General features: G+C 73.5%; 188 protein-coding genes, 2 tRNA genes, 1 other RNA gene and 1 pseudogene (2 of these 192 running past the window's edge). 130 read left to right on the top strand and 62 right to left on the bottom strand.

All coding sequences use genetic code 11. The annotated features are described in order from the left end of the window. The 3 genes from O7598_RS25395 to O7598_RS25385 all read left to right on the top strand — a co-directional run. A protein-coding gene (locus O7598_RS25395) for a rhomboid family intramembrane serine protease (protein ID WP_269693776.1) crosses the window boundary here: on the top strand, positions 1–191 show its final stretch. It extends 469 nt beyond the left edge of the window; only the last 191 of its 660 coding nucleotides appear in the window; its start codon lies off the left edge, out of view; the stop codon is at positions 189–191. 107 nt (positions 192–298) lie between these two features. Continuing rightward, on the top strand, positions 299–1,267 hold the full coding sequence (locus tag O7598_RS25390) for an NAD(P)/FAD-dependent oxidoreductase (protein WP_269693775.1): 969 nt from the start codon (positions 299–301) through the stop codon (positions 1,265–1,267). Between the two features lie 58 nt (positions 1,268–1,325). Continuing rightward, positions 1,326–2,945, top strand: coding sequence for a hypothetical protein (locus O7598_RS25385; RefSeq protein WP_269693774.1), 1,620 nt, complete (start codon positions 1,326–1,328; stop codon positions 2,943–2,945). Between the two features lie 6 nt (positions 2,946–2,951). Here O7598_RS25385 and O7598_RS25380 read toward each other — a convergent pair whose 3' ends face one another. Next, positions 2,952–3,638 carry a TetR/AcrR family transcriptional regulator gene (locus O7598_RS25380; RefSeq protein ID WP_269693773.1) on the bottom strand — a complete coding sequence of 229 codons (687 nt, stop codon included), beginning with the start codon at positions 3,636–3,638 and terminating at the stop codon, positions 2,952–2,954. Between the two features lie 139 nt (positions 3,639–3,777). Between O7598_RS25380 and O7598_RS25375 the strand changes: the two genes are divergently transcribed. Next, positions 3,778–4,704: an NAD-dependent epimerase/dehydratase family protein gene (locus O7598_RS25375; protein ID WP_269693772.1), complete on the top strand. Its 927-nt coding sequence runs from the start codon at positions 3,778–3,780 to the stop codon at positions 4,702–4,704. 16 nt (positions 4,705–4,720) lie between these two features. Here O7598_RS25375 and O7598_RS25370 read toward each other — a convergent pair whose 3' ends face one another. Together O7598_RS25370 and glpX are read right to left on the bottom strand one after the other, a co-directional pair. Next, positions 4,721–5,707, bottom strand: a complete 987-nt coding sequence (locus O7598_RS25370; protein ID WP_269694973.1) for a DMT family transporter — start codon at positions 5,705–5,707, stop codon at positions 4,721–4,723. 26 nt (positions 5,708–5,733) lie between these two features. Further along, the gene (glpX, locus tag O7598_RS25365) at positions 5,734–6,765 is read right to left on the bottom strand and encodes a class II fructose-bisphosphatase (protein ID WP_091060745.1); all 1,032 of its coding nucleotides are present in this window, start codon (positions 6,763–6,765) and stop codon (positions 5,734–5,736) included. A 160-nt stretch (positions 6,766–6,925) separates the two neighbouring features. Here glpX and O7598_RS25360 point away from each other — a divergent pair, with 160 nt between their 5' ends. Both O7598_RS25360 and O7598_RS25355 read left to right on the top strand, forming a co-directional pair. Then, on the top strand, positions 6,926–7,615 hold the full coding sequence (locus tag O7598_RS25360) for a DUF4245 domain-containing protein (protein WP_269693771.1): 690 nt from the start codon (positions 6,926–6,928) through the stop codon (positions 7,613–7,615). Positions 7,616–7,705: 90 nt separating this feature from the next. Continuing rightward, on the top strand, positions 7,706–8,542 hold the full coding sequence (locus tag O7598_RS25355) for a hypothetical protein (RefSeq protein WP_269693770.1): 837 nt from the start codon (positions 7,706–7,708) through the stop codon (positions 8,540–8,542). A gap of 50 nt (positions 8,543–8,592) precedes the next feature. On the opposite strand, the gene O7598_RS25350 is transcribed toward O7598_RS25355, so the two are convergent. Then, the gene (locus tag O7598_RS25350; protein ID WP_269693769.1) at positions 8,593–8,805 is read right to left on the bottom strand and encodes an exodeoxyribonuclease VII small subunit; all 213 of its coding nucleotides are present in this window, start codon (positions 8,803–8,805) and stop codon (positions 8,593–8,595) included. Between the two features lie 13 nt (positions 8,806–8,818). Continuing rightward, entirely contained in the window at positions 8,819–10,057 is a 1,239-nt protein-coding gene (xseA, locus tag O7598_RS25345; protein ID WP_269693768.1) for an exodeoxyribonuclease VII large subunit, read from the bottom strand. A 69-nt stretch (positions 10,058–10,126) separates the two neighbouring features. On the opposite strand from xseA, the gene O7598_RS25340 reads away from it, so the two are divergent. Then, positions 10,127–11,113, top strand: a complete 987-nt coding sequence (locus O7598_RS25340) for a 4-hydroxy-3-methylbut-2-enyl diphosphate reductase (RefSeq protein WP_091060731.1) — start codon at positions 10,127–10,129, stop codon at positions 11,111–11,113. 37 nt (positions 11,114–11,150) lie between these two features. Continuing rightward, positions 11,151–11,555: a hypothetical protein gene (locus tag O7598_RS25335; RefSeq protein WP_269693767.1), complete on the top strand. Its 405-nt coding sequence runs from the start codon at positions 11,151–11,153 to the stop codon at positions 11,553–11,555. Between the two features lie 61 nt (positions 11,556–11,616). Here the strand turns inward: O7598_RS25335 and O7598_RS25330 are convergent, their stop codons facing one another. Together O7598_RS25330 and O7598_RS25325 are read right to left on the bottom strand one after the other, a co-directional pair. After that, entirely contained in the window at positions 11,617–14,922 is a 3,306-nt protein-coding gene (locus tag O7598_RS25330) for a S8 family serine peptidase (protein ID WP_269693766.1), read from the bottom strand. Positions 14,923–15,070: 148 nt separating this feature from the next. Next, the gene (locus O7598_RS25325) at positions 15,071–16,249 is read right to left on the bottom strand and encodes a DNA recombination protein RmuC (RefSeq protein WP_269693765.1); all 1,179 of its coding nucleotides are present in this window, start codon (positions 16,247–16,249) and stop codon (positions 15,071–15,073) included. A 54-nt stretch (positions 16,250–16,303) separates the two neighbouring features. On the opposite strand from O7598_RS25325, the gene O7598_RS25320 reads away from it, so the two are divergent. Beyond that, a complete protein-coding gene (locus O7598_RS25320; RefSeq protein WP_269693764.1) occupies positions 16,304–17,122 on the top strand; it encodes a hypothetical protein in 819 nt (272 codons plus the stop codon). 69 nt (positions 17,123–17,191) lie between these two features. Here the strand turns inward: O7598_RS25320 and ppc are convergent, their stop codons facing one another. Both ppc and O7598_RS25310 read right to left on the bottom strand, forming a co-directional pair. Continuing rightward, positions 17,192–19,978 (bottom strand): phosphoenolpyruvate carboxylase, encoded by a 2,787-nt coding sequence (ppc, locus tag O7598_RS25315; protein ID WP_269693763.1) that lies wholly within the window; start codon positions 19,976–19,978, stop codon positions 17,192–17,194. 124 nt (positions 19,979–20,102) lie between these two features. Then, positions 20,103–21,140 (bottom strand): hypothetical protein, encoded by a 1,038-nt coding sequence (locus tag O7598_RS25310; RefSeq protein ID WP_269693762.1) that lies wholly within the window; start codon positions 21,138–21,140, stop codon positions 20,103–20,105. Positions 21,141–21,208: 68 nt separating this feature from the next. Between O7598_RS25310 and O7598_RS25305 the strand changes: the two genes are divergently transcribed. Next, a complete protein-coding gene (locus O7598_RS25305; protein WP_269693761.1) occupies positions 21,209–22,249 on the top strand; it encodes a S66 family peptidase in 1,041 nt (346 codons plus the stop codon). A 592-nt stretch (positions 22,250–22,841) separates the two neighbouring features. Here O7598_RS25305 and O7598_RS25300 read toward each other — a convergent pair. Continuing rightward, a complete protein-coding gene (locus O7598_RS25300; protein ID WP_269693760.1) occupies positions 22,842–23,750 on the bottom strand; it encodes a cyclase family protein in 909 nt (302 codons plus the stop codon). Between the two features lie 152 nt (positions 23,751–23,902). Between O7598_RS25300 and mfd the strand changes: the two genes are divergently transcribed. The 4 genes from mfd to O7598_RS25280 all read left to right on the top strand — a co-directional run bounded on the left by mfd (position 23,903) and on the right by O7598_RS25280 (position 31,375). Further along, complete coding sequence (gene mfd, locus O7598_RS25295) at positions 23,903–27,553, top strand: transcription-repair coupling factor (RefSeq protein ID WP_269693759.1); 3,651 nt, start codon at positions 23,903–23,905, stop codon at positions 27,551–27,553. A gap of 149 nt (positions 27,554–27,702) precedes the next feature. Continuing rightward, a complete protein-coding gene (locus tag O7598_RS25290) occupies positions 27,703–28,458 on the top strand; it encodes a hypothetical protein (protein ID WP_269693758.1) in 756 nt (251 codons plus the stop codon). Beyond that, complete coding sequence (locus O7598_RS25285; RefSeq protein ID WP_269693757.1) at positions 28,455–29,441, top strand: nucleoside triphosphate pyrophosphohydrolase; 987 nt, start codon at positions 28,455–28,457, stop codon at positions 29,439–29,441. Before O7598_RS25290 ends, O7598_RS25285 begins: the two co-directional genes overlap by 4 nt. A gap of 314 nt (positions 29,442–29,755) precedes the next feature. After that, a complete protein-coding gene (locus O7598_RS25280; RefSeq protein ID WP_269693756.1) occupies positions 29,756–31,375 on the top strand; it encodes a DUF885 domain-containing protein in 1,620 nt (539 codons plus the stop codon). 3 nt (positions 31,376–31,378) lie between these two features. Here the strand turns inward: O7598_RS25280 and O7598_RS25275 are convergent, their stop codons facing one another. Further along, a complete protein-coding gene (locus O7598_RS25275; RefSeq protein WP_269693755.1) occupies positions 31,379–32,071 on the bottom strand; it encodes a hypothetical protein in 693 nt (230 codons plus the stop codon). Positions 32,072–32,283: 212 nt separating this feature from the next. On the opposite strand from O7598_RS25275, the gene eno reads away from it, so the two are divergent. The 18 genes from eno to O7598_RS25185 all read left to right on the top strand — a co-directional run bounded on the left by eno (position 32,284) and on the right by O7598_RS25185 (position 48,422). After that, a complete protein-coding gene (eno, locus tag O7598_RS25270; RefSeq protein ID WP_269693754.1) occupies positions 32,284–33,567 on the top strand; it encodes a phosphopyruvate hydratase in 1,284 nt (427 codons plus the stop codon). A 29-nt stretch (positions 33,568–33,596) separates the two neighbouring features. Next, positions 33,597–34,232 carry an FtsB family cell division protein gene (locus O7598_RS25265; RefSeq protein WP_091061481.1) on the top strand — a complete coding sequence of 212 codons (636 nt, stop codon included), beginning with the start codon at positions 33,597–33,599 and terminating at the stop codon, positions 34,230–34,232. A 22-nt stretch (positions 34,233–34,254) separates the two neighbouring features. Further along, positions 34,255–34,812 (top strand): DUF501 domain-containing protein, encoded by a 558-nt coding sequence (locus tag O7598_RS25260; RefSeq protein ID WP_269693753.1) that lies wholly within the window; start codon positions 34,255–34,257, stop codon positions 34,810–34,812. Between the two features lies 1 nt (position 34,813). Next, positions 34,814–35,326, top strand: coding sequence for an amino-acid N-acetyltransferase (locus O7598_RS25255; protein WP_269693752.1), 513 nt, complete (start codon positions 34,814–34,816; stop codon positions 35,324–35,326). 42 nt (positions 35,327–35,368) lie between these two features. Further along, positions 35,369–36,310, top strand: coding sequence for a Ppx/GppA phosphatase family protein (locus tag O7598_RS25250; protein ID WP_269694972.1), 942 nt, complete (start codon positions 35,369–35,371; stop codon positions 36,308–36,310). A 68-nt stretch (positions 36,311–36,378) separates the two neighbouring features. Then, a complete protein-coding gene (locus tag O7598_RS25245; RefSeq protein WP_269693751.1) occupies positions 36,379–36,711 on the top strand; it encodes a PadR family transcriptional regulator in 333 nt (110 codons plus the stop codon). Beyond that, on the top strand, positions 36,708–37,688 hold the full coding sequence (locus O7598_RS25240) for an HAAS signaling domain-containing protein (RefSeq protein WP_269693750.1): 981 nt from the start codon (positions 36,708–36,710) through the stop codon (positions 37,686–37,688). The genes O7598_RS25245 and O7598_RS25240 overlap by 4 nt, the downstream gene beginning before the upstream one ends. Positions 37,689–37,942: 254 nt before the next feature. Then, positions 37,943–38,629 (top strand): dienelactone hydrolase family protein, encoded by a 687-nt coding sequence (locus O7598_RS25235; protein ID WP_269693749.1) that lies wholly within the window; start codon positions 37,943–37,945, stop codon positions 38,627–38,629. 19 nt (positions 38,630–38,648) lie between these two features. Beyond that, positions 38,649–39,362, top strand: a complete 714-nt coding sequence (locus tag O7598_RS25230; protein ID WP_269694970.1) for a uracil-DNA glycosylase — start codon at positions 38,649–38,651, stop codon at positions 39,360–39,362. 20 nt (positions 39,363–39,382) lie between these two features. Next, positions 39,383–40,120 (top strand): DUF4129 domain-containing protein, encoded by a 738-nt coding sequence (locus tag O7598_RS25225; protein ID WP_269693748.1) that lies wholly within the window; start codon positions 39,383–39,385, stop codon positions 40,118–40,120. Continuing rightward, on the top strand, positions 40,117–40,698 hold the full coding sequence (locus O7598_RS25220; RefSeq protein WP_269693747.1) for a hypothetical protein: 582 nt from the start codon (positions 40,117–40,119) through the stop codon (positions 40,696–40,698). The genes O7598_RS25225 and O7598_RS25220 overlap by 4 nt, the downstream gene beginning before the upstream one ends. Continuing rightward, a complete protein-coding gene (locus O7598_RS25215; RefSeq protein WP_091060644.1) occupies positions 40,698–41,696 on the top strand; it encodes an AAA family ATPase in 999 nt (332 codons plus the stop codon). The genes O7598_RS25220 and O7598_RS25215 overlap by 1 nt, the downstream gene beginning before the upstream one ends. Then, complete coding sequence (locus tag O7598_RS25210; protein ID WP_269693746.1) at positions 41,696–43,060, top strand: DUF58 domain-containing protein; 1,365 nt, start codon at positions 41,696–41,698, stop codon at positions 43,058–43,060. Before O7598_RS25215 ends, O7598_RS25210 begins: the two co-directional genes overlap by 1 nt. After that, positions 43,057–43,617 carry a hypothetical protein gene (locus O7598_RS25205; RefSeq protein WP_269693745.1) on the top strand — a complete coding sequence of 187 codons (561 nt, stop codon included), beginning with the start codon at positions 43,057–43,059 and terminating at the stop codon, positions 43,615–43,617. The genes O7598_RS25210 and O7598_RS25205 overlap by 4 nt, the downstream gene beginning before the upstream one ends. 102 nt (positions 43,618–43,719) lie before the next feature. Beyond that, a complete protein-coding gene (locus O7598_RS25200; RefSeq protein WP_091060634.1) occupies positions 43,720–45,054 on the top strand; it encodes an NAD(P)/FAD-dependent oxidoreductase in 1,335 nt (444 codons plus the stop codon). A 1,982-nt stretch (positions 45,055–47,036) separates the two neighbouring features. Next, positions 47,037–47,117: transfer RNA gene (locus tag O7598_RS25195), tRNA-Leu, on the top strand. A gap of 110 nt (positions 47,118–47,227) precedes the next feature. Then, positions 47,228–48,061, top strand: coding sequence for a Bax inhibitor-1/YccA family protein (locus O7598_RS25190; protein ID WP_269693744.1), 834 nt, complete (start codon positions 47,228–47,230; stop codon positions 48,059–48,061). A gap of 40 nt (positions 48,062–48,101) precedes the next feature. Further along, positions 48,102–48,422, top strand: a complete 321-nt coding sequence (locus O7598_RS25185) for a hypothetical protein (protein WP_269693743.1) — start codon at positions 48,102–48,104, stop codon at positions 48,420–48,422. A 245-nt stretch (positions 48,423–48,667) separates the two neighbouring features. On the opposite strand, the gene O7598_RS25180 is transcribed toward O7598_RS25185, so the two are convergent. The 4 genes from O7598_RS25180 to O7598_RS25165 are packed head-to-tail and all read right to left on the bottom strand — an operon-like array spanning position 48,668 to position 53,375. After that, positions 48,668–50,152, bottom strand: coding sequence for a CYTH and CHAD domain-containing protein (locus O7598_RS25180; RefSeq protein WP_269693742.1), 1,485 nt, complete (start codon positions 50,150–50,152; stop codon positions 48,668–48,670). A gap of 40 nt (positions 50,153–50,192) precedes the next feature. Next, a complete protein-coding gene (locus tag O7598_RS25175) occupies positions 50,193–51,455 on the bottom strand; it encodes an acetyl-CoA C-acetyltransferase (protein ID WP_269693741.1) in 1,263 nt (420 codons plus the stop codon). Positions 51,456–51,513: 58 nt separating this feature from the next. Next, complete coding sequence (locus O7598_RS25170) at positions 51,514–52,332, bottom strand: SGNH/GDSL hydrolase family protein (protein WP_269693740.1); 819 nt, start codon at positions 52,330–52,332, stop codon at positions 51,514–51,516. After that, entirely contained in the window at positions 52,329–53,375 is a 1,047-nt protein-coding gene (locus O7598_RS25165; protein ID WP_269693739.1) for an SGNH/GDSL hydrolase family protein, read from the bottom strand. Before O7598_RS25165 ends, O7598_RS25170 begins: the two co-directional genes overlap by 4 nt. Positions 53,376–53,505: 130 nt before the next feature. Between O7598_RS25165 and O7598_RS25160 the strand changes: the two genes are divergently transcribed. Both O7598_RS25160 and O7598_RS25155 read left to right on the top strand, forming a co-directional pair. After that, positions 53,506–53,862: a YkvA family protein gene (locus O7598_RS25160; protein WP_269693738.1), complete on the top strand. Its 357-nt coding sequence runs from the start codon at positions 53,506–53,508 to the stop codon at positions 53,860–53,862. Positions 53,863–53,936: 74 nt separating this feature from the next. Then, entirely contained in the window at positions 53,937–55,307 is a 1,371-nt protein-coding gene (locus tag O7598_RS25155; RefSeq protein ID WP_181571729.1) for a cystathionine beta-synthase, read from the top strand. Between the two features lie 52 nt (positions 55,308–55,359). Here the strand turns inward: O7598_RS25155 and O7598_RS25150 are convergent, their stop codons facing one another. The 8 genes from O7598_RS25150 to O7598_RS25115 form a co-directional block, all read right to left on the bottom strand. Then, positions 55,360–56,310 (bottom strand): S1C family serine protease, encoded by a 951-nt coding sequence (locus tag O7598_RS25150; protein WP_269693737.1) that lies wholly within the window; start codon positions 56,308–56,310, stop codon positions 55,360–55,362. Positions 56,311–56,425: 115 nt separating this feature from the next. Next, positions 56,426–56,935 carry a GNAT family N-acetyltransferase gene (locus tag O7598_RS25145; protein WP_269693736.1) on the bottom strand — a complete coding sequence of 170 codons (510 nt, stop codon included), beginning with the start codon at positions 56,933–56,935 and terminating at the stop codon, positions 56,426–56,428. After that, positions 56,932–57,861 carry a ribonuclease Z gene (locus tag O7598_RS25140; RefSeq protein ID WP_269693735.1) on the bottom strand — a complete coding sequence of 310 codons (930 nt, stop codon included), beginning with the start codon at positions 57,859–57,861 and terminating at the stop codon, positions 56,932–56,934. Before O7598_RS25140 ends, O7598_RS25145 begins: the two co-directional genes overlap by 4 nt. A 282-nt stretch (positions 57,862–58,143) precedes the next feature. Continuing rightward, on the bottom strand, positions 58,144–59,328 hold the full coding sequence (locus O7598_RS25135) for an osmoprotectant NAGGN system M42 family peptidase (RefSeq protein ID WP_269693734.1): 1,185 nt from the start codon (positions 59,326–59,328) through the stop codon (positions 58,144–58,146). Beyond that, the gene (ngg, locus tag O7598_RS25130) at positions 59,325–61,154 is read right to left on the bottom strand and encodes an N-acetylglutaminylglutamine synthetase (protein WP_269693733.1); all 1,830 of its coding nucleotides are present in this window, start codon (positions 61,152–61,154) and stop codon (positions 59,325–59,327) included. The genes O7598_RS25135 and ngg overlap by 4 nt, the downstream gene beginning before the upstream one ends. Before the next feature lie 2 nt (positions 61,155–61,156). Continuing rightward, complete coding sequence (locus O7598_RS25125) at positions 61,157–62,947, bottom strand: N-acetylglutaminylglutamine amidotransferase (RefSeq protein WP_269693732.1); 1,791 nt, start codon at positions 62,945–62,947, stop codon at positions 61,157–61,159. A gap of 192 nt (positions 62,948–63,139) precedes the next feature. Continuing rightward, positions 63,140–63,802, bottom strand: a complete 663-nt coding sequence (msrA, locus tag O7598_RS25120; protein ID WP_269693731.1) for a peptide-methionine (S)-S-oxide reductase MsrA — start codon at positions 63,800–63,802, stop codon at positions 63,140–63,142. 173 nt (positions 63,803–63,975) lie between these two features. Continuing rightward, positions 63,976–64,392 (bottom strand): HIT family protein, encoded by a 417-nt coding sequence (locus tag O7598_RS25115; protein ID WP_269693730.1) that lies wholly within the window; start codon positions 64,390–64,392, stop codon positions 63,976–63,978. A 218-nt stretch (positions 64,393–64,610) separates the two neighbouring features. Here O7598_RS25115 and O7598_RS25110 point away from each other — a divergent pair, with 218 nt between their 5' ends. From O7598_RS25110 to ilvA, 5 genes are all read left to right on the top strand, one after another. Further along, positions 64,611–65,666: a YncE family protein gene (locus O7598_RS25110; protein WP_269693729.1), complete on the top strand. Its 1,056-nt coding sequence runs from the start codon at positions 64,611–64,613 to the stop codon at positions 65,664–65,666. Positions 65,667–65,762: 96 nt separating this feature from the next. Beyond that, positions 65,763–66,905 (top strand): cystathionine gamma-synthase, encoded by a 1,143-nt coding sequence (locus tag O7598_RS25105; RefSeq protein ID WP_269693728.1) that lies wholly within the window; start codon positions 65,763–65,765, stop codon positions 66,903–66,905. A gap of 17 nt (positions 66,906–66,922) precedes the next feature. After that, on the top strand, positions 66,923–68,335 hold the full coding sequence (locus tag O7598_RS25100; RefSeq protein WP_269693727.1) for an amidase: 1,413 nt from the start codon (positions 66,923–66,925) through the stop codon (positions 68,333–68,335). 51 nt (positions 68,336–68,386) lie between these two features. Further along, positions 68,387–69,268 (top strand): DUF4328 domain-containing protein, encoded by an 882-nt coding sequence (locus O7598_RS25095; RefSeq protein WP_269693726.1) that lies wholly within the window; start codon positions 68,387–68,389, stop codon positions 69,266–69,268. Beyond that, positions 69,265–70,485, top strand: coding sequence for a threonine ammonia-lyase (gene ilvA, locus O7598_RS25090; RefSeq protein ID WP_269693725.1), 1,221 nt, complete (start codon positions 69,265–69,267; stop codon positions 70,483–70,485). The genes O7598_RS25095 and ilvA overlap by 4 nt, the downstream gene beginning before the upstream one ends. A gap of 133 nt (positions 70,486–70,618) precedes the next feature. Here ilvA and greA read toward each other — a convergent pair whose 3' ends face one another. Continuing rightward, entirely contained in the window at positions 70,619–71,119 is a 501-nt protein-coding gene (gene greA / locus O7598_RS25085; RefSeq protein ID WP_091060540.1) for a transcription elongation factor GreA, read from the bottom strand. A gap of 147 nt (positions 71,120–71,266) precedes the next feature. Then, positions 71,267–71,701 carry a DUF4307 domain-containing protein gene (locus tag O7598_RS25080; RefSeq protein WP_269693724.1) on the bottom strand — a complete coding sequence of 145 codons (435 nt, stop codon included), beginning with the start codon at positions 71,699–71,701 and terminating at the stop codon, positions 71,267–71,269. Between the two features lie 222 nt (positions 71,702–71,923). Here O7598_RS25080 and mca point away from each other — a divergent pair, with 222 nt between their 5' ends. The 3 genes from mca (at position 71,924) to O7598_RS25065 (ending at position 75,850) form a co-directional block, all read left to right on the top strand. Continuing rightward, on the top strand, positions 71,924–72,805 hold the full coding sequence (mca, locus tag O7598_RS25075) for a mycothiol conjugate amidase Mca (RefSeq protein ID WP_269693723.1): 882 nt from the start codon (positions 71,924–71,926) through the stop codon (positions 72,803–72,805). Between the two features lie 48 nt (positions 72,806–72,853). Further along, positions 72,854–73,138 carry a hypothetical protein gene (locus tag O7598_RS25070; RefSeq protein ID WP_269693722.1) on the top strand — a complete coding sequence of 95 codons (285 nt, stop codon included), beginning with the start codon at positions 72,854–72,856 and terminating at the stop codon, positions 73,136–73,138. Positions 73,139–73,360: 222 nt separating this feature from the next. Beyond that, a complete protein-coding gene (locus O7598_RS25065; RefSeq protein WP_269694969.1) occupies positions 73,361–75,850 on the top strand; it encodes a putative bifunctional diguanylate cyclase/phosphodiesterase in 2,490 nt (829 codons plus the stop codon). 49 nt (positions 75,851–75,899) lie between these two features. On the opposite strand, the gene O7598_RS25060 is transcribed toward O7598_RS25065, so the two are convergent. Then, on the bottom strand, positions 75,900–76,925 hold the full coding sequence (locus tag O7598_RS25060; RefSeq protein WP_269693721.1) for a phosphatidylinositol-specific phospholipase C domain-containing protein: 1,026 nt from the start codon (positions 76,923–76,925) through the stop codon (positions 75,900–75,902). Positions 76,926–77,138: 213 nt separating this feature from the next. Between O7598_RS25060 and O7598_RS25055 the strand changes: the two genes are divergently transcribed. The 4 genes from O7598_RS25055 to purE all read left to right on the top strand — a co-directional run bounded on the left by O7598_RS25055 (position 77,139) and on the right by purE (position 81,889). After that, positions 77,139–78,038: a hypothetical protein gene (locus O7598_RS25055; RefSeq protein WP_269693720.1), complete on the top strand. Its 900-nt coding sequence runs from the start codon at positions 77,139–77,141 to the stop codon at positions 78,036–78,038. Positions 78,039–78,128: 90 nt separating this feature from the next. Continuing rightward, positions 78,129–80,165, top strand: coding sequence for a thioredoxin domain-containing protein (locus O7598_RS25050; RefSeq protein ID WP_269693719.1), 2,037 nt, complete (start codon positions 78,129–78,131; stop codon positions 80,163–80,165). A gap of 75 nt (positions 80,166–80,240) precedes the next feature. Further along, positions 80,241–81,401, top strand: coding sequence for a 5-(carboxyamino)imidazole ribonucleotide synthase (locus O7598_RS25045; protein WP_269693718.1), 1,161 nt, complete (start codon positions 80,241–80,243; stop codon positions 81,399–81,401). Then, positions 81,398–81,889, top strand: a complete 492-nt coding sequence (gene purE, locus O7598_RS25040) for a 5-(carboxyamino)imidazole ribonucleotide mutase (RefSeq protein WP_269693717.1) — start codon at positions 81,398–81,400, stop codon at positions 81,887–81,889. Before O7598_RS25045 ends, purE begins: the two co-directional genes overlap by 4 nt. Before the next feature lie 376 nt (positions 81,890–82,265). Here purE and O7598_RS25035 read toward each other — a convergent pair whose 3' ends face one another. Then, the gene (locus O7598_RS25035) at positions 82,266–87,176 is read right to left on the bottom strand and encodes an SCO7613 C-terminal domain-containing membrane protein (protein ID WP_269693716.1); all 4,911 of its coding nucleotides are present in this window, start codon (positions 87,174–87,176) and stop codon (positions 82,266–82,268) included. A gap of 158 nt (positions 87,177–87,334) precedes the next feature. Beyond that, entirely contained in the window at positions 87,335–88,762 is a 1,428-nt protein-coding gene (locus O7598_RS25030) for a UDP-glucose dehydrogenase family protein (RefSeq protein ID WP_269693715.1), read from the bottom strand. A 242-nt stretch (positions 88,763–89,004) separates the two neighbouring features. Between O7598_RS25030 and O7598_RS25025 the strand changes: the two genes are divergently transcribed. Next, the gene (locus O7598_RS25025; protein ID WP_091060506.1) at positions 89,005–90,168 is read left to right on the top strand and encodes an acyl-CoA dehydrogenase family protein; all 1,164 of its coding nucleotides are present in this window, start codon (positions 89,005–89,007) and stop codon (positions 90,166–90,168) included. Between the two features lie 24 nt (positions 90,169–90,192). On the opposite strand, the gene O7598_RS25020 is transcribed toward O7598_RS25025, so the two are convergent. Continuing rightward, complete coding sequence (locus O7598_RS25020; RefSeq protein ID WP_269693714.1) at positions 90,193–93,645, bottom strand: ATP-binding protein; 3,453 nt, start codon at positions 93,643–93,645, stop codon at positions 90,193–90,195. A 166-nt stretch (positions 93,646–93,811) separates the two neighbouring features. On the opposite strand from O7598_RS25020, the gene O7598_RS25015 reads away from it, so the two are divergent. Together O7598_RS25015 and O7598_RS25010 are read left to right on the top strand one after the other, a co-directional pair. After that, a complete protein-coding gene (locus tag O7598_RS25015) occupies positions 93,812–96,901 on the top strand; it encodes a hypothetical protein (protein ID WP_269693713.1) in 3,090 nt (1,029 codons plus the stop codon). A 3-nt stretch (positions 96,902–96,904) separates the two neighbouring features. Further along, complete coding sequence (locus O7598_RS25010; protein WP_269693712.1) at positions 96,905–100,744, top strand: hypothetical protein; 3,840 nt, start codon at positions 96,905–96,907, stop codon at positions 100,742–100,744. Between the two features lie 51 nt (positions 100,745–100,795). Here the strand turns inward: O7598_RS25010 and O7598_RS25005 are convergent, their stop codons facing one another. Continuing rightward, a complete protein-coding gene (locus tag O7598_RS25005; RefSeq protein ID WP_269693711.1) occupies positions 100,796–101,971 on the bottom strand; it encodes an MFS transporter in 1,176 nt (391 codons plus the stop codon). A gap of 192 nt (positions 101,972–102,163) precedes the next feature. Between O7598_RS25005 and O7598_RS25000 the strand changes: the two genes are divergently transcribed. After that, positions 102,164–103,444, top strand: coding sequence for a S1 family peptidase (locus O7598_RS25000; RefSeq protein ID WP_269693710.1), 1,281 nt, complete (start codon positions 102,164–102,166; stop codon positions 103,442–103,444). 94 nt (positions 103,445–103,538) lie between these two features. Here O7598_RS25000 and O7598_RS24995 read toward each other — a convergent pair whose 3' ends face one another. Next, positions 103,539–104,189 (bottom strand): hypothetical protein, encoded by a 651-nt coding sequence (locus tag O7598_RS24995; RefSeq protein WP_269693709.1) that lies wholly within the window; start codon positions 104,187–104,189, stop codon positions 103,539–103,541. A 23-nt stretch (positions 104,190–104,212) separates the two neighbouring features. On the opposite strand from O7598_RS24995, the gene O7598_RS24990 reads away from it, so the two are divergent. Together O7598_RS24990 and O7598_RS24985 are read left to right on the top strand one after the other, a co-directional pair. Continuing rightward, on the top strand, positions 104,213–104,728 hold the full coding sequence (locus tag O7598_RS24990; RefSeq protein ID WP_269693708.1) for an acyl-CoA thioesterase: 516 nt from the start codon (positions 104,213–104,215) through the stop codon (positions 104,726–104,728). A gap of 201 nt (positions 104,729–104,929) precedes the next feature. Further along, positions 104,930–106,900 carry an acetoacetate--CoA ligase gene (locus O7598_RS24985; RefSeq protein WP_269693707.1) on the top strand — a complete coding sequence of 657 codons (1,971 nt, stop codon included), beginning with the start codon at positions 104,930–104,932 and terminating at the stop codon, positions 106,898–106,900. A gap of 143 nt (positions 106,901–107,043) precedes the next feature. On the opposite strand, the gene O7598_RS24980 is transcribed toward O7598_RS24985, so the two are convergent. Continuing rightward, positions 107,044–107,733 carry a TIGR03089 family protein gene (locus tag O7598_RS24980; RefSeq protein WP_269693706.1) on the bottom strand — a complete coding sequence of 230 codons (690 nt, stop codon included), beginning with the start codon at positions 107,731–107,733 and terminating at the stop codon, positions 107,044–107,046. 150 nt (positions 107,734–107,883) lie between these two features. Here O7598_RS24980 and O7598_RS24975 point away from each other — a divergent pair, with 150 nt between their 5' ends. Next, positions 107,884–109,029: a glycosyltransferase family 4 protein gene (locus O7598_RS24975; RefSeq protein ID WP_091060489.1), complete on the top strand. Its 1,146-nt coding sequence runs from the start codon at positions 107,884–107,886 to the stop codon at positions 109,027–109,029. 64 nt (positions 109,030–109,093) lie between these two features. Beyond that, the gene (locus tag O7598_RS24970; protein ID WP_269693705.1) at positions 109,094–110,185 is read left to right on the top strand and encodes a mannose-1-phosphate guanylyltransferase; all 1,092 of its coding nucleotides are present in this window, start codon (positions 109,094–109,096) and stop codon (positions 110,183–110,185) included. A 30-nt stretch (positions 110,186–110,215) separates the two neighbouring features. On the opposite strand, the gene O7598_RS24965 is transcribed toward O7598_RS24970, so the two are convergent. Then, a complete protein-coding gene (locus O7598_RS24965) occupies positions 110,216–110,794 on the bottom strand; it encodes an NUDIX hydrolase (protein ID WP_269693704.1) in 579 nt (192 codons plus the stop codon). A gap of 39 nt (positions 110,795–110,833) precedes the next feature. On the opposite strand from O7598_RS24965, the gene O7598_RS24960 reads away from it, so the two are divergent. Together O7598_RS24960 and O7598_RS24955 are read left to right on the top strand one after the other, a co-directional pair. Further along, positions 110,834–111,877 (top strand): hypothetical protein, encoded by a 1,044-nt coding sequence (locus O7598_RS24960; protein WP_269693703.1) that lies wholly within the window; start codon positions 110,834–110,836, stop codon positions 111,875–111,877. Positions 111,878–112,119: 242 nt separating this feature from the next. Next, the gene (locus O7598_RS24955; protein ID WP_269693702.1) at positions 112,120–113,118 is read left to right on the top strand and encodes an ArsR/SmtB family transcription factor; all 999 of its coding nucleotides are present in this window, start codon (positions 112,120–112,122) and stop codon (positions 113,116–113,118) included. A gap of 28 nt (positions 113,119–113,146) precedes the next feature. Here the strand turns inward: O7598_RS24955 and O7598_RS24950 are convergent, their stop codons facing one another. Both O7598_RS24950 and cofD read right to left on the bottom strand, forming a co-directional pair. After that, positions 113,147–114,232, bottom strand: coding sequence for a coenzyme F420-0:L-glutamate ligase (locus O7598_RS24950; protein WP_269693701.1), 1,086 nt, complete (start codon positions 114,230–114,232; stop codon positions 113,147–113,149). Continuing rightward, entirely contained in the window at positions 114,229–115,176 is a 948-nt protein-coding gene (cofD, locus tag O7598_RS24945) for a 2-phospho-L-lactate transferase (protein ID WP_269693700.1), read from the bottom strand. The genes O7598_RS24950 and cofD overlap by 4 nt, the downstream gene beginning before the upstream one ends. Positions 115,177–115,275: 99 nt before the next feature. Here cofD and O7598_RS24940 point away from each other — a divergent pair, with 99 nt between their 5' ends. From O7598_RS24940 to O7598_RS24915, 6 genes are all read left to right on the top strand, one after another. Next, on the top strand, positions 115,276–116,364 hold the full coding sequence (locus tag O7598_RS24940; protein ID WP_269693699.1) for a hypothetical protein: 1,089 nt from the start codon (positions 115,276–115,278) through the stop codon (positions 116,362–116,364). A gap of 133 nt (positions 116,365–116,497) precedes the next feature. Then, on the top strand, positions 116,498–119,008 hold the full coding sequence (locus O7598_RS24935; protein ID WP_269693698.1) for a bifunctional FO biosynthesis protein CofGH: 2,511 nt from the start codon (positions 116,498–116,500) through the stop codon (positions 119,006–119,008). 151 nt (positions 119,009–119,159) lie between these two features. Beyond that, on the top strand, positions 119,160–119,450 hold the full coding sequence (locus O7598_RS24930) for a hypothetical protein (RefSeq protein ID WP_269693697.1): 291 nt from the start codon (positions 119,160–119,162) through the stop codon (positions 119,448–119,450). 72 nt (positions 119,451–119,522) lie between these two features. Continuing rightward, positions 119,523–120,920: a DUF4331 domain-containing protein gene (locus O7598_RS24925; RefSeq protein WP_269693696.1), complete on the top strand. Its 1,398-nt coding sequence runs from the start codon at positions 119,523–119,525 to the stop codon at positions 120,918–120,920. Positions 120,921–120,932: 12 nt separating this feature from the next. After that, on the top strand, positions 120,933–121,277 hold the full coding sequence (locus tag O7598_RS24920) for a phospholipase (protein ID WP_269693695.1): 345 nt from the start codon (positions 120,933–120,935) through the stop codon (positions 121,275–121,277). A gap of 456 nt (positions 121,278–121,733) precedes the next feature. Next, on the top strand, positions 121,734–121,994 hold the full coding sequence (locus tag O7598_RS24915) for a WhiB family transcriptional regulator (protein ID WP_013284161.1): 261 nt from the start codon (positions 121,734–121,736) through the stop codon (positions 121,992–121,994). Positions 121,995–122,053: 59 nt separating this feature from the next. Here the strand turns inward: O7598_RS24915 and O7598_RS24910 are convergent, their stop codons facing one another. Next, positions 122,054–122,503 (bottom strand): metallopeptidase family protein, encoded by a 450-nt coding sequence (locus O7598_RS24910; protein WP_018787548.1) that lies wholly within the window; start codon positions 122,501–122,503, stop codon positions 122,054–122,056. Between the two features lie 154 nt (positions 122,504–122,657). Here O7598_RS24910 and O7598_RS24905 point away from each other — a divergent pair, with 154 nt between their 5' ends. Further along, a complete protein-coding gene (locus O7598_RS24905) occupies positions 122,658–123,041 on the top strand; it encodes a DUF3499 domain-containing protein (RefSeq protein WP_269693694.1) in 384 nt (127 codons plus the stop codon). An 88-nt stretch (positions 123,042–123,129) separates the two neighbouring features. On the opposite strand, the gene O7598_RS24900 is transcribed toward O7598_RS24905, so the two are convergent. Both O7598_RS24900 and O7598_RS24895 read right to left on the bottom strand, forming a co-directional pair. Further along, a complete protein-coding gene (locus O7598_RS24900; RefSeq protein WP_269693693.1) occupies positions 123,130–124,506 on the bottom strand; it encodes an NAD(P)/FAD-dependent oxidoreductase in 1,377 nt (458 codons plus the stop codon). 3 nt (positions 124,507–124,509) lie between these two features. Further along, a complete protein-coding gene (locus O7598_RS24895) occupies positions 124,510–125,856 on the bottom strand; it encodes an aspartate aminotransferase family protein (RefSeq protein ID WP_269693692.1) in 1,347 nt (448 codons plus the stop codon). Between the two features lie 153 nt (positions 125,857–126,009). On the opposite strand from O7598_RS24895, the pseudogene O7598_RS24890 reads away from it, so the two are divergent. Beyond that, positions 126,010–126,147, top strand: a pseudogene (locus O7598_RS24890) (DUF397 domain-containing protein); the annotation flags it as partial. Here the strand turns inward: O7598_RS24890 and O7598_RS24885 are convergent. Then, positions 126,126–126,638, bottom strand: coding sequence for an Lrp/AsnC family transcriptional regulator (locus tag O7598_RS24885; RefSeq protein WP_269693691.1), 513 nt, complete (start codon positions 126,636–126,638; stop codon positions 126,126–126,128). The pseudogene O7598_RS24890 and the gene O7598_RS24885 overlap by 22 nt on opposite strands. A gap of 205 nt (positions 126,639–126,843) precedes the next feature. Here O7598_RS24885 and O7598_RS24880 point away from each other — a divergent pair, with 205 nt between their 5' ends. The 8 genes from O7598_RS24880 to O7598_RS24845 all read left to right on the top strand — a co-directional run bounded on the left by O7598_RS24880 (position 126,844) and on the right by O7598_RS24845 (position 135,688). Continuing rightward, positions 126,844–128,028, top strand: coding sequence for a polyamine ABC transporter substrate-binding protein (locus O7598_RS24880; RefSeq protein ID WP_269693690.1), 1,185 nt, complete (start codon positions 126,844–126,846; stop codon positions 128,026–128,028). A gap of 5 nt (positions 128,029–128,033) precedes the next feature. Next, positions 128,034–129,254 carry an ABC transporter ATP-binding protein gene (locus O7598_RS24875; RefSeq protein ID WP_269693689.1) on the top strand — a complete coding sequence of 407 codons (1,221 nt, stop codon included), beginning with the start codon at positions 128,034–128,036 and terminating at the stop codon, positions 129,252–129,254. Further along, the gene (locus O7598_RS24870; RefSeq protein WP_269693688.1) at positions 129,251–130,165 is read left to right on the top strand and encodes an ABC transporter permease; all 915 of its coding nucleotides are present in this window, start codon (positions 129,251–129,253) and stop codon (positions 130,163–130,165) included. The genes O7598_RS24875 and O7598_RS24870 overlap by 4 nt, the downstream gene beginning before the upstream one ends. Beyond that, positions 130,162–130,992, top strand: coding sequence for an ABC transporter permease (locus tag O7598_RS24865; protein WP_269693687.1), 831 nt, complete (start codon positions 130,162–130,164; stop codon positions 130,990–130,992). Before O7598_RS24870 ends, O7598_RS24865 begins: the two co-directional genes overlap by 4 nt. Beyond that, complete coding sequence (locus tag O7598_RS24860) at positions 130,989–132,410, top strand: NAD(P)/FAD-dependent oxidoreductase (protein ID WP_269693686.1); 1,422 nt, start codon at positions 130,989–130,991, stop codon at positions 132,408–132,410. The genes O7598_RS24865 and O7598_RS24860 overlap by 4 nt, the downstream gene beginning before the upstream one ends. Further along, a complete protein-coding gene (locus tag O7598_RS24855; protein WP_269693685.1) occupies positions 132,410–133,612 on the top strand; it encodes a saccharopine dehydrogenase family protein in 1,203 nt (400 codons plus the stop codon). Before O7598_RS24860 ends, O7598_RS24855 begins: the two co-directional genes overlap by 1 nt. Next, complete coding sequence (speB, locus tag O7598_RS24850; protein WP_269693684.1) at positions 133,609–134,622, top strand: agmatinase; 1,014 nt, start codon at positions 133,609–133,611, stop codon at positions 134,620–134,622. The genes O7598_RS24855 and speB overlap by 4 nt, the downstream gene beginning before the upstream one ends. Positions 134,623–134,839: 217 nt before the next feature. Next, the gene (locus O7598_RS24845; RefSeq protein ID WP_269693683.1) at positions 134,840–135,688 is read left to right on the top strand and encodes a hypothetical protein; all 849 of its coding nucleotides are present in this window, start codon (positions 134,840–134,842) and stop codon (positions 135,686–135,688) included. A 116-nt stretch (positions 135,689–135,804) separates the two neighbouring features. Here O7598_RS24845 and O7598_RS24840 read toward each other — a convergent pair whose 3' ends face one another. The 4 genes from O7598_RS24840 to O7598_RS24825 form a co-directional block, all read right to left on the bottom strand. Beyond that, positions 135,805–136,275, bottom strand: coding sequence for a hypothetical protein (locus tag O7598_RS24840; protein WP_269693682.1), 471 nt, complete (start codon positions 136,273–136,275; stop codon positions 135,805–135,807). 99 nt (positions 136,276–136,374) lie between these two features. Next, positions 136,375–136,722: a DUF779 domain-containing protein gene (locus O7598_RS24835; RefSeq protein WP_269693681.1), complete on the bottom strand. Its 348-nt coding sequence runs from the start codon at positions 136,720–136,722 to the stop codon at positions 136,375–136,377. Further along, positions 136,722–138,227, bottom strand: coding sequence for an aldehyde dehydrogenase (gene adh, locus O7598_RS24830; protein WP_269693680.1), 1,506 nt, complete (start codon positions 138,225–138,227; stop codon positions 136,722–136,724). The genes O7598_RS24835 and adh overlap by 1 nt, the downstream gene beginning before the upstream one ends. 38 nt (positions 138,228–138,265) lie before the next feature. After that, positions 138,266–139,549 carry a transcriptional regulator gene (locus tag O7598_RS24825; RefSeq protein ID WP_269693679.1) on the bottom strand — a complete coding sequence of 428 codons (1,284 nt, stop codon included), beginning with the start codon at positions 139,547–139,549 and terminating at the stop codon, positions 138,266–138,268. 154 nt (positions 139,550–139,703) lie between these two features. Between O7598_RS24825 and O7598_RS24820 the strand changes: the two genes are divergently transcribed. Continuing rightward, positions 139,704–140,363 (top strand): hypothetical protein, encoded by a 660-nt coding sequence (locus O7598_RS24820; RefSeq protein ID WP_269693678.1) that lies wholly within the window; start codon positions 139,704–139,706, stop codon positions 140,361–140,363. A gap of 59 nt (positions 140,364–140,422) precedes the next feature. Here the strand turns inward: O7598_RS24820 and gabT are convergent, their stop codons facing one another. Further along, on the bottom strand, positions 140,423–141,712 hold the full coding sequence (gene gabT, locus O7598_RS24815; RefSeq protein ID WP_269693677.1) for a 4-aminobutyrate--2-oxoglutarate transaminase: 1,290 nt from the start codon (positions 141,710–141,712) through the stop codon (positions 140,423–140,425). Between the two features lie 186 nt (positions 141,713–141,898). After that, positions 141,899–143,335, bottom strand: coding sequence for a gamma-aminobutyraldehyde dehydrogenase (locus O7598_RS24810; protein WP_269693676.1), 1,437 nt, complete (start codon positions 143,333–143,335; stop codon positions 141,899–141,901). Between the two features lie 142 nt (positions 143,336–143,477). Between O7598_RS24810 and O7598_RS24805 the strand changes: the two genes are divergently transcribed. Then, positions 143,478–144,917 (top strand): aldehyde dehydrogenase family protein, encoded by a 1,440-nt coding sequence (locus tag O7598_RS24805; RefSeq protein ID WP_269693675.1) that lies wholly within the window; start codon positions 143,478–143,480, stop codon positions 144,915–144,917. Between the two features lies 1 nt (position 144,918). Here the strand turns inward: O7598_RS24805 and O7598_RS24800 are convergent, their stop codons facing one another. Beyond that, positions 144,919–146,154, bottom strand: coding sequence for an SUKH-3 domain-containing protein (locus O7598_RS24800; protein ID WP_442929891.1), 1,236 nt, complete (start codon positions 146,152–146,154; stop codon positions 144,919–144,921). A gap of 78 nt (positions 146,155–146,232) precedes the next feature. Between O7598_RS24800 and O7598_RS24795 the strand changes: the two genes are divergently transcribed. From O7598_RS24795 to efeB, 14 genes are all read left to right on the top strand, one after another. Further along, positions 146,233–146,646, top strand: coding sequence for a YbaB/EbfC family nucleoid-associated protein (locus tag O7598_RS24795; RefSeq protein ID WP_269693673.1), 414 nt, complete (start codon positions 146,233–146,235; stop codon positions 146,644–146,646). Positions 146,647–146,649: 3 nt separating this feature from the next. Continuing rightward, on the top strand, positions 146,650–147,006 hold the full coding sequence (locus O7598_RS24790) for a hypothetical protein (protein WP_269693672.1): 357 nt from the start codon (positions 146,650–146,652) through the stop codon (positions 147,004–147,006). A 24-nt stretch (positions 147,007–147,030) separates the two neighbouring features. Beyond that, on the top strand, positions 147,031–151,290 hold the full coding sequence (locus tag O7598_RS24785) for a toxin glutamine deamidase domain-containing protein (protein ID WP_269694968.1): 4,260 nt from the start codon (positions 147,031–147,033) through the stop codon (positions 151,288–151,290). Positions 151,291–151,307: 17 nt separating this feature from the next. Next, positions 151,308–151,754 (top strand): hypothetical protein, encoded by a 447-nt coding sequence (locus O7598_RS24780; protein WP_269693671.1) that lies wholly within the window; start codon positions 151,308–151,310, stop codon positions 151,752–151,754. After that, positions 151,751–152,434, top strand: coding sequence for a deoxyribonuclease V (nfi, locus tag O7598_RS24775; protein ID WP_269693670.1), 684 nt, complete (start codon positions 151,751–151,753; stop codon positions 152,432–152,434). The genes O7598_RS24780 and nfi overlap by 4 nt, the downstream gene beginning before the upstream one ends. Before the next feature lie 114 nt (positions 152,435–152,548). Continuing rightward, on the top strand, positions 152,549–153,514 hold the full coding sequence (locus O7598_RS24770; protein ID WP_269693669.1) for a hypothetical protein: 966 nt from the start codon (positions 152,549–152,551) through the stop codon (positions 153,512–153,514). A 181-nt stretch (positions 153,515–153,695) separates the two neighbouring features. After that, complete coding sequence (locus tag O7598_RS24765; RefSeq protein ID WP_091060370.1) at positions 153,696–153,902, top strand: Trm112 family protein; 207 nt, start codon at positions 153,696–153,698, stop codon at positions 153,900–153,902. Then, entirely contained in the window at positions 153,899–155,095 is a 1,197-nt protein-coding gene (locus O7598_RS24760; RefSeq protein ID WP_269693668.1) for an SIS domain-containing protein, read from the top strand. The genes O7598_RS24765 and O7598_RS24760 overlap by 4 nt, the downstream gene beginning before the upstream one ends. Before the next feature lie 28 nt (positions 155,096–155,123). Continuing rightward, the gene (locus tag O7598_RS24755; protein WP_269693667.1) at positions 155,124–156,158 is read left to right on the top strand and encodes a cation diffusion facilitator family transporter; all 1,035 of its coding nucleotides are present in this window, start codon (positions 155,124–155,126) and stop codon (positions 156,156–156,158) included. 3 nt (positions 156,159–156,161) lie between these two features. Continuing rightward, positions 156,162–157,322 carry a mannose-6-phosphate isomerase, class I gene (manA, locus tag O7598_RS24750; protein WP_269693666.1) on the top strand — a complete coding sequence of 387 codons (1,161 nt, stop codon included), beginning with the start codon at positions 156,162–156,164 and terminating at the stop codon, positions 157,320–157,322. Between the two features lie 265 nt (positions 157,323–157,587). After that, complete coding sequence (gene ahcY, locus O7598_RS24745) at positions 157,588–159,087, top strand: adenosylhomocysteinase (protein WP_269693665.1); 1,500 nt, start codon at positions 157,588–157,590, stop codon at positions 159,085–159,087. A gap of 259 nt (positions 159,088–159,346) precedes the next feature. Beyond that, positions 159,347–160,372: an iron uptake transporter permease EfeU gene (gene efeU / locus O7598_RS24740; protein WP_332367390.1), complete on the top strand. Its 1,026-nt coding sequence runs from the start codon at positions 159,347–159,349 to the stop codon at positions 160,370–160,372. A gap of 30 nt (positions 160,373–160,402) precedes the next feature. Further along, positions 160,403–161,533 (top strand): iron uptake system protein EfeO, encoded by a 1,131-nt coding sequence (gene efeO / locus O7598_RS24735; RefSeq protein ID WP_269693664.1) that lies wholly within the window; start codon positions 160,403–160,405, stop codon positions 161,531–161,533. After that, the gene (gene efeB / locus O7598_RS24730) at positions 161,530–162,852 is read left to right on the top strand and encodes an iron uptake transporter deferrochelatase/peroxidase subunit (RefSeq protein WP_269693663.1); all 1,323 of its coding nucleotides are present in this window, start codon (positions 161,530–161,532) and stop codon (positions 162,850–162,852) included. The genes efeO and efeB overlap by 4 nt, the downstream gene beginning before the upstream one ends. A gap of 9 nt (positions 162,853–162,861) precedes the next feature. Here the strand turns inward: efeB and O7598_RS24725 are convergent, their stop codons facing one another. Continuing rightward, positions 162,862–163,791, bottom strand: coding sequence for an RDD family protein (locus tag O7598_RS24725; protein WP_269693662.1), 930 nt, complete (start codon positions 163,789–163,791; stop codon positions 162,862–162,864). Between the two features lie 42 nt (positions 163,792–163,833). On the opposite strand from O7598_RS24725, the gene O7598_RS24720 reads away from it, so the two are divergent. Continuing rightward, complete coding sequence (locus O7598_RS24720) at positions 163,834–164,787, top strand: stage II sporulation protein M (RefSeq protein ID WP_269693661.1); 954 nt, start codon at positions 163,834–163,836, stop codon at positions 164,785–164,787. On the opposite strand, the gene O7598_RS24715 is transcribed toward O7598_RS24720, so the two are convergent. The 5 genes from O7598_RS24715 to O7598_RS24695 are packed head-to-tail and all read right to left on the bottom strand — an operon-like array spanning position 164,765 to position 169,800. Beyond that, positions 164,765–166,075, bottom strand: coding sequence for a DUF58 domain-containing protein (locus O7598_RS24715; protein WP_269693660.1), 1,311 nt, complete (start codon positions 166,073–166,075; stop codon positions 164,765–164,767). The two genes, O7598_RS24720 and O7598_RS24715, sit on opposite strands and share 23 nt — an antisense overlap. Beyond that, positions 166,072–167,046, bottom strand: coding sequence for an AAA family ATPase (locus O7598_RS24710; RefSeq protein ID WP_425412812.1), 975 nt, complete (start codon positions 167,044–167,046; stop codon positions 166,072–166,074). The genes O7598_RS24715 and O7598_RS24710 overlap by 4 nt, the downstream gene beginning before the upstream one ends. A gap of 11 nt (positions 167,047–167,057) precedes the next feature. After that, entirely contained in the window at positions 167,058–168,329 is a 1,272-nt protein-coding gene (locus O7598_RS24705; RefSeq protein WP_269693659.1) for a DUF4350 domain-containing protein, read from the bottom strand. Beyond that, a complete protein-coding gene (locus O7598_RS24700; RefSeq protein ID WP_269693658.1) occupies positions 168,326–168,949 on the bottom strand; it encodes a DUF4129 domain-containing protein in 624 nt (207 codons plus the stop codon). The genes O7598_RS24705 and O7598_RS24700 overlap by 4 nt, the downstream gene beginning before the upstream one ends. Further along, the gene (locus O7598_RS24695) at positions 168,946–169,800 is read right to left on the bottom strand and encodes a hypothetical protein (protein WP_269693657.1); all 855 of its coding nucleotides are present in this window, start codon (positions 169,798–169,800) and stop codon (positions 168,946–168,948) included. The genes O7598_RS24700 and O7598_RS24695 overlap by 4 nt, the downstream gene beginning before the upstream one ends. A 211-nt stretch (positions 169,801–170,011) precedes the next feature. Between O7598_RS24695 and mtrA the strand changes: the two genes are divergently transcribed. The 5 genes from mtrA to hpf all read left to right on the top strand — a co-directional run bounded on the left by mtrA (position 170,012) and on the right by hpf (position 175,887). Next, complete coding sequence (gene mtrA / locus O7598_RS24690) at positions 170,012–170,701, top strand: MtrAB system response regulator MtrA (protein WP_091060316.1); 690 nt, start codon at positions 170,012–170,014, stop codon at positions 170,699–170,701. A 70-nt stretch (positions 170,702–170,771) separates the two neighbouring features. Continuing rightward, on the top strand, positions 170,772–172,466 hold the full coding sequence (gene mtrB, locus O7598_RS24685) for an MtrAB system histidine kinase MtrB (RefSeq protein ID WP_269694966.1): 1,695 nt from the start codon (positions 170,772–170,774) through the stop codon (positions 172,464–172,466). After that, positions 172,463–174,280 (top strand): LpqB family beta-propeller domain-containing protein, encoded by a 1,818-nt coding sequence (locus O7598_RS24680; protein ID WP_269693656.1) that lies wholly within the window; start codon positions 172,463–172,465, stop codon positions 174,278–174,280. The genes mtrB and O7598_RS24680 overlap by 4 nt, the downstream gene beginning before the upstream one ends. 49 nt (positions 174,281–174,329) lie before the next feature. Beyond that, a complete protein-coding gene (locus tag O7598_RS24675; RefSeq protein WP_269694964.1) occupies positions 174,330–174,992 on the top strand; it encodes a ComF family protein in 663 nt (220 codons plus the stop codon). Between the two features lie 250 nt (positions 174,993–175,242). Next, positions 175,243–175,887, top strand: coding sequence for a ribosome hibernation-promoting factor, HPF/YfiA family (gene hpf / locus O7598_RS24670; RefSeq protein ID WP_269693655.1), 645 nt, complete (start codon positions 175,243–175,245; stop codon positions 175,885–175,887). A gap of 48 nt (positions 175,888–175,935) precedes the next feature. Here the strand turns inward: hpf and O7598_RS24665 are convergent, their stop codons facing one another. Next, positions 175,936–177,042 (bottom strand): GNAT family N-acetyltransferase, encoded by a 1,107-nt coding sequence (locus tag O7598_RS24665; protein WP_269693654.1) that lies wholly within the window; start codon positions 177,040–177,042, stop codon positions 175,936–175,938. Continuing rightward, complete coding sequence (locus tag O7598_RS24660) at positions 177,039–178,196, bottom strand: GNAT family N-acetyltransferase (RefSeq protein WP_269693653.1); 1,158 nt, start codon at positions 178,194–178,196, stop codon at positions 177,039–177,041. Before O7598_RS24660 ends, O7598_RS24665 begins: the two co-directional genes overlap by 4 nt. Positions 178,197–178,366: 170 nt before the next feature. Between O7598_RS24660 and secA the strand changes: the two genes are divergently transcribed. Beyond that, complete coding sequence (gene secA, locus O7598_RS24655) at positions 178,367–181,273, top strand: preprotein translocase subunit SecA (RefSeq protein WP_269693652.1); 2,907 nt, start codon at positions 178,367–178,369, stop codon at positions 181,271–181,273. A gap of 721 nt (positions 181,274–181,994) precedes the next feature. Here the strand turns inward: secA and O7598_RS24650 are convergent. Together O7598_RS24650 and O7598_RS24645 are read right to left on the bottom strand one after the other, a co-directional pair. Beyond that, complete coding sequence (locus O7598_RS24650; RefSeq protein ID WP_269693651.1) at positions 181,995–182,666, bottom strand: Rv3235 family protein; 672 nt, start codon at positions 182,664–182,666, stop codon at positions 181,995–181,997. A gap of 102 nt (positions 182,667–182,768) precedes the next feature. Continuing rightward, positions 182,769–182,996 carry a helix-turn-helix domain-containing protein gene (locus O7598_RS24645; protein ID WP_091060288.1) on the bottom strand — a complete coding sequence of 76 codons (228 nt, stop codon included), beginning with the start codon at positions 182,994–182,996 and terminating at the stop codon, positions 182,769–182,771. 197 nt (positions 182,997–183,193) lie between these two features. On the opposite strand from O7598_RS24645, the gene O7598_RS24640 reads away from it, so the two are divergent. Next, a complete protein-coding gene (locus O7598_RS24640; protein ID WP_269693650.1) occupies positions 183,194–183,703 on the top strand; it encodes a DUF6912 family protein in 510 nt (169 codons plus the stop codon). A gap of 11 nt (positions 183,704–183,714) precedes the next feature. Here O7598_RS24640 and O7598_RS24635 read toward each other — a convergent pair whose 3' ends face one another. Next, on the bottom strand, positions 183,715–184,716 hold the full coding sequence (locus O7598_RS24635) for a hypothetical protein (RefSeq protein WP_269693649.1): 1,002 nt from the start codon (positions 184,714–184,716) through the stop codon (positions 183,715–183,717). A 531-nt stretch (positions 184,717–185,247) separates the two neighbouring features. On the opposite strand from O7598_RS24635, the gene pruA reads away from it, so the two are divergent. From pruA to O7598_RS24590, 9 genes are all read left to right on the top strand, one after another. Continuing rightward, complete coding sequence (gene pruA / locus O7598_RS24630) at positions 185,248–186,876, top strand: L-glutamate gamma-semialdehyde dehydrogenase (RefSeq protein ID WP_269693648.1); 1,629 nt, start codon at positions 185,248–185,250, stop codon at positions 186,874–186,876. Between the two features lie 134 nt (positions 186,877–187,010). Then, positions 187,011–187,526, top strand: a complete 516-nt coding sequence (locus O7598_RS24625) for a PadR family transcriptional regulator (RefSeq protein WP_091060277.1) — start codon at positions 187,011–187,013, stop codon at positions 187,524–187,526. A gap of 45 nt (positions 187,527–187,571) precedes the next feature. Beyond that, positions 187,572–188,693, top strand: coding sequence for a peptide chain release factor 2 (prfB, locus tag O7598_RS24620; protein WP_091060274.1), 1,122 nt, complete (start codon positions 187,572–187,574; stop codon positions 188,691–188,693). Between the two features lie 118 nt (positions 188,694–188,811). After that, positions 188,812–189,492 (top strand): cell division ATP-binding protein FtsE, encoded by a 681-nt coding sequence (ftsE, locus tag O7598_RS24615; protein WP_013284225.1) that lies wholly within the window; start codon positions 188,812–188,814, stop codon positions 189,490–189,492. A gap of 66 nt (positions 189,493–189,558) precedes the next feature. Further along, a complete protein-coding gene (gene ftsX / locus O7598_RS24610; RefSeq protein WP_269693647.1) occupies positions 189,559–190,434 on the top strand; it encodes a permease-like cell division protein FtsX in 876 nt (291 codons plus the stop codon). A 110-nt stretch (positions 190,435–190,544) separates the two neighbouring features. Then, positions 190,545–191,024, top strand: coding sequence for an SsrA-binding protein SmpB (gene smpB, locus O7598_RS24605; protein ID WP_091061447.1), 480 nt, complete (start codon positions 190,545–190,547; stop codon positions 191,022–191,024). Between the two features lie 106 nt (positions 191,025–191,130). Continuing rightward, positions 191,131–191,506: a transfer-messenger RNA gene (gene ssrA, locus O7598_RS24600) on the top strand. Between the two features lie 183 nt (positions 191,507–191,689). Further along, entirely contained in the window at positions 191,690–192,088 is a 399-nt protein-coding gene (locus tag O7598_RS24595) for a hypothetical protein (protein ID WP_269693646.1), read from the top strand. Between the two features lie 259 nt (positions 192,089–192,347). Beyond that, a complete protein-coding gene (locus O7598_RS24590; RefSeq protein WP_269693645.1) occupies positions 192,348–193,301 on the top strand; it encodes a hypothetical protein in 954 nt (317 codons plus the stop codon). Between the two features lies 1 nt (position 193,302). Here the strand turns inward: O7598_RS24590 and mdlC are convergent, their stop codons facing one another. Together mdlC and O7598_RS24580 are read right to left on the bottom strand one after the other, a co-directional pair. Then, complete coding sequence (gene mdlC, locus O7598_RS24585) at positions 193,303–194,898, bottom strand: benzoylformate decarboxylase (protein ID WP_269693644.1); 1,596 nt, start codon at positions 194,896–194,898, stop codon at positions 193,303–193,305. 50 nt (positions 194,899–194,948) lie between these two features. Continuing rightward, complete coding sequence (locus O7598_RS24580) at positions 194,949–195,749, bottom strand: S-methyl-5'-thioadenosine phosphorylase (RefSeq protein WP_269693643.1); 801 nt, start codon at positions 195,747–195,749, stop codon at positions 194,949–194,951. A 149-nt stretch (positions 195,750–195,898) separates the two neighbouring features. Here O7598_RS24580 and O7598_RS24575 point away from each other — a divergent pair, with 149 nt between their 5' ends. From O7598_RS24575 to O7598_RS24535, 9 genes are all read left to right on the top strand, one after another. Further along, on the top strand, positions 195,899–196,489 hold the full coding sequence (locus O7598_RS24575) for a YqgE/AlgH family protein (RefSeq protein WP_269694963.1): 591 nt from the start codon (positions 195,899–195,901) through the stop codon (positions 196,487–196,489). 90 nt (positions 196,490–196,579) lie between these two features. Next, positions 196,580–196,652: transfer RNA gene (locus tag O7598_RS24570), tRNA-Ala, on the top strand. 4 nt (positions 196,653–196,656) lie between these two features. Continuing rightward, entirely contained in the window at positions 196,657–197,586 is a 930-nt protein-coding gene (locus O7598_RS24565) for a TolB family protein (protein ID WP_269693642.1), read from the top strand. Between the two features lie 136 nt (positions 197,587–197,722). Continuing rightward, on the top strand, positions 197,723–197,860 hold the full coding sequence (locus tag O7598_RS24560) for a hypothetical protein (RefSeq protein ID WP_269693641.1): 138 nt from the start codon (positions 197,723–197,725) through the stop codon (positions 197,858–197,860). Beyond that, positions 197,857–198,420 (top strand): hypothetical protein, encoded by a 564-nt coding sequence (locus tag O7598_RS24555; RefSeq protein ID WP_269693640.1) that lies wholly within the window; start codon positions 197,857–197,859, stop codon positions 198,418–198,420. Before O7598_RS24560 ends, O7598_RS24555 begins: the two co-directional genes overlap by 4 nt. A gap of 254 nt (positions 198,421–198,674) precedes the next feature. Continuing rightward, positions 198,675–199,130 (top strand): DUF3592 domain-containing protein, encoded by a 456-nt coding sequence (locus O7598_RS24550; RefSeq protein WP_269693639.1) that lies wholly within the window; start codon positions 198,675–198,677, stop codon positions 199,128–199,130. Positions 199,131–199,416: 286 nt separating this feature from the next. After that, positions 199,417–202,191, top strand: a complete 2,775-nt coding sequence (locus O7598_RS24545; RefSeq protein ID WP_269694962.1) for an AfsR/SARP family transcriptional regulator — start codon at positions 199,417–199,419, stop codon at positions 202,189–202,191. A 92-nt stretch (positions 202,192–202,283) separates the two neighbouring features. Then, entirely contained in the window at positions 202,284–203,006 is a 723-nt protein-coding gene (locus O7598_RS24540) for a hypothetical protein (protein ID WP_269693638.1), read from the top strand. Positions 203,007–203,043: 37 nt separating this feature from the next. Continuing rightward, on the top strand, positions 203,044–203,937 hold the full coding sequence (locus O7598_RS24535; RefSeq protein WP_269693637.1) for a hypothetical protein: 894 nt from the start codon (positions 203,044–203,046) through the stop codon (positions 203,935–203,937). Between the two features lie 60 nt (positions 203,938–203,997). Here O7598_RS24535 and O7598_RS24530 read toward each other — a convergent pair whose 3' ends face one another. Then, positions 203,998–204,477 carry an anthrone oxygenase family protein gene (locus O7598_RS24530; protein ID WP_269693636.1) on the bottom strand — a complete coding sequence of 160 codons (480 nt, stop codon included), beginning with the start codon at positions 204,475–204,477 and terminating at the stop codon, positions 203,998–204,000. A gap of 71 nt (positions 204,478–204,548) precedes the next feature. Here O7598_RS24530 and O7598_RS24525 point away from each other — a divergent pair, with 71 nt between their 5' ends. Both O7598_RS24525 and O7598_RS24520 read left to right on the top strand, forming a co-directional pair. Beyond that, positions 204,549–205,514: an AraC family transcriptional regulator gene (locus tag O7598_RS24525; RefSeq protein ID WP_269693635.1), complete on the top strand. Its 966-nt coding sequence runs from the start codon at positions 204,549–204,551 to the stop codon at positions 205,512–205,514. A 112-nt stretch (positions 205,515–205,626) separates the two neighbouring features. Continuing rightward, positions 205,627–208,146: a SpoIIE family protein phosphatase gene (locus O7598_RS24520; RefSeq protein ID WP_269693634.1), complete on the top strand. Its 2,520-nt coding sequence runs from the start codon at positions 205,627–205,629 to the stop codon at positions 208,144–208,146. A gap of 54 nt (positions 208,147–208,200) precedes the next feature. On the opposite strand, the gene O7598_RS24515 is transcribed toward O7598_RS24520, so the two are convergent. Beyond that, entirely contained in the window at positions 208,201–210,444 is a 2,244-nt protein-coding gene (locus O7598_RS24515; protein WP_269693633.1) for a DUF4153 domain-containing protein, read from the bottom strand. Positions 210,445–210,607: 163 nt separating this feature from the next. Between O7598_RS24515 and O7598_RS24510 the strand changes: the two genes are divergently transcribed. The 7 genes from O7598_RS24510 to O7598_RS24480 all read left to right on the top strand — a co-directional run bounded on the left by O7598_RS24510 (position 210,608) and on the right by O7598_RS24480 (position 222,624). After that, positions 210,608–211,513 carry a lytic polysaccharide monooxygenase auxiliary activity family 9 protein gene (locus O7598_RS24510; protein ID WP_269693632.1) on the top strand — a complete coding sequence of 302 codons (906 nt, stop codon included), beginning with the start codon at positions 210,608–210,610 and terminating at the stop codon, positions 211,511–211,513. 108 nt (positions 211,514–211,621) lie between these two features. Then, positions 211,622–212,926: a hypothetical protein gene (locus O7598_RS24505; protein WP_269693631.1), complete on the top strand. Its 1,305-nt coding sequence runs from the start codon at positions 211,622–211,624 to the stop codon at positions 212,924–212,926. A gap of 429 nt (positions 212,927–213,355) precedes the next feature. Next, a complete protein-coding gene (locus O7598_RS24500; RefSeq protein WP_269693630.1) occupies positions 213,356–215,806 on the top strand; it encodes a glycosyltransferase in 2,451 nt (816 codons plus the stop codon). Beyond that, positions 215,803–217,443: a glycosyltransferase family 39 protein gene (locus O7598_RS24495; RefSeq protein ID WP_269693629.1), complete on the top strand. Its 1,641-nt coding sequence runs from the start codon at positions 215,803–215,805 to the stop codon at positions 217,441–217,443. The genes O7598_RS24500 and O7598_RS24495 overlap by 4 nt, the downstream gene beginning before the upstream one ends. Further along, on the top strand, positions 217,440–218,801 hold the full coding sequence (locus O7598_RS24490) for an alkaline phosphatase family protein (protein WP_269693628.1): 1,362 nt from the start codon (positions 217,440–217,442) through the stop codon (positions 218,799–218,801). The genes O7598_RS24495 and O7598_RS24490 overlap by 4 nt, the downstream gene beginning before the upstream one ends. After that, positions 218,798–220,969, top strand: coding sequence for a hypothetical protein (locus O7598_RS24485; protein WP_269693627.1), 2,172 nt, complete (start codon positions 218,798–218,800; stop codon positions 220,967–220,969). Before O7598_RS24490 ends, O7598_RS24485 begins: the two co-directional genes overlap by 4 nt. A gap of 65 nt (positions 220,970–221,034) precedes the next feature. Continuing rightward, positions 221,035–222,624: a CBM96 family carbohydrate-binding protein gene (locus O7598_RS24480; RefSeq protein ID WP_269693626.1), complete on the top strand. Its 1,590-nt coding sequence runs from the start codon at positions 221,035–221,037 to the stop codon at positions 222,622–222,624. A 15-nt stretch (positions 222,625–222,639) separates the two neighbouring features. Here O7598_RS24480 and mgrA read toward each other — a convergent pair whose 3' ends face one another. Then, on the bottom strand, positions 222,640–223,638 hold the full coding sequence (mgrA, locus tag O7598_RS24475) for an L-glyceraldehyde 3-phosphate reductase (protein ID WP_269693625.1): 999 nt from the start codon (positions 223,636–223,638) through the stop codon (positions 222,640–222,642). Positions 223,639–223,703: 65 nt separating this feature from the next. Here mgrA and O7598_RS24470 point away from each other — a divergent pair, with 65 nt between their 5' ends. The 7 genes from O7598_RS24470 to O7598_RS24440 form a co-directional block, all read left to right on the top strand. After that, entirely contained in the window at positions 223,704–224,672 is a 969-nt protein-coding gene (locus O7598_RS24470; protein ID WP_269693624.1) for an aldo/keto reductase, read from the top strand. A 5-nt stretch (positions 224,673–224,677) separates the two neighbouring features. Then, the gene (locus tag O7598_RS24465; RefSeq protein ID WP_269693623.1) at positions 224,678–225,175 is read left to right on the top strand and encodes a hemerythrin domain-containing protein; all 498 of its coding nucleotides are present in this window, start codon (positions 224,678–224,680) and stop codon (positions 225,173–225,175) included. 60 nt (positions 225,176–225,235) lie between these two features. Beyond that, positions 225,236–226,486, top strand: coding sequence for a sensor histidine kinase (locus O7598_RS24460; protein ID WP_269693622.1), 1,251 nt, complete (start codon positions 225,236–225,238; stop codon positions 226,484–226,486). Then, the gene (locus tag O7598_RS24455) at positions 226,483–227,133 is read left to right on the top strand and encodes a response regulator (RefSeq protein WP_269693621.1); all 651 of its coding nucleotides are present in this window, start codon (positions 226,483–226,485) and stop codon (positions 227,131–227,133) included. Before O7598_RS24460 ends, O7598_RS24455 begins: the two co-directional genes overlap by 4 nt. Positions 227,134–227,206: 73 nt before the next feature. Then, positions 227,207–228,265, top strand: coding sequence for a hypothetical protein (locus O7598_RS24450; protein WP_269693620.1), 1,059 nt, complete (start codon positions 227,207–227,209; stop codon positions 228,263–228,265). Between the two features lie 79 nt (positions 228,266–228,344). After that, complete coding sequence (locus O7598_RS24445) at positions 228,345–229,787, top strand: magnesium chelatase (protein ID WP_269693619.1); 1,443 nt, start codon at positions 228,345–228,347, stop codon at positions 229,785–229,787. 2 nt (positions 229,788–229,789) lie between these two features. Beyond that, positions 229,790–230,686, top strand: partial view of a VWA domain-containing protein gene (locus O7598_RS24440; protein WP_269693618.1) — the start only. 1,056 nt of this gene lie beyond the right edge of the window; the window shows 897 of its 1,953 coding nt (coding positions 1–897); it begins with the start codon at positions 229,790–229,792; its stop codon lies beyond the right edge, outside the window.

The following is a 230,686-nucleotide window of genomic DNA, read 5'->3' as shown; positions in this document are numbered from 1 at the left end:
CCGTCGTGCTGCTCGTCGGCCTGCTCTACGGCTGGCAGCTGCTGGGCATCCTCCCCACCGACGAGCGGATCTCCTGGCAGGGCCACCTGTTCGGGCTGCTCGGTGGCGTGGTCGCGGCGATCCTGTTCCGCCGTCGGTCCGACACCGGCGCGCACGACCGGCTCGGGTCACCGCCGGTCACCTTCCCCTGACGACGCGTTCGTCCATCGGCGGGACGTGCTTGCCCACCGCCACCCGTCCGCCTACCGTCGGCATCAGCACCCGTTGATCCATCCCGGGCGGAAAGTGACGGTACGCCATGCGCGAGGTCGATGTCGCCGTGATCGGGGCCGGCCCGGCCGGGCTCTTCGCCGCCTACTATGCCGGGTTCCGAGGGCTCTCGGTGGCCGTGATCGACGCGCTGCCCGAGCCGGGCGGGCAGGTCACCGCCATGTACCCGGAGAAGCTGATCCTCGACGTCGCCGGCTTCCCCGCCGTCAAGGGGCGGGAACTGGTCACGAACCTCGTCGCCCAGGCCGCGCCGTTCCACCCCGAATACCTGCTCGGCGTACGTGCGGAGAAGCTGTCCTACCTCGACGGGCGGCCGGTCCTCGGGCTGGCCGGCGGTGAGCAGCTGGCGTGCGGCGCGGTGGTGGTGACCGGCGGGCTGGGCAGCTTCACACCCCGGCCGCTGCCGGTCGCGGAGAGCTTCACCGGCGCCGGCATCGTCTACTTCGTGCCCCAGCCCACCGAGCTGACCGACCGGCACGTGCTCATCGTCGGCGGTGGTGACTCGGCCTTCGACTGGGCGGCGACGCTCGCCCCGCTGGCCCGGTCGGTGACCCTGGCGCACCGGCGGGACCGCTTCCGTGCGCACGCGGCAAGCGTCGAGCGGGTCCGTGAGCTGCCGGTGCGGGTCGTGGTCAACGCCGAGGTGAGCCGGCTGTACGGCGAGGAACGCGTCACCGGCGCCGAGCTGACCGTACGCGGCGGCGGCACGGAGACGCTGCCGGTGGACACCGTCGTGGCCGCACTCGGCTTCACCGCCGACCTGGGCCCGCTGGCCGAGTGGGGGCTAGACCTCGACCGGCGGCACATCCTGGTGGACAGCGCGATGGCGACCAACCTGCCCCGGGTGTTCGCGGCCGGCGACATCACCGAATACCCGGGCAAGGTGCGCCTGATCGCCACCGGCTTCGGCGAGGCGGCGACCGCGGTCAACAACGCGGCGGTCGTCATCGATCCGACCGCCCACCTCTTCCCCGGCCACTCCTCCGACGGCACCTGAGGCCGGATCCTCACCGTGGCGTGGCCGCACCGAGACCGCCGGTGCCCACGATGGACGGATGACCTGCCACCGACCGACCGCGCCCGACGGCGCCCGGGTGGCGCTGGCCTGGCTGGGTCGGCCGGAGACCGTCCTCGCCCTGCTCGTCCTGCTGCTCAACGACCACGTGCTCAAGGCGGCGTGGCCCGGGCCGGTCACCGGCAAGCTGAGCGACGTCGCCGGTCTGGTGCTCGCGCCGCCTCTGGTGGCCGTACTGGTCACGGTGGTCGCGCCCCGGCTGCGGGTCGGGGTCGCCGCCCTGGTCGCGCTCGGCTCGGTCGGCGTCGGGTTCGCCGTGGTCAAGACGAGCGGGTACGCCGCGACGGCCGCCTCGGATCTCTGGAGCGTGGTCAGCGGGCCGTCGTCGGTCCGCGCCGACCGGACCGACCTGCTCGCCCTGCCGGCGCTCGCGGTGGCCGGATGGGCGTGGCATCGGGCCCGGCGCGCCCCGGTGGGGCGGCGCTCCGCCCGGCTGGTCCGCCTGCTCGTGCTGCTGCCGGCGGCGACGTTCGCGGTGGCGGCCACCAGCGCGCTCCACTCGCCCGACGCGGTCGACGCGGCCGTGGTCGACGGCCGGCTCGTGGCCGGTATCGCGGACAGCCGGGGGCCCGAGAGCCGTCCCGTCGCCTCGCAGTGGCGGATCAGCGAGGACGCCGGGCTGACCTGGCGGGACGCCACGGCCGCCGAGGTGGCGCTCCTGACGTCCCGGTCGGCGGACCCGGCGCCGCCAGCCCGGGAGGACTGCTCGACGGCTTCGCCGCGGCACTGCTACCGGTTGACGCCCGGCCGCATCCGGGTGGAGGCCAGCGACGACGCCGGCCGGAACTGGCACCTGTCCTGGCAGGTCACCGAGGAGCAGCGGGCCCTCCTGAACGCCCGCTACCAGGAGGCCGGACCACACGGGGAACGGATCGCCGGTCAGGATCTGGCGGTGCTGGACACCGGCGCCGGGGGGCACGTCGTGCTGGTCGCCAACGGCCGGGACGGCTTCGCGGTGCGGGGCGCGGACGGGCGGTGGCAGCGGATCGGGTTCACCGGCGGGCAGTGGGGGGCGAACCCACCGCCACTGGACGCCATCTCGCCGATGGATCGGCACAACGACCCGTTGCGGGCCGTGACGCTGGCGTTCGCGCTGGCGGCCTTCGTGCTGATCGTGTCGGGGATGCGGGCCGGTCACACCACCGGCTACGGCCTGTCGCTGTCGTTCCCGCTCCTGGTGGTGCTGTTCCTCGTCGCGCTGGCGCTGCTGCCGGTCTGGACCACCGACGACCTCGTCGCGCCGACGGCGGCCATCGGGTGTGCCTTCCTGCTGCTGGGCGGCACGATGTTGGCGCTGATTCCGAACTGGGCGCGGCGGGCGCCCGGCCGGTGGACCGCCGAGGTGTTCCTGGCCGCCACGCTCACCCTGGTGCTGACCGCGCTGCCGCTCGCCGGGTGGCTCCACGGCCGACCGGTGTACGCCGTGATCGCCGTCCTGCTCACCCTGCCGGCCACGCTGCCGGGGCTGGTGCTCGGCTGGCGGGCGGCGCGGCTGATCGAGCCGTGGCAGGCGCCCTGGCCGTACTGGCCACCCCCGTCCCACCCGGTGGACCCGCCCTACCCGCCGTCGGCGGGGCAGTGGCCCGGCCCGGCCCGCTGACCGCCGTCAGGGCAGGCCGAGCAGGTCGGCCATCAGGCCGACCTGGTGGTCGAAGTACTCGTCGCGGTGCGGCAGCGCCCGGTTGATCCGGCCGAACAGTTCGAAGCTGATCAGCCCGAAGAGTTGGGTCCAGCCGGCCATCCCGCGCGCCATCAGGGCGGGCGGCAGCGCCACGCCGGTCTGGTCGACCAGGTCGGCCACGTCGCCGCGCAGCGGCTCGGGCAGGTCCTCGCCGGGTGGGGCGAGCCGGCCGGTGGCGACCCCGTCGCGCAGGATGCCGAGCAACGTCATCGGGGGGCGCTGGGCCGGCGCGACCGTGTCGTCCGGGGCCGCGTAGCCGGGGACCGGGCTGCCGTAGAGCAGCGCGTACTCGGCGGGGTGGGCCAGCGCCCAGGTGCGGGCGGCCCGGCAGGCGGCGTGCCAGCGCCCGCGCAGGTCGTCCTGGTCGGCGGCGGCGTCGGCCGCCTCCACCGCGTCGCCGAGCGCGTCGTACGCCTCCAGGATCAGCGCGGTGAGCAGGTCGTCGCGGCTGGGGAAGTAGCGGTAGATCGCCGAGGAGACCATGCCCAGGTCCCGGGCGACGGCGCGGAGCGACAGGTCGGCGCCGTCGGTGGCCAGGTGACGGCGGGCGACCGACTTGATCTCTTCGATCATGCCGGCGCGGACCCGGGCGCGGAGCGAGGGAGCGACCATGCCCTCACTCTGCCACGGATGAGAGCGGCAATCAAAAGCGAGAGCACTGCTCTTGACTTCGGGCGTCTTCCGAGTCATGCTCTTCTTCGAGAGCGCCGCTCTCCATTTGGATTACTGCTTCAGCGAAGGTGGACCTGCCATGGCCCTGCACGTGATCGTCGGCGCCGGACCCGTCGGCACCGCCACCGCCCGCCTCCTCGCCGAGCGCGGCGAGCGGGTGCGGGTGGTCACCCGACGCGGCACCGGCCCGGAACACCCGGCTGTCGAGCGGATCGCCGCCGACGCCGGCGCCGCCGACCGGCTCACCGCGCTGACCGAGGGCGCGGTCGCGCTCTACAACTGCGCCAACCCCGCCTACCACCGGTGGGCGACGGACTGGCCGCCGCTGGCCGCCGCGCTGCTCACCGCCGCCGAACGCGGCGGCGCGGTGCTCGCCACCGTCGGCAACCTCTACGGCTACGGCCCGGTCGACGCGCCGATGACCGAGGCGACGCCGCTCGCCGCCACCGGCACCAAGGGCCGGGTCCGCAACCGGATGTGGACCGACGCCCTGGCCGCGCACCGCGCCGGTCGGGCCCGGGTCACCGAGGTACGCGGCTCCGACTACATCGGCGTCGGCGGCACGTCGCTGGCCATGATGGTGCTGCCCCGGGTGCTCGCCGGCCAGCGGGTGCTCCTGCCGGTCGCCTGGGACGCCCCGCACACCTGGACGTACGTCCCGGACGTCGCCCGTACCCTGGTCGCCGCCGCGACCGACCCGCGGGCCTGGGGACGGGCCTGGCACGTGCCCAGCACGCCGGCGGTCTCCATGCGGGAGCTGGCCGTGCGGACGGCGACCCGGGCCGGGGCGCCCGCGCCGCGGCTGACCCGGATGCCGTACCCGCTGCTCTGGGCGGCCGGCGTGGTCAACCCGTTCGCCCGGGAACTGCGCGAGACGGCGCACCAGTTCGCCCGGCCGTTCGTGCTGGACTCCACCGCCGCCACCGCCACGCTCGGCATCGACCCGACGCCGCTGGACGAGGTCGTCGACGAGATCGTCACCGGCCTCGCCCCGACCGCGCGTTAGGCGGGGGCGGCCCCGCTCAACGCCTCGTGTTGAGCGGGGCCCCGCCTCTACCGGAAGCGTCAACCGGGGGCCCCGCCTTACCGCCGACCGCGGCGACGAGGACGGCCACCAAGGTCAGCGCGGCACCCAGCAGCGTGCTCACCCCGGGGTGCGACGCCTCGGTCGGCAGCACCACGTCCAGCAGCACCGCGCCGACGATCTGCCCGGCGATCGTGGCGAGGCCCAGCAGCAGCACCCCGGTGAACCGGACCAGCGCGGCGGCCAGCGCGATGAACACGATGCCGATCGGACCGCCGACGTAGAGCCAGGGCTCGCCCGGGAGAACGCCGGCCGGCCGACCCCGCACCGCCACGTCCACCGCGAACGTGGCGAGCAACGCCACCGTGCCGACGGTGAAGTTGACGAGCGTGGCGGTCACCGCGCTGCCGGACGCCGCCCGGACCTGACCGTTCACCGCCTGCTGCCAGGCGATGCCCACGCCGGCGGCGAGCGGCAGCAGGGCCAGGGCCAGCGCACCGGGGTCGCCGAGCCGGTCACCGACGGCCAGCAGCACGGCCAGCACGGTGAGCACCGCGCCGACGAGCCGGTTCGGGGTGACCGGTTGCCGGCCGGTCGGGCCGATGCCCGCGCGGTCGACCAGCAGGCTGCTGCCGGACTGCCCGGCCACCACCGCGACGGTGAAGACGGCCACGCCGAGCGCGCCGATGGTCAACCCCTGCGTCGCCACCAGGAACGCGCCGCACACCCCGCCCAGGCACTGCCACGGGCGCAGCGCGCCGGTGCGCAGGGCGCCGAACAGGGCGGCCAGCCCTCGCCGGCCGCCCGCGGTGGCGGGGACCAGCACCAGCAGGATCAGCAGGCCCAGGCCGAACGAGACCACCGCGGCGGCGATCCCGTCGGCCAGCCGTACGCCCAACTCGCCGTTGATCCGGGACTGGAGTGCCACCAGCACGCCGGAGGCGGTGGCCAGCCCGACGCCGGCGATCCGCCGACCGGTCGACAACGTCGGCGGAGCCGCCGGCCCGGTCGTCACTCCTGCTCGGCCAGCGGGCGCCCGTCGAAGTCGACCGCCGAGTAGAGGGCGAGCTTCTCCAGGCGGTGATACGAGTCGATGACCCGGATCGTGCCGCTCTTGGACCGCATCACGATCGACTGGGTGTACGCCCCACCGGCCCGGTACCGCACGCCGCGCAGCAGGTCACCGGAGGTGACGCCGGTGGCCACGAAGAAGCAGTTGTCGCCGGTCACCAGGTCGTCGGTGAACAGCACCCGGTCCAGGTCGTGCCCGGCGGCCAGCGCCTTCTCCCGCTCCTGGTCGTCCTTCGGCCAGAGCTTCGCCTGCATCACGCCGCCCATGCACTTGAGCGCGCAGGCCGCGGTGATGCCCTCGGGGGTGCCGCCGATGCCCATCAGCACGTCGACGTCCGACTCGCCGCGGGCGGCTGCGATGGCGCCGGCGATGTCACCGTCGGAGATCAGCCGGATGCCGGCTCCGGCCCGCCGGATCTGCTTCACCAGGTCGTCGTGGCGCGACCGGTCCAGCACGCAGACCGTCACGTCCGAGGTGTCGGTGCCCTTGACCTTCGCGATCCGGCGGATGTTCTCGGCCACCCCGGCGTTGATGTCGACCACGTCGGCGTACATCGGGCCGACGGCGAGCTTCTCCATGTAGAAGACGGCGCTCGGGTCGAACATCGCGCCCCGCTCGGCGACCGCGAGCACCGCGAGCGCGTTCGGCATGCCCTTGCTCATCAGGGTGGTGCCGTCGATCGGGTCGACCGCCACGTCCACCTCGGGCCCGGTGCCGTCGCCGACCTCCTCGCCGTTGAAGAGCATCGGGGCGTTGTCCTTCTCGCCCTCGCCGATCACCACCACCCCGCGCATCGGGATCGAGTTGATCAGCTTGCGCATGGCGTCGACGGCGGCGCCGTCACCGCCCTCCTTGTCGCCCCGGCCGACCCAGCGGCCCGCGGCCATGGCCGCGGCCTCGGTGACCCGGACCAGATCGAGGGCGAGATTGCGGTCGAGATCCTGGGGCGTCCGCGTCCTGGTGGTTGTCATGGCGGCCTCCTCCTCGCGACGTTGCGGGGTGGACCGGCGGGAGTTCGGCCGTCGCCGCCGCCGGTTTTGTCGCTGATCCTCACACGATCTCAGGTTCGCCGCCCCGGCGGGGCGGAGGAGGCCAGGATCACCTCACCCGTGCGGCTGCGACAATGGCCGGGTGGAACCCGCACAGCCTGCCGATCGCCAGCCGCTCGACGCCACCCCGCCCGACGGCCAGCCGCCGGTGCGCCCCGACGCCGGCGCGACGCCGCCGGACGGGCCGCCCGCACTGGTCGAGTCGTCCGCGCCGGCCGCCGACGCGGGGGAGCGACCGGCGCCGCCGCCCGGCAAGGAGAAGGCCCGCTCCGAGCGGTCACCGAAGGACATGGTGCTCTCGCTGCTGATCCTGCTGGTGCCGATCGCGCTGCTGATCGCCTTCTACCGGGGCTTCCTCGGGGGTGACTCGCCGGTCACCGTCGACCCGGCGCCCGCGCTGGAGCAGGCCCGATCCGCCAACGCCTTCCCGGTCGCCGCGCCGACCGGGCTGGGCGACGACTGGCGTACGGTCAACGCCCGCTTCCGGACCGAGGCGGACGGCGCGACGCTGCGGATCGGGTACGTGACGCCGGAGGGCCGGGGCGCGCAGTTGGTGGAGAGCAACGTCCCCGCGGAGAAGCTGCTGCCGGCCGAGCTGAGCGACGGGCAGCCGCAGGGCCCGGCCGACCTGCCCGACGGGCTGAGCTGGCAGCGGTACACCGCCCGCGGCAACGAGCAGGCGCTCGTCCTGCTGGAGCCGAACCGCACGGTGCTCGTGGTCGGCGACGCGCGGGAGTCCGAGCTGCGCCGGCTCGCCACCTCGCTGCGCTGACGGCCCACCATCGGGTGACCGGGATTGCGGAACGCCGCTTCAGGGAACAGAAGGGACACGAGCCCGGACGACCCACCTGGAGAGGTTGACGTGAAGATACGACGCTTCAGCGCCACCGCGTTCGCCGCGGCGCTGCTCATTCCCGGCCTGGCGGCCTGCAACGGCGACGGAACCTCCGACGCCTCCGCGACGCCCAGCGCCTCCGGCAGCGTCGCCCCCAGCGCCTCGGCGTCCAACAGCGCGGCCAAGCAGGCGCTGCTCGACTCCACGAACGCGATCCGGGACGGCAACTTCCGGTTCGCCATGACGGGCGCCGGCTCCACCGCCGAGGGGCAGGTGCACGAGCCCAGCCAGAGCGCCGAGATGAAGATGACCATCGGCGACCCGTCGTCGGACCTGATGATGAAGCTGGACCTCATCCACGCCAAGCCGGACAGCTGGGTCAAGCTGGAGCTCGGCGGCACCGCCGCGGCGCAGATCCCCGGCGTGAAGAACATCAACACCGGCAAGTACCAGCACCTCGACCAGAACCGGATCAAGGGCAACCGGTCGCTGGGCTTCGACTTCGAGAAGGTCGACCCGGCCGGCAGCGCCGTGCTCACCCAGGGCGTGACCGAGGTGCGGCAGACCGGCGACGGCGCGTTCGAGGGCACCGTCGACGTGTCGAAGGCCGCCGAGGCGGGCTCGCTCGACCCGGCCGTGATCACCGCGCTCGGGGCGCAGGCCCAGTCGGTGCCGTTCACCGCCAAGGTCGACCCGCAGGGCCGGCTCAGCGAGCTGGTGCTCAAGATCCCGGCCGCCGGGCAGAGTGCCGCCCAGGACGTCAAGATCACCTACTCCGACTACGGCAGCGCCGCCGCGGCGACGAAGCCCCCGGCCGACCAGGTCGTCGAGGCGCCGGCGGAGCTCTACAACCTGTTCAACTGAGCGACCGTTCGTCGACGCACCCCGGAGGCCGTCCGCGCCTCCGGGGTGCGTCACTCCTCGGGGCGCTGCCGGGCGGCGTCGATGCGGGCCCGGGCGCCGTCCAGCCAGCGCTGACAGACGCCGGCCAACTGCTCGCCCCGCTCCCACAGGGCCAGCGACTCCTCCAGCGAGCTGCCGCCCGCCTCCAGCCGCTCCACCACCGACGCCAGCTCGGCGCGGGCCTGCTCGTAACTGAGCTGCTCGTTCTTGGTCGTTTCAGTCATCGGTCCCATTCCCTCAGCCGTCGACGGTGGCGGTCAGCTCGCCCTCGGCGAGGCGTACCCGCAGTGGATCGCCCTTGGCCACCTCGGACGCCGCGCGGACCACGTGGCCGTCGCCGCGCTGCACGATGGCGTAGCCGCGGTCGAGCGTGGCCGCCGGGGAGAGCGCACGCAACCGGGCCAGGGTGTGTCGCAGGTCGTCCTCGGCGGCGGCCAGCCGGTGCTCCAGGCACCGGCCGGCGCGGTCGTGCAGCGCGGTGACCTCGGCGGCCCGCTGGTCGACCATCACCTGCGGCCGGGCCAGGACCGGGCGGGACCGGAGCAGGTCGACCCGGTGCTGCTCGCGGTCGACGAGATGGCGCATGGCCCGTTCCAGGCGGCCCCGGGCCTGACCGATGATGCGGACCTCCTCCGTCAGGTCGGGCACGATCCGCTTCGCCGCGTCGGTGGGCGTGGAGGCGCGCACGTCGGCGACGTAGTCGAGCAGCGGCGCGTCGGTCTCGTGGCCGATCGCGCTGACCACCGGGGTACGGCAGGCGAAGACCGCCCGGCACAGCGCCTCGTCGGAGAAGGGCAGCAGATCCTCCAGGCCGCCACCGCCGCGGGCGACGACGATCACGTCGACCTCCGGGTCGGCATCGAGCACCCTGAGCGCGGCCACGATGTCGGGCACCGCGCCCGGCCCCTGCACCGCCACGTTCACCGTGCGGAACTCGACCGCCGGCCAGCGGCGCCGGGCGTTGGTCAGCACGTCACGCTCGGCCGCCGAGGCCCGGCCGGTGATCAGACCCACCCGGCCGGGCAGGAACGGCAGCCGCCGCTTGCGGGAGCGGTCGAACAGGCCCTCGGCGGCGAGCAGCTTCTTCAGCTTCTCCAGCCGGGCCAGCAGCTCACCGAGGCCGACCTGACGGATCTCGTCGGCCCGCAGGCTGAGCGTGCCCCGCGCGGCGTAGAACTCGGGCTTGGCGTGCAGCACCACCCGGGCGCCCTCGCGCAGCTCCGGGGCGCCCGAGTCGAGCACGTCACGGTTGGTGGTGACGGTCAGGCTGAGGTCGGCCGACGGGTCACGCAGGGTGAGGAAAACCGTGGAGGCGCCGGGGCGACGGCTGATCTGCGCCACCTGCCCGTCGACCCAGACCCAGCCGAGCCGGGCGATCCAGGCGCCGACCTTCTGGCTGACCACCCGGACCGGCCACGGCTCCTCGGACGTGCTCCGGTCCTGCGGCGTGCTCCGCCCCACCTCACCCGCGCTCACCCGGCCCACCCTACGGCCCGGCGCCGACAGCCCGGGGCAGGGCGCTGCCGGCGCACGTACCATGGCAGGGTGACTGACGCTGAGACGACTCCCCGGACCGGCAAGCGCGTGCTCCTGGCCAAGCCCCGCGGCTACTGCGCGGGCGTCGACCGGGCGGTGCAGACCGTCGAGGAGGCGTTGAAGCTCTACGGCGCGCCGATCTACGTCCGCAAGCAGATCGTGCACAACAAGCACGTGGTGCAGACGCTGGAGGCCAAGGGCGCGATCTTCGTGGAGGAGAACGAGGAGGTGCCGGAGGGCGCCACCGTGATCTTCTCCGCCCACGGCGTCGCCCCCGAGGTCTACGCGCAGGCCAAGGAGCGCTCGCTCAAGGCGATCGACGCCACCTGCCCGCTGGTCACCAAGGTGCACCACGAGGCCCGGCGGTTCGCCCAGGAGGACTACGACATCCTGCTGATCGGTCACGAGGGGCACGAGGAGGTCATCGGCACCGCCGGCGAGGCCCCCGCCCACATCCAGCTGGTCGACGGACCGGACAGCGTCGACCAGGTCACCGTCCGTGACCCGGAGAAGGTGGTCTGGCTCTCCCAGACCACGCTGTCGGTCGACGAGACGCTGGAGACGGTGGCCCGGCTCAAGCAGCGGCTGCCGCTGCTCCAGTCGCCGCCCAGCGACGACATCTGCTACGCGACCTCCAACCGCCAGCACGTGGTCAAGGAGATCGCCCCGGAGTGCGACGTGGTGATCGTCGTCGGCTCGCGCAACTCCTCGAACTCGGTCCGGCTGGTCGAGGTGGCGCTGGACGCCGGTGCCCGCGCCGGCCACCTCGTCGACTTCGCCCACGAGATCGACGACGCCTGGCTGGCGGGTGCCCGCACCGTGGGCCTGACCTCCGGCGCGAGCGTGCCGGACGACCTGGTCCAGGAGGTGCTCGCGCACCTGGCCGAGCGGGGCTTCGCCGACGTCGAGGAGATCACCACCGCGGACGAGCGGCTGACCTTCTCGCTTCCGCAGGAGCTCAAGCGCGACATGAAGGCCGCCGCGGCCCGCCGCTGACCGGGAACGGATCAGCCGCCCACCGCGTCCAACCGACATGAAGACTCCTCGGACGGTGTTCGTCGCCCTGCTCGCCGCCGCCGCGCTGACCGCCTGCGCCGGCCCGGGTGACGAGCCCGCCGGCCCCGACCCGACGGGAGCCGCCCCGGTGACCACCCAACCCGAGCCGACGCCCAGCGCGAGCCCGAGCCGCCCGGACCCGACCTGGAAGGGTGGCCCGTCCACGCCGCCGGGGGTCGGCGGCACCACGCTCAGCGGCACCATCCGCGCCGGGGTCGAGCCGAACTGCCTCCTGCTCGACGACCACCTGCTGGTGGGCGGCCCGCGCGACCTGCTCAAGGCCGGCGCCAAGGTGGAGGTCACCGGCCGGCCCGAGCCGGGCATGATGACCACCTGCCAGCAGGGCACCCCGTTCGTGGTGGAGTCCGCCCGCCGCGCCTGACCACAGGCGGAAGCCCGCCTCCCGCGAGGGGAGACGGGCTTCCGTTGTGACGCGGAGCGGTTCAGTTCACCGCGTTGATCTCCACCGAGCCGCGGCCGACGACCGCGCCCTCGACGGTGGTGACGGCCAGGTCACCGAAGAGCTCCCGGCCGGCGGCCGGGGCGCTCAGCGCGGTCACCGAACCGGTCAGGGTCGCGGTGCCGCCGTACGCCAGGAACAGCGGCGTGGCCGGCGCGGAGAGCGAGCCCAGCGCCGGGGACGCGAACGAGTCCCGGTAGTCGTACGCCGTGCCGCCCGCGGCGACCGCGTAGCCCTCGATGACCACCCGGTACGTGGCGGCGACCGGGTTGGTCAGCGTCACGGCCTCCTCGGAGTCACCGTCGGCCGACCGGCCGACCTCGGTGGTGCCGCGGAAGATGTACAGGTCCAGGTCGGCGCCCAGGTCGGAGGTGTTGCCGATCCGGGCCGAGAACGAGGTCGTCCCGGCCGGGATGTCCACCGTGTACTCCTGGGTGGCGCCCTCGGTGATGGTCGGCCGCTCGGCGCGGACGCTGGACAGCGGCCCGCCGACACCGGTCACCCGGACCGGCCCGAACGTGTTGGTCAGGCCCCAGCTCACCGAGGTCGGCGTGCCGGCGGTCACCGACGGCAGCTGGACCACGGCCGGCTCGACCTTCACGCCCTGCACCCGCGTCTGGATCTGGAACGGGTTGTCCAGCGCCGGCGACGTGCGACGCGCCTCCACCTCGATCTCCCAGACACCCGGGATCGGGTTCTGGTAGTCCCGCTCCTGCGGCTTGCAGGCGGCGGCGTCGGAGAAGTTGGTGTAGCAGGCGGTGCTCGCGGTGCTCTCGACCGGGACGCCGTACGGGTTGATGGCGATGAACCGGGTCTGCGAGCCGGTGGCGATGCCGGACAGGTTGACCTGGAGCGCGCCCGCACCCTGCGGAACGGTCACGAAGTACGAGGTGGAGCTGTTCCGGTCGACCGAACCCTCGGCCGAGTAGGAGTACGCCGGAGCGGTCACCGCGTTGGACGCCACCACGACGGCGGCGACCTCGAAGTCGACCACCGAGGTGGTCGGGTCGTCGACGGTCATGATCGCGCCGTGCGCGCCGACGGTCATCGGCTTGGCCTTCACCTTGACCGTGACGGTCTTGTTCAGCGGCAGCCACACCTCCGTGGGGGCGGTGTAGGTGCCGTCGTTGCCACGGAAACCGACCAGGTGCTTGACGCTCTTGTTCGGGCCGCCGGCCCGGGTCAGCTTGACCTCGTAGGTGCGGCTCTCCTTGACCTTCTGCCCACCCCGGTCGGCGGCGCAGCGGTTGTAGATGCCGGTGCCCACGTTCGGGTTCGGCACGAAGGTGCCGGAGTCCCGGTCGTAGCGGGTCAGGTTCGGCGACAGCTCCGTGCAGACCGCGGCCTCGGAGGTGTACGTGCGGGTCTGCACACCCTTGGCCAGCAGCGTCCACGCGCCCGGCACGTTGAACATGCCGTAGCCCTGCGCGTACGTCGGGACGGCCGCGATCGGCTTGGCCGAGGTGTAGACGGCCCGACGCAGCGCGGCCGGGGTGACCCCGGTGCCGGTCGCCTTCGCGGCCGAAAGCAGCAGCGCCGCGGCGCCGGTGGCCTGCGGCGAGGCCATCGAGGTGCCGTTCAGCATCTGGTAGCCCGGGGGCAGCGGGTAGCCCGCCTCGGGCACCGGGTTGCCCGGCTGCCAGGTCGGCGCGGTGGAGATGGCCGAGCCGGGAGCGGAGATGTTCGGCTTGAAACCGCCGTCCTCACGCGGGCCGCGGGAGGAGAAGTTGAACAGCGCGTTCTCCTTGCGGACCACCGAGCCGTAGTTGGCCAGCCACGTGTCCTTGCTGATGTTGGCCGCGACGCTGACCACGTCGGTGGCGACCGACGGGTCGCCGACCGTGTTCAGCCCCGGGCCGGAGTTGCCGGCCGAGATGAAGAGCTGCACGCCGTACGTGTTGATCAGGTCGTTGTAGAGGACGGCCCGCGCGTTCGAGCCGTCGTTCAGCGCCGGCAGGCCGCCGATCGACATGTTCACCACGTCAACCCTGCGGTTGACGACCAGGTCGACCATGCCGGTGGTGAGCGCCGCGGCGGTGCAGCCACCGCCCCAGGAACAGGCCCGGGCGGAGACCAGCTTGGCGCCGGGGGCGGCGCCGTCGAAGGCGCTGTTGCCCAGCATGTCGTTGGCGGCGGTGATGCCGGCGACGTGGGTGCCGTGGGTGCTCTCGATGATGCCGATGTTGACGTAGTCGACCAGGCCGGGGCCGCCGACCGGAGTGGTGTCGACGTTGCGCCGGAACTCGACCACGAACGGGATCTGCTCGCGTACGGCGGTGGCCGGGTTGTCCGTGCCGAAGTGGCCGACCTGGAACTTCTCCTTGTAGGGCCGCATCACCTCGTCGTCGGTGAAGTCGCGGTTCTGGTTGACGTCCACCCGGATGTCGCCGTTGGCCGGGTTGTAGAGGATGCCCCAGGAGTCGGTGGTGTCGCCGTCGCGGTTGACGTCACCGGCCGGGTCGCTGCCCGCGGTGATGGACTCGCGGAAGGTGTTGAACCGGTAGGTGCCGGCCGGCGCGGTCCAGGTGAGGGCCGAGGCGCCGGTGCCGGTGGTGAACGTGGGCCCGCTCACCTCGGTGATCATCGCGCGCCAGGTGGCGTCCTCGAGCGGGTCGGTCGCGGTGACCCAGTCGACGATCTTGCGCTCGCCGGTGGTGGTCCTCTGCAGCGCCGGCTGGTCGAGGTCCACCCCGGAGTCCATGATGCCGATGGTGACTCCGCGGCCGTCCCACGTCGGGTGCGCGGTCTTGAACGCCTCCGCGCCGGTCTCGTTCGTCGGCATGTACGGGTTGACCGCATCGGTGTCCTCGCCGGGGCCGGCCAGCGTCTCGCCCTGCTCGGCAGCCTTGGCGCCGTTCGGGGCGGCCTCCGGCGCCGGGTCGGGGAGCTTGATGGTCTCGTCGAGGTCGACGGCGGCGACGCCCGGCAGCGTGGCGGCCTTGAGCGCCTTCGCCGTCGGCACCTTGGCCAGCACGTAGCCGACCCGGTCGTACCGCTGGCTGACGGTGGCGCCGAGGCCGGCCAGGCCGTCGGCGACCTTCTTGGCCGAGCCCTTCTTCGCCGCGATGATCATCGTGACGGTGGGTGCGTGCTTCGCCTCCGCGGCGTCGAGCAGCTTGGCGTCGTGGGCACCGAGTGCCTTCGCCGCGGTCGGCAGCGAGGGCTGGGGGGTGGCGGGGGCCGCGCTCGCGGTCGCGGCGCCACCTCCGACGGTCATGGCGCCGGCCGCGAGGGCCGAGGCGAAGAGCACGGCGGAGGGACGCCGGCTCCGACTGCGGGGTTGACTCACGTTCTCTTCCTCCAGAGAACAGGGCCCTTCGAGGGGCAGGGCACGTGTGACGCAGATCCTGCGTGTCGCGACGAGTCGTGTCACTACCGGGGATGGGTTTGTGACCACTCCGTGACAGGAATCGGCCGTCATCGTCACGACGGCCGTGTTAAGCGTCGATGTCTGCCGACCGTTCGGCCGATATGGATGGTCCGGTCAGCAGCTCGGGCGCCTGCGGCTGCCGGGTCGCCAGCTCGACCTGCGCCGGGACGGGCAACTCGTCACCGGAGACGCCCAGCTCGGCCAGCTTGCGCGCGCTGACCAGCACCCGGGACTCCAGCGAACCCACCGCCCGGTTGTAGGCCGTCACCGCCCCGCTCAACGAACTGCCCAGCTTGCCCACGTGGTCGCCCAACGTGGACAACCGCGCGTACAGCTCGCGGGCCAGCGAGTGGACGGTGGCTGCGTTGCGCGCCAACGCCTCCTGCCGCCACGAGTAGGCGACCGTGCGCAGCAACGCCACCAGCGTGGCCGGCGTGGCCAGCACCACGTTGCGGGCGAAAGCGTGCTCCAGCAGCGCCGGGTCGCGCTGCAACGCCACGTCGAGGAACGGGTCGGCCGGCACGAACAGCACCACGAAGTCGGGGGTCTGGTCGAACGCGGCCCAGTAGGACTTGGCGGCCAGGCTGTCCACGTGCGCCCGCAGGTGCCGCGCGTGCGCGTCGAGCTGGGTGTCCCGCCCGCGCTCGTCGCGCGCCTCCATCGCGGTCAGATAGGCGTCGAACGGCGCCTTCGCGTCGACCACCACCGAGCGCCCGCCGTGCAGCCGCACCACCAGGTCGGGGCGGACCCCCTGGTGGTCGGTGGCGGCGGTGACCTGCTCGTCGAAGTCGCAGTGCTCCAGCATGCCGGCCGCCTCGACGATCCGCCGGAGCTGGTGCTCGCCCCACCGGCCGCGCACCTGCGGCGCGCGCAACGCGGCCACCAGCTGCTTGGTCTCGGTGCGCAGCTCGCCGGAGACCGTGCTCATCGACCGGACCTGCTCACGCAGCTCGGCGTACGCGTCGACCCGGTCGTGCTCCAGCTCGGCGACGCGCTGTTCGTAACGGCGGAGCGTGTCGTGCAGCGGTGCCACCGCACGGGCCACCGCCTCCTGGGACTGCGCGGTCGCCTCGTAGCTCAGCGCGCGCATGGACTGCTCCAGCCGCCCCTCACCCTCGCGGGTGGCCGCCAGCGTCGCCTCCAGCCGGGCCACGTCGGCCGCGGAGCGCGCCCGGGCCGCCAGCCAGCCGACCGCGCCGCCGGCGGCGAGGCAGAGCACCACCACGGCCAGCGTCGAGAAGCTCATGCCAGAGAGCTTGCCAAACGGGTACGACGTGCGCTCGCTGGGTACGTTCGAGTCATGGAAGTTGCCCTGTGGCTGTTCCTGGTGCTGATGCTCGGAGGTGCGCTGGTGTTCTGGCGGTGGGGAAGCAGGTCCCGGCGGGCGAACGAGCTGGCGGACGCCCGCGCCGAGGCGCAACGCTGGTACGAGCGGCTCGGCGGCCAGCTGATGAACCTGCACGGCGACGAGCCGGCGGTCCGGCAGGCGCTGGCCGACGCCGGCGAGCGCTACAACGCGGCCGGCTCGCAGCTGGAGCAGGCGCGCACCACGCACCAGTTCGCGCTGGCGCGGGAGACCGCCCTGGAGGGGCTGGCGTACATCCGGGCGGCGCGCACGGCGATGGGCATCGACCCGGGCCCGGAGCTGCCGCCGCTCGCGGCCGCCCGGGGCGCCGGCATGCTCACCAAGGAGCGTGAGGTCGCCGTGCAGGGCCAGACGTTCCGGGCCGGTCCGCAGCCGGGGAGCCGGACGCCCTACTACTACCCGGGTGGCCACATGCAGGGCCGGCCGGTGCCCGCCGGCTGGTACTCGACGCCGTGGTGGAAGACCGCGCTGGGCGCGGGCGCCGGGGTGCTCGGCGGCATGCTGATCGCGGACGCGCTCTTCTCGCCCGCGTTCGCCGACCCGGGCTACGGCTACGACTCCGGCTACCAGGACGGGTTCGGCGACGGCCAGGACTACGGCGACCCGGGCGGCAACGACTTCGGCGGCCAGGGCGACTACGCCGGCGGCCAGGGCGACTATTCCGGCGGGGACTTCGGCGGCGGGGGAGACTTCGGCGGCTTCGGCGGCGGCGACTTCGGTGGTGGCGACTTCGGCGGCGGCGGCGACTTCTAGCCGGAGCCAGGCGTTAAAAGGGGCCCCCGCCTATGCAGAATGCGTTAAGCGGGGGCCCCTCCTTACACCTCAGCCGGTGTTGCGCATGCCGGCGGCGATGCCGTTGACGGTGGTCAGCAGCGCCCGCTCCAGCGCCGTGCCGTCGTTCGGGGCGCGCCGGCCGCCCGGAGCGGTCGCCACCGCCCGCCCGGCCGCGCCGGACTCGCGGTACTGCCGCAGCAGCGCCACCTGGAGGTGGTGCAGCGGTTCGAGGTAGGTGTCGCGCACCGCGAGCGTGCGTTGCAGCACGGGCGAGTTCTCCAGCAGCGCCGGCGAGGCGGAGACCGCGAGCACCTCGCGCTTGGTCAGCTCGTACTCCTCCTCGATCTTCGCGAAGATCGGGTGCAGCTTCTTCGGGACCAGGGTCTCCACGTAGCGGCGGGCGATGCTCAGGTCGGTCTTGGTCAGCATCATCTCGACGTTGGACAGGAACGTGCGGAAGAAGTGCCAGTTCCGGTTCATCTCGGCGAGCACGTCGGCCAGGCCCGCCTCCCGCGCGGCGGCCAACCCGGAGCCGACGCCGAACCAGCCCGGCACGATCTGCCGGGTCTGCGTCCAGCCGAACACCCACGGGATGGCCCGCAGGCCGGACAGGCCGGCGCCGGTGTTCGGCCGCTTCGCCGGCCGGGAGCCGATGTTCAGCGCGCCGAGCAGCTCGGTCGGGGTGGACGCCCAGAAGTAGGCCGGCAGGTCCGGGTCCTCGACCAGGGACCGGTAGGACCGGAACGCCGACTCCGACACCACGTCCATCGCCGCGTCCCAGCGCTCCAGCATCTCGGCCGGCTGCCGGGGCGCGGTGTGCAGCAGCGTGGCCTGGAGCACGGCGGCCACGGTCAGCTCCAGGTTCTCCCGGGCCAGCGCCGGCAGCGTGTATTTGTCGGAGATGACCTCGCCCTGCTCGGTCACCTTGATCGCGCCGTCCAGCGTGCCGTAGGGCTGGGCCAGGATCGCCTCGTGGGTGGGGCCGCCGCCGCGGCCGACCGTGCCGCCCCGGCCGTGGAACAACCGCAGGTGCACACCGTGCCGGGCGGCCACGTCGCGCAGCGCGCGCTGGGCCCGGTGGATGGACCACTGGCTGGTGGTGATGCCCGCCTCCTTGTTGGAGTCGGAGTAGCCCAGCATCACCTCCTGCACGTCGCCCCGGGCCGCGACCAGCGCCCGGTAGGCCGGCAGCGACAGCAGCTCGTCGAGCAGCTCCCCGCCGGAGTTCAGCTCGGCCGGGGTCTCCAGCAGCGGCACGATGCCGACCCGGGCCCGCCCGCTCTGCACGTCGACCAGGCCGGCCTCGCGGGCCAGCACGACGGCGGCGAGCACGTCGTCCACGCCCAGCGTCATGGAGATGATGTAGGACTCGATGACCTCGGGGCCGAACCGGTCCTGCGCCTCGCGGATCGCGGAGAACACGTCGAACGTCTTGCGGGCCGACTCGGTGAGCGGGCTGTCCTGGGTGGAGAGCGGCCGGCGGCCGGTCAGCTCGTCGGCGAGCAGCTTGGTGCGCTCCAGCCGGCTCAGCGACGGGTAGTCGGAGACCTCGCCCACCGCCTCGTAGAGCTGCGCCAGCACCTCGTGGTGCTTCTCGGCGTGCTCCCGGATGTCCATGGTGGCCAGGTGCAGCCCGAACGCGGAGAGCGTACGGATGGTGGAGGCCAACCGCCCGACGGCGGTGAGCTGCCCGGAGTTGCGGGCCAGCGAGGCGCGCAGCAGCTCCAGGTCGGCGATCAGCTCGGTGGCGCCCTGGTAGTCGCGGCCCGGCACGTGCGGGGTCCCGGCGCGCAGCCGCTCCCGGGTGTTCGCCAGCTTCGCCTTCACGCACCGGGCCTTGAGCCGGTAGGGCTCCTCGGCGTTGACCCGGCGGAACCGGGGCGCCACCTCGGGCAGCGCGTCCAGGTCCTTGGCCAGGCTGGCGGAGAGGTCGAGCGAGACGGCGCGCAGCCGGCGGGACACGCTGACCTCGCTGATCAGCTGGTCCATCGCCTTTTCGGTGGCCTCGATGCCGTGCTCGTGCTGGATCCGCAGCACCTCGCGGGTGACCGTCGGGGTGACGAACGGGTTGCCGTCGCGGTCGCCGCCGATCCAGGTGCCGAACGTCAGCGGACGGGCCGTCGGCGACGTCTCCACGCCGAGCGTGCGCAGCGTGTCGGCGAGGTCGTCGAGGACCTGCGGGGCGGCCTCGGCGTGCAGGTCGCGAAGGTAGTAGATGGCGTTGCGGGCCTCGTCGGTCGGGTCCGGCCGGTCGAGCCGCAGCTCGTCGGTCTGCCACATCAGGTCGAGCAGCTCGGCGAGGCGGCGGTTGGCCGGGCCCTCGTCGCTGGCGCCGTAGAGGATCGCGTTGGCGGTCTCGGCGTCCAGCTCGTCGGCGACCGCGCGCAGCTTGGACAGGATGGACCGGCGGGCCGCCTCGGTGGGGTGGGCGGTGAAGACCGGGCGGACCGCGAGCCGCCGGGCCGCGGCGGCGATCTCCTCGGCCGGCACGCCGCGCTCGGCGATCATCTTGGCGGCCTGGTCCAGCCAGCCGCCGTGGGTGGCGCGGCGACGACGCAGGTCGCGGGCGCGGTGCACCTGCTCGGTGATGTTCGCCAGGTGGAAGTAGGTGGAGAAGGCGCGGGCCAGCTTCGTGCCGGTGGTGACGTCGAGCCCGGCGAGGCGCTGGGCGGCGGCCGGCGCGTCGGAGCGGACCTGGGCGCGGATCTCCTCGACGAGGTCGAGCAGCGGGCGGCCCTCCTGCCGGGCCAGGGTCTGCCCGAGGAGCGTGCCGAGGCGGCGGATGTCGGCCCGGAGAGCGGCGTCGGGGCCGTCGTGGTCGTGCTGGTCGGTCACGGGTGCGCTCCTTACGCGAGGACGAAGGACAGCGCTGTCCGACTCCCCTGGATGGTATCCGCGTGAGCCCCGACGGCAGGAGGGGGACGGCGTGATGATCTGCACTCTGGGACGCGCCGGCCGGTCACCCCTGGGCGGCGGCGTGCCGTCCCGGAGCGGTCCGCGCGGCCCGTCGACGGGCCCGGAACATCGTCGCGGTGAGCAGCCCGACCAGGCCGGCGACCACCCAGACCAGCAGCCCGGTCAACGCCCACCCGCCGCCGCGCCAGTCGAAGTAGATGGCGGACTTGAGCAGGTCGGTGGCGAGCCCCGGCACGTTCCAGCGGTGCATGCCGCGCAGGAACGCGGGCAGGAACTCGGGCGCGTAGATGCCGCCGGAGCCGGGGTTGCCGAGCACCACCAGCAGCAGGATCACGATGCCGGTGCCGAGCAGCCCGAGCCACGCCTGCACCGCCGCCGCGACCATGCCGGCCGCGAACGCGGCAAGCGCGCCGACCACCGCGATGGTGCCCACGTCGTGCGGGAACACGTCCAGCACCGGCCCGACCAGCACCGCGCCGATGAGGCCGAGCAGAATGGAGTGCACCGCGAGCGTGGCGGTCCGCAACCCGGCCTGGCGCAGTCCGCGCGGGCTGGTGCCGAGCGAGATGCCGAGCGCGGTGGAGGCCAGGTAGCCGCCGAGCACCACGCCGACCGCCAGGTAGAACGGGACCAGGCCGCGCGGGTCGCCGCCGGAGACCGGCACCTCGTCGGTGACCTGGAGCGGCACGCCGGCCTGCCGGGCGGCCTCGGTGAACACGTCGGTGACGAGTTCGGTGGCGGCGGGCGCACCGGCGCTGGCCGTGGTCAGGGTGAGGCCGCCGCCGGGGGCGGAGCCGAGCACCGCGTACACCGACCGGTCGTTGAGGCCGTCGACGGCGCGGGCCCGGCTGTCGTACTCGACAGGTTTGACGGTGTCGGTACGGGCGCGGACGGCCGACATCACGGTCTGGGCCGGCTGGTCGCTGGTGACCACGGCGACCGGCACGTCCTTCGGGTCCGGCTTGTGCAGCGCGCCGACGTAGGCGGCGATGAACGCGCTGGCCAGCGCGAGGGTGCCGAGCACCAGCGCCGCCGTGCGGGGCAGCCAGTCCCGGGTCCGCAGCTCCGGCTCGTCGTCCACGGGCCCAGCCTATTGCCGGCATGTGCCCGAATTGTGGGGTTTCTTGTAGGTGCCGTTAGTGTCGGATCATGACGCCGCCGCGATACCCGACCAAGCCGCGACCGGGCAACCGGGTCGCGGTCGTCTCACCCTCCGCCGGCCTGCCGGGTCTCTTCCCCCACGTGTACGAGCTGGGCCTGCGCCGGCTCCGCGACGAGCTGGGGCTGGAACCGGTGGAGTATCCGACCACCCGGGTGATGGGCGCCGACCCCCGGGACCGGGCCCGCGACCTGACCGCCGCGTTCGCCGACCCGACGATCACCGCGGTGCTCGCCACCGTCGGCGGGGACGACCTGATCACGGTCACCCCGTTCCTCGACGACGAGGTGCTGCGGGCCAACCCGAAGCCCTACTTCGGCTACTCCGACAACACCAACGTGCTCAACCACCTGCACCGGCTGGGGATCGTGGCATACCACGGCGGCTCGGTGCTGGTGCACCTCGGCCGGCCCGGCCGGCCGCACCCGCTCACGTTCGACTCGCTGCGGGCTGCGCTGTTCACCTCCGACTGGTACGACCTGGCCCCGGCCACCGAGTGGGGCGACGAGACGCTCGACTGGCGGGACCCGGCGACGCTGGCCGAGGACCCGCCGATGGTCCCGGGCGAGGGCTGGCGCTGGCACGGGCCGGCCCGGGTGGTCACGGGTCGCACCTGGGGCGGCAACCTGGAGATCCTGCACTGGCTGGCCGCCGCCGACCGGGTGCCGTCCGCCGCCGAACTGGCCGGCTCGGTGCTGCTCGTGGAGACCTCGGAGGAGATGCCGCCGGCGGAGGAGGTCTTCCGGATCCTGCGGAACCTGGGCGAGCGCGGGCTGCTCGCCGGCTTCCCGGCGATCGTGGTCGGCCGCCCCAAGGCGTGGAACTTCGACCGTCCGCTCTCCGTCGCCGAGCGGACGGCGTGGGGCGAGGAGCAGCGGGCGGCGGTCCTGCGGGCGATCGGCCCGTACGCCGACGACCCGGTGGTGGTCTTCGACGTCGACCTCGGTCACACCGACCCGCAGTTGATCATCCCGTACGGCGGGGAGATCCGGGTCGACGCGGTCGAGCGCCGGATCGCGGTGCGCTACTGACCCCGCACGGGCACACCCTCACCCGGCGCGCCCTCGACCGGTCCCCGGGCCTTGAGCCAGTCGACGGCGGAGCGCACCACCTGGCGGGAGACGTCGAACTCGGCGCCCGAGGGCAGCTTCGCGCCGGCGGATACTCGCCTGACTCGATGCGCTCGGTCGACGTGTCGAGGAGGCGTTGCTTCTCGGGTGTAAGCAGGCATGGGCCGACCCGTGGCGACGAGGGCGTCGTCGGTGCGCTTCGTCGATCTTGGGCTTGTGGTGCCAGGGAATGCCGGAGTTGCCAGATTTCTGAGGTGCCAAAACTCCTAGATCCACGCCGTCGGCCAAGATCTTGGAGCGAAATGGTCCCTGGAGGGGCGCTTAGCTTCCAAGATCTCTTCTACTCCTGATATGCGGGAAGGATTGCCTGCTATGTGGGAGCGGTGCGGTGGGGGTGGGGCGGTGTGGGTGTCTCGGGGGGCCGGACACCCACACCGACGCTCGACGGCAGAACCCCACCAGCGCTCCCCGGCCCGTCGGCGTTCATGACGTCACGGTGCGGGGCGGCCGCCTCGGCGGCCCCCGCCCACCGATCGACGGAGGCGGAGGGCGGTCAGGCGTCGACGGTGGCGAAGGCGCGGACCGGGAAGGTGCCCATGCCGGCCACCCTCGGCGGGGCGGCGGTGAACCGGAAACCGGTCGGCGGCAACTCGGACAGGCCGGTCAGGTGCTCCACGATCGGGATGCCGGCGGCCAGCAAAGCGGTGTGCGCCGGGCGCTCCCCGGCCGCCGCCGGGGTCATGTCGTCGATGTTGATCGAGTCGATGCCGACGAGCGCGGCACCCTCCGAAACCAGCCAGGAGGCACCGTCCCCGGTCAGGAACGGCGCCTCCGGGGCGGCGTACCTGTCGGTGCCGAAGTGCGCGTCCCAACCGGTGTGCAGCAGCACCGCCCGCCCAACCACCTCGTAGGGGGCGAGCAGCAGTCGGTCCACCGCCCGGGTGCCGGCGGGTACGCGGACCACCAGGGCGGGCAGGTCGGCCAGCCGGTCCAGCGGGACCTCGGCCAGGTCAGGTGCGTCGGCGAAGCGGTGCGACGGCGTGTCCACGTACGTGCCGGTGTTGGCGATCATGTCGATGCGGCCGATGTGGAACTCCACGCCCGGCGCGTACCGCTCCCGGGAGGCCGCCCGGCTCAGCCAGTCGGTGATCCGCGGGCCCGGCAGGTCGGGCAGCGTGACCATGCCGTCGGTGATCATGTGGCTCAGCTCGACCAGGCGCCGCCCGCCGGTGGTCGGGGCGGCGACGCCACGCCCGCCCCTGTGCGGCTCCTCCACCACGCTCCGGTTGCTGACCCGCACCTCACCGACCATGAGCAGCCCGAGGTGCCGCACGAGCAGCGCCGCCAGCTCGTCGTCGGTGACGTCCGGCCCGGGCACGTCGAGCCGGAAACCGTCGGTGCGCAGGCCGCCGCCGTTGGCGAAGACCACCTCGGCGTCGAAGACCGCCCGATACTCGACCATCCGTCCACCGCATCACGCTCCGCCGGAAGCCGTCAAGGTCGACAAGCAGCGGTGCCCGGATCGTCGGGGGAGAGCGATAGGCTCGAACGGTGCACCCCCCGTCCGGCTGGACGCGGGGTCGTCGTCGTGTCAAGCGCTGGAAGTGATCACTGATGCTCACCGGACTCTTCGCCGCCGCCCTGGCCGACCCCGGGCTGGCCCGGGCGCGTGACCTGGCGCGCTCCGGTGCCGCGCAGGTCGACGGCCTCGACCTCACCGCCCCCGCCGCGCTGCGCCCGTTCGCGGTCGCGGCGGTGGCCGCCGACGATCAGGGAGCCAGGCGGCCGGTGCTCGCGGTCACCGCCACCACCCGCGAGGCCGACGACCTGGTCTCCGCGCTGGGCAGCCTGTTGCCGCCCGAGCAGGTCGCGGTCTTCCCGTCCTGGGAGACGCTGCCGCACGAGCGGCTGTCGCCCCGCTCCGACACGGTCGGGCGACGCCTCGCCGTGCTCCGCCGGCTGGCCCACCCCGACTCGGCCGACGCGCACGGCCGCACCGGGCCGCTGCGGGTGGTCGTGGCGCCGGTCCGGTCGCTGCTCCAGCCTCAGCTCAAGGGCCTCGGCGACCTCGAACCGGTGCAGCTCGCCGCCGGCGAGGAGGCCGACCTGGAGGAGGTGGCCCGCCGGCTCACCGACATGGCGTACGCCCGGGTCGACCTGGTCACCAAGCGCGGCGAGTTCGCGGTGCGCGGCGGCATCCTCGACGTCTTCCCGCCCACCGACGAGCACCCGTCCCGGGTCGAGTTCTGGGGCGACGAGGTCGAGGAGATCCGCACCTTCGCGGTCGCCGACCAGCGCACCATCGAGGGCGTGCCGCAGCTCTGGGCGCCGCCCTGCCGCGAGCTGCTGCTCACCCCGAGCGTGCGGCAGCGGGCCGCCGCGCTCGCCGCCGAGCACCCCGAGCTGGCCGAGATCCTCGACAAGCTGGCCGAGGGCATCCCGGTCGAAGGGATGGAGTCCCTGGCCCCGGCGCTGATCGGCGACGACGCGCTGGAACTGCTCGTCGACTGCATGCCGGCCGGCACCCACGTGCTGCTCTGCGACCCGGAGCGCATCCGCACCCGCGCGCACGACCTGGTCCGTACCTCGGAGGAGTTCCTCCAGGCCAGCTGGGCCGCGGCCGCCGTCGGCGGCCAGGCCCCGGTCGACCTCGGCGCCGCCGCCTTCAAGACCCTGGCCGAGGTACGCACGCAGGCCCGCGCCCTGCGCCAGCCCTGGTGGACACTCGCCCCGTTCGGGCTGGTCGAGGCCGAGGTGGCACCCGTCCGGCAGCCCTGGGAGGACGCGCCGGCCGCTGTCGACGTCACCCCCGACGACGCCATCGCGGTGAGCCTCGCCGCCCAGCCCGCCCCGCTCTACCACGGCGAGACCGCCCGGGTGGTCGACGACCTGAAGCGCTGGGCCGGCGAGGGCTGGTCGATCGCGCTGGTCTTCGAGGGGCACGGCCCCGCCCAGCGCGCCGTCGAGGTGCTCCGCGACGCCGGTCTCGGCGCCCGGCTCACCGAGGAGGTGCCCACCGCGCCCGCCCCCGGTGAGGTGCTCGTCTCCTGCGGCTGCCTGACCGCCGGCTTCGTCGACGAGGCGTCCCGGTTCGTGCTGCTCACCGGCAACGACGTCACCGGCGGCCGGGGCACCTCGACCCGCGACATGCGCAAGATGCCCAGCCGGCGGCGCAACACCATCGACCCGCTGGAGCTGAAGGCCGGCGACTTCGTGGTGCACGAGCAGCACGGCATCGGCCGCTACGTCGAGCTGGTGCAGCGCACCGTCAACGGCGCCAGCCGCGAATACCTGGTCATCGAATACGCGGCGAGCAAGCGCGGTCAGCCCGGCGACCGGCTCTTCGTCCCCACCGATCAGCTCGACCAGCTCTCCCGTTACGTCGGCGGCGAGCAGCCCACGCTGCACAAGATGGGCGGCTCCGACTGGCAGAAGTCCAAGGCCCGGGCCCGCAAGGCGGTCCGCGAGATCGCCGCCCAGCTGATCCAGCTCTACGCCGCCCGCAAGGCGTCCAAGGGGCACAACTTCGGGCCGGACACCCCGTGGCAGCGGGAGCTGGAGGACGCCTTCCCCTGGCAGGAGACGCCCGACCAGATGGCCGCCATCGAGGAGGTCAAGCGGGACATGGAGCAGACCGTCCCGATGGACCGGCTGATCTGCGGCGACGTCGGCTACGGCAAGACCGAGATCGCGGTGCGCGCGGCGTTCAAGGCGGTGCAGGACGGCAAGCAGGTGGCCGTGCTGGTGCCCACCACGCTGCTGGTGCAGCAGCACTACAACACGTTCGCCGAGCGGATGAGCCAGTTCCCGGTGAACATCCGGCAGCTCTCCCGGTTCCAGACCGCGAAGGAGAGCGAGCGGACGCTGGAGATGGTCGCCGACGGCAGCGTCGACATCGTCATCGGCACCCACCGGCTGCTCCAGGCGGCCACCCGGTTCAAGCAGCTCGGTCTGGTCATCATCGACGAGGAGCAGCGCTTCGGCGTCGAGCACAAGGAGCACCTGAAGACGCTGCGTGCCTCGGTCGACGTGCTCGCCATGTCGGCCACCCCGATCCCGCGAACGCTGGAGATGGCGATCACCGGCATCCGCGAGATGTCTACCATCGCCACCCCGCCCGAGGAGCGGCACCCGGTGCTCACCTTTGTCGGGGCGTACGACGACCGGCAGGTGGCCGCGTCTGTCCATCGCGAGCTGCTCCGCGACGGGCAGGTCTTCTACCTGCACAACCGGGTCGAGTCGATCGACCGGACGGCCCGCCGGCTGCGGGAGCTGGTGCCCGAGGCCCGGGTCGCGGTGGCGCACGGCCAGATGGGCGAGGAAGCGCTCGAGAAGGTGATGGTCGGCTTCTGGGAGAAGGAGTTCGACGTCCTGGTCTGCACCACGATCGTCGAGTCGGGCATCGACATCCCGAACGCCAACACGCTGATCGTCGAGCGCGCCGACCTGCTCGGCCTGGCCCAGCTGCACCAGATCCGGGGCCGGGTCGGCCGGGGCCGGGAGCGGGCGTACGCCTACTTCCTCTACCCGCCGGAGAAGCCGCTCACCGAGCACGCGCACGAGCGGCTGGCCACCATCGCCCAGCACACCGAGCTGGGCGCCGGCATGTACGTGGCGATGAAGGACCTGGAGATCCGCGGCGCGGGCAACCTGCTCGGCGGCGAGCAGTCCGGCCACATCGAGGGCGTCGGTTTCGACCTGTACGTGCGGATGGTCGGCGAGGCGGTGTCCGCCTTCAAGGGCGAGAGCACGGAGGAGGAGGCGGACGTCAAGATCGACCTGCCGATCGACGCGCACCTGCCGCACGACTACGTCGGGGTGGAGCGGCTGCGGCTGGAGATGTACCGCAAGCTCGCCGAGGCCCGCGACGCCGAGCGGCTGCGCGAGGTGGTGGCCGAGATGACGGACCGCTACGGCGAGCCGCCCGCGCCGGTGCAGAACCTGGTCGCGGTGGCGAACTTCCGGCTGCTGGCCCGCCGTTACGGGCTCACCGACGTGTCGATGCAGGGCAAGCACATCCGGTTCGGCCCGCTGCCGCTGCCCGACTCCAAGCAGATGCGGCTCAAGCGCTACCACCCGGACTCGGTCTACAAGCAGGCGGCCGACCAGGTCAGCGTGCCCCGACCGAGCACCCGCCGGATCGGCGGCGAGCCGCTGCGCGACCAGGCGCTGCTGGAGTGGTGCGCGCAGCTCCTCAAGGATGTCCTCGGCGAGCCCGAGGAGCTGGCCGGTTCTGCCAGCCCCGCAGTGGCGAGCGGAAGGTGACACGGCGAGCCCGAGGAGCTGGCCGGTTCTGCCAGCCCCGCAGTGGCGAGCGGAAGGTGACACGGCGATCCGGTCTCGGCGGAGCCGGCGGGTGCGCGGTGAGGTGGGCGGCGTCACAGCCGACTGCGGGGCGTGAGAGAGTGACCGTCATGCGTGCTCGCCGTCTTGTTGCCGTCGCCAGCGTGGCGGTCGGCCTCGTCGCCCTCTCCGGTTGCCGTACCGAGCCGGGGGTCGCCGCCTACATCGGTGACCACCGCGTCACCGAGGACCAGGTCACCTCGATCCTCGACGAGGCCCGGGACGGGCTGTCCAGCCAGCCGGCCACCGCCCCGCAGGCCGACGCGCTGCTGCCGCCCCGCGACCAGGTGGTCGCCACCCTGGTGCTGTCGGACGTGTGCAAGGAACTCTCCGCCGACAAGGGCTACCAGCCGAAGACCCAGGTGACGCCGGAGCAGGTGGCCCAGCAGCTCGGGCTGCCCGCCGGCGCGGCGTACCCGAAGAAGGTGGCCGAGTTCTACACCTGCGTCTCCGGCGTGCCGGTGGGCGAGTCGACCGCCCCCTCCAAGGAGGACCTGGCCACGGTGATCGCCGCCGGCCGCGCCGCCGGCGCCATCCCGCCGGACGTCTCGGACGCCGACGCCGCCGGCCAGCTCGACGGCGATCAGCTCCGCTCCGCGCTGGCCACCCGCAAGGCGCTCGCCGACGCCATCGACGGGTACGACGTCTCGGTCAACCCGCGCTACCGGCCGCTGGCCTTCCCGGTGCTCACCTTCAAGGGCGACGTGCCGGCGGTCTCCGTGCCGCTGGGCGAGCCGGGCTCGTCGGTCACCGACATCTCCACCCCGGAGCCGGAGACCGGTGAGTCGGTGCCGGTGGTCGAGCCGTCGGCGGCGCCCGGCGCATGACCGCGCGCATCGTCCTGCTGGTCACCTCGCCCCGGCTGCCGGCCGGCCTGCTGACCTCGGCCGCCTGGGACGCCGTACGCTCCGCCCCGGTCCTCACCGGCGTCGACGGTGAGCTGACCCGGGCGGTCCGGACGGCCGGCGCCGAGGTGCGCGTGGTGACCGAGGGTGCGACGCAGGCGTTGTTGGACGCCGCCGCGACGCACGGCGGCGCGGTGTGGCTGGCCGGCCCGACCGGCGACGAGACGCTCGCCCGTGAGCTGGGGTTGCGACTGGCCCGCCAGCCGGGCCTGGCCGAGCTGGAGCTGATGTACGGCTCCTGGGACCCGCCCGGCGCCCGGCTCCTGGACGCGGTCGAGGTGATGGACCGGCTGGCCTCTCCGGGCGGCGATCCGTGGAAGCGGGCGCAGACCCACCGCAGCCTGGCCGCGTTCCTGCTGGAGGAGTGCTACGAGGCGTACGACGCGATCAGCGCCGACGACACCGACGCGCTCCGCGAGGAGCTGGGTGACGTGCTGCTCCAGGTGCTGCTGCACGCCCGGCTGGCCGAGGACCTGCCGGAGGGGAAGAGCTGGACCGTCGACGACGTGGCCGGCGGCCTGGTCGACAAGATGGTCCGGCGCAACCCGCACGTGTTCTCCGGCGAGCAGGCCGGCACGATCGAGGAGATCGAGGCCAACTGGGAGCGGATCAAGCGGGCCGAGAAGACCCGTGAGTCGGTGCTCGACGGCATCGCGCTGAGCCAGCCCGCGCTCGCTCTGGCCGCGAAGGTCCTGGACCGCGCCGGTCGGGTGGGGCTGGCGGTGCCGCCGCCGCTCGCCGAGTCGCAGGTGGACCCGGAGGCGCGGCTCGGTGCGAGCCTGCTGGCCACCGTCGCGGCGGCCCGACAGGCCGGCATCGACCCGGAGGCGGCGCTGCGCCGCGCCACCCTGGCGTACGCCGAGGCGGTCCGCGCCGCCGAACGCGCCACCCCCGACCAGCCCTGACCCACCCCTCGAAGCCCTTCCCGCCCCCACGCGAGCGTTTCCAGCCGCCGTCGACCTTGCAGTTCCGGCCCCGGCGAATCGGCTTAGTCGGGCATAAGGGGGGCGGCAACTGCAAGATCGCGGGCCCGAGTGGTGCCGGGGTGGTCGTCCTTCTCGGGAAATCTGCAGATCTTGGAAGGAATGTGCCCCTGGAGGGGCCATTTCCTTCCAAGATCTCGCGAGCCGAGCCGAGCCGAGCCGAGCCGAGCCGAGCCGGGCCGGGCCGGGTGCGTGAGGGGCGAGGGACGTCGGGGGTGGTCGGTAGGGTGCGGGGAATGGAAGCGTTCGTGCCGCTCGCGGAGCGGATCGTGGAGGCGTTGCTGGAGAGCCGACCCGGGTTGGCCACCTCCGCCGGGGACCACCGCTACGACGACCGCCTGCCCGACCTCTCCGAAGATGCCCTCGCCGCCGACCGGGCGATGCTGAAGGACGCGGCCGACGCGCTCTCCGAGATCGACCCGGACGTGCTCGACCTCGACGAGGGCGTCGACCACGCGCTGCTCAGCAGCCTGGTGGACCGGGCGCTGTTCGAGGCCACCGAGATCCGCGGCCACGAGTGGGATCCGCTGCGGCACAATCCCGGTCCGCTGCTGCACGCGTTGCTGGCCCGCCCCTACGCCCCGGTCGACGAGCGACTCAGCCACCTCGCCGGGCGCCTCGACGCCGTACCCGACGCGCTGGCGACGGCGCGCGCGACGCTGCGGGACATGCCGCGGGTCCACGCCGAGACGGCGATCGGGCAGTTCGCCGGCGCGGCGGCGCTGGTTCGCGACGAGGTGCCGGCGCTGCTCGCGCAGGCGCCGGCGCTGCGCGACCGGGTGGGGCCGGCGGCCACCGCGGCGATCGCGGCGCTGGACGAGTTCGTGGCGTGGCTGCGGGCGGGGCTGGCGGCGGACGCCGGCCCGGGGCGTGACCCGCGGCTGGGCCGGCGGCGCTGGGAGGCGCGGCTGTGGCACACGCTCGACACCGAGCTGGGCGCCGCCGAGGTGCAGCGCCGCGCGTGGGCCAACCTCGACCGGGTCACCGAGGAGATCCGGGCGGCGGCGGTCGAGCTGGTCGGTGGCCCGGCCGACGACGAGACGGTACGCCGCGCGCTGGACCTGCTCGCCGCCGAGCACCCGGACGACGCCACCATCGTGGATCTGGCCTCGGTCACGCTGGACGAGGCGAGCGACTTCGTCCGCCACCACGACCTGGTGAGCCTGGTAGCGGATCCGTGCGTGATCCAGGAGATGCCGGAGTTCGCCCGGGGCGTGGCGGTGGCCTACTGCGACTCGCCGGGCCCGCTGGAGACCGCCGACGTGCCGACGTTCTACTGCATCGCGCCCACCCCGGCGGACTGGCCGGCGCAGCGGGTCGAGTCGTTCTACCGGGAGTACAACGACCACATGATCCGCAACCTGACCGTGCACGAGGCGATGCCCGGTCACTTCCTCCAGCTCGCCCACGCCCGCCGCTACGCCGGTCCGACCCGGGTGCGCGCGCTCACCGAGTCCGGGGTGTTCATCGAGGGCTGGGCGGTCTACACCGAGGAGCTGATGGCCGGGCTGGGCTTCGGTGGGCTGCCGGTGCGGTTGCAGCAGCTCAAGATGCAGCTCCGGATGACCATCAACGCGTTGCTCGACCAGCTCGTGCACTGCGACGACCTGCCCGAGGCCGAGGCGATGGCGCTGATGACCGGGCGTGGATTCCAGGAGGAGGGTGAGGCGGCCGGCAAGTGGCGGCGCGCGTTGCTCACCTCCACCCAGCTCTCCACCTACTTCGTCGGCTACAGCGAGATGGCCGGCATCGCCGCGGCCCGGCCGGACGGCGTGTCGGTACGCGACTGGCACGACGCGATGCTGTCGCACGACTGCCCACCGCCGCGTCACCTGCGCACCCTGCTGGGGGTGTGAGGGTCAGGACGTCCTGGTGCGCCGGTCCACCACGCCGGCGCCCGCCGGCGGGTCGAACGTGGCGGCCTCCACCGTCTCGGTGTAGCGGCTCAGCGTCACCTCGGCGGCCTTGCCGTCGAGTGTGCCGGTGAAGCTGCCCAGCACCCCCTCGGTCGTCACGCAGGTGGCGAAGCGCTCCCCGGCGTCGGCGACGTCCACGCAGGTGGCGTGGTGCCCGGCGAGGGTGGTGTCGCTCTGCTTGATGACCGCGTCGGGCTCCAGCGCCGCGTCGGTGAGCAGCCGGATCACCGCCGGCGGGGTGACCAGGCCCTGCTTGCGGGCCTCGTCGTAGACGATCACCGACGGCTTGCCGGCGGTGAGCACCGGCGGCGACACCGTGCAGGAGGTGCGGGCGGCGGTGCTCGCGCACCGGGTCACCGCCTCCTGGGTCACCGTGATCTTGCCGCCGGGCCAGGTGTAGGTGGAGCGCAGCGGCTTGGCGGTCTGCGCGATCGAGGCGGTCCGGCCGCCGGCGAGCTGGTAGTCGGCGGCCCAGGTCTGTTCCAGCGCCCGGTCCATCCGCGCGGCGAGGTCGTTGACCAGGTCGGCCCGTCCGAGTGCGACGCCGGCGTCGTCGAGCGTCTGGCAGCCGGTGACCGAGAGCGACGCGATGACCGAGGCGGCGAGCACGCGGAGAGTCGTCGAGGCGGCAGGCATGATGCCCAGCCTTGTCGATCGACGCAACCTCTCGCAAACCGGTTGCCGGTTGACGACCGGTAAAGCGGGAATGTCCGTCTCATTCGCCGCGGTGGGGTCCGCCCCGAGCGGCATGCGCGAGGGCGGGGACCGATACGCTGCGTTCAACACCTGCCTCAGCCGCACCGTCGCGGCCCGAACCGGACCGGCACACACAAACGAGGAGCGACTCAGTGGCAACCATCGAGGGAATTGTCGCCCGGGAGATCCTGGACTCGCGGGGCAACCCGACGGTCGAGGTCGAGGTCGGGCTCGACGACGGCACGATCGCCCGCGCCGCGGTGCCGTCCGGCGCCTCCACCGGCGCGTTCGAGGCGGTCGAGCTGCGCGACGGCGACAAGGACCGCTACCTGGGCAAGGGTGTCGAGAAGGCCGTCGCCAACATCGAGGACCGGATCGTCGACCAGCTCATCGGCTACGAGGCCAGCGAGCAGCGGCTGATCGACCAGAAGATGATCGACATCGACGGCTCGGACAACAAGGGCGAGCTGGGCGCCAACGCCATCCTCGGCGTCTCGCTGGCCGTGGCGAAGGCCGCCGCCGGCAGCGCCGAGCTGAGCCTCTTCCGCTACCTGGGCGGCCCGAACGCGCACCTGCTCCCGGTGCCGATGATGAACATCCTCAACGGTGGCGCGCACGCCGACTCGAACGTCGACATCCAGGAGTTCATGATCGCGCCGATCGGCGCGCCGACGTTCCGGGACGCGGTCCGCTCCGGCGCCGAGGTCTACCACGCGCTGAAGTCGGTGCTGAAGAAGAAGGACCTGTCGACCGGCCTCGGCGACGAGGGCGGCTTCGCCCCGAACCTGCCCACCAACGCCGCCGCGCTGGACCTGATCGCCGAGGCGGTGGAGAAGGCCGGCTACCGGCTCGGCACCGACATCGTCTTCGCGCTCGACGTGGCCGCCACCGAGTTCTTCGACAACGGCACCTACACGTTCGAGGGCAGCGCGAAGAGCGCCGAGGAGATGAGCAACTACTACACCAAGCTCGCCGGCGACTACCCGATCGTGTCCATCGAGGACCCGCTGGCCGAGGACGACTGGAGCGGCTGGGCCACGCTGACCGCCGCGCTGGGCGACCGGATCCAGATCGTCGGCGACGACCTGTTCGTGACCAACCCGCAGCGCATCGCCCGGGGCATCGCCGAGCGGTCCGCCAACGCGGTGCTCGTCAAGGTCAACCAGATCGGCTCGCTCACCGAGACGCTCGACGCCGTGGACCTGGCCCACCGGGCCGGCTTCAAGTGCATGATGAGCCACCGTTCCGGCGAGACCGAGGACACCACCATCGCCGACCTGGCGGTCGCCACCGGCTGCGGCCAGATCAAGACCGGCGCCCCGGCCCGTTCCGACCGGGTCGCGAAGTACAACCAGCTCCTGCGGATCGAGGAGGAGCTGGCCGACGCGGCGCGGTACGCCGGCGCCGGCGCGTTCCCGCGTTACCGTTCGGCCTGAGGCCAGCGCTCCGGGGGAGGGGTGTGACGATGCAGCAGCGCCGCACACCGGGTGGCCAGCGGCCCGCCCGTCGGCCGGGTCAGGCCGGCCGGGCGGGCGGCGCCCGGGTCCGGTCCACGGCCCGCGACGGCGGGGTCCGCGCGGAGACGCGCGCCGCCGGGCGGTCACCCGCCGCGTCCCGCGCCACCGAGGGCGTACGCTCCGCGAACCGTCCGGGCGCGGCCCGGCGCAGCGCGGCCGGCGGCCCGGTCAAGCGGCTCACCGCACCCCAACCCCGGCGCTTCACCGGGCGCGCCACAGTGCTGTTCGCGGTGCTCATCGCGCTCGCCCTGGCCTACACCTACCCGGTCCGGGTCTATCTCGACCAGCAGGCCGACATCGAGCGGATGGAGGCCTCCCAGGCCGCGCAGCGGGCCGAGATCGACCGGTTGACCGCCGAGGCGGCCAAGTGGAAGGACCCGGAGTACGTCAAGACGCAGGCCCGGGAACGGTTCTTCATGGGCAAGCCCGGCGAGACCCTGCTGGTGGTGCTCTCCGACCCGGACGGCGCCGCCAAGGACGCCGGGAAGGGCGCGAAGCCGGGGCCGCCGAAGCCGCCCGACCCCTGGTACGACACCCTGTGGTCGAGCGTGCAGGCGGCCAACGCCGAGCGCCCCGACAAGTGAGCTACCCCGAGAGGCATTACCTGTGAGCGTCGAACCACCGCAGGATCCGGCGGCGGACTCCGTACCCCCGCCGGAGCGCCGACCGGCCACCGAGGCCGACCTGGCCGCGGTGGGCGCCCAGCTCGGACGCACGCCGCGCGGCACCCGCGCGGTCGCCCACCGGTGCCCGTGCGGCCTGCCCGACGTGGTGGAGACGACGCCCCGGCTGGCCGACGGCACGCCCTTTCCGACGCTGTTCTACCTGACCTGCCCGCGGGCGACGGCGGCGTGCAGCCGGCTGGAGTCGGCCGGGCTGATGAAGGAGATGGCCGACCGGCTCGCCGAGGACCCGGAGCTGGCCGCCCGCTACCGGGCCGCGCACGAGGACTACCTCGGCCGCCGGAACGCGATCGGCGAGGTGCCGGAGATCGCCGGCATCTCGGCCGGCGGGATGCCCGGCCGGGTGAAGTGCCTGCACGTGCACCTCGGTCACGCGTTGGCCGCCGGCCCGGGGGTGAACCCGTTCGGCGACGAGACGCTGGCGTTGGTGGAGAAGTGGTGGGCCGCCGGCCCCTGCGTGGACGTGCCCGCCGGGGAGTGAGATGACCACCGTCGACCAGGTCGTGGTCCGCCGTGCCCGCACCGCCGACGTGCGCGGCATCCGCCGGCTGGTGGACACCTACACCGACGACCGGCGGCTGCTCAGCAAGGCGACCGTGACGCTCTACGAGGACGTGCAGGAGTTCCGGGTCGCGGCGACGCCGGACGGCACGGTGGTCGGGTGCGGCGCGCTGCACGTCATGTGGGAGGACCTGGCCGAGATCCGTACGGTGGCGGTCGACCCGTCCTGCCGGGGGCAGCGGCTCGGGCACCGGATCGTCGGCGAGCTGATCGACGCGGCGCGCGAGCTGGGGGTCGCCCGGATCTTCGTGCTGACCTTCGAGACCGGCTTCTTCGGCGCGTTCGGCTTCCGCGAGATCGACGGCGCTCCGGTGCCGCAGCCGGTCTACGAGCAGCTCCTGCGTTCCTACGACGAGGGTGTCGCCGAGTTCCTCGACCTGGAGCGGGTCAAGCCCAACACCCTGGGCAACACCCGCATGCTGCTGCGCCTGTAGGGCGGGTCGGGCCTGCCGTAGGGTGACGGCGTGAGCGTGCGCGTGGGGGCCATCGACTGTGGGACCAACTCGATCCGGCTGCTGATCGCCGACCTGCCGGAAGAGTCCGCCGGGTCGTCGGCGCCGCTGGTGGACGTCAGCCGGCGGATGGAGATCGTGCGGCTGGGTCAGGGCGTCGACCGCACCGGCAGGCTCGCCCCCGAGGCGATCGAGCGGACCCGGGTGGCACTCGCCGACTACGCGGCGGAGATCGAGAAGGCCGGCGTCGACCGGGTGCGGATGTGCGCCACCTCGGCCTCGCGTGACGCCTCCAACGCCGCCGACTTCCGGGCCATGGTGGAACGGACTCTCGGCGTGCCGCCGGAGGTGGTGACCGGCGACGAGGAGGCCCGGCTGTCGTTCACCGGCGCGGTGCGCGGCCTGCCCGCCGACGCCGAGCCGCCGTACCTGGTGGTCGACATCGGCGGCGGCTCGACCGAGTTCGTGGTCGGCACCCGCACCGACGGCGTGCGCGGGGCGATCTCGGTGGACATCGGCTGCGTCCGGATGACCGAGCGGCACCTGCACGGCGACCCGCCCAGCCCGGCGGAGATCGCCGCCGCCGAGGCGGACATCGCGGCGGCGGTGGACCGGGCGCTGGCCGCCGTGCCCGGCCGGGAGGCCGCCACGCTGGTCGGGCTCGCCGGTTCGGTCACCACCGTGGTCGCCCTGGCCGAAGGGCTCAAGGAGTACGACCCGGGCCGCATCCACCACGCCCGGGTGCCGTACGAGCGGGTGGTGTCGGTGACCGACTACCTGCTCGGCGCCACCCGGGAGCAGCGGCTGGCCGAGCCGGTGATGCACCCCGGCCGGGCCGACGTGATCGGCGCCGGCGCGCTGGTGCTGCGGATCATCATGGAGCGGGCCGGCATGCCGTCGGTGGTCGCCTCCGAGCACGACATCCTCGACGGCATCGCCTGGAGCCTCGCCCAGCCCGGACGGTGACGCCCGCCCGTCGCCCACCGGTGCGGTGTTGTTGACGGTACTGCGGAATGCGCAGTAGTGTGCGGAGCGTGGATACGACGCAGCTCCTCAAGGGTGTCCTCGATCTGGCCGTGCTCGCCGTACTGAAGGACGAGGATGGTTACGGCTACGACATCCTGCGCCGGCTGCGCGAGGCCGGCCTGACCGAGGTCGGTGACGCCTCGGTCTACGGCACCCTGCGCCGACTCTTCGCCGCCGGCCTGCTCACCACCTACGTGGTGCCCAGCGAGTCCGGCCCACACCGCAAGTACTACGCGCTGAACGCCTCCGGGCGGGACCAGCTCACCCGCTCCGGCAAGACCTGGCGCTCGTTCGCCACCACCATGGACGCACTGCTCGACGATCGGGGGATGGCGGCATGACCGTCACTGGGCAGGAGATCACGGACTACGTCGACCGGGTGCGGGACGCGCTCGCCGACCTCCCGCCGGCGCTGCGGGACGAGTTGACCGAGGACCTTCCGGAGCACCTCGCCGAGGTGGCCGCCGAGGGCGACGGCACGCTCGTCGACCGGCTCGGCGCGCCCGAGGCGTACGCGGCGGAGCTGCGCAGCGCGGCCGGCGCGGAGCCGGGACGGCGACCGGTCCGCCTGCCCCGGCTGGCCCGTGCCCGGGACCGGGCCGCCACCCAGGTACGCCTGCTCGACCGTCAGCTCGGGCCGCTGGTCGGGCAGGCCCGGGTGGCGGACTTCGTGCGCTCGCTGCGCCCGGCCTGGTGGCTGCTGCGCGGCTGGCTGGCCGCCCTGCTCATCGGTGAGATGACCGACAGCGGTCGGGTCGGCCTGCTGCCCCGCCTCGAGGGCAGCGCGCTGGGCGGGCTGGCGCTGCTGGCTGCCGCGGTCGTCGCGTCGCTGTGGCTCGGCCGCCACTCCGACGGCTTCACCGGCTGGCCGCGACGACTGTATCTGCTGGGCACGGCCGTGCTGGTGGTCTTCTCCTTCGCGGTGCTCGCCGACGTCCACCGGAACGCCCGCGAAGACATGTACGCCGACTACCAGCAGACCTCCGTGGACCGGCGGCTCGACCGGATCGAGGACGTCTACGTCTACGACCAGCAGGGACGGCTGATCCGCGACGCCCAGCTCTTCGACCAGAACGGTGTGCCGATCCGGCTCGGCTGGCCGAACTGCGTGGACTCGTCCGGCAACGTGCCCGCGCCGCGCAACGCCTACCCGTACTGCGCCATGCGCGCCCCGTTCGGCGCGCCGGCAGCTCCGCCGGCGCCCGCGCCGAGCGGCACTTCCGCGCCGGGCGGCACTCCCGAACCCACGGTGACCGGCACGCCCGCGCCGACGGCGACCGGCACGCCCGGAACGCCGGTGCCGACGCCGACACGTTGAGTCGGTCGGCCCGGTCCGGGCACCGGTGACCCGCGCCTGTCGAGCTGAGTCGTCCACGGCATCAGCTCGACAGGCGTCTCGACGAACACCCGCCGCGTCGCCGCCGAAGGCCCTCCCGCCCGGGTGGGTCCACAGGAGGTGAATGCCACTGTTCTTCCGTCTTCCCCGGGCCGGTGACCGCATGGCACGCTACCGGCACGTAACAGCCAACTGTGCGACCAGCCAACGTTGACTGACCGCTAGGAGGACGGCCCATGGGCGAGATGGTGAGCTTCACCGGCAACGGGGGGACGAGCGAGGGGTATCTCGCGATACCCTCCGGCGGTGTGGCCAGCCCGGCGGTCATCGTCATCCAGGACTGGTGGGGCCTGGTGCCCCACGTACGGGCCGTGGTCGACCGCTTCGCCGAGGCCGGCTTCGTCGCCCTCGCGCCCGACTTCCGGCACGGCGGCCCGGCCGTGAAGCCGACCGAGCCCCGGCAGATCCTGAACAGCACCCAGATGGACGAGGCGGCCAGCGACATCGCCGCCGCCGCCGAATACCTGGCGAACCGGCCCGAGGTGGCCGGCAAGGTGGGCTGCGCCGGGTTCTGCGCCGGCGCCAGCCTCGCCCTGTGGTCCGGCACGTTCTCCGAGCGGATCGTCGCCACCGCCGGCTTCTACCCGCGCCTGCCCTGGGACGGCATGCCCACCGACTGGCCCGGCTACGCCGGGAAGGCGTCGCTCGTCCACTGCTCCGAGGCGGACGGCCTCTCCGCCGCCGACGGCGTGCAGAGCGTCAGCCGGTCCATCGAGGCCGCCGGCGGCACCTGCCAGACGTTCGACTACCCGGGCACCGCGCACGCGTTCTTCAACGAGGACCGGCCGGAACACTTCGACCAGCGCGCCGCCGCCACCGCGTGGGCCCGCACCCTGGAACTGTTCCGGGCCAAGCTTGGCTGAGACGCGTACCCCCGCGGAGGTGGTCGCCCGCGCGGCGCGGGCGACCGACCTGGCCGACCTCGACGGCGCGGTCAGCGACTGCTTCGCCTGCCCGCGCCTGGTCACCTGGCGGGAGGAGGTGGCCCGGGTCAAGCGGGCCGCGTTCCGCGACCAGCACTACTGGGGGCGACCGGTGCCGGGCCTCGGCCCGCCGGACGCGCGGATCGCCATCCTCGGTCTGGCGCCGGCCGCGCACGGCGGCAACCGCACCGGCCGGATCTTCACCGGGGACCGCTCCGGCGACGTGCTGTTCGCCGCGTTGCACCGGGCCGGGCTGGCAAACCAACCGACGAGCGTGGCCGCCGACGACGGCCTCACCCTGCGGGACACCCGCATCTTCGCCGCCGTCCGCTGCGCGCCGCCGGACAACAAACCCACCCCGGCCGAGCGGGACACCTGCGCGCCGTGGGTGCACCGCGAGGTCGAACTGGTACGCCCCACGCTGCGCGTGGTGGTCGCGCTGGGCGCGTTCGCCTGGGCCGCGTGGTGGCCGGTGCTACGTCACGTGTACGGACAGCGCCCGCCCACACCGCGACCGGCGTTCGGCCATGGGGCACACTGGTCCGGCGAGTCCGTACCGGCGGTGCTCGGCTGCTATCACGTCAGCCAGCAGAACACGTTCACCGGCCGGCTCACGCCCTCGATGCTGGACGACGTGTTCACCCGGGCGAAGCACCTGGCCGGGGTGGACTGAGGAACACCTGAGGCGGTGGGATGGTTTTCGGCGTGCTGCGCAGGTGGTGGCCGGTCGTCGCGGTGGCGGCGCTGCTCGCGGTCGCCGCGCTCGCCGCCGGTCACTCCGCCATCGGTGCCAGCCGGATCCCGCCCGCGGCGGACACCATCCCGTACGTCCCGGACTATCCCTCCGAGGCGCCGCCCTCGATCCCGGTCGAACCACGGGAGGCGGCCGAGTCCACGTCGGGCGGTGTGCCGGACTGGCTGGCCACCGCCGCCGTGGCGCTGCTCTTCGCGGTCGTGCTGGGCGCCGTCGGCTACGTGCTGTTCAGCGTGGTACGCGGCGCGCTGCGCCGGACCACCCGCGCGGTGCCGGTCCGGCGCACCCGGCGTACCGCCGAGGGCACCGCCCGTGAGGTGGTGGCCGCCCTGGACGCCGGGCTGGAGGAACTGGACGACCGCGCCACCGACCCGCGCACCGCGGTGATCGCCTGCTGGGTCCGGCTGGAGGAGGCCGCCGAGGACGCCGGGGTGCCCCGGCAGACCGGCGACACCCCCACCGACCTGGTCAGCCGGCTGCTGCGCGGCGACGCCGAGGCCGGCATTCCGGCGATCGCGAGCGCCGACGTGCTGGACGGGTTCGCGCACGTCTACCGGGAGGCCCGCTACGCCACCCGCGACGTCGACGAGCGCACCCGCGACCAGGCCCGGGCGGCGCTGCGTCGGCTGCGCGGCGAGTTGACGAGCGTGGTGGCGGGCGAGGTGAGCCCGACATGAGCACCAGCATCGACGACCTGCTCGGCACCGGCGAGGAGCCCACCGGCCGGGCCGAACGGCCCTCCGGTGGCCGGGCGCGGGGGCTGCTGCGGACCGTGCTGGTCACCGCCGCCGTCGTGGCGGTGATCCTGGTCGTCCTGCGCGCCGTCGGGCTGAGCGTGCCCATCTGGATCATCGTGGCGGGCGTGCTCGCCGTGCTCGCCGTACGCCGGGTCACCGCCGCGCTCTCGCCCCCGCCGCCGCCCCGCGCCGGCGCCCGGGCCCCCGCCGGTGAGGAGCCCGGCAGCTGGAACTGGTCCGCCCGGGACGCGCTGCGGACCGCCATCAACGGCTGGGAACGGCCGCTGGACTGGTGCGCCGACAACCGGGAGCGGTTCACCGAGCGGGTGCTGCCCCGCCTCGGTGAGCTGGCCGACGAACGGCTGCGCCAACGCCACGGCGTGACCCGCGATTCCGACCCGGCGCGCGCCCGCGCCCTGCTGGGCGAGCCGCTCTGGACGTTCCTCGGCACCCCCGCCCGCCGCCCCCCGACGCCGCGCGACCTCGCGGCGATCGTCGCCGAACTGGAGAAACTCTGATGAACGACGTGGACCGGAGCATGCCCCCCGCCGAGGTGGGCCGGCTCGCCCGGGCCGTCCTGGACGCGGTCGGCACCGTCGTGGTCGGTAAGCGCGAGGCGCTGGAACTGGTGCTGGCCGGCATCCTCGCCGGCGGTCACGTGCTGCTGGAGGACCTGCCCGGCCTGGGCAAGACGCTCACCGCACGCTGCTTCGCGCAGGCGCTCGGGCTGGACTTCCGCCGGCTCCAGTTCACCCCGGACCTGCTGCCCGCCGACGTCACCGGCTCCTTCCTCTACGACCAGAGCAGCGGCGACTTCTCCTTCCGGGCCGGCCCGCTCTTCACGAACCTGCTGCTCGCCGACGAGATCAACCGGACGCCGCCGAAGACCCAGTCGGCGCTGCTGGAGGCGATGCAGGAGAAGCAGGTCTCGGTGGAGGGCGTGACCTACCGGCTGGACGAGCCGTTCCACGTGCTCGCCACCGCCAACCCGATCGAGTACGAGGGCACCTACCCGCTGCCCGAGGCGCAGCTCGACCGGTTCCTGCTGCGCGTCTCGTTCGGCTACCCGAACCACGACGAGGAGTGGGAGGTGCTGCGCCGGCGCATCGCCCGTCGCCGCGAGGAGGCCGAGATCAAGCCGGTGGTGGACGCCGGCACGGTGCGCGCCATGCAGGCCGCGCTGGAGGACGTGGTCGTCGAGGACTCCATCGGCCGCTACATCGTGGCGCTCACGGCGGCCACCCGGGACCACCCGTCCGTGCTGGTCGGCGCGTCGCCGCGCGGTTCGCTGGCGCTGCTGCTGCTGGCCCGGGTGCGGGCGGTGCTCGCCAACCGGGACTACGTGGTGCCGGAGGACGTGAAGGCGGTGGCGGCGCCCGCGCTGGCGCACCGGATCACGCTGCGGCCGGAGATGTGGCTGCGCCGGGTGGACCCGTCGTTCGTGGTCGGCGAGGTGCTCGAGTCGACGCCCGCACCGGCCAGCGGCGCGCTGCCCAGCTACGCCGCCGGCCGCTGATGGACGCGCGGGCCGAGCCGGCGGGCGGCTGGGCGCCCACCTGGGCACTCGGCCGGGCCGTGCTGCTCACCGGCGTGCTCGTCGTCGCGGCCGTGCTGCTCGGCCGGATCGACCTGGTGGTGCTGGCCACGCCGTTCGCGCTGGGCACCGCGTACGGGTTGCGCCGCCGGCCGGCCGCCCAGCCCGAGCTGGAGCTGAGTGTCGCCGACACCCACCTGGTCGAGGGCTCGCCGATGGCCGCCACGGTGGCGGTCGCCAACCCGGACCAGGTCGCCTACGACATGGCCGTGGTGCGGACCCGGATGTCGCAGTGGCTGCGGGTGGAGCAGGTCGGCTTCGGCGGCGCCGGGCTGGACGTGAGCCGCTCCGGCGGGGCGGACCGGCCGTTCGTCACCTCCGTGCCCCCGGGCAGCGCCGTCGACCTGGAGTTGACCGGCACCGCGTTGCGCTGGGGCCGGCACCCGTTCGGCCCGGCCGGCGTGCGGGTCGCCGCCGCCGACGGGCTGCTGGTGTCCCGGGCCGTGATCACCGACTCGATCCGGGCCCGGGTCTACCCGCGCACCGAGCCGTTCGACGCGGTCGAGGCGATGCCCCGGGCCGCGGGGCTGGTCGGCGGCCACCGGTCGCGGCGGCCGGGGGAGGGCGGCGAGCTGGCCGGGGTACGCGTCTTCGCGCCCGGGGACCGGCTGCGCCGGATCGACTGGCGGGTGTCGTTGCGGGCCCGCCAACTGCACGTCGCGGCCACTCTCTCCGACCGGGACGCCGAGGTCGTGGTGCTGCTGGACGTGCTGGCCGAGGCGGGCCGCTCCGGCGGCGTGAGCGGGCCGGCGTCGGTGCTCGACACCACGGTCCGGGCCGCCGCCGCGATCGCCGAGCACTACCTGCACCGGGGTGACCGGGTGGCGCTGCTGGAGTACGGTCCGGCCGCCCGGCGGCTGCGCCCGGCCACCGGTCGCCGCCAGTACGTGACAGTGCTGGAGTGGCTGCTCGACGTGCACGCCGACTCCTCCCCGCACGAGCCGTACGACCAGGTTTTCGGTCCGCAGGTGCTCTCCTCGGACGCGCTCGTGGTGGTGCTCACCCCGCTGCTGGACGAGCGTTCGGCGCAGATGCTGGCCCGACTGGCCCGCGGTGGGCGGTTCGTGGTCGCGGTGGACACGCTGCCGGCCGAGCTGCCGGTGCCGAAGGACCGCGGGTGGGCCGAGGTGGCGTACCGGCTGTGGCGGCTGGACCGGGACACGATGATCGGCCAGCTGCGCGAGCACGGGGTGCCGGTGGTGCGCTGGGCCGGCGCGGGCAGCCTCGACGAGGTGCTGCGGGACGTGTCGCGGCTGGCGACCGCCCCGAAGGCGGGAATGCGATGAACACGATCGTCGAGCGGGCCCGAGGGCTGCGGTACCGGGCCGCGCGGGTCAGCGCGCTGCCGCTGCTGGTGCGCGGCGGCATCTTCCTGGTCGTGCTGGCCGGCTTCCTGCTCGCGTACCCGGTGCAGATGTTGGCGCCGCGGGCGCTGCTGGCCCTGGCGGTGGCCGCGGTGCTGCCGGCGGTCGGGCCGCGCCGGCTCTGGCCGACCTTCGCCGCGCTGGTGACGGTCGCCGGTTGGCTGCTGGCCACGCTCGGCTACGACCGGCCGCCGGCGCTGTGGCGGCTGCTCGCCGTGGCCACGCTGCTCTATCTGGCGCACACGCTCTGCGCGCTCGCCGCGCTGCTGCCCTACGACGGGTTGATCGACCCGGACCTGGTGCTGCGGTGGCTGGCCCGCGCCGGCGGGGTGGTGCTGGCGAGCGCCGTGCTCGGCGTCGTGCTGGCCTGGTTCGGTGGGGTCGGCGGGACCGGCGGCTCGCAGGCGGCGACCGTGGCCGGGCTGCTGGTCGCGGTGGGTCTGAGCGCCCTGCTGGGGTGGCTGCTGCGTCGCAGATGACGGGACGCGGCGGAGCGTTGCGCAGGTCACACCGGTTGTGCTCCGTCACAGAAGGGGGTCTCGCGCGGTATTACCGGAGCCGGCCGGGGAAAGATGGATGACGTGAATCCGAAGCGGATCCTTGTCGTGGGTGCCGGGCACGTTGGCCTGTACGCCGCTCTGCGCCTGTCCAAGAAGCTGAGCTCCCGTGAGGCCGAGGTGGTCGTCGTCGACCCCCAGCCGCACATGACGTACCAGCCGTTCCTCCCGGAGGCTTCGGCCGGCAACATCTCCCCGCGGCACGCTGTGGTGCCGCTGCGGCGGGAGTTGCGCAAGTGCACGGTGGTGGCCGGCACGGTCACCCGGATCGACCACGAGCGGAAGACCGCCGTGGTGCAGCCGATCAGCGGCCCGGCCCGGGAGATCCCGTACGACCACGTGGTGGTCGCCCCCGGCTCGGTCTCCCGCACCCTGCCGATCCCCGGCCTGCACGAGAACGGCATCGGGTTCAAGACCATCGGCGAGGCCATCTTCCTGCGCAACCACGTGCTGGACCGGCTCGACGTGGCGGCCGCCACGACCGACCCGGAGGTCCGCCGTCGCGCGCTGACGTTCACCTTCGTCGGCGGTGGCTACGCCGGCATCGAGGCGCTTGCCGAGATGGAGGACATGGCCCGCGACGCGCTGCGCTACTACCCGGAGCTGAAGCCGGAGGAGATGCGCTGGGTGCTGGTCGAGGCGACCCAGCGGGTGCTGCCCGAGGTCGACCGGGACATGGGTGCCTACACGGTGCAGCAGCTGATGAAGCGGAACATGGACATCCGGCTGGACACCCGGCTGGAGTCCTGCGTCGACGGGGTGGTCAAGCTCTCCGACGGCGACAGCTTCCCGTCCGACACCATCGTCTGGACCGCCGGCGTGAAGCCGTCGCCGATGCTGGACGCGACCGACTTCCCGCGTGACGAGCGTCGCCGGGTCACCTGCCGGCCGACGCTGCAGATCGTGGACGGCGACCGGGTGGTCGAGGGCGCCTGGAGCGCCGGTGACTGCGCCGCCGTGCCGGACCTCACCAAGGAGCCGGGCAACTTCTGCTCGCCGAGCGCCCAGCACGCGGTGCGGCAGGCGGCGCGGATGGCCGACAACATCGTCAACGTGGTCCGCGGGCGCGAGCCGGTCGACTACAAGCACAAGCACGCCGGCAGCGTCGCCAGCCTCGGCCTGCACAAGGGCGTGGCGCAGGTCTACGGCGTCAAGATGACCGGCTGGCCGGCGTGGTTCATGCACCGGACGTACCACATGTCGCGGATCCCCTCGTTCAACCGCAAGGTCCGGGTGGTGGTCGACTGGTCGCTGGCGTTCTTCCTCAAGCGTGAGGTGGTCGCGCTGGGCCAGTTGCACGACCCGCGCGAGGAGTTCTCCGAGGCGTCCGCCCCGCCGGTCGGCGCGGCGCGCGTCTGAGGCGTACGCGAAAGGGCCCTTCCCGCACGGGAGGGGCCCTTCGTCGTGTCCGGGCCGGTCAGAACCGCCAGGTCCACGCGTCGGCGACCCGGGTGCCCGGCCCGAACAGCGCCTCCGACGTGCGGCGCAGCAACTCCGCGTGCGGGGCGTCGTCGGTCAGCGCGACGCAGGACGCGCCCCAGGCGTCGACGTCCCTGGCGGCGCTGCCGGTCGCCGACCGCCGGCGCCACGCCTCGCCGGGCCACCTCGGCGAGCAGGACCGACGTGGGGCGCTGCCAGGTGCCCATGGTGGCGGAGCCGTCGGGGCCGTACGGGCCGATGAAGAAGCCCTCCGGCATGCCGAACCCGACGCCGGTGGCGGTGGCCCAGCGCATCGGCCCGGGCTGCTGCGGGGTGGCCGTGGGCACCGGCACCAGCACCCCGCCGGGGCGTACGCACTGACGCCAGTGGCCGCCGGTGACGAACTCGGGCAGCGGCGGCCGGTCGACGGTGGGCAGCGGCGCGGGGAAGACGCTGAGCAGCGCCGCGCCGACCGCGAACGGCACCAGCCGGCGGGCCGGACCCGGCTCGTGCAGCGCCCGGTGCACGGCGAGCGTGAGCAGGGTGCCGACCAGCGGCAGCACCGCCAGGGCGAAGCGGGTCGGCAGCGCGCCGTCGACCACCGGCAGGCCGTCCAGCAGCGCGTACGGGCCGGGTACGCCGGTGCGCTCCCCGCCGACCACGACCTCGGGACCGAGCGCGAACGCGGCCACGACCAGCGCCCCGGCCACGGTGGCGAGCACCAGCGGTCGCCGCCCCGACCACACCGCGCACCCGGCCGCCACCAGCAGCAGCGGCCAGCCCAGGAACGTGGTGAACTCGGCCGGACCGGTGGTCAGCCGGACCGAGTCGGGGCTGCCGAGGACCGACAGCGCGGAGAGCCGGGTCCAGCCGGCCAGGTCGGCGGAGAAGTAGGCCGCCGGGAACATGCCGTCCGCGACGCCCTGCGGACCGGCGAACTGCACCCAGAGCGGGTACGCCAGCACCGGCAGCGCCAGCCCGGCGGCGCAGAGCAGCCCGCCGGCGAAGCCGGGCAGCGTCCGGCGGGCCAGGTCCCGGTCGGCCAGCCCGTAGGCGACGGCCATCACCGCCAGCGTGAGCGCGGTGAGGAAGAGCACCTCCTCGCCGACGAAGACGCCGACGCAGACGGTGGCGGCCAGCCCGACCACCGAGGTGGCCCCCCGGCGGCGGTCCGGGCCGTCCGCCCGGCCGGCCGGGTCGGCGGCCCGCAGCAGCCGGACCACCAGCCAGACCAGCACCGGGACCAGCCACTGCGCGGTCATGTGCAGGTGACCGTTGCTCTGCGAGACCATGCCGGGCCCGAAGCCGCAGAGCGCCGCGCCGAGACCGGCGGCGAGCCGGTGGGCGCGCAGCGTCCGGGTGAACAGCAGATACCAGGCGACCGCGGTGCCGGCCAGGTTGCCCGCGACCAGCAGGGCGAACGTGACCGGCGCCCCGAACGCCAGGGTGACCGGGGCGAGCAGCACGCCGAGCGCGAGGACCGAGGTGTTGGCCATCAGGTTGACCCCGTCGGGCGCGTTGAGCCGGTCGGTGACCAGGCCGAGGTCGCCGCGCAGCGCCCGGGCGTCGAGCGCCAGGAACCACTCGTAGAGCGTCTGGTCGGCGGGGTTGAGGGCGAGCATCCGGGTGCCCGGCGCGGGCCACAGGCCGTGGGTGAGCCAGCCGGCGAACGCCACGAACAGCAACCCGACCAGCAGGTCCGCGCGGTGTCGGCGGGCGGCGGCCCGCAGCCGGGCCGCCCGCGCGGTGGCGACCGCCGTCGCGGGGCGGACCGCCTGGTCGCGGTCGGGCCCGGGGGCCGCGCGGGCGGCGCTGGTCACGGCCCCGACCCTATCGGCCGCACCCGTCGGGGTACGCCGCGGCGCGGCGCAGCCGCTACGGTGAGATCTGCACCGCCGCTCCTCGGCGCGCCGGTGTCACCCGCCCGGGTGGTGGAACGGCAGACACGGCCGCCTTAAAAGCGGCTGCCGAAAGGCGTGCGGGTTCGACCCCCGCCCCGGGCACCCGAACTCTCAGCTTTCCCACAGCCTCGCGCCGCACGCGGTGTGTGCGCCCCGTCTACCCTGGAGACGCACGTCTACGTGCGAACGACCCCCTGAGGGAGGCCTGAGAAGTGAAGTCCACGAACCCGGTGCTCGCCCGGCTCGGCCAGGCGGCCGAGCGTGAGCGGGCGGCCGGGTACGCCCAGCCCGGGCCGTACGGTCAGCCCGGATACCCCCAGCAGTACCCGCAGCAGCAGCCCTACCCGGGCGGCTACGGCCAGCCGGTGGCTCCGCCCGCCGTGACCCCGATGACCATCGACGACGTGGTCGTCAAGACGGTCCTGATGCTGGCCATCCTCGGTGCCTCGGCCGCCGCGGCCTGGGTGCTGGTGCCGGACGCCCTGGTCGGCGTCGCCTGGATCGGCGCCGCGGTGGTCGGCCTGGCGCTCGGCCTGATCATCTCGTTCTCCCGGATGGCCAACCCGGCGCTCGTGGTGGCGTACTCGATCGTCGAGGGCGTCTTCGTCGGCATGGTCAGCAAGGCGTTCAACGCGCTCTACGACGGCATCGTGCTCCAGGCGGTGGCGGCCAGCTTCGGCGTCTTCTTCCTGATGGCGATGATCTACAAGGCGCGGATCATCCGGGCCACCCCGAAGTTCGCCCGGATCATGGTGGCGATCATCGCCGGCCTGTTCGGCGTCATGCTGGTCAACCTGGTGCTGTCCCTGTTCGGGGTGAACACGCACCTGCGCGACGGCAGCCCGCTCGCGATCGGCTTCAGCCTGGTCTGCATCGTGGTCGCGTCGCTGAGCTTCGTGCTCAACTTCGCGCAGATCGAGGAGGGGGTCCGGATGGGGCTCCCGCAGCGCTACGCCTGGACCGCCGCGTTCGGCATCGTGGTCGGCCTGGTCTGGCTCTACCTGGAGATCCTGCGGCTGCTCAGCTACTTCCAGGGCGACGACTGACCGTCCCGCTGCGCTCATCGCCCCCGTAGACTCGGCGGCGATGAGCGCAGCGGAGCTGGACCGGGCGGTGGCCCTGCTGGTCCGACAGGTCGGGCACTGGCAGCAGCCGCGCTGGTCGGCACCGGCCGAAGCGGGCAACGTGTCCCGGGCGGACCTGGTGCACAAGCTGGTCCAGGAGATCGCCAACCTGGCCGCCGACGCGGCCGGCGAGCCGCGCCGGGAGGTGCCCCGTCTCCCCAGCGACCTGGCCCTGCCCGACCAGCTCCGGGTGGTCGCCGCCGACCTGACCCTGGCAGCCCCGCCGGAGCCGGTGCTGGCCGGCGCCGTCGAGGCCGTGACCCGCACCCGCTCCGCCCTCTAGCTCTGGTCGGTTCACCGGCCCTGCCGGCCCGGCGGCCGGTGCTGGCGAATGCCTTTCGAGCTGATGTCGGGAACGACTCACGGTGCCGGGCGTCGAGGCCGGCCGCCACGTGACCGACCCGGCGACCACGGCCACCGATGAAACACCCGGTGGCGGCGGGTGTTCCGGCGACGGCCGAGTCGTTTCTGATATCAGCTCCAAAGGCGGTGCAGAGGGCACCATGTGTCGTGGTCCGACCGCCGTCCTCAGCGCCGCAGCCAGCGGCGTACCTTGCGGCGCCGGGCCCGGTCCCGCGCCCGGACGACCGCCGGCAGGTCGTGCCCGGCGGCCTCGGCCTGCCGGGCGTGCAGCACGCCGTAGGTGAACGTGTTCTCGCCCTCGGTGTACGCCTGGAGGGCCTGCCGGCGCAGCACCTCCCGGGTCACCACCGAGTCCTGGTGGGTGCCGAGCAGGTTCTGGAGCTTCTTGAGGCGCTTGACCAGCCGGGCGGCCGGGCCGCCCACGGCGGGTTCGCGAACCTCGACCGCGTACCGGGCCGCCTTGTACCGCTTGCGCGCCTCGTGCAGCGCAACGTCGCCGGCCGGCCCACCGACGGCGAGGGCCCCGTCCAACCGGTCGTCGGCCCGGCGCACCGCGCGCCGGATCCGCCGGTCCACCCAACGGCGGTCGACCTCGCCGCCCGGGGCCTCGACCAGCCGGTCCAGGCGGGTCAGCAGGTCGGGGTAGCGGTCGGCGTCCAGGGCCGCCCGCAGCGCGGTGGTCGACCGGGCCAGGTCGGCCGCGAACCGTTCGCCGATCCGCGCCGGGACCGGGCCGAGCACCAGTTCGTCCGGCAGGTCGTGCACCGCCGTGTCGAGCCGGGCGGCCATCACCTGGATGTCGCGGACCCGGCCCAACTCGCCGCCGAGCCACCGCAGCTCGGCACGGACCGCCTCGCTCTCCCGCCGGTCCCACAGGCCGCGGAACGTCCGCAGGGTGGCCCGCAGCCGGCGGACCGCCACGCGCATGTCGTGGACCGCGTCCTCGTCCCCCTGGTACGCCGCCGCGTGATTGCCGACGATCGCGTCCCGCTGCTCCCGGGCGTACCCGAAGACCGGCCCGGCCGGGCCGGCGGGCGCGCCGTCCCCGACGCCGGCCAGGCGTCCGGCGACCGCGCGGTGGGACTTGCTGACCGGCACCTCCCGGGCGCCGGCCCCGGCCAGCCGGGCGGCCACCGCGTCGAGCAGGTCCTCGTCGCCGTCGACCAGCTCGACCTCGATCTCGTGCCAGGCCTGCGCGACACCGTCGACCAGGTCCTCCGCGCGGACGTCGTCCTCGGCGACCTCGGCCAGCACCCGACCGTCCGCGTCCAGCAGCCGGCGTTCCCGACGGTGGTTGACGACCCGGGCCGCCGGGGCGACCGGCCGGCCCCGGGACGCGCCTCGGATCAACGCGGCCAGCTCGGGCGGCGGGCCGGCGTCGGCCGCCCCGGCCGGGAACTGGTGCTCGACCCGGGCACCGCCGACCGTGCCCACCTTCAGGTGCCAGCCCGCGTCGTGCCCACCGGTACGCCGCCGCAACGCGTGCCCGCTGCGGAGCAGGCGCAGGTCGTCGGTGTCCCAGTAGACGGCGTCCAGATCCGAGGCGGTGGCGTCGGACACCGTCACGACGCCACCGCACCCGGTCAGATCGGGCAGCCGGAACCCGTCGTCGCCGGAGAACTTGCGCTCCCGTTCCACGACGGTCGCCATGCGGGTTCCGGTACCCGGCGCGGGCCGTGGTGAACCGGCCTCAGCTCAGGCGTTCGAGCACCATGGCCATGCCCTGGCCGCCGCCGACGCACATGGTCTCCAGACCGATGGTCTTGTCGTGCCACTCCAGCGCGTTGAGCAGGGTGCCGGTGATCCGGGCGCCGGTCATGCCGAACGGGTGGCCGACCGCGATCGCGCCGCCCATCACGTTCAGCTTCTCCTCCGGGATGCCGAGCTGCCGGTACGACGGGATCACCTGGGCGGCGAACGCCTCGTTGATCTCGACCAGGTCGACGTCGTCGATGGTCATGCCGGCCCGCTTCAGCGCCTGCTTCGACGCCTCGACCGGGCCGAGGCCCATGATCTCCGGGGAGAGCGCGGTGACGCCCGTGGAGACGATCCGGGCCAGCGGGGTGAGCCCCAGCTCGGACGCCCGCTCGGCGCTCATGATCACCACGGCGGCGGCGCCGTCGTTCAGCGGGCAGCAGTTGCCGGCGGTGATCCGGCCGTCCGGGCGGAATACCGGCTTCAGCCCGGACACCGCCTCCAGGGTCACCCCGGCGCGCGGGCCGTCGTCGGCACCGACCACCGTGCCGTCCGGCGTGGTGACCGGGGTGATCTCGCGGGCCCAGAAGCCGTCCGCGATCGCCTTCTCGGCCAGGTTCTGGCTGCGGACGCCGAACGCGTCCATGTCCTCACGGGTGATGTCGTGCACCTGGGCCAGGTTCTCCGCGGTCTGACCCATGGCGAGGTAGACGTCCGGCAGTTCGCCGGACTCCCGCGGGTCGGTCCACACCTCGGCGCCGCCCTGCGCGCGGGCCTTCGACCGCTCGTGCGCCCCGGCGAAGCGCGGGTTCTCCCAGCCGCCGCCGACCAGCGCCTTCGCCTCCGGCGGCAGGGTGTCCGAGTTGCCCCGGGCGTACCGGGAGACCATCTCCACGCCGGCGGAGACGAACACGTCGCCCTCGCCGGCCCGGATCGCGTGCATCGCCATCCGGGTGGTCTGCAGCGAGGAGGCGCAGTAGCGGGTCAGCGTGGCACCGGGCAGCCCGTCCAGGCCGAGCAGCGTGGCGACCACCCGAGCCATGTTGAAGCCCTGCTCGCCGCCGGGCAGGCCGCACCCGAGGTAGAGGTCGTCGATGGTGGTCGGATCGAGCGCCGGGACCTTGTCGAGGGCGGCCTGGACGATGGTGGCGGCGAGGTCGTCGGGGCGGACCTCGCGCAGGGAACCCTTGAACGCGCGACCGATGGGGGACCGGGCGGTGGCGACGATGACGGCGTCGCGGGGCGACTCAATCGGCATGAACCAACGTTAACCCGCGGGTAACTTGCCGTGGAAGCCGCGCGGCGGGCGGGAAATGTCACCCCGCAGGCGGGCGGCGGTGGTGCCGGAACGCGACGGTGGCCGCCGCCTCGACGGCCGGGAGCAGGGCGTGTGCCCAGACCCGGTAGCCGTCGGCGGACGGGTGGAAGCCGTCGTGGCAGAGCGTGCCGGCGTCGGCCCGGAACACCGGACCCGTCTCGGTGCCCAGGTCGACCACCGTCCCACCGGCGTCGAGCACGGCCACCGTCTGGGCCCGCGCCATCCGCCGCCCGGACCAGCCGAGCACCTGGCGCAGCGGGGCGGCGACCGCGCGCACCGCGCCGAGGTCGGGGCAGGTGCCCACGACGACCTCGACGTGGGCCTCGCGCAGCCGGCGGACCGCCGAGCCGAGGTAGGCCGCCGCGTCGGCCGGACGGCTCAACGCGGTGGCGTCGTTCGCCCCGATCAGGACCACCGCCACGTCCGGCCGCTCGCCGAGCAGCGCCCGGGCCACCTGGGTGGCCAGGTCGGTGGCGCGGGACCCGGAGACGCCGACGCTGGACAGGTGCACCCGCCGGCCGGTCGGCCCCTCCGCGAGCAGGTGGGCGAGCTGGCCGCCGATGGTCTCCTCGAACCGGTCGACGCCCACGCCGAGCGACGACGAGTCGCCGAGCAGCACCAGCCGCAGCGGTGGTGCGTCGGCCCGGCCGACCGTGGCCCGCAGCACGAGCCCCAGCTCCGGCTGCGCGTACTCCCGGGTGCGGGCGGCGATGGCCTGGCCGGCGAGGACCGCCGCGCCGCCCACCGTGCCGGCCAGCAGCGACAGGGCCGCGGCCCGGCCCCACCGGGCCGCCTCGTTCGATCCGCGCTCGCTCATGCCGTTCCCTCCAGCGTGGCCGAGTCGGCGGCGGTGCCGGTCGGGGGCACCGCGCCGACGCCGAAGAAGGCCCGCCGGCGCAGCTGGGCCCACCGCCCGCCGGGCCCGCGGTCGCGACCCCGGAGCTGGGCGCCGCTGACCTCCGTGCCGGCGTGCCGGGCCGCCGCGTGGGCGGCCTCCGGGAGCGACCGTACGCCTTCCAGGCCGGCGAGCGAAGGCCTGCGTTCGGGCACCGCCCCCAGCGCGGAGAGCACGGTGGGCAGCAGCGCCGCCGCGGCCATGGCGTAGCCCTCCGCGGAGGGGTGGAAGCGGTCCCAGGCGAACATCCGGCCCGGCTCGGCGGCGAACCGCGGCCCCAGCAGGTCGCCCAGGGAGACCGTCCGGCCGCCCGCCTCCACCACGGCCACCGTCTGGGCGGCGGCCAACTGGCGGCTCCAGCGCCGGGCCAGCCACCGCAGCGGCGGCTGGATCGGCCGAATCGTGCCCAGGTCGGGGCAGGTGCCCACGACCACCTCGCAGCCGGCGGCGCGCAGCGCGCGGACCGCGTCGACCAGGTAGCGCACGGCCACCGCGGGCGGGGTGCGGTTGGTGACGTCGTTGCCGCCGACCAGCACCACGGCGACGTCCGGCGCGACCTCCAACGCGGACTCGACCTGGGGCTTCAGGCCGGCCGACAGGGCGCCCACCACCGCGAACCGGTGCAGGCGGACCGGCCGGTGCAGACGGCGGGACAGCCCGGTGGCCAGCAGCGACCCGGGCGTCTCGCGGCGTCGGTGCACGCCGTAGCCGGCGGCGGAGGAATCACCCAGGACGACCACGGTGACCGGCGTTCCGGGGAAGCGCGCGCCGTAGACGCCGTCGCAGCGCGGCGGCGGGGCCTCGGCCATCGGGATGGTGCGGCGGGCCTGCCGGGCCTGCCCGAGCAGCACCCCGCCGGTGGCGGCCGTGGCCGCCACCGTGGCGCCCGTGCCGATCGCCGCGAGGCGGGCGATCCGCCAGGCGCGCTGCCGGTGGACCGGCGCGACGGAACCAGCGTCCCCCATGAGCCGACAGTATCGCGCCGGCACGACGGTCGCTGTCCTTGATCGGATGGCTGGCGGCCGGCCGTTCTGGGTACCAGAGGGGTGGGCTTGCCCCCGGGGCGCACCCTGGTCGGCGGAGAAGGGCGGAATCATGGGGAAGACGTTGAAGCGCAGCGCCGCGTTCGCTGCGCTGGCCCGGGCGTTGGCGGCCGGGGCGCGCGGCGGGCCGTCGCTCGGCGCCCGGTTGGCGGCGCTGCCCCGGATGATCCGGGCCACCGGCCGCGGGGAGTACGACGGCGGGCTGCGGCTGGCGCTGATGGCCGGGGCGGCGGCGTACGTCGTCTCCCCGATCGACCTGCTGCCGGAGATCCCGCTGGCGATCTTCGGGCTGGCCGACGACGCGGTCATGGTCACCTGGCTGGCCGGCAGCGTGCTTGCCGAGACCGAACGGTTCCTGGAGTGGGAGGCACGTCGCAGCTCCGTCATCCCCGGGCATGTCACGCCCTGACGGCACGTACGCTGGGCGGCGAAACCGGCTGACCGGCCGCCCCACGACGGCGGCGCGACGAAGGGCACAACGAGGTGCAGTACTACGACAACGTCGTCGAGCTGATCGGCAACACCCCGCTGGTCCGCCTGCGCAACGTCACCGAGGGCATCCAGGCGACCGTGCTGGCGAAGGTGGAATACGTCAACCCCGGCGGCTCGGTCAAGGACCGGATCGCGCTGCGCATGGTGGAGGACGCCGAGAAGGCGGGCATCCTCGGCCCCGGCGGCACGATCGTGGAGCCGACCAGCGGCAACACCGGCGTCGGGTTGGCCCTGGTGGCCCAGCTGAAGGGCTACCGCTGCGTCTTCGTCTGCCCCGACAAGGTCAGCCAGGACAAGCAGGACGTGCTGCGGGCGTACGGCGCCGAGGTGGTGGTCTGCCCGACCGCCGTCGCGCCGGAGGACCCGCGCTCCTATTACAACGTCTCCGACCGGCTGGCCCGGGAGATCCCCGGCGCGTGGAAGCCCGACCAGTACAGCAACCCGGCCAACCCGCGCTCGCACTACGAGACCACCGGCCCGGAGCTGTGGCGGCAGACCGAGGGGAAGATCACCCACTTCGTCACCGGCGTCGGCACCGGGGGCACCATCTCCGGCATCGGCCGCTACCTGAAGGAGGCGTCCGAGGGCCGGGTCAAGGTCGTCGGCGCGGACCCGGAGGGCTCGGTCTACTCCGGCGGCACCGGCCGGCCCTACCTGGTCGAGGGCGTCGGCGAGGACTTCTGGCCGACGACGTACGACCGCTCGGTCGCCGACGAGATCGTCGAGGTGTCCGACAAGCAGTCCTTCGAGATGACCCGCCGGCTGGCCCGCGAGGAAGGGCTGCTGGTCGGCGGTTCCTGCGGCATGGCCGTGGTGGGCGCGCTGGAGGTGGCCCGCAAGGCCGGCCCGGACGACGTCATCGTGGTGCTGCTGCCGGACGGCGGCCGGGGCTACCTGTCCAAGATCTTCAACGACAAGTGGATGGCCCGCTACGGCTTCCTGGACGACTCGGGCACCGAGCCGACCGTGGCCGACGCGCTGGCCGGCAAGCCGGGTGGCCTGCCCGAGCTGGTGCACGTGCACCCGACCGAGACGGTCCGCGACGCCATCGACTACATGCGGGAGTACGGCGTCTCCCAGCTCCCGGTGCTCAAGGCCGAGCCGCCGGTGGTGACCGGCGAGGTGGCCGGTTCGATCGCCGAGCGCGACCTGCTCGACGCGCTCTTCACCGGCCAGGCCCACCTGCACGACACGATCGAGCGGCACATGGGCGAGCCGCTGCCGATGATCGGCGGCGGGCAGCCGGTCAGCGAGGCGGTCGGGCTGCTGGAGAAGGCCGACGCGGCGCTGGTGCTCGTCGACGGCAAGCCGAAGGGCGTGCTCACGCGCCAGGACCTGCTCGCCCACCTCGGCGCCCACTGAGATGTAAGGAAGGGCCCCTTCTTAACGCCTGGCGTAGAGAAGGGGCCCCCTCTCACCGGCCCAGCTCGGTGGGGACCGCCACCACGTCGACGTACGCCCCCTTGCGCAGCAGGGTCACCGGCAGCCGGGCACCGATGGCCGGGCCGAGCATCAGCCGTTGCAGGCTCTGCCCGTCCCGCACCGGTCGCCCGCCCGCCGAGACGATCACGTCGCCGAGGTAGATCCCGGCCACCCCGGCCGGGCTGCCCGGCACCACCTCCACCACCCGCAGCCCGCGCCGCTGGCCGGTACGCGCGGTCACCTCCGGCGGCAGCGGCACCGGCGCGCCGGCCACCCCCAGCCACGCCCGCCGCACCCGCCCCTGCGCGGTCAGGTCGGCGACGATCTGCCGGGTGGTGGGGTTGACCGGCACGGCCAGCCCCAGCCCGTACCCGGCGACCGCGGTGTTCACGCCCACGACGCGGCCGGCGGAGTCGGCGAGCGCCCCGCCCGAGTTGCCCGGGTTGAGCGCGGCGTCGGTCTGGATGACGTCCTCGATCAGCCGGACCAGCCGCCCGTCGCGCGCCGGCAGCGAACGGCCCAGCCCAGAGACCACGCCGGCGGTGACCGACCCGGCGAGGCCCATCGGGTTGCCGACCGCGACCACCAGTTGCCCGATCCGCAGCCGGTCGGCGTCGCCCAGCTCGACCGGCGGCACGCCGGCCTCCTCGGCGCGCAGCACCGCCAGGTCCGACAGCGGGTCCGCGCCGACCACCCGGAACCGGGTCTCGGTGCCGTCGCCAAAGGCGGCCACGCCGCCGTTCGCCCCCTGCACGACGTGCGCGCTGGTCAGCAGCAGCCCGTCCGGGTCGATCACCACGGCCGAGCCGGCGCCCGCGCCGCGCGGCGTCCGCACCGCCAGGGCCGCGACCGCGGGCAGCACCTTCGCCGCCACGCCGGTCACCACCCGGGAGTACGCGTCGAGCGCGGCGTCGTCGGCCCGCCCGGTGTCCTCGCTGTCCATGTCGCCAAGAACGCGGCACCCGTCCGCGCCCATGCCCGCATCCGCTGAGAGCGAACGGCGGAGGTGTTAAGCGGGGGCCCCTCCTCTACCGAATGCGTTAAGAAGGGGCCCTTCCTTACACCGCACGCGCGTAGCGGAGCTGGGGGACGAGGGCGGTGCCGATGCGATCGGTGCGCCGCTCGCCGGTGGCGCGCCAGCCGCCGCGCTCGTAGAAGCGCCGCGCGGAGGCGTTGTCGTGCAGCACCCAGAGCGCGGCCCGGGTCCAGCCACGGGCCCGCATCGCGTCCAGCGCGTCCACCATGAGCGCCCGGCCGGTGCCCCGGCCCCGCTCGTCCGGGTCCAGGTGGATGGCGTTGAGCAGGCCGGTCGCCGGGTCGCCCTCGTCGTCCGGGCCCAGGTAGCTGAAGCCCACCAGCCGCCCGTCCCGCTCGGCCACGGTCATCCGGTGGTCGGCGCCCTCCCAGGTCAGCCGCTCCACCCAGTAGCGGCCCATCGCCTCTTCGGTGGGGTCGGCCAGCGCCTCCGGCGGCAGGAACGACGAGTACGCCGCCACCCGGGATCGCTGGTGCAGGGCGCCGACCGCCATCAGGTCGGCCTCGGTCGCGGGGCGTAGGGAGACGGTCACTCCGGCGACGGTACCCGGCGGGGCGGCACCGGCACCGTCTCCAGGTCCTCGGCGATCACCAGTTCCCCGGCGAAGTGTTCCCGGGCCTCGTCGTGGAACCGGCTCGGGTCGGCGTACCGCTGGGAGAAGTGGGTGAGCACCAGCGTGCGTACCCCCGACTCGGCCGCCACCCGCGCGGCCTGGCCGGCGGTGAGGTGGCCGACCTCGGCGGCGAGCGCGGCCTCCGACGCCAGGAACGTCGACTCGATGACCAGCAGGTCGGCGTGCTCGGCCAGCGCGTACACCCCGTCGCAGAGCCCGGTGTCCATCACGAACGCGAACCGCTGCCCCGGTCGGGTGACGCTCACCTGGTCCCGGTCGACGCGACGCCCGTCGAGGTCCAGGTGACCCTCGCGCAGCAACTGCCCCACCGCCGGACCGGCGATGCCGTACGCGGACAGCCGCTCCGGCAGCAGCCGGCAGCCGTCCGGCTCGACCAGGCGGTAGCCGTACGTCTCGACGGGGTGCCGCAGCCGGCGGGCCTCCAACGTGCCGATGCCCAGCGTGATGCGCTGCCCGTCGGCGTGGATCGGCTCGACGGCCAGCTCGGCGGTCTCGTGGAAGCTGGAGGCGTGGCGCAGCCGGGCGAAGTATTCGGCGCCGCCGGCCGGGAAGTGCACGGCCACCGGGCGTGGCACCCGGTCCAGGGAGAGCCGCTGGATCATGCCGGGCAGCCCGAGGCAGTGGTCGCCGTGGAAGTGGGTGACGCAGATCCGGGTCAGGTCGGTGGCGGTCACGCCGGTGTGCAGCATCTGGCGCTGGCTGCCCTCACCCGGGTCGAAGAGGATCACTTCGTCGTCCCAGCGCAGCAGGTAGCCGTTGTGGTTGCGCCGCCGGGTCGGGGCCTGGCTGGCCGTCCCGAGCACGACCAGCTCCCGCATCGACACGGTGTCCTCGCTCCCGGAAAAGGGTCGACCCCCGGGGCTTCCGCGCTCATGCGCGGGCCGGCTGGACTGGGCCGGCACCCCGGGGGTCGGGTGGCTGTCGTGGTTTCGCCGCACCGCTGCCACACGGTCTCGACGATCGTTCTTCACTGTCGAGGACAGCGGCTAGCGGACAGCCACCTCACGAGTCCGATTGCTATACAAGTCTGGACCACCTCCTTTCCCGTGTACCGCCACGCTATCCACTTCCCGGCGGCCTCGGCAACGGATTTCGATCACAGACGCCTACTCCACGCCGATCGGGCCCTCGCGCGGGCCGTCCTCGTGGGCCGGCTGCACCGCCAGCGACGGGAAGTCGGCCAGGTCGCCCTCCGGCTCGGCGTCCCACTCGGGGAACACCAGCGGGCTCTGCAGATAGAGGCAGAGCAGCTGGGTGAGCTGGTGCAGGCCGTCCAGGTGGGTGCGTTCGTGGCCGTGGGTGGCGTCCACGCCGAAGCCGAGCAGCGCCACCCGGGCGTGCGCGCCGGCCTCGACCGCCGACGCCGCGTCCGAGCGGTAGTAGTCGAAGACGTCGCGGACCAGGTCGACGCCGTGCTCCTTGGCGATCGCGGCCAGGTTGCGGGTGAGGTGGTAGTCGAACGGCCCGACGCCGTCGCCCATGGCCAGCGTGGCGGCGTTCTCCCGGGACTGCTGGCCGGGCGCGACCACCGCCGCGTCCACCGAGACGATCTCCGCCACGTCCGGGTCCAGACCGTGGCTGGCGCCGTGGCCGATCTCCTCGGTGACGGTGACCAGCAGGTGCGCGGTGACCGCCGGGGTGACGCCGGCGTCGACCATGGCCTTGAACGCGGTCAGCACGGCGGCCACGCCGGCCTTGTCGTCCAGGTGCCGGGACTTGACGTACCCGCTGGGGGTGATGGACGGGTTGGGCAGCAGCGCGACGAAGTCGCCGGTGTCGATGCCGAGTGCCCGCAGGCCGGCCTCGTCGGTCACCGGCTCGTCGACCCGGACCTCGACCAGTTCCCAGCCGACGCCCTGCAGGTCGACCGCCTCGTTGTAGCGGTGCCCGCTCGCCTTCAGCGGAAGGATCTGGCCGGTGACCACCCGGTCCAGGTCGTCGGTGAAGATCCGCACGTGGGCGCCCTCGGCGAAGCGGGCGCTGTGCGTGCCGATCGGGTTGATCTCCAGCCGGCCGTTCTCCTTGAGCCGCTTCACCATGCCGCCGATGGTGTCGGTGTGCACCACCACCGCCCGGTCCGCCCCGGTCGACCGGGGGCCGGGCAGGCTGGCGCTCAGCGCCCCGCGCCGGGTCAGCGTGGAGCTGATCCCGAGCGCGGAGAGCCGTTCGCCCACGTACTGCTGGATGTGGTCGGTACGCCCGGACGGGCTGGGGATCTCCAGCAGTTCCACCAGCACCTGGCGCAGGTATTCGAGGTCGAGCTTGAGCGGTTCGGGTTTCCGTGCGGTCATGCCCCAGAGCCTGCCGCACCGGCCGGCGACCAGAGTCGCTGCGGTGCCCGCGTGCCCGGGAAGAGCAGGTCGACGAACCGTTCGGCGGTCGGCTGCGGCTCGTGGTTGGCCAGGCCCGGCCGTTCGTTGGCCTCGATGAACACGTGTTCCGGCGCGTCCGGGGCGGGGACCAGCAGGTCCAGCCCGGTGACCGGGATGTCGAGCGCCCGGCTGGCGGTCACGCACGCCTCGGCGATCGCCGGGTGCAGCTCGGCGGTCACGTCGTGGATGGTGCCGCCGGTGTGCAGGTTGGCCGTCCGGCGGACCGCCAGCACCTGCCCCTCGGGCAACACGTCGTGCATCTGGTAGCCGGCCTCGGCCACCACCTCGCGGGTCATGTCGTCGACCGGGATGCGGGACTCGCCGCCGGTGGCGGCGGCCCGGCGGCGGCTCTGCCGGTCGATCAGCTCGGTGACGTCGTGCACCCCGTCGCCGGTGATCTGGGCCGGCCGGCGGACCGCGGCGGCCACCACCTCGTGGTCGATCACCACCACCCGCAGGTCCTCGCCCGCGCGCAGCTCCTCGATCAGCACGTCCGGGCAGAAGCGCCGGGCCAGCTCGACGGCGGCGGTCAGCGCCTCCGGCGTCCGCACCCCGACGGTGATCCCGTTGCCCTGCTCGCCCCGCGCCGGCTTGACCACCACCGGCCCCACGTCGGTCAGGAACGCCAGGTCGTCGGGCTCGCCGGTGGCGGTGCGCCCGCGCGGCACGGACAGCCCCGCCTCGGTGAGGATGCGCCGGGTCACCCGCTTGTCGTCGCAGCGGCTCATCGCCACCGCCGAGGTCAGCTCGGACAACGACTCGCGGGTGTGGATGGTCCGGCCGCCGCTGGTCAACTTCAGCTCGCCCCAGTGCGGGTCGGTCACCTCCACCCGGATGCCGCGCCGCATCGCCTCGTCCGCGACGATCTTCGCGTACGGGTTCAGCTCGTCGTAGCCCGCCGGCATCGCGGGCAGGAAGAGCCGCTCGTTGATCGGGTTCTTCCGCTTCACGCAGAGCGTGCCGGTGCGGTGGAAGCCGAGCCGCTCGTAGAGCCGGATCGCACCCGAGTTCTCGGCCAGCACGGACAGGTCGACGTACGCCCGGCCGCGCGCGTCGAGCCGGTCGGCGAGCGCGGTGAGCAGCGCCTGGCCGGTGCCGGGCGGCGCGGTGTTGAAGTCCACCGTGAGGCACCAGAGGCTGGCGCCGTTCTCCGGGTCGTCGAAGACCGCGACGTGGTCCACGCCGGTGATGGTGCCGACCACCTCGCCGGTCACGTCCTCGGCGACCAGGTGCAGGAACCGGTCGGTGCCGGCGTTGTCCACCAGCACCTCGACCGGGGCGGTGACCATGCCGTTGCGGGCGTAGATCCGGTTCACCGCGTCCGCGTCGGCGGCGTCGCGCAGCGCCCGGATGGTCAGCCCGGGGATCTCACCGCCCTCGGTGGCGGCCGGCCGGTGCTCGCCCAGCGGCAGCCGGTAGGTCAGCGACGGGTCGATGAACAGCTCGTCCGGCAGCCGGGACACCAGCACGTGCGGGTCGCGCAGGTAGATGCAGATGTCCCGGGCGCCGTTGGCCTCGGAGCGCAGCACGTCGGCCACGTGCACCTGGTCGGCGTAGGTCTGCCCGAAGACCAGCCGGCCCCAACCGCAGTCCAGCACGACACCGGAGGCGTCGGCGGGCTCGGGATCCGGGCGGCGCGGCTCCGGCGCGACCGGGTCGCCGCCCGGGCCGGTGCGTTCCCGGCGCCGGCCCAGCACCCGTTCCCGGTCGGTACGTGCCGTGCCGGTGGCGAGGGTGTCGGTCATCGTCAGTCGATTCCGTGGCTCTGGAGCCACATTTCCAGGAGTCCCAGTTGCCACAGCTTGTTTCCGTTCAACGGGGTCAGTTCGGCATTCGGGTCGGCGAGCAGCGCGTCGACGTAGTCGGCGCGGAACAGGTCGCGGCGGCGCGCCTCCGGGGCGCTGAGCGCGTCGCGTACCCGGTCGAGGAGCTTGCCCTCCAGGTGGGTGAGGCCGGGCACCGGGAAGTAGCCCTTGGGCCGGTCGATGACCTCGTGCGGCAGCACCCGCCGGCCGATCTCCTTGAGCACACCCTTGCCGCCCTGGGCCAGCTTCAGCTCCGGCGGGCAGCTCGCGGCCAGCTCGACGAACTCGTGGTCGAGGAACGGCACCCGGGCCTCCAGCCCGTGCGCCATGGTCATGTTGTCGACCCGCTTCACCGGGTCGTCGGTCAGCATGACCTGGGTGTCGATCCGCAGGCCGGCGTCGACAGCGGTCTGCGCACCGGGCCGGCCCAGGTGGGCGGCGACGAACTCGCGCGCCGGGTCGCCGTCGGCCAGCCAGTCGGGGTTGAGCACCCGGGCCAGTCCGGCCGCGTCGCGGTCGAAGAACGCCTTGGCGTACGTGTCGAGCGCCTGCTCCCGGTCCACCCCGGCCAGCGGCGGGTACCAGTGGTAGCCGCCCAGGATCTCGTCCGCGCCCTGGCCGGACTGGACCACCTTCACGTGCCGGGCAACCTCCTGGCTGAGCAGCCAGAACGCCACGCAGTCGTGGCTGACCATGGGTTCGCTCATGGCCGCGACGGCGGCCTCCAGCGGCGGCAGCAGGTCGCCGGTGGGCACCCGGATCTGGTGGTGGTCGGTGTCGAACGTCTTCGCCACCAGGTCGGAGTAGACGAACTCGTCGCCCTCCCGGCCGCCCACCGCGTCGAAGCCGATGGAGAACGTGCCCAGGCCGGAGCGGCCCTGCCCCTCGCCGGCCAGCAGCGCGACCACCAGGCTGGAGTCGAGGCCGCCGGAGAGCAGCACGCCCACCGGCACGTCGGCCACCATGCGGCGGCGCACGGCGGTGGTCAGCGAGTCGAGCAGCGCGTCCTGCCAGTCGCGCTCGGACCAGCCGGCCCGCTCGTCGGCCCGGCCGAACGACGGGTCCCAGTAGACCCGCTCCCGGGTGGTGCCGTCCGCCTCGTACACCCTGACCGTGGCCGGCGGCAGCTTGGCCACGCCGCGCAGGATGGTCCGCGGCGGCGGCACGATGCTGTGGAAGCTCAGGTAGTGGGCGAGGGCCACCGGGTCGATGGTGGTGTCGACGCCGCCGCCGGCCAGCAGCGCCGGCAGGGTCGAGGCGAAGCGCACCACGCCGGGGCTCTCGGCCAGGTAGAGCGGCTTGATGCCGAGGCGGTCGCGGGCCAGCACCAGGCGGCCGGTGTCCCGCTCGCTGATCGCCACCGCGAACATGCCGATCAGGTGGTCGACGAAGTCGAGCCCCCACTCGGCGTACGCCTTGACCACGACCTCGCTGTCCCCGGAGGAGAAGAAGCGGTGGCCCTTGGCCTGCAGTTCGGCGCGCAGTTCGCGGTAGTTGTAGATGCAGCCGTTGAAGACCCCGGTGAGGCCCGCGGCGGCATCGACGATCGGTTGGCCGCTCGCTGCGGACAAGTCGATGATCTTGAGGCGCCGGTGTCCCAGCGCGGTCGGGCCCTGCGACCAGACGCCGCTGTCGTCGGGCCCTCGGTCACTCATCGTGGCCGCCATCCGCTCCACGGCCGAGACGTCGGCGCGTGAACCGTCACGGCGGAACTCTCCCGCAAGTCCGCACATGCGAGACAATGCTGCCAGAGCTTGTTGCAGTTCGCCTGTTGAGACGATGACGAACGTGTGACACCTTGCTACAGTGCGCCGTCACCGAGGGTGGTCGCCCGTCACGCCTCCGCTTCCTGCCCGCCCGGTGACGGATGCCGGAAATGCGCCGGGCCCACGGTGTGACGAACACCGCAGGCCCGGTTCGCCGGGTCAGCTTCCGGTGCGGGCGACGCCTACCGGGCAGCTCAGCCCGTTCGGCCCGTGGTTGCAGTAGCCGTTCGGGTTCTTCGTCGGGGCGAGGTACTGCTGGTGGTAGTCCTCGGCGAAGTAGTAGTCGCCCAGCGGGGCGATCTCGGTGGTGATCTCACCCTTGCCGGCGCGCGCCACGATCGGCGCGAACGCGTCCCGCGAGGCCACCGCCGCGGCGCGCTGCTCGTCGGTGGTGGTGTAGATCGCCGAGCGGTACTGGGTGCCCACGTCGTTGCCCTGGCGCATGCCCTGGGTCGGGTCGTGGTTCTCCCAGAATACCTTGAGCAGGTCCTCGTAGGCGATCTTCGACGGGTCGTAGACCACCTGGACCACCTCGGCGTGCCCGGTCATGCCGGAGCAGACCTCCTCGTACGTCGGGTTGGTGGTGAAACCACCCGCGTAGCCGGCGGACGTGGTGAGCACGCCGGGCAGGGTCCAGAACAGGCGCTCGGCGCCCCAGAAGCAGCCCATACCGAAGACGGCGACCTGCGCGCCCTCGGGGAACGGGCCCTTCAGCGACGACGGCAGCACCTCGTGCCGGTCGGCGATCGGCATGGCGAGCGGGCGGCCCGGCAGTGCCTGGTCAGGAGAGATCATCTCGGCCTTCATGCGGCGGAGGAACACGGTGGGACTCCTCTCGTGGCTTTCCCAGCGTGTGCAACAGCGCCGGTCCCCGGTTCCTTACCCGTTCGGGCAACCGTCAGGCGGGTCGACCGCGCCGGTAGGCCGACCGGCAGTCGTCGGAGTGGGCGCGAGAAGCAAAGTAGATGCTTCCTGAGTCGAGCCCCTCTGGCCTCTCAGCCGTCCAGCGCGGCGGAGATCCGCTCGGCGAAGCCGGCCGCCTCGGCATCGTCGGCGTAGCGGGTGCGGGGCCAGAAGAAGCCGCGCAGCCCGTCGCCCTTCGTCCGGGGCACCACGTGGGTGTGCAGGTGCGGAACGGACTGGGACACCTTGTTGTTCATCGCCACGAACGTTCCACCGGGCCCCAGACCGGTCTCCACCGCCGCCGTGATCCGCTGCACCAGCCGGAAGTAGCCGGGCAGCGCGTCGGCCGGCAGGTCGGTCAGCGCCACCAGGTGGGTGCGGGGCACCACCAGCACGTGTCCCTTGAACACCGGCCGGGTGTCCAGGAACGCCACCCCGTCCGGCTCGTCGGTCACGGTGAAGGCCGGCACTTCGCCGGCCACGATGCCGCAGAACACGCACCCGCTCATCCGGGCAGCCTAGTTCCGCGCCCCCACGGCCGCCCGCAGATGTGGTACCCATTCACGAGTCTGGATCGGCACGCTCGGGGGCGACGGTGCCGGCGAGTGACGGCGACCGCGGGACGGTCGCCGCGCGAGCGCGTGTCGAGGCCCCGGGCGCGGTGGTCCGGAGCCCACCCCGGCCGTGGCCCGTCGTCACGGTCGCCCCCTCGTGAAGGGAACACCCCTTGCGCCTCAACAGACGCTCCGCGCTGGCCCTCGCCGCGCTCACCGGCGCTCTGCTCGCCACCACGCCCGTCGCGCCCGCCTCGGCAGCGGCCACGCCCCGGGCCGTGCCCCTGCCGATCGCCGACGCCGCCGACGTGGTGTCGGCCGGTGACCGGGTCTTCGTCAGCGGCGGCCGCAACTCGACCGACGTGGTGGTGACCGCCGCGAACGGTGACGTGCTCGGCACCGTGTCCAACCTGCCCGGCCCGACCGACCTGCTGCTCAGCGCCGACCGGCAGACGCTCTACGTGGCGTTGCCATCGGCCGGCGCGATCGCGGCGGTCAACACCGGCACGCTCACCGAGTTCGCCCGCTTCGACACCGGCGCGGCCGGCTGCAACCCCTCCTCGCTCGCGCTGACCGGCCGCTACCTGTGGTTCGGCTACGGATGCGGCGACAGCAGTTGGAACGGCAACATCGGTCGACTCGACCTGGGCCGCCAGCCGGCCGCCCTGACCACCGGGCTGGCCCGGCAGACCTACTACGGCGCGCCGCTGCTGACCGCCGCCTCGCAGAACCGCGCGGTCCTGCTGGCCGGGCAGCAGAGCCTCAGCCCGGGGTCGGTCGACGCCTACGGCATCGGTGCGGCCGGCGCGCTCAGCTTCCTGCGGACCAACGAGTTCTCGGCGCTCGGCAGCAACCTGGGCGACATCGCGCTGAACCCGGCCGGCGACACCGTCTACACCGCCTCCGGGGCGCCCTACGAGGTGCTGGCGTTCCCGTTCGCCGACATCACCACCCCGTCGGCGACGTATCCGACCGGCCCGTACCCCGTCGCGGTGGAGCTGACCCGCGACGGCGGCCGGGTCGCCGCCGGCGTGGACGGCTACTACGACCCCGACGTGTTCGTGTTCGGTCTCGGCGGGGTCGAGCAGGCCCGGTTCGAGCTGGGTGGGCTCCTGGTCGACGGCGGCCTGGCCTGGGCGCCCAACGGTGCGCGCCTCTACGCGATCACCTCCGACTGGACCGGTGCCGTGCCGGCCACCCTGCACGTGCTGCCGGTGCCGGCGGCGTGACGCACCGCCCCGCTCCCGCCCCGGCGGGAGCGGGGCGGGTCACGGCGGTGGGGACATCGCCCACCTGCGGCAAGGGCAGGGACTAGCCTTCCGGGCATGAGCCACGGCTTCGAGACACTCGCCATCCACGCCGGCCAGGACCCCGAGGCCCGCACCGGCGCGGTGATCCCACCGATCTACCAGACCAGCACCTACGCCCAGGACGCCGTCGGCGCGCCCCGCGAGGGATACGAGTACAGCCGCTCCGGCAACCCCACCCGGGACGCGTTGCAGGAGTGCCTGGCCGCGCTGGAGGGCGGCCCGGTGGGGCTCGCCTTCGCCAGCGGCCTGGCCGCCGAGGACACGCTGCTGCGGACCGTCTGCAAGCCGGGCGACCACGTGGTCATCCCGGACGACGCGTACGGCGGCACCTACCGGCTGTTCGCGAAGGTGGCCGAGCGCTGGGGCCTCGAATACACCCCGGCGAAGGTCTCCGACCCGGACGCGGTCCGCGCCGCGATCCGGCCCGGCGCCACCCGGATCGTCTGGGTGGAGACGCCGACCAACCCGCTGCTCGGCATCGCCGACATCGCCGCGCTGGCCGCCGTGGCGCACGACGCCGGCGCGCTGCTGGTGGTCGACAACACGTTCGCCTCGCCCTACCTCCAGCAGCCGATCGCGTTCGGCGCGGACGTGGTGGTGCACTCCACCACCAAGTACGTCGGCGGGCACTCCGACGTGGTCGGTGGCGCGCTGGTCGCCGCGGACCGGGCGCTCGGCGAGGAGTTGCGCTACCACCAGAACGCGATGGGCGCGATCAACGGCCCGTTCGACGCCTGGCTCACCCTGCGCGGCATCAAGACCCTCGGGGTACGGATGGACCGGCACTGCGACAACGCCGAGCGGATCGCCGCCTACCTGGACGGCAACGCGAAGGTCGCCCAGGTCATCTACCCGGGCCTGCCGTCGCACCCGGGGCACGAGGTGGCCGCCAAGCAGATGCGCCGGTTCGGCGGCATGATCTCGTTCCGGGCGGCCGGCGGCGAGGAGCACGCCGTCGAGATCTGCAACCGGGCCCGACTGTTCGTGCTCGCCGAGTCGCTCGGCGGCGTCGAGTCGCTGATCGAGCACCCGGGCCGGATGACACACGCGAGCGCTGCCGGCTCGCCGCTTGAAGTTCCCGGTGATCTCGTGCGACTGTCTGTCGGCATCGAGACGGTCGACGACCTGCTCGCGGATCTGGAGCAGGCACTGGGCTGACCGCTGGACGACGGAGGGTGGCAGTGCCGGACATCTTGCCGACGACCTGGGTCGGGGCGACCGCGAAACAGATCGCCCGCGCGGTACGCCGCGGCGACGTCTCCGCCACCCAGGTGGTGGCCGACCATCTCGACCACGTGTCCCGGGTCGACGCCGAGCTGGCCGCGTTCCGCACGGTACGCGGCGGCGAGGCGATCACCGAGGCGGAGAAGGTCGACGAGCAGGAAGAACTGGCCGACCTGCCGCTCGCCGGGGTGCCGGTGGCGGTCAAGGAGAACACGCCGGTGGCCGGCCTGCCCACCTGGAACGGGTCGGCGGCGATGCGTACCGACGTGGCGGAGGCCGACCACGAGGTGGTCCGGCGGCTGCGCGGCGCGGGCGCGGTGATCCTCGGCGTGACCCGGATGCCGGAGCTGGGCCTGTGGGCCCTCACCGACGACGACACCGCGGTGACCCGCAACCCGTGGGACCCGGCGCGTACCCCCGGCGGTTCCTCCGGCGGCGCGGCCGCCGCGGTGGCCGCCGGGATGGTGCCGATGGCCCACGGCAACGACGGCCTCGGCTCGATCCGCATCCCGGCGGCCTGCTGCGGCCTGGTCGGGCTCAAGCCCGGCCGGGGCGTGGTGCCCTGCCAGCTCGGCGCGGACGACTGGTTCGGCCTCACCGAGCACGGCGTGCTGACCGGCACGGTGGCCGACGCGGTGGTCGGCTTCTCGGTGCTGGCCGGGCGCCGGCCGGACAAGCTGGTCCCGCCGCCGCGGCTGCGGGTGGGCGTGTCGCTGCGTTCCCCGGTGAAGGGCGTCTCCCCGGACGCGCCGAACCGTGACGCGGTCGCCGCCGCCGGCCGGCTGCTCGCCGCCGCCGGGCACGACACCGTACCCACCGACCCGGTCTATCCGACCCGGCTCGGCCTCCAGGGCATCGCCACCTGGTTCGCGGCGGCCGCCGCCGACGTGCGCGCCGCCGGGGTGGCGCCGCGCCAGCTCCAGCGGCGCAGCCGCCGGCACGTCGCGCTCGGCGAGTGGGCGCAGCGCCGGGGGTACGTGCGGGAGGCCGACCGGGCCGCCTGGCGGGAGCGGTCGGTGCACTTCTTCGACGACCACTCGGTCGACCTGCTGCTCACCCCGGCGCTGGCCGGGCCGCCGCCGGAGGCCGCCGGCTGGTCCGGCCGGTCCTGGCTGGCGAACATGCGGACGAACATCAGGTACGCCCCGTACGCCGCGCCGTGGAACATCGCCGGCCTGCCGTCGATCGTGGTGCCGGTGGGCCGCCGTCCGGACGGGCTGCCGGTCGGGGTGCAGTTCGTCGGGCCGCCCGGCTCCGAGCTGCTGCTGCTCGGGGTGGCCGGCCAGTTCGAGATGCAGGCGCCGTGGACGCGGCACGCCCCCGGCTATCCCCGGGTCGGCACGGGGTCACCCGCCGCCGCGTGATCGTCTAGGTTGTGCGCACCCCCCTTCGCGCACCCCCTCGGACGGTCCCCGATGCACTGCCTGACCTGTGGAGACGCCACGTCCCCCGCCTTCGACGAGTGCCAGCGCTGCGGCACCCGCCACGGCCAGCCCCCGGTCCTGCCCGGCGTGCCCACGTACGCCGTCCGGGGCCTGGGGCTGGCCGCCTGCGTCGCGGTCGGCGCGACCGCCGTGCTGTTCACGCTCTCCGCGCTGTTCCCGCTGGTGGGCGTCCGCCTGGCCCGGTCCGCGGCCGAGCAGCTCGACCGGGACGTGCTGCTCGGCGCGGTGCTGGCGGAGGTCCTGGTCACCCTGCCGTTCATCGTGGCCCTGCTGGTCGCCGCGACGCTGGTGGTGATCTGGACCTGGCGGGTGCGCAAGAACCTGGACGCGTTCGGTGGCGCCGCGCCGACCCAGAGCCCCGCCTGGGCGATCGCCGGGTGGCTGGTGCCGTTCGCCAACTTCGTCGTGCCCGCCCGGGTGGTGTCCGAGGTGGCCCGGCTCAGCCTGTGGCGCCGGCGTACGCCGGGGCTCGTCGTGCTCTGGTGGTCGGCCTGGCTGGTCTTCTCGATCGGTGAGCGGGTGGTCGCGCGGCTGGAGGAGGGCCGCTACGAACGGTTGACCGAGTTCCCGCGCAACGACGAGGAGTTCGCCACCTACGTCGACTTCTACCAGAGGGCGCTCCTGCCGCGCCTGGTGCCGGCGGTGGCCTGCCTCGTCGCCGCGGCGGCGTTCGTCGTGCTGGTCCGCCGGATCTCCGCCGCCCAGCAGGACCGCCTCGCCCGGGCCGTACCCGCCTGGCCCGGCGGCTACCCCGGCTGGCCCGGCGGGCATCCCGGCTGGCCCGCGTCCGGAGGGCCGTCGGCGACGTCGGCGCAGGTTCCGCCGGGGGTGGGTGGCACGATCGGGGCATGACGGAGATGGTCGGCCTCGCCGACGTTCAGGCCGCGCGGGAGCTGCTCGCCGGCGTCACCCGCACCACCCCGCTGGAGCCCTCCCGGCCACTCAGCGCCGCGCTCGGCGGGCCGGTCTGGCTCAAGTGCGAGAACGTGCAGCGCGCCGGGTCGTACAAGGTGCGCGGCGCGTACGTGCGGATCTCCCGGCTCTCCGCGGAGGAGCGGGCGCGCGGCGTGGTGGCGGCGAGCGCCGGCAACCACGCCCAGGGCGTGGCGCTCGCCGCCGGCCTGGTCGGCGCGCACGCCACCGTCTTCATGCCGGTCAACGCGCCGCTGCCGAAGGTCGCCGCGACCAAGGGGTACGGCGCCCGGATCGAGCTGGTCGGCAACACGGTGGACGAGTCGCTGGTCGCGGCGCAGACCTTCGCGGAGCGGACCGGCGCGGTCTTCATCCACCCGTTCGACCACCCGGACGTCATCGCCGGCCAGGGCACGGTGGCGCTGGAGATCCTCGAACAGTGCCCGGAGGTGCGCACCATCGTGACGGGGGTCGGTGGCGGCGGGCTGGTCTCGGGGATGGCGGTGGCGGCCAAGGCGCTGCGGCCCGACGTCCGCGTCATCGGGGTGCAGGCGGCCAGCGCCGCCGCCTTCCCGCCCTCGCTGCGGGCCGGCGAGCCGGTCCGGCTGCCCTCCTTCGCCACGATCGCCGACGGCATCGCCGTCGGCCGTCCCGGCGAGCTGACGTTCACCCACGTCCGCAAGCTGGTCGACGACGTCGTCACGGTCTCCGAGGAGGACATCTCCCGGGCGCTGCTGATGCTGCTGGAGCGCGGCAAGCAGGTGGTGGAGCCGGCCGGCGCGGTCGGCGTGGCGGCGCTGATGGCCGGTGCCGTGGAGGTGACCACACCGACGGTCGCGGTGCTCTCCGGCGGCAACATCGACCCGCTGCTGATGCTCCGGGTGATCGAGCACGGCCTGGCGGCGGCCGGGCGATTCCTGCGGGTCACGGTGCGCTGCACCGACCGCCCCGGTCAGCTCGCCTCGCTGCTCAGCGAGATCGCCGAGCACCGGGCCAACGTGGTGGACGTGGTGCACCAGCGCGCCAACCCGCACCTGCGGCTCGGCGAGGTGGAGGTGGCGCTCTCCGTGGAGACCCGCGGGGTGGAGCACTCGGACACGTTGATCAGCGCGTTGCGCGCCAGCGGCTACCAGGTGGTCTTCGCGGGCGAGGGGTGAGCGCGCCCGGAACCGCGAACGCCCCGGCCGGATGATCCGGTCGGGGCGTTCGGCGATGTGTGGCTCGGGCCGAGGAGCCTGTCAGCCTCGGTCGGGTCGGACCCGAGCCGGCCGGCGCGGGTCCGCCGGCGGGTCAGCCCGAGTAGGGCTCGAAGGAGACCACCGTCACCTTGATGTCGGCGCCGCTCGGCGCGGTGTAGGTGCAGGTCTGGCCGGACTTGCCGCCGAGGATCGCCTTGCCGAGCGCGGACTCGGGGCTGTAGACGGTGAGGTCGGTGGTGGAGGCGATCTCACGGGAGCCGAGCAGGAACGTCTCGGTGTCGTCGGCGTCGTCGTCGAAGTAGATCGTCACGACCATGCCGGGCGACACCGCGTCGGCGTCCGGCGCCTCACCGACCTTGGCGGTGCGCAGCAGCTCCTTGAGGTAGAGGATGCGCCCCTCGGCCTTGCCCTGCTCCTCGCGGGCGGCGTGGTAACCACCGTTCTCCCGCAGGTCGCCCTCCTCGCGCCGGGCGTTGATCTCGGCGGCGATGACCGGCCGGTTGGCGATCAGCTCGTCGAGCTCGGCCTGCAGGCGGTCGTGAGCGTCCTGGGACAGCCAGGTGGCGGGCGCCTCGTTTCCGTTTGTGGACACAGGCGATCTCCTCGGTTGGTGCGGACTGGCTGACAGGTGAAACCACCAAGTTACCAGTGCCGCACCCGTCGGAGTGTGGTCGATCACCCCGGGTGCCGGTGGCGGGACCTGGGGTGGCGTGTCCCGGCAGCTCGCCGGGCGTCCGGCTCAGCCGGCCGGTCGGCAGCGCAGCACCTCGCCGATGAACGGCCGGGCGCTGGTCGGCACCTCCTGTCGGGACCGGACGTGCCGCTGGCCGGGTTCGGCCGTAACCGTGGCCTCGACGTGGCCCACCTCGGCGCCGTCGTGCGAGCGGGCCCGCAGCAGGCAGGTCGCCGAGCCGCCCGGGGGCACGGTGACCCGGAAGTCGACCACCACCCGGGAGTCGGTGATCCCGGTGTAGCTGATCATCTCGCCCTGGTAGCTGGGATCGCCGTACTGGGTGTAGAGCTTCGCGGCACCCAACCCGAGGAGGGCCAGCACGACCGCCACCACCAGGGCGAGCAGGAGCGGCCGGCGGCGCCCCGGCTCCCGGCGGCGGCCGTACCGGCCGGGCGGGAAGACCGGCGCGTCCGGTGCGACTGTGGCGTGCGTCTCGCTCACCGGCGGGTATCTCCTGGCGTTGTTGTCGGCGGCATCGGCAAGAATGGCAAGGTCCATCTTCCCAGCCCGGCGCTGAGTCAAGGATGGCAGGTCGGCTTCGGCCGGCCGGGGTGGTTCCGACCACTCCGGCAACGGTCCCGACCGGTCGTCACGGGGGCTTTCGCGGGCGCGGGGGGAGATTCCGGCAGGTCAGCCGGTCGGCACAGACGAGGAGCGCCGAAGGTGGCAGAACAGCTGCGTCTCATGGCGGTGCACGCCCATCCCGACGACGAGTCGAGCAAGGGCGCCGCCACCATGGCGAAATACGTCGCCGAGGGGGTGGATGTCCTGGTCGTCACCTGCACCGGCGGTGAGCGGGGCAGCGTGTTGAACCCCAAGATGGATCGGCCCGACGTGTGGGCCAACATCGGCGACATCCGCCGGGCCGAGATGGACGCCGCCCGCGCCGTCCTCGGTGTCGAGCAGGCCTGGCTCGGCTTCGTCGACTCCGGGCTGCCCGAGGGCGACCCGCTGCCGCCGCTGCCGGAGGGCTGCTTCGCGCTGCAGGAGGTGGAGGTCGCGGCCGCGCCGCTGGTGCGGTTGATGCGGCAGTTCCGTCCGCACGTGGTCACCACCTACGACGAGGAGGGCGGCTACCCGCACCCGGACCACATCATGACCCACAAGGTCGCGGTGGCGGCGTTCGAGGCGGCCGGCGACCCCGAGCGGCACCCGGAGCTGGGCGAGCCGTGGCAGCCGCTGAAGCTCTACTACGACGTGGGCTTCTCCCGCGCCAAGATCATGAGCCTGCACGAGGCGATGCTGGCCGCCGGCCACGAGTCGCCCTACGGCGACTGGATGAAGCGGTGGGAGGAGCGACCCGACAAGGGGGAGCGGATCACCACCCGGGTCGACTGCTCCGCCTACTTCCCGGTCCGCGACGACGCCCTGCGCGCCCACGCCACCCAGATCGACCCGGACGGGTTCTGGTTCCAGGTGCCGATGGACCTGCAACAGCGCGCCTGGCCGACGGAGGATTTCCAGCTCGCCCGCTCACTGGTGGACAGCCCGTTGCCCGAGTCCGACCTCTTCGCCGGGGTGCGCGAGACGTGCCGTGCCCGCTGACGTCCGCGGGGGCTACCCTGGTCGTCAGCCGCACATCGGAGGAACACCATGCTGACCACCGCCCAGGTGCTCGCGGAGAACAACTTCGGTGACACCCGTACGGGTGGTCTGGCCGGCCCGATGGGCCTCTTCCTCATCATCGCGCTGGCCACCGTCACCGTCCTGCTCATCCGCAACATGAACGCCCGGCTGCGCCGGCTGCCGGACCGGTTCCCGCACCCGACCGAGCCGGGCCGGGCCGACGCGGCAGTCGTCGATCCGACAGACGGGGCCGTCGAGCAGGATTCACCGACGAAAGCCCCCAACGGCCCCCAGCAGCGCCGCAACGGCTGAACACCGCGTGAATCACGCCCGAGCCGGTCGTTCACCCCTGTTGCGACCACCGGCTTTGGCTTAGCCTTCCGCCGGGGGGACCGTGAGGCCCCGGACCCTGCGCGGAAGGGGGGCGTCGATGTCGAAGGCAGCAGCGGGTCCCGACCGTGCCCCGAATCCGCGTCCCGCCGGGGCGGGGCCGTGACCTCCGAACCGGCCGACCGTCCCCCGGACCGGCTCGGCCTGCGCGGCACGCCGATCAGCGTCGTGCTGCTGACCGCCGCGGTCGCGGTCACCGCGCTCCTGGCCGCCGTCCTCGGGCTCGGCATACCCGCGAACCTGCCGGCGGACGACCCGCTGCCCGGCCCGGCCCGTTTCGGTCTCGCCGCGGTGGCCTTCGCCGTCGCCCAGCTCGCCCGGCTGCGTTTCCGCACCGCGGCCGGCATGGTCAGCATCACCTGGGGCGAGGCCGCGCTCGTGGTCTGCCTCTGGCTGGTGCCGGCCGGCTGGCTTCCCGCCGCGGCGCTGCTCGGCGCCGGCGTCGCCTGGACCGCGATGTCGTTGGTGTCCGACCGGCGCCCGGTGCTGGAACTGGTCCGCATCACCACCTCGCTCACCGCCGCCACGGCACTGGCCGGGGCGGTCGCCGGCGCGCTCGGCAAGCCGCTGCTGGCCGCGCCCACCCCGGAGCTGGCCCTCGCGCTGAGCGCCGGCGCGGTGACGTACCTGGTCACCACCGGCTGGCTCGGCGCCGCCACGATCGCCCTGCGGCACGGCATCCCGATCGGGCCGCCGCTGCTCGCCGCGTTGCGTGGCAAGCTGCTCATGTTCGTCGGCAACGTCGCGGTCGGCCTGGTGGTGGTCGCGCTGCTGGAGCTGGACCCCCGCTGGCTGCTGCTCCTGCCGCCGCCGCTGTGGCTGCTCCAGCAGACCTACCGGCACCGGCTCCGGGCCGATGCCGAACGCCGGACCTGGCGGGCCTTCGCCGAGGCCACCGCCGCGCTCAACCAGCTCGACGAACGTGGCGTGGCGACCGCCGCGGTGACCGGCGCGCTCACCCTCTTCGGGGCCGAGCTGGTCGAGGTGGACGTGGTGCGTGGGGACGGGCGCTGGCGCCGCTACCGGGCCGACCGCGGCGGGCAGGTGCGCGATCGTGAGGTGGAGCCCGCGGCGTGCGCCGGCACGGTCGAGCACGAACTGGTCCGGCGGCTGGCCGTCGGCGCCGTCGAGGTGGGTCGACTGCGCGTGCGGTTCGCCCCGTCCGCCCCGCCCAGCCACGCCGAACGCGACGGCGTGGCCGCCTTCGGGGACGCGCTGGCCGCCGCCCTGCACGACGCCGCGACCCACCGCGAGCTGCGGCTGGTCACCGCCCGGTCGTCGTACGACGCGGTGCACGACCAGCTCACCGGGCTGCTCAACCGGGCGGCCCTGCTGACCCGCGGTGACCAGGCGTTGCGGCAGCGCCCGCACGACCACCCGGTGGCCCTGCTGCTGCTGGACGTGAACCAGTTCAAGGAGGTCAACGACACCCTCGGGCATGCGGCCGGCGACCAGCTGCTGCGGCTGACCGCCAACCGGCTGGCCGTGCTGACCCGGCCCGGTGACCTGCTCGGCCGGCTCGGCGGCGACGAGTTCGCGCTGCTGCTCACCTCGGTCCCGGTGGTCGAGGACCGGACGGCCCCGCTGGCGTACGCGCTGCGCCAGGCCCGGGAGGTCGCCGAGCGGCTCGCCGCCCCGACCGAGGTGGCCGGGGTGCGGATGTCCGTCGAGGTGGCGGTCGGCGTGGTGGTGGCCGACGCGGGCACCGCCGACCTGACCGAGCTGCTGCGGCGCGCCGACATCGCCATGTACCAGGCGAAGGAGGGCGGCGGCAGCGTCGCCGCGTACGACAGCTCGCGGGACGCGGCGAGCACCGACCACCTGGCGTTGCTCGCGGAGCTGCGGGAGGCGCTGGCCGCCGACGACCAGCTCGTGCTGGCGTTGCAGCCGGCGGTGGACCTGGCCACCGGCGCCCCGACCGGGGTGGAGGCGCTGATCCGGTGGCGGCACCCGCGTCGCGGCTGGCTCGGCCCGTCCGACTTCATCCGTCCGGTGGAGAACAGCGAGCAGCTCGGCAGCTTCACGCGCTACGTGCTGAACAAGGCGCTGGAGGTCGCCGCCGGGTGGGCGCGGGAAGGGCTGGACGTGCCCATCTCGGTGAACCTGTCGGCACGCAGCCTGCTCGACCCGCGGCTGCCGGCCGAGATCGAGGAGGCGTTGCGCCGGCACCAGGTCCCGCCGCGCCGGCTGGTCCTGGAGATCACCGAGACGGTGGTGATGAGCGAGCTGGAGGTGATCGACGAGGTGCTTGCCACGCTGCGGGCGATGGGTGTGCAGCTCGCCGTCGACGACTTCGGCACCGGCTTCTCCTCGCTGACGTTCCTCACCCGGATCGCGGTCGACGAGCTGAAGGTGGACCGCTCCTTCGTGATCCGGATGGCCGACTCGCCGGAGGCGGCGGCGATCGTCCGGACCACCGTCGGGCTCGCCCACGAGCTGGGGCTGCGGGTGGTGGCCGAGGGCGTGGAGACGGCCGAGCAGCGCACCGCCCTGGCCGAGCTGGGCTGCACCGCCGCCCAGGGCTACCACTTCTTCAAGCCGATGCCGGCGGACAAGATCGGCGCGGTGCTCGGGTCGCTGCGCGACACCGCCCGCGACAACGTCTTCCCGCTGCGCGCCGACGGCGCCTCCTGAGCCGGTCCCGCGCCGCCGGAGGTGCCCCCGGCGGCGCGGAGCGGGGTGCTCAGCCGCGTGGCAACACGTCGTCGAGGACGGTCGGCAGCGCGGCCCAGTCGGCCGAGGCGATGCTGGCGTGCGCGCGGGCGAGCTGGGCGACCCGGGCCGCCGCCGCGTCGGCGTCACCGCCGGGGACCGCGGGCGGCACGTTCTGCGCGTCGGTCATCACCAGCAGGTAGTGGTTGGCGTCGTACCAGGCGGTGTCGATGCCGCCGCCGACGTACGCCGAGGCGTCGCCGTCGAAGAGCACGAACCACTGGCGCAGGGCGGTGTCGGCGTACCGGGTGCGGGGGTCGCCGGCCTGGGCCCGGTGCACGGCCGGGAACGCCCGCGCGGTGCCGAGCGTGCCGGCCGCGGCCAGGCCGGCCAGGTGGCGGGCGTACTCCACGTCGGTCCAGAGCGTGTCGGTCGGGTTGCCCTCCTCGACGGTGCCGGGGATCAGCTCCACGATGACCTTCCCGGCGAGCTGCGCCCGGGTCGGCCAGGCGTCGGCGCGGGCGGCGGCGTCCAGGGTGGGGTGGCCGCCGAGCAGGTCGGCCGGGCGGAACACCCGGTCGCCGAGGCGCGCGGCGAGGACCGCGTCGAGTTGGGCCGGGCCCTGCCCGGTACGGCTGCTGAAGCCGGTCTTGAGTTCCAGCTTGAGGACCACCGGGCCGGCGTCGGGGTGCGCGCCGAGCCAGAGCCGGATGTCGTCCAGGCAGCTCTCCAGGTTCTTGTTCCGGGTGCCGGTGTAGAGCTGCGCGGCGCTGGTGGCCGCCACGCAGTTGTTGTCGTTGCCGAGCGGGTTGCTGTGGCTGACCCGCCACTGTCGGGTGAGCACGTCCGGCCAGACGTCCAGCTCGATCAGCCCGGGCCGGGCGTCGAGCGCCTGGGCCAGGTAGGGGTAGGTGCCGCGCTCGTACGTGTTGTGGATCCCGACGGCGGTGCTGGCGGACCACCGGGTCTTCGGCGGCACCGCGGCGGACGCGGCGCCCGGCGCCAGTGTCGAGCCGGCCAGGGCGGCGAGGGCGAGCAGGGCGGGGAGTCTGCGCATGGACCGTCTCCTTCGGACGTACCGGCGGTGGGCGCGCCGGACATGCGTCGATCTAAATAGATGAAGGTAAATAGTGGAAGGATGATCCGTGGCGAGTCGCCGGGCTGCCGACATCCCACCGGTGCGGGGCAGCGGGCGCGACCGATCGGACCTAGTCTTCGGGCACGGCGGGCGCGACGGCGTTCCGCGCACGTCCACACGGGGAGGACGACGATGACGAGACGTTCCTGGCGAAGGGTTCTGTTCGCCGCGACCATGGCGCTGACCGCCGGCGCCGCCGGCCTGGTCGGCTCCGCACCGGCGCAGGCCCGCCCGGTGCAGGCCTGGTCGTTCAGCGTCACCGGCGAGCCGGGTGACCCGATCACCGCCGGCAACTCCTACTCCTACAGCTCCGCCGCACCGACGCCCGGGGACGAGATGAGCGCATGGGGCGGCGAGCAGCGGCGGTTCGGGATGGAGTTCTGGAGCGACACCGACAACACCTGGCGCCTGGACATCTCCGCCCCGGCCGGTCAGACGCTGAAGGCGGGTGACACCTACCAGAACGTCAGCCAGCCGGTCTACGGGAGCGACGCGGCGAGCCTGCAGCTCTACAACGGCGGTTGGGGGCGCTCCTGCGCGCAGAGCACCGGCTCGTTCACCGTCCTCGACGCCGCCTGGGGCCCGTTCGACTACGTCGAGCGGTTCGACGCCACCTTCGAGATCCGCTGCGCGGGCGCGACCGGCGGCCTGCGCGGTGAGATCCACATCTCGAACCCGCCACCGGTGCCGGCGCTCTACGTCACCCTGACCGTCGACCCGGTGGCCACGGTGAGCAACAAGGGCATCGCCACCGTGCGCGGCACGGTGACCTGCACCCGGGCGGAGACGATCGACGTGGGCGGCGACCTGACCCAGCAGCAGAAGAAGGCGGGCCTGGTGCGCGGTCGCTACGACATCCAGGTGCCGTGCGCCCCGGGCCGGGCGGTGCCCTGGTCGGCCACCACCTACCCGGCCGACGTCAGGTTCCAGCGGGGCACCGCGCAGGCGGTCACCGAGGTGCCGGTCCGCGACTTCGAATACTGGAACGAATACACCGTGACGGACACCTCGACGCTCACGCTCACCCGCTGACCCACCGGCCGGGCCGGGCCGGGGCCGCCGTCCCGGTCCGGCCGGTCCACTCGCGGCGCGCGGCCACCGCGCGCTCGCTATGGTCGGATGGTGAATCGACTCGCCGAGGCCACCTCGCCCTACCTGCTCCAGCACGCGGACAACCCGGTCGACTGGTGGCCCTGGTGCGACGAGGCGTTCGCCGAGGCGAGACGGCGCGACGTGCCGGTGCTCATCTCGGTCGGCTACGCCGCGTGTCACTGGTGCCACGTGATGGCCCACGAGTCGTTCGAGAACGACGCAGTGGCCCGGTTGATGAACGACGACTTCGTCTGCGTCAAGGTCGACCGCGAGGAACGCCCCGACGTCGACGCCGTCTACATGACCGCCACCCAGGCGATGACCGGCCAGGGCGGCTGGCCCATGACGGTCTTCGCCACCCCGGACGGCACCCCGTTCTTCTGCGGCACCTACTTCCCCCGGGCGAACTTCGTCCGCCTGCTCGGCTCCGTCGCCACCGCCTGGCGGGACCAGCGCGACGCGGTGCTGCGCCAGGGCGCGGCCGTGGTCGAGGCGATCGGCGGCGCCCAGGCCGTCGGCGGCGTGACCGCCCCGCTCACCGCCGAGCTGCTCGACGGCGCCGCCGCCCAGCTCGCGAAGGAGTACGACGAGACGAACGGCGGCTTCGGCGGCGCGCCGAAGTTTCCGCCGCACATGAACCTGCTCTTCCTGCTCCGGCACCACCGGCGCACCGGCTCGGCGCGCAGCGTGGAGATCGTCCGGCACACCGCCGAGGCGATGGCCCGCGGCGGCCTGAACGACCAGCTCGCCGGCGGCTTCGCCCGTTACTCCGTGGACGGCCACTGGACCGTGCCGCACTTCGAGAAGATGCTCTACGACAACGCGCTGCTGCTGCGCGTCTACACCCAGCTCTGGCGGCTCACCGGTGACCGGCTGGCCCGCCGGGTGGCCCGCGACACCGCGCGTTTCCTCGCCGACGAGCTGCACCGGGCCGGCGAGGGCTTCGCCTCGGCGCTGGACGCGGACACCGAGGGCGTCGAGGGGCTCACCTATGTCTGGACGCCGGCCCAGCTCGTCGAGGTGCTGGGAGAGGACGACGGCCGCTTCGCCGCCGACCTGTTCACGGTCACCGAAGCGGGCACCTTCGAGGAGGGCGCCAGCGTGCTGAGGCTCGCCCGGGACGTCGACGACGCCGACCCGGCGGTCCGGGCCCGCTGGCGCGACGTGGTGGGCCGGCTGCTCGCCGCCCGGGACACCCGCCCCCAACCGGCCCGCGACGACAAGGTGGTGGCCGCCTGGAACGGGTTGGCGATCACCGCGCTCGCGGAGTTCCAGCAGGTGGCCGCGCTTCACGCGTCCCCGGACGACGAGGACGCGAACCTGATGGAGGGCGTGGTCATCGTCGCCGACGGCGCGATGCGCGACGCCGCCGAGCACCTGGCCGCCGTGCACCTGGTGGACGGCCGGCTGCGCCGGGTCTCCCGGGACAAGGCCGTCGGCGAGCCGGCCGGCGTGCTGGAGGACTACGGCTGCGTCGCGGAGGCGTTCTGCGCGCTGCACCAGCTCACCGGCGAGGGGCGCTGGCTGACCCTGGCGGGTGAGCTGCTCGACGTGGCGCTGGCCCGGTTCGCGGCCCCGGACGGCGGCTTCTACGACACCGCCGACGACGCCGAACGGCTGGTCACCCGCCCCGCCGACCCGACCGACAACGCGACGCCGTCCGGGCGCTCGGCGATCGTCGCGGGGCTGGTGGCGTACGCGGCGCTGACCGGGGAGACCCGCTACCGGGAGGCGGCCGAGCAGACGCTGTCGACTGTCGCGCCGATCGTCGACCGGCACGCGCGGTTCACCGGCTACGCCGCCACGGTCGGCGAGGCGCTGCTCTCCGGCCCGTACGAGATCGCGGTGGTGACCGACGACCCGGCCGGTGACCCGCTGGTGGCCGCCGCGCACCGGCACGCCCCGCCCGGCGCGGTGGTGGTGGCCGGCGCCCCGGACCAGCCAGGCGTGCCGCTGCTGGCCGACCGGCCGCTGGTCGACGGGCGGCCCACCGCGTACGTCTGCCGGGGGTTCGTCTGCCAGCGGCCGGTGACCTCGGTCGACGAGTTGGTCGCCCAGCTCGGCTGAGCCGCCCGCGGCGCCGGTGGGACGGGCCGCCCTCGCGGTCCGGCCGGCCGTCGGCCCGGCTAGGCTGGCGGCGCTATGGACTCCCGTACCGGACTCCCCGTCGTGGGCATGGTGGGCGGCGGCCAGCTCGCCCGGATGACCCACCAGGCCGCCATCGCCCTCGGCCAGTCGCTGCGCGTGCTGGCGCTCGCCCCGGACGACGGTGCGGCGCTGGTCGCCGCCGACGTCCAGTACGGCGACCACACCGACCTGACCGCGCTGCGCACGTTCGCGAAGGGCTGCGACGTGGTCACCTTCGACCACGAGCACGTGCCGAACGCGCACATCCGGGCGCTGACCGACGAGGGCGTGAAGCTCTTCCCGCCGGCCGAGGCGCTGGTGCACGCGCAGGACAAGCGGGTGATGCGGGAGCGGCTCGGCGAGCTGGGCGCGCCGAACCCGGCCTGGCGTCCGGTGGAGTCGCCGGCCGACCTGGTCGCGTTCGGCGCGGAGGCCGGCTGGCCGGTGGTGCTCAAGGCCGCCCGGGGCGGCTACGACGGCCGGGGCGTCTGGATGGTGGACGACGCCGACCAGGCGGCTGAGCTGGCCGCGACGCTGCTCGACGGCGGCACCCCGCTGCTGGTGGAGGAGCGGGTGGCGCTGCGCCGCGAGCTGGCCGTGCAGGTGGCCCGCTCGCCGTTCGGGCAGGTCGCCGCGTACCCGGTGGTGGAGACGGTGCAGCGCGACGGCATCTGCGTCGAGGTGCTGGCGCCGGCGCCCGACCTGCCGGAGGAGCAGGCGGTCGCCGCGCAGCAGCTCGCCATCGACCTGGCCACCGCGCTCGGCGTGGTCGGGCTGCTCGCGGTCGAGCTGTTCGACACGCCCGGTGGGCTGGTCGTCAACGAGCTGGCCATGCGCCCGCACAACTCCGGTCACTGGACCATCGAGGGTGCCCGCACGTCGCAGTTCGAGCAGCACCTGCGGGCGGTGCTCGACTATCCGATGGGGGACACCTCGCTCACCGCGCCGGTCGTGGTGATGGCGAACGTGCTCGGCGGGGAGCCGGGCGGGATCTCGATCGACGAGCGGTTGCACCACCTCTTCGCCGCCGAGCCCGGCGCCAAGGTCCACCTGTACGGCAAGCAGGTGCGTCCGGGCCGCAAGATCGGGCACGTCACGGTGCTCGGGACCGACCTGGCCGAGGTACGCGCCCGGGCCGCGCGCGCGGCCCGCTGGCTCCAGGAGGGACGCTCGTGAGTACGGTCGGGCTGATCATGGGCAGCGACTCGGACTGGCCGACCATGCGGGCCGCTGCCGACGCGTTGGACGAGTTCGGCGTGCCGCACGAGGTCGGTGTGGTCTCCGCGCACCGCACCCCGCTCAAGATGATCGAGTACGGCCGGGAGGCCGCCGGCCGGGGCATCCGGGTGATCATCGCCGGTGCGGGCGGGGCGGCCCACCTGCCCGGCATGGTCGCCTCGGTCACCCCGCTGCCGGTGATCGGCGTGCCGGTGCCGCTCAAGTATCTGGACGGGATGGACTCGCTGCTGTCCATCGTGCAGATGCCGGCGGGCGTGCCGGTCGCCACCGTGTCGATCGGCAACGCCCGTAACGCCGGGCTGCTCGCCGTCCGCATCCTGGGGGCCGCCGACCCGGTGCTGCGCGAGAAGATGGCCGGCTATCAGGCGAGCCTGGAGGATCTGGTCGCCGAGAAGGAAGCCGCGCTCCGCGCCTCGCTGCGCTGACCCGAAACGCTCACCCTCCGTGTCGAGCCATCGGGTCGCGGAGAGTAATCAAAGTCGTGACGTCGGGCTATGGCCCGTCGCCGCCTTTGCTCTGCAGCCACCGACGCAGCACGGCTCCGGGCTGGTGTTTGGTACCGATGCTCGGATCCCGCCCGGTCCTTCACGGTCGCGTTCGGTCACCGATGCGTCCATGGCTGCAGAGCAAAGGCGGTGGGACGGGTGAGGGCCGCCTCGGCCGACCGCTACGGAAAGTGAACGATTGACACGCCGGGCAGGGCGACAGGTCGACGCGCCGGGCAGGGCGACGAAACCCGGCACGGCGGGCGACGGCTGACGCCATCCGTCGGACGGTGGCGCCGCGTGGACCGCCGACGCCTCAGCGCATCCCGCGCAGCGCGGTCTGCAGGCGCTCCTGGGCGCGGCGGCGGCGCTCGTTGCTCGCGCCCAGCACCAGCAGGACGAGACCCACCGGGATCAGCACCAGCCACGGGCCGAGGCTGAACAGCGCGTGCACCGCGGCGATCGCGGTCACCGTGGCGCCGACGATCACCGGCGCCTGTTGCCGGCTCGTCGAGCCGAAGATCAGCACCGCCACGGCACCGAGCAGCAGCAGCACCTGACGCAGCATGCTGGAGTCGGTCGCCACCACGATCGCCAGCGACGGCAGGAACGCGGTCACCAGCGCCGGCCCGTACGCCACCCAGCTCGACATGTCCGGCCGGTGACGCAGTTGCAGCACCCCGACCAGCAGGGCCAGCGCCGCGAACGGCAGTGTGTACGCCTCGGGCAGGGCCACGTCGGACACCCGCATCAGGATCCACCAGGCGCTGATCTCGCAGGCCACCACCGCCCAGAACAGCAGGTTCCGCTCGGTCGGGCGCCGCCCCGGGCGGCTGGCCGCGATCCCGAGCACCGCACCCCAGGCGGCCAGCAGCGCGGCGATGTGGCGGGGCGAGTCGTACGCCAGGGCCAGCGCGATCAGCGCCGCGCCGTAACCGCTCCACTCGACGGTGGCCGCCTCCCGGTAGGCCTCGGGGCGGCGCAGCCGGGGCAGGGTGGCGGCGAAGACCTGCAACGCGGCGCCGACCGCGAGCACCCCGAACGCGGACCAGACCGCGGCGAGCCCGGCCACCAGACCCAGCGTGAGCACGAAGAGCTGGGCCATCAGCGAGGCGAACAGCCAGCCGAGGATGCGGGCCCGCTGGGTGGTCCCGTAGAACGCGGCGATCAGGCCCACGGCGACCGCGCTCCCCAGCGTGATCAGGGTCAGGTCACGGGTGGCGAGGGCGCCGGCGAGCCCGGCGCCGCCGGCGGCCAGCCCGATGACGAAGACCAGCACCCGGGCGACCCGGATCGAGCGGCCCGGCTCGGCCAGCGCCGGCGGCGGGGTCAGCGCCAGCCCCAGCATCGAGATGGTGAACACCACCAGCCCGGCCTGCGCGGTGATCGGCCAGCCCTGACCGAGCGCCACCGGCGTGATCAGCAGCGTGAGGGCGGCCCCGGGCAGGATCACCGGCACCGCCCGGGACCGGCGGCCGCCGCTGAACCCGGTCGCGGCCAGCGCCGCCGTCGCGGTCAGCAGCAGCGCGGTGAGCACGTGGGTGGGGTCCACCGCGTCCGGCGGCGGGGTGAGCAGCTCCGGCGGCGGCCCCTGCCAGACCCGTCCCAGCACGACGAAGGTGGAGAAGAGCGCCACCACCAGCGGCGGCGCCAGGGTGACCAGCGCCAGCGCGGTGGGCAGCGCCGCCGCGGCCAGCGCTCCGGCCGCCGGGCTGACCCGCCACCGCAGCTCGGTGGGCTCGTCCCGGTCCCGGCGCAGCGCCCCGTTCAGCAGCACCGACCAGCGGCGTACCGGCCGGGCCGAGCCGGCCGGCGGGACGGTGGCCGCCCGGATCAGTTCGGCGAGCACGCCGAGCAGCGCCGCGGCGGCGGCGTACACGCCGGCGGGCAGGTGGACGAGGAGCGCGGCGGCGGCGGTGACGGTGGCCGCGCCGACGACGGCCACGCTGGCGTACGGAAGGTACTGCGGCACCTGCCGGCGGACCGCCGCGACCACGGCCAGGCCGATGCTGGCGGCGGCCAGCGCGGCGGTGAGCACCACCTGCGCGGGACGGTCGAACTCGGCGGACAGCGCGGCCACCGCGCCGGGCAGGGCGAGCAGGGCCGCGCCGGCGGCCGCGCCGCCGACCTGGACCAGGTGCGGCGGCATGCCCTCGGCGCGGACGTCCTCCACCAGGGTCGGCGCGAACGACCGGGCCAGGGCCGCCACCGTCACCCCGATCAACGCGATGCTGCCCAACGCCAGCGCGGTGGTCCAGGGCCGGACCAGTCCGGCGCCGGTGGCGTGCAGCGCCACCACCCCGGCGACGGTGGCCCGGGACAACGCGGCCCGCGGGTCCGCCGCGGCCACCGCCGCCATCCCGTAGACCGTGGCCGCCATGGCGCCGACCAGCACCGGCGACCACCAGGGCAGGTCGAACGCGGCCGGCGCCCCCACGGTGGCGAGGACCGCGGCCACGCCCGACACGTCGTACTTCCACGGGGGCGGCAGCAGGATGGCGGCGGTCACCGCCAGCAGCGCCAACGCCACGGGCGCCTGCCAGGTGGCCCCGCCGGTGGGCGCGGCCGGCCAGCCGCTCAGGTCACCGGCCCAGATCGGGCCCGGGGTGGCCAGCACACCGACGCCGCCGCGCAGCGCGCTCCAGGCGGCGATGAGCCCGATCAGCGTGCCGCCGGCCGCGATGCCCAGGATCGGCCCACGCCGCCACTCCTCCGGCAGCGCCCGGGCGGCGACCGCCACCACCAGCACCAGCGCGGACGCCACCACGAGCTGGCCGCCCGGCGCGAGCACTGCGGCGATCCGGGCCAGCGTGGCGACCAGCGCCACCGTGGTGGCGGCGAGGGCCAGGTCCGACCCGTCGAGCGACATGTCGGCGCGGCGTCCGGCGTCGATCCGCGGGGCGAGCGCCAGCAACGCGGCGCTGATCAGCAGCAGGCCACCCAGCCAGGCGTCCGCCGAGGTGGCACCGGGCGCGCCGAAGCCGGCGGCGGCGACGGCCACCGCGCCGAGCACCGTGCCGAGCGCGTGCGGCATGCTCAGCTGCCGCTGCGCCACCTGGACCAGGGCGGCGTACGCCAGCGTCACGCAGACGGCCAGGAAGCTCGCGGCGAGGATCGGGACGGTGATCTCGCGCAGGTTGGCCGGGGTGGGCGCCGGTGGCGTCGGCACGGTGGCGGCGACGAACGCGGCCACCGCGCCGGGCAGGGCGAACGCCGCGCCGCCGGCGGCCCAGGCGCAGACCGGGTCCGTCGCGGCGGCGGCGATCCGGACCCTGGGCGCGAGCGAGACCAGCGCCCCGGCCAGGAAGAGCAGGGTCAGTGCCGCGGCGGTGAGCGCCGGCCGGGCGAGCGCCGCCCCGGCCCCGGTCAACCCCAGCACGGCGGCGGTCACCGCGTGCACCACGGCGGCGCGTTCGGTGCCGGCGGTGAGCCCGAGCACCCCGACGGCGACCGCGGTCAGCAGCATCGGCCAGCAGGCCGCCGCCCAGCCCAGGCCGAGCGAGGCCGGCACGGCGAGCGCGGTGAGCGCCGCGCCGACCACGGCGAACTCCCGCCGGATCTCGATCGGCAGCGCGACCACGGCGGCGACGGTGAGCAGCAGCGCGCTGGCGGCGAGCTGCCAACCGGTCGGACCGACCGCCCGGGCCAGCTCGGCGTGCCATCCGCTCAGGTCGGCCGACCAGGCCGGCAGCGCCGCCCGGACCGGGGCCAGCCCGGCCCGCAGCGCCCCGCCGGCGACCACCAGGCCGCTGACCGTGAGCGCCACCGCGGCGGCGAGCTGCGGACCCCGGCGGGCCGCCTCCGGCATCGCCCGGACGGCCAACCCGGTGAGCGCGATGACCGCGGAGATCAGCAGCAGGGACCGGCCGGGCAGGGCCACCGAGGCGACCCGGCCGAGCGCGCCGATCACCGCGAGCGTGACGATGCCGGCGCCCACGTCGGGCAGCGGCGGGCGGCGCAGCACCAGCGTGCCGGCGAGCGCGGTCAGCGCCGCCAGCAGCAGCACCGTGCCGGCGGCCGCGGCCGCCGGCACGGTGGCGGACCGCAGCAGGGCGGTGACCGCGTACGCCAGGGCGAGCGCGACCGCCACGCCGTGCAGCAACCAGGTCAGCTCGCGCAGCCACGGCACCGGTCGGGTCGCGGCGGTGTCCGGGCCGGCGGGCGCCTCACCGCCGAGCACCTCGGCGGACTCCTCCGGCGCGGACTCGGGCCGGTCGTCGTCGACGCGCTGCCGCGGCGGCGCCGGAGCCGGCGGCGCGGTGGGGGGCAGGTCCGCCCGGACCGGCCGTTCCCGCACCAACGCGGACCGGGCCAGCGCCAGGTCCAGCACGGCCACCACGGTGAGCACCAGGGCCCAGCCGGCCGGCCCGGTGATCCGCTCGTACGCCAGCAGCGGCAGCACCGGCTGGGCCGCCAGCACGGTGGCGAAGCGGGGAGCGCGCAGCCCGGTGCCGTACGCGTAGCCGACCGCGACCACGGTGGTGACCAGGAAGATCGACCCGGCGAACGCGGCCCCCGAGGTGCCGCCGCCGATCCGGTCGACGGCCCAGACCGCGTACCCGGCCAGCGGCACCAGCAGCAGCCCGACCGCGGCGATGGTCTCGGCGGTCGAGGTGAGGCCGCGGCGGGCCAGCACCGGCGGGGCGAGCAGCATCAGCACGGTGGCGACCAGCAGCACGCCGAGCCGGGCCAGCGCGTCCATCGAGCTGGTGGCGACGGCGGCGAAGACCACCGCCGCGACGCCGAGCAGCAGCGCGCCCAGCCCGAGGGGGATGTTCTGCACCTCGCGCGAGGACGCCTCCGGCGGGTGCTCCGGGTCGTCCGCGTCGAGCCACTGGGGGCGGCCGCGGGGCGGTGACGGGGGCAGGTCGTCAGGTGCGGGCGGCGGGGTGCCCTGCCGGGGCACCCGGGGCGGGGCGCCGGTGGTGGCGGTGGGCGGGCGGCGCCCCGGACGCCGGCGCAGCACCTTGCGGGGCCGGGTGGCCTGCTTGATCCGCTCCTCACCGGCGTGCGCCAGGATGTCGCGCTGGAAGAGGGCGGCCTGCATCTTCGCGGCGATCTGCCGCTGCTCGCGGGCGATCTCGGCGTCACGGGCCTTCATCTCGGCGATCGAGCGCTCGATGTCGGCCAGGTGCTCGGCCCACTGTGGCTGTGCCGCGCCGCAGTGTGGGCAGACGGCGGCGGGCTTGATCTCCCGCCCGCACCCGGCGCACCTGAAACTCTCCACGACAGTCTCCCGTCCGCCCGCGCCCGTCGCACTGTGGACCACTCAGAAGCATGCCTTGACCGGGCCGGGATTTCGACAGTTGCCGGCGCGTTCCGGACAACAAAAAGGGCCGGCCGGCCGGGGAACTGGTCCCCGACCGGCCGGCCGGTGTCGATCGGTCAGGGGCGGCCGAGGCCGCGGTACTCCCAGCCGGCCTGCGTCCACAGTGTGGAGTCCAGACAGTTGCGTCCGTCGACGACCTTGCGGCCGTTGACCAGCTCGCCCATGGCCACCGGGTCGGCGTTGCGGAACTCGGCCCACTCGGTGAGCACGCAGACCAGGTCGGCGCCCTGGACCGCGTCGTTCATGGTGTCCTCGTAGGCCAGGCCGGGCACCGCGCGACGCGCGTTCTCGATCCCCTGCGGGTCGAAGACGTGCACGTCGGCGCCGGCCTTGCCGAGCAGCGCGGCCACCGCGAGGGCGGGCGCGTCGCGTACGTCGTCGGTGTTGGGTTTGAAGGTGGCGCCCAGCACCGCGACCCGGGTGCCGGAGAGGTCCGGCCCGGCCGGGCCGGAGCGGCGGCCGAGCAGCTCGGCGGCGAGCTGCACCACCCGGGTCCGCCGGCGCATGTTGATCAGGTCGACCTCGTGCAGGAAACGCAGCGCCTCGCCGGCGCCCAGCTCCTGGGCGCGGGCCTGGAAGGCGCGGATGTCCTTGGGCAGGCACGCGCCGCCGAAGCCGAGCCCGGCCTGCAGGAACCGGTTGCCGATCCGCGGGTCGTAGCCGATGGAGCGGGCGAGCTGGGTGACGTCGCCGCCGGCGGCCTCGCAGACCTCGGCCATCGCGTTGATGAACGAGATCTTGGTGGCCAGGAACGCGTTCGCGGCGACCTTGACCAGCTCGGCGGTGGCGAAGTCGGTGACCACCAGGGGCACCTCGCGGTCCTCGGTGGCGGCCAGGTCGAACACGCCCTTGTGGGCGGCGAAGAGCATGCCGTTGGCCCACTCGCTCTTGACCCCGACCACGATCCGGTTGGGGCGTAGCACGTCGTCGACGGCGAAGCCCTCCTGGAGGAACTCGGGGCTCCACGCCACCTCGACGCCGAGGTCCGTCGGGGTGTGCTTGCCGACCAGCTGCTCCACCCACTCGGCGGTGCCCACCGGCACGGTGGACTTGCCGACGATCAGTGCCTTGCGGGTCAGGTGCTGGGCCAGGTTCGTCACCGACGCCTCGACGTACGACAGGTCGGCGCCCATGCCGTCGGCCCGCTGCGGGGTCCCGACGCAGATGAAGTGCACGTCGCCGAAGTCGGCGGTCTCCTGGATGTCGGTGCTGAACCGCAGCCGGCCGGCGGCCAGGTTGCGCCGCAGCAGCTCGTCGAGGCCCGGCTCGTGGATCGGGACCTCACCCGCGTTCAGCTTGGCGATCTTGTCCGCGTCGACGTCGAAGCCGAGCACCTCGTAACCCAGCTCGGCGTAGCAGATGGCGTACGTCGCGCCGAGGTAGCCGGTGCCGAGGAAGGTCACCCGGGGCCGGGCCGCGCCGGACGGCGGGGTGACCGCGGCGATGGCGGGCATCGGCTGGGAGTTCGGGTACGGGATCGTCACGCCTGTCTTCTCCGCTCGCGCTGGCGGCGCATCCTCGCGTCGCATCTGCTGGGGCGCCTAGGCCGGGCACCGAGGGACTGATTCTGGTGTGAGGGTAGTGGGTCGGGTGGGCGACGCTCGGGCGCGAGCCTACCCGCCGGTAGCTTCGGCCAGAGCCTGGTGGCTATTCTTCAGTCTGCGGCAGTCGGCGGCCCCCGGGCGGCACAGACTGCGCATGATAGCGGTGAAAGGGGAGGGCCGACATGGCCGCAGAGCAGTCGTTCGACGTCTACCGGTTGCCGGAGGAGCACGAGGCGATCCGGGAAGCGGTCCGTGAGGTCTGTGCGGCCAAGGTGGCTCCGCATGCCACCGAGGCGGACGAGACAGGTGAGTTCCCGAAGGCGTCGTACGACGCGCTGCGGGCGGCCGACTTCCACGCCCCGCACGTCCCGGTGGAGTACGGCGGCGCCGGCGCGGACGCGCTCGCCACCGCCATCGTGATCGAGGAGGTGGCCCGGGCCTGCGCCTCGTCCTCGCTCATCCCGGCCGTGAACAAGCTGGGCACGATGCCGCTGCTGCTGGCCGGCTCCGAGGAGCTGAAGCGGAAGTACCTGACCCCGGTCGCCTCCGGCGACGCGATGTTCTCCTACTGCCTCTCCGAGCCGGAGGCGGGCAGCGACGCGGCGTCGATGACCACCAGGGCGGTACGTGACGGGGACCACTGGGTGCTCAACGGCGTGAAGCGGTGGATCACCAACGCGGGGGTCTCCGAGTTCTACACCGTCTTCGCGGTGACCGACCCCACAGCCCGCTCGAAGGGCATCTCCGCCTTCGTGGTGGAGAAGTCCGACCCGGGCGTGAGCTTCGGCGCGCCGGAGAAGAAGCTCGGCATCAAGGGCTCGCCGACCCGCGAGGTCTACCTCGACAACGTCCGGATCCCGGCCGACCGGATGATCGGCGCGGAGGGCACCGGCTTCGCCACCGCCATGCAGACGCTGGACCACACCCGGGTCACCATCGCGGCGCAGGCGATCGGCATCGCCCAGGGCGCGCTGGACTACGCCAAGGGTTACGTGCAGGAGCGCAAGCAGTTCGGCAAGGCGGTCGCCGAGTTCCAGGGCATCCAGTTCATGCTCGCCGACATGGGCATGAAGCTGGAGGCGGCCCGGCAGCTCACGTACGCCGCCGCCGGCAAGTCCGAGCGGGGCGACGCGGACCTGACCTACTTCGGCGCGGCCGCGAAGTGCTTCGCCTCGGACGCCGCCATGGAGATCACCACCGACGCGGTCCAGTTGCTCGGCGGCTACGGCTACACCCGCGACTACCCGGTCGAGCGGATGATGCGGGACGCCAAGATCACCCAGATCTACGAGGGCACCAACCAGGTGCAGCGCATCGTCATGGCCCGCCAGCTGCTCAAGGGCTGACCCACCGGCCCCGGATCGGCGCGGTCAACCGGACGCCCGTCCGGCGGACCGCGCCGACCTGGCCAGTGGTGCCATGCCGAGCCGGTCGGCCGCCGCGGCGCCGAGGGCGAGCTGCGTCCGGCCCCGATCCGCGTCCGTACGCGACAGCAGCCGACCCAGCTCCACCTGGCTGCGGGCCACCAGCGGCGCGGCACCGAGCCGGCGGTTCGCGGTGACGGCGGCGTGGAACCGCTCCTCGGCGTCCTTGTCGTCGCCGAGCACGGTGGCCAGCCGGCCGAGGAAGTGCTCGACGGAGCCCAGGTTGCCGAACCCGAAGGTGACCACCACGAACTGCTCGGCGAACGGCTGCAACAGCGCGTTGACCTCGGTGGCGGTCCGCACGTCGCCGAACTCGGCGGACAGGTCCGCGGCGAGCGCCATGGTGCCCAGCCACTGCGCCCCCAGCGGCGTGTCGAGCAGGCCGCCGGCCAGCACCTCGGCGTACAGCTCGTGAGCCTGCTCACGCCGGTCGCTGTTGAGCAGGAAGGTCGCCATCCCCAACCGCCAGATCGCCGACAGCTGGCTGAGCCGGTCGGTCAGCTCGACCATCGACCGCTCCACCACGGCGAGGTCCAGGGCGGGCGTCGCCGGCGCCCGGCCGATCTCCCGATGCAGCAGCAGCACCTGGGCGGTCACCCCCGTGTGCACGTGCGCCAGCGTCCGGTTCTCCAGCCCGGCGCCCAGCTCGAACGCCCGGACGATGGCCTCCTCGGCCGCCGCGAACCGGCCGGCCATCAACGCCAGCGTGGAGCGCTGCACGCAGGCCCAGAAGAGCCGGTCGGCGATCTGCAACTCGTCCGCGGCGGCCGCACACGCGTCGGCGGCCGCCCGGGCGAGGTCGGCCCGGCCGAGTTCGAGCGCGGCGACGAAACGGGCGCGCTCGCCCTCCAGGGCCAGGTCCCGATCGCCGTCGTGGATCGCCGAGGAGACCAGCTCGGCCGCCATGTCGAGGCGTTCCCGGGGGTTCTCCGGTCGCCAGGTGGCGTCGATCCGGGCGCGTAGCGCGTACCGCACGGCGGTGCGGTCACCGCAGGCGTGCGCCAGGTCGACCGCCTCCCGGCTGTACCTGTCCCGGCGTTCCCGGTTGGCCGGGGTGTGCCCGTCGGTGTGCCACACCAGCACCGCGGCGAGGTGTGCCAGGACCCGGGACCGCGACGCCGTGTCGTGCGGGCCGAGGGACGCCAGGGCCCGGGACAGCATCTCCGCCGCCGTGTCCGGCGTGAGCAGGCCGGTGAGGTAGATCGCCGCGTCGGCCAGCGCCAGCACGGCCCGGACGTAGACCTCGGGCCGGTCCGCCTCGGCGACCGCCGCCAGGAACGTCCGGCCCGCCGCGCCGGCCAGGCCCGCCTTGAACTGGAGTACGCCCAGCTCGATGCGCAGCCGCGCCCCGTCGTCGCGGTCGCCGTCGGGCGTGCGCAGGTCGAGCGCCACGGCCAGCAGCCGGGCCGCTTCCTCCCAGGCCAGCGCCCCGGCGGCCTGCCGCGCCGCACGCAGGGTCCAGTCGTACGCCCGGTGCCGGTCCGCCGTCCCGGCCCGGCGCCAGTGGTGCGACAGCCGTTCGGCGTGCCGGTCGAGGTGCGCGGCGTGGGCCCGCTCGAGCACCTCGGCCGCCCGGCGGTGCAGCCGCTCGCGTCGGTGCGACGGCACGTCGTCGTAGAGCGCCTCGTGCACCAGCGGGTGCCGGAACCGGTACCTGCCGGCCCGACCCGGCGTCTCCTCGACGAAGTCGTGGTCGACGGCGGTCCGGAGCGCTGCCGCCACCTGGTCGGCGGAGAGGGTTCCACCGGTCGTCAGCAGGTGCCCCTCGAACTCGAAGCCGAGCGTCGCGGCGAACGCCAGCAGGTCCCGGCAGGGTTGCGGGAGCGCCGTCGCGCGCTGCCGCACCACGTCCCGGACCAGCGGCGGCACCCCGGGCCGCCCGCCGGCCACCCGGCCGCGGGCCTGCTCCCCGGCGAGCAGCCGGGTGAGTTCGACGGCGAACAGCGGGTTGCCGCCGGCCCGGTCGGTGACCGCCGCCAGCAGCGCGGGGTCGGGGCTGCGGCCCAACTCGTGCCCGACCAGCGCGGTGACCGCGGCGCCGTCGAGCGGGCCCAGTCGCAGCGTCTCTACCCCGGGCAGCCGGCGCAGTCGCGCCGCCGCCTCGGCCCAGCCCGTGGTCGGATCAGCGCCGGCCGCGTCCCGGGCCAGCACGAGCAGCAGTACGCGCACTCCCGGCAGCAGGCGGACGACGTGCTGCGCGAGCGTCACCGACGCCGCGTCCGCCTCGTGCAGGTCGTCCAGCACCACCACCAGCGGCGTGCGGGCCGCGGCCGACCGCAACGCGTCGGTCACCGCGGCGAACTGGCCCTCCCGGGCGCTCGACCCACCGGCCACCGCCAGCTGGGTCCGGGCCGGGGCCCCGCCGGGGATCGCGTCGAGCACCTGGAGCCACGGCCGGTAGGCCGGGTGACCGTCCACGTCGTGCGGGGTGCCGGTGGCGATCGTGACGCCGTCGGCCGCCGCGAGATCCATCAACCGGGTTCCGAGGGCGGTCTTGCCGATACCCGCCTCACCCTCCACCAGCACGCACCGCCCGCGCCCGGCGACGGCGGCGGCCAGCGCGGCACGCAGCCGGCCGAGCTGGGCGCCCCGGCCGACGAAGCCGGGCGCCTCGACGGGGCGTCCGCGCAGCCCCGGATCCTGCCGCAGCACCCGCAGGTAGACCTCCTCGACCTCGGGCTCCGGGTCGAGACCGTAGTCGCGGCGCAGCCGGCGGTACCGCTCGTAGGCGGCCAGCGCGTCGGCCTGACGACCGGTCTCGTAGAGCGCCCGCAGGTGCAGCCGGCGGAGCACCGCCCGGTCCGGGTAGCGCTCCACCGCCGACTCGACGTCGGCCACCCGTTCCGCGAGCCGGCCGAGCCCGGCCGCCGCGCGCAGCGCCCCCTCGACGGCGACGACCCGCAGGCCCTCGAAGGCGCGCACCGCCCCGTCGACGAACCGGTACTCGTCGGCGAGGTCCACGAGCGGCCGGTCCCGCCACAACCCCAGGGCCGCGTCGAAGGCGTCCAGCGCACCCGCGTCGTCCGACCCGCGGGCGGCCGCCCGCCCCTCGTCGACCAGGCGGCGGAACAGCGCCGCGTCCACCGCGTCGGCCGCCACCTCGATCCGGTAGGCCCGGCCGTCGTGCCCGGCGACGACGGCGACGCCGGGGTCGGCCCGGAGCAGGGTCCGGAGCCGGGAGACGTAGCTCTGCAACGTCTTCACCGCCCCGTCCGGAGGCGTGCCGTTCCACAGCCGGTCGACGAGGGTCTCACGGGCCACGTCGCGGTTGGGTGACAGCAGCAGCATGGCCAGGACCGCGCGGTGCCGGGCCGCCGGGATCGGCACCGCCGTGCCGCCGACGGTCACCTCCAGCGGGCCGAGGATGCGATAACTCGGTGCGCCGGTCGCGGCAGTCATCAGGCCAGCGTGGCCCCTCGCAATGACCAGCGGCAATACGGTTTCCGACAGCACGGCGCAATGGCGGCCGGGCACCGGTTCCGGGTCGCGCAGCCGGCGCGCAGTCGCCACGCAGCCGGTGGGCGGGACGCTGCACCGGTCCGCCGCACCCGCCCCGGAGGCATCGATGAGCGACGTGCAGGTCCCACCACCGCCCGCGCTGACCAGCTTTCCGCTGATCCGCGCCGACGACCAGCTCCGCATCGACGTACGGCTCGACCACCTCACGGTCGACCTGGTCGGCGGCGTCCACCGGATCCGGCCCACCGGGTTCACCGGCTACCTCGTCCTGACGTTCCCGCCGCAGCAGGCGCAGGAGTACGCGGAACCGCTCGCCGCCGGCACCCCGGCGGGCGACCGCCGGCCGATCTTCCCGACCCAGTCGGAGGTGGTGCTGGCGGTGCCGCCGGACGCCCCGCCGATCCCGTTCACCGTGGACGGGATCCTGGCCGCCCTGCCCGGCCTGAAACTGGTGACCGACCCGCTCGCCGGCGAGGTCGAGGAGCCCGCCGCGGTCGCCGCCGGCACGGCGCGTTCCGCCGTCGACCTGGTCGCCGACGTGCTGGCGGCGGCCACCGGTCGGGACTCCGGCGCCCGGGCCGGCCTCGACGGGATCCTGGCCGAACGGGCCCGGCGGGCGGCGGCGGTCACCGCGCCCGTACCCGTCGATCCCGACGACGACGCGGCGCCCCCGGACGCCCGCGTGCCGGCCGCGCCGGTGTCCGCCGACGGGGTGCCCGCGACGGTCGGCGCGACCGCGCTGCGGCTGCCGTCACGCTTCGTCCTGTCGCCGCCCGGCGGGGCGCTGCGGCTGGACCACGCGGCCGAGCCGGTGGAGCGGGACGGGCGGGTGGAGCTGTGGCACACCCGGTTCGCCACCCGGGACCAGGGCGGCCGGCGCTCGGCACGGCCGTTCCCGATCCGCAAGGTCGGCACCGTCGAGGTGGCCCCGAACGCCGACCCGGCCTGGCGGCTCGCGGTCGGCGACGTGCGGATCAACAACGGGCTGAACGAGGCCAACCGCAAGGCCGTCGCCGAGCAGTCGTGGGACGATCCGCTCACCGTCGACGAGCTGACCCTCTCCACGCTGGGCGCCTGGCTGGACGTCGAGGGCGACTGGAGCAGCAGCCTGCCGGTACGGTCCTGGAGCCAGCGTGTGGTGCAGGGCCGGGACCTGTCGGTCCGTCTGGTGGAGGCCGGGCAGCTCTACCCCTTCGGTCACCGGGCGCTCAAGGTCACCGCGACCGAGCGTCGACTCACCGGGGTCGACGGGGACGCCGCCCCGCTGCAGACCCGGACCGTGATCCGGGTCCTGCGGCCGGTCAAGACCTACCCGGTCAGCCGCCGGACCTTCCCGTGGCGGCAGATCGAGATCCTGGAACGCACCACCCCCGTCGGCGACGCCGCCGAGAATCCGCTCCGGAACGCGGCGAACCTCCCGTTGCCCGGCACCTACCTGCTCACCGTCGGCGGGTCCCGGTACGCGTACCGGTGCCAGGGCGTCGACCGGGGTGAGCTGGTGTCGACCTTCGAGCTGCCGCTGGTCTTCGTCGCGGACTCGGTCACCGACCTGGCCGCGGTGAGCCAGGCGTGGGCGGCCGACACCGGACTGACCGACGTCGACCTGGACGGGCAGGCACTCGCGTTGGCCCCGCCCAACCCGGACCCGGCCACCACCGGCCCCGACGGCACCGTCATCACCGCCCGGCGGCTGAGCCTGGCGCCGGCGCCGGGCAACCCGTCCCGCGCCGAGGTGGCGATCCTCCGGGGCGGGGTGCCGGCGCTCAAGCGGCTGGCCGGCGCCGCCGGGGAGAACCTGGAGATGACGTACGCCGCCGCGTTCCGCGACCACGGGTTCGACCCCGCCGGCAACGTCGGCGAGGAACTGCTCCACCTCGCCGGGCCGGTGCTGGACCTGAAGGGTGGCCTGCCCGGTGGGTTGGCCGGCGCGGCGCTCGACGTCCGCGGGCTGTCCCGGCGGTTCGGGCCGGTCGGGGGCGCGCTCGGCGAGCTGGCCACCGGGCAGCTCGACGTCCGGGAATGGCTCTCCGACACCCTCGGCGACCTGCGGATCCTCGGCATCTTCCCGCTGACCGGCCTGCTCCGCTCCCGGTTCGACGCGGCGGACCTGCCGCGCCTGGTGAGCACCGAACTCGACGGCCTGGCCGCGCAGGAGTTCAGCTGGGACACCACGCTCTTCGACGAGCCCGGGCAGGAGCTGTCCGTCGGGCCGGGCCGGCTGGGCGCCGGCGACGACGGCCCGGCGCGGCTCAGCCTGCGGATGGCCGCCACCCTCGACAGCGCGGCCCGGCGGGTCGGTGGGTCCGCCTCCGTCGAGCTGCGCAACCTGGAACTCACCATGGGATTCGGCAGCGCCGACCTGGTGGTGGTGCCGATCCGCAGCATCCGGTTCAGCGGTGTGGACGGCCGGAAGCCGGACGTCGACGTCAAGCTGGGGCGGATCCGGTTCCTCGGCATCCTCGCGTTCGTCGACACGCTCGCCACGCTCGTCGACGAGCTGGGCTTCAGCGACCCGCCCGCCCTGGACATCACCAGCACCGGCATCCGCTCGTCGTTCTCCATGCCGGTGCCACAGTTCGCCCTCGGCATGTTCAGCATCGAGAACATCGTCCTCGGCAGCCAGCTCGACCTGCCGTTCCAGCAGGGGGCGCCGACCCTCTCGTTCGACTTCGCCACCGCCGTCAACCCGTTCCGGGTCAGCGTCTCCGCGCTGGCCGGCGGCGGCTTCGTCGGCCTCACCGTCTCCACCGGCGGGCTGCAACGCCTGGAGGCCTCGCTGGAGTTCGGCGCGTCGCTGAGCGTCAACCTCGCCGTCGCCCGCGGGTCGGTGTCGGCGATGGGCGGGATCTACTTCCGGCTGGAGGGCTCGGAGGCGGTGCTCGCCGCCTACCTGAGGATCCGCGGCGAGGTCAGCGTGCTGGGTGTGCTGTCGGTCGCGGTCGAGCTGATGCTCGCCCTGACCTACCTGCCCGACCAGGGGAAGTTGTACGGCCGCGCGGACATCTCGGTGAAGGTCAAGTTCTTCTGGTTCAGCAAGACCGTCCACGTGGCGTTCGAGCAGACCTTCGTGGGCGCGAACGGCGACCCCACGTTCGCCGAGCTGATGGCCCCGACCGACTGGCCGGCCGAGCTGCCGCTGCCCTGGGACACCTACTGCACCGCGTTCGCCACCCCGCCCGGAACCCCGGAGGACTGAACCATGACCTGGAGTGTGCTGTGGACCCTGCTGCCGGCGGGATTCGACCCGACCACCGGGGCGGCCCGACTGTCGCTGGTCGCCTCGCCGCGCAACGCCGGCCCCGCCCGTACCCTCGGTGAGAGCCCGCTGGGCGGCTGGCCCGGCATCGTCGCCGGGCTCGGCCCGATCCGGATCGCCACCGCCACCGGCGGGTCGAGCCGGGCGTCGGTGGTCGGCCCCGCCCCCGAGCCGGACCTGTGGAACCGCCTGTTCGCCCCGACGACGGTGCTCGGCGCGCCACCCGGGGCGGGCGCCGAGGTGCTCACCAAGGCCGGCCCGGCCTACCTGTACCGCGAGGCGTACGACGGGTTGCGGTCGCTGTACACCGACGCCGCCCGGACCAGCCCGGAGCGGCTGCTCGCCCGCGACCACCCGGTGGTGCGGCGGATCGGTGGGCTGCGCCGATGGGCCGGCGCGGAGAGCCCGGGGGTGGCGTCCGCCGCCGGCGCGGGCGTGCCCGGGTCGGTGGCGAGCCTGCTCGACCCCGGGCGGCTCACCCCGGAGAACCTGCGTCGGGCGGCCGAGCTGCTCCGCGCCGCCGGGGATCCGGACGCCGCGGCGATGGCGGCGGTGGCGCAGGTGACGCGCCGCAACCGGATCCGGTACGAGCCGTCCGCCGGGTCCGGCGTGATCAACAAGCTGGGGTCGGTCCACCAGGCCGACTTCCACCAGATCGTCGGCATGCTGCTGGACCACCCGGCGCTGGCCCGCCGGCTCGGCCTGATCGTCGACCTGGAGACCGACCCGTTCGACGGGGAGCGGACGATCCGGGCGGTCACCGCCGACGGCAAGCCGCTCAACGGCCCGGTGCCGCTACGCCAGCCGTGGACCCGGGTGCTCGCCGACCTCGGCGACCGGCGATTCGTGATGGCCACCCAGGCGGGCGCCCCGACCGAGATCCGCAACGGCATGCTCGACCTGAGCGCCGACCCGGCGGACGCCCGGTACCTGGTCAGCGACCTGGACGTGGCGAGCCTGAGCGAGGGCGTGCAGACCATGGCGACGGCGGTCGCCGACCCGGGGGGACCGCCGGTCGTCCTGCCCGCCCGCCGCGACGTGGGGCTCACCGTGGTGCGGGTCGGCCGCGGCGCGGAGGTGGTACGCCAGGCCCGCGAACGCGCCGAGCGCTTCGCCACCGGCGACACCGGCGGGGACGAACTGGTGCTGTTCGCCGACGACGTCACCACCGGCTACCGGGTGGACGTACGGGTCGACGGCGGCCCCTGGCTGTCCCTGATGCGCCGGGTCGTGCACTACCGCTTCGACGACTCCAAGCTGCCCGCGTACGAGGTGCACGACGAGGGCACGGTGGACGCGCTCACCGCGGTCGAGCAGGCCGACGCGGACGACCACTCGTACGTCTTCGTCGGCGAGGAGGCGTTCGGCTTCACCGGTTGGAGCCTGGCCGCGCCCCGACCCGGTCCCGTCGTGGCGCCCGACGCGGCCCCCGGCCACCAGGTCGAGCGGATCGACTCCCGGCCGCTGCCGCACTTTCCGCTGCGGACCGCGATCGCCGTGGAGCCGGGCACCCTGCCGGTGCTGCGGTACGGCCGGTCGTACGAGTTCCGGGCCCGGGCGGTTGACCAGGCGGGCAACTCGGTGGACCCGCAGCGGTGCGACCCGGCGCTGGTCACCCGCGCAGTCCGCTACGAGCGGCAGGAGCGCGTCCCCGCCCCCGTGCTGGTGCCCCGCACCCACTTCGGGCCGGGGGAGTCGTTACAGCACCTGGTCGTCCGCTCCGGCAGCCAGGTGAAGGGCGACAGCCGGTGCGAGCGGCACGTCGCGGCTCCCGGTTCGCCGCAGCACCTCGCCGAGCAGCACGGGGTGTTCGACGCGGCGGTCGGCCCGGACAGTCCGGAACGGACCCGGCAGCGCCGCCGCCTGCTGACCCTGGCCAGCCGGGAGTCCGGCACCTTCGCCGAGCCGACCGTGGCCGCCCCCGACGGCGGGTCCCGCCTGCCGGCGCCGGGGATCCGGTTGACCACCAGCGACCCGGTGCGCCGGCCGGTCACCGCGACCCTGCCCCTGCCCCGCGGCGACGCGCCGCCCAACGGGGCGTACGTGGTGCACGACAGCGACGAGGTCCACCTGCCGTACCTGCCGGACGTGGCGGTGGACGGCGCCGCCCTGCGGCTGCCCGACTCGGCGGCGCCGGTGACTGTGGACTATCCGGGCGGGCCGTGGCCGGACCGCCCGCCGGTCCGGCTGGTGCTGCGCACCGGGGACCAGGTGGGCGCGGCGGTGGTCCGCGAGGACGGCCGTCCGGTGCTGGCGGTCACGCTGCCCCCGGCCACCTCGGTGGTGGCCCGGCTCAGCTCCACGGTCGACCCGGCGGTGCTGCCCGTGCTGCGCACCGACGGGATCAGCCCGAAGCTGGTCCGCACCGGTCAGGCGCCGATGGTCACGCCCGGCGAGGAGATCCGGCTCAGCCACGCCGCGCAACGCCCGCTGCAGCCGCCCGTCCTGTCCCTCGGCGCCACCGAGGTGGCCCGGGAGCCGGGCACCACCTCGGTGACCCTGACCGGGACCGTGACGGCGCACGCGGCGAGCACCGCCCAGGTCGACGTGGAGGCGGTCTGGGAGGAGATCACCGACACCGGGCACGGCCCGGTGTCGACCGAGACCCGACGGTCCACCGTCGGATCGGTGCCGATCACCGGCTCCGGGGTGACAGCCTTCACGGGCCGGCAGCTCTTCGGCGACACCCGGCACCGGCAGGTCACCTACCTGCCGGTGGGCACCACCTCCTGGCGCGAGTACTTCGACCCGGCCACCCCCACCGGCGACCTGCAACTGGCCGGCGCGGGGCGGGAGGTCGACGTGCTCAACGCCCGCCGGCCCGCCCCACCGCGCGTGCACTCGATCGTGCCGCTGCTCTCCTGGCAGCGGGAGGCCGGCCCACGCGCGTACGCCAGCCAGCGCGTCGGTCCGGGCGTGCGGATCTACCTGCGGCGGCCCTGGCACACCACCGGGCCCGGTGAGCGGCTCGGCGTGGTGGTGTTCGACACCGACAGCGTGCCACCGGTGGCCGGGCCGGTGCCGTCCCTGGTCAGTCACTGGTTCACCGACCCGTTGGAGCGGGCCGAACCGGCGCCGCACGGCGCACCGCAACGGCTGTCCGCCAACCGCCTGACCAACCAGCGGGAGGTGCTACGGACCTTACGGCTGGTGGAGATGGGCGCGGTCAGCCCGGGCAACTACGGGACGACAGTCGTCGGGCACGAGGTCCACTACGACGCCGAACGGGAACTCTGGTACGCCGACGTCGCGGTGAACGTCGGCCCGCACGCCTTCCCGTTCCTGCGCCTGGCGCTGGTGCGCCTGCAACCGCACTCGGTGCCGGGCTGCCACGTCTCCCGGGTGGTTCGTGCCGAACCGGCCCAGCTTCCGCCGCTGCGCACCCTGGAGGTCACCCCGCTGGCCGCCGACTCGGTGCGGGTGAGGCTGACCGGACCGGAGCTGCACGGCGCCACCGCCCTGGCCCGCTTCCACGTCCGGGTCCCCGGCCCGGCCTCCGAGATCACCAAGCCGGTCCTGGCCGGCTCCACCACGTTGACCCGGACGGTGAGCGGGACCACGGTGACCTACCAGGGCACGCTGGCCCTGCCCGTCGGCACGAACCCGACCGAGTTGACCGGCGGCGACGGCGACGACGTGGCCGACGGGCAGGCCACCCAGGCCGCGCTGCTGGCCGGCCGGATCGTCGTGGAGGAGCGGCAGCACGGCTGGTCGCTGGTCTCCCCGGTGGACGCCGTGCGGACGGTCTACCTGGAGACGTTCGACACGCACCTGGTGTTCTGAACGGAGCGCCCTCCCGACGGCGGACCCGCCACCCGGGCGGGTCCGCCCCGGTCACCGCACCCGGCGGATGGGCGGCACGGCGGCGATCCCGGCGGCCGTGACCAGCGCCGCGGCGACGTACACGCCGGCGTAGCCGAGCCCGCCCGCCAGCAGCGCGGCGGCCAGCGGCGGGCCGACGACGCCCGGGGCGGCCCCGGCCACGTTGAGCAGTCCGAGGTCGCGGGCCAACCGCGCGCGGTCGGGCAGCACCTCGATGACCAGTGCCTGGTCGACGGCGAGGTAGGTGCCGTAGCCGAGCCCGAACACCGTGGCGGCGACGACCGTGGCACCCCACCACGGCAGTGCGGCCAGGATCAGCTCGCCGGCGGCCATCGCCGCCATCGCGGCGATCACGAACCGTTTGCGCCGCCGCCACCGGTCGGACAGGTGGCCGGTCAGCGGCGCCACCAGCACGACGGCGAGCCCGGCGGTGAGGACCAGGACGAACTGGCCGCCGGTCGGGTTCGGGTGCCGGACCACGTCGGTCAGGTAGTACAGCAGGTAGGTCATGGTCAGGCTGTTGGACAGCGCGGCGGTGAAACGGGTCAGCCAGGCCCACCAGAAGTCGCCGTACCGGGAACCGGCCGGGGGCGGCCCCGGGGCCCGCCGCCCGCCGGCCCGGCCGACCGTCGCGGCCGGCAGGATCAGCGCGGTGGCCGCGAGCGCGACCGTCGCCGCGTCCACCGGCAGGGGCGTCCCGGGCAGGGCCGCGAGCCCGGTGCCGGCCGCCGCCCCCACGAACTGGGCCAGACCGGTGTACGCCGACACCGTCCCGAGCCGGTCGGGCGGCACGTGGTCCGGGACCAGCGCCGACACCCCGGCGTGCATCGTGCCCCAGCCGAGCTGGGCGATTACCCAGGCCCCGACGACCCCGCCGACGGTCCCCTGGTGGGGCAGGGCCGTCAGGCCGGCGGTCAGCAGGACGGTTCCCCCGACGATCCAGGGCCGCCGGTCGCCTGTGCGGTCGGAGCGGTGACCGACCAGCACACCGGTGGTCATGGACACCAACGCCCCGACGCCGATCAGGACGCCGAAGACCAGGACCTTCGCCGTGGTGACCTGCTCGACCGTCCGAGGGAGCAGGTTGAGGGAGCCGGCGAACTGGGTCATCGAGGCGCCCACGAACGCCGGCACCGACAGGACCGCGGCGCGGACCTCCCCGGACCGACCGACCCGCCACCGTCCCATCGGGCCAGCCTGCGGCCCGTCCCGACCGCCGGCAATGCGGTATCCGACAGCGCGCGGCGACCGGGCCGGCCCGGTCGGGTTGTGCGTGGGTCAAGCCCGGCGCAGCCGGCGGGCAGCCGGTGCTCGCTCTACTGCTCGCAGTACCGGCGACCGGAGACCTCGGCGCCGGCCCGCGATCACGGAGGAGATGAGATGACGCGGACGAACATGAGACCGGCCCGGATCGGAGCGGTCCTGATCCTGGCGGCCGGCCTGCTCGTCGGAACCGCGCCGGGGGTGGCCGGCGCCGCGCTCGAGGTGCCGGCCGGACCCGGCCGGGCGGACCCGGCCGCGGTGGCGTACCTGGTGCGGAACCGACAGCTCAGCCCGGCCGAGGCGGCCCGGCGGATCACCGCCCAGCAGGGGTACGCCGAGATCGCCCGGCGGCTCACCCGGCAGCTGGGCGACCGGCGGATGGCCGACGGGTACATCGACGACGCCACCGGCGACCTCGTCGTCAACGTGCTCGACGAGGAGGCGGCCGGAGTGGTCCGGGCCGCCGGCGCCCGACCGCGGCTGGTCGAGCACTCGACCGCCGAGCTGCGCGCGGTGCTCGACCGGTTCGGTCGGCTGGCCCGGGCCGGCGCGGCCCCGACGGTCGAGTCGTTCGGCATCGACGCGCGGGCCGACGCCGTGGTGGTGCGGGTCGCCGAGTCGGCCGCGAGGGGCGGCCGGACCGTCGACGGAGGCGCGATCGCGGCGGCCGCGCGTCGGCTGGGCACCGCCGTCCGCTGGGAGACCGGCACCGGGACGGCCGTCCCCACCCAGCGGGTCGACGCCGGGTTCACCACCTTCGGACCGGCGTCCTGCACGGCGGGCTTCTCGGCCACCGACAGCCTCCAGTTCCGCTACCTGGTGACCGCCGCGCACTGCGTGAACCCGGACGGGCTGCTCTACGTCAACGGGCAGCCCTTCGGCACGGTGCACTACTACGACGAGAGCCGGGACCACGCGGTGGTCAAGAACCTGAACTCGTTCTTCCAGGAGCAGGGCCCCTGGGTCTGGGACTACGGGCTCGGGTGGAAGACGGTCTACCGCACCTTCACCCCGTGGCAGGGGTGGACGGTCTGCAAGGCGGGCCGGACCACCGGGCACACCTGTGGTCAGGTGCTCGACGTGCAGCGGAGCCGCAAGGTGAATTTCAACAACGCCGACATCTGGGTCAACAACCTGCACGAGACGGACATGTGCGTCAAGGGCGGGGACAGCGGCAGCCCGGTCTACACCGCCTCGGCGGATCCGACCCTGGTCTACGCCAGCGGCACCGTGCAGAGCGCCGTCCTCTACGCCCAGAACGGCAACCTGTGGCCGAAGAGCGGGCCGCAGTACTGCGGCAACGAGACGAAGCCGGTCGCGATGCCGCAGCGGTCGTACTTCCAGCCGGTCGAGGCCACGCTCGCGGCCGCGGGCGTGGGTATCTGGGGGGTCGGCTGACCGGACCGGTCGGCGTGACACGGCATCCGGGACCGACCGGGCCGGCGCGGACGACCGGGGCGGGCGGGCCGGTGCCGGCCCGCCCGCGGTCGTCTCAGCGGTCGGTGGGGTGGTCGGCGCCGTACCGGGGCGGGGCGGACCACGGCGACTCGCCGCCGGTGCGGCGGGGCAGGGGTTCGGTGGGGTTCTCGGGGTAGGCCAGCGTGAGCGGGGCCGTGTCCGGATCCTTTGGCGGGCCGGGCGGGGGCCAGTCGGTGGACGCGGGCCGCTGCTCGGCCGGCGTGACGTCCGGGGTCAGCTCCGCCCCGTCCGTCGCCGGCGCGGGTCGACGCCGCCACCGTCCCGCGCTGAACACGGCCATCAGCAGCAGCACGCCGATGAGGAACAGCGTGCCGTTGTCCAGCGGCTGGCGCAGCGGCAGCGGGTCACCGAGCAGCTTCAGGTCGCCGGGTACCCGGTCCCGCACGGTGAACGGCGCGACGAACAGCCCGACGTACGGGACCACGAGCAGCAGTCCCGCCACGAGCGGGCCGAGCGGCGAGAAGCGCAGTGTGCCGAGCAGGCCGAGCAGGACGCCGGCGACGCCCAGATAGACGGCCGGCTCGATCAGGTTCGGGGTGCTGTACGTACCGATCTCCACCCAGCGGTTGACGGTCCGCCCAGACCCGTCCTGACCGAGGGTGACGAGCACCCAGGTGACGGGCGCCACCACCAACCCGGCGAGGAAGCTCCAGAGATGTCGCATCCGCGCACCGTACCGTTTCCGGCATGACAGATCATCCCGCGGTCCCGTCGGGTAAGCCGACCTCGTACTCCCGCGTCACGCTGAGTCGCATCATGACTGCCGTCGATGTCAATCTGTACGGGACCGTGCACGGTGGGGTACTGATGAAGTTCGTGGACGACGTGGCCGGCGCGGCGGCGGCCCGGCACAGCGGCGGCACCGCGGTCACCGCCTCCATCGACGAGATCGTCTTCTCCGAGCCGGTCCGGGTGGGGGATCTGGTGCACGCGCACGCCCAGGTCAACTGGACCGGCAACACCTCGATGGAGGTCGGGGTGCGGGTGGTCGGCGAGCGCTGGGACTCGGCCGAGGACGAGCCGGTGCGGGTCGCCACCGCGTACCTGGTCTTCGTCGGGGTGGACGTCGGGGGCGCGCCCCGCGCGGTGCGCCCGGTGCTGCCCGAGACGCCCGAGGACGAGCGCCGCTTCCGGGAGGCGGAGATCCGGCGGGCCCACCGCCTGGCCCGCCGCCGCGCCATCCAGGCCCACCGCGCCGCCTGAGGTGTTAAGCGGGGCCCCCTGCTATGCAGCATGCGTTAACAAGGGGCCCCTCCTTACACCCACATGGGGAGGGGGCTCGGGGTGTGGGGTGGGCACGCCCCGTGGGCGGTGCCGGGTGCGGAGAATGGCGGCACGAGGTAGGGCAAGATGGCGCCACGGCCCATGCACAGTGTCGTGCCGGGCCCCAGGGAGGGTGGAACTGTGGGTGACGTGCTCTGGACGCCGCCGGCCGACGTGCGTGAACGGTCCCGGATCGGTGACTACCTGCGCTGGCTGACCGAGCACCGAGGGCTGGAGTTCGCCGACTACGACGCGTTGTGGCAGTGGTCGGTGACCGACCTGGACGCGTTCTGGCGCTCGATCTGGGACTACTTCCAGGTGGTGGCGCACACCCCGCCGACCGCCACGCTCGCCGAGCGGTCCATGCCCGGCGCCCGCTGGTTCCCCGGTGCGACGCTCAACTACGCGGAGAACGTGCTGCGCATGCCAGGGCTCGGCGACGACGACCCGGTGGTGATCGCGCACGGCCAGACCCGCGCGCCGGAGACGCTCACCGCCGCGGAGCTGCGCGACCGGGTCCGTCGGGTGTCCGCCGGCCTGCGCCGGCTCGGCGTGGGACCCGGCGACCGGGTGGCCGCGTACGCGCCGAACATCCCGGAGACGTACGTCCTGCTGCTCGCCACCGCGAGCCTGGGCGCGATCTTCTCGTCCTGCGCGCCCGAGTTCGGCACCCGCAGCGTCACCGACCGCTGGCAGCAGATCGAGCCGTCGGTGCTGGTCGCGGTGGACGGCTACCGCTACGGCGACAAGCCGGTCGACCGGCGCGCCGAGGTGGCCGCGATCCGGGCCGCGCTGCCGTCGGTGCGGCACACCGTCGCGATCGGGTACCTCGACCCGGCCGGTGACGTGCCGGAGGGCGCGCTCGCCTGGGCGGATCTGACGGCGGAGACCGACGAGCCGCCGTCCTTCACTCCGGTGCCGTTCGACCACCCGCTCTACGTGCTCTACTCCTCCGGCACCACCGGGCTGCCGAAGCCGATCGTGCACGGGCACGGCGGCATCCTGCTGGAGCACCTGAAGATGCTGGCCCTGCACCACGACCTGGGCCCGTCCGACCGGTTCCTGTGGTTCACCACGACCGGCTGGATGATGTGGAACTTCCTGGTGTCCGGGCCGGCGGTGGGCGCGGCGATCGTGCTGTTCGACGGCAATCCGGGCCACCCGGACCTGGGCGCGTTGTGGCGGCTGGCGGCGGAGACCGGCACCACCTACTTCGGCACCTCGGCCCCGTTCCTGCTGGCCTGCCGCAAGGCCGGGCTGGTGCCGCGGGAGGTCGCCGACCTGTCCGCGTTGCGCGGTCTCGGGTCGACCGGCGCGCCGCTGCCCGCCGAGGGCTTCACCTGGGTGTACGAGAACGTCGGCGACCGCCTCCAGCTCCAGTCGCTCTCCGGCGGCACGGACGTCTGCACCGGCTTCGTCGGCGGGGTGCCGCTGCTCCCGGTGTACGCCGGGGAGATCGCCTGCCGGGCGTTGGGCGCGAAGGTGGAGGCCCGCTCCGCCGACGGTTCGCCGGTGATCGGCCAGCTCGGCGAGCTGGTGATCACCGAGCCGATGCCGAGCATGCCGGTCGGGTTCTGGAACGACAGGGACGGCGTCCGCTACCGGGAGGCGTACTTCGAGGTCTATCCCGGGGTGTGGCGGCACGGCGACTGGATCACCGTGAACGAGCGCGGCGGCTGCGTCATCACCGGCCGGTCCGACGCCACGCTCAACCGGGGCGGCGTGCGCCTCGGCACTGCCGAGTTCTACTCCGTGGTGGAGGGGCTCGACGAGGTGGTCGACTCGGTGGTGGTGCACCTGGAGGACGACGAGGGCGGCGCGGGGGAGCTGCTGCTGTTCGTGGTGCTCGCCGACGGCCTGGAGCTGGACGACGCGATGCGGAAGAAGATCTGCCGCGAGCTGCGGACCGCGCTGTCGCCCCGGCACGTGCCGGACGAGATCCACCAGGTCCGCGCCGTGCCGCGCACGCTCAGCGCGAAGAAGCTGGAGGTCCCGGTCAAGAAGATCCTGACCGGCACCCCGGTCGACCGCGCGGCGGCCAAGGGCGCCCTGGCCAACCCCGAGTCCCTCACGGCCTTCGCCACCCTCGCCCAGACCCGCCGCCCGACCTGACCTGACCCCCACCCCTCCGCTCGTCGATCTTGCAGTTTCGGCCCCGACGAAAGGGGTGAATGCCCCTGAATCCGGGGCCGAAAGTGCAAGATCGCGGGGGGACGGTGGGGACGGGAGGGGAGGCGAGGGGGAGGCGGGGTGGGTCAGGGGAGGGTGCGGGTGGTCTTCTCGGATTTGGCGCGGGTGGGGAGGCGGGCCGGGTCGGGGTGGGCGCAGGCGACCACGGAGGCGCCGGCGGTCAGCGGGGCCAGCAGCCAGTCGACCGGGTCGGGGTGCCGGGTCACGTCGACCAGCAGGCGGTCGCCGGGGGTGAGGCCCAGCTCCGCGGCGCGGGCCTCCGCGCGGGCCAGCAGCGTCGCGTCCACCGCGCCGGCCTCGGGGTACGGGGTGAAGTGGTCGCCGTGGGCGCGGACCGCGCTGACGAAGTCGGCGCATCCGGCCGGCACCTGACGCATCGGCAGCGCGAACGGGTCCAGCGCCAGCGCGTACCGCTCGCCGGCCGGCCACCGGGCCGCCTCGTCGACCCGGTCGACGGCGGTGAACAGCACCTCCACCGGCCCCGGGGCGTCCGCCACGGTGAGCTTCGCCGACCAGCAGCCGAGCAGCACCGCGGCGGTCTGCCAGTGCGGCGGCAGCAGCACGGCGACCGGATCGCCGGGCGCGCAGCCGGCCTCGTCCACGAGCAGGTTGGCGGTCTTGGCCACCCAGTTCGCCAGCGTCGCGCCGGAGAGCTCGGTGCGTTCGCCGGTGGCGTCGTCATACCAGGTCAGCAGCGGTCGGGTGGGGTCGGGCGCGATCGCGTCGGCGAACACCCGGGCAATGTTGTCGGCCATCGGCGCGAACGATACGCGCCCCGGGCGCGTACTCGATGACAACGACAAGTCGGCGTACCGTCGGGTCGCAGTCAGCGTCGGACACCCCGCCCGGCGTAGGCTTGCCGACAGTGTTCTTCCCCACAACCGCGCCACCTGAGGAGTCGCCCCGTGACCGCCGGTCGCCCGCCCCGCGTTCTCATCGACGCCACGAGTGTCCCCGCCGATCGCGGCGGCGTCGGTAGATACGTCGACGGCCTGCTCGGCGCGCTCGGCCGGGTCTGCGGCGACGGCGTCGACCTGGCCGTGGTGAGCCTCCGCACCGACCTGGAGCGCTACACCCGGATGCTGCCCGGCGCCGAGATCATCCCCGCGCCGGCGGCGGTGGCGCACCGCCCGGCGCGCCTCGCCTGGGAGCAGACCGGCCTGCCGCTGCTGGCCCAGCAGGTCGGCGCGGAGGTGCTGCACTCGCCGTTCTACACCTGCCCGCTGCGGGCCGGATGTCCGGTGACGGTGACCGTGCACGACGCGACGTTCTTCACCGAGCCGGAGCACTACGACAAGTCGCGCCGGACGTTCTTCCGCAGCGCGATCAAGACCTCGCTGCGCCGCGCCGCCCGGGTGATCGTGCCGAGCAAGGCCACCCGCGACGAGCTGATCCGGCTGCTGGACGCCGACCCGACCCGGATCGACGTGGCCTACCACGGCGTCGACCAGGCCGCCTTCCACGCGCCGGGCGACGAGGAGAAGGCGCGGGTCCGGGCCCGCCTGGGGCTGGGCGACAACAGCTACGTCGCGTTCCTGGGCGCCAAGGAGCCGCGCAAGAACGTACCCAACCTGATCCGGGGCTGGGCCCGGGCGGTGGCCGACCGGCCCAACCCGCCGGTGCTGGTGGTGGCCGGCGGCCAGGGCCACGACGACGACATCGACCGCGCGGTGGCCGAGGTCCCGTCGCACCTGCGGCTGCTCCGCCCCGGCTACCTGCGCTACGCCGACCTGCCCGGGTTCCTCGGCGGCGCGCTGGTCGCCGCCTACCCGTCCTACGGGGAGGGTTTCGGGCTGCCGATCCTGGAGGCGATGGCGTGCGCGGCCCCGGTGCTCACCACGCCTCGCCTCTCCCTGCCCGAGGTGGGCGGCGACGCCGTGGCCTACACCAGCGAGGACCCGGACCAGATCGCCACCGACCTGGCCGCCCTGCTCGACGACGAGCAGCGGCGGCTCTCCCTGGCCAAGGCCGGCTTCGACCGGGCCAAGGAGTTCACCTGGGAGTCCAGCGCGGAGGTGCACATCGCCGCCTGGCGGCGGGCACGTTCCTGAGCGTCCGCCACGGCGCGCCGCGCTCGCGCCGTGGCAACTCGCCCGCTTCGGGCATGATGTGCTGATGTTCTACGCCGTCATCCCGGCGGGCGGCAGCGGCACAAGGTTGTGGCCGCTGTCCCGCGCCGGCCATCCCAAGTTCCTCCACCCGCTGACCGGTACCCCCGCCTCGCTGCTGCAGGCCACGGTCGACCGGTTGGCGCCGCTGACCACACCGGAGCGCACGCTGGTGGTCACCGGGGCCGCGCACGCCGCGGCGGTGGCCCGGCAACTGGCTGGCCTGCCGGAGGAGAACGTCCTGGTGGAGCCCTCGCCGCGAGACTCCTGCGCGGCCATCGCGCTGGCCGCCGCGGTGATCGCCGAGCGTGCACCGGACGCGGTGATGGGCTCGTTCGCGGCCGACCACCTGATCGGCGACCCGGACCGCCTGGCCGAGGTGGTGCGGCAGGCGATCCGCGGCGCCGAGCAGGGGCTGCTGGTGACGGTGGGCATCACCCCGACCCGGCCGGAGACCGGCTACGGCTACCTGGAGACCGGCGACCCGGTGGACGGCGGGCCGCTGCGACCGGTGCGCGAGTTCAAGGAGAAGCCGGCGGTCGAGGTGGCCGAGGGTTACCTCCGCTCCGGCCGGCACCTCTGGAACGCCAGCATGTTCGTCTGGCGGGTGGACGTCTTCCTGGCGGAGCTGGCCCGCCAGCAGCCGGCGCTGCACGCCGGGATCACCGCCATCGCGGCGGCCTGGGGCACCCCGGAGCAGGACGACGTGCTCGGCACCGTGTGGCCGACGCTGCCGAAGATCTCGGTCGACTACGCGGTGATGGAGGGCGCGGCGACCGCCGGCCGGGTGGCGACCGTGCCGGGCGACTTCGGCTGGAACGACGTCGGTGACTTCCACACCCTCGGCGAGGTGCTGCCGGCCGACGCCGCCGGCAACGTGGTGCTCGGCGGCGACGGGAAGCCGGACGTGCTGCTGCACGACACCACCGGCACCGTGGTGGTGCCGCACTCCGGCCGGTTCGTCGCCACGGTCGGCGTGCACGACCTGATCGTGGTGGACACCCCGGACGCGGTGCTGGTCTGCCCGCGCGACCGCGCGCAGGACGTGAAGAAGGTCGTCGACCAGCTCAAGGAGCGTGGCGACGAGGGCCTGGTCTGACCGGGCGCCCGTCGCGCCGGCGGGGTGTCCTCAGCCGGCGGCGCGACGGGCCAGCACGGCCAGCGCCGGCGCCACCAGTTGGGCGGTCCCGTCGGCGAGCGGCTCCGGCAGCCGGTCCGGCGGGAACCAGCCCAGCGCCTCGGACTCGTCGCTGATCCGTTCGATCGCGCCGGCCGGGGCGAACACCGCGTACCGGACGTCGTAGTGCAGTGAGCCGCCGTGGCAGGTGACCGGGTGCACGTCGACGTCGATCGGCACCGGGTCGAGGGTCAGGCCGGCGATGCCGGACTCCTCGGTGGCCTCCCGCAGCGCGGCGGCGGCCAGGGTGCGGTCCTGGAGTTCGCAGTGCCCGCCGAGCTGCACCCACCGGTGGAACTTGCGGTGCAGGCAGAGCAGCACCCGGCTGCCGGTCGGGTCGAGGATCAGCGCGCTGGCGGTGACGTGCCCGGGCCGGTGCGCGCGGCTCATCGCCACCGGCCCGGCGGCCAGCAGAGCCAGGGTGCGGTCGCGGTTGGCGGCGGCCGCCGGGCTGGTCGCCGTCCAGCGGTCCAGCTCCGCGACGGCGTCGGCGTACAGGTCGGCGTACGTGGTGTGGGAGGTGTCGGGCACCCGGACACTGTACGAGCGTCGCCTCCGTACCCTGGCCCGGTGACCCCGCGACTCGTCGAGTTCCTGGTGGCCGGCAACGAGGCCAGCGACCTGCTGCCGGTCCGCTCACCCGCGCTGCTGCGGGCCCACGGCGCGCGGCGCGGGTTCTGGACCGTGCTGGACGAGGGGCCGGTGGAGCGGTGCCTGGCGCTGCTGCTGGAGCGTGACGACGGCGAGTGGGTGGCGCACCACGTGCCGGCCGACGCGGGTCCGGAGAACGGGCGCACCGAGGACGGCGAGGCGCTCGCCCACCACGACGGCTGGGTGTACGTCTTCGGCTCGCACTTCGGGTCGAAGGGCGGGCCGCTGCGCCCCCGGAGGGCGTTCGTGGCCCGGTTCCGGGAGGACGACGCGGTGAGCGGGCCGCTCGCGGTGCGGGTGGTCCGCAACCGGTTCCGGCTGCACCGGGCGGTCAACGACGCGCTCGTCGCCGCCCCGCTGTCCCTGCTGCCGCCGGGCGAGCAGGTCCGGCGACGGTTCATCGTGGAGACCCGGGCCCGGGGCACCGTCCGGGCCAAGCGCTGGGTGACCCGGCTCGCCGACGACGACCTGCCGCTCAACGTCGAGGCGGCGGCGTTCACCCCGGCGGGTACGGTGCTGCTCGGGTTGCGTTTCCCGGTGACCGCCGCGGGTGAACCGGTCTACGTCGAGCTGGCCGGGGTGGCGGAGATGTTCGACGACGGCGGTCCGGCGCGCTGGCCGCGGGCGCTCGGGGCGTACGCGATCACCGGGGTGACGCCGGCCGGCGCGCTGGCCGGTTTCCGCGCGATCACGCCGACCGGCGACGGTGGGTACGCGGCGGTGATCGGCTCGATCGACGCGCTGGGCAAGGGTTCGGTGCTGCTCGACGACCACCCGCACGGCGGCGACGTGACGTCGCGGCACGTGCGGTTCCGCCACGTCGCCGGCGACGCGGCCCGGGTGGACGCCGAGCTGGTGGCGGAGCTGGCGCCGTTCCACCACGTGGAAGGGCTGGCCGAGCTGGCGGGAGGCTGGTGCTACGTCACCGACGAGGACCACCGGGTGGCGCTCTGGATCGGATGAGCGAGGGCCGGACGGCACCCCTGCGGAGCGAATCCGCAGACCCTCGTGGTGCCGTCCGGCCACGCCCGTCGGCCGGCGACCGGGTCGACACTGCACCCCGGCGTCGGCGGGCAATCAAGAGTCTGCCGAACTCTTTTTCCGGCGTCGAGGTCTTTCACGTCACGCTTAAAGATGGAGATTAGTGCCGCCGGGTAAAGTGCCAGGGGTGGCCGGCACCTCCGGCGTCCACCCGGGAGCGCTCCATGTTGAAGATCATTTTTTCGAGCGAGGACATTCTGCGGACCCGGGTCGCCCCGGCCGCGGACCCGCTCTGGGAGCTGGTCCTCAGCCTGCACCTGCTCCAGGGGCGCGGCCGTGACCCGCTGTCGACGCCCTGGCGACGTGGCGTGGCACGCGGCCTGCGCACCGACACCGGCGCCGAACGCTACCGGCTGCTGCTCGCGCTCAACCCGCCGCGCGGCTACTTCCCCGACTTCCTCACCCCCTCCGCCAGCCGGGACGGGTTCGAGGCCGGGCTGGAAGCGGTCCGGGGGACCCCCCTCGGCATGCTGCGTCGTGACCTCACCGTGCTCGCCGGGGAGACCCCGCTGCCTCCGTCGGCAGGCGCGCTCGCCCGGGGCGAACCCGAGGTGCTGCAGGACCTCACCGACACCATGGCGCGCTACCAGGAGCTGGCGGTCACGCCGTACTGGGCGCGGGTCCAGGCGGCCGTCGAGGCGGACCGGTCCCGCCGCGCCCGGGCCATGCTCGACGGCGGCGCCGAAGGTCTGCTGGCCAGCCTGAAGCCGGCCATGCGCTGGGCCGACGGGGTGCTCGAGGTGCTCGACTACCCGGACACCCGGGAACTGCACCTGGACGGCCGGGGCCTGCTGCTCGTCCCGTCGTTCTTCTGCTCCCGCACCCCGGTCGCACTGCTCGACCCGAGCCTGCCCCCGGTGCTGGTCTACCCGGTCGACCGGCTCGGCGGCCTCACCCCCGAGGCCGGCGGCGGCCGGGAGAGCGACGCCGCCCAGCGGGAGGCGCTCGCCGCGCTGCTCGGGCGCACCCGAGCCGCCGTGCTCCAGGTCGCCGACGAGGGCTGCACCACCGGCGAGATGGCCCGACGGCTGCACATCTCCGCCGCCGCGGCCAGCCAGCACACCACCGTGCTGCGCAACGCCGGGCTGCTGGTCAGCCACCGCGACCGCAACACGGTGCTGCACACGCTGACGCCGCTGGGCCGCGCGGTCCTCGACGCCTGACCCGCCCGTCGGGCGGCTCGGAACGCGGTCAGAGCGCCAGCATGGCGCTGGCGGTGGTGCCCGCCGGCGGCGGCAGCAGGGTCGAGGCGACCCCTTCGGCGGCCAGCGCGATGCGCAGGCGTTGCAGGTCCGCGCCGAACCGGACCAGATCCGCCCGGTCGACCGGGGCCGGCGCCGCGCCGAGCACCAGGCCGGTGGCGGTGGCCGGCCAGTCGGGCGCGTTGGCGGCGAGCCCCTCGCGTACCTCCTGGTCGGTCACGTGGGTGAAGACCGTGCCGGGGGCGACCACCTCGGCGACCGCGGCGATCGCCCGGTCCACCGCGGCCGGGTCGGCCGGCGTCGGGCCGGTGCCGTCGGCAAGGAGGGCCGCCGCGCGCAGGCCGTCGGCGCGCGCCTCGGCGGTGCCCCGCGAGAAGAGATCCAGCGAGGCGTCCCGCACCAGCGTGCGGGCGCCCTCCTCGTCGTCGCGGGTCGCGTCGAGGTAGCCGCGGACCACCGCGACCGGCACCTGGTCGCACTTGCCCTTGATCAGCTCACCGGCGCCGGCCAGCTCGTCGACCACTGCCATCTGGGTGAGGTGAAGTTCGTTGCCGTAGGGATCGACCTCGCCGCGGTGGTCGCGGATCGCCGGCATGCCGGCCACCCCGAGCGCCACGTCGGTGAGGCCGTTGCGCCACGGGCGGCCCATGGTGTCGCTGACGATGACCGCGACGTCCAAGCCGAACCGGTCGCGCAGCGCGGCCCGCAGCGCCCGCGCGGAGGCGTCCGGGTCCACCGGCAGCAGCACCAGCCGGGTCTTGTCCACGTTGGACGCGTCGATGCCGGCCGAGGCCATCACGAACCCGTGGTGGGTCTGCACGATCCGGGTCGCGCCGCGGGTGGCGACCACTCGGGCGGTCTCGCCGGCCAGCACCCGGTCCCGCTCGGCGAGGCGTTCCGGGCCGTCCGCCGGCACGTCGACCAGCCGGCCCTCCGCCTTCGACACGATCTTGCTGGTGACCACCAGCACGTCGCCGTCGCGCAGCCAGGGGGCCGCGCCGGCGATCAGCGCCGCCAGGTCGTCGCCCTCGGTCACGTGGCCGATGCCCGGCACCGGCAGGATCTCCAGCCTCACATCAACTCCAGCGCGGCGCGCACCATCGCGGCGGTCGCCGCCTCGTCGGTCATCCGCAGCGGCGCCGAGGCGACCGTCACGTCCGGCACCACGGCCCCCGCGTCCTCCGGGGCGACCAGCCAGCCGTCGAGCAGCCCGCCTGTCGAACGGCCGCCGTAGAGGCCGCCCACGCCGGCCGCGCTGCACTCGACGCCGAGCACGGCCAGGCACCGGTCGGCCATGCCGCGTACCGGCGCGCCGCCGATGATCGGCGACACCCCGACGACCGGGGCCGGGCCGCCGGCCACCGCGTCGCGCAGGCCGGGCACGGCCAGGATCGGCGCGATGCTGACCACCGGGTTGCTCGGCGCGATCAGCACCACGTCCGCGGCGGCGATCGCCTCGACCACGCCGGGGGCGGGCTTCGCCGCGTCCGCGCCGACGAAGACGAACTGGTGCGTCGGTACGTCGGCCCGGTGCCGTACCCACCACTCCTGGAAGTGGATCGCCCGCCGCCCCTTGTCGTCCTCGATGACGGCGTGGGTCTCCAGGCGGTCGTCGGTGGCCGGCAGCAGGCGTACGCCGGGCTGCCAGCGGGCGGCCAGCGCCTCGGTGACCTGCGACAGCGGATAGCCCGCGTTGAGCATCGTGGTACGCACCAGATGGGTGGCGAGGTCCTTGTCGCCGAGACCGAACCAGCTCGGTTCCGCCCCGTAGGCGGCCAGCTCGGACTTGACGGTCCACGTCTCACCGACCCGACCCCAGCCACGCTCCGGGTCGGCGCCACCACCGAGCGTGTAGAGCACGCTGTCCAGGTCGGGGCAGACCTGCAAGCCGTGCAGCAGCAGGTCGTCGCCGACGTTGACCACGGCGGTCACCTCGGCGCCCACCTCCCGGGCGTACGCCCGGACGCCGAGCAGGAAGCGGGCGCCCCCGATGCCGCCGGTCAGTACCACGATGCGCATGCCGTCCATCCTTCCGCACGTGCCGCCGTCGATCGCCCGGTGGCCGGAGAGACTAGGCTCACTTCGCCAACTGTCCGCTTTCGTCCCCTGGGGGAGTCCGTGACCAGCCCCGCCGAGCCCGCGTCCGGTGACGCCGCGCAGGCCAGCCAACTGACCAAACCGCTACGCGAACTGGCCGCGCTCGTCCTGCTCGGCGCGAACGCCGTGCTGCTCTTCGTCGGCCTGCTGCGCCTGCTGGTGCCGGCCGACGACTACAGCACGTTCAGCGGCCGGGCGGGCAGCGCCTTCTTCACCTTCGTCGGGCTGGAGGCGACGGTCCTGCCGCTGCTGGCCGTCCTGCTCGCCACCCACGTCCGCCCGGCGCTGCCGAAGGCGAAACTGATCACCCAGGTGGCGTTCGGCGAGTACGCGTTCTCCGCCGTCTTCGGCGCGCTCACGTTCCTGGCCTGGTTGGTCGGCCGGCTCGCCGACGGCGAGGTGCTCGACGCGTTCCTCGGGCTGCTCACCCGGGTGGCCTGGCTGGCGATCTTCGTGGTCGCCGCGTACGTGGTCTTCAAGATCTGGCGCACGCTCTACTACGTGCCGAAGCCCAAGCCGCAGCCCGGCGTCTACGGCCAGGCCCAGCCCGGCTGGCCGCAGCAGCCCGGTCAGCCCGGCGGCTATCCGGCCCCGGGTGGCTACCCGCCGGCCGGTGTGCCCCCGCAGCCCGGCCAGGCCCCGGCGGGCTACCCGCACGCGGGCGGCCCGCCGCAGCCGGGCTGGCCCCAGGCCGGCCCGTACGGCCAGCCGCAGTCGGCCCCGCCGTTCAACACCGCGCCGCCGCACGCCCCGCAGTCGGCCCCGCCGTTCGGCTCCCCGCAGCCGGGCGCCCAGCCCGGCCCGCAGTTCGGTTCCGCTCAGCCCGGCTCGCAGTTCGGGCCTCCGCAGCCCGGCTCGCAGTTCGGCTCCCCGCAGGCCGGCCCGCCGTTCGGCGCCCCGCCGTCCAGTGCCCCGCCGTTCGGTGGCCATCAGTCCGACGCCGCTCAGTTCGACGCCCCGCCGTCGGCGCCGCCGTTCGGCCAGCCGCCGTCGGCCGACCCGACCCAGGCGATCCCGCGCCAGTCCGCCGAGCCGGGCCAGCAGGCGTCCCCGGCCGACGACGAGCGCACCCAGCGCTTTGACCGCGAGGACCCGAACCACCCTCGGTGACCCAATCGGCGGGCGGCGGACCACCGCCGCCCGCCCAGGCCGGCGCGGAGTGTCAAGCGGGGCCCCCTCCTCTACCGGAGGCGTTAAGAGGGGGCCCCTCCTTGCACCCCGCGTGGGTGCATAGGCTGGGCCGATGGTTGATGCGAGCGTGCGACGGGCGCTCGGCCGCGCCGCCACCGGCCGGGCACTGGACACGGACGAGGCGGCCGCGCTGCTCACCGCGCGCGGTGAGGCGCTCGACGAGCTGTTCCGCGTCGCCGGTGGCATCCGCGACGCCGGGTTGCGGGACGCCGGCCGGCCCGGCGTGGTCACGTACTCGAAGAAGGTCTTCGTGCCGCTGACCCGGCTCTGCCGGGACCGCTGCCACTACTGCACGTTCGCCACCGTGCCGCACCGGTTGCCGGCCGCCTACCTGGAACGCGACGAGGTGCTGGCGATCGCCCGCGAGGGCGCCGCGCAGGGCTGCAAGGAGGCGCTGTTCACGCTCGGCGACCGGCCCGAGGAGCGGTGGCCGGCGGCCCGGCGGTGGCTGGACGAGCGGGGCTACGACTCGACGCTCGACTACCTGCGCGCCTGCGCCGTGGCGGTGCTGGAGGAGACCGGCCTGCTGCCGCACCTCAACCCGGGCGTGCTCTCCTGGTCGGAGTTGCAGCGGCTGAAGCCGGTCGCGCCGAGCATGGGCATGATGCTGGAGACCACCGCGACCCGGCTCTGGTCGGAGCCGGGCGGCCCGCACTTCGGCTCACCGGACAAGGAGCCCGCGGTACGGCTGCGGGTGCTCGACGACGCCGGCCGGGTCGGCGTGCCGTTCACCACCGGCATCCTGATCGGCATCGGCGAGAACCTCACCGAGCGGGTCGACGCGCTCTTCGCGATCCGCCGCGCCATGCGGGAGTACGGCCACCTCCAGGAGGTGATCGTGCAGAACTTCCGCGCCAAGCCGGACACCGCGATGCGCGGCATGCCGGACGCGGAGCTGCACGACCTGGCCGCCACCGTGGCGGTGGCCCGGGTGCTGCTCGGCCCGAAGGCGCGCATCCAGGCGCCGCCGAACCTGATCGCCGGCGAGTACGACCTGCTGCTGCGCGCCGGCATCGACGACTGGGGCGGCGTCTCGCCGGTCACGCCGGACCACGTCAACCCGGAGCGGCCCTGGCCGCAGCTCGACGAGCTGGCCGCGCGTACCGCGAGCGCCGGCTTCACGCTGCGCGAACGGTTGACGGTCTACCCGGAGTACGTGCGGGCCGGCGGGCCGTGGCTGGACCCGCGCCTGCTGCCGCACGTCACCGCGCTCGCCGACCCGGCCACCGGGCTGGCGGTCGAGGAGGCCCGCCCGGTGGGGCGGCCCTGGCAGGAGCCGGAGGAGGTGTTCGGCGGCCGGACCGACCTGCACGCCACGATCGACGTCACCGGCCGGACGGAGGACCGGCGGGGCGACTTCGACAGCGTCTACGGCGACTGGTCCGAGGTGGCCGGCAAGGTGACCCCGGAGGCGCTCGCGGTGCGCGCCGGCGTACCCGGGACCGGCGGCGCGGACGCCGACCTGCGCGCCGGCCTGCGGCTGGCGGCGACCGACCCGGCCGCGTTGCTGGCGCCGGCGCACGAGGCGAAGGCGCTGGCGTTGTTCGGCGCGGACGGGCCGGCGCTGGACGAGCTGTGCCGGCTCGCCGACGACGCGCGCCGCGACGCGGTGGGCGACGACGTGACCTACGTGGTCAACCGGAACATCAACTTCACGAACGTCTGCTACGTGGGCTGCCGGTTCTGCGCGTTCGCCCAGCGGGAGAGCGACGCGGACGCGTTCCGGCTGTCCCTGGGGCAGGTGGCCGACCGGGCCGAGGAGGCGTGGACGGCGGGCGCCACCGAGGTCTGCCTCCAGGGCGGCATCGACCCGAAGATGCCGGTGACCGGGTACGCCGACATCGTCCGCGCGATCAAGGCGCGGGTGCCGGGGATGCACGTGCACGCGTTCTCCCCGATGGAGATCGTCACCGCGGCCGCGAAGGCCGGCGTGCCGGTGCGGGAGTGGCTGGGCATGCTGCGGGAGGCGGGCCTGGACACCATCCCGGGCACCGCCGCCGAGATCCTCGACGACGACGTGCGCTGGGTGCTCACCAAGGGCAAACTGCCGGCCGCCGCCTGGGTCGACGTGGTGAGCACGGCCCACGAGCTGGGCATCCGGTCCAGCTCCACGATGATGTACGGCCACGTCGACCACCCCGGCCAGTGGCTGGCCCACTTCCGGGTGCTGGCCGGGGTGCAGGACCGCACCGGCGGGTTCACCGAGTTCGTGGCGCTGCCCTTCGTGCACACCAACGCGCCGATCTACCTGGCCGGCATCGCCCGGCCGGGGCCGACCTGGCGGGAGAACCGGGTGGTGCACGCGATGGCCCGGCTGCTGCTGCACGGCCGGATCGACAACATCCAGTGCTCCTGGGTGAAGCTCGGCGACACCGGCACGGTGGAGATGCTGCGCGGCGGCTGCAACGACCTCGGCGGCACGCTGATGGAGGAGACCATCTCCCGGATGGCCGGGTCTGGCAACGGTTCGGCCCGCACCGAGGAGCAGTTGCGGGGGATCGCCGAGGCGGCCGGTCGTCCGTTCCGCAAGCGGACGACCGCGTACGGTCACGCCGGCGCCTGACGTCGAACCTTTTTCCGCGCCGCGCCGTACCTGTGGATGCCGGCGGCGGTTGCGGCGAGGACCGCCGCCGGTGACCCCAGCCCGGGGACCCGGCGGCGTCCGGGTGCCCGACCCCTGCGGCGCTGCGGCGCCGGTTGCGGAAAGGTTGCCGATGAGCACTGACGAGACCACCGACGCGCCGAAGCGGCGGGCCTGGCCGCGGTTGACCCGCCGGCAGACGTTGACCGCCGCCGCGAGCGCCACGCTCGGCGCGGCCGCGCTCACCGTGCCGGGCCTGTCCGCCGCGCAGAACGCCCCGTCGGCGAGCCGGCGCGACGAGCCGATCGTGGTGCATCTCCGCGACGCCGCCACCGGCACGATGGACGTCTTCGTCGGCACGACGCGGGTCGAGGTACGCGACCGCGGTCTGGCCGACCGCCTGGTGCGCGCCGCCCGTCGCTGATCCCCGCCCCTCCCGGCGCGGGCTCCCGACGCCGGTCCCGTCAAACGTTCCCCGACGAAGGTGTGGTCCGCCATGTCCTCTCACCGCGAGGCCCCGGAGATCGCCAAGGATCCGGTCGCCGACAGCTCCGACCTGTACGCGTTCGTCAGCCCGAGCCGGCCCGACACGGTCACGTTGATCGCCAACTACGTGCCGGTGCAGCTCCCGTCCGGCGGCCCCAACTTCTTCGAGTTCGGTGACGACGTCCGGTACGAGATCCACGTCGACAACGACGGAGACGGCTACCCGGACGTCACCTATCGTTTCGAATTCACCACCGAGATCACGAACCAGAACAGCTTTCTCTACAACACCGGCGCGATCGAGTCGCTGGACAGCAAGAACTGGAACCGGCGTCAGTTCTACCGGCTGACCCGGGTGGCGGACGGTCGCGAGCACGTGCTGGCGACGAAGCTGCCCTGCCCGCCGTGCAACGTGGGTCCGCTGTCCACGCCGAACTACCAGAACCTGGTGAAGCAGGCGACGTTCAAGCTGTCCACCGGGGAGAAGGTGTTCGCCGGCCAGCGGGCCGACGGCTTTTTCGTGGACCTGGGCGCGGTGTTCGACCTGGGCACGCTGCGGCCGTTCCAGCAGTTGCACGTGGCCGGGAAGAAGCTGTTCAAGACCGAGGGTGAGCCGGTCAACGCGCTGGACCGGCTGAACGTGCACAGCATCGCCATCCAGGTGCCGCTGGCCAAGGTGCGCCGCAAGGCCAGCCGGTACGGCTACGCCGACCGCGCGTCGACCATCGGCGTCTGGACCAGCGCGTCCCGCCAGCAGGTCCGGGTGCTCGGGGACCGGGTGTCGGCGGACACCGCCACCGGCCCGTTCGTTCAGGTGTCACGGCTCGGCAACCCGTTGTTCAACGAGGTGATCGTGCCGATGTCCAAGAAGGATCTGTGGAACACCCTGCCGCCGTCGGAGGACAAGCGGTTCGCCGGGTTCGTCGAGCGGCCCGAGCTGGCCGCGCTGCTGCCGGTGCTCTATCCGGGTGTCTTTCCCAACCTGGACGCGTTGAACAAGGCGAAGAAGCCGCGTGCCGACCTGGTGGCGATCCTGCTCACCGGCGTACCGGCCGGGTTGATCGACGGCTTCGCCAACACCACCGGCGACACCCAGGCCGACATGCTGCGACTGAACACGGCGATCCGGCCCAGCGCCAAGCCGGACCGGTTCGGGGTGCTCGGCGGCGACCTGGCCGGCTTCCCCAACGGCCGGCGCGTCGGCGACGACGTGGTGACCATCGCGCTGCGGGCGATCGCCGGGCTCACCGTGCCGCTGGTGGACAAGACGTTCAAGCCGGACGCCGCGGCGGCCGCCGTCACGCCCGGTCTCGACGCCGGCGACGTGACCGCGCCGTTCCTCGCCGACTTCCCCTTCCTCGGCACCCCGTACGACGGGTTCAACAACCCGCCGGCGAAGAAGTCCTGACGGGGGCGCGGTATGCACCAGCACCGGCACCACGACCTCGGTCCGTCGTACAGCGGCACCGTCATGCTCGACCTCGGCGGTGACTCCGGCGCGCTGATCATCCACACCGGTCGGGACCTGCACGGGCGGGAGATCGAGATCAGTCGCGCGGACCGGGACGGCCCGCGTACCCATTCGGCGGTACGGGAGCGGCACGTCCTGGACGGCGTCTTCCACAGTGCCGTCTACCCGGACCTGGAAGCGGGCGTGTATACCGTCTGGTGGGACGACGACACGCCGGCCGGCGCGATCTCCGTCACCGGCGGTTCGATCGCCGAATTCGTCTGGCCGACCAGCTCACCGTCGCGAAAAGACTGACCGGCCACTCTCCGCCACCCGCGCCCCGTCCACATGGTGGACGGGGCGCGATCGGCGTTGTCCGCCTTGACAGGCGGTACCCAGCCGGGCGGGTTACCCTTTGGCCCACCATTAGTGATCTTGGACAGCGGTCGGCGGGGGCGTCCGACCGGCCCACCGGCGTCGCGCCACGGCAGAAAACTTGGGGCAACTCGCCGGGGAGGGCGTTACTCGTCCGGGGTCTGAATCGATAGGGCAGGTTGCGAGGCTACGGGCGGCCGCGGCGGCTGTCCCGGACGTGTCGGGAGGGCGACTCCATTATCAAGTTTGGCTTGACGGCGCACGCATTACACGCGTGTAATTTGAATGGGGTTGTTCGCACGGAAGCGCACCAATTGGGCCCGTACGAACAAGCACGCCTTTCGCGTGGGGGGTTGCAGCGGCGAATGACGCCGGTGCGCGACAAGGAGGCAATCGATGGACGGCCAGCTCGAGGTGGCCGACCTGCTCGGGAACGCGCCGGAGTGGCAGGAGCGAGCGCTCTGCTCGCAGACCGACCCGGAGGCGTTCTTTCCCGAGAAGGGCGGCTCGACCCGCGAGGCGAAGCGCATCTGCTCGCGGTGTGAAGTGAAGACGGAATGTCTGGAGTACGCGCTCGGCCACGACGAGCGGTTCGGGATCTGGGGCGGCCTCTCCGAACGGGAGCGGCGCAAGCTCAAGCGGCGGGTCGCCGCCTGACCCGCGTACGGACCGGGGCGGTGGGGGCCGCCCGGTCCGTGGGGTACGACGAACGACGCTCAGGCCAGTTCGTCCGGGTCGACCCCGAGCAGGTTCGCCACCTGCTCGATGATCACGTCGTGCACGAGATCCGCGAGGTCCTCGCGGTCCATCGCGCGGAACTCCAGCGGTCGCCGGTAGAGCACGATGCGCGGCGGCACCTCCTGACGGCCGGGCCGGCCCGGCAGGAGCCGGGCGAGCGGCACCTCGCCGTCCTCCAGCACGTCGGAGTCGTAGACGTTCAGGTCCGGCGGGACGTCCTCGACGGCGAACTCCACCCCGGCCAGCTCCTTGGCGAACCGGCGTTCCAGCGTCTCCACGGTGTCGAGCACCAGGTCGTCGAAGACCTCGGCCTTCGTCCGGGCCAACGGCACGGTGGCCGGCACCAGCCGCCCGCGCAGCCCCCGACCGTGCCGGTCGCGGTGGGTGCGCCGGCCGGAGCCGGGGCGGCGGTTCTGCGGGCTCGTCATGACGGACAGGGTAGCCCGGTGGCCCGGCCCGACCGCCGTCGCGCGACCACCCGGCGTGCCGGTGTGCCGATCCGGCGAATTGTGATCACCATGACGGGCGTGTCGTAACGCGAAGCGGTGCGCCGGACCCGGTAATGGGGATACCCTGCCGCACGTGAGGTCACCACGGCGCTGCTCCCGTAACGGCTGCCCCCGGCAAGCGGTCGCCACATTGACCTATGTCTACAACGAGTCGACGGCGGTGGTGGGCCCGCTCGCGGCGTTCGCCGAACCGCACACGTACGACCTGTGTGAGCAGCACGCCCGCAGCCTGACCGCCCCGCGCGGCTGGGACGTGGTGCGGCACGAGGGCGAGTTCGAGCCGCCGCCGCCCACCACTGACGACCTGGTCGCGCTGGCCGAGGCGGTCCGCGAGGCGGCCCGCCCGACCCCGCCACGCCCCCCCGAGGACCCCCAGCAGTCCCGCCACCCCCAGTCCCAGCCCCCCCACCAGCAGGGCCGCCGAGGCCACCTCCGCGTGATCCCCCCCAACCACTGACCCCCCTCTTCGTCGATCATGAAGTTGACGGCGTTTTCGATCTCCCGAAGTGCCGCCAACTTCATGATCGACGCGGTGTGTTGGCGGGTCAGTGGCCGAGGAAGCGCGTGAAGAGTGCGGCTCGGCGGGACGGGTGGTCGGTCCGGGTCTCGCTGGCGTCGGCGGAGGACATGATCTTCAGGCCGGCGTTGATGGCCAGCCAGCGCAGCGGCTCCGGTTCCCAGCGCGGGGAGCGGTGCCCGACCCAGGGCAGCGCGGTCAGGTCGCTCTCCTCGCCCCGGATCAGGTCGGCGAGGGTACGGCCGGCCAGGTTGCTGGTGCCGACCCCGTCGCCGACGTACCCGCCGGCCCAGGCCAGCCCGGTGCGGCGGTCGAGCCCCACGGACGCCGCCCAGTCCCGGGCCACGCCGAGCGGGCCGCCCCAGGCGTGGGTGACCGGCGGCTCCGGGCCGAGCACCGGGAACAGCTCGCCCAGCGCCCGCCGCAACGCCCCGAACACCCGGGGCTCCCGGTCGAAGCCCTGGCGCACCCGGGAGCCGTAGTGGTAGGGCGCGCCCCGCCCGCCGAACGCGAGCCGGCCGTCCGCGGTGCGCTGGCCGTAGACGATGACGTGCCGGTGGTCGGCGAACGTCTCCCGGTCGGCCAGCCCGATCCGGGCCCAGGTCTCCGCCGGCAGCGGCGGGGTGGCCACCATCAGCGAGTAGACCGGCGCCACCGTCCGCCGCTGCCCGGGCAGCGCCGGCGTGAAGCCCTCGGTCGCCCGGACCACCACCGGCGCCCGGACCACGCCCGCCGGGGTCACCGCCGCGCCGGGCCGCAGCGCGGTCACCGGGGTGCGTTCGAAGACGCGTACGCCCCGGCGTTCCACCGCCCGGGCCAGGCCGCGGACCAGCTTCGCCGGGTGCACGGCCGCGCAGTGCGGGGTGTACGTGCCGCCGCGTACCCCGTCGGCGGCGCACCGCGCGGCGGCCTCGGCGGCGTCGAGCAGCACCAGGTCGTCGTCTCCCAGCCCGTACGCCCGGGCCTCGGCCACGGCGGCCCGGGCCCGGCCGAGTTGGGCATCGCTGCGGGCCAGCACCACAGTGCCGCCGGCCCGCCAGTCGCAGTCGACGCCCTCGGCCGCCACCACCCGGCCGACCTCGCCGACGGTGTCGTGCATGGCCCGCTGCATGGCGAGCGCCCGGTCCCGCCCGTGCCGCCGGGCCAGCGCCGGCAGCGAGGTGGGGAACAACGCCGAGCACCAGCCGCCGTTGCGGCCGGAGGCGCCGTACCCGGCGATCTCCCGCTCCAGCACGACGATCCGGAGCGTCGGATCGGCCTCGGCCAGGTAGAAGGCCGTCCACAGCCCGGTGTACCCGGCGCCCACGATCGCCACGTCGGCGTCCGTGTCGCCGGGTAACCCGGCCCGTGGGGTCAGCGGCTCGTCCACGTCGGACAGCCAGTAGGACACGTCCTGGTAGCGCACGGTCTACAGCCGGGACCACGCCTCGGTGAGCACGGCCCGAAGGATCTGCTCGATCTCGTCGAACTGCTGCTGCTCGGCGATCAGCGGCGGGGCGAGTTGCACCACCGGGTCGCCCCGGTCGTCGGCCCGGCAGTAGAGCCCGGCGGCGAAGAGCGCGGTGGAGAGGAAGCCGCGCAGCAGCCGCTCGGACTCCGCCTCGTCGAACGTCTCCCGGGTCGCCTTGTCCTTGACCAGCTCGATGCCGTAGAAGTAGCCGTCGCCGCGCACGTCGCCGACGATCGGCAGGTCGTTCAGCTTCTCCAGGGTGGACCGGAACGCGTCCTCGTTGGCCCGGACGTGACCGACCAGGTCCTCGCGCGCGAAGACCTCCAGGTTGGCCAGGGCCACCGCGCAGGAGACCGGGTGCCCGCCGAACGTCACGCCGTGGGCGAACATGCCGGTCTCGGTGAGGAACGGCTCCATCAGCCGGTCGCTGGCGATCATCGCGCCGAGCGGGGCGTAGCCGGAGGTGATGCCCTTGGCGGTGGTGATGATGTCCGGCTGGTAGCCGTAGCGGGCGGCGCCGAAGTATTCGCCGAGCCGGCCCCAGGAGCAGATCACCTCGTCGCTGACCAGCAGCACGTCGTACGCGTCGCAGATCTCGCGGACCCGCGCGAAGTAGCCGGGCGGCGGGGGGAAGCAGCCGCCGGAGTTCTGCACCGGCTCCAGGAACACCGCGGCGACCGTGTCCGGCCCCTCCCGCTCGATCGCCCGGCCGATCTCCTCGGCGGCCCACCTGCCGAACGCCTCGGCGTCGTCGCCGTGCTCCGGCGCCCGGTAGAAGTTGGTGTTCGGCACCTTGATCCCGCCGGGCACCAGCGGCTCGAAGTCGCTCTTGATGCCGGGCAGCCCGGTGATCGACAGCGCGCCCATCGAGGTGCCGTGGTACGCGATGTAGCGGCTGACCACCTTGTGCTTGTTGGGCTGGCCGGTGCGCTTGAAGTAGGCCCGGGCCAGCTTCCACGCCGCCTCGACGGCCTCCGAGCCGCCGGTGGTGAAGAAGATCCGGTTCAGGTCGCCCGGGGTGAGCGCGGCGATCCGCTCGGCCAACTCGACAGCGGTCGGGTGGGCGTAGGACCAGAGCGGGAAGTACGCCAACTCGCCGGCCTGCTTCGCGGCGGCCTCGGCCAGCTCGGTCCGGCCGTGGCCGGCGTTGACCACGAAGAGCCCGGCGAGCCCGTCCAGGTAGCGGCGGCCCTGCGCGTCCCAGACGTACGCGCCCTCGCCCCGCACGATGGTCGGGACCTCGCCGGCGGAGTAGCTGGCCATCCGGGTGAAGTGCATCCAGAGGTGGTCGGTGACGTTGGCCATGTCAGCCCCATCGGGTCGCGGGCCGGTCCGGGGTGACACCGGCCGCTCTGCCCACGGTTATCCCACAGCCGATGCCGAAATGGCAAGTGAGTGAGTGTTCACGCGACGAATTCAGCGACACCTGTTGGCATCAGCGACGGATTTCGCGGCCCCGAGGTGGCCGGCAACCTGCCCGGCCGGGTGCTGGTGCGCGACAGCAAGGACCGCGCCGGCGGCACGCTCCGCTTCACCCCGACCGCTTGGCGGGCCTTCGTCGGCCACGCCCCGGCTCAGGCGGTGCCCCAGCTGTAGGTCTGCTTGCGCAGCTTCAGGTAGACGAACGCCTCGGTGGAGAGCACCCCGGGCACCCCGCGCAGCTTCTGCAGGATCTCCAGCAGGTGCGCGTCGTTGCGGCAGACCACCTCGGCCAGCAGGTCGAACGAGCCGGCGGTGATCACCACGTAGTCGATCTCGTCGAACTCGGCCAGCCGGTCGGCCACCGGTTCCAGGTCGCCGTCGGTGCGCAGCCCGATCATGGCCTGGCGGGGGAAGCCGAGCTGGAGCGGATCGGTCACCGCGACGATCTGCATCACCCCGGCGTCGAGCAGGCGCTGCACCCGCTGGCGTACCGCCGCCTCGGAGAGCCCGACCGCCTTGCCGATGCTCGCGTACGGTCGGCGGCCGTCCTCCTGGAGCTGCTCGATGATCTGCTTGGCCACGTCGTCGAGTAGAGCGTGGTTGGAGCCTTCACGCACAGTGACCCGACGGTTGCCGTTGCCGTTCTCCGACTGCCGGTTGGCCATCGCCCGCTCCCCATGTCCGATTCTCTGTGCTGAGCGTAATGCCCTGGCGCAGTCTGGCGTATTTCGTGGCGCTTAGCTATTCCGGCAACGGAATCCCTTGTGATAGAGGGTTTCTCATGTCAGGATCAGTGCCCCATCGCCACTGACCTCCCGCCGGCGAGCCACCCCCGTCCCGCCGCCGACGATGCCCCCAAGGAGTCGTCACATGCGTAGTCCCCTCCGGACGCTCACCCGGCGTGGTCTGCTCACCGGGACCGTCGGCTCGGCCGCGCTGCTCGCCACCGCGGGCACGCTCGCCGGCTGCGGCACCAAGGGCGCCCAGCAGACCGAAGCCGGATGCAGGAGCGACGACCTGTCCGCCACCGAGAAGAAGCTGGCGTTCTCGAACTGGCCGCAGTACATGGACACCGACGAGAAGAACGCCGCCAAGCGCCCCACGTTGGACGCCTTCGTCGCCGCCTCCGGCATCCAGGTGACCTACACCGAGGACGTCAACGACAACAACGAGTTCTTCGGCAAGGTGCAGAACCAGCTCGCCGGCTGTCAGAGCACCGGCCGGGACATCATGGTGCTCACCGACTGGATGGCCGCCCGGATGATCCGGCTCGGCTGGGTCCAGAAGCTGGACAAGGCGAAGATTCCCAACGTCGAGGCGAACCTGCTGCCGTCGCTGCGCGGCCGTTCCTTCGACAAGGACACCCAGCTCGCCGTCCCCTGGCAGTCCGGTCTGGCCGGTCTGGCCTACAACGCCAAGGTGACCAAGGAGATCCGCACCGTCGACGAGCTGCTCACCCGCGCCGACCTCAAGGGCAAGGTGACAGTGCTGTCGGAGATGCGCGACACCATGGGCCTGCTGCTCCAGGCCGGCGGACACGACCCGGCGAACTTCACAGCGGCCCAGTTCGACGACGCGTTGAACAAGCTCAGGAAGGCCGTGGACAGCAAGCAGATCCGGCGCTTCACCGGCAACGACTACGCTCCCGACCTGGCCAAGGGCGACATCGCCGCGTGCATCGGCTGGTCCGGCGATGTGATCCAGCTCGGCTTCGAGGATGCGAAGATCAAATTCGTGGTGCCCGAGTCCGGCGTCATGCTCTGGTCGGACAACATGCTCGTGCCGAACAAGGCCACCCACCGGGCCAACGCCGAGGCGTTGATGAACCACTACTACGACCCGGCGGTGGCCGCGAAGCTGGCCGCGTTCGTCAACTACATCTGCCCGGTGCAGGGCGCGCAGGCCGAGATGGAGAAGATCGACCCGGACCTGGCGGCAAACCCGCTGATCTTCCCGGACGACGCGATCCTGGCGAAGTCGAAGGTCTTCATGGCGCTGGACGAGCAGCGCGAGAAGGAGTACGAGACCAAGTTCCAGCAGGTCATCGGGGCGTGAGGCAGATGGCGCAGGAAACACCGGCCGGCGATCTGCGACTGGCCGACGTCACCAAGCGGTTCGGCGTCTTCACCGCCGTCGACGACCTCAGCCTCACCGTCCCGCAGGGCTCGTTCTTCGCCCTGCTCGGCGCGTCCGGCTGCGGCAAGACCACCACGCTGCGGATGATCGCCGGGCTGGAGGCGCCCACCAGCGGACGGGTGCTGCTCGGCGACCGGGACATCACCGCGCTCCGGCCGTACAAGCGGCCGGTCAACACCGTGTTCCAGAGCTACGCGCTCTTCCCGCACCTCGACATCCACGAGAACGTGGCCTTCGGGCTGCGCCGCCGCGGCATCCGCAAGGTGGGCGACCAGGTCGAGCGGATGCTCGCGCTGGTCCAGCTCGACGGGTACGGCCGGCGCCGGCCGGCCCAGCTCTCCGGCGGCCAGCAGCAACGCGTGGCGCTGGCCCGGGCGCTCATCAACCACCCGCAGATGCTGCTGCTCGACGAGCCGCTCGGCGCGCTCGACCTGAAGTTGCGCCGGCAGATGCAGATCGAGCTGAAGCGGATCCAGGCCGAGGTCGGCATCACCTTCCTGCACGTCACGCACGACCAGGAAGAGGCCATGTGGATGGCCGACACGGTCGCGGTCATGAACGCCGGCCGGATCGAGCAGCTAGGCGCGCCCGCCGACATCTACGAGTACCCGGCCAGCCCGTTCGTGGCCAACTTCCTGGGCCAGTCCAACCTCATCGAGGCCGAGGTCAGCGGCCACGACGCGGACGACCTGCTGGTCACCGGCCACGGCAACCGGTTCGCCACCCCGCTCGGCCGGGCCCGGTCCCGGCGGGGCCCGGTCTGGCTCGGCGTCCGGCCGGAGAAGCTGCACCTGGTCGCCGACCGCACCGAGGTCCCGGACGGCCGCAACGCGGTCAGTGGCGTGCTGACCGACATCTGCTACGCCGGCGTGAGCACCGAGTTCCTGCTCCGCACCGCCTGGGGGCAGGAGATGTCGGTGTTCACCGCGAACAACGACCCGGACGCCCGGCTGGTGCCCGGCGCCGAGGTCACCGCGCACTGGCATCCGCGGCACTCCTTCGTCCTGCCCCGCGACGACTCCGCCCGCGACGACGTCGACGGCAGCGCCACCCGACCCGGTACCACCGGCGGCGGCCGGGCGGACGGCGGCCCGGCGGACGGTGGTGTCGGCGCGCCACCGCAGCGTCTGGAAGCCGCGACATGACGGCGCTGGCCCACCTCGGCGGGGCGTCGCCTACCACGCCTGCCCCGCCCGCGCCCGACCGGAGGTGGCGACACCGCCTCCTGCCGTACCTGCTGCTGCTGCCGGGCGCGGCCTGGCTTCTGGTCTTCTTCGCGCTGCCGCTGCTCCAACTCGCCGCCGCCAGCCTCTACGACCCGGCCGGCTCGCTCTCCACCGGGTACGCGATGACCTGGGCGGTCGGCAACTACCCGGACGCGCTGCAGGCGTACTGGCCGCAGTTCCTCCGGTCCTTCCTCTACTCGGCGATCGCACTGGTGCTCGCGCTGCTGATGGGCTACCCGCTGGCGTACGCGATCGCGCAGAAGGCCGGCCGGTGGAAGAACCTGCTGCTGGTGGCCGTGGTCGCACCGATGTTCACCAGCTTCCTGGTACGCACGCTGGCCTGGAAGACGATCCTGTCGGACAACGGCGCGCTGGTCGGGCTGCTGCGTGACGTGCACCTGCTCGGCCCCGACGGTCGGCTGCTGGCCACCCCGGTCGCGGTGGTGCTCGGCCTGACGTACAACTTCCTGCCGTTCCTGGTGCTGCCGCTGTATGCGAGCCTGGAGCGGCTCGATCCCCGGCTGCTGGAGGCGGCGAGCGACCTCTACGCGAACCCGCTGCGCGCGTTCGGCAGGGTCACCCTGCCGCTGTCGATGCCCGGCCTGATCGCCGGCACGCTGCTCTTCTTCATCCCGGCCACCGGCGACTACATCAACGCCGAACTGCTCGGCACCCCGAACGAGTACATGATCGGCAACGTCATCGACTCGGCGTTCCTGGTCCGGCTCGACTACCCGCAGGGCGCGGCGCTGTCGTTCCTGCTGATGGCCGCGATCCTGGCGATCGTCTTCACCTACCTGCGCCGGGCCGGCACGGAGGAGGTGCTGTGAAACTCAGGCGCTGGCTCGCCGACCGGTGGGTGATGGGCGTGGCCCTGCTCGTCCTCGGCTATCTCACGCTGCCGATCCTGGTGGTCGCCGGGCTCTCCTTCAACCGGCCCTCCAGTCGGCTGTCCTACGACTTCAACGAGTTCACCCTGGACAACTGGGCCCGCCCCTGCGCCACCGCCGACATGTGCGACGCGGTGGTACGCAGCATGGAGATCGGCCTGATCGCCACCGTGGTCTCCACAGTGCTCGGCACGCTGATGGCCTTCGCGCTGGTCCGGTACGGCTTCCGCGGGCGCTCCGGGATCAACGGCCTGATCTTCCTGCCGATGGCCACCCCGGAACTGGTGATGGGCACCTCGCTGCTCGCCCTCTTCGTCGCCGCCGGGGTGCCGCAGGGCTTCTGGACCATCGTCATCGCGCACGTGATGTTCTGCGTGTCGTTCGTGGTGGTCACCGTCAAGGCCCGGCTCGCCGGCATGGACCGGCGGCTGGAGGAGGCCGCCATGGACCTGTACGCCAGCGAGTGGCAGACGTTCCGCCGGATCACGCTGCCGCTGGTGCTGCCCGGCATCGTGGCCGCCTCGCTGCTCGCCTTCTCGCTCAGCTTCGACGACTTCATCATCACCAACTTCAACGCCGGCACCACCGTCACGTTCCCGATGTACGTCTGGGGTGCCGCCCAGCGGGGCATCCCGCCGCAGGTCAACGTCATCGGCACGGCCATGTTCGTCATCGCGCTGCTGCTGGTCGGGGCCAGCTCGCTGCGCGGCAGGCGAGCCCGCCGGGCCGCGCTCGCGGTGCTCGCCACCCCGGCGGGGAAGCCATGACGCTCCCGCATACCGGCCGGGCGCTGGCCGACGCCGCGCCCGTCCCGTACTGGCTGGACCGGCCGGACCGCCCCGATCCGCTGCCGCCGCTGACCGGGGCGCACAACGCCGACCTGCTGGTGGTAGGCGGCGGCTACGCCGGGCTGTGGACCGCGTTGCTGGCCAAGGAGGCCGACCCGGACCGCGACGTGCTCCTGGTCGACGCCGGCACCTGCGGCTGGGCCGCCTCCGGGCGCAACGGCGGGTTCTGCGCCGCCTCACTCACCCACGGGCTGGCCAACGGCGTCGAACGGTTCCCCGCCGAGATCGTCGAGCTGGAACGGCTCGGCCGGGAGAACCTGGACGCCATCGCCGCGACGGTGGCGCGGCACGGCATCGACTGCGAATTCGAGCGCACCGGGGAGCTGGCGGTGGCGGTCGAGCCGTACCAGCTCGACGGGCTCGCCGCCGACGCCGACCTGGGCCGCCGGTACGGCCGCGACGTGCGGCTGCTCGACCGCGACGAGGTACGCGCCGAGGTGGCCTCGCCGACGTACCTCGGTGGGATGTGGGATCGGGACCGGACGGCGCTGCTCGACCCGGCGAAGCTCGCCTGGGGGCTGCGCCGGGCCGCGCTCGGCCTGGGCGTGCGGATCCACGAGCACACCCGCGTCACCGGGCTGGCCGCCGACGGCGCCGCGCTGCGCGCCACCACGGCCGGCGGCGCGGACGCCGCACCCGGCGCGGTGCGGGCCGCCCGGGTGGCGCTCGCCACCAACGCGTTCCCGCCGCTGCTGCGCCGGCTGCGCGCCTGGACCGTGCCGGTCTACGACTACGCGCTGATGACCGAGCCGCTGAGCCCGGCGCAGCGGGACGCGATCGGCTGGCGCCGCCGGCAGGGGCTGGCGGACACCGGCAACCAGTTCCACTACTACCGGCTCACCGCCGACGACCGGATCCTGTTCGGCGGCTACGACGCGGTCTACCACTACGGCAACCGGGTGGCCCCGGCGCTGGAGCGGCGCGACGCCACGTTTCGCACCCTCGCCGCGCACTTCTTCACCACGTTCCCGCAGCTGGAAGGGCTGCGGTTCAGTCACCGCTGGGGCGGGGTTATCGACACGTGCACCCGGTTCTGCGCGTTCTTCGGCACCGCACACTCCGGTCGGCTGGCGTACGCGGCCGGGTACACCGGGCTCGGCGTCGGGGCCACCCGGTTCGCCGCGCGCGTCACGCTCGACCTGCTCGCCGGCGCGGACACCCCGCTGACCCGGCTCGACCTGGTGCGCCGCAAGCCGCTGCCGTTCCCGCCGGAGCCGTTCCGGGCCGCCGGCATCAACCTCACCCGCTGGTCGCTCGCCCGCGCCGACGCGCGGGACGGGCGGCGCAACCTCTGGCTCCGTACTCTCGACCGCTCTGGACTGGGGTTCGACTCCTGATGCGTATCCTGCTCGTCGGCGCCGGTGGCGTCGGCTCCGCCGCCGTATCCATCGCCGCCCGCCGTACCTTCTTCGAGATCATGGTGGTCGCCGACCACGACCCGGCGCGCGCCGCCCGGGCGGTCGCCGGTCACGGCGACCGGTTCGTCGCCGCCACCGTCGACGCGTCCTCCGCCGACGCGGTCACCGCGCTCTGCCGGGAACACCGGATCACGCACGTGCTCAACGCGGTCGACCCGCGCTTCGTCCTGCCGATCTTCGACGGCGCGTTCGCCGCCGGGGCCGACTACCTCGACATGGCGATGTCGCTGTCCCGGCCGCACCCCGAGCGTCCCTACGCCGAGCCCGGTGTCAAGCTCGGCGACGAGCAGTTCGCCGTCGCCGACCGCTGGGCCGACGCCGGCCGCCTCGCGCTCTGCGGCATCGGCGTCGAACCGGGCCTGTCCGACGTGTTCGCCCGCTACGCCGCCGACGAGCTGTTCGCCGAGATCGACGAGATCGGGGTACGCGACGGCGCGAACCTCACCGTCGCCGGCCACGAGTTCGCGCCCTCGTTCTCCATCTGGACCACCATCGAGGAGTGCCTCAACCCGCCGGTGATCTGGGAGGCCGACCGCGGCTGGTTCACCACCGAACCGTTCAGCGAGCCGGAGGTCTTCGACTTCCCGGCCGGCATCGGCCCGGTCGAGTGCGTCAACGTGGAACACGAGGAGGTGCTGCTCATCCCGCGCTGGGTCTCGGCGCGACGGGTCACCTTCAAGTACGGCCTCGGCGCGGAGTTCATCGAGGTGCTGCGCACCCTGCACAAGCTCGGCCTGGACTCCACCGACCCGGTGCGGGTGCGCGGCGTCGACGTGTCGCCGCGCGACCTGGTGGCCGCCGCGCTGCCCGACCCGGCCACGCTCGGCGACCGGATGAGCGGCAAGACCTGTGCCGGCACGTACGTCACCGGCACCGGGCCGGACGGCCGGCCCCGCCGGGTCTACCTCTACCACGTGGTCGACAACGAGTGGTCGATGGCCGAGTACGGCCACCAGGCGGTGGTGTGGCAGACCGCGGTCAACCCGGTCGTCGCGCTGGAACTGCTGGCCACCGGCGCCTGGTCCGGCGCGGGTGTGCTCGGCCCCGAGGCGTTCCCGCCGACGCCCTTCCTCGACCTGCTCACCGGCTACGGTTCCCCCTGGGGGATGGAGGAGCGATGACCCGGTACGGCCCGATGTACGGCCCCGACGTGACGTTCCTCGGCGTGCCGCCGTGCACGGTCGAGGAGCCGGTCACCTACGCCGACGCCGACGTGGTGGTCATCGGCGCGCCGTTCGACGGCGGCACCTCGCACCGGCCCGGCACCCGATTCGGCCCGTCCGCCATCCGGCAGGCGTGCTACCTCCCGCACGACGGCTCCCGGCCGTCGCTGGCGCTGCGCGTGGACGCGCTGAAGGACCTCTGCGTCTACGACGCCGGGGACGTGGAGATGTTCGGCGGCGACATCGAACGCTCGCTGGCCGCCCTGGAGACCGCCGTGCACGCGGTCGCCGCCGCCGGCGCGATCCCGGTGGTGCTCGGCGGCGACCACTCCATCGCACTGCCGGACGCCACCGGCGTGGCCCGGCACCACGGGCTGGGCCGGGTGTCGCTGGTGCACTTCGACGCGCACGCCGACACCGGGGACGTCGAGTTCGGCTCGCTGCACGGGCACGGCCAGCCGATGCGCCGGCTCATCGAGTCCGGGGCGGTACGCGGCGACCGCTTCCTCCAGATCGGCCTGCGCGGCTACTGGCCCGGCCCGGACACGCTGGCCTGGATGGCCGAGCAGCGGATGCGCTCGTACGAGATGACCGAGATCGTGGCCCGGGGCCTGGACACCTGCCTCACCGAGGCGTTCGGCATCGCGACCGACGAGTGCGAGGGCGTCTTCCTCTCCGTCGACGTGGACGTGGTCGACCCCGGCATGGCCCCCGGCACCGGCACCCCCGAGCCGGGCGGGCTGACCTCCCGCGAGCTGCTCGACGCGGTCCGCCGGGTCTGCTACGAGCTGCCGGTGGTCGGCCTGGACGTGGTCGAGGTCGCCCCGCCCTACGACCACGCCGACATCACCGCCTACCTCGGCAACCGCGTGGTCCTGGAAGCCCTGTCCGCGATCGCCCGCCGCCGCCGAGACGCCTCCTCAGGAGCCCGTTGGGACCCCACCCAGCCCCTCCTCGACGCCCGCTGATCCTCCCTCCCCCCTCCTCGTTGATCTTGCAGTTTATGCCCCGACATTCCGGCCCTTCGGGACAAAACGGGGGCACCAACTGCAAGATCGCGGGAAGGGCGAGACGGGTCTAGCACGCGTGGGGTCGGGGTGGGGGGTTGTGCACAAAGAAGGGGTTGTCCACAGGGGGGAGCGGTGGGGGACGACGGGGAATGCTCGGGGGCGGGATGGTGGGCGCATGTCTGCCGAGTTGTGGCGCACCCGGGAACTGGTCCGCGCGCTCACCGTCAAGCGGGTACGGACGCAGGTCGAGCGGGAGGAGCTGATCCGGGTCCGGCGTGGGGTCTACGCGCCGACGCGCTGCGACGACGAGGACGAGCTGCGGGCGCTCCTGCGGTGCCTTCCCGCCGGCGCCATGCTCGCCATGCAGTCCGCGGCCCGCCGCCACGGATTCGGCGTGCTCCGGGAGGCCGCGGTGCACGTGCAGGTGCCGCCGCACGTCGCCAAGCCCCGGCTACCCGGTCTGGTCGTCCACCACTCCGTGCTGCCGGTCCGGCCGGTGACCGTTGGCGGCCTGCCCTGCGTACCCGCCGCCCAGTGCGCGGTCGACCTGGCCCGACGCGCCCGGCGGATGGACGCCCTCCCGGTGCTCGACGCCGCGCTCCGCTCGGAAGCCGTGACGGTCGACGACCTCAGGGAGGAGTTGCCTCTGCATCGGGCCCTGCGCGGTGTGCGGCAGGCACGCGACCTCGTGCCGCGAGCCGACGGCCGGTCCGAGTGCCGCCAGGAGAGTCAGTTGCGGTTGCTCCTGCTCGACGGCGGACTGCCCGCTCCGGAGCCGCAGATGTGGATCCATGACCGGTACGGCGTTCCGCGCTTCCGCACCGATCTCGGTTATCGCGAGCGACGGGTGGGGGTGGAGTACGACGGACTGTCCCACCTCGACCGCGACCGCATGCGGTACGACCGCGACCGGATCAACTGGTTGGACGCGAACGGATGGCGGATGCGCTACTTCACCGACCGCGACCTCTACCGCCGCCCCTCCCACATCCTCACCACCCTCCGCGCGGCCCTGACCCGCTGACCCCGCCCCGACTCGCCGCGATCTTGCACTTCCTGCCCCGGCATAAGCGACCTAACAGACTAGTCGCGGGCCCAAAGTGCAAGATCGCCGGCGGGGTGGGGCGGGGCGGGGTGGGGTTAGGGGTTGGGGCAGGAGGGGCGCAGGCGGACGGGCTCGGTGGTTTCGGTGAGGGAGTTGGGCTCCACGACCAGGCGGGCGGTGGTCGTGGCGGAGCCGGGGCGGAACGTGCCGGCGTCGGCGGGGATGGTGGCGGTCCAGGTGCCGGCGGTGCGGTCGTCGGTGCACGCGCCGATCACACCGAACCCGAAGCCGGTGACCGAGGCGCGCCGCACCCGCTGAGTCAGGTGAACCTCGACGTACGCCAGGCCGCGCTCGTCGCCGCACGCGAACCGACCGCCGACGGTGGCGGTGCGGGCGCGGGCGTCGGCGACGCCGAACCGGTCGACCGAGATCGCCGGGGCCGAGGCCGCCGAGGTTGTCGAGGTCGCCGGGGCGGCGACGGCGGGGCCCGACGCGAGCCCGAGCGTGGCGACGGTGGTGGCCGTGGCGAGGGCGGCGGCGAGCAGGGACGGGCGGACCGGGTGCATGCGCGGCTCCTGTCGGGCGGTGGTGGGAGGCTGCTCCGATGTGGACGGTGTCAGCTTCCCACCGTCGCGACGACCGTGAGCTGCAAGATCTTGGACAGGTCAGCGGGCGAGTTGGGAGCGGATGAGGAAGCGCACGCCCTCCGGGGCCTCCAGCGAGAAGCCGCTGCCCCGCCCGGGCACCACGTCGACGGTGAGCCGGGTGTGCTGCCACAGGTCCCACTGGGCCTTCGACATCCAGAACTCGACAGGTTCGGGCACGCCGTCCACCGCCAGCGAGGCGAGCAGCACGTCCGAGCCGCCGGTGCGGAACTCGCCGGCCGGGTAGCACATCGGGGCGCTGCCGTCGCAGCAGCCGCCGGACTGGTGGAACATCAGCGGGCCGTGCTGCCCCCGCAGCGACCGGATCAGGCTGGCCGCCGCGGGGGTCAGGGTCACCGGGGCACCCATCAGAAGAAGCCCAGCTTCTTCGGGGAGTAGCTGACCAGCAGGTTCTTGGTCTGCTGGTAGTGCTCCAGCATCATCTTGTGGTTCTCCCGGCCGATGCCGGACTGCTTGTAGCCGCCGAACGCGGCGTGCGCCGGGTAGGCGTGGTAGCAGTTCGTCCAGACCCGGCCGGCCTGGATCGCCCGCCCGGCCCGGTACGCGGTGTTCAGGTCCCGGGTCCACACGCCGGCGCCGAGCCCGTAGAGCGTGTCGTTGGCGATCTTGACGGCGTCGTCCAGGTCGGCGAAGGAGGTCACCGACACCACCGGCCCGAAGATCTCCTCCTGGAAGATCCGCATCGAGTTGTCGCCCTCGAAGATGGTCGGCTGGACGTAGTAGCCGCCGGACAGCTCGCCGCCGAGATCCGCCCGCTCACCGCCGGTGAGCACCTTCGCGCCCTCCTGCCGCCCGATGTCCAGGTAGGACAGGATCTTCTCCAGTTGGTCGTTGGATGCCTGCGCGCCGACCATCGTGTCGGTGTCCAGCGGGTGTCCCTGCGTGATCTTCCTGGTCCGGTCCACGGCGGCGGCCAGGAAGTCGGAGTAGTGGCCCTGCTGGATGAGCGCCCGGGACGGGCAGGTGCACACCTCGCCCTGGTTGAGGGCGAACATGGTGAAGCCTTCGAGCGCCTTGTCGAGGAAGTCGTCGGAGGCGGCGCTGACGTCGTCGAAGAACAGGTTCGGGCTCTTGCCGCCCAGCTCCAGCGTGACCGGTTTGATGTTCTCGCTGGCGTACTGCATGATCAGCCGCCCGGTGGTGGTCTCGCCGGTGAACGCCACCTTGGCCACCCGCGGCGAGGACGCCAGTGGCTTGCCGGCCTCCACGCCGAAGCCGTTGACCACGTTCAGCACGCCCGGCGGCAGCAGGTCGCCGATCAGCGAGAGCAGGTAGTGGATCGAGGCCGGCGTCTGCTCGGCCGGCTTCAGCACCACCGCGTTGCCGGCGGCGAGCGCCGGGGCGAGCTTCCAGACCGCCATCAGGATCGGGAAGTTCCACGGGATGATCTGCCCGACCACGCCCAGCGGCTCGTGGAAGTGGTAGGCCACGGTGTCGTCGTCGATCTCACCGAGCGAGCCCTCCTGGGCCCGTACCGCGCCGGCGAAGTAGCGGAAGTGGTCGATCGCGAGCGGGATGTCGGCGGCCAGCGTCTCGCGTACCGGCTTGCCGTTCTCCCACGTCTCGGCGATCGCGAGGGACTCCAGGTTGTCCTGCATCCGGTCGGCGATCCGGTTGAGGATCAGCGAACGCTCGGCGACCGAGGTGCGACCCCACGCGTCGGCCGCGCCGTGCGCCGCGTCGAGCGCCCGCTCCACGTCCTCGGCGGTGCCTCGGGCCACCTCGCAGAAGGTCTGCCCGGTCACCGGGGTGGGGTTCTCGAAGTACTTCCCACCGTGCGGCTTCACGTACTCGCCGCCGATCCAGTGGTCGTAGCGGGACTGCCAGTGGGTGGGGGCGTCGTAGCGCGTCATGGGTACCTCCGCCGTCCGTGAGGGGATGGCGGCAGACGCTAGTTTCCGCGACGTTGCAGCAACGTTGCGCGCGGCAGCGCGTACTCCTCGGCGAGCTGGCGGGCCCGTGCCACCGCGAGCGGCCGGCGGGGCGCGCCCGGCGGCAACGCCCGGGCCAGCGCCTCCCAGGCGGTCAGGTCGTCGGTGCCGGCGGGCGTCGCGGTCCAGGCCGCGAGCAGGCCCGGGTCCGCGCTCGCCAGCACGGCCGCGCGGAGCTGGCCGTCGACCAGGCGGCGCAGTCGCGTCACTCCCGGCGCGTCGGAGGCGGGCAGCAGGGGCCCGGGGTACGCGCGCAGCGCCCCCGCCGGGTCGCCGCGCTCCAGCAGTTCGGTGACGGTGCGGAAGTCGGCGCGCACCGGCCCGCGCAGCCGGTAGGGGCGGGAGTCGAGCAACTCCCCGCCGAGCGCGCGGCGCAGCCGGGACAGCTCGGCGCGCACCGTGACCGGGTGCAGCCGGTCGTCGCCGTAGAGGTCGAGGCCGAGCTGTTCCCCGGTGCGCCCCTCCGGATGGTCGACGAGCAGCACCAGCAGCTCGCTGTGTCGCCGCCCGAGCCGGACGCGCCGGCCACCGACGCGCAGCTCCGCCTCGTCCCGGCCGAGCGCGGCCACGTGCGGCACGTCCGGCGCGGTGGGCGTCGCGCCGGCCAGGAACGCCTCGGCGGCGCGCGCGGTGGCCCGGACCAGCGCGAGGCTCTGCGGGTTGGCCAGGTGGTCGCCGCCGGTGATGTCGACGGCGCCGAGCAGCAGGCCGGTGACCGGGTCGTGGATCGGGGCGGCGGCGCAGGTCCAGCGCTGCACCGGCCGGACGAAGTGCTCGGTGGCGAAGATCTGCACGCTGTGGTCGACGGCCAACGCGGTGCCCGGCGCGTTGGTGCCGACGTGCGCCTCGTCCCACCGGGCGCCCGGCACGAAGTTCATCCGCTCGGCGTGCCGGAGCACGCCCGGATGACCCTCCACCCAGAGCAGCCGCCCGCCCGCGTCGCAGACCGCCATCAGGTGCGCGCCGTCCTGCGCGATGCCGCCGAGCAGGTCGCGGAAGAGCGGCAGCACCCGGGCCAGCGGGTGCGCGGCACGGTAGCTGTGCAGCGCGTCGTCGGTGAGGTCGACGGGCGCGGTGGCCTCCGGGTCGAGCCGGGCGGAGCGTTCCCAGGACCGGCGGACCACGTCCCGGACCCGGCCGGTGGCGGCGCCGGCGGTGAGGAACGCCTCGTGGGCGGCACCGACCTGCGCGATCCGCTCCGCCGGATCCGCGCCGAACTCCAAAGCGAGCCACGGGTCAGCCACCAACCGACCTCCTCCCACCATGGTAGGGGCAAAGGAGGGGCCCCCGCTCGACGCATTCGGTAGAGGCGGGGCCCCCGCTCGACACCCGCCGCGGTGAACGGCTGGGGCCTGCCGTCCGTATCAGGCGTCGAGGACACCGACGACGGGAGTGAACGTGAGGGTGCAGCGTAAGCACGTGCTGGCGGCGACCGTGGCGGTAGCCGCCGTCGGGGTGGTCTCGGTGGGCACCGGGATGGGTTTCGCCGAGACCGCGCCGACCGGACGGTCGGTCTGCGCCGGGTCGGTGACCTTCTCGGCCGAGGGCGGCGCGCCGGCGGCGACCAGCGACCGGTTCCCGGCGGGCACCCGGCTGCGGGTGACGAACCTGGACAACGACAAGGCGACAACGGTGACAGTGGTCGGCCCGTCGGGCAGTTGCGTGCTGCTCAACGCCGCCGCCATGGACCTGGTCCGGGAGCCGGGCAAGAACGTCATCCGGCGCAACGTGGTGGAACGCCTCGACGGCGCCGCGCCGGCGCCCGGCGGCGCGCAGCCAGTCGAGACCCGGCCGGGCAACGCCCAGCCGATCGGCGGCAGCGTCTGCACCGGCTCGATCACGTTCTCCGCCGAGGCCGGGGCGCCGGCCGCCACCAGCGGGCAGTTCCCGGTCGGCACCCGGCTGCGGGTGACGAACCTGGACAACAACAAGGCGACCACCGTGACCGTGGTCGGGCCGTCCGGCAGTTGCGTGCTGCTCAACGTCGCGGCCATGGACGCCATCCGTGAACCGGGCAAGAACGTGGTCCGCCGCAACGTCGTGCAGCTGCTGCGCTGAGCAGGGGTGGAACACCACGGGCGAAACCTGGGGGGATCTACGCCCGTGGTGTTCCACGATCAGGGGGCCGACACCTGCCGGCCGAAGGCGGCCTCGAGGATGTCGAGGCCCCGGCCCAACTCGCTGTCGGAGATCACCAGCGGGGGCAGGAAACGCAGCACGTTGCCGTAGGTGCCGCAGGTCAGGGTGAGCAGCCCGGCCGCGTGGCAGGCCGCCGAGAGCGCCGCCGTGGCCACCGGATCGGGGACGATCCCGCCCGGCTGCACGATCTCCACGGCGAGCATCGCGCCCCGGCCGCGTACCTCGGCGACCCGCGGGTCACCGGCGGCGATCGTGCGCAGCCGCTCGCCCATCGCCGCGCCGATCCGCCGCGCGGCGGCCGGCAGGTCCAACTCGTGCATGGTGGCCATCGCCGCGAGCGCGGCGGCGCAGGCGACCGGGTTGCCGCCGTACGTGCCGCCGAGGCCGCCGACGTGCACGGCGTCCATCAGCTCGGCCCGCCCGGTCACCGCCGCCAGCGGCAGCCCGCCGGCCATCCCCTTGGCCAGCGTGACCAGGTCGGGCTCCACACCCTCGTGCGAGCAGGCGAACCAGTCGCCGGTGCGGCAGAAGCCGGTCTGGATCTCGTCGGCGACGAAGACCGCCCCGGCCGCCGTCGCCCACTCGCGCAACGCCGGCAGGAACCCCTCCGCGGGTACGACGAAGCCGCCCTCGCCCTGGATCGGCTCGATCAGCAGCGCGGCCACGTTCTCCGCGCCCACCTGCTTCTCGATCATCTCGATCGACCGGGCCGCGGCGGTCGCCCCGTCGAGCCCGCCGTCGCGCAGCGGGTACGACATCGGCACCCGGTAGACCTCACCGGCGAACGGCCCGAACCGGTGCTTGTACGGCATGTTCTTCGCGGTCAACGCCATGGTCAGGTTGGTCCGGCCGTGGTAGGCGTGGTCGAACACCACCACCGCCGGCCGCCCGGTGGCGTGCCGGGCGATCTTGATCGCGTTCTCCACCGCCTCGGCGCCGGAGTTGAACAACGCCGACCGCTTCTCGAAGCCACCGGGCGTCACCGCGTTGAGCTGCTCGCAGACCGCCACGTACGACTCGTAGGGCGCGACCATGAAGCAGGTGTGGGTGAACCGCTCGACCTGGGCGCGGACCGCCTCGACCACCTTCGGGGCGGAGTTGCCCACGTTGGTGACCGCGATGCCGGCCGCGAAGTCGATCCACTCCCGGCCGTCCACGTCGGTGAGCGTGCCACCGCTCGCGTGGTCGACGTACGCGTCGACGACGCTGCCCACCCCCCGGGCCACCGCCGACCCGCGCCGCTTGCGCAGCTCCTCGCTGGACGCCATGGGGCTCAGCCTTCTTTCGTTCGCGACTGCGGGGCTCGCAGAACCGGCTCACTCCTCGCGCTCACCAGGCCTTCTTTCGTTCGCGACTGCGGGGCTCGCAGAACCGGCTCACTCCTCGCGCTCACCAGGCCGTCTTTCGTTCGCGACTGCGGGGCTCGCAAGACCGGCTCACTCCTCGCGCTCACGTCAGCCCTCGATGTTGTGCATGACGTGCTTGACCCGGGTGTAGTCCTCCAGGCTGTAGACCGACAGGTCCTTGCCGTGGCCGGAGTGCTTGAAGCCGCCGTGCGGCATCTCCGAGACGAACGGGATGTGCGTGTTGACCCAGACGCAGCCGAAGTCGAGCCGGCGGGTCATCCGCATGGCCCGGCCGTGGTCGCGGGTCCAGACCGACGCGGACAGGCCGTACTCGACGCCGTTGGCCCAGCGCACCGCCTCGTCCTCGGCGGAGAACCGCTGCACGGTGATCACCGGTCCGAACACCTCGTCCTGGATGATCTCGTCGGCCTGCCGGACGCCGGAGACCACGGTCGGGGCGTAGAAGAAGCCGCGCTCGCCGACCCGGGACCCGCCCGTCGTCACGTCCGCGTGGTCGGGCAGGCGGTCCACGAAGCCGCTGACCCGGGCGAGCTGGTTGGCGTTGTTCAGCGGGCCGTAGAGCACGTCCGCGTCGTCCGGGCCGCCGGTGCGGGTGTTGCGCGCCTGCTCGGTGAGCGCGGCGACGAAGTCGTCGTGGATGCCCGGGCCGGTCAGCACCCGGGTCGCGGCGGTGCAGTCCTGGCCCGCGTTGAAGTAGCCGCCGACCGCGATCGCCTCGGCCGCCGCCGCGACGTCCGCGTCGTCGAAGATCACCACCGGTGCCTTGCCGCCCAGCTCCAGGTGGGTCCGCTTCAGGTCCGGCGCCGCCGCGGCCGCGACCTCCATGCCCGCGCGGGTCGAGCCGGTGATCGACACCAGCTGCGGCGTCGGGTGGGAGACCAGGGTACGACCGGTGTCGCGGTCGCCGCAGACCACGTTGAACACGCCCGGCGGCAGGTGCTCGGCGGCGATCTCGGCCAGCAGCAACGTCGACACCGGCGTGGTGTCCGACGGCTTCAACACCACCGCGTTGCCGGCCGCGAGCGCCGGGGCGATCTTCCAGACCGCCATCATCAGCGGATAGTTCCAGGGCGTCACCTGCGCGCAGACGCCGATCGGCTCCCGCCGCACGTACGACGTGTGGCCGGCCAGGTACTCCCCGGCCGAACGCCCCTCCAGCAGGCGCGCCGCGCCGGCGAAGAAGCGCAGCTCGTCCACGGCCGGCGGCAGCTCCTCGTCGGTGGTGAGCTGCCGGGGCTTGCCGGTGTTGCGCACCTCCGCGTCGACCAGCTCGGCGGCCCGCGACTCCACCGCGTCCGCGAACTTCAACATCGCCCGCTGCCGCTCCGCCGGAGTCGCGTCCCGCCAGCTCTCGAACGCGGTGGCGGCGGCCGTCATCGCCGCGTCCACGTCCGCCGGCCCGGACACCGGCGCCCGGGCGAAGACCTCGCCGGTGCACGGGTCGACCAGATCGGCGTAGCCGCCGTCCACCGGGTCGACGTACTCGCCGTTGACGAAGTTGCGCAGCTGCTGCTGGTCGCTCATGTCAAGTCTCCGAGAGGGTGGCCGGGAGGAAGGTCAGCGGAGGTTCTCGCAATCTAACTGCCATCTTGGCTACTGAATTCGAGGCAGACAAGGGTTTGGGCAACTGTTTCCGCGTGAGCATCTCTGGTCTACGCTGCCGGACGTGGAGCCGAGAGCCTTCTATGTCGCCGGCCGCCCCGCCCACGGCGATCAAGAGTTGACCGTCACCCACCCGTACGACGGGCAGGCGGTGGGGCGTACCACGCTCGCCACGACCGACCAGGTCGAAGCGGCCGTCGCGGGCGCCGCCCGGGTGGCTGCGGCGGCCGCGGCCCTGCCCGCGCACGCCCGCGCGGCGGCCCTGGACCACGTCACCCGACGGCTCGCCGAACGCGCCGCCGAGATCGCGGCGCTGATCACCGCCGAGAACGGCAAGCCCATCAAGTGGGCGAAGGCCGAGGTCGGACGCGCCGTCTCGGTGTTCCGCTGGGCCGCCGAAGAGGCCCGCCGCTTCTCCGGCGACCTGCAACGCCTCGACACCGACCCGGCCGCGACCGGACGGATCGCCCTGGTCCGGCGGGTGCCGCGCGGGCCGGTGCTCGGCATCACCCCGTTCAACTTCCCGCTCAACCTGGTCGCCCACAAGGTCGCCCCGGCGCTCGCCGTCGGCGCCCCGATCGTGGTCAAGCCGGCCCCGGCCACCCCGCTCACCGCGCTGCTGCTCGGCGAGATCCTCGCCGAGACCGACCTGCCCGAGGGCATGTTCTCGGTGCTGCCGCTGCCCAACGAGCGCGCCGCCGACCTGGTCGCCGACCCGCGGCTGCCGGTGGTGTCGTTCACCGGCTCCGGGCCGGTCGGCGCCGCCATCCGCCGGACCGCCCACGACAAGCACGTCACCCTGGAACTGGGCGGAAACGCGGCGGCGGTGATCTGCGCCGACTGGTCGTCGGACGAGGACCTGACCTTCGCCGCGCAGCGCATCGCCACGTTCTCCAACTACCAGGCCGGGCAGTCATGCATCGCCGTGCAGCGGGTCCACGTGCACGAACGGCTCTACGACCGCTTCCTGCCCCGGCTCGTCGCCGCCGTCGGGGAACTGCACACCGGCGACCCCCGCGACGAGTCGACGGACGTCGGGCCGCTCGTGTCCGTCGAGGCGGCGCGGCGCGTCGAGACCTGGGTCGACGAGGCGGTCGCCGCCGGGGCCACCGTCGAGGTGGGCGGCCGGCGCGACGGCGCCACCCATCCACCCACCGTGCTCAGCGGAGTGCCCGCCGACGCCAAGGTCAGCACCGAGGAGGTGTTCGGGCCGGTGCTCGTGGTCGCCCCGGTCGCGGACGACCGGGCCGCGTTCGCCGCGGTCAACGACTCCGCGTACGGGCTGCAGGCCGGCGTCTTCACCCACCGGCTCGACGTGGCGTTCGCCGCCGCCCGCACGCTGGAGGTCGGCGGCGTGATCGTCGGCGACGTGCCGTCCTACCGGGCCGACCAGATGCCGTACGGCGGGGTGAAGGGGTCGGGGGTGGGGCGGGAAGGGCTGCGCAGCGCCATGGACGACTACACCGAGCAGCGGGTCACGGTGCTCACCGGGATCGAACTGTAGGTCACCAGGTGCCGTCGTCGCGGACCCGGGCGGGGGCGCGACCGAGCAGCAGGGTGGTGAGGGCGGCGTCGATGTCGGCGCCGAGGAACCACTCGCCGGCCTGGTCGAGGGCGAAGACCCGACCGTGCTCGTCGACCGCGAGGATGCTCTCCTGACGTTCGCTGCCCAGCGGGAAGAGGCGGACGCCGAGGACCGCGCCGAAGTCGGCGAGGGTGTCGGCGGTGTGCGCGGCGCGCAGCGGATTCGTGGTGAACCGACTGATCCACACCTGCTCCCCGGGGCCGCGACGTCGGCTGAGGACGGCCGGGAACGCGGTGAGCGCCGCCTCGGCGGCCGGGAAGACCTCGTGTCGGTGGTGTTGCCCCGTGATCTCCTTCGTCTCGGCGATCGCACCCAGCGCGAGGGCCTCGTTGAACATGCTGACCTGCCAGCCGCCGTCCGTGAGCGCGAGAGCCACGTCGTCGGGGAGCCGTCCAGGTTGGACGACGTCCCGTGGCTCCGGGCGCCATTCCTCGACGAAGGCCAGATCGGACCAGGGTAGGGCCGCGAACCGCACCAGGAACCTGACGCACGAGTCGCAGGGAAGTTCGCCCGGTCCGGCGGTCGGGTCGCCGGGCTCGCGGATCCGAAAGAACTCGATCCGGCCGGTGCCCAACAGCTCGCGGGCCTCCTCGTAGGTGAGCGGCGGAAGCCCCTCCGCCGCACGGCGGTGGTCGTGCTCGTGCAGGGCGTCGGAAACGACGATCATCTCGGCGTGCCGGTCGCCGCCCCGGACCAGGTGGCCGGCGGGTAGCTCGTCCAGGTAGGACCGGACGAGCGGGTGGTGGCGCAGCTCGACGTCGCCCTTGGCGCCCTGTGCCACGTGCAGTCGCCCGTCGAGGGTGAGGTGAGCGGCGGCACCGGGGGTGGGCAGCCGGGTCAGCTCGCGGAGCAACTGCGCGGCCGGGTCGACGGTGCGGGGGGCGCGCGGATCGGCCGGGCGGCGTTGCCGGTACATCTCCTCCACCGCGCCCGCCGGGACCCGGGGCCAGGTGGACACCTCGCCGGTCTCCTTGTCGATGACAGTGGTCGGCAGGTCGCCGGGCAGGGCCCGGGACTCGGTGGCCACGGTGGACACGATCACGTAGCCCAGGTCGAACTCCTCGACCACAGGCGTGCAGGGGAAACCGAGGCGGTCGGAGTCCCGCCGGGCCCACACGGAGGCGATCTGCTCGGCCTGCTGTCGCTCGATCACCACCTGAAATTACCGGACCCCATGGATTTCGTGGCACCCGGTATGGTCGGCCCTACCCACGGTGACGGAAGGGGAGCGGCGGTGGCCGAGAGTGCGGACCGGGATGCGAACCGTGCACTACGCGCGCGATTCGACGAGGTGTACGGCCAATACCAGCGCCTGCGGTCCGGCCTGGACGAACTGCAGACCAGGCTGGCCGAGCTACGGGTGACCGAGCGCTCCGACGACGGTCAGGTCACCGCGGTGGTCGGGGCGCGGGGCGAGCTGATCAGCGTCGAGGTCAGCCCGGCCGTGTTCCACGACCGCGATGCCCGGGCGCTGAGCCGGAAGATAACCGAAACCGTGCTGCGGGCCAACGCCGCCGCGGGCACCGCCACCCGTGAGCTGGTCTCCGGCTATCTGCCGCCCGGCTCGCCGTCGGTCGAGTTCCTGCGTACCCATGACTTCGGCGCGTTGCTGGGCCGGGCCGACGCCGTCGCGTCGCGCGGCGAGTGACCGATGGCCGGGGGAGAGATCTGGCTGGACCCGGAGCGCGCCCGGCGCGGCGGCGCCGACCTGGCCGCGACCGGCCGGGCGGTGAACGCGGCGCGACGGGAGACCGGTGACCCGATCGCCGCGGCCGGCGCGCAACGGCCGTGGGGGCGCGACGACATCGGCGCCGCGTTCGACAAGCACTACCAGGGTTACGCCGAGACGCTGCTGCGGGCCTGGGAGCTGCTCGGCCGGTCGCTCGAAGGGATCGGCTCCGACGTGGTCCGCTCGGTCACCGCGACCGTGGAGACAGACCTGGGCAATGCCCGTGACCTCGGGCAGATCCCGCACCAACGGCACAATCCGCATCGGCCCTGGCGCTGACCACCGGAGGATCCGCGCGTGAGCATGCTGCCCAGCCCGCTCCCACATCCGCTCGACTACTGCCCCTGGGAACTGCCCGGCTGGATCTACGAGGCGCTCGACTGGGTGGTCGGCGTGGAATGGCCCGAGGGCAACGAGCGCGCCGTCTGGGATCTGGCCGACCAGTGGTACGGCGTGGCCGGCGTCCTGACCGGCCCGCGCGAGGAAGCGGTCACCGCCGCCGGCGAGGTGAAGAGCGGCTACGGCGGTGTCGGCCTGGTGGCCCACGCGTTCGACACGGCCTGGGACAAGGTGGCCGGGGGCGAGGACGCCCCGCTGCACGTCCTGGTCGCGGCCACCGACGAGTTGGGACGGCTGGTCGACTCCTGCGGCTGCGACATCGAGGGCGCGAAGCTGGAGGCCTGGATCGAGCTGGGCATCCTGGTCGTCGAACTGCTGTCCCTCGTGGTGGTCACCGCGCTGACCCTGGGCACGGCGTCACCGGCGGCCGGCGCCGCGATCGCCGCCACCCGGATCACGGTGCAGCAGATCTTCAAGCGGCTGGTGGCGCAGCTGGCCCGCAAGGCGGTCCGGGAGGGCCTGAAGGAAGCGGGCGAGCGCGCCGCCAAGCAGGCGGTCAAGAGCGGCGCCCGTGGGCTGGCCCGCAAGGCGGTGCTCGGTGGCCTGGTGGAGGCAGGGCAGGAGGCCGGCACCAGCCTGGCCACCCAGGCCTACCAGAACTCAACCGGTCGGCGGGACGGCCTCGACCTCACCGACGTGGGCGCGTCGGGGCTCGGCGGTTTCGCCGGCGGTGCGGCCGCGCCCCTCGCCGGTCTCGGTCGGCACGCGAGCGGGCGGTTCGCCCGGGTCGGGGAGCACTTCGGGCGTGAGATGGCCGGCGAGAGCCTCGCGGAGACCGCGGCGGGGCTTGCCACCGGCCAGGGGCCGTCGCTGGAGGACCTGGCCCGCGCCGCGGCGTCCGGGGTGAGCGGCTCCGCCACCGGGCAGGCCGACACGGCGCTGCACCACCGGCTCGACGGGAAGCTCGGCGGCCTCACCGCTCTCCCCGTCGGCCTGGACGTGCCGCCCGGGACCGATTCGGCCGCCCTCGTCCCGGCGCAGCGCTCACCCGAAGCGCCCCTGTCCGTGCCGAGTAGTGAACCGGCGGTCGGTAATGCTCGGACAGATATCGCCGAGACCGTGGCGCCGGCGGTCGACGCTCCGGCCATGACCCATCACCCGTCCCCGGTGGGCCCGGCGCGACCGCTGCCTGAGGTGACCACCGCCTCAGCGTCACCCTCGGAGAACTTCGGGTCCGCAGCGCCGATGATCGGCCCGGGGCATGGTGCGGTCACCGCCACTCCGACCCTGTCCTCGGTGACCGTCGACACGTCGAGCGCTAGCGCCTCCCTCGCCGGTCCGGCCGATGTCCGAAGCGGTCCGGCGCCGGCCTCGCCCGACACGATCACCTCGCACCCAGTCACTCCGGTGCACGCGGCAGCGGCGTCGGCGACGTTGTCCCCACCGCTCAGCGATCAGCCCTACTCCGCGGTGTCGCCTTCTCCGGACCGGCTCGTCTCGGGAGGCGGTGAGGGACATGTCAGCGCATCCGCGGCCCCGACGGTCCATCCGCACACCAACCCCAGTCCGGGAGCGCCGGCCGTCGGTCCGGATCCCCGACCGGCCCCGAATCCTCGCTTTCCGCTGTTGGAGACGTTGGCGCCGCCGCGCCACTCGACCGACTCGCCGGCCCCCTTCCACGGTCCGCCTGACCTGGGACCCGCACATCGCCGCGAGACGCCGCAGCAGCGGGCCGTTCGCCTGGCTGCCGACCGCGAGGCCCTGGACCGGCGTCGTTACCAGGGCTACCTCCTGTCCCAGCGGACGCTGCAGGAGGAGAATCGACGGCAGTCGCAGGTAAGGGAGCTGCGCGATCTCGCGGAGCAGCACTACGAGGCGGCGCGTTGGCTCCTGACCAGGGGCCACGAACTGCGCCAGGCCGGGCAGCACCACCTTGCCGACCAGCACGTGCGGGAAGGACGGCTGCGGGAACGGCTGCACTATCGGGCGGTCGATGAGGCGGATGCGGTACGCGCCGGCAAACGCCTGCCGGAGCGGGTGATGGTCGAGGACGACCTCGACTTCTACCGGATCAACGACGACGTCGCCGACCTGGCGCCCGGCGCGGTGGAGACGGCCGACGAGTCCGCGCTGAGCGGTCACCGCCATCCACCACCTGTCGACCGGTCACGGCCCTACGGCCGGCGGGGCGGCCTCCGGCCGCCGCTCGCACTGCACCAGACCGACCTGGAACGCCAGATGCCCCGCAACCCGGACGGCACCGTGGCCCGCACCGCCGACCCTCGACGTGGCGGGTGGTTCCGGGTGGCGAACGACGGCGGTCCGGCCGCCGACGCCACCCGGGGCATCAACTGCCTCGACTGCACGCTGTCGCTCTTCGAGACGTGGGTGCACGGCCGACCACGGGTTGCCGCCCCGCGTACCTTCGACGGCTACCTGGCGGGTGACGTCCACCGGCCGGTCGGCGGTGAGGTGGACGGGCCGCTACGGGTCGAGGAGACGACCGGCGGCCGGTTCCAGGATCTGTGCGGGCCCGACCTGTCCGGCGCGGATCGGCGGACGGCGGTCGAGCGCGGATACCGGGACCTGCACGCGCAACTGGCGTCGGGCGGCCACGGCAGCTACGCCTTCCTCATCACCAGCTTCGAGGGTGGTGGTTCGCACGCCTGGGTGGCGTTGAACCAGAACGGTACGGTCCTCTACCTCGATCCGCAGAGCGGGGCGGTGGCTGACCAGCCGCTCTACCGTCACAGCGGCGTCCCGTTCGCCGGCAACGTGGTCGACGTGGACGCCCTGGTCCTCGGCCCGGACGGCCGCCCGATGCCGCTCTCCGGCCGGCCGCCCGGCAACTACAACGTCCTGCCCGAGCCACGGCACCGTCCGCAGCCGCCCAGACTCCCGGACCCGCCGCCGCAGTTCGTCGGAACCGCGCCGGACTTCAACCGCGTCCACCTGCTCGGTGAGTCGACCACGTTCCACCGCCCGTCGGCTGCCACGCTCCCCGGCAGCGCGCCACCGGCCGAGCCGAAGCCGGATCAGGTACGCGGTGCCCACCGCGAGGCGCATGCGACCCGGATCGCCACCGGGCTCTACGTGCGCGACGCGCTGGCGGCGAGCAGCAGCCTGGACGCCGCCTTCGCCGCCGGGGTCACGCCTGTCGAGTTGGCGCAGCACGCCGACGGGCCGACGCTGCGACGGCTGGTGCCGGGGCTGGACGAGACAGCGGCCGGTGAGCTGAAGCGGTTGTTCGCCGAGCCTCGCGTCCAGCGGATGCTCGACCAGAGCTGGGAGGCGCCGCCCCGGCGCGAGGAGTTGCTGGCCGAGACACTGGTGCGGCAGCTCGCGGAGCGACCCGACCTGGTCCGGATGATCCTGGCAACACCGGAACTCGCCAACTCCCTGACGGCGAGACCGGTGACCCTGCATCATCTGGCGAGCCACCAGCAGGCCATCGACGTGCTGCAGGACGTGCTTGACGAGATCGCCGAGCGGGGAGCTGACGCACTCGCGGCGGCTCCGACACGGGATCTCGAACCGACACCGTTGACCGACGCTCAGGTTGAGCTCAGCAAATCCTTCGCCGTCAACGGCCCAGACGCCATGCAGCCGGGCTTCGACCTCGATCGCCTCAATGACGCGCGGTATCGGAAGCACTATCTCGACGAGTTGTACGAGTCGGCCGCTGCCGCGCAGTTCGACGTCGACGCTCTAGGCCGTCGCCTGGCAGCGGCCTCCGGCGGTGGCGCCGAATACCATCCGCGCACCAAACCCAAGGATCGTGGAAGGGCCGAGGACAAGATCGAGGGCTATGGTGGCGACGCGTCACAACTGACCGACCTGGCAGGCGGCTATGTTTCCTACCGCAAGCTGGACGACCTCTATGGCGCACTGGCATCTCTCAAGGGCGATGCGCGACTCGATCTCGTGGAGTTCGATGACCGCTTCCGGTCCCCACAGAGCGGTGGATATCGGGACGTGCAGATGTTCGTGCGCGCTTCCAACGGCCACATCGCCGAGTTCCGCCTGCAGTTGGCCGCTCTGGACGAGGTGGCGAGCTGGGAACATTCCCTCTTCGAAGTTCGGCGTGACCTCGGTGCCGTTGCCAAGGAGGAGGGACGTAGCGTGACCGCGATGGAGTCGGCCATACGTAGGGGCATCATCGACCGGCAGCGCGCATTCTTCTGGACCGCTCTGCAGACGGCGTTGCCCGGAGGACGTGAATGACGGACAGAACCGAGGGGGTGGAACTCCCCGCCTACTACGACCATTACAAGACGCCGGTGAAGTTGGTCTCCACACCTGATGGGGGGATCACCGCATGGCGGCTGGACAGGGCGACGGGCGCTTGGCGGTCAGCCGATGACCTGATCGATGACGTCCTTTCGGCGATCGGCGGCGAGATCTCGGTCCGGACGCCCGCCGAATTCGTCCAGCGCACCGAGGCGGCGCGCGGTCGTTACCTGAAGGGTGACGGGCCGGTGTTCGCTCTCTACGAGACCGTGCGGGCGATCGAGGAGCAGGCCGCCGCCGAGCGGCGCGCGTACACGCCGGAGGAGGCGGCGCTCGTCCGGGGCATCCGGCGGCGGACCTTCGTGATGTTCGAGGAGCAGCTCCAGCGGGCCGGTGACCCCGGTGCCGACCCCACCATCGCGAGCGCCGCGACGGGCGGGGACCCCGAGCGGTCGTGACGGTGCCGTACCGGCCGCCGGCCGACGTGGCGGAGGCGAGACGCGTACAGGAGGAGTTGCGGGCCCGGGTCGAGCTGGTCGGGCCGGGTCCGAGCGTGCCCGCGACGGTGGCCGGGCTGGACGTCGCGTACGCGCAGAGCGGCGACCGGCTCGTGGCGGCAGTCACGGTGCTCGACGCCGTCAGCCTCGACGTGGTGGACGAGGCGGTGCACGTCGGTCGGCCGGCGTTCCCGTACGTGCCCGGGCTGTTCGCGTTCCGGGAGATGCCGGCGCTGCTGGCGGCGCTGGACCGGTTGACCGTCCGGCCCGAGCTGCTGGTCTGCGACGGGCACGGGGTGGCGCATCCGCGCCGGTTCGGGCTGGCCTGCCACCTGGGTGTGGTGACCGGGGTGCCGGCGCTCGGGGTGGGCAAGACCCCGCTGGTCGGGTCGTGGACGGGGCCGGGCCTCCGGCGTGGCGACCGGTCCGCCCTGCGCGACGGCGACGAGGTGGTCGGGCAGGTGCTGCGGACCCGGGACGGGGTCCGTCCGGTCTTCGTCAGCGTCGGTCACCGGATCGGGTTGGACGAGGCGGTGGAGCGGGTACTGGCCCTGACGCCGCGTTATCGGCTGCCGGAGACCACCCGGACGGCCGACCAGCTCTGCCGGCAGGCGCTCGCAGCCCGCGGCGAGCTGGGCTGACGGCGTTCGCGTGTCGCGGCACACATGTCGCGCGTTCGATGAGCAGGGGTACCGGTGCTCGGGTAGTAACCTCACCCGGCGGATTGCGTCCGGGACGGAAACGGTGAGGTGGAGATGTCGGTGAGGCGGCACGCGGCGCGCTGGGCCACTGTCGGCGCGTTGCTGGGTGGCCTGGTGGCCGCCCCGGCGTCCCCGGCGATGGCCGAGGGCGACCGGGTCGGGCTGCGCTCGGCGGGCAGCTTCACCGCCGGCGGGTCGGCGGGCGCGGTGGCGATCGAGGTACGCAAGCGCACCGAGGGGTGTGTGCAGCTGCGCGCCGTGCTCGGGCTCAGGCTGGACGGCCTGCGCGCGGACCAGGTCCGGGTGCAGGTGGCGACCGGCGGCCGTTGGGCGGCGGTGCCGGTGGCCGGTGGCGGCGGTGGTGGCGTGGTCACCGCCGGGCAGGTGGCGCCGCTCGACCGACCGCTCTGCAAGGGTAAGGGCGCTGTCGTCCGCTACCGGGTGACGTTCCTGGCCGGCGCCGTCGGCGGGCGGCTGGAGCTGGCCGGTGAGGCGAGCGCCGCGAACGGCCAGGTGCTCGGCCGGGCCGGCCGGTCGGCCCGGCTGGTGGGCGCCGAGCGGACGCCGAGCCCGACCCCGACGCCCTCCCGCAAGCCGTCGCCGACCCCCACGCCCAGCGCGGCCGCGTCCACGGCGGCCGGCACGTCGCCGGTGGTCGCCGCTGTCGACCCGGCCGCCGGTGCCGCCGCCGACGACTCGTCCTCCGGAGGTTCCCTCATCATGTGGTTCGGCATCGCGCTGGTGCTCGTCGGCGCCGCTCTCATCGTCCTGCTGTTGGTGCGCCGCAACCGCGCGGACCGGGCGGACGGCGGCCCGGCCGCCGACCAGCCGCCGGTCCCGCTGCCGCGCAGCAGCACGACCTACCGGTCCCAGACGCCCGGAGCGACCCCGACGGTGTACGGCGGCTCGACGCCGCCCCGCCCGACCGGCAACGTGTACGGGGCGCCTCCGGCCACGCCGCCGTCTCCGCCGGCCCCGGCCGAGGATGCCACCAGCGTGTTGCCCCGCATGCCGGACTGAGCCGGAACGCGGAGGGTCACCGGGCTACGGTGACCCTGAGTGGCGGCGGCGTGACCCGGCCACCGGGCCGATCGGCGGGTGTCGAACGGGATCCGGTGCCGGGAGCGGTTCGCCGTTAAGATCGCGTGCGCCGGACGGCACCGCCGACCGGTGAGACCGCATACGTGGAAGGAGCCGCGCCGTGGCCCTGGACCCGCAGTTGCTCGAGATCCTCGCCTGCCCGGACACGCACCACGCCCCGCTCGACTACGACCCGCAGGCGCAGACGCTGACCTGCACGGAGTGCGGTCGGGTCTTCGAGGTGCGCGACGACGTCCCGGTGCTGCTTCTGGACGAGGCGCGCGGTGGGCCCGGCTCCGACGACGCGCGGGGCGGGTCGTCGCGGTGATGGACGGTACGGCCGGGGTCAGCGGGCACCGGCACGCGGACGAGGCCCTGCTGGACGATCCGGCGCTGCTGGCCGAGCACGACCCGGGCGGCATGCTCCGGTTCACCGCCTCGGCCGGCGCCCAGGTGCGCGAGTCGGCGGCGCTGGCCGCCGAGGCGAACCTGTCCGTGCTCGGCGACGACGGGCGTCCCCGGGCGGTGGTCATCGCCGGCATCGGCACCGCCGGGCGTACCGGTGACGTGCTGGCCACGGTCGCCGGGCCGCGCTGCCCGGTGCCGGTCATCCCGCATCGCAGCGCCGGCGTGCCGGGCTGGGTGGGCGCGGCGGACGTCGTGATCGCGGTGAGTGCCTCCGGCCGCAGCCCCGAGGCGTTGGGCGCGGCCGAGGCGGCGCACCGGCGCGGGGCCCGGCTGGTCGCGGTCGGCGCTCCGGACTCGCAACTCCAGTCGGTGGCCGAGCGGGCCCGGGCGCCGTTCATCCCGGTGCCCCGCCGGGCACCGGCCCGGGCGAGCCTGTGGGCGCTCACCGTGCCGGTCCTGCTGGCCGCCCGTACGCTCGGCCTCGTGAAGGTGAACGAGGCGGACCTGGCCGAGACCGCGGCCCGGTTGGACGCCGACGCCGACCGGTGCCGGCCGACCGCCGACTCCTTCGTCAATCCGGCGAAGTCCCTCGCGTTGGGCCTGTCGGGCTCGATCCCGATCGTCTGGGGCTCGTCCCCGTTGGCCACCGTGGCCGCCCGCCGGTTCGGTGACACGTTGTCGGCGAACTCCCGCTACCCGGTGGTCAGCGGTGCGCTGGGCGAGGCCGGTCGGGGCCGGGTGGGCCTGCTCGACGGCGTCTTCGGTGGCCTGGCGGAGGGTCAGCGGGACATCTTCGCCGACCCCGGCGACGGCGGCGACGAGGGCGTCCGGCTGCGGCTGGTGCTGTTGCGCGACGGCGGGCTCAACGCCGACGACGACACCGACGAGCCGCTGGCGGTGGAGGAGCGCCGCGCGGACGCGGTGCAGACGCTCGCCGACCGGCGTGGGGTGCGCTGTGACGTGGTGACCGCCGAGGGCGGCTCCGCGCTGGAGCGTCTCGCCTCGCTGGTGGCGGTCCCCGACTTCGCCTCGATCTATCTCGCCCTGGCACACGGGCTGGACCCGATGGCGGTTCCGGCCATCACGGAAATGAAGGAGCTGGCAAACCAGTGAGCACGTGCGGCATCGAGCGAGGCGGGGAATGAGCGCAAACGGGGGCACCAAGGCGATCGTCGCCGCCCTGGCGGCGAACCTCGGCATCGCCGTCACCAAGTTCATCGCGTTCCTGCTGACCGGCTCGTCGTCGATGCTGGCGGAGTCGATCCACTCGGTGGCCGACTCCGGCAACCAGGGTCTGCTGCTGATCGGCGGCCGGCGGGCCAAGCGGGAGGCCACGCCGCAGCACCCGTTCGGGTACGGCCGGGAGCGCTACATCTACGCGTTCATCGTATCGATCGTGCTGTTCAGCCTCGGTGGCCTGTTCGCGCTCTACGAGGCCTACCACAAGGCGTCCGACCCGCACGCGATCACGGAGTGGCAGTGGGTGCCGGTGGTGGTGCTGCTGGCCGCGATCGTGATGGAGGGCTTCTCGTTCCGCACCGCGATCAAGGAGTCCAACCTGATCCGGGGCAAGCAGACCTGGATCCGGTTCATCCGCCGGGCCAAGGCCCCGGAGCTGCCGGTGGTGCTGCTGGAGGACTTCGGGGCGCTGGTGGGTCTGGTCTTCGCGCTCTTCGGTGTCGGCATGACGCTGGCCACCGGCAACGGCATGTGGGACGCCGCCGGCACCGCCATGATCGGCGTGCTGCTGGTGGTCATCGCGATCACGCTGGCGATCGAGACGAAGAGCCTGCTGCTCGGCGAGGGCGCCGAGCGGAGCGAGTTGGCCAAGATCGAGCAGGCCGTCACCGGCGGCCCGGAGGTCGAGCGGATCATCCACATGAAGACGCTCTACCTCGGCCCGGAGGAGCTGCTGGTGGCCGCGAAGATCGCGGTGCCGGCCTGCGAGAGCGCCGAGGAGCTGGCCCGGGGCATCAACGCCGTCGAGGCGCGGATCCGCCGCGAGGTGCCGATCGCCCGGGTGATCTATCTGGAGCCGGACATCTGGAGCGCGGCGGCCCAGCGGGCGGGCACCGGGCAGGCCGCCGACACCGCGGTGCCGGACGCGGCGGTCGACGGCGCGACCGCGCCGGAGGCCGCGACGGTCGACGAGGTGGCCGGACGACCCGGGAGCTGACCGATGGAGTTGTTGCAGGGCCGGATCCGGGACTATGCCTGGGGTTCGCGGACCGCGATCGCCGAGTTGCAGGGCCGGCCGGTGCCGAGCGAAGGGCCGGAGGCCGAGCTGTGGCTGGGGGCCCATCCGGGCGCCCCGGCCACTGTCGACCGGGACGGCCGGCCGGTGAGCCTCACCGAGCTGCTGGTGGCCGAGCCGGGGCACTGGTTGGGTGAGCGGCTGGTCGGCCGGTTCGGCACCCGGCTGCCGTTCCTGCTGAAGGTGCTGGCCGCGGACGCGCCGCTGAGCCTGCAGGCGCATCCGGACGCCGAGCAGGCCCGGGTCGGGCACGCGGCCGACGACGGGCGGGTCAACTACGTCGACCCGTACCACAAGCCGGAGCTGCTGGTGGCGCTGAGCGAGTTCGACGCGCTCTGCGGCTTCCGCGACCCGGCCGAGTCGGCGGCGGTGATCGGCGGGTTCGGCGTACCCGCGTTGGAGCCGGTGGTGGCCGCGTTGCGCACCGGGCCGGCGGGCCTGCGGGAGGCCGTACGCGCGTTGTTGAGCTGGCCGGAGGCGGAGCGCGCGGGGCTGGTGGCGGCCGTGCTGGCGGCGGCGACCGCCGGGCCGGCGTCGCCGGACGCCGCGTTGGTGCGCACGCTCGCGGCCGGCTATCCGGCCGACCCGGGTGTGGTGGTGGCGTTGCTGCTGCACCACGTCCGGCTGGCGCCGGGGGACGGGATCTGGATGCCGGCCGGCAACCTGCACGCCTATCTGCGCGGCACCGGCGTCGAGATCATGGCGGCCAGCGACAACGTGTTGCGCGGCGGGTTGACCCCGAAGCGCGTCGACGTGGACGAGCTGCTGCGGGTGTTGCGGTTCGAGGTGCTGGCCGATCCGGTCCTGCGGTCGGAGCGGGTGGCGCCCGGGGTGTCGACGTGGCCGGTGCCGGTGGAGGACTTCGCGTTGCACCGGGTGACGGTGAGCGCCGGTTCGCCCGGTGTGCGGCTGACGCTGCCCGGCCCGCGGGTGGTGCTCTGCCGGGCCGGCAAGCTGTCCGTGGACGACGGCGTCGGCGTGGTGACGTTGGGCGCGGGCCAGTCCGCGGTCGGCACGGCGGCCGGCGGCGCGTTGGCGCTCGCCGGGGACGGCGAGGCGTTCGTGGCCACGTGCGGCCTGCGCTGAACCGCCGAATTTCCGAAAACAGCCCACGCCTCGGTCGCTGCCGGTAACTTCATGGGTACGCAGCGTTGTCGCGACGAAGGTCCGGGGACGCGCGGGGAACCAAACCGGGGGGATGCACGGGGCGGCCGGGCCGTGGGCGGAAAGTCCGTTCACGACCGTCCGCCCCGTGCGCTGTCCATCACCCGTCCACCAACCAACACCGGGTGAGCCGGTTCACGCGCGTAAGGTGGAAGGCTGCGCAGCACTTCCTTCGACAGGAGCTTCCATGACCAGCACCCTCCCGGCGGCCACCAGCGGCCCGTCGTCCGGCGCCCGGCCGAGCACCCTCGCCGAGGGCGACTACAAGGTGGCGGATCTGTCGCTCGCCGAGTTCGGCCGCAAGGAGATCCGGCTCGCGGAGCACGAGATGCCCGGCCTGATGGCGATCCGGCGCGAGTTCGCCGACGCCCAGCCGCTCGCCGGCGCCCGCATCACCGGCTCGCTGCACATGACCGTCCAGACCGCCGTCCTGATCGAGACCCTGGTCGCGCTCGGCGCGCAGGTCCGCTGGGCGTCCTGCAACATCTTCTCCACCCAGGACCACGCCGCCGCGGCGATCGTGGTCGGCCCGGAGGGCACCCCCGAGGCCCCGGCCGGCGTTCCGGTCTACGCCTGGAAGGGCGAGTCGCTGCCGGAATACTGGTGGTGCACCGAGCAGGTGCTCGCCTGGCCGGACGGGCAGGGCCCGAACATGATCCTCGACGACGGTGGTGACGCCACCCTGCTCGTCCACAAGGGCGCCGAGTTCGAGAAGGCCGGGGTCGTGCCGCCGGTCGAGTCCGCCGACTCCGAGGAATACGCGGTGATCCTCGAGCTGCTGCACCGCACCCTCGGTGAGGACGGCCAGCGGTGGACCCGGATCGCCGCCGGCATCAAGGGCGTCACCGAGGAGACCACCACCGGCGTGCACCGGCTCTACGAGATGCACCGCGCCGGTACCCTGCTCTTCCCGGCCATCAACGTCAACGACTCGGTGACCAAGAGCAAGTTCGACAACAAGTACGGCTGCCGCCACTCGCTCATCGACGGCATCAACCGGGCCACCGACGTGCTGATCGGCGGCAAGATGGCCGTCGTCATGGGCTACGGCGACGTGGGCAAGGGCTGCGCCGAGTCGCTGCGCGGGCAGGGCGCCCGGGTCGTGGTGACCGAGGTCGACCCGATCTGCGCGCTCCAGGCGGCGATGGACGGCTACCAGGTCGCCACGCTCGACGACGTGGTGGAGCAGGCCGACATCTTCATCACCGCGACCGGCTGCTTCGACGTGATCACCAACGAGCACATGGCCCGGATGAAGCACCAGGCGATCGTCGGCAACATCGGCCACTTCGACAACGAGATCGACATGGCCGGCCTGGCGAAGCGCAGCGACGTCACCCGGGAGAACATCAAGCCGCAGGTCGACGTGTGGCGGTTCGACGACGGCCACGCCATCATCGTGCTCTCCGAGGGCCGCCTGCTGAACCTGGGCAACGCCACCGGCCACCCGAGCTTCGTGATGTCGAACTCGTTCGCCAACCAGACCATCGCGCAGATCGAGCTGTTCACCAAGACCGACGAGTACCCGATCGGCGTCTACGTGCTGCCCAAGCACCTGGACGAGAAGGTCGCCCGCCTGCACCTGGACGCGCTCGGCGCCAAGCTGACCACGCTGACCAAGGAGCAGGCCTCCTACCTGGGCGTCTCCCCGGAGGGCCCGTTCAAGTCCGAGCACTACCGCTACTGAGTCCCACGCCCGGAGGGGACCGGGGTCGGCCGTCGCGCGGCCGTCCCGGTCCCCTTCGTCGTACGCGGGGTCGAGAGGGGTCCTCCGGCCCTGGCGGGTGCGGCCGTCCCGGACGAGGCTGAGTCGACCGTCCGGCGGTCGGGCTTCGGTCGACCAGGGTGACGTTGCCGTGAACGACTTGACGGCCGGCCCCGATCAGGAGCAAGGTATGGCTGCCCTAAGTTAACTGAGGCATGCCTGACCTACTACGGAGTAACGGATGTTCGCCACGTACCTGATCGGCCTGCGGGAGGGCCTGGAAGCGACCCTGGTGGTCAGCATCCTGGTCGCCTTCCTGGTGAAGTCGCAGCGGCGTGACCGGCTGCCCCAGGTCTGGGCCGGCGTCGGCCTGGCCGTGGCGCTCTCCGTCGTCTTCGGCTCGCTGATCCAGTACACCTCGACCTCGCTGCTGCGCACCTCCGAGTCGCGCGAGTTCTTCGAGGCGGTCACGTCGGTCGCCGCCGTCGTCTTCGTGACCTGGATGATCTTCTGGATGCGTCGGGCGGCCCGGTCGATCGCCGGCGAGCTGCGCGGCAAGCTCACCGAGGCGCTCGCCGTCGGATCGCTGGCGGTCGCCGGGATGGCCTTCCTCGCGGTGGTCCGGGAGGGCCTGGAGACCGCGCTGATCTTCTACGCCGCCGCCGAGAGCGTGGCCGGCGGCACCGGAGCGGGCTCGCTGCTCGCCCTGATCGGCGGCATCGTCACCGCCGTGGTCATCGGCTTCGGGCTCTACCGCAGCGCCCTGAAGATCAACCTGAGCCGCTTCTTCACCTGGACCGGCGCGCTGCTGATCCTGGTCGCCGCCGGCATCCTCAAGTACGGCGTGCACGACTTCCAGGAGGCCGGCGTGCTGCCCGGCCTGAACAACCAGGCCTTCGACATCTCCGCCACGCTCGACCCGAACGCCTGGTACGGCGCGCTGCTCGCCGGCATGTTCAACATCACCGCCGCGCCGACCGTGCTGGAGCTGATCGCCTGGGTCGCCTACGCGGTGCCGGTGCTCGTGCTCTTCCTGCGTAAGCCCGCCGCGGCCCCGGCCAAGCCCGCCGCGAGCGCCCCGGCCCCGAGCCCCGCCGCGACCACGACCACGACCGTCACGAGCCCGGCCGAGGCGACGGTGGCCCCGGTCGAGCCGGCCCGGCCGGCCGCGACGCCCACCGAGGCCGAGCCCGCCGCCCCGGTCGACGAGACCGCCCCGGCCGAGCGGCCGCAGCCGGCCGCCGCCGCCCCGTCCCCGCGCGCCTGACCCGCCCGTCTCCGAGGAGAACCCGCACCGATGCGTACCACTCGATTCGTCGCGCCCGCCGCTGCCGGGTTGCTCGCCGTCGCCGGACTGGCCGGTTGCGGGGGCGGTGACGACGCCGACGCCACGGCGGGCGGCCCGATCGCCGTCAAGGCCACCGATACCGCCTGCGAGGTGGGCAGCACCGCGATCGACGCCGGTCAGGTGACCTTCAAGGTGACCAACAGCGGCTCCAAGGTCAACGAGTTCTACGTCTACGCCGCGGGTGACCGGGTGATGGGCGAGGTCGAGAACATCGCTCCGGGGCTGAGCCGCGAACTGCGGGTCGAGCTGCCCGCCGGGACGTACGAGACCGCCTGCAAGCCGGGGATGAGCGGCCGGGGCATCCGGGGCGCGCTGAAGGTCAGCGGCACCGCCGCGAGCGTCGCGCCGGACGCCGCGCTCACCGAGGCCACCGCCAGCTACCAGCGCTACGTACGCAGCCAGACCGCCGCGCTGCTGACGAAGACCGAGGAGTTCGTGGCCGCGGTCAAGGCCGGCGACGTGGCGAAGGCCAAGGCGCTCTACCCGGTGGCGCGCACCTACTGGGAGCGGATCGAGCCGGTCGCGGAGAGCTTCGGCGACCTCGACCCGAAGATCGACGGCCGCGAGGAGGTGGTCGAGGAGGGCATGGAGTTCACCGGCTTCCACCGGATCGAGAAGGACCTCTGGACCACCGGCGACATCAGCAAGGACGGCCCGATCGCCGACCAGCTCCTGGTCGACGTCAAGGCGATCGTGGCCAAGGCCGACGCCGAGAAGCTCACCCCGCTCCAGCTCGCCAACGGCGCCAAGGCGCTGCTCGACGAGGTCGCCAGCGGCAAGATCACCGGCGAGGAGGAGCGGTACTCGCACACCGACCTCTGGGACTTCAACGCCAACCTGGAAGGCTCGAAGGCCGCCGTCGCCGCGCTGCGCCCGGCCCTGGAGCAGCGCGCACCCGACCTGGTCAAGCAGCTCGACGCCGAGTTCACCGACGTGGAGGCCGTGCTCGGCAAGCACCGGGCCGGCGACGGCTGGAAGCTGCACACCCAGCTCAGCAAGGCCGAGCTGAAGGAACTGTCGGACCGGATCAACGCGCTGGCCGAGCCGGTCAGCAAGATCGCGGCGGCCGTCGCGCGATGACCACTCCGGCCGGCGGTGACGCGACGAGCGAGCCGAAGAACCAGCGGACCGGCCGCCGGGTCTCCCGGCGGCGGGCGATGACCCTGGCCGGCGTCGGTGCGGCCGGGGTGGCCGGGGTGGCGGCCGGCGCGGGCGCGCTGCTCGCCGGTGGCGACCAGGCGTCGGCCACCGGAACGGCCGCCGGGGCGGTGCCGTTCCTCGGCGAGCACCAGGCCGGCATCACCACCGCCGCCCAGGACCGGCTGCACTTCGTCGCGTTCGACGTGGTCACGAAGGACCGGGACCGGCTGGTCGCGATGCTGCAGGAGTGGACCGCCGCCGCGGCCCGGATGACCGCCGGCAAGGACGCCGGGCTGATCGGCGCGGTCGGCGGCATGCCGGAGGCGCCGCCGGACGACACCGGTGAGGCGCTCGGGCTGCCCCCGTCGCAGCTGACCGTCACCGTGGGCTTCGGCCCGTCGCTGTTCCGCGACGCCCAGGGCCGGGACCGCTTCGGCATCGCCGACCGCCGGCCCGCCGCGCTGGCCGACCTGCCGCACTTCGCCGGCGACGCGCTCAAGCCGGAGCTGTCCGGTGGTGACATCTGCGTCCAGGCCTGCGCCAACGACCCGCAGGTGGCGGTGCACGCCATCCGCAACCTGGCCCGGATCGGCATGGGCGTGGTCAGCGTCCGCTGGTCGCAGCTCGGCTTCGGGCGTACCTCGTCGACGTCGCGCGACCAGGCCACGCCGCGCAACCTGTTCGGCTTCAAGGACGGCACCGCCAACCTCAAGGCCGAGGACGCCGGCCTGCTCCGGGAGCAGCTGTGGGTGCAGCCGGGCGACGGCCCGGACTGGATGGCCGGCGGTTCCTACCTGGTCACCCGCAAGATCCGGATGCTGATCGAGACCTGGGACCGCAGCCCGCTGGCCGAGCAGGAGATGATCACCGGCCGGACCAAGGGCAGCGGCGCCCCGCTGGGTCGTCGCGACGAGTTCGACGAGCCGGACTTCGCCGCGAAGGGCGACGACGGTCAACCGGTCATCGCGGAGAACGCGCACGTGCGGCTCGCCCACCCGGACCAGAACGGCGGCGCCCGACTGCTGCGTCGCGGCTACAACTTCGTGGACGGCTCGGACGGGCTGGGCCGGCTCGACGCCGGACTGTTCTTCATCGCCTACCAGCGGGACCCGCGCAAGCAGTTCGTGCCGATCCAGACCCGGCTGGCCCGCAACGACGCGATGAACGAATATCTGCGGCACGTCTCCAGCGGCCTGTTCGCCTGCCCGCCCGGCGTGCGCGACGCGGCCGACTGGTGGGGGCGGGCGCTGTTCTCCTGAGCCGGGCCCTCAGCGGCGTACCGGATCGGGCTCGGCGGGTTCCGGCGCGGCCCGCCGCAGCGGCGCCCGGACCGGCGCGGCCGGCGCCGGGGCCAGCTCCGGCCAGAGCGTGTCGGTGACCGCGCGGGTCCGACCCGACCGGTACGCGGCGCGGCGCCTCCGCTCGGCCAGCACGGCGGACAGGTACGCCCACTCCGGCGCGCGCCACGGCGGCGGCGGTGACGTCACGGCGGCCACCTCCGCCCACAGCTCCCGGCCCAGCCGGATCGCCTCCGGCGCGGCGAGCTGCGGCAGCCGGTCGACGTACTGCCGGACGGCCAGGGCCAGCCCGTCGTCCACCCGGGTCAGGTCGAGCGTGGCCGCCCAGGCGAGCAGCGGCGGCACGGCCGGCGGCAGCGGCCGCCACACCCCGGCGCCCCGGGTGTGCACCACGAGCGTGCCGGCCACCAGGTCGCCCAGCCGCCGCCCGCGCGCGTCGGTGAGCATCACCGTCACGGTCGCCGCCCAGCTCAGCAGCGGCAGCACCAGGCCGGGCCACTCCACCGCGACGCCGACCAGCGCCCGGGTGACCGACTGACCGACCCCGACCGGCCCGCCGTCGGCCCGCACCACCCGCAGCCCCACCGCCAGCTTGCCCACCGTCCGCCCACCGGCGAACCGCTCCATCACCACCGGGTAGCCGACGAAGACCAGCACCACCAGGACCACCTGGAGGCCGCCGGCCAGGGCGGCGTCCATCACGTCCGGCGGCAGCGCGAGCACCAGCATCGACAGCGCCGCGCCGAGCACGAGCGCGAGGCCGATCTGGACGACCAGGTCGACCAGCAGGGCGAGCACCCGGGAGCCCAGCCGGGCCACCCGGACGTCCAGCTCCACCGCCTCACCGCTGACCAGACCGGCGTCGGCCCACCGCGAGGCCGGGGGAGGTTGCGCGCGCACCCCGACAGTGAACACCATGGACGCCGGACGGGGGAGGCACGAGTGGATCTCGACGCGTACGCGGCGGAGCACGGCGCGCAGTGGCGACGGCTGGAGCAGTTGACCGGCCGGCGTCGTCTGGATCCGGCCGAGGTCGACGAGCTGGTCATGCTCTACCAGCGCACCGCCACCCACCTCTCCACGCTGCGCAGCCGAGCCCCCGAGCCGGCGCTGGTCGGGCGGCTGTCCCACCTGGTCCTCGCCGCCCGCGCCCGGATCACCGGTCGCCCCCGGCCGTCCTGGGCGTCGGCGCGCCGGTTCCTGCTGGCCGACCTGCCGGCCGCCCTCTACCGCGCCTGGCCGTGGTGGTGCGGCGTCGCCACCGGGTTCAGCGCGCTGACCGGGTTCCTCATCTGGTTCGTCGCCGGCCACCCGGACACCGCCGCCGCGTTCATCGGCGCCGAGTCGGCCCGGCAACTCGTCGACTCCGGTTTCGCCGGCTACTACACCGAGTTCGCCGCGCCGACCTTCGCCTTCCACCTGTGGACGCACAACGCCTGGCTGGCGGCCCAGTGCCTGGCCGCCGGCGTGCTGGTGCTGCCGGTGTTCTGGCTGCTGTGGCAGAACGCGCTGAACGTCGGCGTGGTGGGCGGGGTGATGATCTCCTACGGCCGGGCGGACGTCTTCTTCGGCATGATCACGCCGCACGGCCTGCTGGAGTTGACCGGCATCCACATCGCCGCCGGGGTCGGGCTGCGGACCGCCTGGGCGTGGATCGCCCCGCCCGCGCATCTCGGCCGCGGCCGGGCGGTCGCCGAGGCCGGGCGGGCGGCCATCGTGGTCGCGGCCGGCCTGGTCGGCCTGTTCGCGGTCTCCGCGCTGCTGGAGGCGTTCGTCACCCCGGCGCCGCTGCCGGTGGCCGCGCGGGTGGCCGCCGGCGCCCTGGTCTGGGCGGGCTTCCTGGCCTACGCGCTGCTGCTCGGCCGGCACGCGGTCAGAGCTGGCCGGAGGCCTTGAGCCGCAGGTAGGTGTCGGCCACGGCGGGCGCGAGCCGGTCGGCGGCCACGTCCACCACTGTCACCCCGTGCCGGGACAGGGCGGCGCGCACCCGGTCCCGCTCGGCGAGCGCGCGCCAGGCCGACGCGGCCGCGTACGGGTCGTCGGGGCCGGTGGGGGTGGCGGTGGCGAGCCCGGTCAGCACCGGATCGTGGGTGGCCGCCAGCACCACCCGGTGTCGGGCCGCCAGCCGGGGAAGGACCGGCAGCAACCCCTCCCGCAGCGCGCCCGGGTCCAGCGCGGTGAAGAACACCACCAGGCTGCGCCGTCGTTCGCGCCGCAGCACCTCGGCGGCGACCAGCTCGAAGTCGGTCTCGGCCAGCGCCGGCTGGAGCGGCGCCATCGCCTCGACCAGGCGGGTGAGCAACGCCGGGCGGCCACTGCCGGTCACCCGGGCCCGCACGGCGGTGTCCACGGCCAGCAGGTCGACCCGGTCTCCGGCCCGGGCGGCCAGCGCGGTGAGCAGCAACGCCGCGTCGATCGCGGTGTCCAGCCGCGGCTCGTCGCCGAGCCGGACCGCCGAGGTGCGGCCGGTGTCCAGCACGCAGACGAGCCGCCTGTCGCGTTCCGGGCGCCAGGTGCGGACCAGCACGTCGGCGCGGCGGGCGCTGGCCCGCCAGTCGATCGACCGGACGTCGTCGCCGACGGCGTACTCGCGCAGGGTGTCGAACTCGGTGCCGTGGCCGCGCCCGCGCGTCACCTGCACGCCGTCGATGAGCCGCAGCCGGGCCAGCTTCTCCGGCAGGTGTCGCCGGGAGTCGAAGCGCGGCAGCACCCGCAGCGTCCACGGTGGCGTGGCGGGGCGTTCGGCGCGCTGCCGGAAACCCAGCCGCATCGGCCCGAGGGAGCGTACGGTCAGCGCCACCGCCGGCCGGTCGCCGCGACGGGTCGGGGTGAGGCGGACCGGCAGGGCGGCCGTGCCGCCGGGTGGCACGGTCAGCACCCCGGGCCCGGGGCGTTCGGGCCGCGCCCCCGCCGACGGCACCCACGCGTCCCGAACCTGCGCGTGCAGCGTGCGGTCGGTGGGGTTGGTCAGGTGCAGGGTGACCGTGGCGGTGCCGCCGAGCCGGACCGTCCGGTCGCCGGTGCGGTGCACGGCGAGCGCGTGCGGCGGGGCGGCGAGCGCCCGGTCGAGCGCCACCAGCAGCAACACCACCACGGTCAGCACGGCGACGCCGAGGAACGGCGCCGGCCAGGCCGGCAGCGTCGCGGCGCCCGCCGCGAGCAGCAGGCCCGCCCGCCAGGTCATCGCGGCGTCGGCACGGTGGCCAGCACCGAGTCCAGCACCGCGTCCACCGTGACGCCCTCCAGCTCCACCTCGGGCCGGGCCCGGAGCCGGTGCCGCAGCGTGGGACGGGCGACCGCCTTCACGTCGTCCGGCGTGACGTGGTCGCGGCCGGCCAGCCAGGACCACGCCTTCGCGGTGGCGAGCAGCGCGGTGGCGCCCCGGGGCGAGGCGCCCAGCTCCAGGGCGGGCGTGGACCGGGTGGCGCGGCAGAGGTCCACGATGTAGCCGAGCACCGGTTCGGCGACGTGCACCGCGTGCGCCTCCGCGCGGGCCGCGGCCAGGTCGGCCGCGCCGGCCACCGGGCGTACGCCGGCGGCACGCAGGTCGCGTGGGTCGAAGCCGGCGTGGTGCGCGCGGAGCACGCCCAGCTCCTCGTCCCGGCCCGGCAGCGGCACGGTCAGCTTGAGCAGGAAGCGGTCGAGCTGCGCCTCGGGCAGCGGGTAGGTGCCCTCGTACTCGACCGGGTTCTGGGTGGCCGCGACGATGAACGGCTCGGGCAGCGGACGGCGCTCGCCCTCGACGGACACCTGCCGTTCCTCCATCACCTCCAGCAGCGCCGACTGGGTCTTGGGCGGGGTGCGGTTGATCTCGTCGGCGAGGAGCAGGTTGGTGAAGACCGGCCCCTCGCGGAACGTGAACGCGGCGGTGCGCGGGTCGAAGATCAGCGAGCCGGTGACGTCGCCGGGCATCAGGTCGGGGGTGAACTGCACGCGCTTGGAGTCCAGGTCGAGCGCGGTGGCCAGGGTGCGGACCAGTAGCGTCTTGGCCACCCCCGGCACGCCCTCCAGCAGCACGTGCCCGCGGCAGAGCAACGCGATCACCAGCCCGGTGACCACGGCGTCCTGCCCGACGACCGCCTTGCCCACCTCGGCGCGCAGTCGGTGCAGGGCGGCGCGGGCGTCCGACGGGGCGGTGGGCGACGCGGCGGCGATGACAGGTCCGGTCACCGGGGTTCTCCTTCGCTCGGATGCGGGGCCAGGGTACGGGTCAACGTGTCCAGCTCACGGGCCAGCTCCAGCAGCTCCCGGTCGTTGTCCGGGGCGGGGCCGTGCAGCAGCTCGGCCACCCGTTCCGGGTCGCCGCCGGTGCCGGCCGCGACCCGGGCCGCCACCTCCTCGTCCGGGGTGTCCGGCGGAAGGTTGAGCCGGGGCAGGATGCGGCCCAGCGCGGCGTCCCGCAGCGTCCCGGCGACGGTGTCCCGCGCGCCCGCCCGCCGGTAGAGCCGGGCCCGGCCGCGTACGGTCTCGGCGGACCGGACGGCCACCGGCAGCGGCTCCGCCACCGGTGGCCCGAGCCGGCGGGCCCGCCACAGGACGACCAGCAGCCCGGCCACGGCGAGCTGCGCGAGGATCGCCCAGAACCAGGTCGGGAACGCGCCCCACAGCGGGTTGTCGACGCCCCGTGGCGGATCCGTCCGCGCGGGGCGTGCCTGGGCGGTCCCGCTCGGCGCGGGCGCGCCCTCGACCTCTCGGGTCGGCGACGGGCTCGGGCTGGTCGGCTCGGGTTCGGGCGCGGGCAGGTCCAGCCACACCACCGGGCGACCGCCGCTGCCGAGCAGGCCGGTGGCGAGGGCCCGGTTGGCCCACTCGTCGATCCGGTCGTTGCGGAACGGGTCGCTGGCGCCGACCAGCACGATCTCCGTGCCACCGGGGATCCGCAGCAGCGCGCCGCCGTAGCAGCGGTCGGCGCGGGCGGGCCCGGCGTACCGCTGGCGGTCGACCGCGGCGGTGCCGGCGCGCACCGCCTCGGGCAGCCGGCACGACGCGTCGTCGGCGTCCGGCGGCAGGGCCCGGGCGGCCCACCGGCGGTCGGTCGGTTCGGCCGGCGCGCCCAGCTCCACGAGCGCGCGGCGGGACGGCTCGACCAGCACCAGCCGGCTGCCGGGCGGCAACGCGGTCAGGTCGGCCAGGGTGTCCGGTCGCAGCAACTCGGGCGCCGGCACGAACAGCGTGCTCGGCGTGGCCCCGGCGGCGCGCAGCGCGGCGGCCGTGTCGGTCGCCCGGCTCGTCGACACCCCCTGCGCCGCCAGCGCCTCGGCGAGGCGGCTGCCTCCGTCGTCGTCGGTGGCCACCGGGGAGAGGAAGCCGCGTTCGTCCGCGTCGGGCTGGTCCACCTCGTGCAGGACCAGGGTGGTCACCATCAGCAGCACGCCCAGCCCGAGCGGGGCCGCGATCCGGTGCCACCGCCGACGGGCCGGGGCCGGGGTGGCGGTCACCGCTGCTCCTCCGCGCCGGTCAGCTCACGCCGCAGGTCGGCGGCGAGGGCACGCATCCGCTGGTCGTGCCCGGCGGTGGCGGGGCGTTGGGCGTACCAGAGGTCGGAGAAGATGGCGCCGGCGGCGTGCAGGGTGGGCCGCAGCGTCGGCCGGTTCCGCGCCGCGGCCTCGGTCACCTCGGTGACGGTGAGCCCGGCCCGCGGCTCCACCAGCTGCCGGGTGACCAGGAGCCGGACCATCTCGCGCAGCCGTTCCCGGACCGCCTCGGCATAGCGGCCCTCGGCGGCCAGCCGGTCGGCCGTACCGGCGCCGTCGACCGGGTCGGCGGGCGCCTCCCGGGGGGCGGGCACGCGCGCCGCCGGCAGGTCCGCCCGGCGTCGGCGGGTGGGCCGGCGCGGGCGAGGTCGCCGAAACCGGGGCAGCCGGACCCGGAACCGGGGCAGCCGGGGCCGGCGGAACCGGGGCAGCGCGAACCGGGGCAGCCGGCGGGGCACCCAGGCCGGGAAGGAATACCAGGCCAGGGCGGCGAGCAGCGCGGCGGCCAGGAGCAGCAACGCGGCCAGCGGCAGGGGCACCACGTCACCGAGCGCGGCGACCGTCTCGGTCCACCACCGGCTCACCGCTGGGCCGCCAGCAGCACGGGCTCCGGTACGCCGGCCGGCGCGCGGGAGAGCCGGATGTCCAACCCCTCGGTGCGGATCCGGGTCTCCAGGTGCAGCACCGCGTCCAGGCAGGCCAGCGCCGGGTAGGCGAGCGTGTTCACCGCCACCTGGGCGGCGACCGCCACCGGCAGCGCCCAGGCCGACACGTCGAACAGGCCCAGCAGCCCGAGACCGTAGGGGACACCCAACCCGATGCCGACCCGGACCAGCCACCAGCCCAGGTAGCCGAGCAGCCGGACGGCTCCGGCACGCCCGCCGACCCGGCCGGCGAGCCGGACCGCCCGCCCCGGGACCCGGTGTGCCGGCACCCCGTCGAGCATCAGCACCGGCACCACCAGGCCGAGCAGCCCGTAGGCCACGAACCAGGCGGGGCCGGCCAGCCCGGCGAGGCCGACGAGCAGCCCGACCGTGACCGCGGCGAGCACTGTCGCGCCCGGGCGGGCCGCGCGCAGCAGCTCCGACGGCGCGAGGCGGCGGCCGAGCAGCGCCGCGCCGCCGCCGCGCGCGGCCGGATTGCCCAGCAACGCGATGATCATGGCTTCGGTGCCGGCGCCGACCGCGAGCAGCAGCCAGTACCAGCCGAGGCGCGGCTCACCGCCGGCCCACCCGCCCGGCCACCAGCCCGGCGGGTGGGCGCCGGCCAGCATCCGCATCGGGTGGAGCAGGACCTGCTCGGCCAGCGCCAGCGGGAGGGCCAGCGGAAGGAGCACCCGGGCCTGGTCACGCAGGAGCAGGACGGCGGCGTCCAGCAGCTCGCCGACGGTCAGCGGGCGGCGCGGGAGCACCGCGGTCGGGCCGGCGTCGGACACGCGTTCTCCTGGGCGGCGGGGCAGAGGTGGCGGGCGGGGCGACACCCGGGGGATCATGGTTGCACGGCGGGTCCGCATCCGGTGGACCCGTCCGCCGAGGCGCGCCACGCCGTCCGGGCGCGCCGCCGGCTGTGGTGCGCGGGCGCGCTCGGCGCTACCGTGCCGGAAAGACTCCGACCTCCGACTGAACGGGGATGGAACGATAAACCCCATGAGAGCCCGCGTACTCGTGGTCGACGACGACCCCGCCCTTGCCGAGATGCTCGGCATCGTGCTGCGCAGCGAGGGCTTCGTGCCGTCCTTCGTCGCCGACGGAGAACGGGCATTGGCCGCGTTCCGCGACAGCCGGCCCGACATCGTGCTGCTCGACCTGATGCTGCCCGGCATGAGCGGCATCGACGTGGCCCGGGCGATCCGGGCCGAGTCCGGCGTGCCCATCGTGATGCTGACCGCCAAGAGCGACACCGTCGACGTGGTGCTCGGGCTGGAGTCCGGCGCCGACGACTACGTGGTCAAGCCGTTCAAGCCCAAGGAACTGGTGGCCCGGATGCGGGCCCGGTTGCGGCGCGGCGAGGACGTCGCGCCGGAGCTGCTCACCATCGGCCCGCCCGGCAACCAGATCACCATCGACGTGCCGGCGCACACGGTCAGCCGGGACGCCGAGGAGGTGAAGCTGACGCCGCTCGAGTTCGACCTGCTGGTGGCGCTCGCCCGCAAGCCGCGCCAGGTCTTCACCCGCGAGGTGCTGCTGGAGCAGGTGTGGGGCTACCGGCACGCCGCCGACACCCGGCTGGTCAACGTGCACGTGCAGCGGCTGCGCGCCAAGATCGAGCCGGACCCGGAGCGACCCGAAATCATCCTCACGGTTCGGGGCGTGGGCTACAAGGCGGGCACCGGATAACCTGGGCAGCACTGTGGTGACCGCCTCGCTGCCCGACCCGCCGACTCACGCGTCCCGCCGGCTGCACGCCGTGCGGGCGCTCCGGCGCGACCTGGTCGGCCGGTCGGTCCGGTTCGTCGCGGGCGTGCGCCAGGCCTGGCGGCGGTCGCTCCAGGTCCGCGTGGTCACCATCACGCTGGTGGCGTCGAGTCTGCTGGTGGGCGGTTTCGCCTATCTGATCGCCGACAAGATCACCAACATCCTGCTGGAGAACGCCCAGACCGACGTCCGGTTGCGGCTGAACAACGGCAGCGAGTATGCCGCGAAGCAGTTCAACCTCTACAGCCAGCCGCAGGAGGCCCAGCTCCAGGACACCATCGACGGCACGGTCAACTACCTGGCCGGCGGTGACCCGGCGCAGACCAGCGGCGTGGTGGTGGCGATCACCGCCGACAACTTCGCCGAGTTCATCGAGCCGCGGGTGTCACCGGACGTGCCGGTCCGGTCGGTGATCGGCGACGAGCTGCGGAGCGCCGTGGCGTCCGGCAAGGTGGCCCACCAGATCCGCACCGGCGCGCTCGGCGGGGAGCGCACGAAATACCTGGTCTACGGCTCCCCGGTGCCGACCAAGTTCGGGCAGGTCGAGCTCTACTACCTCGTACCCCTGGCCCGGCAGGACGCCACGGCGGCCGACGCCCGCGCCACGGTGGTGGCCACCGGCGTGGCCCTGGTGCTCCTGCTCGGGCTGCTGGCCGCCCTCGTCACCCGCCTGGTGGTGACCCCGGTCCGGGTCGCCGCGCGCACCGCCCAGCGGCTCTCCGCCGGGCTGCTCGACCAGCGCATGGTGGTCTCCGGCGAGGACGACCTGGCCCTGCTCGCCGCCTCGTTCAACCAGATGGCGACCAACCTGCAACGGCAGATCCTCCGGCTGGAGGAGATGTCCCGGTTGCAACGCCGGTTCACCTCGGACGTCTCGCACGAGCTGCGTACCCCGTTGACCACGGTGCGGATGGCAGCCGACCTGATCTTCACCGAGCGCGACGGGTTCGACCCGGCGGTGGCCCGCAGCGCCGAGCTGCTCCAGGCCGAGCTGGACCGGTTCGAGGAGCTGCTCACCGACCTGCTGGAGATCAGCCGGTTCGACGCCGGCTTCGCGGTGCTGGACAGCGAGCCCACCGATCTGGTGCCGGTGGTGCACCGGGTGACCGAGCGGCTGGCCGGACTGGCCGAGCGGGTCGGGGTCGCCATCGAGCTGGACCTGCCGGGCACGCCGGTGATCGCCGAGGTCGACCCGCGCCGGGTCGAGCGGGTGCTTCGCAACCTGGTCGGCAACGCGGTCGAGCACGGCGAGGCCAAGCCGGTGCGGATCACCCTGGGGATGGACCAGAGCGCGGTGGCGGTCACCGTGCGGGACCACGGCGTCGGCCTGAAACCGGGCGAGGAGAAGCTGGTCTTCAACCGGTTCTGGCGGGCCGACCCGTCCCGAGCCCGACAGACCGGTGGCACCGGCCTGGGGCTGTCGATCAGCCTGGAGGACGCCCGGCTGCACGGCGGCTGGCTGGAGGCGTGGGGCGCGCCGGGGCAGGGCGCCCAGTTCCGGCTGACCCTGCCGGCCCGGGCCGGCGACCGGCTCACCACCTCGCCGCTGCGGCTGGTGCCGGCCGACGCCACCCTGCCGTTCGGTGGTCCGCGTGACGGCGGCCTGCTCGCCATCGGCCCGGGCAGCGGGGCCGGGGCGTTGGCCATCGGTCCCGCCGACACCGAGCCCGCGGAGGTCCGGCCATGAGCGCGAGGAGCGGGTCGGGGTCGCGAGCGCGGCGCCTGGTGGTCGGGTTGCTGGCCGGCGTGCTGCTGCTCCCCGCCGGCTGTGGCATCCCGGCCGAGACCGACGTCCAGGTCGACGGCTCGGTGCCGGTGGCCGAACCCGGCTCGCTCAACGGCCCGCCGGCCTCGCCGCCGGCGCCGACCGACAGCGACGAGCCCGTGCCGTTCATCGAGAACTACCTGCGGGCGGCCGCCGCCGGGGAGCGGGACCAGGCCTACACCCGGGCCCGCACCTTCCTCGCCAACGAGGCCCGCGACCAGCTCCCGGGCAAGCCGCAGACCAGCGAGATCGGGCTGACCGTGGTCCGACTGCGGGCGAAGCCCGAGAGCACCCCGCCGAACAACCAGGGCACCAGCACGGTCCGGATCAAGGTGCAGCAGGTGGGCGTGCTGCGCGCCGACGGCACGCTCGGTCCGCCGGAGGCCACCGAGACCGAGTACGTCTTCGAGCTGCGCCGTGCCGAGCCTCCCGGCAGCGGCTTGTTGATCACCCGGCTGCCGAACGTGCTGCTGACCAGCGACGCGGCGCTGCGCGAGTTCTACCGCCAGCACAACGTCTACTTCTGGAACTCGGACCAGACCCGCCTGATCCCCGACCTGCGTTACCTGCCGGCGGTGCCGGCCGAACGTCTCGTCACCGAGGTGATGAAGTGGCTGGCCGGCGGCCCGTCCGACTGGCTGGAGCCGGGGGTGACCGGGCTGCCCGACCGGACCCGGCCGATCAACAACGCCACCGGCGGGGACTCCCAGTGGGAGGTCAACCTGGACATGCCCGGGGCCAACGAGGAACGGCTGGCCCGGCTCGGCACCCAGCTGGCGTGGTCGCTGCCGGGGCTGACCGGTCAGCTCGACCTGAAGATCCAGAACCAGAAGCGGTTCAGCGTCGACCTGGCGCGGGAGCGCACCGAGCACGACGCCTACCCGCGTGGCGTGGATCCGACGCGGTTCACCGTCTACGACGGCGTCATCCATCCACTCGCGCTCGCCAGTGAACGGCGGGGCACGGTTCCGCTCCCGCCCGCGGAGAACCGCAACGTGGTCTCCGCGTCGATCGCCCACGCCGACGACCAGGTGCTCGCGGCGATGGTGGTGACCGGGCCGGATCGGCGCCTCCGGCTCAAGGTGGGCACCGGCCTCGACCCGGTGGCGGTGTTCAACAGCAGCGCGACGACGTTCGGCACGATGAGCCGGCCGACCTGGCTGCGCTCGCTGGACAAGGCCCACCCGGCGGGTCTGGTGGCGGCCGACGGCAGGCTCTACCGGTTCGACGGGGCGGCCGGGATCAGCCCGGTTCCGCTCAACGTGGCCGGGAAGGTGGTGGCGGTGGCCGGGTCCCTGGACGGCCACCGGATCACGCTGGTGGGTGGCGGCGCGGTCTACGTCGCCCCGGTGAACGTCGAGGGCGGCGTGGTCAACGTGGGCCAACCGCGCCGGCTGCCGACGTCGCTGACCGACGTCACCGCCGCCGACTGGATCTCGGAGGACCAACTCGTCCTCGCCGGCGACGACCCGGATCGGCGTCCGGTCATCCACCAGCTCAGCATCGACGGCGGCTTCGAGTCCCCGCTCAAGAACGAGATCGGTTCGGCGGTGACCCAACTGGCGGGATATCCGGGCAGCGGAGACCGGGGGCTGCCCGCGTTCTCCTTCATGTACGAGGCGAACGGCGCGGCCTACCAGAACAACCCGTTCGAGTTCATCAAGCCGCAGCAGGTGCTGGACCTGCCGGCGGGCAGCCGGGTGGTCAGCCCGACCGCGCCCTTCTTCCTCTACTGAGGCTCCGGTGCCGGATCTGGGCGGGCTCTTCTCGGACCTGACCGATCTGGTGCTGCCGGCCGGCTGCGCCGGCTGCGCGGCGCGCGCACCGGGGCTGCGGCGGGGCTTCTGCCCGCGCTGTGTGGACGAGCTGGAGTCGTTGCGCCCGGGGCCGACCCGCCCCGATCCGGCCCCGCCCGGCCTGCCGCCCTGCGTCGCCCTCGGCCCGTACGCCGGGGCGCTGCGCGAGGGACTGCTGGCGTACAAGGAACGGGGCCGGCACGGGCTGGCCCGGCCGCTGGGCGCGTTGCTGGCCGAGGTGGTGGCCGTGGCGGTGGGGCGGCAGCCGGGCCCGGTGACCCTGGTGTGGGTGCCGGACACCGCCCGGGCGGCGCGGGCGCGGTACGGCGACCACCTGGAGCGGATGGTGCGTCCGGCCGCGGCGCGGCTGCGCGCGGCCGGCTGGCAGGTGCATGTGCGGCGGCCGCTGCGGGCGTCGCCCCGGCCGGACTCGGTGGCGCTGGACAGCGCCGGTCGGGCCGCAGCGGCGGAGTCGGCGTTCCGGCTGCGCCGGCCGGCGTCGGAGGAGCCGGCGGGAACCGTGGTGCTGCTCGACGACATCGTCACCACCGGTGCCACATTGGCGGCGGCGAGCCGGAAATTGCGCGGCGCGGGAATGACGCCAAAGGTCGCGGCGGTGCTCGCGGCAACGCAAAAGCGGCGGCTTTGGTGACGCTTCGTGCATCCCTTTCACCCCATGGTGTATGAGGTGTTAAATTTCGCGACCGCTCTCGGCAACCGGGGGTGACTGTCGGCCGAACAGGAGTTAGCGTTTCGGTGTCGGGGGTAGTGAGGATGCCAACCTTCCCCCGGCACTGGAAGGAGGCGTAGCCGAACACCACCGGTCGACGCCGAGCGGAGCTCTCCCAGGCGCGTCGACCGGAAGATCCGGACCGAACGACCGTCCGAACAAGGGAGGTCACGTGGACATCGTGGTCAAGGGCCGTAACGTCGAAGTGCCGGACCATTACCGGGTGCACGTAGCCGAGAAACTCGCAAAGATCGAACGCTACGACCACAAGCTCATTCGCGTGGATGTCGAGTTGTTCCACGAGCGCAATCCGCGCCAGGCCGACCACTGCCAGCGGGTGGAGATCACCTGCGTCACGCGCGGTCCGGTGATCCGGGCCGAGGCCTGCACGAACGACTTCTACAGCGCGCTCGACGCCGCCATCGCCAAGCTGGACACCCGTTTCCGCCGGGCGGCCGACCGCCGCCGGGTGCACCGCGGGCGGCACGCGCCGCTCTCGGTGGCCGCCGCGACCGCCGGCCTGCCGGTGGCCGACCTCGACGGGCCGGGGCTGGCGTCGCTCAACGGGCACGGCACGACCACCGCCGTGGCCGACCGTCCCGACCAGAGCGGTCACGAGGAGCCCGACGACCAGCCGTGGCACATCGCCCGGGAGAAGGTCCACCCCGCCGAACCGATGACCGTCGACGACGCGTTGTTCCAGATGGAACTGGTCGGCCACGACTTCTACCTGTTCCTGGACAAGGAGTCCGGCCGCCCGAGTGTGGTCTACCGCCGCCGCGCCTACGACTACGGCATCATCTCGCTCGACACCTGACCCGTTGACCGCTGATCCGGGGCCCCCACACGCTCGCGGGGGCCCCGTTCAGTCCCGGTCCGAGGCCAGCCGGCCGAAGACCACCGAGTCGGTGCGGGCGCCGTCCACGCCGGGCATCCGCCCGCGCAGCACTCCCTCCCGCCGGAAGCCGGCCCGTTCCAGCACCCGCTGGGAGGCGAGGTTCTCCTCCCGGGTGCCGGCCCAGAGCCGGGCCACCCCGACGTGGAACGCCCAGCCGGCGAGCAACCGGACCGCGCGCGTGGCCAGCCCTCGGCCGCGGGCCTCGGGCAGCACGCTGTAGCCCAGCGTGGCCTGGCCGGTGGCCGGCTCGTCGTACCCCAGGGCGCAGCCGCCGACCAGCACGCCGGTGGCCGCGTCCAGGATTGCCAGGTCGGCGGCATCGCCGGCCAGCCAGTAGCCGGCCGCCAGCCGGCAGCGTCGCGCGATCGACTCCCGGTCCGGCGGCACCGGCGGCACCCGGTTCGCCACCACCTCCGGCAGCGTGTGCAGCCGGTGCAGCGCGTCGGCGTCCGCCGGCTCCAGCCGGCGCAGCGTCACCACGCCGTCGGTGAGCCGGCCGCCGGGCAGGTCCGGCAGCAGCCGGGCGGTCGGCCCGGGCGGGTCGTCGGCCAGCCGCACCCAGGCCAGCAGGTCGTGGCGTACGCCGTCGCGTGCCGCGCCCGCCGCCCGGCGGACTCCCTCGTGCCGGTAGCCGCAGGAAAGCGCGGCCCGTTGGCTCGCCTCGTTCTCCCGGTGGGTGAGCAGTTCCAGCCGGGCCGCGCCGGCGGCGAAGGCGCGCTCGCCGAGTGCCCGGGTGGCGGCGGTCGCCACGCCCCGCCCACGGGCCCACGGCGCCACCCAGTAGCCGATCTCGAAATCCGCCCGCGCCGCGGTGAGCCGGGTCAGCCCGATGCCGCCGAGCAGCCGGTCGGTGTCCGGGTCGGCGATCGCGTACGCGCAGCCGCCGGCGGCCCACACGGCCGGCTCGCCCTCGGCGATCCACCACCGGGCGCTGTCCGCGTCGTACTCCTCGGGCAGGGCCGGCAGGAACCGCCGGGTCTCCGGGTCGGCGCAGCCCGCCACCAGGTCCGGCACGTCGGCCGGCCCGGTCCGCCGCAGGCGTACCCCGTACGCCTCGATCGTCTCGGGGATCACCTGAGGTCCTGCGGCAGCAGCCCGCCCACCCACACGTCCTGCCGCTCGCCGCGGTGCTGGATGCCGCCGCGCAGCGTGCCCTCGACGGTGAAGCCAGCCTTCTCGGCGGCCCGGCGGGACGCGGTGTTGCCGACGTTGGCCCGCCACTCGACGCGGGCCAGGCCGAGCGTGGTGAAGCCCCAGGCGCAGAGCGCGATGAGCGCGGCCGGTAGGTAGCCTCGGCCCCGGGCGTACGGCGCGGTCATGAAGCCGACGTCGGCCACCAGCGGGGCGGCGGCGAAGATCCGCAGGTCGAGCGAGGCGACGTAGTGGTCGTCGGCGTCGGCCACCGCGAACATCGCCGCGGTGCCCCGGGCCCACGCCGGCCGCACCAGGTCCCGCAGGTAGCCCTCGGCGTGTTCGGGCCGGTACGGGTGCGGCACCGTGGTCCAGCGCACCGTCTCCTCGTCCTGGCAGGTGCGGGTGACAGCGGCCAGGTCCTTCTCCTCCAGTGCGCGCAGCCTCAGCTCGGTGTCGCCGGCGGTGGCGAACAGGACGGGCTGCGGCCGACCGAAGACCGCCGCCCGGCGGGCCTGGAGCGTGGCCGGGCCGAACGGCACCGGATCGCCCGGCGCGGCCAGGTCGGTCGGGAGGAGGGAACCGATCCACCCTTCCGGCCGGCCCCCGTCGGCGGGGTGGGCCAGCCGCAGCTCGCCCTCCACCCGGAAGCCGGCGCGCAGCGCGACCAGCCGGGAGGCGTGGTTGCCGATCTCGGCCTGCCAGGTCAGCCGGCGCAGCTTGAGCGCGTCGAACGCCCAGCGGGCGACGGCCCGGGTGGCGCGCACCGCGACGCCGCGCCCGCGGGCCCACGGCGCGGTCCAGTAGCCCACCTCGGCCGAGTCCAGCGCGCGGTCGACGGAGACCAGGCCGCACGAGGCGAGCAACTCCCCGGTGTCGGCGTCGCAGACCGCGAACGGTGCCCCGGTGTCCTGCGCCCAGGCCGTCGCGCTGATCGTGGTCACGAACGCGAGGGCGTGTTCGGGCAGGTACGGGCGAGGTACGGTGGTCCAGCGCTGGATGTCCGGGTCCTGGCAGGCGCGGTGCACCTCGGCGGCGTCCGCCGCCCGCCAGGGGCGCAGCAACAGCCCGTCCTCGACGATCTCCACAGGCTCCATCCGAGCCATGGTGCCGGATCGTTCGCGGACGGCGTAACCCGATTTGCGGCCGCCGGGCACACGGTCGCGGTGTTATGTCGGGTTCGCGGGTCCGGACCGCCGCCACCAGTGACCATCGCCGTGCCGGAGCGCCTACGATGGTTCGAGACCGTCTAGGGGAGCGTTGATCCGTGTCGATTCTGGAAAAGGTCCTTCGCGCCGGCGAGGGCCGCATGGTGCGTCGGCTGAAGGCCATCGCGGCCGCCGTCAACTCGATCGAGGACGACTACGTCAACCTCGACGACGACGAGCTGCGCGGCATGACCGACCAGTTCAGGGAGCGGCTCGCCGACGGCGAGACCCTCGACGACCTGCTGCCGGAGGCGTTCGCGGTGTGCCGCGAGGCCGCCTCGCGGGTGCTCGGCCAGCGGCCCTACGACGTCCAGGTGATGGGCGGCGCGGCGCTGCACTTCGGCAACATCGCCGAGATGAAGACCGGTGAGGGCAAGACGCTCACCTCGGTCATGCCGGTCTACCTGAACGCGCTCGCCGGCAAGGGCGTGCACGTGATCACCGTGAACGACTACCTGGCCGAGCGGGACGCCGCCTGGATGGGCCGGGTGCACGAGTTCCTCGGGCTCGACGTCGGCGTGGTGCTGCCCAACCGGCCCGCCACCGAGCACCGCGCGGCCTACGAGTGCGACATCACCTACGGCACCAACAACGAGTTCGGCTTCGACTACCTGCGCGACAACATGGCCTGGTCGAAGGAGGAGCTGGTCCAGCGCGGCCACTTCTTCGCGGTCGTCGACGAGGTCGACTCGATCCTCATCGACGAGGCCCGCACCCCGCTGATCATCTCCGGTCCGGCCGAGCACTCCGCCCGGTGGTACCAGGAGTTCGCCACCGTGGTGGCCCGCCTCCAGCCCGGCACCGACGGTGAGGGCGACTACGAGGTCGACCACGCCAAGCGCACCATCGCGGTCACCGAGCGCGGGGTGGCCCGGGTCGAGGACCGGCTCGGCATCGACAACCTCTACGAGTCGGTCAACACGCCCCTGGTCGGCTACCTGAACAACGCGATCAAGGCCAAGGAGCTCTACAAGCGCGACAAGGACTACATCGTCAGCGACGGCGAGGTCCTGATCGTCGACGAGTTCACCGGCCGCATCCTGCACGGCCGTCGCTACAACGAGGGCATGCACCAGGCGATCGAGGCCAAGGAGGGGGTGGAGATCAAGCAGGAGAACCAGACCCTGGCCACCATCACCCTCCAGAACTACTTCCGCCTCTACGAGAAGCTCTCCGGCATGACCGGTACGGCCCAGACCGAGGCGGGCGAGTTCAACAAGGTCTACAAGGTCGGCGTCGTGACCATCCCGACGCACCGGCCGATGGTCCGGATGGACCGGCCCGACGTCATCTACAAGACCGAGAAGGCCAAGTTCAACGCCGTCGTCGAGGACATCGCCGAGCGGCACGAGCAGGGCCAGCCGGTGCTGGTCGGCACCGTCTCGGTGGAGAACTCCGAGATCCTGTCGCACATGCTGCGCCGCCGCGGCATCCCGCACTCGGTGTTGAACGCGAAGTTCCACGCCAAGGAGGCGGAGATCGTCGCCCAGGCCGGGCGCAAGGGTGGGGTCACGGTCGCCACCAACATGGCCGGCCGCGGCACCGACATCCTGCTCGGCGGCAACCCCGAGTTCCTCGCCGCCAACGAGCTTCGCCAGCGCGGCCTCGACCCGGTCGAGCAGCCTGAGGAGTACGCCAAGGCGCTCGAGGAGATCCTGCCGACCTGGAAGCAGGCCTGCGACGCCGAGGCGGAGGAGGTGGCCGCCGTCGGCGGGCTCTACGTGCTCGGCACCGAGCGGCACGAGTCCCGGCGGATCGACAACCAGCTGCGCGGTCGCGCCGGCCGGCAGGGCGACCCGGGCGAGTCCCGCTTCTACCTGTCGCTGCAGGACGAGCTGATGAAGCGGTTCCGGGCCGGTGCGGTCGAGGCGGTGATGGACCGCTTCAACATCCCGGAGGACGTGCCCATCGAGTCGAAGATGGTCACCCGCCAGATCAAGAGCGCGCAGGCCCAGATCGAGGGCCAGAACGCCGAGATCCGGAAGAACGTCCTGAAGTACGACGAGGTGCTGAACAAGCAGCGCCAGGTGGTCTACGCCGAGCGTCTCCGGGTGCTCAACGGCGAGGACCTCTCGGACCAGGTCCGCAACATGATCGACGACGTGGTGGGCGCGTACGTGGTCGGCGCGACGAGCGACGGCTACGCGGAGGACTGGGACCTCGACCAGCTCTGGTCCAGCCTGAAGCAGCTCTACCCGGTCGGCATCACGGTCGAGGAGCTGGAGGAGGAGGTCGGCTCCCGCGCCGGCCTCGACCAGGACTTCCTGCTCGCCCGCCTCAAGGAGGACGCGAACGCCGCGTACGACCGGCGTGAGGAGGAGCTCGGCGAGGAGGCGGTCCGCCAGCTCGAGCGGATGGTCCTGCTCCAGGTGATCGACCGCAAGTGGCGCGAGCACCTCTACGAGATGGACTACCTCCAGGAGGGCATCAGCCTGCGGGCGTACGCCCAGCGCGACCCGGTCATCGAGTACCAGCGCGAGGGCTTCGACATGTTCGCCACCATGATGGACGGCATCAAGGAGGAGACTGTCGGCTTCCTCTACAACCTCGACGTGCAGGTCGAGGAGGCCGAGCCGGAGGCGGCCGAGGAGGAGGTGCAGCTGCTGGAGAAGCCGGTCGAGATCAAGGCCAAGGGCCTCAACCGCACCCCGCAGCAGCAGGGCCTGCAATACTCCGCCCCCGCCGTCGACGGGGAGGCCGGTCGCGGCGCTCCGGTGATCGAGCGGGTCGAGCAGCAGGCGCCGGCGCTGGGCATCGGCCAGCCCTCGTCGGAGCGTCCCGCCGCTTCGGGTCCGCGCCGGACGCCGGCCGGGGCGAGTGGTCAGGCGGTCGCCGCGAGCACCGCCCGACGGGCCGCGGCACCCCAGGTCGACGGCGGTGAGGGCCCGTCCCGGAACGCGCCCTGCCCGTGCGGCTCCGGCCGGAAGTACAAGCGCTGCCACGGTTCGCCCAACGGCGGCAACTGACCTCAGGCGCATCGCCCGACGGGCCCCGGCCACCGGCCGGGGCCCGTCGGCGTCCCACCCCGCCCGGGCTCCCGTGCGCGCTGGTGTGCCTGCGTCGATCCTTGAGTGGGGTGGTCAAGGCGTTCATGACTGAGGGCTCGGGGCGTTTTCCGGGTGGAACGGCATGGATGTGTCGTGGCCCGGTGCTCACCGATGGGGTTCCTCCCGGCTGTTGGGCAACCCGCTCGGGGAGGCGCTCCCGACACGGCACCCCGCGACCGCACGTCCACCCCGACTGCGGCCCTCGCGCGTAACCGCCGCCGACCACCGGTACGGAGCACGATCCTGGAGCGATTCCCGGTGAGGCCGGGGAACGGGTGGATGATCAAGGAGTTTGCGTCGCCGCGGAGATCGACTCCGACGCAAGCTCCTTGATCAACGCTGATGGAGGGTGAGGGTCGGAAGCGGGGGAGTTCGTTCCGATCTCTGGGGCGTCGCGACCCCTGGATCGACGTCACCTTTGAGATCTTGGAGGGAGGCGGCCCCGGGAAGGGCCATCAGCTTCCAAGATCTCTCTCGGGGCTCCCGGCATGCGAGAAAGAGTGCCGCCATGTGGGAGCAGCGCGGCGGATGGGACGTCATGAACCCCGTGACGACTCCTACTCAAGGATCACGGGGTCGGCGTCGGGTATTCGTCGTCCAGCCTTCCCGTCGATCTTGGGATTGTGGTCGTTCCGCCGGGTCAGAGCACGTCCAGGACGAGGCAGAGCCAGTTGCCGCGGCGGTGTTCCAGGCGCAGGGCGACTGCCCAACTGGTGCCGTCGGCGCCGGCGAACACGGCGGTGGCCTCGACCGCTCCGGCCCGGGGCTCGCAGACGCGCAGCCGGCGCAGGAGCAGGGCCGGCCGGGCGCTACGGCGGCGGACCGGGGTCACCCGGCGGGACGCCCGGGTCAGCTCGGCCGACACCTGGGCGGCGGCCTCGGGCAGGCAGAGCGGCCGGAGCTGCCCGGGCGGCCGGAAACCGTTGACGATCTCCAGGAACGTGCGCACGAACCGGTGTGCCGCCCGCGCGGCCTCGGGCGTGGCGGTGGCGAGGGCGGACCGTGGTGGCCCGGCCGCGGGAGGCCACCCGACACCGTCCCCGCTCACGGCGGCGTTGCGGGGCGTGCCGCCCTCGCCCAGGACGGTGCGGGGCGCGCCCGAGGCGGACCAGCGGGGCCATCCGGGAGAGCGGTCGGCGGGGCGGTCGGCGGGGCGTCCGAGGTCTTGGCGACGGTGGTCGAGCAGGTCGAGGGCGAGCTGGCCGGCATGACCCCAGGCCGGGTCCTCGTCCGTGCAGGGCGGGTCGAGCGGCGGGGCGGGCCGGAGACGGACCGGGGGGCGCGGTGACCGGGGACGGCGGGTGTCGACCATGTCAGCCCTCGAATCCTTGCGTTTGCCTTCGTTTGCCTGTGACGGATCCTCATCTTCCGCCACGGCAACCGCAGGCGTCAATGGCCGACGGTCAGCGTGGGGTCACTCCACGTCGCGCTCGCCGAGCGGGTTGCCGCGAACCCACTCCGCCGTCTCGGCATACTTGCGCTCGATGTACTCCTCCAGCCGAGCGCGCTCGACCCGCCACTGGCCCCGGCCGCCGATCTTGATCGCGGGCAGCTCACCGCTGCGCACCATGTGGTAGACCTGCGAGTCCGAGACGTTCAGCTCGGCGGCGACGTCGGACAGCAGCAGGAATCTCGACTCCACGGTGACTCCCGAGGTTGGCTTCGTTTGCCTCAGTTTGCCATCAGGGCGCGACACCGCCCAGGCCCGGCTCGGCGGACACACCGGCCGGAGGCTTCTCCTGAAGCGGTGCGGGGTGTATGACGGTCACGGCGTACGGCATGATCGGCGCCCGGAGCCGGCGCCTGCCGGCGGACGGCGGAGAGTGCGGGGAGAGACCGGTGACCGACGAACTTGTCCGGGTGTACCTGCCGGGGACCGTGCCGATGCTCGCCCGGCTGCGCGACGAGGGCCTGACCGTGGAGGCGGCGCACGCCGTCACCCCGGAGCTGCGCGAGTGGTACGCCGAGGGCGACGAGGAGGAACTGGAGTACGTGGCCTTCACCCGGGCCGCCCAGGACGCGCTGCTGCTGCTGCGGGCCGATCCCGCCGCGCCCCGGCGGCGGGTGGTGGTCTCGGCCGACCTGCCGTCCCGCGCGGTCGGCCGGAACGACGGCGAGCTGGGCTCGAGCGTGATCCACCCGGCCGGGCCGGTGCCGGTGGCGTCCATCGCGGCGATCCACGTGGACGGCGCGGAGGCGGCCGAGGACGTGGCCGCCGCCGTCGACGTGGCGGCGGAGGCGCAGGCCGGCGACCCGGACGCCCAGTTCACCGTCGACGCCGTCGAGGACCACGAACTGGAGTGGTACGACGTGACCGAGCTGGACCTGCTGCTGCGCGAGGTCGGCTGAGCCCGAGCGGCTCAGGCCGCCGGCTCGTCCTCCGCGTCGTAGGCGTCGGGGCGCGGTCCGAGCGTGCGCCCGAAGGCGATGAGCGTGGTGAGCGCGCCCACGAAGAGCACCCAGATCCCGTTGTCCACCCGCGAGGTGCCGAGCGCGGTCTGCGCCACCTGGTCGGCCTCGCTGAGCGCGGCGGCCAGGTCGAGCAGCCCGCGCCCACCGATCCGGATGATCACCTCGGTGAGCAGCAGGAGCAGCCCGGCGCCGGCGCCGGCCATCAGGTACGCGGGCCAGCGCAGCGGCGTGGCCGCGCCGTCGCGGCGCTCGGCCCGACGGCGCGACCAGGCGAGGTAGAGGTAGGCGACCAGGCCGGCGAGCAGGCCGGCGAGCAGCGATTCGGTGCGGGACACCCACTTGGCGGCATCGAGCACCGACTGCTGCGTCTCGCCCGCGCCGAACAGGTCGGAGAGCGGGTCCCGGGCCCGGCTGAACAGCACCACGAAGAGCTGCGCGGCGAGCGTCGCGGCGGCGATCCCGGCCACCACCCGCGCCTGACGCGCTCCGGCCGTCGCCCCGCCGATGATCGCGGCCGCCGCCGTGGTACCGGCGATGGTGTTGGTGGTGGCGTTGTCGGCGTACGTCAGGTTGATCGCCACCGCGGCGCCGAGCCCGACCAGCAGCCCGGTGCCGACGGTGGCCAGGAAGCGCAGCGAGGCGCGGCCGAGCCGGTTGGTGGCGGCCAGCGCGACCGCCGCGCCGGTGACCAGCGCCGCGGTGATCACGCCGGGGAGCGCGTACGCGGAGAGGCTGATCGCGGTGACGCCGGCGGCGGTCGAGGTGATCGCCTCCCGGGTGGACCAGAGCATGGCCACCAGCCAGGCGAGCGCGAGCACGGCCAGCGGCAGCGCGCCCGGCGCGTACCCCGGTCGGCCGGTCGCCGGCGCGGCCTGGTCGGTGGCGGGCGGCTCGACGGCCTCGGGCCGGTCCGGTTCCGCGGCCGTGGAGCTGCCGGGCTGGTTGCTCATCGTCTCCCTTTCGACGGACGCCGGTCACCGGCCACCCAGCGTACGCGCCGTAGCCCGCGCTCCCGGGCGGGCAGCCGGTCCGGTGGGCCCGCCTTGATCGACACCACCTCGCCGAGGTGGTGCCTTCCGCCGCACGGTGATGCCGCCACCTCGCCGAAGAGGAGTGGATCAACGTCGGAAAGCCCGCCGGCCCGCGCGGGCGCCCGGGACCGGCGATCGGCGTGGGGCGGCCAAGCCGGGGCGACCTCTCGACTGGCGACAAGGGCCGAAGAATCGCTGATCTGGTGAGCGTGCGGCCGATGTTTCGTCGGGTGTGAGGAGGTCCGACCGAAGGTCCGGAGACGGGCGTTCCGTTCGTTGTGCCGCGCGGCACCCCGGGGAGCCGGGGTCGCGGGTCCGGCCGCGTGAAACAATCGGCGCAGGTCCCGCCGCCGCGACCGGTCCGCCGCGCGGTGTCCGGCACCCGGCCGCCCGGCCGGTGCCCGCGGGTCCGGTTTCGCCATCGCCGTCGAGATCGCACAGGAGCCTGTGATGGACGCCGTCTTCTCCGTCCCCGAGCCGCGCAACGAGCCGGTCCACACCTACGAGCCCGGCAGCGCCGACCGGGAGCGGCTCCAGCGGCGGCTGGGCGAGCTGGCCGCCGAGCGGATCGAGCTGCCGATGACCATCGCCGGCGAGCAGCGGATGGCCGGCGGCGAGTCGATCGACGTGGTCCAGCCGCACAAGCACGCGCACGTGCTCGGCGTCACCGGGCACGCCACCCACGACGACGCGCGGGCCGCGGTCCAGGCGGCCAAGGACGCCGCGCCGATGTGGCGGGCGCTGCCGTTCGAGGAGCGGGCCGCGATCTTCCTGCGCGCCGCCGACCTGCTCGCCGGCCCGTGGCGCGACACGCTCAACGCGGCCACCATGCTCGGGCAGTCCAAGACCGCGGTGCAGGCCGAGATCGACGCCGCCTGTGAGCTGATCGACTTCCTCCGGTTCAACGTCCACTTCGCCCGCCGGCTCCTGGCCGAGCAGCCGATGTCCTCGGCCGGCGTGTGGAACCGCTTCGACCACCGGCCGCTGGAGGGCTTCGTCTACGCGGTCACCCCGTTCAACTTCACCGCGATCGCCGGCAACCTGCCGTCCGCGCCGGCCATGCTCGGCAACACCGTGGTCTGGAAGCCGGGCCCGACCCAGCAGTTCGCCGCGCACTTCACCATGCGGTTGTTCGAGGCGGCCGGCCTGCCGCCCGGCGTGATCAACATGGTCACCGGGCGCGGCGAGGAGGTCTCCGACGTGGTGCTCGCCGACCCGGACCTGGCCGGCATCCACTTCACCGGCTCCACCAAGGTCTTCCAGCAGCTGTGGCGGACCGTCGGCGACAACATCGGCCGCTACCGGGGCTACCCCCGGCTGGTCGGCGAGACCGGCGGCAAGGACTTCGTGGTCGCGCACATGAGCGCCGACGTGGACGCGCTGCACACCGCGCTGCTGCGGGGCGCCTACGAGTACCAGGGGCAGAAGTGCTCGGCCGCCTCGCGGGCGTACGTGCCGCGTTCGATCTGGGAGGCCGGCCTGCGGGACCGGCTCGCCGCCTCCGCCGACGCGCTGACCTACGGCGACGTGACCGACTTCGGCAACTTCGGCGGCGCGGTCATCGACGACAAGGCGTTCGGCCGGCACACCGCCGCGCTGGAGCTGATCAAGGGCGACGACAGCTGTCGGGTCCTGGCCGGTGGCACCGCCGACGACTCGGTCGGATACTTCGTCCGGCCGACGCTCTTCGAGTGCTCGGACGCCGCGCACGAGACGTTCACCACCGAATACTTCGGCCCGATCCTCGGCGTGCACGTCTTCGACGACGCCCGCTTCGACGAGGTGGTCGCCCAGGCCGAGTCGATCGCACCGTACGCGCTGACCGGGTCGATCTTCGCGAACGACCGCCGGGTGGTCGACCAGGTGGCGGAGAAGATGCGGTACGCGGCCGGCAACTTCTACATCAACGACAAGCCGACCGGCGCGGTGGTCGGGCAGCAGCCGTTCGGCGGCGCCCGGGCCAGCGGCACCAACGACAAGGCCGGCTCCTGGCACAACCTGGTCCGCTGGACGTCCCCCCGGACGATCAAGGAGACGTTCGTCCCGCCGACCGACCACACCTACCCGCACATGGGCTGACGGGTGCGTAGAGGGCCCGTCTCGACCACGAGGCGGGCCCTTTCCCTACCCGACAGTGCACTTCGGACCGCCTACGAGTGGCGAAAACGGCAAATCCTGGACGCCAGAGCCGACAAAGTGGCAGCTTAGAGGGCATGGCGGAATCCGGAGTCAACCCGACGGCGGCGGCCCTGCTGGGCCTGCTGCACGACGGCCCGATGACTGGCGGTCAGTTGATGGCCGCTGCCGAGCGCCGGCTGGCGCCGTACTGGTCGATGACCCGCAGCCAGGTCTACCGGGAACTTCCGGTCCTGGCCGAGAAGGGTCTGGTGCGGCTCGGCAAGCCCGGGCCGCGGATGAGCCAGCCGTACGCGCTCACGGCGGCCGGGAAACGGACATTCTCCCGCTGGTTGGCGGAGAATCCCGGCAAGGACACCATCCGTAACCCGATCGCGCTGCGGATGGCCTTCGGCAACCTGCACTCGTCGAGCCAGCTCAAGAACCTGTTCGCGTCGGCGAACGAATACCACACCGAGGCGCTGGCGGCGGTGCGGGAGCAGGTCAAGAACGCGAAGAAGGAGGGCGACAGCTACGACGCCAGCGCGCTGGAGTTCGCCGTCGCCTACCACCGGGCGGCGCTGTCCTGGCTGAAGACCGCACCGGTCGGCTGACCACCTGCGCGAGGTTGACGGACCGACGCAGTAGTGTTGTGTGCCGTGACCGCTGCCGATTACGCCGAACAGCTCAAGGAACTCGACGCCACGTTGCGCAACATCGAGGCCGTGCTCGACCTCGACAAGTTGCGTGAGCAGAAGGCCCGCCTGGAGCAGGAGGCCTCCGCGCCCGACCTCTGGGACGACCAGGCCAAGGCGCAGGCGGTGACGTCGCAGCTGTCGTACGTCAACGGCGAGATCGGCCGGCTGGGTGACCTGCGCTCCCGCCTCGACGACGCCGGGGTGCTGCTGGAGCTGGCCCAGGCGGAGTCCGACCCGGGCGCGCTGACCGAGGTCGAGTCGGAGATCACCGGGCTGACCAAGGCCATCCAGGAGATGGAGGTCCGCACGCTGCTCTCCGGCGAGTACGACTCCCGGGAGGCGCTGGTGGCGATCCGGGCCGGGGCCGGCGGCGTGGACGCGGCGGACTTCGCCGAGATGCTGCTGCGGATGTACCTGCGCTGGGCGGAGCGCCACGGCTACCCGACCGAGGTCTACGAGACGTCGTACGCCGAGGAGGCGGGCCTGAAGTCGGCCACCTTCACGGTCAAGGTGCCCTACGCCTTCGGCACGCTCAGCGTGGAGTCCGGCACCCACCGGCTGGTGCGGATCAGCCCGTTCGACAACCAGGGCCGCCGGCAGACCAGCTTCGCCGGCGTCGAGGTGCTGCCGGTGGTGGAGCAGACCGACCACATCGACATCCCCGAGAACGAGATGCGGATCGACGTCTACCGCTCCTCGGGCCCGGGCGGGCAGAGCGTCAACACGACCGACTCGGCGGTCCGGATCACCCATATCCCGACCGGCATCGTGGTCACCTGCCAGAACGAGAAGTCCCAGCTGCAGAACAAGGCCTCCGCGCTGCGGGTGCTCCAGGCCCGGCTGCTGGAGCGCAAGCGGCAGGAGGAGCAGGCGAAGATGGCCGGCCTGAAGACCGACGCCGCCGGCTCGTGGGGCGACCAGATGCGGTCGTACGTCCTGCACCCTTATCAGATGGTGAAGGATCTGCGTACCGAGCAGGAGACGGGCAATCCGTCCGCGGTCTTCGACGGCGAGCTGGACAGCTTCATCGAGGCGGGTATCCGCTGGCGGAAGCAGCAGCAGCTCACCGCTGACGGTGCGTGATCACGCTCGGACGCAGCGCGTCATCGATCTCGTGCTGACCCGGTAAATCGATGACGCGCACCGCATCTGTGGGGCGTGGGGCTTGGCTCTGCGGTTACACCGCGTAGACTCTCGACCCGTGATTCAGCTTGAGCAAGTGACGAAGACGTACCCGAAGGCGTCCCGGCCTTCGCTCGACAACGTGTCCGTCTCGATCGAGAAGGGCGAGTTCGTCTTCTTCATCGGTCCATCCGGCTCCGGCAAGTCCACGATCATCAAGTTGCTGCTGCACGAGGTGACCCCCAACAAGGGCCGCGTCGTGGTCAACGGCAAGGACGTCACGTCGATGCGTTCCTGGAAGCGACCCCACTTCCGGCGTTCCATCGGCTGTGTCTTCCAGGACTTCCGGCTGCTGCCGAACCGCACCGCGTACGAGAACGTGGCGTTCGCGCTGGAGGTGATCGGCAAGACGAAGGCGGTCGCCCGTCGGGTCGTGCCGGAGGTGCTGGAGCTGGTGGGTCTCGGTGGCAAGGAGCACCGTTACCCGCACGAGCTCTCCGGTGGTGAGCAGCAGCGTGTCGCGGTGGCCCGGGCGTTCGTGAACCGGCCGCTGATCCTGCTGGCCGACGAGCCGACCGGAAACCTGGACCCGGACACCTCGATCGAGATCATGCGCCTGCTGGACCGGATCAACCGCACCGGCACGACCGTCGTGATGGTCACGCACGACTCCAACATCGTGAACCAGATGCGCCGCCGGGTCATCGAGATCGAGAGCGGCCGCATCGTGCGCGACCAGGCACGCGGCGTCTACGGCTGAGCCTGACGACGGCGCGTAGACCCTGACGACGAACACCTCACGCCGGAGAGCCGGAGGAATATCCCGATGCGGATGAAGTACGTCCTGTCCGAGGTACTGGTCGGACTGTGGCGCAACGTCACCATGACGATCGCCATGATCATCACCATGGCGGTGTCGCTGTTCATGCTGGGCGGCAGCGGCCTTCTGTACCAGAAGGTCGGCGACATGAAGGATCTCTACTACGAGAACGTCCAGGTCTCGATCTTCCTGAAGACCGACGCGCCCGAGGACCAGCGCACCGCGCTGCAAGCCAAGCTGGACGCCGACCCGCTGGTCAAGGACGTCGAGTTCGTCGACAAGGACCAGGCGTACAAGCGCTTCCAGCAGATGTACGCGGACGCGCCCGACCTGGTGAACGCGGTCAAGCCCGACCAGCTGCCGGAGTCGTTCCGGATCACCCTGAACGACCCGCAGCAGTACAAGCAGATCTACGACCAGTACAAGACCGCCGAGGGCATCGACACGATCGTCGACCAGTCCAAGCTCCTCGACAAGGTCTTCGGCGTGCTCACCGGCATCCAGAACGGCGCGCTGGCGCTGGCGATCGTGATGGCCGCCGCGGCCCTGCTGCTGGTGGCGAACACCATCCAGGTGGCCGCGTACAGCAAGCGGCGTGAGGTCGCGGTCATGAAGCTGGTCGGTGCCTCCAACTGGTTCATCCAGGCGCCGTTCGTGCTGGAGGCGGTGGTGGCCGGCCTGATCGGCTCCATCCTCGGCCTGCTCGCGCTGATCGGCGTGAAGACGGTGGCGGCCGGCAGCTCGATGGCGGCCCTGGAGGGTCTGATCACCCCGATCTCCTGGTCCGAGATCTTCCTGACCTTCCCGCTGATGGCCGCCGTCGGTGGTCTGGTCAGCGCGATCACCGCCTGGGTCACGCTCCGCTTCTACCTGCGGGTCTAGTTACCGTACGGCTCTCTCGCAGGGCCCTCCCGCGCCGGAATAAACGGCGCGGGAGGGCTCTTGTGCTTCCGGTAGCATGATCTTCGAACGACTGGGAGGGGGTGGCGCCGGTGCCACGGGAAAAAGGGCGCAAGGTGGTCGCCTCCAACAAGAAGGCGCGTCACGACTACGCCGTCCTCGACACCTACGAGGCGGGCATGGCGTTGACCGGCACCGAGGTCAAGTCGCTGCGGGCCGGGCGGGCGTCGCTCGTCGACGCGTTCGCCCAGGAGCGGGACGGCGAGCTCTACCTGCACGGCATGCACATCCCGGAGTACGCGCAGGGCACCTGGACCAACCACGAGCCCCGGCGGACCCGCAAGCTGCTGCTCAACCGGCTGGAGATCAACCGGCTGCTGGGCAAGCTCAAGGAGAGCGGCCTGACGTTGGTGCCGTTGCAGGTCTACTTCTCGGACGGCTGGGCGAAGGTGGAGATCGGCCTGGCCCGGGGTAAGAAGTCGTACGACAAGCGTCAGGACCTCGCCAAGCGCGACGCCGACCGGGAGATCCAGCGGGCGGCCGGGCGGCGCGGCAAGGGCATGGACGAGTAAGAAGTCCGGTTCGTCCGGATGCCGGCTCGCCGGGCCGGCCTCGGGATGAATCCGGTTGCGGCAGGCGTTAGGCTTGTCGGTGCCACCACAAGCGGTGGCCTGTCGAGGGGGTGACTGGTTTCGACTTCGTACGCAGCGACAGGGGAAGCGAGCCGAGGAAGCCGACGTCGTCTCGAAAATCGGTCGTCGGAAACCAATAAGCGCCAAGAACAATCGCGCTGACTTCGCTCTCGCCGCCTGAGGCGAGTAGCAAGTCTGTCGGCCTGGGAGTGCCTTCGACCCAGTTAGCCGGCATCAGCTAGGAGGCTGGCCAATCGGACCCGGTCGCGGGGTCCGTGCGGCGAGATCAATCAGCGACTGGGCCCGTCACACCAACTTGCTCGCGTGAGCGGTGGGGCCGAGTAGAGGCACAGCGAGCTGCGCTCGGAGAAGCCCTGACAAACCGGCGAAGGACCCGGGTTCGATTCCCGGCACCTCCACCACCTTGACCTGTGCGCCCCGGTCCACCTGGACCGGGGCGCACAGTCGTCTTCCGGTGCTGCTGGGGCGCTCGGGGCCGCTGGTGCGAATGAGGCAGATGAGGTGCCTCCGGTGGCTGGACACCGCGCGCGGGCAGGCCCACCATCGCGGTACGCGGTTTTCGCGCCCAGCGCGGGAGGTGCCCGATGGTCACCCATCCGATCCAGCAGCCGACCACCGTGCTCAGCCGGGCGCTCGCCGCCCCCGGGCCGCGATGGCGGGAACAACTCGTCGTCCAGCTCGGCCCGCTCCGGCGCGGCTTCACCGAGCACGTCCGGGTCACCGAGGGGCCGTCCGGCCGGTACGCCGACCTGCTGCGCACCGCGCCCCGGCTGCACCGGGGCGTCCGCCTGCTGGTGGGCGAACACACCGCGATCGTCGCGGCGCTGGCCGCGCTCCAGCACGCTGCCGGGCTGCCGTCGGTCACTGCCGAGGAGCTGCGGGAGCAGGCCGGCAACCTGCTGCGCGCGCTCGACCGGCACCGGCGGCGCGGCGCCGACCTGCTCTGGGAGGCCTATCAGGCCGACCTGGGTGGCGAGGACTGAGGCGCCTCTCCGCCCGGGCGGCGGTGTGGCGCCGGGCGTGTCGCGGGGGACCGGATGCGCCGGGCGTGTCGCGGGGGACCGGATGCACCGGTCGCGAGCGGGTATACCTAGGAGTCATATTTATGACCCGGAGGTATACCGCTGAGAAGTGGGTGGTTCCTCCGGGGCGTCGCGTTGCGTGACGGCCGCCGGGCGTTCCCGGCCCGGCTGGCACGGGACTACCGGGGAACCGATCGGGCCCGCGCACCGTCCGATCCGTATGCGCCGATCTCTCGCCCTGCTCGGGCTGCCGCTGCTGGTCCTCTCCGGTTGCGCCGCGCCCGGCGCTGGCTCCGGCTCGGCGCCGCCCGCCGGCCCCGACCAGCGTCCCGCGTTCACCCAGCGGGCCGAGGAGGTGGCCGGGCGCTGGCGTCCCGGGCCGCAGTGGCGCACCGGATACGTCCCGCTCCAGGACGCCACAGTGCTCGCCGGCGACCCGGGCTTCACCGACGAGACGAAGGTGGCCTTCGCCGCCGGCTGGTACCGGGACCAGATCCGGATGCCCGCCGCCGCGCCACCGGACGGCACGATCAGGTTCCCCGACGGCGTGCTGCGGGTGCCGCTGGTCAGCGCCGCCGACGCGTACGCCCAACTGGACCAGGGGGACCCGCCGACGTGCGACGGCAGGCCCGGTGCGCCGGGACGGCCGGCAGGTGGCCCCACCACCGAGCCCGGTCCGGACGCCCCGGCGTCGACGACCGCGCCCACGCCGTGCGTCCCGCTGACCGTGACCGCGGCGCGGCTCGGCACCGCGCCGGTGTGGACCAGCCGGGGCCGGGTCGACGTGCCTGCCTGGCTGTTCACCGTGGACGAGCTGTCCGTACCCGTGGCCCGGCTCGCGGTCGCGCCGCGCGCGGTCGGCGAGGCGCCCGCCGGCGCGGCGGGCGGCCCGCAACTGCCGGACGGTCTGGTCGCCGCGCAGGAGCTGCGGGCGGTGGCGGGCAACCGGCTCGACTACGTGGTCGGCGTCGGGGCCTGCGACGGCGCGCCCACCCCGCTGCTGCTGGAGCGGCCGGACGTGGTGGTGGTCGGTGCCTCGGTGGTCCGGTCCACCGGCATCTGCACCGCGCAGCTCGCCCTGAAACCGGTGAGCGTCACCCTCGCCGCCCCGCTGGGCGCCCGGACCGTGCTGGACGTCGGCTCCGGCGCGCCGCTGATGGTCCGGGCCGGCTGAGTCAGAGGATCCGGGGCACCTCGGTGCTGATCGGCACCGGCAGCACCGTGGGCCGGTCCGAGGCGAGCGCCTCGGCCAGAGCTGGGCCGAGCCGGTCCGGCGACACCGCCGCGACCGCGGCGCAGCCGTAGCCGCGCGCCACCGCCGCCACGTCCAACCCGGGCAGGTCCAGCCCCGGTACGCCCGGGGTGTGCTTCAGCTCGGCGAACGCCTTGAGGATTGCGTACTGCTGGTTCACCGGCACCACGACGGCGAGCGGCAGCCGCAGCCGCGCCGCGGTCCACAACGCCTGCACCGAGTAGTGGAACGAACCGTCGCCGATCACCACGACCACCGGCCGGCCGCGCCCGGTGTCCCGCTCGGCGAGCGCCAGGCCCACCGCCGCCGGCAGCCCGAAGCCCAAGCCGCCGCTGGCCATGGTGAAGTAGGACCGTGGCCGGTCGAGCCGCAGCCGGCGGCGCAGCGCGGACAGGTTGGACGGTGACTCCTGCACCAGCACGCCGTCCGCCGGCCAGGCGTCGCCCAGCGCGGCGAAGAGCCCGTCCGCGCTGGGCGGGTCGGCGGGCTCCGGCGGCGCCGGCGGTTCGCGCGGCGGGGGTGGCGGCCGGTCGGTCGGCGGCAGCAGCTCCCGCAGCGCGGCCATGGTCAGCCCGGGGTCGCCGAGCAGGCTGTCGCCGACGGGTGCCCGGCCCGCCTCGTCGGGATCGTCGGTGACGTGCAGCAGCCGGGCGTCGCCGGGCAGGTAGTCGCCCGGCACGTGCGGGTAGTAGCGGAACACCGGGGCGCCGACCACCAGCACCGTGTCGTGCCCGCGCAGCGCCTCCGACAGCGGCCCGATCGCGTACGGGAGCACGCCCCGGAACTGCGGGTGGCGTTCGGGGAAGACACCCCGCTCCGGCGCCGGGGCCGCCCAGACCGGGGCGGCCAGCCGCTCGGCCAGCGCCACGGCGTCCGGCCACGCGTCGGCCCGGTCCACGGCCGCGCCCAGCACCAGCACCGGTGCGCGGGCGGCCGCCAGCGCGGTGGCGAAGCCGCGCAGCCGGTCCGGGTCCGGCCCGATCCGGGTGGCGACGGTACGCACCTGCGGCGGCGGGTCGGCGGTCCGGTCCCAGTCGTCCATCGGCAGGGAGAGGAAGACCGGCCCGGTGGGGGGCTGCACCGCCGAGGCGTACGCCCGCATGAAGGCCGCCGGGATGTCCTGCGCGCGGGCCGGCTCGTGGGCCCACTTGACGTACGGCTGGGCCAGCTCGACCGCCCGAGGGCTGGCCAGCCGGGGCTCGATGAGCAGCATCTCCCGGGTCTGCTGGCCCGCGCTGACGATCAGCGGGGTCCGGTTGTGCCAGGCGGTGACCAGGTTGCCCATGCCGTTTCCGGTGCCCGGCGCGGTGTGCAGGTTGACGTGCGCGGGCCGGCCGGTGCCCTGGGCGTAGCCGTCGGCCATGGCGACCGCGGAGGCTTCCTGGAGGGCGTGCACGTAGTGGAAGTCGGCCGGGAAGTCGGCGAGGAACGGCTCCTCGGTGGAACCGGGGTTGCCGAAGACGGTGGTCAACCCGAGCGCGCGCAGCAGGTCGTAGGTCGCCTCGCGCACCGTAGCCATCGCTCGAATCTAGCGGGCGGAAGCCGACTTTTCGGGCGCTTCGCCAGGGCTCAGGGCAGCGGGAACGGCAGCCTGATGCCGTCCAGCGCGCCCCCGCAGGCGCAGTCCCGCTCGGCGGGCAGCGCCGCGACCGCGTCCAGCAGCAGCGTTCGCAGCCGGTCGGTGTTCTCCGCGAAGACCCGGAACACCTCCTCCTGGGTGACCGACTCGCCCGCCTCGACGCCCGCGTCCAGGTCGGTGACCAACGCGATCGACGAGTAGCAGAGCGCCAGCTCGCGGGCGAGCACCGCCTCCGGGTGCGCGGTCATGTTGACCACCGTGCCGCCGATCGAGGTGAACCAGCGCGACTCCGCCCGGGTCGAGAAGCGCGGGCCCTCGACGACCACCACCGTCCCGCCGTCCACCGCCGGCACGCCCCGGCCCGCCGCCGCGCCCAGCAGCGTCCGCCGGCCCGCCGGGCAGTACGGGTCGGCGAAGGAGACGTGCACCGCGCCCCGGTCGTAGTAGGTCTGCGCCCGCCCGCTGGTGCGGTCGATCAGCTGGTCCGGCACCACGAACGTGCCCGGGCCCAGCTCCGGCCGGAGACCGCCGACCGCGCAGGGCGCCAACACCTGGCGTACGCCCAGCGAGCGCAACGCCCAGAGGTTGGCCCGGTAGGGGATCTTGTGCGGCGGGTGCCGATGGTCGCGTCCGTGCCGGGGCAGGAACGCCACCCGGCGCCCGCCCACCTCGGCGATCGTGACCGGATCCGACGGTGCGCCGTACGGGGTGTCCACGACGTGCTCCACCCCGTCGAGCAGGGCGTAGAGACCCGACCCGCCGATCACCGCCAGTTCGGCCTCCGCCGCCATCCGACCCTCCCTCGATCCGTTGCGATCACCCGCCGGTCAGACCTTAGCCAGCGGGCGGGACGCAGGCTATGGTGCGTGACATGGCGTTGACAGCGTGGACGGTCGACGGCGTCGGGCCCGCACGGGCGCACGGCTGACGGGTGTCGGACATGCAGGGTGAGGGGCAGGCGATCGGTGGCCGAGCCATGGAGTCGATGACCGGACGACTGCTGGTCGCGACGCCCATGCTCAAGGACCCGAACTTCGACCGGACGGTCGTGATGCTCGTCGCCCACGAGCCCGGCGGCGCCCTCGGTGTGGTGCTGAACCGGGCCACCGAGGTCCCGGTGGCCGACGTCCTCGGTGACTGGAGCGACCTGGCGCGCGAACCCGCGGTGCTCTTCGAGGGCGGCCCGGTCCAGCCCGACTCCGCCATCTGCCTGGCCCGGATGCGCCACCCGGTCAAGCCGGTGAAGGGCTTCCACCGGGTCTCCGGCGCGGTCGGCACCATCGACCTCTCGGTCGACCCGGAGAGGCTGCGCGACGCCGTCGGCGGGATCCGGGTCTTCGCCGGCTACTCCGGCTGGGGTGCCGGGCAGCTGGAGCGGGAGATCGAGGAGGGGTCCTGGTTCGTGCTGGACGCGCTGCCCGGCGACGCCTTCGTCGACCGGCCCGACGACCTCTGGCCGATGGTGCTGCGCCGCCAGGGCGGCATGATGGCGGCGGTGGCCCACTTCCCGCCCGACGTGGCGCTCAACTGACCCCGTCCGCGGGGACCCCCCGCGAGATGACCATGCCGGGCGGCGTGTGTATAGTTCTTCCCGTGCCCGGGCGACCGGGGACGACCGCAAGGGGCCGTGGCGCAGCTGGTAGCGCACCACACTGGCAGTGTGGGGGTCAGGGGTTCGAGTCCCCTCGGCTCCACCTTGTGTTTGCGCAGGTGAAGCGGCATTTCTCATCGAGAGGTGCCGCTTTTCTTAATTTTTTGGTCAACTTGCTGGCGGTGTGCGCTTCTCTTGCAGTTGTGGGTGGTTGCGCCCCGTTGGCGTCGCAGCCCTGGGTGATCAATGTAGCCTGGGTTTCGCAGGACAAGATCTACTTACTTCGCGAGATTCGCTCCGACAGTGTTGAGCTTTGGCTCCGTGAGGCAGGGCGCGAACGCAAGCTGGCATCAAATGCGGACGTGCCCGGCCACTGTGGCCCGCTCGACTTCTTGTTCGCCGTCAAACCGGGCACGCTGGGGCTGGCGATGGCATGCGACGGCTTCACAAGGCTGGTTTCGTTCTCGGGAACGACTGGTACGTTCGCTTCTCTCCTCGATGTGCCGAGTGCGGCTAGTGTCGCTTTGGCCGACGATGGTCGGGCCAGCTATATCGGCACAGGTAGGAACGGTTGCTGGGCAATTCAACCATTGGGGGAGGCCCGAATAAGCTATTCCATCGACTGGGAAGAGTATTCCTGCCAGTCGGGAAAGTCAGCCAAATCGCCCGTGCTCGTCGGCGAAAATGGCGTCGTCTTCCTTGCCGCCAACGGGCTCCCGCCTGAGCAGCCGGTGCGTGACGAGAGGCGTGGCTGGCGGTTGATGATTACTTCGCAGGCGGGGAGAGGTGCCGAACCGGTGGGGCCGGAGCTGCATGGACTTCCTGATCTGGCGCTGGTGCCCGGAGGAGGCAAGGCGGTCGTCGCAACCTCTTTCGACGGCTCGGGGGCCGTCCTTGAAATCGATCTTCGAAGCGGCCAGTCTCGGCGGGTCTATCGGGCACAAGGTGTTGCGTTGTCGCCGAGCGTCTCGCCGGATGGCAAAAGGGTAGCTTTCGTGGGCGGGGGCCGGCAGCTTATCGTCAAGGAACTCTCCTGATGGATTAGGCCGGCAGGCGGCGGCAGGCTCGCCCCGAACTGCATGAGGACCCGCCGTTGGAGGTGGTGATCGCGGCGACGGAGACCACCGGCAAACAGGATCGCCCACCGACACCCGCGACGACAGCACCTGCCGTTTGACCGGTCAACAGGTCGACACCGACAATCAAGCCACCGCCAGCATCTTCGACGACGAATCCACCACCGACTACGGCTACGGCTACGGCCAAGCCGGCAGCATCACCGCCATCGTCAGGGGGCCACTGCAGTCATGATGACAAAGGATCGACCAGCTGCGATACGTCGGCTGGACAAGCTCGCCCTCGTCTTTATGGTGATGCTGGCGGTGACTGGGGCGTGGTCGCTGACGGCAATCACGGATGAGAACCTCATTGCAGTTGTCGGATCACTTCCGTTCCTGGCAACCGCGATCGTGCTTTTCCATCTAGGCGGGCCGGCGGCCTATATCGCGGTGACAGAAACGCATGTCGTAGTAGCTAACCCCATGGTCAGATACGATGTGCCTCGGTCCATCATCGATGGGGTGCAGGGTCATTCGCGCCTCAACATTGAATTACGGGTGCTGGAGCATTCTCCCATCGATGTCAGCGCATTGATCCCCGGCGTGGGTGGTGGGCATCGGTTGACCGTAGCTCAATACGAACGAAGGCTGAGAGCGATACTTGAGCTCATGGAGGAAACGCCGATGGTGGCGACCATCGGCCCTGTAGTGCGTAGGTGGCGGCCGGGGCACGTATTATTGGTGGTTGCCTGCCTGGTGGGCATGATTGCATCCGTCGTCTACCTGTCAGCGGGCCCGCTATCCGGGGTGTAAGGAGCCAGGCAGTCCATATCGCTTCTGATGCCCCGCGCTACCCGGTCGCGCGCGGCCTCGAAGAAGGCCGACTTGAGGTCGACCCGTCGCTGCACCACCACGACATACGGAACGCGCTGGCCGCCCGCCGTCTCGGCTGCGGCCCAGCCATCTGGCTTGGCCTCTCCGGGGTGGCCGGCGTCGCAACGCTCTACAACTCACTTGTCCCGACCGGCGACTGACCGATGAGAACCGAGAAACGGGGAGGGCCGGTAGTGGAGAGCCCGTTCGGCCGGCGAGAGGTGAAGCTGGTCCTCTGGGTTGTCCTGGGCACTCTTCTGGTCGGCGGGGGGATACTGCTCACCGTTCGGCTGCGCGAGGCGATCGACGAGCGGGTTCGCGTCGGCGCCGAGACGACAGGCGAAGTGGTCCACGTCGAACGGTTCAGGATCAGCCGGTCGTTCTCCGCCACGAGGTTGACTGTGGACTACACGTTCGACGGTGTGCGGCACCGGGAGCGGTTCTCCAGCGAACTCGACGAGAGTGAGTTCCGCGTCGGGGAGTTGCTCGACGTACGCGTCGACCGGACCGATCCGACCCGGGCTGCCACGCCGGACGGGTACGCGACGGAGGATCTGCTCCTGCAGGTGCCGACCCTCCTGGAAGTCCTCGGTGCCGTCATGATTGTGATCCCGCTCGCGTTGATCAGGACGGGCCCCCGGCGCGATTAGGTGGGCTGGCAGGACCCGACTGCCGCCCGGGCCACGGGCAGGGGCGGCAGGTCCGGTACGGTCCGGCACTGGCCGTGGCGAGGCTCACCTTTGCAATGCAGGTCAGGGGTTCGAGTCCCCTCGTCTCCACCCTTGGACAACAGGTCAGCGGCCTGGTCGAGTGATCATCGACCAGGCCGCTGATCTGGATTTCCGGTCCGGTGTCCCACGGGCCGGATGCGTGTCCGTTGCGCGACGAACGGATCGAGGCTGCCGGTCCGGGAATTAGCGTGATTCGGTGGGTTCGATGGATGGCACGGGCGTACGCGTCAGGCTGCTCGGGCCGGTGGAGGTGATCGTCGCCGACCGCCCGCAGGCGGTGAACGGCGTGCGCCGCAAGGCGGTGCTGGCGACACTCGCGTTGCGGGTGGGGCAGGTGGTGAGCGTCGACCGGCTCATCGACGTGGCCTGGGGTGGGCACCCACCGGCCACCGCCGCGAACACCCTGCAGCGCCACATCTCCTACCTGCGCGCGGTGCTCGGCGAACCCGGATCGGTCGTGGCGCGTCGACCGGGCTACCTGCTCGACACCGGGCCGGAGTCGACGGATGTCCAGGTCGCCGAGCGCCTGATCGAGCGGGCCCGGCGGTCGGCGGACCGGACCGAGCGGGTGGCAGACCTGACGGCCGCGGTGAAACTGTGGCGCGGACCGCCACTGGCCGACGTGGCCGGGTCCGGCTGGCTCGAGGAGCAGGCGGAATACCTGGCCCGCCTGCGGTTGGAAGCCGAACGGGCGCTCATCGAGGCCCGGCTGTCCGTCGGCGAGCACGCCCGGCTCGTCCCTGGCCTGGAACGGCTGGTCCGGCAGCACCCCTTCGACGAGAACCTGCACGCGCAGCTCATGCTCGCCCTCTACCGCGACGGCCGGCAGGGGGAGGCGGTCGCCACGTACCGCCGGCTGCGCGACACCCTCCGGGAGAACCTCGGCATCGACCCGAGCCCTCGGCTTCGGGATCTGGAATGTGCCGTCCTGCGTCAGGACCCGGCGATCGCGGCGCCCGATCCGGTCGCGGCACCGGTGGCGGCGCCGGTGGCGGCGCAGCTACCGCCGTCGCTACCGACGTTCGCCGGGCGCGACGTGGAGATCGCCGCCCTCGACGCGCTCGCCGGGCGAGGCGGCGCCGTGGTGGTGTCGGGCACCGCAGGCGTCGGCAAGACCGCGCTCGCCGTGCACTGGGCGCACCGTGCGGCCGGGCGCTTCCCCGACGGGCAGCTCTACGCCAACCTTCGCGGCTTCGACCCGGCGGCCACACCTACCGAACCGGCGAGAGTGCTGCACGGCTTCCTGGAGGCACTCGGGGTTCCGCCGGCACGGATGCCCACCGAACCGGATCTCATGGTGAGCCTGTACCGCACCTCGGTGGCGGGCAAGCGCCTGCTGGTGGTGCTGGACAACGCGCGCGACGCGGAACAGGTCCGGCCGCTGCTGCCCGGCTCACCCGGCTGCCTCGCGGTCGTCACCAGCCGCGACCGGCTCGTCCCGCTGGTCGTCACCGAGAGCGCCGAACCGCTGAACGTCGATCTCCTGAGCCCTGGCGAAGCCCGCGACATGCTGGTCCGCCGGCTCGGGGCCGACCACGTCGGAGCCGAACCCGCCGCGGCCGACGAGATCGCCGTCCGCTGCGCGCGGCTGCCCCTCGCCCTGGCCGTCGTCGCGTCCCGAGCCGTCACCAACCGGCACTTCTCGTTGGCCGCGATCGCCGGCGAGCTGGGCGACCTGGACGCCTTCCACGGTGGCGACGAGGTCACCGACGTTCGGGCGGTCCTCTCCTGGTCGTGCCGGACGCTCAGCCCGCCCGCGGTGCGGCTGTTCCGGCTGCTGAGCCTGCACCCGGGCCCGGACGTCTCCGCCCCGGCCGTGGCCAGCCTGGCCGGCATCACCCGGCAGGTGAGCGGTCCCCTGCTCGCCGAGTTGACCCGGGCGAACCTCTTCACCGAGCACACGTACGGGCGCTTCGCGTTCCACGACCTGCTGCGCGCGTACGCCGCCGGTCTCGCCGACGCGGCCGAACCGCCGGCCGACCGCCGGGACGCCGTCCACCGGCTGCTCGACCACTACCTGCACGCCGCGCACGCCGCCGACCTGGCGCTGCATCCGCACTTCAGCGAGATCAGCCTCACGCCACCGCGGGCGGGCGTGACGCCGGAACACCCCACGAGCAAGGCGGCGGCCACCGCGTGGCTCACCGCCGAACTTCCCGTCCTGCTCGCCGCGGTGCCGCTCGCGGCCCGGTCCGGATTCGAGGGACACGCCTGGCGGCTCGCCTGGACCATGGCCGGCTTCCTGCACCGGCAGGGGCACTGGCAGGACTGGCTCGGCACGCAGCAGATCGCCCTCGCCGCCGCGTCCCGGATCGGGGATCGGGCCGGGCAGGGCCACGCGCATCGCAGCCTCGGTCTCGCCTGCTCCCGGCTCCGCAGGTACGAGGAGGCCGAGGACCACCTGGGGCGTGCACTCGACCTGTTCACCGACGTCGGTGACGACGCCGGGCGGGCACACACCTGCCTGAACCTCGGTCAGCTGGCCGAGCGACAGGGGCGGTACCAGCAGGCGCTCGACCATTCCCGGCGGGCGCTCACCCTGTTCCGGGCGGCGGGGAACCGGGCCGGGCGGGGCTACACCCTCAACGCGGTCGGCTGGCAGGAGGCGCTGCTCGGCAACTACCACCGGGCCCTCGAATCGTGCGGCGAGGCGCTGCCGATCCTGCGGGAGGTGGACGACGTGCAGGGTGAGGCCGACACCTGGGACAGCCTGGGCCACGCCCACCACCAGCTCGGCGACGACCGGCGAGCGATCGCCTGCTACGAGCGCGCCCTCGAACTCTTCACGCAGGTCCGCGACCGCTACGCCGAGGCGAGCACGTACGTCAAGCTCGGTGGCAGCCACCGGGCGCTCGCCGACCTCGGCGCCGCCCGTGCCGCGTGGCGCCGTGCCCTGAGCATCCTCGTCGACCTCGGCGATGCCGACGCCGACTCGATCCGCGCCGACCTCGAACAGCTCGACGCCACCCGGCTTCGCTGACGCCCCCGCTTTCCGCGTCCTTTCCGGGCCGTTTCCGGGTGGCCGGGCACGCTGCGGACACCAGATTTCCCTCGTCAGGAATGGAGTGTTCGATGAGTCGCTTGGCACACCGCCTCGCGGTGATCGGGGTGGCCGGCGGGACTGTGCTGGCCATGTCCTCCGCGGCCGTGGCCCGGACCGACCGGACGCCGGACAAGGACACCGACTGTGTGGTCCAGTACACCGACGACCGGGGCGTGGTCGTCCGCACCGGGACCGAGCCCGAGGGCCGGGAGCACGGCCAGTTCCGCTGCCTCGGCGGGCAGTGGACGTTCGCCTGGGCCCCGTTCGACGCGGACGACGTGATCACGTCGGACGAGATCTGGATCAGCCCGTCCGGTGCCGTCTCGGTCCGGCGGTTCGCCGGCCCCGCACTCGGCAACGACCTCACGCTGGGTGAGATCGCCACCATCGAACAGGCCGTCTCGGGCAGCGGGCGAGTGATCATCGACCGCGCGATCGTGGCGGTCGACGACGGCAAGGAGCGAACCCCGGAGCAGATCGCGGCGCTGCTGGCCGGCAAGGACGACACCGGGGTGCGGGTGCTGGGCACCGTGGAGAAGCCGGACGCCGCGATGTCGGTGAAGGACATCGTCGACGAGGCCGGCGGCACGCCCGAGACGACGGTCGTCTACTTCAGCCTCTGGGGCGCGATCAAGTCGGTGTTCGCGTGGATCGTCGACACGATCGGCGAGGTCGGCGACTGGATCGACAGGCACTGCCGCTGGTGGCCCTCGACCAACGGCGTGGGCACCGTGTTCGAGTGTCGCTGGTAGCCCGTTCGACCCGTCGAGACAACGAAGTGAGGACAGGATGACAGCCTTACGGACCATCACCAGGCGCGCCACCGTCGTCGCCGCGGCCCTGATCGTCGGGCTGACGGCCGCGTACACCCCGTCGCACGCCGCCGGGGACGAGGCCCGGACGACGATCACCGACCATCCCGGTGCTCCGGGGACGATGCTTCGACAGTTCGAGGACCTGACCGGCCGGCCCGTCGGCGACCTGGACACGGTGCTGGCCGTCGACGCCGGCGGCCGGACCCTCACCGCCGACCAGATGGCAGCGCTCGTCGCCGGTGCGGAGGTGGACGGCGTCAAGGTCGTGGGCACGATGCCGGGCGGCCGGGACATCCTCGGCACGACGATGGCCGATCTCGCCGACGGCACGTACGACGGCAGGGGTGACGCGGGGACGCCCACCACGTCGTTGATCTTCGCCACGTCGGTGCCCGACGGTCGGGGCTGGTGCCTGACCATGTGCGTGGCTCGGGGCAAGTCCGTCTGGGAATGCCTCCTGTCGAGCATGAACGACCAGATCCTCACCCTCACCCTCGGCGGCGAGACCACGGTGGGCGGGATGAAGGCCGCCTTCGAGAAGGCCAACGGCGTCACCGCCGACGGTCCGACCACGGTGGACACGCGGGTCGGCGACGGCGAGCCCTCGGTGGCGGAGATCAGGACGCTCCTCGACGGCAGGGACGTCCCCTCGCTGCGCCGGGTGGCGACGCTGGACGCACCGGACCGCGACTGGGCGTTGGTCGACGTCGCCGGGAAGTCGGGCGTGCCGTACGCGAAGACCACGGTCCACATCTTCAACTTCCGCCTTCCCGTCCTCGGGAACATGCTCGCGGTCTGCGTATCGCACGACAACGGGAAGACCTGGAAGTGCTCGGCCCGCCAGTGGAACGGCTGGAGCGGCTTGTAGCCGACGGACCGACCACCGTCCGGGCCCCGATGCGTGGGCCCGGACGCTGGCGGGCCGGCGTCAGCCCGCCGACGCCACCAGCGCCCAGCAGAACACGCCGAAACCGGCGGTGCTCGCCAGCGCCCGAACGACGTTCCAGGTCACCCACGTGGCCTCGAACCGCTGTCGGGCGGCATCGAGGTCGGACGTGCCGGCGGCGGCGAGCGCGTCGTTCAGCGGCACGTTGACCACGGCGGTGACCGCGAACATCACCAGGTAGAGGACCAGCCCGGCGACGATCCACGGCAGCGCCGGCCGGCCCGCGCCACGCCAGGCCAGGATCGCCGACAGCGCGGCGAGCAACGGCGTGCCCAGGAAGATCAGCAGGAAGAGGCCGTTGACGATGGTCACGTTGATCCGCTGCATCGCGTCCACGAACGTGCGGTCGTCGGCGCCCCGCAACGCCGGCATGACGGCGTAGGCGAAGGCGGCGAAGAGCCCGGCCATCAGCCCGGCTCCGACCGTGGCCGCGAGCAACGACAACTGCTGCACGAGTCGCATGTGCCCATCGAACCGTCGTTCGACGAGACGGCCCATGGCCAGGACGCGCGATCCTGTGTGTAATCGTCTCCGTGGACGCCGTCGCCGGCCTGCTCGACGGGCCCCGGGCCCGGGGCGCCTTCCTGCTCCGCTCGATCCTGACCCCGCCGTGGTCGATGCTGGTCCGGGACGAGGCGCCGCTCACCCTGGTCGCGGTGGTGCGCGGGGACGCCTGGCTCGTGCCCGAGCACGGCACCCCGGTGTCGCTCGTCGCCGGCGACGTGGCGATCGTGCGCGGCCCCGACCCGTACACCGTCGCGGACGACCCGGCCACGCCGCCGCAGGTGGTGATCCATCCGGGGCAGCGCTGCACCACGCCGGACGGGCGCGAGCTGTTCGAGATGACGCGGTTGGGCGTACGCACCTGGGGCAACGGCCCGGACGGCCGGACCGTGCTGCTCACCGGCACGTACCCGATCCGGGGTGCGGTCGGGAGCCGGCTGCTGGACGCGTTGCCGACGCTGGCGGTCGTGCCGCACGCGTCCTGGGACTCCCCGCTGGTCCCGCTGCTGGCCGCCGAGATCGTCAAGGACGACCTCGGTCAGGAGGCCGTGCTGGACCGGCTGCTGGACCTGCTGCTCATCGCCGCGCTGCGGGAGTGGTTCGACCGGCCGGGCGCGGCGGCGCCCGCCTGGTACCGGGCGCACGCCGACCCGGTGGTCGGCCGGGCGTTGCGGATGCTGCACCACGATCCCGCCCGGCCGTGGACGGTGGCGTCGCTGGCGGCCGAGGCCGGCCTCTCCCGGGCGGCGCTGGCCCGGCGCTTCACCGGGCTGGTCGGCGAGCCACCCATGGCGTATCTCGCCGGGTGGCGGCTGGCGCTCGCGGCCGACCTGCTGCGCGAGCCCGGCGCCACCGTCGGCGCGGTGGCCCGCCGGGTCGGCTACGGCAGCTCGTTCGCCCTGAGCACGGCGTTCAAACGACGGTACGGGGTGAGCCCGCGCCAGCACGTGGACGCGCCCCGGCAGGGCTGGATGACGGGAGCGGATGTGAGCTGACCGACAGCCCCGGAGCGGTCCGGCGTTCGATGGGTCGCCCGGACGTGCCGGCGGCGGTAGCGTCTGCTCGGGCCCGTCCGTTCGGCCCTCGGGTCGGGTGGGGGAGTGCAGCGTGAGGGATCGGGCCGGGCTCGCGGTCGGTGACGGTGAGTTGCTCCCGCCCGACGTCCTGCGGCGCACCGGGGCGCAGGTGGCGGTCCTCGTGCTGCTCGACCCGGGCGGCACGCAGCTCGACCTGGTCGACCAGGTCGGCATGGTGCCCGAGCTGGCCGAGACGTGGGCCCGCTTTCCGCTCGCCGCCCCGGTCGGGATCTCCCGGGCCGCCCGCACCGGCGAGGTGATCGAGGCGGACTCGTTCCGGGAGCGGTTGATCCGCTTCCCGGCGACGGCTAGCCTGCCGACCGCCGACGTCGAGGGTCTGGTGGCCGCGCCGCTGTGGCATCCCGGCGCCGACGGGACGATCATCGGCGCGATCAGCCTCGGCTTTCGCGGCGTGGTGCCGCCCGGCACCGCGTCGGCGGCGACGACACTCGCCGCGACCGCCGCCCGGCGGGTCCGCGCGGCCGGGCTGCGGCACGGTGCGCGCCGGCCGGTCGCCGACGAACCCGGGCGGCCAGGTCCCTCGCCGGTGGCCAGCCTGGGGCGGTCGCCGACGGTCGCCGCCATCGACCAGGCACTGCTGGAGACTGTCCTGCTCCACCTGCCGGTCGGGGTCAGCGTGCTGGACCGCGACCTGCGCTTCGTGACGGCCAACCAGCGGGCGGCCGAGATCAACGGGCGGCCCGCCGCCGACCATGTGGGGCGGCACCTGCGCGAGGTGCTGCCGGACCTGCCCGAGTCGTTCGCCGACCAGCTCCGGCAGGTGCTCGACACCGGGCGACCGATGGTCAACCTGGACGTCGTCGGCGCCACCCCGGGCCGGCCCGACCGCCGACGCTGGCGGGGCAGCTACTACCCGGTGCACGGGGCAACCCCGGTCGGGCCGGTCGGCGTCGCGGCGGTCTTCGACGAGGTGGCCGACGAGGCGACGCTCGGCGTCGAGCAGGTCACCGCCGACCGGGCCACCATGCTCACCGCGCTCGACACGCTCGTCGAGAACGCGCCTGTCGGGGTCGCCCTGCTCGACACCGACCTGCGTTACCTCCGGATCAACGCCATCCTGGCGGAGTGGAACGGCCACCCGGTGGCGGACCATCTCGGCCGTCGGGTGCCGGACCTCTTCCCCGAACTCGGGCCGGTCCTCGAACCGCTGATGCGGGAGCTCGCCGACGCCGGCGAGGTCCGCGACGTGGAGATCGTCCGGGCCGGGCGGACGTACCTCAGCAGTTTCCTCGCCGTGCCCGGCGGCGGTGGCCGGGCCGGCGCGGTGGCCGTCCTGGTCACCGACGTGACCCGCCGCAGGCGGGAGGAGCTGCGGGCCCGCCGGGTACAGGAGTTCACCGCCGCGCTCTCCCAGGCGGCCTCCGTGGCCGAGGTGGTCGAGGCCGTCCGGGACGGCGCCGGCCCGGCCGCCGAGGCGGCCCTCGCCGCCGTCGCGCTGATGGACGAGAGCGGCCGGCAGATCCGGTTCGCGCCCACCGGCCAGGAGCCACCGGCACGGTGGAAGGCCGTCGGGCGGGACGCCGTCCATCCGATCGCGGCGACCTTCCGCGACGAGGAACCCCGCTTCTTCCCGGACATCCAACCCCTGGTCGACGACTATCCCGAGGTGGCCGAGGCGGTGCGACGCAGCCCGCACCGGTCGTGGGCGATGGTGCCGCTGCACGGCCGGGGGACCGCCGCCGGGGTGCTCATCTTCGGGTACGCCGACGCGCAGGAGTTCGAGCCGGCGCACCGCAACTTCCTGGTCACCCTGGCCGGGCTGGCCGGTCAGGCGCTCGCCCGGGCGCAGCTCTACGAGCGGGAGCACGCCACCGCCGTACGCCTGCAACGCAGTCTGCTGCCCTCGCGGCTGCCGCGGGTGCCCGGCGCCGACCTGGCCGCCGTCTACCTGGCCGGAGACTCGGCCGGGGTCGGCGGCGACTTCTACGACGTGTTCCCGGTCGACGGCGCCGCCGGCCGGGAGTGGGTCCTCGTGGTCGGCGACGTGGCCGGCCGGGGCGTGGACGCCGCCTCGGTCACCGGACTGGCCCGGCACACGCTGCGGATCACCGCGGCCCTGGCCGAGCCGGCCACCGCGCTGCGCCAGTTGCACGCCCGGCTGCGCAACGACCCGGACGTGGACCGGTTCCTCAGCGTGGTGTGCCTGCGGCTGCGGCTGCGCGACGGCGGCGCCGACCTGGAGCTGGCCTCGGGCGGCCACCCGCCCGCGCTGGTCCGGCGGGCGGACGGGCGGGTCGAGGTGATCAACCTGCCCGGCGTGCTGCTGGGGGCCTTCCCCGAGGTGCGGCTGGGGCGCCGGTCGGTGGCCCTGGAGGCGGGTGACACCGTGCTGCTCTACACCGACGGGGTGATCGAGGCGCGCGGGCCGGACGGCCTCTTCGGCGAGGAACGACTCGTGGAGCTGCTGCGCGGTGCGTCCGCCGGCGATCCGCGGCGGCTGGTCGAGCTGGTGCGCGACGGGGTGGCCGCCTACCAGCTCGGCCCGGTCGCCGACGACATCGCGATCCTCGCGCTGCGCGTCGGCGGCTGAGGAGGCCCGGCCGGCGCCCCGGGCCACGGCGTGCGTGGCCCGGGGCGCCGGAGGTCAGCGGGGGCGTCGGGTCTTCGGCAGGTCGAACTGGTCCGCGCGACGGCAGTCCTTCGGGCCGCCGACCGCGCCCGGACCCACCCGGTCCAGGGCCTGGCGGGCGCGGTGCCGGCCCAGGTTCCAGGCGTACCAGGGGTCGGGCTCGGCGAGCTCGTCGGCGATCCAGCTCAACGTGCAGCGGCGCACCGGGTCGGGAAGCTTGGTGAGCGCGGGGGTGGCGTCGGCGGAGAGCGCGCGCAGGTACCAGGCGTCGATCTTGCCGGTCTGCTCGTACCGGAGGGTGTTGCGCCGGGCCGCGTAGTCCTCCGGGTTGAGCACCGCCAGGCCGAGCAGCATCGCCACGGTCAGCGCCACTGTGGTGCCCGGGATCCACCTGCCCTGCCACTTCACGCCCGCGGCCAGGATCATCAGGAAGACCGCGCCGAGCAGCATCTCGAACGCCATCACGAAGATCCGCTCGCCGGTGAAGCTGTAGACCTTCTGGTAGGTCCACATCCGCGACAGCGCGGACACCACGATCACCACGCTCAGCGCGCTGAGCAGCCCGAGCAGCACGCGCAGCAGCGTGCGCTCGATCGGCCGCTCGCGACCGGCCCAGCGGGTCACGCCGCCGAGCACCGCAACGGTCAGCAGCGTGACGAAGAGCAGCTGCCAGAAGCCGCTGCGCGCGTACTCGGCGTAGCTGAGCCCGGCGACCCGCTGCACGTGCCGCTGCCCGCCGAAGAGCGTGGTGAACTGCACCACCACGAAGCCGGCGAAGAGCACGGTCAGCGCCCCGATGGCCGGCGCCCACTCCAGCAGGCTGAGCCGGCGACCGCTCGCCCGGTCCACGGTGGACAGGTCGGGTGGGGCGGCGAGCGTGTAGACCGCGGCGACCGCGATCAGCCCGCCCACCGCGGCCAGGAACAGGCCGCGGAACACCACGCCGAGGTCGATGTCGGGCACGAGCGCGCCCAGCGCCTCGGAGAACGCCGCGTCGGCCGAGGCGAGCAGGCTGCCGAAGACGACCAGCACCACAAGCGTGGCGACCACCGAGACGGTGATCCTGCGGACCGTCGTGGCCTCCGGTGAGGCGGCGACGTGCCGGCGGACCCAGGGCAGGCCGCGCAGCGCCGCGAACGGCGTGGCGACCAGACCGAACAGGATCGAGCGGACCAGTCGGCCCCCGATGATCGCCAGGGTGGCGCAGCCCAGCGCGCCCAGCACGCAGAACGTCACCAGCCACCAGGCATTGCGGAACGCCGGCACGGCGAGCAGGGCCAGGGCCGCCGCCGCCCAGCCGGCGCGGATCAGCCGGTCGCCGCGGGGCAGCTCGGCGGTCCGGGTCCGGACCGCCAGCAGCACCCCGAGCGTCAGCGTCAGCCAGCCGAGGAACCAGCCGATGCCGACCCGGCCCAGCGGCACGAAGACCGCGCCGCCGAGCGCGCCGGCCAGCACCGCGAGCGGCGCCGCCGGCCCGGTGGCGGGCTCCGGCCCGGGCCACCGGGCGCCGAGGAAGGAGGTACGGGGCACCGACGGCCGGGGAGCCCAGCCCGGCGGCGGCGGGTAGGTGGCCCAGGGCCGCATGTCCTGGTACGCCGGCGGCGTGGCGCCGCCGGGGCCGCCCGGCGCACCGGGCGGGGCCGGGGCGGCGCCCGGTGCGGCATGTGGGCCCGGTCCGGGCGGGGTCGACGGCGCGACGGCGCCCGGTGCGGTCGGGGTTCCGGACGCGGGCGCGCCGGCCGCCGGGCCCTGCGCCGACGGGGTTCCGGACGCGGGCGCGCCGGACACCGGGCCCTGCGCCGACGGGGCGCCGGACGTGGCCGGCGTGGCTTGCGCCCCGGTGCCGGGGGCGGCGCCGGGCGGGCGTGGAGCCAGCTCACCGTCGGCGGCCGGGTCGGGCGCGGCTGACGCCGTGGGCACGGCCGGACCGCCGGTGGCCGGATTCCCGACGGCGGGCGAGGTCTCCCCGGGCCGGGTCTCGACGGCCGGTGCCGCCGCCTGGGTGGGCACGCCGGCCGGGGGAGCCGGCGGGACCAGCGGCACGAACAACGCGTAGCCCTGGGTGCCGGGCGGCACGGTGACCGGGATGGCCCAGGCGGGCTGCCCCTCCGCGCCGGGCCACGGCATCGCGGGCGGCGCGCCCTCCGTGGTCGGCAGCACCAGCAGGTACGGCTGCGCGCCGGGTGGGATCTCGCCCGTCGGGGGCCCCGCCGCCGGTGCGGCGCGGGGCGGCTCGGAAGGCTGTGCCGGCTCGGGCAAGACGCACTCCTTGATCACAGGGTGTCGTCACTGTAGGGCTCACTCCGCCCGCTCCGCCGCCCCGGTTGTCCGTTCGGCCAGTCGAGCCTGACCGGTCGTGGCACCGACGAGGATCGAACCTTTGCCGCCTCCCGCACGTACCAGTGCGCGGGAGGTCGATCACATGGACACACGTCGCGCGCTCGTCGCGTTCGCCGCCGTCGCCGCGACGCTGCTGCTCCCCGCCGTGCCGGCGAGTGCCCACGGGGCGCCGACCAGCCCGATGAGCCGGGGCGCGGCGTGCGGGCCGGAGGGTGGCCGGGCCGAGAGTTCCGCCTGCCGGGCCGCGATCGCGGCCGGCGCGGCGGTCCGCGAGTGGGACAACATCCGGGTGGCGCGGATCGACGGGCGGGACCGGGAACGCATCCCGGACGGCGAGCTGTGCAGCGGCGGGCTCTCCGCCTACCGGGGGCTGGACCTGCCCCGGGCCGACTGGCCGGCCACCACGCTCACCGCCGGCGCCCGGCACACGTTCCGCTATCGCACCACGATCCCGCACAAGGGCACGTTCCGGTTCTACGTCACCACCGACTCGTACGCCCCGGAGCGGCGGCTGACCTGGGCGGACGTGGAGGCCAAGCCGTTCCTGGCGGTGACCGACCCACCGATCCGCGACGGCGCGTACGAGATGCCGGGGCGGCTGCCGGCCGGGCGCACGGGCCGGCACATCATCTACGTCATCTGGCAGAACTCGAACACCCAGGACACCTACTACTCCTGCTCGGACGTCGTCTTCCGGGCGGCCTCGGGCGGCTCCGGGGCGCGGGCCACCCGCAAGGCGACACCGGCGGCGAGCGCGGCGGCCCCGCGTACCCTCTCGGAGTCGGCACCCGCGGCGGGGGTGCCGGTCGCGGCGGTGACCGAGACCGGCCCGGTCACCCGGCCGATGGTCGTCGGTGCGGCGGCGGTGGCGGTCACCGCCCTGCTCGCGACCGTGGTCGGGCTGCGCCTGCGGCGGACCGGAGGCCCGCCGCCCGGACGGCCGTGCGGGGTCCGCAACCACCGCGTCGGGCGTCGCCGGATCTGGTGAGGCCCCGGGTCGGGTGGTCGAGCCCGGACGCCGCCGGCCGAGTCACCTGACACGTCGCTCCCGCGTTGCCCTGATGTCGAATCCGCAGGGCGATGCAGAGGAGTGTCCATGTTCAAGCGTCTTGCCGTGGCGGCCACCGTGCTGGTGGCCGCCCTGTCGACCGCCCCGGCGGCGTCGGCGGCCCCGCGCGCCGCCGCCGTCGACGACTTCTCCCTCACCGTCACACCCGCCGCGGTCACCGCGGTGGCCGGGTATCCGGCCCGGTTGACGGTCCGGACGGCGACCACCAGCGGCGCCCCGCAACCGGTGGCGTTGCGGGTGACCGGCCTGCCCGCCGGGGTCTTCGCCGCCGTCACGCCGGCCACGGTGACCAGCGGCGCCTCGGCCACGGTGACCGTGCAGACCTCCGTCTCCGCCCGCGCCGGCACGTTCACGCTCGTGATCGAGGGCGTCGGCGCGACGCTGCGGCACCAGGCGTCGGGGCGGTTGTCGGTGCGGACGCCGAGTGCCGTCCGGGCCGCCTTCTACTACCCGTGGTTCCCGGAGGCGTGGAACCAGCGCGGGCTGAACCCCTACACCAACTACCTGCCGAGCCGGGGCGCCTACACGGTGAACGAGACGGTGGTGCGGGACCAGGTGGCGGACATGCGGTACGGGGGCATCACCGTCGGCATCGCCTCCTGGTTCGGTCAGGGCACCACCACCGACCGGCACTGGCCGGCGCTCGTGCGGGGTGCCCGGGACACCGGGTTCGCCTGGGCGCCCTACTACGAGCCGGAGGGGAGAGGCCGGCCGACCCCCGACCAGATCGCCGCCGACCTGCACTACCTGCGCGGCACCTACGGCGGGGACCGCTCGTCGCTGGCGGTGCTGCCCGGGCGGGGCATGGTCGTCTTCGTCTACAACGCCCACGACCTGACCATGGCCGACGGGTGCGAGACCGTCGACCGCTGGATCCGCGCCCGGACGTTGCTCCAGCAGCTCTGGGGCGAGTCCATCTACCTGAACCTGAAGGTGTTCACCGGTTACCGGGGCTGCGCCGGCAGCGTCACGGTGGACGGTTGGCACCAGTACGCCCCGGCCCGGGCCGAGTCCGACTTCAGCGGGGTGCCCGGTGGCGCGTACACCGTCTCGCCCGGCTTCTGGAAGGCGGGGACGACGTACGGGCGGTCGCCGTTCCTGGCCCGCAACCTGGACCGCTGGCGGTCCGGGGTGGCCCGGATGGCCGCCTCCGGCGCGTTCTGGCAGTTGGTCACCACGTACAACGAGTGGGGCGAGGGCACCTCGGTCGAGAGTTCCGTGGGATGCCGGGGCGGGGCCCCGGCCGGGACGCTCTGCGACTGGAGCGACGCGGGCAGGTCCGACTTCATCACCGCGCTGCACGCCGCTCCGCTGCCGGGTTCGTCCGGCTGACCGGTGCGGAAAATGTGTCGTCGGATGTGCAATAAACGCATTCCCGCCGAGTGACGAGGAATCACGTTTCACAAGTGCGCCACGGTCGTGACGAGATATGTCACGGCGGTGGCGCACTTGTTTTGTCCATTCCGCGCGGGGACTCGAACGATCTTCGTCGTTATGGCTCTGACCTGGTGCGGCAGGTCATCTATGTGTGAATCATGGAGATCCACTTCGCTTATTGGATATGTCGGCGTCCTGACTTTTCAGGCTCTGGAAGCCCACTGTTAACCCTGCGTACGCTTTGCGCATCCGAGCCGCCACCCCATGTCGGGCTGACCGCCCCTGCCTGCGCTCCGGGCCCTGGGTCACATTTCGGCGGACGGTTTTCGATAAGTGACCGTCGATGCAGCGGCATACGCCGCTCTGCCGACCGTGGGGGTTGTCATGGACAGAGTCGGACCAGGAGTCCGGGACCGGCATGCCGAGCCGGACGCGCGACTTCGAGAGCTGCGCACGGCCGACGAGGGCCGCCCGCCCCGACTGACCGTCATCGTGCCGACCCGCAACGAGGCAGCGAACATTCCGCTTCTGCTGGCGCGGCTCGGCCCGTTGCTGGCGCCGCTCGACGCCGAACTCCTCGTGGTGGACGACAGCGACGACGGCACGCCGGGCGTGCTCACCCAGGTGGCCGCGGAGGCGGCGATCACCGTACGGCTGCTGCACCGGCCGCCGCACGCCCGCCCGGGCGGCCTGGGCGGGGCGGTCCTGCTCGGTGCGGCGCACGCCCGGGGCGAGTGGGTGCTGGTGATGGACGCCGACCTCCAGCACCCGCCGGAGGCGGCGGCGGCGCTGGCCCGGATCGCCATGCGGCACGACGTCGACGTGGTCGTCGGCACCCGGTACGCCGGCAACGGCTCCTCGGGCGGCCTCGACGGGATCCTCCGGGTGGCCACCTCGTCCTGGGCGACCCGGCTGGTGAAGGGCATGTTCCCGCGCCGGCTGGCGACCGTGAGCGACCCGATGAGCGGCCTGTTCGCCTTCCGCCGGTCGGCGGTGCGCCTGGACCGGATGAACCCGCTGGGCTTCAAGGTGCTGCTGGAGTTGCTGGTGCGGCACCCCGGCGCCCGGGTCGCCGAGGTGGCGTACGACATGGCGCCCCGGCACGGCGGCCGGTCGAAGGCCTCGTTCCGGGAGGGGATGACCTTCCTGCGGCACCTGGCCCGGTTGCGGGGTCGCCGGCTCGTCGGGCAGATCCGCCGCAGCCCGCGTACCCGGGCGGAGCGGCTGCGGGAGCTGGGCCGGATGGTCGCGTTCGGCATGATCGGTCTCTCCGGCATGGTGGTGAACACCGCCGCGCTCTGGTTCTGCTACGAGCCCGCCCGGATGCACCACCTGGTCGGCGCGGCGCTGGCCACCCAGGTGTCCACCTCGTGGAACTTCCTGCTCGTCGACAGCCTGATCTACCGGCGGAACCGGCACGGCTCGTTCGCCGCCCGCGCGGCCCGGTTCTTCCTGCTCAACAACGTCCTGCTGCTGCTACGGCTGCCCGTCCTCCAGGCCCTGGTCTGGGCCGGCGTCGGGGTGCTCGTCGCCAACGCGGCCACCCTGGTGGCGCTCTTCCTGGTCCGGTTCCTGGTCAACGACCGGGTCATCTACACCGCCGTCGACAAGGCCCGGCGCGACCCGGTGCGGCTGCTGGTCGCCGGCGCCTCCGAGGCGCCCAGCACGCCGTCCCGCAAGCGCTACCAGTACCTGAAGTACCGCTACGACGTCGCCGGCGTGGTGACCATCGGCTCGCAGATCATGCTGCCGGAGCTGGAGTTCTTCCGGGCCCAGTGGGTGGCCGACTCCGACGTGGACATCGCGGTGCGGGTCAGCGACGTGGGCGGTCGCGGGCCGCAGCGCCGGGCCGCGATGACCCAGTACGCCGACCAGTCGGTGCTGCGCTACGAGGAACAGCTCGGCCGGTTGGGCGCCAACTTCCGCATCCAGCTCGGGCCGCCGATCGAGATCCAGGTCGGCCCGCTGCTGGCCCGCTCGCCGCACGTGGTCTACACGAACATCATCGAGGCGTTGCTCCGGTTCGTCATGGTGGCCCGGGGGCACATGCTGCTGCACTCCGCGTGCGTGACGCTCGACGGCGTCGGGGTGATGCTCTCGGCGCTGACCGACACCGGCAAGACCGCCACCGTGCTGCGGTTGCTCCGCGACCACGGCGGCCTGTTCCTCTCCGACGACATGACCATCGTCCGGCCGGACGGGGTGGCCACCTGCTTCCCCAAGCCGCTCACCATCAGCGCGCACACGCTGCGCGCGGTGCAGGCGCAGGACCTGACCCCCGCCGAGTGGCGGCGACTGCAACTGCAGAGCCGGCTGCACTCCAAGGGCGGCCGGTCCCTGGCGTTGACGCTCAGCCGGTTCAACCTGCCGATCATGGGGATCAACGCCCTCACCCAGCTGCTGATCCCGCCGCCCAAGTACAGCGTCGACCGCTTGGTGCCCTGCCGCATCGGCACCACCACCCGGGTGGAGGAACTCTTCGTCATCGAGCGCGGCAAACCCGACATCCACGAACTCGACGCGACGGACACGCTCGAGCGCATGATCGAGAACACCGACGACGCGTACGGCTTCCCGCCGTTCCGCTACCTCGCGCCCTCCATCACGATCGACGGCCACGGGTACGCCCAGCTCCGGGCGCGGGAGCGGGAGATCCTCGCCAGCTTCCTGTCGCACGTGCGCAGCCGGGTCGTCGTCTCGGACACGTTCGGCTGGGCCGACGACATCCCCCGGCTGCTGCGCGAGGAGCGTGCCGGCCGGCGTACCCCGGTGGTGCCGGCGCAGGCCTGGCCGCGCTGGAGCGGCGACCTGACGACGGCGGGAGGGCCGGCGTGAGCGTGCTCCATCCGGTCACCGACACGCTGCCCGAGCAGCGCCGGGGCGGTGAGCCGCGGGACGGGCGTCGAAGATGGACGGTGTCCGCGCCGTCCTGGCCGCCGGCCTGGCGGCGGTCGCGGTGGCGGGTGGCCGGCGCGCTCACCGGCGTGACCGTGCTGGCGCTGTTCGTCCGGACCTGGCAGATCGACGCGTTCGGCTTCAACAGCGACGAGGCGGTGTACGCCGGGCAGGCCGCCTCGCTCGCCGGCAACCCCCGGTACACCGAGTACTTCCCGGTCTTCCGCGCCCATCCGATGCTCGTCCAGACGCTGCTCTCGCCGTTCTTCCGGGTCGGCGAGGTGGACGTGGCCGGGCGGCTGGTCGTCGTGGTCCTCGGGGTGTTGACAGTGCTCGCGGTGTATCCGCTCGGCGCGCGGCTCTACAGCCGGCGGGTCGGGCTCATCGCGGCGCTGCTGCTGGCCGTGATGCCCTACCACGTGGTGGTGACCCGCCAGGTGCTGCTCGACGGGCCGATGGTGCTGCTGGCGACGCTGACGCTCTACTGCATGGTCCGGTTCGTCCAGCAGCGGGACACGGTCTGGTACGTGGCCACCGCCGCCATGCTCGGGATCACCATGCTGGCCAAGGAGACCAGCGTCGTGCTGGCCGGCAGCATCTACGCGTTCCTGGCGCTCACCCCGGACGTACGCCGACCGGTGCGGGCCACGCTGTTCGCCCTGCCGGTGCTGGCCCTGGTGTTCGCCACCCACCCGGTCTCCCAGGCGCTGGCCGGTCGCACCGAGACCGGGCGCAACTACCTCGTCTGGCAGCTCTTCCGGCGGCCCAACCACCCCATGTCGTTCTACCTGGAGAACGTGCCGGCGGCGGTCGGGCTGCTGGTGCTGCTCACCGCGTTCGGCGGCCTGTGGTGGGCCCGCCGGCGGCGAAGCTGGCGCGAGACGTTGCTGCTGTCGTGGATCGCCGTCCCGGTGGTCTTCTTCCAGCTCTGGCCGGTCAAGGGTTTCCAGTACCTGCTGCCGGTGGTGGTGCCGTTGGCGGTGCTCGCCGCCCGGGCGCTGGCCGTACTGCCGGTGCCGGCCCGGCTCGCCACGCTGCGCCGCCTCCGGTCGGCACCCCGGGCCCGGGTCACCCGGGTGGTCCGGCTGGCGGCCGTCGCCACTGTCGCGCTGAGCCTGCTGGTGCCCTGCTGGCGGGCGGTCAGTCAGCAGGGCGGCGCGCACTTCCTGGCCGGGTCCGGCGGGGTGCCCGGCGGACGGGAGGCCGGGCGGTGGCTGACCGACCACACCCCCGACGGGTCGGTGATCCTCACCCTCGGACCGTCGATGTCGAACATCATCCGCTACTACGGGCAGCGGCAGAGCTACGGCCTGTCGGTCAGCCCGAACCCGCTGCACCGCAACCCGTCCTACGTGGCGCTGAACAACCCGGACGGGTGGCTGCGCAACAACAACCTGCACTACATCGTCTGGGACTCGTTCTCCGCGCGGCGCTCCACGTTCTTCGCCGACCGGTTGAACACCCTGGTCCGGCGCTACCACGGCCGCGTCGTGCACACGGAGTACGTCGGCGGCGCCGACGCCTCGGGCCGTGCCGTCCCCGTTCCCGTGATCATCATCTATGAGGTGCGTCCATGACCCGCCGGAGGAGATTGGGGTGGCTGTCGGCCGCCGTCGTACTGCTGGCCGTGGTCGCGGTGACGGCGCAACCGGCCGTCGCCTCGGCCGCGCCCGGTCCGAAGGCGCCGGCCGAGCCCACCACGCCGATCGAGAACCTGGTCTTCCTGATGCAGGAGAACCACACCTTCGACAACTACTTCGGCACCCGGCCCGGCGTGGACGGGATCCCGAAGGGCGTCTGCATGCCGATCCGGTCGGACCTGCCGGAGCCCTGCGTCAAGCCGTTCCACATCGGCAAGCTGGGGGCGATCGACCTCGACCACTCCGCCGACGCGTTCGCCCAGCAGTACAACGGCGGCCGGATGAACGGCTTCGTGGAGGGGGTGAGCAAGGCGGGCAAGGACGGCCGGATGGCGATGGCCTACTACGACGACCGGGACCTGCCGTACTACTGGAACCTGGCCGACGAGTACGTGCTCTTCGACCGCTTCTTCAGCTCGTCGCACTCGGGCAGCATCCGCAACCACATGTACCGGGTCACCGGCGGTCCGGGTGCGGCCGGCAAGTCGGAGACCATCCCGGCCACCGGTTGGGGGGACATCCCGACCATCTTCGACCGGCTGGAGGCGGCCGGGATCAGCTGGAAGTTCTACGTGCAGAACTACGACCCGACCATCACGTTCCGGTCCCGGGTCGAGGAGGAGGACATCGACCGGGGCGCGCAGGTCATCTGGGTGCCGCTGCTGGGGTACGCCCGCTACGTCGACGACCCGCGCCTGTTCTCCAAGATCGTCGACCTCGACGAGTACTACGCCGACGCGGCCAAGGGCGACCTGCCGGCGGTCTCGTTCATCGCGCCGGCCGGCAACAGCGAGCACCCGCCGGGCAACATCGGCGCCGGGCAGAACCTGGTCCGGGCGCTGCTGACGCAGCTCATGCGTTCCCCCGAGTGGTCCACGTCGGCCTTCATCTGGTCGTACGACGACTGGGGCGGCTGGTACGACCACGTCAAGCCGCCGAAGGTCGACCAGTACGGCTACGGCTTCCGGGTGCCGGCGCTGCTGGTCAGCCCGTACGCCCGCCGGGGCCGGGTCGACTCCACCACGCTCGACTTCACGTCGGTGCTCAAGTTCATCGAGGTCAACTGGCGGCTGAAACCGCTCGCCAGCCGGGACGCCAAGGCGAACACGTTCCTGGACGCTTTCGACTTCGACGCGCCGCCCCGCCCCGGCGTCCTGCTCAGCGCCGAACGTACCCCCGTCTCGCTGAAGCGGACCGACCCGCGCCCGGTCTACGGCTCGTACGCCACCGTGCTGGTCCTCGTCGCCGCGCTGGTCGGCGCGGCGGCCGTTCGTGGACGGCGGCGGGTCAGGTGACCGCGGCCCGCCGGCTGCTGCTGCCGCTGCTCCTGGTGCTCGTGGGCGTGCTGCTCACCCCGGCCGCCGTCACGGCCGCGCCCCGCTCCGCGCTGCCCGGCACGCTGCACCTGCAGATGGTGCCGCCGATCCGCGGCGTGCCGGTGGCGGTGGACGGCAACACCGGCCGCTCGGACGCGAAGGGACGGGTGAACATCAGGGTCCGCAACTTCCTCGGTCTCGACGAGCGGCTGAAGGTCGGCGCGGCGATGGTGAGCGCGGACCGCAAGGTGGTGCTCGACCGCTTCCGGGGCAGCGTCGACCACGGCGTGCGCGACCGGATCGTCGAGGTGGGCCTGCGCACCATCCGCCGGGTCGGTTGGCGCTACATCGACCGCTTCGAGTCGCCGGTGCCGGTGGAGCGGGTGACCTCGATGCGGCTGCGCAGCAACACCGGGGAGATCATCGAGCTGGCCGGCGACCAGTTGGCGAAGCCGCTCTGGCTCGCCGAGAGCCGCACCCAGCAGGGCCCGCGCGGTCTCACCTCGAAACGCCTCTACTACGTGGTGGACGCCGTGATGGTGGACGGCACCTCGGTGGTCAACCGGGCCGGCCAGAAGTTCGTGCCCTGGGACCGCCAGAGCTGGGTGGTGCAACTGCTCTTCTTCAAGGTGTCGTTCACCGCCTCGGACATGTTCTTCCCCCGCAGGGCGGGCAGCGGCATCCAACTCACCCGCGCCGACGGGCGGGTGCAGCGGCTGCGGTTCGGCCCGGACGGCAGCGTCCTGGTCCCCGACCTGCCCCGCGGCACCTACACGCTGACCGTGCACGGCGGCGGGCTCTCCTTCGGCCGACCGGTGACCATCAGCCGGGACCAGGAGGTGATGCTCACCGTGATCAGCGTCCTCGACCTGACCCTGGTCGCGGTGGGTGTGTTCGGGGTGGCGGTCGGGCTGGTCCTGCTGGGCCGCCCGCACCTGCGCCGCCCGTTCCGGGCGCTCCGCCTCGGCGCGCGGCGCGCCGGCCGGCGCCGGTGGCGGCCGTCCGCCGCCGCCGGGTTGGTGCTGCTGGCGCTGCTGACCGCCGGGGGCCTGTCGGCGGTGCCGGCGCGGGCCGCGCCCGCCGCCCCGACGACCTCGGCGTCGCCCTCGGTGCCGGTGCTCGCCTACTACTACATCTGGTTCAACCCGACCTCGTGGAACAGGGCGAAGAGCGACTACCCGGTGCTCGGCCGCTATTCGAGCGACGACCAGGAGATCATGCGGCGGCACGTGCGGATGGCCAAGGCCGCCGGGATCACCGGCTTCCTGGTCTCCTGGAAGCACACCGAGCAGCTCGACGAACGGCTCGCCGCGCTGGTCGAGGTGGCCCGCGCCGAGAGCTTCCGGCTCGGCATCGTCTACCAGGGCATCGACTTCAGCCGGAAGCCGCTGCCGCTGGCCACGGTCCGGACCGACCTGGCCCTGTTCGCCGACCGCTACGCCGCCGACCCGGTCTTCGACATCTTCGACCAGCCGGTGGTGATCTGGAACGGCAGCGACCGCTACTCGGCCACCGAGGTCGCGGACACCGTCCGCCAGGCGCAGCAGAAGCTGCAGGTCCTCGGCACCGCCAAGAGCGTCTCGGTGGTGAACGGCCAGTCGGCCCTCGACGGCCAGGCGTACTACTGGTCGTCGGCCGACCCGCTCGTCGACCGCAGCCGGGACAAGCTCACCGCGATGTCCCGGGCGGTCCACCTACGCGGCGGACTGTGGATCGCCCCGGTCTCGCCCGGCTTCGACGCCCGCCAGATCGGCGGGAGAAGGGAGGTGCCCCGCCGGGACGGTGAGACGCTGCGGGCGTCGTTCGCGGCCGCCCGGCTCTCCCAGCCCGATGCCCTCGGCATCATCAGCTGGAACGAGTTCACCGAGAACACCTACGTGGAACCGAGCGAAGAGTGGGGCAGCAGGTACCTGGAGGTGCTGGCCGACCTGCTCGGTGTCGCCCCGCACCCCGACGCGCAGCTGGACAGCAGCGCCGACGGTGACGACTGGGGCCTGCCCGCCTGGGCCGCGTTGATCCTGGCGATCGGCGCGGTGGCCCTGGTGCCGCTCTGGATCTACCGCGGTCGACGGCGTCGGCGAGCCGCCGCCACCCCGCCGGCCCACACTGGCGCCACGCGGTCCGAGGAGGCGCCACTCCATCACTGACCGGGCGACCCACCACCGACGTCGCGGCCGACCCGGGCCACCCTCCACACCGTTCTGGAGGAGCAATGACAACTCGATCCCGATCCCTGCTCCGACTCGTGGCCCCGATGCTCGTCCTGGCCGGCGCCACCGTCATCCCGCCCACCACCGCGGCGCAGGCCGGCCGGCCGAAGCCGCACGCCACCACCGCCGCGGCGGTCGCCCGGGCGACCGACGCCGTCACGCTCAACCCGGTGGCCGACGCCTGGGTGGACGCCTCCCGTCCGACGGCCAACGCGGGGCGGACCACGTCGCTCCGGGTCGACGCCGTGCCCCGGCAGGTCGCCTACCTGCGGTTCGACGTCACCGGCGTCAGCTCGGACCCCACGGCGGTGCTGCGGCTCTACGTGGAGACCGCCAGCAGCACCGGGGTGGACATCCACCCCGTCTCCGACAACACCTGGGACGAGAGCACGATCACCTACGCCAACGCGCCGCCCATCGGTGCCACGACCGTCCGCAGCGGACCCGTCGGCGCGGACACCTGGGTGTCGGTGAGCGTCTCGTCGATCGTCACCGGGAACGGGCCGGTGACTCTGGCGCTCACCACCACCAACGACACCGGCCTGCGGGTGACCAGCCGGGAGGGCACCAACAAACCGCAACTGATCACGCCGTCCCCACCCAATCCGTCGCCGTACGTGGTCAGCCGGCTCGGGGCGGTGACCTACCAGGCGGCCTCCGACGTCACCGGCGAGACCTACACCGGCAGCCTCAAGACGGTGCTGGAGAGCGCCGTGGTCGAGCTGAACCGGCTCGGCGGCGGCACGGTCCGCTTCGGCGCCGGCACGTTCGACTTTGGCGCGGAGTACATGAAACTGGAAGGTATTCGCAAGGTGACCTTCGTCGGTGCCGGCATGTACGACACGCTGATCCGCAACGACAACTCCAGCGCCGGGGACACCGAGCCGTTCAACACCAAGGGGTGGGACAGCGTGATGGTCCGGGACCTCGCGGTCTCGGCCGAGGGGGCGTTCCGGAGCACCAGCGACGCGCTCGACTTCGACGACGGCAACAACATGGTCGTGGAGCGGGTGCGGGTGACCGCCTCCCGGGGGCGGGGCATCGTGTTCGACGGCAAGAACCAGAGCTGGGTGTCGATGGGCAACACCGTGCGGGACTGCGTCATCAGCGGCGCCCAGAGCGACGGCGTCGAACTGCTGGCAACCAGCGGGGACACGGTCACCGGCTGCACCATCACCAATGTGGGCGGGCACGGCATCCAGGTCAACCGCGCCTCGTCCACCGCCGACCAACCGAACAAGACGGCCGACCACAACGTCATCAGCGACAACGTGATCGACCAGGCCGGGCAGGACGGCGTCAACGTCAACGGCGGCACCGACAACCGGGTCGTCGACAACCACATCACCAACAACGCGAACGTCACGCCGAACCGGGACGGCATCCGGGTCACCACCGCCACCGGGGTGCCCTGCGTCGACACGCTGGTCAGCGGGGACGTGGCCATCGACGACCAGACCGTCAAGACGCAACGCTACGGGCTCTATATCACCGAGGGCTGCGACGCGACGATCGTCGGGCCGGGCAACACGTTCACCCCGAACCGGGTGAGCGCGATCCGGGACGCCGGCACCGGGACCGTCTTCCACTGACCACCACCGGACGGGTCACCGCGCCCCGGCGAGGATCTGGTCGATCTCGGCCAGGTCCTCGCCGGCCAGGTCCAGGCCGTCCAACGCGGCGACGTTGCCCTCCAACTGGCCGACGCTGCTCGCGCCGATGATCAGGCTGGTCATCCGCGGGTCCCGCAGCGCCCACACCAGGGCGAGCTGGGCCAGCGTCTGGCCCCGCCGCCGGGCCACCTCGGCGAGCGCGCGGATCGTCGCCATCGTCGCCTCGTCCAGGTCGCTCTCGTTGAGAAAGACGCTGGTCCGCACGCGCGAGTCGGCCGGGATGCCACCCAGGTAGCGGTCGGTGAGCAGGCCCTGGGCCAGCGGGCTGAACGCGATGCAGCCGGCGCCGACCTCCGCCAGCGTGTCCAGCAGCCCGTCGGACTCCGTCCAGCGGTTCAACATCGAGTACGACGGCTGGTTGATCAGCAGCGGCGTGCCCAGGCCGCGGAGGATCTCGGCGGCCCGCCGCGTCTGCTCCGAGTCGTAGTTGGAGATGCCGACGTAGAGCGCCCGGCCCGACCGGACGATCGTGTCCAGCGCGCCCATCGTCTCCTCGAGCGGAGTGTCCGGGTCGAACCGGTGCGAATAGAAGATGTCGACGTAATCGAGGCCCATCCGGCGCAGCGACTGGTCCAGCGACGAGATCAGGTACTTCCGGGAGCCCCACTCGCCGTACGGGCCGGGCCACATCAGGTAGCCGGCCTTGCTGGACACCACCAGCTCGTCCCGGTAGGGCTTCAGGTCGGTGGCGAGCAGCCGGCCGAACGCCTCCTCCGCCGCGCCCGGCGGCGGGCCGTAGTTGTTGGCCAGGTCGAAGTGGGTGATGCCGAGGTCGAAGGCGCGGCGGACGATGTCACGCTGCCGTTCGAACGGCCGGTCCGGCCCGAAGTTGTGCCACAGGCCGAGGGAGATGACGGGCAGCTTGAGCCCGCTGCGGCCGCTGCGCCGGTAGTGCATGTCGTCGTAACGGGCGTCGCTGGCGAGGTAGGTCACCCGATCATTCTGCCGCGACCGGCGAACAGGCGTGCGGTGCCACCGCCGCGGGTAGCGTCGTCGGCATGCGTTTCGTGCGGCTCGACACCCCCAAGCCCATCTCGAAGATCGGCCTCGGCACCTGGCAGTTCGGCTCCCGGGAGTGGGGCTACGGCCCCGACTACGAGCGCCGCGCGGCCGAGATCGTGCGGCGGGCGCTCGACCTCGGGGTCACCCTCTTCGACACCGCCGAGCTGTACGGCTTCGGCCGCAGCGAACGGATCCTCGGCGCGGCGTTGGGAGACGACCGGGCGAAGGTCGTGGTGGCCAGCAAGATCTTCCCGCTGCTCCCGGTCGCCCCGGTGGTGCAGCAGCGGGCGGTCGCCTCCGCGGCCCGGCTCGGTGTCGACGGCATCGACCTCTACCAGGTGCACCAGGCCAACCCGGTGGTAGCCGACACCACCACCATGCGCGGCATGCGCTCGTTGCAGGACGTCGGGCTGGTCGGCGAGGTCGGCGTCAGCAACTACGACCTGCGCCGGTGGCGGTTCGCCGAGGCCGCGCTGGGCCGCCGGGTGCTGAGCAACCAGGTCCGCTACAGCATGATCGACCGCGGCCCGGAGGAGGACCTGATCCCGTACGCGGAACAGGCCGGCCGGATCGTCATCGCGTACAGCCCGCTGGCGCAGGGCTTCCTCTCCGGCCGCTACGACGTCACGAACCCGCCGGCCGGGGCGGTACGCCGGGCCAACCCGTACTTCCTGCCGGAGAACCTGGCGCGCGGCACCCAGCTGATCGCCACCCTGCGTGAGGTGGCCGACGCGCACGACGCCACGCCCAGCCAGATCGCGCTCGCCTACGTGCTGCGGCACCCGAACGTGGTGGCCATCCCCGGCGCGTCCGGGGTGGAGCAGATGGAACGCAACGCGGCCGCCGCCGACATCGACCTGGCCGACGACGAGTACGCCGCGCTGGTCGCCGCCGCACACGCGTTCCGGCCGGTCACTGGTCTGGCCGCGGTGCCCCGGTTGATCCGCGCCCGACTGGGGAAGTGAACCGCATGGACGACATCACCGCACTGATCCTGGACGACCACGCCGCCTTCCGGCGCGGCTTCGCCCGGCTCGACGACGCCCGTGACCCGGCCGAGATGCTGGCGATCTGGGAGGCGCTCGCCCTGCATCTGGACATCCACGCCGAGGCGGAGGAGGCCATCCTCTATCCGCACCTGGTGAAGCACGGCGACGACGGCGAGGACGAGACCGCCGACGCGATCGGCGACCACAACAAGATCCGCGACGCGATCGCCGAGGCCAAACTGCACGAGGTCGGCTCGGACGCCTGGTGGGCGGCCGTGGGTGAGGCGCGCAAGGAGAACAGCGAGCACCTGGCCGAGGAGGAGGACGAGGCGCTGCCCGACTTCCGCCGGCACGCGAGCGTGGAACTGCGCGCCGAGCTGGGGGCGCGCTGGCTCACCTTCTACGGCGAGCACAAGAACGGCCGGAACCTGCAGTTCCGCGACAAGGACCCGCAGGGTTACGTGCGCGACCACCGCTGACGGCCCGATCTCCCCGGCGCGGGGGAGTCGCGCGGCGGGCGGCGGCGGGACAATGACCGGATGACGGTCCGGGGTGTGTTCGCGCCGCTGGTGCGCGGCAGCACCTGGCGGCGGGCCGTGTTCCTGCTCCTCGGCGGCGTGCTCGCGCTGCCGTACGTGCTGCTGGTGGTGGCGTTCGGGCAGCTGCTGACCACGGCGGAGGTGCCGCGCCCGCTCGGGTTCGGGCTGCTGCTGGTCGGCGCCGGGCTGGCCGTGGTGCCGGTGTTCCTGGCCGGCAGCCGGGCGTTGGAGATCGCCGCCGCCCGGGCGCTGCTCGCGGTCGACCTGCCGGAACCCCTGCCGGGTCACCGCGTCGACCGGGAGACCCGGCTACGGGCCGCGCTCTGGATCGCCATGCACCTGGGCACCGGCGCGGCGGTGCTGTTCGCCGCGATCAGCGCGTTCCCGATGGCGCTGGTCTTCGTCGCGGGGCTGGCCGGGGTGGACGTCGGCGCGGTATCGGACGAGCGGTTCGGCCCGTTCGACCCGGCCCGGCCGGTGCCCGCCGGGCTGGCCGGGATGGCCGTGCTGGTCGCGCTCGGCTACGCGGTGGCCGGGCTGGGCGCGCTCGCCGCGTCGATGGCGCCGGTGCTGCTCGGCCCGGCCCAGGCCGAGCGGATCGCCGCGCTGGAGGCCCGCGCGGTGCGGCTGGCCGAGCGCAACCGGCTGGCGCGGGAGCTGCACGACTCGGTGGGGCACGCGTTGACCGTGGCGACGCTCCAGGCCGGCGCCGCGCGGGAGCTGCTCGACACCGACCCGGAGTTCAGCCGGCGGGCGCTGCGGGCCGTCGAGGAGACCAGCCGGCGGGCCATGGACGACCTCGACCAGGTGCTCGGGCTGCTGCGCGAGACCGACTCCGGCCGGCGGCCGGCGCCCACCGCGCCGCAACCCACCCTGGCCGGGTTGGACGGGCTCGTCGCCGCCGCCCGGGCCGCCGGGCTGGTCGTCGAGTCCCGGGTCGACGGGCCGCTGGACGCGCTGCCCGCCGTGGTGTCCCGCGAGGGCTACCGGATCGTGCAGGAGGGGCTGACCAACGCCGCCCGACACGGCCGCGGGCCGGTCACGCTGCGGGTCGCCGTACCCCCGGAAGGGTTGGAGATCGAGCTGGTCAACGCCGTGCGCGGCACCACCCGGGCGACCGGCGGCGGGCGCGGGCTGGACGGCATGCGGGAACGGGTGCTGCTGCTCGGCGGGCGGCTCGACGCCGGCCCGGAGGAGGAACGGTGGCGGGTCCGGGCCACGCTGCCGGCGCCCAGGGAGGAGAGCGGGTGACCATCGACGTGCTGATCGTCGACGACGACGAGCTGATCCGGGTCGGCCTGCGGGCCATCGTCGACGCCCAGCCCGACCTGCGGGTCGTCGGGGAGGCGGCGGACGGCGCGGAGGTGCCGCCGCTGGTGGCCAAGCTGCGACCGCGGGTGGTGCTGATGGACGTGCGGATGCCGGCCATCGACGGCATCCAGGCCACCCGCCGGCTGCTCGCCGCGTCCACCGACCCGCCGCGCGTGCTGGTGGTCACCACGTTCGCCAACGACGAGTACGTCTACGAGGCGCTGCGCGCCGGCGCCAGCGGTTTCCTGCTCAAGCGGGCCCGCCCGGGCGAGGTGGTGGAGGCGATCCGGGTGGTGGCGGCCGGCGAGTCGCTGCTCTTCCCGGCCGCCATCCGACAGCTCGTCGGCGCGTACGGGCGGCGCGGCGGGGACCGGCTGGACGCGGCCCGGCTGACCGAACGGGAGGGCGAGGTGCTGCGGCTGATGGCGGCCGGACTGTCCAACCCGGAGATCGCCGCCCGGCTGGTGCTCGGCGTGGAGACGGTCAAGACGCACGTCGGGAACGTGCTGGCCAAGCTCGGGGTGCGGGACCGCACCCAGGCGGTGATCGCCGCCTACGAGTCGGGGTTCGTGGTCCCGACCGGCTGAGTCCCCCGGCCGGGGGAGACGCTTCACCCCGGCCCGGGAGGGTTCCGGCGCGGCGAAAGCCGAGGCTCGAACCATGACCGCCACGCTGCTCGTACCGACCCGTCACCGGTCCCGGACCGCGCCGCTCGCCGCCGGCTGGCTCGCGTTCTGGGGCGTGCTCGCCCTGATCTCCACCGTGACCGGCGCCGGTTACCCGTTCGGTGACCACGACCGGGACCGCCCGGTCAACCTGCTCCGGCTGGTGCCGGTGTCGGTCGGGCCGGCGCTGTTCGCGGCGCTGCTGCTCACCGCCGCGGTCGTCGCGCTGGCCATGGCCGGTCCGGTCGCCCACCCGTCCCGGCCGCTGCGCGCGCTGCTGCTCGGCTACGGCTGGACGGTCGCGTTCGTGCTGGCCGTGGTGGTGCCGGACACCCGGGTGCTGATCACGCTGGGCTACGCGCCGATCCTGCTCGTCGGCGCGCCGTTCGGCTGGCCGCCGGTCGACTACGCCGACGTGTTCACCTGGACGCTGCTGTGCAAGACCGCCGCGATGGCCGGTGGGGTGCTGCTCGCGCTGGCGGTGCTCGGCTGGCAACGCCGTACCGCCGGGGCCTGTGCCGCCTGCGGCCGCGACGACGCGGACCGCGGCTGGACCACAGCGGCCGCCGCGAACCGCTGGGGCCGCTGGGCGGCCTGGACCGCCGCGGTCATCCCCACCCTGTACGCGCTCACCCGGCTGGCCTGGGCCGCCGGCATCCCGCTCGGCATCTCGCGGGACTTCCTCGACGAGATGCACGACAGCGGCATCGTCTGGGCCGGTGCCGGACTGGGCGCCTTCGCGATAGCCGGGGCGGTGCTCACGCTCGGGCTGGTCCGCCCCTGGGGCGAGCGGTTCCCCCGGTGGATGGTCGGCCTGGCCGGCCGCCGGGTGCCGGTGTCGCTCGCCGTGGTGCCCGCCACGCTCGTCGCGCTCGCCGTCACCGCGGGCTCCCTCGGGCTGGTCACCGCACCCCGGTTCTGGGAGCTGACCGGCGGGTTCAGCCTGACCACGCTGCCGATGCTGCTCTGGCCGCTCTGGGGTGTGGCACTCGGCGCGGCCACGTACGCCTACCTGCTGCGCCGCCGCGGCGTCTGCCGCCGCTGCGGGCACTGACCGCCCCCGGTGGTCGGTCCCGGTCACGGGGCGGGACCGACCACCGGGCGGTGCGGGAAATCTGAGCTAGCGTGGGCGGGTGAGCGTTCACACCCAGGTTTCCCCGGTCCCGCCCGCCGAGCTGCCCGGCACGCTCGGCGCGCTGCGCGCGGCCGGCCACCACTACCGCACGGTCAAGCAGGAGCTGCGCGACAACCTCCTCGCCCGGATGCGCGCCGGCGAGGAGCGCTTCCCCGGCATCGTCGGCTACGAGGACACGGTGCTGCCCGAGGTCGAGCGCGCGTTGCTCGCCGGCCACGACATGGTGCTGCTCGGCGAGCGCGGGCAGGGCAAGACCCGGCTGATCCGCTCGCTGGGCGCGCTGCTCGACGAGTGGACGCCGGTGCTCCCCGGCTCGGTGCTCAACGAGCACCCGATGCACCCGCTCACCCCGGCCTCGCGCGCACTCGTCGAGTCGGCCGGCGACGACCTGCCGATCGGCTGGCTGCACCGCTCGATGCGCTACGGCGAGAAGCTCGCCACCCCGGACACCAGCGTCGGCGACCTGATCGGCGACGTCGACCCGGTGCGGCTCGCCCAGGGGCGCACCCTCGGCGACCCGGAGACCATCCACTTCGGGCTGGTGCCCCGCACCAACCGGGGCGTCTTCGCCGTCAACGAGCTGCCCGACCTGGCCGAACGGATCCAGGTGGCGCTGCTCAACGTGCTGGAGGAACGCGACATCCAGGTCCGCGGCTACCAGCTGCGGCTGCCGCTGGACCTGCTGCTGGTGGCCAGCGCCAACCCGGAGGACTACACCAACCGGGGCCGGATCATCACCCCGCTCAAGGACCGCTTCGGCGCCGAGATCCGCACCCACTACCCGCTCGACCTGGAGTTGGAGCTGGCCCTGATCCGGCAGGAGGCCGACCTGGTCGCCGGCGTGCCGGAGCACGTGCTGGAGGTGCTCGCCCGGTTCGCCCGCGAGGTGCGCGAGTCACCGTCGGTGGACCCGCGCTCCGGGGTGTCCGCCCGGTTCGCCGTCGCCGCCGCGGAAACCGTCGCCGCCGCCGCGCTGCGCCGCTCCGGCCTGCTCGCCGCCGGCCCAGGCTCGCCCGAGGCGCCCGTGGCGCGCGTCGGCGACGCCGCGTCGGTGACGTCCACGCTGCGCGGGAAGGTGGAGTTCGAGAGCGGCGAGGAGGGGCGCGAGATCGAGGTGCTCGGGCACCTGCTGCGGACCGCCACCGCCGAGACGTTCCGGGCCCGGCTGGCCGGGCTGGACCTGTCCGGCTTCACCGCGCTGGTCGCCGAGGGCGCCGTGGTGGAGACCGGTGAGCTGGTCTCCTCGGCGGAGCTGCTGCGCCAGGTCGGCACCGTGCCGGGGCTGGCCAAGGTGCTCGACCGGCTCGGCCTCGGCGACGCGCCCAGCCCGGAGGAGGCCGCCGCCGGGATCGAGTTCGTCCTGGAAGGGCTGCACCTGACCCGCCGCCTCGGCAAGGACGTCACCGACGCCGGGCGCACCGTCTACGGCGGCCGGGGCTGACCGTGGCCGGCAACCGGTTCCGGTACGGGCAGTGGCGCGGCGGACCCGACCCGCTCGCCCCGCCGTACGACGTGCGTGCCGCGGTGGACGCGGTCGGCGCGGAGGTGCTGAACGGCGGCAGCCTGCGGGAGGCGCTGCGGGACCTGCTGCGGCGCGGCCCCGACGGGCGCGGCGGCCTGGCCGACCTGGCCGCCCGGGCCCGCCGGCTGCGCCGGGAGGCGTTGCGCCGGGGTGACCTCGACGGCACGGTGACCCGGGCCCAGGCGCTGCTCGACCAGGCGCTCGCCGCGGAACGGGACGAGCTGCGGGGCCGCGACGGCGACGACGCCCGGTTCGCCGAGGCGATGCTGGACAACCTGCCCCGGTCCACCGCCCGCGCGGTGTCCGAGCTGGCGGGGTACGACTGGGCCAGCGCCGAGGCACGCCAGACCTACCAGCGCATCCTGGACGGGCTGCGCGGCGAGGTGCTGGAGCAGCGCTTCGCCGGCCTGCGGGACGCGGCGCGCGCCGCCGCCGACCCGGAGGCGCAGCAGCAGCTCGCCGACATGATGCAGGACCTCAACGACCTGCTCGCCCGGCACGCCCGCTCGGAGGACACCACCGACGCGTTCGCCGAGTTCATGCGCCGGCACGGCCGGTTCTTCCCGGAACAGCCCCGCGACGTCGAGGAGCTGATCGACGTGCTGGCCCGCCGGGCGGCGGCGGGGGAGCGGCTGATGCGGTCACTGTCCGACCGGCAACGCGAGGAGCTGGCCGGGCTGATGCGGCAGTCGCTCGGCGACCGGCTCGCCGGGGAGCTGTCCCAACTCGACGACCACCTGCGGTCGCTGCGCCCCGACCTGAACTGGCAGCGCGGTGAGCGGGTGCGCGGCGACCAGCCGCTCGGCTACGGCGAGGCC

It is taken from the genome of Micromonospora sp. WMMC241, from assembly GCF_027460165.1.
Classification (GTDB): Bacteria; Actinomycetota; Actinomycetes; order Mycobacteriales; family Micromonosporaceae; genus Micromonospora; species Micromonospora humi.
Note: the sequence above shows the minus strand (reverse complement) of the source record. Positions and strands in the feature narration are given on the sequence as shown.

Excerpts from the sequence above, each read along its gene's own strand:
- O7598_RS25390 (WP_269693775.1), top strand. The coding sequence starts at position 299 with ATGCGCGAGGTCGATGTCGCCGTGATCGGGGCCGGCCCGGCCGGGCTC.
- O7598_RS25385 (WP_269693774.1), top strand. The coding sequence starts at position 1,326 with ATGACCTGCCACCGACCGACCGCGCCCGACGGCGCCCGGGTGGCGCTG.
- O7598_RS25380 (WP_269693773.1), bottom strand. The coding sequence starts at position 3,638 with ATGGTCGCTCCCTCGCTCCGCGCCCGGGTCCGCGCCGGCATGATCGAA.
- O7598_RS25375 (WP_269693772.1), top strand. The coding sequence starts at position 3,778 with ATGGCCCTGCACGTGATCGTCGGCGCCGGACCCGTCGGCACCGCCACC.
- glpX (WP_091060745.1), bottom strand. The coding sequence starts at position 6,765 with ATGACAACCACCAGGACGCGGACGCCCCAGGATCTCGACCGCAATCTC.
- O7598_RS25350 (WP_269693769.1), bottom strand. The coding sequence starts at position 8,805 with ATGACTGAAACGACCAAGAACGAGCAGCTCAGTTACGAGCAGGCCCGC.
- O7598_RS25335 (WP_269693767.1), top strand. The coding sequence starts at position 11,151 with ATGAAGACTCCTCGGACGGTGTTCGTCGCCCTGCTCGCCGCCGCCGCG.
- O7598_RS25325 (WP_269693765.1), bottom strand. The coding sequence starts at position 16,249 with ATGAGCTTCTCGACGCTGGCCGTGGTGGTGCTCTGCCTCGCCGCCGGC.
- O7598_RS25320 (WP_269693764.1), top strand. The coding sequence starts at position 16,304 with ATGGAAGTTGCCCTGTGGCTGTTCCTGGTGCTGATGCTCGGAGGTGCG.
- O7598_RS25305 (WP_269693761.1), top strand. The coding sequence starts at position 21,209 with ATGACGCCGCCGCGATACCCGACCAAGCCGCGACCGGGCAACCGGGTC.
- O7598_RS25300 (WP_269693760.1), bottom strand. The coding sequence starts at position 23,750 with ATGGTCGAGTATCGGGCGGTCTTCGACGCCGAGGTGGTCTTCGCCAAC.
- mfd (WP_269693759.1), top strand. The coding sequence starts at position 23,903 with ATGCTCACCGGACTCTTCGCCGCCGCCCTGGCCGACCCCGGGCTGGCC.
- O7598_RS25290 (WP_269693758.1), top strand. The coding sequence starts at position 27,703 with ATGCGTGCTCGCCGTCTTGTTGCCGTCGCCAGCGTGGCGGTCGGCCTC.
- O7598_RS25285 (WP_269693757.1), top strand. The coding sequence starts at position 28,455 with ATGACCGCGCGCATCGTCCTGCTGGTCACCTCGCCCCGGCTGCCGGCC.
- O7598_RS25280 (WP_269693756.1), top strand. The coding sequence starts at position 29,756 with ATGGAAGCGTTCGTGCCGCTCGCGGAGCGGATCGTGGAGGCGTTGCTG.
- O7598_RS25275 (WP_269693755.1), bottom strand. The coding sequence starts at position 32,071 with ATGCCTGCCGCCTCGACGACTCTCCGCGTGCTCGCCGCCTCGGTCATC.
- O7598_RS25265 (WP_091061481.1), top strand. The coding sequence starts at position 33,597 with ATGCAGCAGCGCCGCACACCGGGTGGCCAGCGGCCCGCCCGTCGGCCG.
- O7598_RS25255 (WP_269693752.1), top strand. The coding sequence starts at position 34,814 with ATGACCACCGTCGACCAGGTCGTGGTCCGCCGTGCCCGCACCGCCGAC.
- O7598_RS25240 (WP_269693750.1), top strand. The coding sequence starts at position 36,708 with ATGACCGTCACTGGGCAGGAGATCACGGACTACGTCGACCGGGTGCGG.
- O7598_RS25235 (WP_269693749.1), top strand. The coding sequence starts at position 37,943 with ATGGGCGAGATGGTGAGCTTCACCGGCAACGGGGGGACGAGCGAGGGG.
- O7598_RS25225 (WP_269693748.1), top strand. The coding sequence starts at position 39,383 with ATGGTTTTCGGCGTGCTGCGCAGGTGGTGGCCGGTCGTCGCGGTGGCG.
- O7598_RS25220 (WP_269693747.1), top strand. The coding sequence starts at position 40,117 with ATGAGCACCAGCATCGACGACCTGCTCGGCACCGGCGAGGAGCCCACC.
- O7598_RS25215 (WP_091060644.1), top strand. The coding sequence starts at position 40,698 with ATGAACGACGTGGACCGGAGCATGCCCCCCGCCGAGGTGGGCCGGCTC.
- O7598_RS25210 (WP_269693746.1), top strand. The coding sequence starts at position 41,696 with ATGGACGCGCGGGCCGAGCCGGCGGGCGGCTGGGCGCCCACCTGGGCA.
- O7598_RS25205 (WP_269693745.1), top strand. The coding sequence starts at position 43,057 with ATGAACACGATCGTCGAGCGGGCCCGAGGGCTGCGGTACCGGGCCGCG.
- O7598_RS25185 (WP_269693743.1), top strand. The coding sequence starts at position 48,102 with ATGAGCGCAGCGGAGCTGGACCGGGCGGTGGCCCTGCTGGTCCGACAG.
- O7598_RS25180 (WP_269693742.1), bottom strand. The coding sequence starts at position 50,152 with ATGGCGACCGTCGTGGAACGGGAGCGCAAGTTCTCCGGCGACGACGGG.
- O7598_RS25175 (WP_269693741.1), bottom strand. The coding sequence starts at position 51,455 with ATGCCGATTGAGTCGCCCCGCGACGCCGTCATCGTCGCCACCGCCCGG.
- O7598_RS25170 (WP_269693740.1), bottom strand. The coding sequence starts at position 52,332 with ATGAGCGAGCGCGGATCGAACGAGGCGGCCCGGTGGGGCCGGGCCGCG.
- O7598_RS25165 (WP_269693739.1), bottom strand. The coding sequence starts at position 53,375 with ATGGGGGACGCTGGTTCCGTCGCGCCGGTCCACCGGCAGCGCGCCTGG.
- O7598_RS25160 (WP_269693738.1), top strand. The coding sequence starts at position 53,506 with ATGGGGAAGACGTTGAAGCGCAGCGCCGCGTTCGCTGCGCTGGCCCGG.
- O7598_RS25150 (WP_269693737.1), bottom strand. The coding sequence starts at position 56,310 with ATGGACAGCGAGGACACCGGGCGGGCCGACGACGCCGCGCTCGACGCG.
- O7598_RS25135 (WP_269693734.1), bottom strand. The coding sequence starts at position 59,328 with ATGACCGCACGGAAACCCGAACCGCTCAAGCTCGACCTCGAATACCTG.
- ngg (WP_269693733.1), bottom strand. The coding sequence starts at position 61,154 with ATGACCGACACCCTCGCCACCGGCACGGCACGTACCGACCGGGAACGG.
- O7598_RS25125 (WP_269693732.1), bottom strand. The coding sequence starts at position 62,947 with ATGTGCGGACTTGCGGGAGAGTTCCGCCGTGACGGTTCACGCGCCGAC.
- O7598_RS25115 (WP_269693730.1), bottom strand. The coding sequence starts at position 64,392 with ATGAGCGGGTGCGTGTTCTGCGGCATCGTGGCCGGCGAAGTGCCGGCC.
- O7598_RS25105 (WP_269693728.1), top strand. The coding sequence starts at position 65,763 with ATGAGCCACGGCTTCGAGACACTCGCCATCCACGCCGGCCAGGACCCC.
- O7598_RS25095 (WP_269693726.1), top strand. The coding sequence starts at position 68,387 with ATGCACTGCCTGACCTGTGGAGACGCCACGTCCCCCGCCTTCGACGAG.
- ilvA (WP_269693725.1), top strand. The coding sequence starts at position 69,265 with ATGACGGAGATGGTCGGCCTCGCCGACGTTCAGGCCGCGCGGGAGCTG.
- O7598_RS25070 (WP_269693722.1), top strand. The coding sequence starts at position 72,854 with ATGCTGACCACCGCCCAGGTGCTCGCGGAGAACAACTTCGGTGACACC.
- O7598_RS25060 (WP_269693721.1), bottom strand. The coding sequence starts at position 76,925 with ATGCGCAGACTCCCCGCCCTGCTCGCCCTCGCCGCCCTGGCCGGCTCG.
- O7598_RS25055 (WP_269693720.1), top strand. The coding sequence starts at position 77,139 with ATGACGAGACGTTCCTGGCGAAGGGTTCTGTTCGCCGCGACCATGGCG.
- O7598_RS25045 (WP_269693718.1), top strand. The coding sequence starts at position 80,241 with ATGGACTCCCGTACCGGACTCCCCGTCGTGGGCATGGTGGGCGGCGGC.
- O7598_RS25025 (WP_091060506.1), top strand. The coding sequence starts at position 89,005 with ATGGCCGCAGAGCAGTCGTTCGACGTCTACCGGTTGCCGGAGGAGCAC.
- O7598_RS25020 (WP_269693714.1), bottom strand. The coding sequence starts at position 93,645 with ATGACTGCCGCGACCGGCGCACCGAGTTATCGCATCCTCGGCCCGCTG.
- O7598_RS25015 (WP_269693713.1), top strand. The coding sequence starts at position 93,812 with ATGAGCGACGTGCAGGTCCCACCACCGCCCGCGCTGACCAGCTTTCCG.
- O7598_RS25010 (WP_269693712.1), top strand. The coding sequence starts at position 96,905 with ATGACCTGGAGTGTGCTGTGGACCCTGCTGCCGGCGGGATTCGACCCG.
- O7598_RS25005 (WP_269693711.1), bottom strand. The coding sequence starts at position 101,971 with ATGGGACGGTGGCGGGTCGGTCGGTCCGGGGAGGTCCGCGCCGCGGTC.
- O7598_RS25000 (WP_269693710.1), top strand. The coding sequence starts at position 102,164 with ATGACGCGGACGAACATGAGACCGGCCCGGATCGGAGCGGTCCTGATC.
- O7598_RS24995 (WP_269693709.1), bottom strand. The coding sequence starts at position 104,189 with ATGCGACATCTCTGGAGCTTCCTCGCCGGGTTGGTGGTGGCGCCCGTC.
- O7598_RS24990 (WP_269693708.1), top strand. The coding sequence starts at position 104,213 with ATGACAGATCATCCCGCGGTCCCGTCGGGTAAGCCGACCTCGTACTCC.
- O7598_RS24980 (WP_269693706.1), bottom strand. The coding sequence starts at position 107,733 with ATGGCCGACAACATTGCCCGGGTGTTCGCCGACGCGATCGCGCCCGAC.
- O7598_RS24970 (WP_269693705.1), top strand. The coding sequence starts at position 109,094 with ATGTTCTACGCCGTCATCCCGGCGGGCGGCAGCGGCACAAGGTTGTGG.
- O7598_RS24955 (WP_269693702.1), top strand. The coding sequence starts at position 112,120 with ATGTTGAAGATCATTTTTTCGAGCGAGGACATTCTGCGGACCCGGGTC.
- cofD (WP_269693700.1), bottom strand. The coding sequence starts at position 115,176 with ATGCGCATCGTGGTACTGACCGGCGGCATCGGGGGCGCCCGCTTCCTG.
- O7598_RS24935 (WP_269693698.1), top strand. The coding sequence starts at position 116,498 with ATGGTTGATGCGAGCGTGCGACGGGCGCTCGGCCGCGCCGCCACCGGC.
- O7598_RS24930 (WP_269693697.1), top strand. The coding sequence starts at position 119,160 with ATGAGCACTGACGAGACCACCGACGCGCCGAAGCGGCGGGCCTGGCCG.
- O7598_RS24925 (WP_269693696.1), top strand. The coding sequence starts at position 119,523 with ATGTCCTCTCACCGCGAGGCCCCGGAGATCGCCAAGGATCCGGTCGCC.
- O7598_RS24920 (WP_269693695.1), top strand. The coding sequence starts at position 120,933 with ATGCACCAGCACCGGCACCACGACCTCGGTCCGTCGTACAGCGGCACC.
- O7598_RS24915 (WP_013284161.1), top strand. The coding sequence starts at position 121,734 with ATGGACGGCCAGCTCGAGGTGGCCGACCTGCTCGGGAACGCGCCGGAG.
- O7598_RS24910 (WP_018787548.1), bottom strand. The coding sequence starts at position 122,503 with ATGACGAGCCCGCAGAACCGCCGCCCCGGCTCCGGCCGGCGCACCCAC.
- O7598_RS24895 (WP_269693692.1), bottom strand. The coding sequence starts at position 125,856 with ATGGCCAACGTCACCGACCACCTCTGGATGCACTTCACCCGGATGGCC.
- O7598_RS24885 (WP_269693691.1), bottom strand. The coding sequence starts at position 126,638 with ATGGCCAACCGGCAGTCGGAGAACGGCAACGGCAACCGTCGGGTCACT.
- O7598_RS24880 (WP_269693690.1), top strand. The coding sequence starts at position 126,844 with ATGCGTAGTCCCCTCCGGACGCTCACCCGGCGTGGTCTGCTCACCGGG.
- O7598_RS24875 (WP_269693689.1), top strand. The coding sequence starts at position 128,034 with ATGGCGCAGGAAACACCGGCCGGCGATCTGCGACTGGCCGACGTCACC.
- O7598_RS24870 (WP_269693688.1), top strand. The coding sequence starts at position 129,251 with ATGACGGCGCTGGCCCACCTCGGCGGGGCGTCGCCTACCACGCCTGCC.
- O7598_RS24860 (WP_269693686.1), top strand. The coding sequence starts at position 130,989 with ATGACGCTCCCGCATACCGGCCGGGCGCTGGCCGACGCCGCGCCCGTC.
- O7598_RS24855 (WP_269693685.1), top strand. The coding sequence starts at position 132,410 with ATGCGTATCCTGCTCGTCGGCGCCGGTGGCGTCGGCTCCGCCGCCGTA.
- speB (WP_269693684.1), top strand. The coding sequence starts at position 133,609 with ATGACCCGGTACGGCCCGATGTACGGCCCCGACGTGACGTTCCTCGGC.
- O7598_RS24845 (WP_269693683.1), top strand. The coding sequence starts at position 134,840 with ATGTCTGCCGAGTTGTGGCGCACCCGGGAACTGGTCCGCGCGCTCACC.
- O7598_RS24840 (WP_269693682.1), bottom strand. The coding sequence starts at position 136,275 with ATGCACCCGGTCCGCCCGTCCCTGCTCGCCGCCGCCCTCGCCACGGCC.
- O7598_RS24835 (WP_269693681.1), bottom strand. The coding sequence starts at position 136,722 with ATGGGTGCCCCGGTGACCCTGACCCCCGCGGCGGCCAGCCTGATCCGG.
- adh (WP_269693680.1), bottom strand. The coding sequence starts at position 138,227 with ATGACGCGCTACGACGCCCCCACCCACTGGCAGTCCCGCTACGACCAC.
- gabT (WP_269693677.1), bottom strand. The coding sequence starts at position 141,712 with ATGGCGTCCAGCGAGGAGCTGCGCAAGCGGCGCGGGTCGGCGGTGGCC.
- O7598_RS24810 (WP_269693676.1), bottom strand. The coding sequence starts at position 143,335 with ATGAGCGACCAGCAGCAGCTGCGCAACTTCGTCAACGGCGAGTACGTC.
- O7598_RS24790 (WP_269693672.1), top strand. The coding sequence starts at position 146,650 with ATGGCCGGGGGAGAGATCTGGCTGGACCCGGAGCGCGCCCGGCGCGGC.
- O7598_RS24785 (WP_269694968.1), top strand. The coding sequence starts at position 147,031 with ATGCTGCCCAGCCCGCTCCCACATCCGCTCGACTACTGCCCCTGGGAA.
- O7598_RS24770 (WP_269693669.1), top strand. The coding sequence starts at position 152,549 with ATGTCGGTGAGGCGGCACGCGGCGCGCTGGGCCACTGTCGGCGCGTTG.
- O7598_RS24755 (WP_269693667.1), top strand. The coding sequence starts at position 155,124 with ATGAGCGCAAACGGGGGCACCAAGGCGATCGTCGCCGCCCTGGCGGCG.
- manA (WP_269693666.1), top strand. The coding sequence starts at position 156,162 with ATGGAGTTGTTGCAGGGCCGGATCCGGGACTATGCCTGGGGTTCGCGG.
- ahcY (WP_269693665.1), top strand. The coding sequence starts at position 157,588 with ATGACCAGCACCCTCCCGGCGGCCACCAGCGGCCCGTCGTCCGGCGCC.
- efeU (WP_332367390.1), top strand. The coding sequence starts at position 159,347 with ATGTTCGCCACGTACCTGATCGGCCTGCGGGAGGGCCTGGAAGCGACC.
- efeO (WP_269693664.1), top strand. The coding sequence starts at position 160,403 with ATGCGTACCACTCGATTCGTCGCGCCCGCCGCTGCCGGGTTGCTCGCC.
- efeB (WP_269693663.1), top strand. The coding sequence starts at position 161,530 with ATGACCACTCCGGCCGGCGGTGACGCGACGAGCGAGCCGAAGAACCAG.
- O7598_RS24715 (WP_269693660.1), bottom strand. The coding sequence starts at position 166,075 with ATGACCTGGCGGGCGGGCCTGCTGCTCGCGGCGGGCGCCGCGACGCTG.
- mtrA (WP_091060316.1), top strand. The coding sequence starts at position 170,012 with ATGAGAGCCCGCGTACTCGTGGTCGACGACGACCCCGCCCTTGCCGAG.
- O7598_RS24680 (WP_269693656.1), top strand. The coding sequence starts at position 172,463 with ATGAGCGCGAGGAGCGGGTCGGGGTCGCGAGCGCGGCGCCTGGTGGTC.
- O7598_RS24660 (WP_269693653.1), bottom strand. The coding sequence starts at position 178,196 with ATGGAGCCTGTGGAGATCGTCGAGGACGGGCTGTTGCTGCGCCCCTGG.
- O7598_RS24650 (WP_269693651.1), bottom strand. The coding sequence starts at position 182,666 with ATGGTCGACACCCGCCGTCCCCGGTCACCGCGCCCCCCGGTCCGTCTC.
- O7598_RS24635 (WP_269693649.1), bottom strand. The coding sequence starts at position 184,716 with ATGAGCAACCAGCCCGGCAGCTCCACGGCCGCGGAACCGGACCGGCCC.
- pruA (WP_269693648.1), top strand. The coding sequence starts at position 185,248 with ATGGACGCCGTCTTCTCCGTCCCCGAGCCGCGCAACGAGCCGGTCCAC.
- O7598_RS24625 (WP_091060277.1), top strand. The coding sequence starts at position 187,011 with ATGGCGGAATCCGGAGTCAACCCGACGGCGGCGGCCCTGCTGGGCCTG.
- ftsX (WP_269693647.1), top strand. The coding sequence starts at position 189,559 with ATGCGGATGAAGTACGTCCTGTCCGAGGTACTGGTCGGACTGTGGCGC.
- O7598_RS24595 (WP_269693646.1), top strand. The coding sequence starts at position 191,690 with ATGGTCACCCATCCGATCCAGCAGCCGACCACCGTGCTCAGCCGGGCG.
- O7598_RS24590 (WP_269693645.1), top strand. The coding sequence starts at position 192,348 with ATGCGCCGATCTCTCGCCCTGCTCGGGCTGCCGCTGCTGGTCCTCTCC.
- mdlC (WP_269693644.1), bottom strand. The coding sequence starts at position 194,898 with ATGGCTACGGTGCGCGAGGCGACCTACGACCTGCTGCGCGCGCTCGGG.
- O7598_RS24580 (WP_269693643.1), bottom strand. The coding sequence starts at position 195,749 with ATGGCGGCGGAGGCCGAACTGGCGGTGATCGGCGGGTCGGGTCTCTAC.
- O7598_RS24575 (WP_269694963.1), top strand. The coding sequence starts at position 195,899 with ATGCAGGGTGAGGGGCAGGCGATCGGTGGCCGAGCCATGGAGTCGATG.
- O7598_RS24555 (WP_269693640.1), top strand. The coding sequence starts at position 197,857 with ATGATGACAAAGGATCGACCAGCTGCGATACGTCGGCTGGACAAGCTC.
- O7598_RS24545 (WP_269694962.1), top strand. The coding sequence starts at position 199,417 with ATGGATGGCACGGGCGTACGCGTCAGGCTGCTCGGGCCGGTGGAGGTG.
- O7598_RS24540 (WP_269693638.1), top strand. The coding sequence starts at position 202,284 with ATGAGTCGCTTGGCACACCGCCTCGCGGTGATCGGGGTGGCCGGCGGG.
- O7598_RS24535 (WP_269693637.1), top strand. The coding sequence starts at position 203,044 with ATGACAGCCTTACGGACCATCACCAGGCGCGCCACCGTCGTCGCCGCG.
- O7598_RS24530 (WP_269693636.1), bottom strand. The coding sequence starts at position 204,477 with ATGCGACTCGTGCAGCAGTTGTCGTTGCTCGCGGCCACGGTCGGAGCC.
- O7598_RS24510 (WP_269693632.1), top strand. The coding sequence starts at position 210,608 with ATGGACACACGTCGCGCGCTCGTCGCGTTCGCCGCCGTCGCCGCGACG.
- O7598_RS24505 (WP_269693631.1), top strand. The coding sequence starts at position 211,622 with ATGTTCAAGCGTCTTGCCGTGGCGGCCACCGTGCTGGTGGCCGCCCTG.
- O7598_RS24500 (WP_269693630.1), top strand. The coding sequence starts at position 213,356 with ATGGACAGAGTCGGACCAGGAGTCCGGGACCGGCATGCCGAGCCGGAC.
- O7598_RS24490 (WP_269693628.1), top strand. The coding sequence starts at position 217,440 with ATGACCCGCCGGAGGAGATTGGGGTGGCTGTCGGCCGCCGTCGTACTG.
- O7598_RS24480 (WP_269693626.1), top strand. The coding sequence starts at position 221,035 with ATGACAACTCGATCCCGATCCCTGCTCCGACTCGTGGCCCCGATGCTC.
- O7598_RS24470 (WP_269693624.1), top strand. The coding sequence starts at position 223,704 with ATGCGTTTCGTGCGGCTCGACACCCCCAAGCCCATCTCGAAGATCGGC.
- O7598_RS24465 (WP_269693623.1), top strand. The coding sequence starts at position 224,678 with ATGGACGACATCACCGCACTGATCCTGGACGACCACGCCGCCTTCCGG.
- O7598_RS24460 (WP_269693622.1), top strand. The coding sequence starts at position 225,236 with ATGACGGTCCGGGGTGTGTTCGCGCCGCTGGTGCGCGGCAGCACCTGG.
- O7598_RS24450 (WP_269693620.1), top strand. The coding sequence starts at position 227,207 with ATGACCGCCACGCTGCTCGTACCGACCCGTCACCGGTCCCGGACCGCG.